183 protein-coding genes, 1 tRNA gene and 4 pseudogenes (1 of these 188 cut by a window edge) are annotated in these 230,686 nt (G+C 43.2%); 99 read left to right on the plus strand and 89 right to left on the minus strand.

Features of this window, described 5'->3' with window-relative positions:
- Positions 1-43: 43 nt before the first annotated feature.
- From DSL64_RS02865 to DSL64_RS02880, 3 genes are all read right to left on the minus strand, one after another.
- Positions 44-1,201 carry an ATP-binding protein gene (locus DSL64_RS02865; protein ID WP_115829153.1) on the minus strand — a complete coding sequence of 386 codons (1,158 nt, stop codon included), beginning with the start codon at positions 1,199-1,201 and terminating at the stop codon, positions 44-46.
- Positions 1,202-1,208: 7 nt separating this feature from the next.
- Entirely contained in the window at positions 1,209-2,120 is a 912-nt protein-coding gene (locus tag DSL64_RS02870; RefSeq protein WP_115829154.1) for a UPF0236 family transposase-like protein, read from the minus strand.
- A gap of 985 nt (positions 2,121-3,105) precedes the next feature.
- Positions 3,106-3,924, minus strand: a complete 819-nt coding sequence (locus tag DSL64_RS02880; RefSeq protein WP_115829156.1) for an XRE family transcriptional regulator — start codon at positions 3,922-3,924, stop codon at positions 3,106-3,108.
- A gap of 72 nt (positions 3,925-3,996) precedes the next feature.
- Here DSL64_RS02880 and DSL64_RS02885 point away from each other — a divergent pair, with 72 nt between their 5' ends.
- The 6 genes from DSL64_RS02885 (at position 3,997) to DSL64_RS28890 (ending at position 12,147) form a co-directional block, all read left to right on the plus strand.
- Complete coding sequence (locus DSL64_RS02885; protein ID WP_115829157.1) at positions 3,997-4,731, plus strand: ImuA family protein; 735 nt, start codon at positions 3,997-3,999, stop codon at positions 4,729-4,731.
- Position 4,732: 1 nt separating this feature from the next.
- Positions 4,733-6,232: a Y-family DNA polymerase gene (locus tag DSL64_RS02890; protein ID WP_115829158.1), complete on the plus strand. Its 1,500-nt coding sequence runs from the start codon at positions 4,733-4,735 to the stop codon at positions 6,230-6,232.
- 6 nt (positions 6,233-6,238) lie between these two features.
- Positions 6,239-9,469 carry an error-prone DNA polymerase gene (locus tag DSL64_RS02895; protein WP_115829159.1) on the plus strand — a complete coding sequence of 1,077 codons (3,231 nt, stop codon included), beginning with the start codon at positions 6,239-6,241 and terminating at the stop codon, positions 9,467-9,469.
- 560 nt (positions 9,470-10,029) lie between these two features.
- Positions 10,030-11,079: a ParA family protein gene (locus DSL64_RS02905; RefSeq protein WP_115829161.1), complete on the plus strand. Its 1,050-nt coding sequence runs from the start codon at positions 10,030-10,032 to the stop codon at positions 11,077-11,079.
- 141 nt (positions 11,080-11,220) lie between these two features.
- Positions 11,221-11,709, plus strand: a complete 489-nt coding sequence (locus DSL64_RS02910) for a hypothetical protein (protein ID WP_115829162.1) — start codon at positions 11,221-11,223, stop codon at positions 11,707-11,709.
- A gap of 264 nt (positions 11,710-11,973) precedes the next feature.
- Complete coding sequence (locus DSL64_RS28890; protein ID WP_158547857.1) at positions 11,974-12,147, plus strand: hypothetical protein; 174 nt, start codon at positions 11,974-11,976, stop codon at positions 12,145-12,147.
- 305 nt (positions 12,148-12,452) lie between these two features.
- Here DSL64_RS28890 and DSL64_RS02920 read toward each other — a convergent pair whose 3' ends face one another.
- Genes DSL64_RS02920 through DSL64_RS02935 form a run of 4 tightly spaced genes read right to left on the minus strand, consistent with a single transcriptional unit; the run spans position 12,453 to position 17,040 of the window.
- Positions 12,453-14,369, minus strand: a complete 1,917-nt coding sequence (locus DSL64_RS02920; RefSeq protein ID WP_115829164.1) for a hypothetical protein — start codon at positions 14,367-14,369, stop codon at positions 12,453-12,455.
- On the minus strand, positions 14,357-14,854 hold the full coding sequence (locus tag DSL64_RS02925) for a hypothetical protein (protein WP_115829165.1): 498 nt from the start codon (positions 14,852-14,854) through the stop codon (positions 14,357-14,359). The genes DSL64_RS02920 and DSL64_RS02925 overlap by 13 nt, the downstream gene beginning before the upstream one ends.
- A complete protein-coding gene (locus DSL64_RS02930; protein ID WP_115829166.1) occupies positions 14,847-15,950 on the minus strand; it encodes a trypsin-like serine protease in 1,104 nt (367 codons plus the stop codon). Before DSL64_RS02930 ends, DSL64_RS02925 begins: the two co-directional genes overlap by 8 nt.
- On the minus strand, positions 15,943-17,040 hold the full coding sequence (locus DSL64_RS02935; protein ID WP_115829167.1) for a ComEC/Rec2 family competence protein: 1,098 nt from the start codon (positions 17,038-17,040) through the stop codon (positions 15,943-15,945). The genes DSL64_RS02930 and DSL64_RS02935 overlap by 8 nt, the downstream gene beginning before the upstream one ends.
- A gap of 644 nt (positions 17,041-17,684) precedes the next feature.
- Between DSL64_RS02935 and DSL64_RS02940 the strand changes: the two genes are divergently transcribed.
- The 11 genes from DSL64_RS02940 (at position 17,685) to DSL64_RS02990 (ending at position 24,464) form a co-directional block, all read left to right on the plus strand.
- A complete protein-coding gene (locus tag DSL64_RS02940; protein ID WP_158547858.1) occupies positions 17,685-18,074 on the plus strand; it encodes a single-stranded DNA-binding protein in 390 nt (129 codons plus the stop codon).
- A 56-nt stretch (positions 18,075-18,130) separates the two neighbouring features.
- Positions 18,131-19,174, plus strand: coding sequence for a DUF932 domain-containing protein (locus tag DSL64_RS02945; protein ID WP_115829169.1), 1,044 nt, complete (start codon positions 18,131-18,133; stop codon positions 19,172-19,174).
- Positions 19,175-19,231: 57 nt separating this feature from the next.
- Positions 19,232-19,582, plus strand: coding sequence for a hypothetical protein (locus DSL64_RS02950; RefSeq protein ID WP_147300318.1), 351 nt, complete (start codon positions 19,232-19,234; stop codon positions 19,580-19,582).
- A gap of 38 nt (positions 19,583-19,620) precedes the next feature.
- Positions 19,621-19,860 carry a hypothetical protein gene (locus tag DSL64_RS02955; RefSeq protein WP_115829171.1) on the plus strand — a complete coding sequence of 80 codons (240 nt, stop codon included), beginning with the start codon at positions 19,621-19,623 and terminating at the stop codon, positions 19,858-19,860.
- A 30-nt stretch (positions 19,861-19,890) separates the two neighbouring features.
- The gene (locus tag DSL64_RS02960; RefSeq protein ID WP_199539317.1) at positions 19,891-20,409 is read left to right on the plus strand and encodes a prtrc system protein e; all 519 of its coding nucleotides are present in this window, start codon (positions 19,891-19,893) and stop codon (positions 20,407-20,409) included.
- 25 nt (positions 20,410-20,434) lie between these two features.
- The gene (locus DSL64_RS02965) at positions 20,435-20,653 is read left to right on the plus strand and encodes a PRTRC system protein C (RefSeq protein WP_115829173.1); all 219 of its coding nucleotides are present in this window, start codon (positions 20,435-20,437) and stop codon (positions 20,651-20,653) included.
- 12 nt (positions 20,654-20,665) lie between these two features.
- Positions 20,666-20,845: a hypothetical protein gene (locus DSL64_RS28800; protein ID WP_147300319.1), complete on the plus strand. Its 180-nt coding sequence runs from the start codon at positions 20,666-20,668 to the stop codon at positions 20,843-20,845.
- A gap of 17 nt (positions 20,846-20,862) precedes the next feature.
- On the plus strand, positions 20,863-21,807 hold the full coding sequence (locus DSL64_RS02970; protein WP_147300320.1) for a hypothetical protein: 945 nt from the start codon (positions 20,863-20,865) through the stop codon (positions 21,805-21,807).
- Positions 21,807-22,523, plus strand: coding sequence for a PRTRC system protein B (locus tag DSL64_RS02975; RefSeq protein WP_115829175.1), 717 nt, complete (start codon positions 21,807-21,809; stop codon positions 22,521-22,523). The genes DSL64_RS02970 and DSL64_RS02975 overlap by 1 nt, the downstream gene beginning before the upstream one ends.
- Positions 22,520-23,335 (plus strand): PRTRC system ThiF family protein, encoded by an 816-nt coding sequence (locus DSL64_RS02980; protein WP_115829176.1) that lies wholly within the window; start codon positions 22,520-22,522, stop codon positions 23,333-23,335. The genes DSL64_RS02975 and DSL64_RS02980 overlap by 4 nt, the downstream gene beginning before the upstream one ends.
- 352 nt (positions 23,336-23,687) lie before the next feature.
- Positions 23,688-24,464, plus strand: a complete 777-nt coding sequence (locus DSL64_RS02990) for a hypothetical protein (protein ID WP_115829178.1) — start codon at positions 23,688-23,690, stop codon at positions 24,462-24,464.
- Positions 24,465-24,502: 38 nt separating this feature from the next.
- On the opposite strand, the gene DSL64_RS02995 is transcribed toward DSL64_RS02990, so the two are convergent.
- Both DSL64_RS02995 and DSL64_RS03000 read right to left on the minus strand, forming a co-directional pair.
- On the minus strand, positions 24,503-24,784 hold the full coding sequence (locus tag DSL64_RS02995; RefSeq protein WP_115829179.1) for a hypothetical protein: 282 nt from the start codon (positions 24,782-24,784) through the stop codon (positions 24,503-24,505).
- A 169-nt stretch (positions 24,785-24,953) separates the two neighbouring features.
- Positions 24,954-25,904, minus strand: coding sequence for a DUF2268 domain-containing putative Zn-dependent protease (locus DSL64_RS03000; protein WP_115829180.1), 951 nt, complete (start codon positions 25,902-25,904; stop codon positions 24,954-24,956).
- A 219-nt stretch (positions 25,905-26,123) separates the two neighbouring features.
- Between DSL64_RS03000 and DSL64_RS03005 the strand changes: the two genes are divergently transcribed.
- From DSL64_RS03005 to istB, 8 genes are all read left to right on the plus strand, one after another.
- Positions 26,124-27,038 (plus strand): DUF8464 domain-containing protein, encoded by a 915-nt coding sequence (locus DSL64_RS03005; protein WP_115829181.1) that lies wholly within the window; start codon positions 26,124-26,126, stop codon positions 27,036-27,038.
- A 200-nt stretch (positions 27,039-27,238) separates the two neighbouring features.
- Positions 27,239-27,631, plus strand: a complete 393-nt coding sequence (locus tag DSL64_RS03010; RefSeq protein WP_115829182.1) for a plasmid mobilization protein — start codon at positions 27,239-27,241, stop codon at positions 27,629-27,631.
- Positions 27,616-28,914 carry a relaxase/mobilization nuclease domain-containing protein gene (locus DSL64_RS03015; protein WP_115829183.1) on the plus strand — a complete coding sequence of 433 codons (1,299 nt, stop codon included), beginning with the start codon at positions 27,616-27,618 and terminating at the stop codon, positions 28,912-28,914. The genes DSL64_RS03010 and DSL64_RS03015 overlap by 16 nt, the downstream gene beginning before the upstream one ends.
- Before the next feature lie 12 nt (positions 28,915-28,926).
- Positions 28,927-30,915, plus strand: coding sequence for a conjugal transfer protein MobC (mobC, locus tag DSL64_RS03020; RefSeq protein WP_115829184.1), 1,989 nt, complete (start codon positions 28,927-28,929; stop codon positions 30,913-30,915).
- 147 nt (positions 30,916-31,062) lie between these two features.
- On the plus strand, positions 31,063-31,419 hold the full coding sequence (locus DSL64_RS03025; protein WP_115829185.1) for a hypothetical protein: 357 nt from the start codon (positions 31,063-31,065) through the stop codon (positions 31,417-31,419).
- On the plus strand, positions 31,406-31,858 hold the full coding sequence (locus DSL64_RS03030) for a hypothetical protein (RefSeq protein WP_115829186.1): 453 nt from the start codon (positions 31,406-31,408) through the stop codon (positions 31,856-31,858). The genes DSL64_RS03025 and DSL64_RS03030 overlap by 14 nt, the downstream gene beginning before the upstream one ends.
- 705 nt (positions 31,859-32,563) lie before the next feature.
- Positions 32,564-34,084: an IS21 family transposase gene (istA, locus tag DSL64_RS03035; protein WP_158547859.1), complete on the plus strand. Its 1,521-nt coding sequence runs from the start codon at positions 32,564-32,566 to the stop codon at positions 34,082-34,084.
- A gap of 48 nt (positions 34,085-34,132) precedes the next feature.
- Complete coding sequence (gene istB, locus DSL64_RS03040) at positions 34,133-34,870, plus strand: IS21-like element helper ATPase IstB (RefSeq protein ID WP_115829188.1); 738 nt, start codon at positions 34,133-34,135, stop codon at positions 34,868-34,870.
- A gap of 535 nt (positions 34,871-35,405) precedes the next feature.
- On the opposite strand, the gene DSL64_RS03045 is transcribed toward istB, so the two are convergent.
- The 10 genes from DSL64_RS03045 to DSL64_RS03090 all read right to left on the minus strand — a co-directional run bounded on the left by DSL64_RS03045 (position 35,406) and on the right by DSL64_RS03090 (position 46,395).
- A complete protein-coding gene (locus DSL64_RS03045) occupies positions 35,406-36,035 on the minus strand; it encodes a retron system putative HNH endonuclease (protein WP_115829189.1) in 630 nt (209 codons plus the stop codon).
- Positions 36,022-37,500: an AAA family ATPase gene (locus DSL64_RS03050; protein WP_115829190.1), complete on the minus strand. Its 1,479-nt coding sequence runs from the start codon at positions 37,498-37,500 to the stop codon at positions 36,022-36,024. Before DSL64_RS03050 ends, DSL64_RS03045 begins: the two co-directional genes overlap by 14 nt.
- 429 nt (positions 37,501-37,929) lie before the next feature.
- A complete protein-coding gene (locus DSL64_RS03055) occupies positions 37,930-39,309 on the minus strand; it encodes a restriction endonuclease subunit S (RefSeq protein WP_158547860.1) in 1,380 nt (459 codons plus the stop codon).
- Entirely contained in the window at positions 39,299-41,638 is a 2,340-nt protein-coding gene (locus DSL64_RS03060) for a type I restriction-modification system subunit M (protein ID WP_115829192.1), read from the minus strand. The genes DSL64_RS03055 and DSL64_RS03060 overlap by 11 nt, the downstream gene beginning before the upstream one ends.
- A 2-nt stretch (positions 41,639-41,640) precedes the next feature.
- A complete protein-coding gene (locus tag DSL64_RS03065) occupies positions 41,641-41,934 on the minus strand; it encodes a helix-turn-helix domain-containing protein (protein ID WP_115829193.1) in 294 nt (97 codons plus the stop codon).
- 416 nt (positions 41,935-42,350) lie between these two features.
- The gene (locus tag DSL64_RS03070; protein WP_115829194.1) at positions 42,351-43,571 is read right to left on the minus strand and encodes a site-specific integrase; all 1,221 of its coding nucleotides are present in this window, start codon (positions 43,569-43,571) and stop codon (positions 42,351-42,353) included.
- A gap of 249 nt (positions 43,572-43,820) precedes the next feature.
- Positions 43,821-43,905 (minus strand) — tRNA-Ser (locus tag DSL64_RS03075).
- A gap of 250 nt (positions 43,906-44,155) precedes the next feature.
- Entirely contained in the window at positions 44,156-45,403 is a 1,248-nt protein-coding gene (locus tag DSL64_RS03080; RefSeq protein WP_115829195.1) for a hypothetical protein, read from the minus strand.
- Positions 45,404-45,469: 66 nt separating this feature from the next.
- Positions 45,470-45,769: a winged helix-turn-helix domain-containing protein gene (locus DSL64_RS03085; protein WP_115829196.1), complete on the minus strand. Its 300-nt coding sequence runs from the start codon at positions 45,767-45,769 to the stop codon at positions 45,470-45,472.
- The gene (locus DSL64_RS03090; protein WP_115829197.1) at positions 45,766-46,395 is read right to left on the minus strand and encodes a hypothetical protein; all 630 of its coding nucleotides are present in this window, start codon (positions 46,393-46,395) and stop codon (positions 45,766-45,768) included. The genes DSL64_RS03085 and DSL64_RS03090 overlap by 4 nt, the downstream gene beginning before the upstream one ends.
- Positions 46,396-46,879: 484 nt before the next feature.
- Here DSL64_RS03090 and DSL64_RS03095 point away from each other — a divergent pair, with 484 nt between their 5' ends.
- The 3 genes from DSL64_RS03095 to DSL64_RS03105 are packed head-to-tail and all read left to right on the plus strand — an operon-like array spanning position 46,880 to position 53,835.
- Positions 46,880-50,173: a SusC/RagA family TonB-linked outer membrane protein gene (locus DSL64_RS03095; RefSeq protein ID WP_115829198.1), complete on the plus strand. Its 3,294-nt coding sequence runs from the start codon at positions 46,880-46,882 to the stop codon at positions 50,171-50,173.
- A gap of 19 nt (positions 50,174-50,192) precedes the next feature.
- Positions 50,193-52,445: a RagB/SusD family nutrient uptake outer membrane protein gene (locus tag DSL64_RS03100; protein ID WP_115829199.1), complete on the plus strand. Its 2,253-nt coding sequence runs from the start codon at positions 50,193-50,195 to the stop codon at positions 52,443-52,445.
- A gap of 10 nt (positions 52,446-52,455) precedes the next feature.
- On the plus strand, positions 52,456-53,835 hold the full coding sequence (locus DSL64_RS03105) for an arylsulfatase (RefSeq protein ID WP_229216930.1): 1,380 nt from the start codon (positions 52,456-52,458) through the stop codon (positions 53,833-53,835).
- A gap of 83 nt (positions 53,836-53,918) precedes the next feature.
- Here DSL64_RS03105 and purL read toward each other — a convergent pair whose 3' ends face one another.
- Positions 53,919-57,584, minus strand: coding sequence for a phosphoribosylformylglycinamidine synthase (gene purL, locus DSL64_RS03110; RefSeq protein WP_115829201.1), 3,666 nt, complete (start codon positions 57,582-57,584; stop codon positions 53,919-53,921).
- A gap of 218 nt (positions 57,585-57,802) precedes the next feature.
- Between purL and DSL64_RS03115 the strand changes: the two genes are divergently transcribed.
- Positions 57,803-59,167: a DUF4932 domain-containing protein gene (locus DSL64_RS03115; RefSeq protein ID WP_229216931.1), complete on the plus strand. Its 1,365-nt coding sequence runs from the start codon at positions 57,803-57,805 to the stop codon at positions 59,165-59,167.
- Between the two features lie 223 nt (positions 59,168-59,390).
- Entirely contained in the window at positions 59,391-59,813 is a 423-nt protein-coding gene (locus tag DSL64_RS03120; RefSeq protein WP_115829203.1) for an SRPBCC family protein, read from the plus strand.
- A 59-nt stretch (positions 59,814-59,872) separates the two neighbouring features.
- Here DSL64_RS03120 and DSL64_RS03125 read toward each other — a convergent pair whose 3' ends face one another.
- Positions 59,873-62,080 (minus strand): hypothetical protein, encoded by a 2,208-nt coding sequence (locus DSL64_RS03125; RefSeq protein WP_115829204.1) that lies wholly within the window; start codon positions 62,078-62,080, stop codon positions 59,873-59,875.
- A gap of 443 nt (positions 62,081-62,523) precedes the next feature.
- Between DSL64_RS03125 and DSL64_RS03130 the strand changes: the two genes are divergently transcribed.
- Entirely contained in the window at positions 62,524-64,647 is a 2,124-nt protein-coding gene (locus tag DSL64_RS03130; protein WP_158547861.1) for an ATP-binding protein, read from the plus strand.
- 11 nt (positions 64,648-64,658) lie between these two features.
- Here DSL64_RS03130 and DSL64_RS03135 read toward each other — a convergent pair whose 3' ends face one another.
- Positions 64,659-65,816: a DUF3800 domain-containing protein gene (locus DSL64_RS03135; RefSeq protein ID WP_158547862.1), complete on the minus strand. Its 1,158-nt coding sequence runs from the start codon at positions 65,814-65,816 to the stop codon at positions 64,659-64,661.
- A 249-nt stretch (positions 65,817-66,065) separates the two neighbouring features.
- On the opposite strand from DSL64_RS03135, the gene DSL64_RS03145 reads away from it, so the two are divergent.
- From DSL64_RS03145 to DSL64_RS03160, 4 genes are all read left to right on the plus strand, one after another.
- Positions 66,066-67,004: a ring-cleaving dioxygenase gene (locus tag DSL64_RS03145; protein ID WP_115829208.1), complete on the plus strand. Its 939-nt coding sequence runs from the start codon at positions 66,066-66,068 to the stop codon at positions 67,002-67,004.
- Positions 67,005-67,079: 75 nt separating this feature from the next.
- Positions 67,080-67,703: an alpha/beta hydrolase gene (locus DSL64_RS03150; RefSeq protein ID WP_115829209.1), complete on the plus strand. Its 624-nt coding sequence runs from the start codon at positions 67,080-67,082 to the stop codon at positions 67,701-67,703.
- A 116-nt stretch (positions 67,704-67,819) separates the two neighbouring features.
- Positions 67,820-68,398 carry a Crp/Fnr family transcriptional regulator gene (locus DSL64_RS03155; protein WP_115829564.1) on the plus strand — a complete coding sequence of 193 codons (579 nt, stop codon included), beginning with the start codon at positions 67,820-67,822 and terminating at the stop codon, positions 68,396-68,398.
- A 53-nt stretch (positions 68,399-68,451) separates the two neighbouring features.
- Positions 68,452-68,835: a DUF2958 domain-containing protein gene (locus DSL64_RS03160; protein WP_229216932.1), complete on the plus strand. Its 384-nt coding sequence runs from the start codon at positions 68,452-68,454 to the stop codon at positions 68,833-68,835.
- 38 nt (positions 68,836-68,873) lie between these two features.
- Here the strand turns inward: DSL64_RS03160 and DSL64_RS03165 are convergent, their stop codons facing one another.
- Both DSL64_RS03165 and DSL64_RS03170 read right to left on the minus strand, forming a co-directional pair.
- A complete protein-coding gene (locus DSL64_RS03165) occupies positions 68,874-69,644 on the minus strand; it encodes a TspO-related membrane protein (protein WP_115829211.1) in 771 nt (256 codons plus the stop codon).
- 105 nt (positions 69,645-69,749) lie between these two features.
- Entirely contained in the window at positions 69,750-71,972 is a 2,223-nt protein-coding gene (locus DSL64_RS03170; protein ID WP_115829212.1) for a S41 family peptidase, read from the minus strand.
- A gap of 359 nt (positions 71,973-72,331) precedes the next feature.
- On the opposite strand from DSL64_RS03170, the gene DSL64_RS03175 reads away from it, so the two are divergent.
- The 7 genes from DSL64_RS03175 (at position 72,332) to DSL64_RS03205 (ending at position 85,622) form a co-directional block, all read left to right on the plus strand.
- Complete coding sequence (locus DSL64_RS03175) at positions 72,332-72,928, plus strand: RNA polymerase sigma factor (protein ID WP_115829213.1); 597 nt, start codon at positions 72,332-72,334, stop codon at positions 72,926-72,928.
- 160 nt (positions 72,929-73,088) lie between these two features.
- Positions 73,089-74,042, plus strand: a complete 954-nt coding sequence (locus DSL64_RS03180; protein WP_115829214.1) for a FecR family protein — start codon at positions 73,089-73,091, stop codon at positions 74,040-74,042.
- Between the two features lie 35 nt (positions 74,043-74,077).
- Positions 74,078-77,608 (plus strand): SusC/RagA family TonB-linked outer membrane protein, encoded by a 3,531-nt coding sequence (locus DSL64_RS03185; RefSeq protein WP_229216933.1) that lies wholly within the window; start codon positions 74,078-74,080, stop codon positions 77,606-77,608.
- A 20-nt stretch (positions 77,609-77,628) separates the two neighbouring features.
- Positions 77,629-79,233, plus strand: coding sequence for a SusD/RagB family nutrient-binding outer membrane lipoprotein (locus DSL64_RS03190; RefSeq protein WP_229216934.1), 1,605 nt, complete (start codon positions 77,629-77,631; stop codon positions 79,231-79,233).
- A gap of 46 nt (positions 79,234-79,279) precedes the next feature.
- Entirely contained in the window at positions 79,280-79,903 is a 624-nt protein-coding gene (locus DSL64_RS03195; protein WP_115829215.1) for a hypothetical protein, read from the plus strand.
- Between the two features lie 236 nt (positions 79,904-80,139).
- Complete coding sequence (locus DSL64_RS03200; protein WP_229216935.1) at positions 80,140-82,872, plus strand: M14 family metallopeptidase; 2,733 nt, start codon at positions 80,140-80,142, stop codon at positions 82,870-82,872.
- On the plus strand, positions 82,869-85,622 hold the full coding sequence (locus tag DSL64_RS03205) for a M14 family metallopeptidase (protein WP_115829217.1): 2,754 nt from the start codon (positions 82,869-82,871) through the stop codon (positions 85,620-85,622). Before DSL64_RS03200 ends, DSL64_RS03205 begins: the two co-directional genes overlap by 4 nt.
- Positions 85,623-85,674: 52 nt before the next feature.
- On the opposite strand, the gene DSL64_RS03210 is transcribed toward DSL64_RS03205, so the two are convergent.
- Positions 85,675-87,687 carry a thioredoxin domain-containing protein gene (locus DSL64_RS03210; RefSeq protein ID WP_115829218.1) on the minus strand — a complete coding sequence of 671 codons (2,013 nt, stop codon included), beginning with the start codon at positions 87,685-87,687 and terminating at the stop codon, positions 85,675-85,677.
- A gap of 36 nt (positions 87,688-87,723) precedes the next feature.
- Positions 87,724-89,340 (minus strand): T9SS type A sorting domain-containing protein, encoded by a 1,617-nt coding sequence (locus tag DSL64_RS03215; protein ID WP_115829219.1) that lies wholly within the window; start codon positions 89,338-89,340, stop codon positions 87,724-87,726.
- Positions 89,341-89,504: 164 nt separating this feature from the next.
- On the opposite strand from DSL64_RS03215, the gene DSL64_RS03220 reads away from it, so the two are divergent.
- From DSL64_RS03220 to DSL64_RS03230, 3 genes are all read left to right on the plus strand, one after another.
- The gene (locus tag DSL64_RS03220; protein WP_115829220.1) at positions 89,505-89,960 is read left to right on the plus strand and encodes a hypothetical protein; all 456 of its coding nucleotides are present in this window, start codon (positions 89,505-89,507) and stop codon (positions 89,958-89,960) included.
- A gap of 99 nt (positions 89,961-90,059) precedes the next feature.
- Positions 90,060-91,373 carry an MFS transporter gene (locus DSL64_RS03225; RefSeq protein WP_115829221.1) on the plus strand — a complete coding sequence of 438 codons (1,314 nt, stop codon included), beginning with the start codon at positions 90,060-90,062 and terminating at the stop codon, positions 91,371-91,373.
- Between the two features lie 238 nt (positions 91,374-91,611).
- Complete coding sequence (locus DSL64_RS03230) at positions 91,612-92,007, plus strand: response regulator (RefSeq protein ID WP_115829222.1); 396 nt, start codon at positions 91,612-91,614, stop codon at positions 92,005-92,007.
- Between the two features lie 109 nt (positions 92,008-92,116).
- Here DSL64_RS03230 and infB read toward each other — a convergent pair whose 3' ends face one another.
- The 3 genes from infB to rimP all read right to left on the minus strand — a co-directional run bounded on the left by infB (position 92,117) and on the right by rimP (position 97,110).
- Positions 92,117-95,227, minus strand: coding sequence for a translation initiation factor IF-2 (gene infB / locus DSL64_RS03235; protein WP_115829223.1), 3,111 nt, complete (start codon positions 95,225-95,227; stop codon positions 92,117-92,119).
- 72 nt (positions 95,228-95,299) lie between these two features.
- Positions 95,300-96,541: a transcription termination factor NusA gene (gene nusA, locus DSL64_RS03240; RefSeq protein ID WP_115829224.1), complete on the minus strand. Its 1,242-nt coding sequence runs from the start codon at positions 96,539-96,541 to the stop codon at positions 95,300-95,302.
- Between the two features lie 86 nt (positions 96,542-96,627).
- Positions 96,628-97,110, minus strand: a complete 483-nt coding sequence (gene rimP / locus DSL64_RS03245) for a ribosome maturation factor RimP (RefSeq protein ID WP_115829225.1) — start codon at positions 97,108-97,110, stop codon at positions 96,628-96,630.
- Positions 97,111-97,275: 165 nt separating this feature from the next.
- On the opposite strand from rimP, the gene DSL64_RS03250 reads away from it, so the two are divergent.
- Positions 97,276-98,373, plus strand: a complete 1,098-nt coding sequence (locus tag DSL64_RS03250) for an endonuclease/exonuclease/phosphatase family protein (protein ID WP_115829226.1) — start codon at positions 97,276-97,278, stop codon at positions 98,371-98,373.
- Between the two features lie 50 nt (positions 98,374-98,423).
- Here DSL64_RS03250 and DSL64_RS03255 read toward each other — a convergent pair whose 3' ends face one another.
- Entirely contained in the window at positions 98,424-98,783 is a 360-nt protein-coding gene (locus DSL64_RS03255) for a DUF4907 domain-containing protein (protein WP_115829227.1), read from the minus strand.
- 9 nt (positions 98,784-98,792) lie between these two features.
- Entirely contained in the window at positions 98,793-99,803 is a 1,011-nt protein-coding gene (locus tag DSL64_RS03260; protein ID WP_115829228.1) for a Kelch repeat-containing protein, read from the minus strand.
- A gap of 559 nt (positions 99,804-100,362) precedes the next feature.
- On the opposite strand from DSL64_RS03260, the gene DSL64_RS03265 reads away from it, so the two are divergent.
- On the plus strand, positions 100,363-101,790 hold the full coding sequence (locus DSL64_RS03265; protein WP_158547863.1) for a DUF4270 family protein: 1,428 nt from the start codon (positions 100,363-100,365) through the stop codon (positions 101,788-101,790).
- 57 nt (positions 101,791-101,847) lie between these two features.
- Here the strand turns inward: DSL64_RS03265 and DSL64_RS03270 are convergent, their stop codons facing one another.
- The 6 genes from DSL64_RS03270 to DSL64_RS03295 all read right to left on the minus strand — a co-directional run bounded on the left by DSL64_RS03270 (position 101,848) and on the right by DSL64_RS03295 (position 111,215).
- Entirely contained in the window at positions 101,848-102,750 is a 903-nt protein-coding gene (locus tag DSL64_RS03270; RefSeq protein ID WP_115829230.1) for a bestrophin family protein, read from the minus strand.
- Between the two features lie 137 nt (positions 102,751-102,887).
- The gene (locus DSL64_RS03275; protein ID WP_115829231.1) at positions 102,888-106,046 is read right to left on the minus strand and encodes an efflux RND transporter permease subunit; all 3,159 of its coding nucleotides are present in this window, start codon (positions 106,044-106,046) and stop codon (positions 102,888-102,890) included.
- A gap of 63 nt (positions 106,047-106,109) precedes the next feature.
- Positions 106,110-107,249: an efflux RND transporter periplasmic adaptor subunit gene (locus DSL64_RS03280; protein ID WP_115829232.1), complete on the minus strand. Its 1,140-nt coding sequence runs from the start codon at positions 107,247-107,249 to the stop codon at positions 106,110-106,112.
- Between the two features lie 22 nt (positions 107,250-107,271).
- Complete coding sequence (locus tag DSL64_RS03285) at positions 107,272-108,576, minus strand: TolC family protein (protein WP_229216936.1); 1,305 nt, start codon at positions 108,574-108,576, stop codon at positions 107,272-107,274.
- 120 nt (positions 108,577-108,696) lie between these two features.
- Entirely contained in the window at positions 108,697-109,350 is a 654-nt protein-coding gene (locus tag DSL64_RS03290; RefSeq protein ID WP_115829234.1) for a TetR/AcrR family transcriptional regulator, read from the minus strand.
- A 161-nt stretch (positions 109,351-109,511) separates the two neighbouring features.
- On the minus strand, positions 109,512-111,215 hold the full coding sequence (locus DSL64_RS03295) for a sodium:solute symporter family protein (protein WP_115829235.1): 1,704 nt from the start codon (positions 111,213-111,215) through the stop codon (positions 109,512-109,514).
- Positions 111,216-111,345: 130 nt separating this feature from the next.
- On the opposite strand from DSL64_RS03295, the gene DSL64_RS03300 reads away from it, so the two are divergent.
- Positions 111,346-112,605 carry a tyrosine-type recombinase/integrase gene (locus tag DSL64_RS03300; protein ID WP_115829236.1) on the plus strand — a complete coding sequence of 420 codons (1,260 nt, stop codon included), beginning with the start codon at positions 111,346-111,348 and terminating at the stop codon, positions 112,603-112,605.
- Positions 112,606-112,643: 38 nt separating this feature from the next.
- Here the strand turns inward: DSL64_RS03300 and DSL64_RS03305 are convergent, their stop codons facing one another.
- Complete coding sequence (locus DSL64_RS03305) at positions 112,644-116,954, minus strand: discoidin domain-containing protein (RefSeq protein ID WP_158547864.1); 4,311 nt, start codon at positions 116,952-116,954, stop codon at positions 112,644-112,646.
- 315 nt (positions 116,955-117,269) lie between these two features.
- Between DSL64_RS03305 and DSL64_RS03310 the strand changes: the two genes are divergently transcribed.
- Positions 117,270-117,581 (plus strand): helix-turn-helix domain-containing protein, encoded by a 312-nt coding sequence (locus DSL64_RS03310; RefSeq protein ID WP_115829238.1) that lies wholly within the window; start codon positions 117,270-117,272, stop codon positions 117,579-117,581.
- 116 nt (positions 117,582-117,697) lie between these two features.
- Here the strand turns inward: DSL64_RS03310 and DSL64_RS03315 are convergent, their stop codons facing one another.
- Together DSL64_RS03315 and DSL64_RS03320 are read right to left on the minus strand one after the other, a co-directional pair.
- Positions 117,698-118,588, minus strand: coding sequence for an IS3 family transposase (locus DSL64_RS03315; protein WP_115829239.1), 891 nt, complete (start codon positions 118,586-118,588; stop codon positions 117,698-117,700).
- Between the two features lie 32 nt (positions 118,589-118,620).
- On the minus strand, positions 118,621-118,872 hold the full coding sequence (locus DSL64_RS03320; RefSeq protein ID WP_115829240.1) for a transposase: 252 nt from the start codon (positions 118,870-118,872) through the stop codon (positions 118,621-118,623).
- 132 nt (positions 118,873-119,004) lie between these two features.
- Between DSL64_RS03320 and DSL64_RS03325 the strand changes: the two genes are divergently transcribed.
- Positions 119,005-119,322 (plus strand): helix-turn-helix domain-containing protein, encoded by a 318-nt coding sequence (locus DSL64_RS03325; protein WP_115829241.1) that lies wholly within the window; start codon positions 119,005-119,007, stop codon positions 119,320-119,322.
- A gap of 62 nt (positions 119,323-119,384) precedes the next feature.
- Positions 119,385-119,753 carry a hypothetical protein gene (locus DSL64_RS03330; protein ID WP_115829242.1) on the plus strand — a complete coding sequence of 123 codons (369 nt, stop codon included), beginning with the start codon at positions 119,385-119,387 and terminating at the stop codon, positions 119,751-119,753.
- 49 nt (positions 119,754-119,802) lie between these two features.
- On the opposite strand, the gene DSL64_RS03335 is transcribed toward DSL64_RS03330, so the two are convergent.
- A complete protein-coding gene (locus DSL64_RS03335) occupies positions 119,803-121,995 on the minus strand; it encodes a right-handed parallel beta-helix repeat-containing protein (protein WP_115829243.1) in 2,193 nt (730 codons plus the stop codon).
- A gap of 259 nt (positions 121,996-122,254) precedes the next feature.
- Positions 122,255-123,418, minus strand: a complete 1,164-nt coding sequence (locus DSL64_RS03340) for a T9SS type A sorting domain-containing protein (RefSeq protein ID WP_115829244.1) — start codon at positions 123,416-123,418, stop codon at positions 122,255-122,257.
- Between the two features lie 1,209 nt (positions 123,419-124,627).
- Between DSL64_RS03340 and DSL64_RS03345 the strand changes: the two genes are divergently transcribed.
- Complete coding sequence (locus DSL64_RS03345; RefSeq protein WP_115829245.1) at positions 124,628-126,286, plus strand: serine hydrolase domain-containing protein; 1,659 nt, start codon at positions 124,628-124,630, stop codon at positions 126,284-126,286.
- A 35-nt stretch (positions 126,287-126,321) separates the two neighbouring features.
- Here the strand turns inward: DSL64_RS03345 and DSL64_RS29125 are convergent, their stop codons facing one another.
- The gene (locus tag DSL64_RS29125) at positions 126,322-126,465 is read right to left on the minus strand and encodes a hypothetical protein (RefSeq protein ID WP_199539319.1); all 144 of its coding nucleotides are present in this window, start codon (positions 126,463-126,465) and stop codon (positions 126,322-126,324) included.
- 212 nt (positions 126,466-126,677) lie between these two features.
- Between DSL64_RS29125 and DSL64_RS03350 the strand changes: the two genes are divergently transcribed.
- Positions 126,678-127,559: a glycerophosphodiester phosphodiesterase family protein gene (locus DSL64_RS03350; RefSeq protein WP_115829246.1), complete on the plus strand. Its 882-nt coding sequence runs from the start codon at positions 126,678-126,680 to the stop codon at positions 127,557-127,559.
- A gap of 82 nt (positions 127,560-127,641) precedes the next feature.
- On the opposite strand, the gene DSL64_RS03355 is transcribed toward DSL64_RS03350, so the two are convergent.
- The 5 genes from DSL64_RS03355 to DSL64_RS03375 form a co-directional block, all read right to left on the minus strand.
- Positions 127,642-130,737, minus strand: coding sequence for an efflux RND transporter permease subunit (locus DSL64_RS03355; protein ID WP_115829247.1), 3,096 nt, complete (start codon positions 130,735-130,737; stop codon positions 127,642-127,644).
- Positions 130,738-130,747: 10 nt separating this feature from the next.
- A complete protein-coding gene (locus tag DSL64_RS03360; RefSeq protein ID WP_115829248.1) occupies positions 130,748-131,845 on the minus strand; it encodes an efflux RND transporter periplasmic adaptor subunit in 1,098 nt (365 codons plus the stop codon).
- A gap of 29 nt (positions 131,846-131,874) precedes the next feature.
- A complete protein-coding gene (locus DSL64_RS03365; protein ID WP_115829249.1) occupies positions 131,875-133,176 on the minus strand; it encodes a TolC family protein in 1,302 nt (433 codons plus the stop codon).
- 94 nt (positions 133,177-133,270) lie between these two features.
- On the minus strand, positions 133,271-134,638 hold the full coding sequence (locus DSL64_RS03370) for a HAMP domain-containing sensor histidine kinase (RefSeq protein WP_115829250.1): 1,368 nt from the start codon (positions 134,636-134,638) through the stop codon (positions 133,271-133,273).
- Positions 134,635-135,315 (minus strand): response regulator transcription factor, encoded by a 681-nt coding sequence (locus DSL64_RS03375; protein ID WP_115829251.1) that lies wholly within the window; start codon positions 135,313-135,315, stop codon positions 134,635-134,637. The genes DSL64_RS03370 and DSL64_RS03375 overlap by 4 nt, the downstream gene beginning before the upstream one ends.
- Before the next feature lie 260 nt (positions 135,316-135,575).
- Here DSL64_RS03375 and DSL64_RS03380 point away from each other — a divergent pair, with 260 nt between their 5' ends.
- Both DSL64_RS03380 and DSL64_RS03385 read left to right on the plus strand, forming a co-directional pair.
- Entirely contained in the window at positions 135,576-137,177 is a 1,602-nt protein-coding gene (locus DSL64_RS03380; protein ID WP_115829252.1) for a Na+/H+ antiporter, read from the plus strand.
- Positions 137,178-137,305: 128 nt separating this feature from the next.
- On the plus strand, positions 137,306-139,015 hold the full coding sequence (locus tag DSL64_RS03385; protein ID WP_229216937.1) for a T9SS type B sorting domain-containing protein: 1,710 nt from the start codon (positions 137,306-137,308) through the stop codon (positions 139,013-139,015).
- 2 nt (positions 139,016-139,017) lie between these two features.
- Here the strand turns inward: DSL64_RS03385 and DSL64_RS03390 are convergent, their stop codons facing one another.
- Complete coding sequence (locus DSL64_RS03390) at positions 139,018-140,787, minus strand: ABC transporter ATP-binding protein (RefSeq protein WP_115829254.1); 1,770 nt, start codon at positions 140,785-140,787, stop codon at positions 139,018-139,020.
- A 165-nt stretch (positions 140,788-140,952) separates the two neighbouring features.
- Here DSL64_RS03390 and DSL64_RS03395 point away from each other — a divergent pair, with 165 nt between their 5' ends.
- Both DSL64_RS03395 and DSL64_RS03400 read left to right on the plus strand, forming a co-directional pair.
- Positions 140,953-141,594, plus strand: coding sequence for a 3-keto-disaccharide hydrolase (locus DSL64_RS03395; RefSeq protein ID WP_115829255.1), 642 nt, complete (start codon positions 140,953-140,955; stop codon positions 141,592-141,594).
- Positions 141,595-141,617: 23 nt separating this feature from the next.
- Complete coding sequence (locus tag DSL64_RS03400) at positions 141,618-142,091, plus strand: DUF1905 domain-containing protein (RefSeq protein ID WP_115829256.1); 474 nt, start codon at positions 141,618-141,620, stop codon at positions 142,089-142,091.
- 7 nt (positions 142,092-142,098) lie between these two features.
- Here the strand turns inward: DSL64_RS03400 and DSL64_RS03405 are convergent, their stop codons facing one another.
- Positions 142,099-143,028 (minus strand): AraC family transcriptional regulator, encoded by a 930-nt coding sequence (locus tag DSL64_RS03405; protein ID WP_115829257.1) that lies wholly within the window; start codon positions 143,026-143,028, stop codon positions 142,099-142,101.
- A gap of 224 nt (positions 143,029-143,252) precedes the next feature.
- On the opposite strand from DSL64_RS03405, the gene DSL64_RS03410 reads away from it, so the two are divergent.
- The 5 genes from DSL64_RS03410 to DSL64_RS03430 all read left to right on the plus strand — a co-directional run bounded on the left by DSL64_RS03410 (position 143,253) and on the right by DSL64_RS03430 (position 148,480).
- The gene (locus DSL64_RS03410; RefSeq protein WP_115829258.1) at positions 143,253-144,800 is read left to right on the plus strand and encodes an aldehyde dehydrogenase family protein; all 1,548 of its coding nucleotides are present in this window, start codon (positions 143,253-143,255) and stop codon (positions 144,798-144,800) included.
- A gap of 161 nt (positions 144,801-144,961) precedes the next feature.
- Complete coding sequence (locus DSL64_RS03415; protein WP_115829259.1) at positions 144,962-145,324, plus strand: DUF779 domain-containing protein; 363 nt, start codon at positions 144,962-144,964, stop codon at positions 145,322-145,324.
- Positions 145,325-145,537: 213 nt separating this feature from the next.
- Positions 145,538-146,821: a DEAD/DEAH box helicase gene (locus DSL64_RS03420; protein WP_229216938.1), complete on the plus strand. Its 1,284-nt coding sequence runs from the start codon at positions 145,538-145,540 to the stop codon at positions 146,819-146,821.
- A 166-nt stretch (positions 146,822-146,987) separates the two neighbouring features.
- Positions 146,988-147,713: a DUF1361 domain-containing protein gene (locus DSL64_RS03425; protein WP_229216939.1), complete on the plus strand. Its 726-nt coding sequence runs from the start codon at positions 146,988-146,990 to the stop codon at positions 147,711-147,713.
- A gap of 38 nt (positions 147,714-147,751) precedes the next feature.
- A complete protein-coding gene (locus tag DSL64_RS03430; RefSeq protein WP_115829260.1) occupies positions 147,752-148,480 on the plus strand; it encodes a pseudouridine synthase in 729 nt (242 codons plus the stop codon).
- Here the strand turns inward: DSL64_RS03430 and DSL64_RS03435 are convergent.
- From DSL64_RS03435 to DSL64_RS03465, 7 genes are all read right to left on the minus strand, one after another.
- Complete coding sequence (locus DSL64_RS03435) at positions 148,464-149,441, minus strand: c-type cytochrome (protein ID WP_115829261.1); 978 nt, start codon at positions 149,439-149,441, stop codon at positions 148,464-148,466. The two genes, DSL64_RS03430 and DSL64_RS03435, sit on opposite strands and share 17 nt — an antisense overlap.
- Positions 149,442-149,629: 188 nt before the next feature.
- A complete protein-coding gene (gene msrB / locus DSL64_RS03440) occupies positions 149,630-150,178 on the minus strand; it encodes a peptide-methionine (R)-S-oxide reductase MsrB (RefSeq protein WP_115829262.1) in 549 nt (182 codons plus the stop codon).
- Between the two features lie 98 nt (positions 150,179-150,276).
- Entirely contained in the window at positions 150,277-151,008 is a 732-nt protein-coding gene (gene bshB1, locus DSL64_RS03445; RefSeq protein ID WP_115829263.1) for a bacillithiol biosynthesis deacetylase BshB1, read from the minus strand.
- 12 nt (positions 151,009-151,020) lie between these two features.
- Positions 151,021-152,100, minus strand: a complete 1,080-nt coding sequence (locus DSL64_RS03450) for a M23 family metallopeptidase (protein ID WP_199539320.1) — start codon at positions 152,098-152,100, stop codon at positions 151,021-151,023.
- Between the two features lie 96 nt (positions 152,101-152,196).
- A complete protein-coding gene (gene trxB, locus DSL64_RS03455; protein ID WP_115829265.1) occupies positions 152,197-153,159 on the minus strand; it encodes a thioredoxin-disulfide reductase in 963 nt (320 codons plus the stop codon).
- A 162-nt stretch (positions 153,160-153,321) separates the two neighbouring features.
- Positions 153,322-155,265 carry an OmpA family protein gene (locus DSL64_RS03460; RefSeq protein ID WP_229216940.1) on the minus strand — a complete coding sequence of 648 codons (1,944 nt, stop codon included), beginning with the start codon at positions 155,263-155,265 and terminating at the stop codon, positions 153,322-153,324.
- Positions 155,220-155,801 (minus strand): 7-carboxy-7-deazaguanine synthase QueE, encoded by a 582-nt coding sequence (locus DSL64_RS03465; RefSeq protein ID WP_115829569.1) that lies wholly within the window; start codon positions 155,799-155,801, stop codon positions 155,220-155,222. The genes DSL64_RS03460 and DSL64_RS03465 overlap by 46 nt, the downstream gene beginning before the upstream one ends.
- A 158-nt stretch (positions 155,802-155,959) precedes the next feature.
- On the opposite strand from DSL64_RS03465, the gene mnmE reads away from it, so the two are divergent.
- From mnmE to DSL64_RS29255, 5 genes are all read left to right on the plus strand, one after another.
- Positions 155,960-157,324, plus strand: coding sequence for a tRNA uridine-5-carboxymethylaminomethyl(34) synthesis GTPase MnmE (mnmE, locus tag DSL64_RS03470; protein ID WP_115829266.1), 1,365 nt, complete (start codon positions 155,960-155,962; stop codon positions 157,322-157,324).
- 57 nt (positions 157,325-157,381) lie between these two features.
- On the plus strand, positions 157,382-157,864 hold the full coding sequence (locus DSL64_RS03475) for a nucleotidyltransferase substrate binding protein (protein WP_115829267.1): 483 nt from the start codon (positions 157,382-157,384) through the stop codon (positions 157,862-157,864).
- Positions 157,861-158,172, plus strand: coding sequence for a nucleotidyltransferase domain-containing protein (locus DSL64_RS03480; RefSeq protein WP_115829268.1), 312 nt, complete (start codon positions 157,861-157,863; stop codon positions 158,170-158,172). The genes DSL64_RS03475 and DSL64_RS03480 overlap by 4 nt, the downstream gene beginning before the upstream one ends.
- Positions 158,173-158,298: 126 nt before the next feature.
- On the plus strand, positions 158,299-158,685 hold the full coding sequence (locus tag DSL64_RS29250) for a PDDEXK family nuclease (protein WP_229216941.1): 387 nt from the start codon (positions 158,299-158,301) through the stop codon (positions 158,683-158,685).
- 90 nt (positions 158,686-158,775) lie between these two features.
- Complete coding sequence (locus tag DSL64_RS29255) at positions 158,776-159,213, plus strand: DUF5655 domain-containing protein (protein ID WP_229216942.1); 438 nt, start codon at positions 158,776-158,778, stop codon at positions 159,211-159,213.
- A gap of 180 nt (positions 159,214-159,393) precedes the next feature.
- Here DSL64_RS29255 and DSL64_RS03490 read toward each other — a convergent pair whose 3' ends face one another.
- Positions 159,394-159,798, minus strand: a complete 405-nt coding sequence (locus DSL64_RS03490; RefSeq protein ID WP_115829269.1) for a hypothetical protein — start codon at positions 159,796-159,798, stop codon at positions 159,394-159,396.
- Positions 159,799-159,885: 87 nt separating this feature from the next.
- Complete coding sequence (locus tag DSL64_RS29130; RefSeq protein WP_199539321.1) at positions 159,886-160,059, minus strand: virulence RhuM family protein; 174 nt, start codon at positions 160,057-160,059, stop codon at positions 159,886-159,888.
- A gap of 225 nt (positions 160,060-160,284) precedes the next feature.
- Between DSL64_RS29130 and DSL64_RS03500 the strand changes: the two genes are divergently transcribed.
- From DSL64_RS03500 to DSL64_RS03535, 8 genes and pseudogenes are all read left to right on the plus strand, one after another.
- Positions 160,285-160,794, plus strand: a complete 510-nt coding sequence (locus DSL64_RS03500; protein ID WP_262512404.1) for an RHS repeat protein — start codon at positions 160,285-160,287, stop codon at positions 160,792-160,794.
- A gap of 42 nt (positions 160,795-160,836) precedes the next feature.
- On the plus strand, positions 160,837-161,241 hold the full coding sequence (locus DSL64_RS03505; RefSeq protein WP_147300322.1) for a hypothetical protein: 405 nt from the start codon (positions 160,837-160,839) through the stop codon (positions 161,239-161,241).
- A 202-nt stretch (positions 161,242-161,443) separates the two neighbouring features.
- A complete protein-coding gene (locus tag DSL64_RS03510; protein WP_115829273.1) occupies positions 161,444-161,965 on the plus strand; it encodes a hypothetical protein in 522 nt (173 codons plus the stop codon).
- Positions 161,966-162,347: 382 nt separating this feature from the next.
- Entirely contained in the window at positions 162,348-162,533 is a 186-nt protein-coding gene (locus tag DSL64_RS29490; protein WP_374755820.1) for a helix-turn-helix domain-containing protein, read from the plus strand.
- 206 nt (positions 162,534-162,739) lie between these two features.
- Positions 162,740-162,940: pseudogene (tnpA, locus tag DSL64_RS29640) on the plus strand (IS66 family insertion sequence element accessory protein TnpA); the annotation flags it as partial.
- A gap of 71 nt (positions 162,941-163,011) precedes the next feature.
- Positions 163,012-163,173, plus strand: a pseudogene (gene tnpB, locus DSL64_RS29495) (IS66 family insertion sequence element accessory protein TnpB); the annotation flags it as partial.
- A gap of 38 nt (positions 163,174-163,211) precedes the next feature.
- Positions 163,212-163,346 (plus strand): annotated as a pseudogene (tnpB, locus tag DSL64_RS29500) (IS66 family insertion sequence element accessory protein TnpB); the annotation flags it as partial.
- Positions 163,347-163,528: 182 nt separating this feature from the next.
- On the plus strand, positions 163,529-164,230 hold the full coding sequence (locus tag DSL64_RS03535; RefSeq protein WP_115829277.1) for a hypothetical protein: 702 nt from the start codon (positions 163,529-163,531) through the stop codon (positions 164,228-164,230).
- 23 nt (positions 164,231-164,253) lie between these two features.
- On the opposite strand, the gene DSL64_RS03540 is transcribed toward DSL64_RS03535, so the two are convergent.
- Complete coding sequence (locus tag DSL64_RS03540) at positions 164,254-167,382, minus strand: lantibiotic dehydratase (protein WP_115829278.1); 3,129 nt, start codon at positions 167,380-167,382, stop codon at positions 164,254-164,256.
- Between the two features lie 133 nt (positions 167,383-167,515).
- Positions 167,516-167,713, minus strand: a complete 198-nt coding sequence (locus tag DSL64_RS03545) for a hypothetical protein (protein ID WP_115829279.1) — start codon at positions 167,711-167,713, stop codon at positions 167,516-167,518.
- A 366-nt stretch (positions 167,714-168,079) separates the two neighbouring features.
- Between DSL64_RS03545 and DSL64_RS03550 the strand changes: the two genes are divergently transcribed.
- From DSL64_RS03550 to DSL64_RS03580, 7 genes are read left to right on the plus strand one after another with little or no spacing between them, the layout of a single operon-like run.
- Positions 168,080-170,485, plus strand: a complete 2,406-nt coding sequence (locus DSL64_RS03550) for an outer membrane beta-barrel protein (protein ID WP_115829280.1) — start codon at positions 168,080-168,082, stop codon at positions 170,483-170,485.
- Positions 170,457-171,650 (plus strand): glycoside hydrolase family protein, encoded by a 1,194-nt coding sequence (locus tag DSL64_RS03555; protein ID WP_147300324.1) that lies wholly within the window; start codon positions 170,457-170,459, stop codon positions 171,648-171,650. Before DSL64_RS03550 ends, DSL64_RS03555 begins: the two co-directional genes overlap by 29 nt.
- Before the next feature lie 22 nt (positions 171,651-171,672).
- Positions 171,673-172,890, plus strand: a complete 1,218-nt coding sequence (locus tag DSL64_RS03560; RefSeq protein WP_115829282.1) for a lanthionine synthetase LanC family protein — start codon at positions 171,673-171,675, stop codon at positions 172,888-172,890.
- Between the two features lie 3 nt (positions 172,891-172,893).
- Positions 172,894-173,799, plus strand: coding sequence for an LLM class flavin-dependent oxidoreductase (locus DSL64_RS03565; protein ID WP_115829283.1), 906 nt, complete (start codon positions 172,894-172,896; stop codon positions 173,797-173,799).
- Between the two features lie 3 nt (positions 173,800-173,802).
- A complete protein-coding gene (locus DSL64_RS03570; RefSeq protein WP_115829284.1) occupies positions 173,803-174,858 on the plus strand; it encodes a hypothetical protein in 1,056 nt (351 codons plus the stop codon).
- Positions 174,859-174,880: 22 nt separating this feature from the next.
- The gene (locus DSL64_RS03575; protein ID WP_115829570.1) at positions 174,881-177,133 is read left to right on the plus strand and encodes a peptidase domain-containing ABC transporter; all 2,253 of its coding nucleotides are present in this window, start codon (positions 174,881-174,883) and stop codon (positions 177,131-177,133) included.
- Positions 177,134-177,137: 4 nt separating this feature from the next.
- On the plus strand, positions 177,138-177,866 hold the full coding sequence (locus DSL64_RS03580; protein ID WP_115829285.1) for an HlyD family secretion protein: 729 nt from the start codon (positions 177,138-177,140) through the stop codon (positions 177,864-177,866).
- A 131-nt stretch (positions 177,867-177,997) separates the two neighbouring features.
- Here DSL64_RS03580 and DSL64_RS03585 read toward each other — a convergent pair.
- From DSL64_RS03585 to DSL64_RS03630, 11 genes and pseudogenes are all read right to left on the minus strand, one after another.
- Positions 177,998-178,168, minus strand: a pseudogene (locus DSL64_RS03585) (type IV toxin-antitoxin system AbiEi family antitoxin); the annotation flags it as partial.
- Positions 178,169-178,824: 656 nt separating this feature from the next.
- On the minus strand, positions 178,825-179,979 hold the full coding sequence (locus DSL64_RS03590) for a radical SAM protein (RefSeq protein WP_115829287.1): 1,155 nt from the start codon (positions 179,977-179,979) through the stop codon (positions 178,825-178,827).
- Positions 179,972-180,142 carry a hypothetical protein gene (locus DSL64_RS28895; RefSeq protein WP_158547866.1) on the minus strand — a complete coding sequence of 57 codons (171 nt, stop codon included), beginning with the start codon at positions 180,140-180,142 and terminating at the stop codon, positions 179,972-179,974. The genes DSL64_RS03590 and DSL64_RS28895 overlap by 8 nt, the downstream gene beginning before the upstream one ends.
- 7 nt (positions 180,143-180,149) lie before the next feature.
- On the minus strand, positions 180,150-180,347 hold the full coding sequence (locus DSL64_RS03595; protein WP_115829288.1) for a hypothetical protein: 198 nt from the start codon (positions 180,345-180,347) through the stop codon (positions 180,150-180,152).
- 119 nt (positions 180,348-180,466) lie between these two features.
- The gene (locus tag DSL64_RS03600) at positions 180,467-181,249 is read right to left on the minus strand and encodes a LytR/AlgR family response regulator transcription factor (protein WP_115829289.1); all 783 of its coding nucleotides are present in this window, start codon (positions 181,247-181,249) and stop codon (positions 180,467-180,469) included.
- Positions 181,250-181,387: 138 nt separating this feature from the next.
- Positions 181,388-184,468 carry a lantibiotic dehydratase gene (locus tag DSL64_RS03605; protein ID WP_115829290.1) on the minus strand — a complete coding sequence of 1,027 codons (3,081 nt, stop codon included), beginning with the start codon at positions 184,466-184,468 and terminating at the stop codon, positions 181,388-181,390.
- A gap of 288 nt (positions 184,469-184,756) precedes the next feature.
- The gene (locus DSL64_RS03610) at positions 184,757-185,518 is read right to left on the minus strand and encodes a LytR/AlgR family response regulator transcription factor (protein ID WP_115829291.1); all 762 of its coding nucleotides are present in this window, start codon (positions 185,516-185,518) and stop codon (positions 184,757-184,759) included.
- Positions 185,515-186,603, minus strand: a complete 1,089-nt coding sequence (locus tag DSL64_RS03615; RefSeq protein ID WP_115829292.1) for a sensor histidine kinase — start codon at positions 186,601-186,603, stop codon at positions 185,515-185,517. Before DSL64_RS03615 ends, DSL64_RS03610 begins: the two co-directional genes overlap by 4 nt.
- 546 nt (positions 186,604-187,149) lie before the next feature.
- Positions 187,150-187,512 carry a hypothetical protein gene (locus DSL64_RS28900; RefSeq protein WP_115829293.1) on the minus strand — a complete coding sequence of 121 codons (363 nt, stop codon included), beginning with the start codon at positions 187,510-187,512 and terminating at the stop codon, positions 187,150-187,152.
- Entirely contained in the window at positions 187,481-187,840 is a 360-nt protein-coding gene (locus DSL64_RS03625) for a hypothetical protein (protein ID WP_115829294.1), read from the minus strand. Before DSL64_RS03625 ends, DSL64_RS28900 begins: the two co-directional genes overlap by 32 nt.
- Positions 187,841-188,146: 306 nt before the next feature.
- Positions 188,147-188,698 (minus strand): antirestriction protein ArdA, encoded by a 552-nt coding sequence (locus tag DSL64_RS03630; RefSeq protein WP_115829295.1) that lies wholly within the window; start codon positions 188,696-188,698, stop codon positions 188,147-188,149.
- Between DSL64_RS03630 and DSL64_RS28905 the strand changes: the two genes are divergently transcribed.
- Entirely contained in the window at positions 188,697-188,846 is a 150-nt protein-coding gene (locus DSL64_RS28905; RefSeq protein ID WP_158547867.1) for a hypothetical protein, read from the plus strand. The genes DSL64_RS03630 and DSL64_RS28905 overlap by 2 nt on opposite strands.
- Positions 188,847-189,445: 599 nt before the next feature.
- On the opposite strand, the gene DSL64_RS03635 is transcribed toward DSL64_RS28905, so the two are convergent.
- Positions 189,446-189,706: a DUF3072 domain-containing protein gene (locus tag DSL64_RS03635; protein ID WP_199539322.1), complete on the minus strand. Its 261-nt coding sequence runs from the start codon at positions 189,704-189,706 to the stop codon at positions 189,446-189,448.
- 253 nt (positions 189,707-189,959) lie between these two features.
- On the opposite strand from DSL64_RS03635, the gene DSL64_RS03640 reads away from it, so the two are divergent.
- Positions 189,960-190,391, plus strand: a complete 432-nt coding sequence (locus DSL64_RS03640) for a 4-fold beta flower protein (RefSeq protein ID WP_115829296.1) — start codon at positions 189,960-189,962, stop codon at positions 190,389-190,391.
- Between the two features lie 373 nt (positions 190,392-190,764).
- On the opposite strand, the gene DSL64_RS03650 is transcribed toward DSL64_RS03640, so the two are convergent.
- The 3 genes from DSL64_RS03650 to DSL64_RS28810 all read right to left on the minus strand — a co-directional run bounded on the left by DSL64_RS03650 (position 190,765) and on the right by DSL64_RS28810 (position 193,614).
- Positions 190,765-191,829 (minus strand): alpha/beta hydrolase-fold protein, encoded by a 1,065-nt coding sequence (locus tag DSL64_RS03650; RefSeq protein WP_374755821.1) that lies wholly within the window; start codon positions 191,827-191,829, stop codon positions 190,765-190,767.
- A gap of 82 nt (positions 191,830-191,911) precedes the next feature.
- Positions 191,912-193,108, minus strand: a complete 1,197-nt coding sequence (locus tag DSL64_RS03655; RefSeq protein WP_229216944.1) for an endo-1,4-beta-xylanase — start codon at positions 193,106-193,108, stop codon at positions 191,912-191,914.
- A 263-nt stretch (positions 193,109-193,371) separates the two neighbouring features.
- Positions 193,372-193,614 (minus strand): hypothetical protein, encoded by a 243-nt coding sequence (locus tag DSL64_RS28810; protein WP_147300325.1) that lies wholly within the window; start codon positions 193,612-193,614, stop codon positions 193,372-193,374.
- Positions 193,615-194,547: 933 nt separating this feature from the next.
- Here DSL64_RS28810 and DSL64_RS29505 point away from each other — a divergent pair.
- A complete protein-coding gene (locus DSL64_RS29505; RefSeq protein WP_199539323.1) occupies positions 194,548-194,655 on the plus strand; it encodes a PDDEXK family nuclease in 108 nt (35 codons plus the stop codon).
- Positions 194,656-194,870: 215 nt separating this feature from the next.
- On the opposite strand, the gene DSL64_RS03675 is transcribed toward DSL64_RS29505, so the two are convergent.
- The 3 genes from DSL64_RS03675 to nhaA form a co-directional block, all read right to left on the minus strand.
- Complete coding sequence (locus tag DSL64_RS03675) at positions 194,871-196,028, minus strand: acyltransferase family protein (RefSeq protein ID WP_115829302.1); 1,158 nt, start codon at positions 196,026-196,028, stop codon at positions 194,871-194,873.
- Between the two features lie 484 nt (positions 196,029-196,512).
- Positions 196,513-197,058 carry a hypothetical protein gene (locus tag DSL64_RS03680; protein ID WP_115829303.1) on the minus strand — a complete coding sequence of 182 codons (546 nt, stop codon included), beginning with the start codon at positions 197,056-197,058 and terminating at the stop codon, positions 196,513-196,515.
- 489 nt (positions 197,059-197,547) lie between these two features.
- Positions 197,548-198,756, minus strand: a complete 1,209-nt coding sequence (gene nhaA / locus DSL64_RS03685) for a Na+/H+ antiporter NhaA (protein WP_115829304.1) — start codon at positions 198,754-198,756, stop codon at positions 197,548-197,550.
- A gap of 1,233 nt (positions 198,757-199,989) precedes the next feature.
- Between nhaA and DSL64_RS03695 the strand changes: the two genes are divergently transcribed.
- Positions 199,990-202,413 (plus strand): ABC transporter permease, encoded by a 2,424-nt coding sequence (locus tag DSL64_RS03695; protein ID WP_115829306.1) that lies wholly within the window; start codon positions 199,990-199,992, stop codon positions 202,411-202,413.
- A 327-nt stretch (positions 202,414-202,740) separates the two neighbouring features.
- Positions 202,741-203,844, plus strand: a complete 1,104-nt coding sequence (locus tag DSL64_RS03700) for an alpha/beta hydrolase (protein WP_115829307.1) — start codon at positions 202,741-202,743, stop codon at positions 203,842-203,844.
- Between the two features lie 171 nt (positions 203,845-204,015).
- Here DSL64_RS03700 and mobC (DSL64_RS03705) read toward each other — a convergent pair whose 3' ends face one another.
- The 4 genes from mobC (DSL64_RS03705) to DSL64_RS03720 all read right to left on the minus strand — a co-directional run bounded on the left by mobC (DSL64_RS03705) (position 204,016) and on the right by DSL64_RS03720 (position 208,944).
- The gene (gene mobC, locus DSL64_RS03705; protein WP_115829308.1) at positions 204,016-206,004 is read right to left on the minus strand and encodes a conjugal transfer protein MobC; all 1,989 of its coding nucleotides are present in this window, start codon (positions 206,002-206,004) and stop codon (positions 204,016-204,018) included.
- 12 nt (positions 206,005-206,016) lie between these two features.
- Complete coding sequence (locus DSL64_RS03710; protein WP_115829309.1) at positions 206,017-207,309, minus strand: relaxase/mobilization nuclease domain-containing protein; 1,293 nt, start codon at positions 207,307-207,309, stop codon at positions 206,017-206,019.
- Positions 207,297-207,686 (minus strand): plasmid mobilization protein, encoded by a 390-nt coding sequence (locus tag DSL64_RS03715; RefSeq protein ID WP_115829310.1) that lies wholly within the window; start codon positions 207,684-207,686, stop codon positions 207,297-207,299. Before DSL64_RS03715 ends, DSL64_RS03710 begins: the two co-directional genes overlap by 13 nt.
- Positions 207,687-208,314: 628 nt before the next feature.
- Positions 208,315-208,944 (minus strand): TetR/AcrR family transcriptional regulator, encoded by a 630-nt coding sequence (locus DSL64_RS03720; RefSeq protein WP_115829311.1) that lies wholly within the window; start codon positions 208,942-208,944, stop codon positions 208,315-208,317.
- Positions 208,945-209,193: 249 nt separating this feature from the next.
- On the opposite strand from DSL64_RS03720, the gene DSL64_RS03725 reads away from it, so the two are divergent.
- From DSL64_RS03725 to DSL64_RS03740, 4 genes are all read left to right on the plus strand, one after another.
- Complete coding sequence (locus DSL64_RS03725) at positions 209,194-210,396, plus strand: hypothetical protein (RefSeq protein WP_115829312.1); 1,203 nt, start codon at positions 209,194-209,196, stop codon at positions 210,394-210,396.
- Positions 210,397-210,408: 12 nt separating this feature from the next.
- Positions 210,409-210,969, plus strand: coding sequence for a Crp/Fnr family transcriptional regulator (locus DSL64_RS03730; RefSeq protein ID WP_115829313.1), 561 nt, complete (start codon positions 210,409-210,411; stop codon positions 210,967-210,969).
- 163 nt (positions 210,970-211,132) lie between these two features.
- Positions 211,133-211,579 carry a MauE/DoxX family redox-associated membrane protein gene (locus tag DSL64_RS03735; protein ID WP_115829573.1) on the plus strand — a complete coding sequence of 149 codons (447 nt, stop codon included), beginning with the start codon at positions 211,133-211,135 and terminating at the stop codon, positions 211,577-211,579.
- A gap of 127 nt (positions 211,580-211,706) precedes the next feature.
- Positions 211,707-211,976 carry a DUF6520 family protein gene (locus DSL64_RS03740; protein ID WP_115829314.1) on the plus strand — a complete coding sequence of 90 codons (270 nt, stop codon included), beginning with the start codon at positions 211,707-211,709 and terminating at the stop codon, positions 211,974-211,976.
- 60 nt (positions 211,977-212,036) lie between these two features.
- Here DSL64_RS03740 and DSL64_RS03745 read toward each other — a convergent pair whose 3' ends face one another.
- From DSL64_RS03745 to DSL64_RS03755, 3 genes are read right to left on the minus strand one after another with little or no spacing between them, the layout of a single operon-like run.
- Positions 212,037-213,392: a RagB/SusD family nutrient uptake outer membrane protein gene (locus DSL64_RS03745; protein ID WP_115829315.1), complete on the minus strand. Its 1,356-nt coding sequence runs from the start codon at positions 213,390-213,392 to the stop codon at positions 212,037-212,039.
- An 18-nt stretch (positions 213,393-213,410) separates the two neighbouring features.
- Positions 213,411-216,596, minus strand: a complete 3,186-nt coding sequence (locus DSL64_RS03750; RefSeq protein WP_115829316.1) for a SusC/RagA family TonB-linked outer membrane protein — start codon at positions 216,594-216,596, stop codon at positions 213,411-213,413.
- Between the two features lie 11 nt (positions 216,597-216,607).
- Positions 216,608-217,948, minus strand: coding sequence for a TlpA family protein disulfide reductase (locus DSL64_RS03755; RefSeq protein WP_115829317.1), 1,341 nt, complete (start codon positions 217,946-217,948; stop codon positions 216,608-216,610).
- Positions 217,949-218,503: 555 nt separating this feature from the next.
- On the opposite strand from DSL64_RS03755, the gene DSL64_RS03760 reads away from it, so the two are divergent.
- The 4 genes from DSL64_RS03760 (at position 218,504) to DSL64_RS03775 (ending at position 223,326) form a co-directional block, all read left to right on the plus strand.
- The gene (locus DSL64_RS03760) at positions 218,504-219,085 is read left to right on the plus strand and encodes a helix-turn-helix domain-containing protein (protein WP_115829318.1); all 582 of its coding nucleotides are present in this window, start codon (positions 218,504-218,506) and stop codon (positions 219,083-219,085) included.
- A gap of 559 nt (positions 219,086-219,644) precedes the next feature.
- Positions 219,645-221,003 carry an ATP-binding protein gene (locus tag DSL64_RS03765; protein ID WP_115829319.1) on the plus strand — a complete coding sequence of 453 codons (1,359 nt, stop codon included), beginning with the start codon at positions 219,645-219,647 and terminating at the stop codon, positions 221,001-221,003.
- 1 nt (position 221,004) lies between these two features.
- Positions 221,005-222,042 (plus strand): O-methyltransferase, encoded by a 1,038-nt coding sequence (locus DSL64_RS03770; RefSeq protein ID WP_115829320.1) that lies wholly within the window; start codon positions 221,005-221,007, stop codon positions 222,040-222,042.
- 27 nt (positions 222,043-222,069) lie between these two features.
- Positions 222,070-223,326 carry a DNA cytosine methyltransferase gene (locus DSL64_RS03775; protein ID WP_115829321.1) on the plus strand — a complete coding sequence of 419 codons (1,257 nt, stop codon included), beginning with the start codon at positions 222,070-222,072 and terminating at the stop codon, positions 223,324-223,326.
- Positions 223,327-223,696: 370 nt separating this feature from the next.
- On the opposite strand, the gene DSL64_RS03780 is transcribed toward DSL64_RS03775, so the two are convergent.
- Together DSL64_RS03780 and DSL64_RS03785 are read right to left on the minus strand one after the other, a co-directional pair.
- Entirely contained in the window at positions 223,697-224,770 is a 1,074-nt protein-coding gene (locus tag DSL64_RS03780) for a hypothetical protein (protein ID WP_115829322.1), read from the minus strand.
- Between the two features lie 3 nt (positions 224,771-224,773).
- Positions 224,774-225,895, minus strand: a complete 1,122-nt coding sequence (locus tag DSL64_RS03785) for a hypothetical protein (RefSeq protein ID WP_115829323.1) — start codon at positions 225,893-225,895, stop codon at positions 224,774-224,776.
- Between the two features lie 438 nt (positions 225,896-226,333).
- Between DSL64_RS03785 and DSL64_RS03790 the strand changes: the two genes are divergently transcribed.
- The gene (locus DSL64_RS03790; protein ID WP_115829324.1) at positions 226,334-226,507 is read left to right on the plus strand and encodes a type I restriction-modification system subunit M N-terminal domain-containing protein; all 174 of its coding nucleotides are present in this window, start codon (positions 226,334-226,336) and stop codon (positions 226,505-226,507) included.
- A gap of 331 nt (positions 226,508-226,838) precedes the next feature.
- Here DSL64_RS03790 and DSL64_RS03800 read toward each other — a convergent pair whose 3' ends face one another.
- Positions 226,839-227,075, minus strand: a complete 237-nt coding sequence (locus tag DSL64_RS03800; protein ID WP_115829326.1) for a hypothetical protein — start codon at positions 227,073-227,075, stop codon at positions 226,839-226,841.
- Between the two features lie 753 nt (positions 227,076-227,828).
- On the opposite strand from DSL64_RS03800, the gene DSL64_RS03805 reads away from it, so the two are divergent.
- The 3 genes from DSL64_RS03805 to DSL64_RS03815 form a co-directional block, all read left to right on the plus strand.
- Complete coding sequence (locus tag DSL64_RS03805; protein ID WP_115829327.1) at positions 227,829-228,713, plus strand: helix-turn-helix transcriptional regulator; 885 nt, start codon at positions 227,829-227,831, stop codon at positions 228,711-228,713.
- An 83-nt stretch (positions 228,714-228,796) separates the two neighbouring features.
- Positions 228,797-229,594, plus strand: a complete 798-nt coding sequence (locus DSL64_RS03810; RefSeq protein WP_115829328.1) for an SDR family oxidoreductase — start codon at positions 228,797-228,799, stop codon at positions 229,592-229,594.
- A gap of 253 nt (positions 229,595-229,847) precedes the next feature.
- Positions 229,848-230,686, plus strand: partial view of an SDR family oxidoreductase gene (locus DSL64_RS03815; RefSeq protein WP_115829574.1) — the 5' portion only. The gene runs 205 nt beyond the window's last position; the window shows 839 of its 1,044 coding nt (coding positions 1-839); the start codon lies at positions 229,848-229,850; its stop codon lies beyond the right edge, outside the window.

Genomic DNA, 230,686 nt, shown 5'->3' on the forward strand with positions numbered 1-230,686 from the left:
ATCTTATATTAATACTTTAGATATTTGAATTATTTAGTACTCTTCAAACCTCAAAACGAAGTTTTGAAATGCACCCGTTGCTCTCTATAAAATCCAGCTCTGTTCGAATACCATCCAATGCAATTTCTATATCAGCAATGCGATTTGTATCAGCACCTTCCTTTTTCAGATCACCCGATTGTTGCTCTTTTAATTCTTCTATGTGCTTTTTAATGTCACTGGTTTTGGTTACCAATTGGCTATCAAGCAGATTCGTTAGCCCTGTGATTCGCTCTTCTTCTGCATTGATTTTTCTCTTTTGTTCCTTTTCTTTGACGCCAAGCTGAGTTTGAAGATTAGCATCAATCGTATTATAATTTTGCTGATTGGTTGCCAATTCTTCCCGAGCCTTCATCAAATCCGCCTCAATTAGTGCTAACATCAGAACCTTTTCTTCGGCAGCCTTTACAGCAATTTCTTCCAGCCCGCATTCCTTTTCCTGCAATTGCTCCTTCGCTTTTGTAAGTGCATATTCTGCCTGATAACCAGTGTCTCTGGCATCTTTTATCTTCGGTTGGTACTTTCTTCTCAGTTTATCTGCGTCTTCTTTTTCCTGCTCGCTTAGTGTATTCAGAGCCGTATTGTTGGACTCGATAAGTTGTTTCAAATCCAGTTTATCCCGCTCATAATCAGCAACCGTTTTTACTGTTCTGTTTATTTCATCCAAATCAATTTTGACTCCAAAGAGCGTATTACCAGTGTTCTCAATAAATTGCGGTGCGAGCGCAGGATGAAAAAGAACGTCTTCTTCGTCAATCACTTTACCAATCGTATTTTCCCAACCGGGTACATTTTCGTTAAGCCAGCCGTAGAGGGACTCTTTGTTTTTCAAGAGTTTCGCATCAATCCCCTCGATTTTGATTGAAACTTGTGTGCTATGTTCCTGTATTTTTTCTTTTTTTCTGCCAAAAACTGTCAGACTTTTTTCAAGATCCAGTTCCCATTGCTTCTGCAAGCTTTCTGCTTGTTTTTTACTGTCCGATACAGCGGTATTATTGCTGTTTATTTTCTCCTTTAAATCGGCGATTTCTTTTTTCAGTTCTTCGGTTTCCTTTTCAAATAGGCTCCCAAGCTGCGCCTTTTGCTTTTTTAGTTTAAGACCGAAAATTGCCTCGGTTTTTTGCTCAATCTCTTGTCTGGAAAATTGTAAAGACCGGCGCATTTCAGATCTACGCAGCGTGGCTTAATGCTTGTGTAACACAACTCCATCGATTACTTTCTCTGAGAACCCTCAGGTTTAGCATAGCCTGAGCTCCTTTGGGAGTCCACCGCTGCCCACTACGCTTCATTCTTGTTTGTATGACGGTCCTATGCGCGGCTTCCATCGGGCCATTTCCTATCATAAGTCCTTGACTGCGAAATGACTTATAATCCATTCTATCAACGTTATTTTTATAGTATTCCAGAAGCTTTGTTCGTTGTTTCTTCACGTTTTTTGACAGCTTTCTAAGCTTCGCTATATTATCCAGAACATTCTGAGCAGAACCTTCCAGCAACTCGCCTTTTTGAGTTTTAACCCATTTTTCGCGTCTGGCTATGTCTGTAAAATGTGAGTTTGCAAAATCTGTTAAATGTTCCACTGCATGATAGTAATCTAGGATGTGGGTTGCATTGGGAAATCTATTAGTCAGGTAGTTATGTATCCATTGTGCTCCATCTGTAATAAATACCAATCGGTCTTCACAATCTTTATAAGTCCCTAAGCTGGCTTCAAACTTGGGAATAAAATGGCTATACGAACCTAAATGGCCACTGTAAGAAGACTCATTAAGTTTATAACGTATCTCACCCTGCTCTTTCGTACCATTTTTTGACCTACAATCCTCTCTGAAAATACGGCCGAGCTTGACCTCCTGCCACCCTTGATCCATTTGAATCATGCTTCCATCCATTGAAGCATATACACGTTCATTGAAATTCAAATTCGGATGTTTGATCTCAGACATCACATCTTCATCAACTGCATTACCCAGGTAATCAGTTACTCTATATACCTGACTTTCAGAAATATTAATACATAAAAAAGCATTTAGTAAGTCATTTGATTTTGAGTACACGTCGCTCACGCCGGCAAGTGCCATCAAATTTTGAAGATAGGGACTTATGAAGAAGCCATTAGTTTTGGCCCTGTAGCGATGTGTTTTGGATAACTCTAATCTACCGAATCGGGTTTGACAGAAGTTTTTTTTCGCTTATCCGTTGATGTGCCCTTTTTTAAGCTTGCCTGCATTACCTGTCCACCCAACTCAGTCCATACTTTTACGGGGACGCCTAGTCGAAACCCTCCTCATAGGCGTAAAAGGTCTTTTCTGATTGTAAACCAGTTAATTTATCATATTGAGCATCTACCAATGCATGTAATTCTTCGCGGGTCATATCTGTAAAATTACTCGTTTTATTGAAAAGACCGCCTACTTGAGATCATACTTTAGGAGTTTCAAATATTTCAGCGTTAAGAAACTTTCGAAGCGAACTTTTGAAATGCGCCCCTATGATGGAAGCAATACTCGCCAGAGTTGTGAAACTATTACTCAGATGTTTCATAGATAAGGATGAATAAATATGTTTTTTAATTTTTTACAGTAATTTAATTTTACGGAACTTCACTTGGACTCGTTTCGTAATTTATCTGCTACTTCTTCATAGTGAAAGTCCTGATCACTGTTTGAGTTTTCATATTGGGATATTGTTTAAGTAACTCTTCAGTTAATTTTATACAAACTAGATCGAATTCATCGTCTGCTGTATATACCTTAGCGATTTCCTCGTGCGTGAACCGGCAATGTAACGATTCATTTAGGCCAGCGATCTTAAATTCGAAGTTTGCACCAGTGCTATCAATAACATCGTCACTTGATACAGTTGATTGCAAACTGCTCACAAGATAGTATGTGAGCGCTGTTCTTAATACTTGGGCGTCTTCGAATTGAGTAACTGTAGTCATAAGTGTGCCAAGTTAAATTTCTTTCTTTGACATGATAGTTTATTTTATGTCACAAAGAAATGTTTGTAAAATATGGTTATCTATGCCGGCGAAATCTTTAAACTGATTTTAAGGTATCAAAATCACCCCTGAACTTTCCCCTCAATCAGCGTCAACCTCTTCAGCACTTCATTGAGTGTTGCCGAAATATGCTGAACGTCAGCTGGCGGGTCAGGCACTGCAGTGGACTGATAGCTATGGTACTTCCAGATTTCAAGCACCTGGTCAAGGCCCACCTGATAGGGCTGATAGGCAGGGTTCAAAGATTCAAGGATCAGCATTCCTGCGCTGGCATCCACTGTCACTTTTTTGAAAACGATGTCCTGCTCGCCCCGAAGGATCACAATGCACAAGGTGCCTGGTTTTAAAGCCGTCCAGTCCTGCACAAACCGGCAGATCACATCCGCTCCATCAGGCAGCGGAAGCATCGAATCACCCGTTATAGGAAACATGCGGAAAGTCTGTCCTTTGGGAAGATTGGGAAGCGAGAATTTGGGCAGTGTGGCCAGATACTCCGGATCCGAATATCCAGCCCGGTAGCCCGCCTTGGCTTTTACAGGTATATACTCAATATTCTCCTTGTTCTCTGTGTTGACGGTAATAGCCAGCACCCTTACTTGTCCACCTGTCAGATACACATCATTTCCGGCCTGCAGTTCCCGAAGTTTCAGCTCAGAGAGTTTAGAGAGATCGACTCTGAGCAAGCTGTCCACACTGATCTTAAAGAAATTCGAGTAGTTCAGATAATCCACTGGCTGGGGCGCTTTGGTATGCCCGTTTTCGAGTGCATTGAGCTTGGTGCGCGTCAAATTTACTTTTTCTGCAAGTGTTTCCTGGCTCATTTTCAGGCGTTCGCGAAGGAATTTAATGTTGCTATGGAAAAATATATTTTGACTATCCATGATATGTTTGTTATAATTACAATCAATAATTTGATACAATTTGTATCAAATGTAATTTAAAAATGGAAGAATATGAAACAGCTGGCAAACAAAAGTGAGCTTGTAACCAAGCTCCGCCGCGACATATTAGAGCGCCAGGGCTACCACAGCAGCACCCGTCACAGAAAAGTCGAGATGGGTCTGGGGCAGATTGAGAAATCCTTTCCCAATGGTGTATTCCCGGTAGGCTGCGTGCATGAGCTAATCAGTCACAGCAGTGAACAGGTGGCGGCTGCCAGCGGGTTTATGGCCGCAGTGCTGGGCAAGATCACAAGGCCGGGCGGCATGAGTGTGTGGATCAGCACGGCAAGGACCGTGTTTGCCCCAGGGCTTAAATGCTTTGGCGTGGATCCTGACCGGGTTATATTCATCGATGTAAGAAACCACAAAGACCTTTTGTGGATCACAGAGCAGTGTCTGAAATGCCAGGCGCTCTCAGCGGTGGTCACAGAGCTTAAGGACATAGGCCTGACTGAATCCAGACGTCTTCAACTCGCAGTTGAGCAAAGCCGGGTGACAGGACTGATGCACCGGATTAATCCTTCGGTGGTCAGCAGTACCGCCGCCGCTGCCCGCTGGAGGATCACACCTGTGGCAAGCACGCTCTGTGATGGCATGCCGGGTGTGGGTTTTTTTCGCTGGCATGTAGAGCTTTTGAAAGTACGAAACGGGGAGCCGGGAAGCTGGGATATACAGTGGATGCCTGGTCATTTCACTCAAAATACAGCGGCTCAGCCAGGGAAAGAAACACTTTTAAAAGCGGGCTGATATGCAAAGCCGATATGCAGCTATCTGGTTTAAAAACCTTCTTTGCGATCAGCGCGCAGTGCGCATGCCTGAGCTCAAAGAGACAGCCTTTGTGCTTGCCGCTCCCAGAAAGGGACGTATGCTCATTACCGCCAGCAGCATTCATGCAGAAAAGAAAGGGATCCTGCCAGGCATGGTGCTCGCTGATGCAAGGGCGGTGTACCCTGAGCTGACCGTACTGGAAGATAAACCCGGACTGGCTGAAAAGCTGTTAAACGGTATAGGTCAGTGGGCGCTTCGTTTTACTCCTATTGTGGCAGTTGATGAGCACGATGGCCTGCTACTGGACATCACAGGCTGCGCGCATTTATGGGGATCAGAAAAGCTTTACCTGCAAGATATCAATCAGCGTTTGAAAGAAAAGGGCTATCATGTGCGCTGCGCTATAGCTGATACACCGGCAGCGGCCTGGGCCAATAGCCGCTACGGCAGGCAGAAAGCGATCATTGAGCCAGCAGGGCAGGCGCAGGCGATTTCTGTGATGCCTCCGGCAGCACTTAGAGTAGAGCCGCCGATAGTTGAGAAACTGGAAAAGCTCGGCTTTTACCAGCTGGCAAGTTTGATTGATATGCCGCGCAGCGTGCTGCGGCGGCGGTTCGGTGCGCAGCTGCTGCTGAGATTAGACCAGGTGCTGGGACTGGCCCCCGAGCCGATTACGGCCATCGAGCCAGATGAGCCTTACAAAGAAATCCTGCCTTGTATGGAAGCGATCCGAAGCGGGGCAGGTATTGAAATAGCGGTGCAAAAGCTTCTGGAAGCCATCTGTCAAAGACTCTCGAAAGAATCAAAAGGGCTAAGAAAAGCACTGCTCACTGCCCACAGAATGGATGGCAGCAGTCAGCAGATCCAGATCGGTACGCACGCTGCCAACTGCAGCACCCAGCATCTTTTAAAACTCTTTGTTTTGCAGGTGCCCAAGCTGCGGCCCGATCTGGGCTTTGAGCTTTTTGAATTAGAGGCGCTGATGCTGGAAGATACAGAGCAGCATACCCAAATGCTGTTCGCTCAGTCAGCCAGTGGCGACAGTGCTCAGATTGCAGAGCTGCTCGATACGATCACTGCCAAAACAGGGCAGGGCAGCGTCAGCCGTTATCTGCCAGATGAGCACTACTGGCCGGAGCGCTCGGTAAAAGTGGCGGGGTCTTTGCAGCAGATGCCTGTTTTTAAATGGCCGACAGAGCGCCCTAGGCCGATAAGTCTTCTAACAACGCCTGAGAAAATACATGTAACAGCGCCCGTGCCGGACTACCCGCCGATGCTGTTTCGTTACCTGGGCATGATCCATAATGTGATCAGGGCAGATGGCCCTGAGCGCATAGAGCAGGAGTGGTGGATACAAGCTGGGCTTCACCGCGACTATTACATCATCGAAGACCATCAGGGAGCCCGCTACTGGATATTCCGTCTGGGGCATTACGGAAAGGATTTTCCCGAGTGGTTTTTACATGGCTTTTTTTCCTGAGCAGCTATGAAATACACAGAACTACAGGTCACGACCAATTTTACATTTCTGAGGGGCGCTTCGCATCCTGAAGAGATGATCACGCAGGCGGCTGATCTGGGTTATACAGAGATCGCCATCACAGACCACAACACGCTGGCGGGTATCGTCAGGGCGCACACAGCAGCGAAAGCCAGAAACATCCGAATCATAGTAGGATGCCGATTGAACCTGGCAGATGGGCCCAGCCTTCTGGCATATCCCACCGATATCTCTGCTTATAGCAGGTTATCAGCTCTGCTCTCGCTAGGCAACTCGCGCACTGAAAAAGGCAAGTGTCTGCCAAACAAAGCGGATGTGTATGCTTATAAAGAAGGAATGCAGTTTGTAGTTCTGCCACCAGAATCACTTAATGAATTCTTTGAGCTCGACAGCTCATTTGCTGCCCACCTGAAAGAATACAAACAAAAACTGGCAGACGCGCTTTACCTGGCAGTAAGAAGGGCCTACCGTGGAGATGATGCCAAAATCCTTTTCCGGCTTAGAGAACTTTCCGACAATCTGGGTGTGCCGCTAGTGGCCACCAATGATGTGCATTATCATCATCCGGACCGAAGACAGCTTCAGGATATTGTCACCTGCATCAGAGAGAAGTGCACCATCTATGATGCAGGCTACAGACTGCACCAGAACGCGGAGCGCCATCTGAAGCCACAGGCGGAAATGCTCCGGCTATTCAGGGCTTATGAGGATGCCATCAGCAATACACAGGTGCTGGCCGGCGCCTGCCTGTTTTCGCTGGATAGTTTAAAATATGAATATCCTAAAGAGATTACTACCGAGGGCAGAACACCCATGCAACAGCTGACGTATCTGACCTGGAAGATGGCTCCGGACTGCTTTCAAGGCACGATCCCAGAGAAAGTAAAACAGACCCTGGAGTATGAGCTTAAATTCATAGAAGAGAAGAATTATGCCTCCTACTTTCTGACAGTTTACGACATTGTGCGCTTTGCCCGGCAGCAGGGTATTCTGTGTCAGGGCAGGGGTTCAGCAGCTAATTCAGCGGTCTGTTTTTGTCTTGGGATTACCTCTGTGAACCCGACAAAATTTGATCTTCTCTTCGAACGCTTTATCTCTTCTGCCAGAAACGAGCCGCCTGACATTGACGTTGATTTTGAGCACGAGCGGCGCGAGGAAGTCATACAGTATATCTACAACAAGTATGGCCGTGACCGTTCGGCGATTGTGGCCACGGTCACCCAGCTGCACCAGCGGGGCGCGATCCGCGATGTGGCCAAGGCGATGGGCATGTCACAGGATGCGATCGGAAGGCTGGCTAACTCGATCTGGGAGTTTACAGATGAGTGGTTTGATGGTAAAAGAATCAGTGAGCACGGCTTTAACCCGGATGATGCGCACCTGAGAAAAGTCCTGGAGCTTACCTCGCAGTTTATGGGTTTCCCACGGCAACTGGGGCAGCATACCGGAGGTTTTGTGATCACCGAAGGCAAGATCACAGACCTGTGCCCGGTGATCAATGCCCGCATGGCAGACCGCACCAATATTGAATGGAACAAGGACGATATTGATGCGCTGGGTTTTCTGAAAATTGATGTGCTTGCGCTGGGCATGCTGACCTGTATCAGAAAAGCATTTGATCTGGCCAAAAAGCATTACAGCAAAAATTACACACTGGCCAATGTAAAACAGGATCTCAAAGAGGTTTACGATATGATCAGTGATGCGGACACATTGGGCGTTTTTCAGATCGAAAGCCGCGCGCAGATGTCGATGCTGCCAAGGCTCAGGCCCAAGACTTTTTATGATCTGGTCATTGAGGTGGCCATCGTGCGGCCTGGGCCAATACAGGGAGATATGGTGCATCCTTACCTGAGAAGGCGTAACGGTGAAGAAAAGATTGAGTACCCTTCTAAAGAACTCGAAGAGATCCTCAAACGCACACTAGGTGTTCCGCTTTTTCAGGAGCAGGCGATGAAAATAGCGATTGTGGCGGCGGGCTTTACGCCTGCTGAAGCAGACGGGCTCCGGCGGAGCATGGCTACCTTTAAAGCAAAGGGACTGGTGGCCCAGTACGAGAAAAAATTGATCGAGGGTATGCTGGCCAACGGATACAGTCTTGAATTCGCCCAGCGGATCTTCAAGCAGCTGGAAGGTTTTGGAAGCTACGGTTTTCCCGAAAGCCACGCTGCCAGCTTTGCGCTGCTGGTGTATGTGTCATGTTACATGAAATGCTTTTACCCTGATGTATTTGCTACCGCGCTTCTAAATAGTATGCCGATGGGCTTTTACCAGCCGGCACAAATCGTGATTGATGCCCGAAAGCATGGTGTGAAGGTATTGCCCATTGATGTAAACCTGTCTGACTGGGACAACACGCTGCTGGATGAAGGGGGCAAGTACAAAAGTATGCGGCTGGGTTTCCGTCAGGTGAAAGGGCTGGCCCAAACTGATATACTGATTCTAATCTCCTGCAGAAGCAGCGGCTACAATAGCATTCATCAGATCCGGGATGCAGGTGTGTCCCAGCAGGCGATTGAAAAGCTGGCTGATGCCGACGCATTCCGCTCGATGGGACTTGACAGAAGGCGGGCGCTATGGGAAGCTGCAGCACTCACTGACCGACCAGATGGGCTTTTTAAAGGACACAGGTCACAAAGTGATTTTGAGCCGGATGTTACCCTTCCAAGGATGAGCGCATCGGAGCACGTCGTGCAGGATTATGCTTCCACCTCACTTTCTTTGAAAGCGCACCCTGTCAGTTTTGTAAGAAAGGGGCTTGCCGGGCAAAGAGCTATTCCGACAAGTGCATTGGACCTTTACAAAGATGGGATGATTCTTCGGGTGGCAGGGCTGGTGCTTGTCAGACAAAGGCCAGGCACGGCAGGAGGGGTTTGTTTTATCACGATCGAGGATGAGACCGGGTTTTGTAATCTGGTGCTCTTTGAAAGTCTTTTTGAAAAGTACCGAAAAGAGATTCTTAGGGCAAGACTTCTGATGGTAGAAGGCAAGCTGCAAAGGGAAGGCCAGGTCACCCATGTGATCGTGAGGCACTGCTATGATATGTCTTACCTTCTGAAAGAAATGCACCAGAACCAGACTGACCCGGCGGTTCAAACCCTGTCTCGCGCAGACGAGAAAGACGAATATGCTTCGCAGGCAGTCAACAAAAGGACACAGGTCAGAAAGCCTGGCGTGCAGACTGAGATTTTTCCTTCGGGGAGGAATTTTAGGTAAGTGGAATTTACATTTAAGGGCCACGCTGTTTGTTTGTGTGCATTCATTAATGTTCAAATGAAGCGGAAGTATGTCAGGTGGAATTAAGAGGTTTTATCGATTTTTAAAGGAGTTGAGAAGATACACCGAAGTACTGAGAACTAGAATTATGCTTTGGTTTTCAGTTCTTTACTCAATACTTTCAATTCACAGAGATGCTTAATGAATGGATCTCTGACCTCGATCGAATCTTTGTAAGCCAATATTTTAGCAATGGTATTTGGAATTATTAATTTTCTGAGAAGATACATTTGTTTAGTTAAAAACATCCTATTGGACACTTTGCATTTTTGAAATATTCGGTCAGGTCTGCTAGTTCTTGCTCTTTGATCGTTCTGATGCAAAAGTATAGAAAGTTTCTTTTTTGAAAATTTAAAGTGTAAATTACTGCTCCGGATTGGGCCTGAACCTATACAGAGAACATTGAGTGTATTCTTGCCAAAATTTGGAGCACTTAAATAAACTAGCATTATTAGAAGTAGTGATTCTTAAATTTAAAGTTAATATAAAATTCAACTATAATGAGCAATAAAAGTTACGTAATGTGGAATAATAAGGGTGGAGTTGGGAAGAGTACAATTACTTTTCATATTGCATCCGTATATGCAGAGACTAATCCTGATAGAGATGTTATTGTAATAGATATGTGCCCTCAGGCGAATTCTTCATCTATGTTAATGGGAGGGGGGAAACAGAGCGAAGCTAAATTGCAGGAATTGATTTCGAAAGACGAGCCTCAAAGTGTTGTAGGTTATATCACAGAAGCAACATTAAATGGAGATGCGGAGATTAGTAAGTATATTACAAAACTTTCCGACATAAATAGCAATTTGGCCGAAAATTTATATTTAATTTCAGGTGACGGAAACCTAGAGCTTATAGCACCATTATTGTCGGAAAGAGCCGAGGCTACGCCTCTTTCAGCTGCAGATAAACCATGGGTCAAAATCCACAGCATTATCAAGAATTTAACAAGTAAAAGAATAGACCCTTCACGAAGTTGCACGTATTTTATTGATACTAATCCAAGTTTTGCTATATACACACAGCTGGCTATCGTTGGCGGTGATAAACTGCTTGTACCGATCAACGCTGATGATTCCTCAATATTTGCAATTACAGGGCTATTTAATCTAATTTGGGGTACATCTGTCACTCACCCAGTGTACGGGAAATACACATTTGCCTCAAAGGCAAAACTAAACAATCTGGAGCTACCAAAAATTAGTTACTTGTTAGGAAATCGTTTTACTCAGAAGAAAGGTGCTGCTCATGCTTTCAAAGCACTTTCCAATGAAGCATTAAATAAAATGTATTCGGAGTTTAAAAGTAACCCAGATAAATTTGAAGCAGTGCAAGACAGTATTAATTCTATTTCTGAATTTGAGGTAGCATACAGTGTTGAACTAAGAGACTTCAATAGTGCTGGAGTAGTTGCTGCTAATCAGGGATTGCCATTAAGCAAAATGACCAGGCACACATATACAGTCTATGGAGAGGAAATTCAGGTGGCTAAGGAGCAGAGAGAACTTTGTAAATCAACAATAGAAAATTTAGTTAGTAGGTTATAACCTCGCTTTGGAGGAAGCTCAATAGAAGTCTAAGTTAAAAAGCAAATCAGAAATTATCACGTTCTGTTCTTGATATCATGTAGCTACTATAAGCTCATTCCTTTACATAATACTCAATTCTTTGGATATACTTCTTATTTAATGAAATACTGGGAAATTTTACTTACCAAACAACGCGAAAGAGGGAAAGACGGCTTGACCATTCCGTTCATCATTGGAAGTCAGCAATATTTATCGACTAGTTCAAATCAAGATATTTCTGAGCTGATTCTTGACATGGCAGGGAATTACTCTTTTGAAACCTGCATACGATACTGTATAGGAACTCAAACTTTAATTGCTGAAATTAGGAATCCAGGAAACAACGTATATTATCTTGAAACCAATAATGGAGAGAAGACTAATCTTTCTATTGGAGTTCTGATTCTGGATGACATAGGTATAAATCTTCAAGACGCAATCGAGAAATTTGTTGAAAAATTTAAAGCCCCAATCGATAGATTGACTTTTTCAGCAGAACCAAATGTAGACAGTCGAGAAGTAAATTGGCAAGCATTTACAGAAGAAGATATTAAATTTGTTGAAGATTCATTTAGTTCATTGTCAAATTCTTTATGTTGTAAAGATTAAATATTCAATAATGGTTAGACTGAATCGAAAGTATTTACGTAGGAAAAATAAGTGCATTGTGCTTACCTTTCTTACTTTTCCTCGAAAGCACAACGCTCTCACTGAGAGGCTTGGGAATTGAAAGAATGGAGATCGTGTCATCTTAACAGTGACGTTTTTCGATCTTGATCATGAGTTTTGTACAAAAGAAACCGAATTGGCAAAGAAGTATACCTTACGTATTCTGAAGTTGAGAAGCAATATCAGGTTGAGAGATTTCAACTCATGAAATCTCAAAAAGGAAAATACAACTTCGAATGGAAGCAGGGAAGACTAAGCTGGAGAGCATCAGAGTACAGTGTTTACTTTGATACTGGAAAAGATTTTTTGTTCGAAAGGCGTGGTACGGGTAAATTCGCTAAAGTTAGCAAGGATGAACTTTTCGGAAGACACCAGTAATCAATCATGCCGAGGATTGGTTATATACGCCCAGACTAAAGAGAAGTTCTTAGATTTTTTGGTTTTCCGTGTCGATTATACCTGCAATAGCGGAATCATATCCAGCACACAGTAGATGCCCCTTTGTATTTGAAAGGTTAGAGTATCATCTTGGCTATCTCTGTCATCAATAGGCACTACATTCCGTGGCTGGATGGAGCTACTTGGTTTAAAATAAATAAACCAAGTACCAATGGTGACTCATTTGGTACTTGCCCTGGTAAATTCATTTAGCAAGCTAAGAGTAACTAATCTACTTTGAAAAACTAGGATTGAACAGCTTTGGGTTTGAGGATAAAATTATTATCCTTCTCTGAGAATTTTTCTATCACATAATTTTCGAACTCTACGGGTAATTTGCCGTATCCGGTAGTCAAAATAACCTGATAGTCCTTTACTTTCTTTGTCTCGTCCATTCCTAGAGCAATGGCTTTCTCAAGAAGTAATAGATTCTGATTTAGATGGTCTGTATCAATTCCGGATGCTTCGGGTGTGTCAATTAGCAAAAATCTTGGATGCTTTACCGATTCAAGCTTCAGCGACAGGCTTAAAATTGTAAAGTAATACATAAGCCTTTTGGGTACCTCGCTGCTGTTGGCCTTGTATTCGCCATTGTCTATATAAGGCATATAAGCGTCGTCTATGTAGGCAGTGATACTTTTGTAGGAAGATTCTGCTAGCAATGTGCTGTAAGTTTCATTGAAAAGCTCAATTGTAGCGGCATTATTTTCGTCATACGCTATCTTAGCCTTACTGAGGATTTGTTGAGCCTTAGAAAATGCATCTTTCTTTTCATCGAAGTTAGCTCTTAACCGCCGCTCCTGGTCACTGTTTCGAAGTGCAGAATTTACTTGTAAGAGCTCATCCTTTAGTTTTATAATTCTGTCATTTAAATCATCAATACGTGTGGTATTGCCCGCAAATTGTGCGGTAAGAATTATATTTTTTAGCTTTTCGGTATACTCTTCGATTAATACATCGGTGCGCTTCAAGACGGATGTTAGTTCTTTTACTTCCTCCTGATATGTTTGAACAGCTAGATCAATTGCCTTTATGCTCTTTTGTTTATGGGATAAGATATCTTTATACTCGCTGGTGTTGTAGACAAATTTCTCATAGTCATCGTCATTAAATTTAGACCCACATATACAGTGCCCTTTTTCAATATTCTGTTCGCTCATGCAAAAAGGACAGACCTCCATTGCAAAAAGGTCAAGCTTTTCATGGGTAAATATGATTTTCTCAATCTGATTGATTTCCTGTTTGAGTCCCTCATGCAGTATAGCAATTTTTGATTCTTCGTTAGTAAGGTTTATGATTTTGATCCTGTCCCGAGAAGCTTTAAGCTGTAGCTCAACCAGGTTCGATTGTATTTCTGCCAGTTCCCCTAATTTGTCATCCGAATTAGTGCTTTTCTTGAGAAACTCGTCCCTTTGGGTTTGTAATCCCGATATTTCGTTTTCAATAACAACTTTTCTATCGCTCTGTACATATGAGTGTTCAGATATGTCATGATTCTCTAAGAAGCCTTCCAAAAGGCCTTTGGCTAGGTCTTTCGCTTTCAATGCAGCTCTTGCAGTATCCATCTTTTTGAAATAATCGGCAGACGACATCCCAAGTAGGATCTCAAATATCGATTTACGAATTACTATTGAATCCGCAATGAAATTCTCAGCTACGGGTTCTTTGTAAATTTTTCTGGGTTCTGTATTCTGGTCGTAATTTAGTAAACGGAATAAATCATTGAAGTTGAAAAACCAATGCGAAGCTCCTATATGTAGCTCAAAGACTGGTATATCAAGCTTTCCCAATATCCAATCCGAAAAAATAAATGGGGCTGTTTTTCTATCGAGTGGAAAGGTCTCTACAAAATCATTATGTCCGACAAAAATATCCTGCGAACCGATAAATCTTTTCAGTGAGTATGAGGCATCGTTTATTAGTATGTCTAATTGAACATAGTTGTTGGTGTCTTCGATGATCAAAGAATACTTTTGTTTGTCTTCGGCCTTGGTAAAAGGCTTTATTTTTCCACCCAAACCATATTCGATAAAATAACTAAACGTGCTTTTTCCTGAACCATTATCACCGACGACTATATTTATCCCTTTGTTTAACTCGGGAGAGGCATAATAATAAGCATCGCCAGAGTAAATGACCTTTTTTATAATTAGACTTCCCATGTGATTACATTATTATCTGCGAATACTTTGTCTGCTAATGTTTTTATCGTAATGGTCCTTAACGAACGTACGGCAGATTTAAGAGATTTAATGTTGGATAGTTCAGCATTAAACATACGTTTGTCTAAAAAGCCTTCCGACACTTCTGTCTTCTTTAACCAAAGATCTATCGTGTGTGAGGTGCTGTTCATAGATACGCCTATGAAGTTTTTATTTTTAAGAATAATCACTAAGTGATGAAGGAGCTTTTTTTTGATTTGCGCCCTGGAATAAATCTTACTTAATTGACTTTGATCGAATTTTGAAGGGTCACCACCTTCATTTATAAAATCAATTAGATAAGCTATCTTTCTGAAATCCTTGAATTTTTTTTCCTCGGACGTGCAGCCAAGGGCATCCAGTAATATTATTGTATTATACGCAAGGAAGTTGTAGTCTTCCTTTTGAATAAACATCAGCCTTTTCTTTGCAGCACTTCTATTCATAAATTCCAGCCTTGTCAAATGAGAGATAACAATCGTTGATAAGATCGAGTACGAGCTTTTCCATCAGGTCGTCATCGATTATAGGGTATCTGTAGGTCTTTGATTTGACTCTAATGATTTCAATAGCTCTATTAGTAAATAAAGCTATTAGCTTTTTTATATCATCATTTGATAATTCAGCTATTTCTTTATCATCAAAAAATTCTACCATCTCCTTCTGACAGGCCTCGAAAATCCTATATTTGAGTGCGCTAAGGTCTCTTTCGAAAATGTTCGAAAGCTCTAATTTGCCGAGGGCAAGATCCCGGCAATATCGTTTGACACGGATTTCAGAAATCGAACTATTAACTGCTTTTAATTTTTCAATTAGATCCCTATGGTCTGTAGTATTTAATGCATCAAACTGTGCGCTGGCCCAATCATCACCAACGGTTTCTGTCGAAATTTCATGAGACTTAATGCCGATAATTGAGATCATGTCAGTCATCGGGCAGCACTTGATGTCATCATTCAATGCATCATCTCCTTTAACACTTTTCAATATACCTATGAGATACAGCTTCTCATTAGTTACGAAAAACGCACCGCTTCCAGAAAGACCACGTGCGTCATCAGTTCCTGCTTTAAATTTTTCGTCACCAGAAAGTGTTATACGAAACTCGCTGTTTGAGATACCGTTGAGGACCCGACAATTAAATGGCCTTGCTTCATCTTGATTGCTTGCCTGAAATCCGGTAAAACTCACTAGCGTATCTTTTCTAAAAGAGAATGAGGCTAATATAGAAGGAAAGCCTTCTTGGCCTTCATCGTAGTTTACTTTCAATATGACCCAGTCCTGGGTTCTATTCTTACCACTCACTTCTATTACACTAATTGGATAGAACTTCGAGTTGAAAGTTTTTTGCTGTTCAACAACGATTGATTCAATCCCTAGATATGCATATTGATCCTCATCCCCAAAAACACAGTGATAAGCAGTAGCAACAAAAAAACCACATGCTCCCTTGACAAGTGTACCGGAACCGTGACTCACCTTTGCACCGCTTACATAAATTGACACCCTGACGCATGGGCGATATAGTAATTCCTCACTCATGCTCCAATACGTTTGTACGGTCTATCAGCTCCCAGTTTCCAGTTAAGAAGTCGTCCTTGTCTATAAATTTGCCAGCTTTTTCTTCAACGGTAGATAAGGGGTAGTTCAGATATATTTTACGGGTGGAAGGGTAACTAAGCCTTATTCTTTCGGGATGATGTATGATCCTTGCGATGGTTTCTCTGTCAGGATGGGTGTGCCGGGAGTTTCCGCCGTTGGTTGATATGATAAACCTATTACATTCAATCATGTCCAGAATAGCATTCGTTGTATTGTTTTTACTTCCATGATGGGATACTTTGACAATATCAACCTTCAGTTTATTCTCCGTCGAATAACCGGCACTTTTCATTGACTGATGAATTAAACATGGGTGTGAGTCGCCTAGTAGCAGAATACTCAAATCAGATGTCCTTAATACAAATGCAATTGAGGAGCTGTTGGCAAGGTCTGCTAAAATCGCTTTCTGGGGTGTATCATCAGACAGTGCCAGGTCTACCAATTTACCTCGGCTGATTTGTGAAGGCTTTATACCGGATATAGTGATATCCTTAAGTTTCTGTTTGTATTCTTTACTGACTTCCGGCCAATGTACCTTTAGCTTGGTCAGCACTTCAATTGTCGGAGACAAAATTTCTATCTTAAATCCTTCAGGTAACAACGGTGTTTTTCCTAGGTAAATATCTTCCGACCATTTATCTTTTATCGCTCCTTTTTCAATAAGTAATTCTTCGAAGCTCTTAGCTTGCTCATAGCTAATACTGTCCCCACCCGAAATGAACTTAATATTTTTAGAGTTGAACCAGTACTTTCCAATTTTGTCCGCATTAAAGGACGCGCTTTTTACGAATTTGATCAGTCCTCCGATATGATCGGAATCAATGTGAGTGAGCAGAAGTACATCAATAACGGCAAGCTTTTTTAGGCTTTGTTTCAATGCAGAATCAAATGTTTTCGAAGTTCCTCCATCGATAACAATATTAAAATCATTACCGGCCTGATCTTTGGTCTGTATTATTATACAATCTCCATGATAGGCTTTTAGTATAGATACTTTAGTTTTTTTTGTAACAGGTAAATCTTCTTTCACTTAGAGGGTTTATTATCATTATGATGTGGTTTACGTAGGTAAAGTAAATAAAAAATGGGAAGCTGCAAAAAAGAGTCAAATTAGTTTGTATTAACAGTTAATGTAAATTTGATACTTCCGAAGCTTTAAGTTTTTCATTTACAGTAATTTGTAATAGAAGGAGGTGTTTTAAATTTTCCTTATTTGCCGGATGATAAATCTAATCATCTCCAACTAGAAAGTTCTTTCTTCCGGAGCGGATTTAAACTCAATATTGTAGCTATTCAATTAATGAAGCGCTAGACATTGGGTTGTGGTGACTTGCGAGTCAAAATAATACATACAGAATTCTAAAAGAAAACTATATGCAGAAATTTTAACTTGTAAATGACGCAGCCAAGTCCCAGATTCCATTATCTGCTCGCCGTTTTCCTTCTGTTTGTTTTCTCCGAAAAATAATGCAGCTGCCCTTTTGACGGCAAGGGACTTTCGCGGCATATGCTCGCTGCGCGTGCGCTATTCCACGGTTCCCTTGCCGTCAAGGCTGCCGCATTAGTCATTTTCCTGCAAAAAAATCAGAAGCAATGAAAACAGCCAAAAACATCTTAACAGCATCTGAAAAACAGCTTAAATCAATTTTACAATTAAAAAAAACAAAAACAATTATGGAAATCACAGGACGCATCACGCAGGACGCAAGCACCTTCACCACTAAATCAGACAAGCAGGTGGTCAATTTTAACATCGCGGTTAACGAGCGCTATCAGACCAAAGCAGGAGAGAAGAAAGAAATTACTGAATACATACGCTGCTCTTACTGGATCGCTCCGGCAGTCGCTGCCGTGCTCACAAAAGGTACAATCGTTCAGCTTTTCGGGCGCATCAGCACGCAGGCATGGCAGGACTCTGACGGCAACCCAAAGGCATCACTTCAGTTTCACACCTCCAATATCAAAATATTGGGTGGGGGCAGCAGGGGTTCTTTCCCGAAGCCCGAATTAGCGGGTAACGAAAAGCAGCAAACCCGGCAGCAGGGCGACGATCTGCCATTCTAGACTCTGATCCTTTTTTTTTATTAGTCTGATTTTCTCACTTTCAAATCATTTCAATCATGTCTCACAATCTTAATTACAACGAAATCACAGGTAAACACTCATTTTTCTCGGTCAAGCAGAAAGCATGGCACGGGCTTGGTCAGGTTATCTGTGAGCACCCCACATCTGAGCAGGCGATCATTCATGCAGGCCTCGACTACCAGATCATCAAACGTCCGCTTTACGTTAGAGACGGCTCTGTCGATGCGCAGACAATCCTCACGCCAGTGCCCGAGCACTTCGCCACCGTGCGGACAGATAACGGAGCGCCTTTGGGCGTGGTCGGAAAAGACTATCATGTGCTCCAAAACCGCGAAGCCTTCTCTTTCTTTGACAGTATCGTCGGTGGTGGCGACGGCATCATCTACGAGACCGCCGGAGCGCTGGGGCAGGGGGAGAGGATTTTTATCACCGCCAAACTCCCTGATTATATTTGCGTCGGAAACGATGATCTTATCGAGAGGTATATTTTCCTTACCACCTCCCACGATGGAAGCGGCAGTATTACAGCAGCATTTACTCCCGTCAGGATTGTCTGCGCGAACACGCTCGGTGCAGCGCTTCAGAACATGACAAACGTTGTCCGTATACGCCATACCGTCAATGCCAGACACCGCCTCGAGCAGGCGCACAAAGTCATGGGGCTTTCTAACCGTCTGAGCATTGAAATGGAAGGGATTTTTAACCAGTGGGCAAAAGTCAGGATCACAGACAAAGAGGTACATAAGCTCATCCGTATGGCGCTGGCTTCAAACGCGGAGATTCTGGGAAATCTCAGAGAGGGCAGAGAGGAGCAGCTTTCCACCGTCTTTAAAAATCAGTGTGAGGATGCCTTCGTCTACTGCATGGAAAACGAAACACAGCAGCTTGAAACAACCAAAGGCACAGTCTTCGGAGCTTTCAACGCGGTCACTGGTTTTTATCAAAATGTACGCAGCTATAAAAACGATGAGGCCAAGCTCAAATCAATTCTGATGGGAGGCACAGGCGCGCTGCGCACCCAGAAAGCTTTTGATCTCTGTAATGCTTTTGCGCGCTATGGTGCCCAGAGTTTGCAGTAAGTTATTTTTCCTACCTGACCGCAGCCACAATGCTGCGGTCGCAATCCCTTCATGTTTATGAAACCATTTCACCAAATGAGCAGCAAAGACAAAGCCAGACTGCTGCATCAGCTTTTCCCTGAGCATATGCCTGAGCTTATCAGGTTTATAGAAGCCGTTTGTCTGACGATCATCGAAGATGAGCAGCTTCTTAGAAGCCGGTGGCAGTATCAGGCCATGGATTTTGACAAATGGCTCACGCTTGCCCAGATCATTTTTGCCCGTATCGCACAGAACGGCGAGGGTATCACAGCCGAGCCGGAGCTGTTTGCCCAGAGCCTTTTCAGCGGGGACTTTGCCGATTTCAGCATCGACTGTATCCAGAGCTACACCAAAGTCAGGAAACACCCTGATGATAAATTCACCTAGGCTACTGATTTTTTCTTTAACCCGTAAAGCCAACACTTATGGCAAATCCTTTCAATACACTCACTTTGCTCGGCACTTTATCAGTTTTAGCCGGACTCTTGTTGCGGCTGCTCATAGGAAAAAGAAAGTTTGAAAGAAGGGGAGCGGCAGGCTTGCAGCGCTTTGATAGCTTTTGGTCTTTTTTGATCATTATTTTTCTTGAATCTGTCGGCGCAGCTGTATCCCTGCTTCTGACGCTAATCGGTATACTGCTACTGATCGCTGGATACTTTATTTGATCACTTCTTTTTAACTTCTAAACTCATCAAATGATGAACACTAATTTCTTTCAGCAAATAGCCGCCCTTGACATTCAGGGGCAACTTAGAATCACCATCGCTAAATCTGATCTGGATACGCTGACCGTTTCTTTGCTTTTGGTAAATGAGCAGTGCGGCGATGATGCAAGAATGATCGTGCCGCCCTTGATTCTCAGGGGCAGTGGCTGTGAGCTTGACGAAGGTTTCTTTGCAAACATCAAAGCCCCGCTGCAAACCACCTCTCAGCTTTTTGTAAACATGGATTCTTATCTGACTCAGCAGCAAAAAGCACTAGCAGAATCTCAGATGAAGAAAGAGCAAGAGAAGAAAGAGCAGCAGCAGAAATCAGAGCGGGACAAAAAGTTTACCGTAGCCTGCGAAAAATCCAGTCAGCTCGAAGCCGAAGGAAAGTTCCGCGAAGCGTGGAGCAAAGTGCCTGATCCGGCATTGTTTCCCGAGCACGCTGAGCAGATCAGAAAACGAAGAAGCGAGCTGTCTTTAAAATTTGAACAGACCAGTCTTTTCTGAAAACCCATTTTTAAACTCCGCCATTATGCTAATCGCCACAGCACTCGAAAGAATTTTCCTGTTTGAAAACAAAGGACAGAAGATCACACTCGCCGATCCTGACAGGACACTAAGCCCGCAGGCAGTACTGAATTTTTATGCTGCCACCTACCCGTTGCTTGTCACTGCCAAGGTATCAGCGCCGGAGATCAAAGACGACAAAGTCCAGTACCGTTTTGAATCTGTGATGGGAACAAAAGGATAAAAAGCCCAGACTATGAAACGAAAACAAAAATCCGCAAGGCTTATCAGAAACGAAAAATACACAAGCGCATGGTACACAGCCCGAAATCTTGCAGACCTCTCCGAAAGACTCAATCAGCTTCCCGATGCGGCGCAGGCAGTGCGGCAGAAGAAAACCAGCGCACCGCGCAGTATGCTGCCAATGATTTTCTAAAAAGCAGCTTTCTGCCTGTGATCGGCTCTCAGTACAGTCAGCTTGCAAAACGCAAGCATGTTGAGAAAAGCTTTTTTATTTCCCTTGAAAACCTGTCGGCACTGTATCATTTTACACCATTACCTGAAAGCTGCTCTGTGTACCCGCATAATATTTGGTTGGCATTTTCTCATGCAGAGCGAGAAATCAAAAAGCAAAGCGTGGACACAGAGCTCGCTATCATCAGCACTGATCATGCCATACTTGCCACCTACAGACAGTTCGCCGTCGGGCAGATTCTTTACTATATCCCCATCAGACCACTCTATGAGCTGACTGAGGATCCTGAAAGAAAACAGCAGGCGGATTTACTTCTTTCTGTGTACGCTTATCTATTTAAAGTAGCGCAGCTGCCTCTCTACACACAGGAGCACAGTTACCTGTACTACCAGTATGAAATGATTTTCGACTGGCAGAGTACAGACGAGGATTTGCAGCCCGAAGACTGGCAGCACTTCAATCAACAGTTTCAGCATCTGGGAATGGCAGGCATGTTGATGCAGCAGCAGCTTGCTGATCCACCTCATCTTGTTGAATTTGAAAATAGGCTCACTGGTTTTGAATGCCGCTGTGAGACCGATCATAAAATCAAAAAGCTTGCACAGGGCTTTTTTGATTTGTACACAGATTATCCGAGCGTTTCCATTTTCGATTTTATTTATTCAGGGTTTGACTGCCCGAAAGAGAAAGAGCGTATTGACGGCAGGCACTACCTTTCTTTTATCTGGGATTTGGATGGTGATATTGCCAGTGATCTTCTCAGCTTAGTGAACACAGATTTACAGGAATACACAATCATGGATAACCCTGTCGCCCTGCAGCTTTTTGACAAAGAGCAAAAGTGGGTCTCTATGAGCCTTGATTACCCTGAACGCTTCTTTTCGCTTCTTGATGATTTATCAGATATTTTAAAGCTACTATAATGGAAAATATCACTGATCTTTTCTCCGACATCTATCTGCCGCAGTCGGGCTTTCTGATCTACAGAAACAGCTCAGACGCATCGGACTGTTACTTAGAGTCCTTTGATGTAGGGCAGAGCGGGCTGCCTATGAACCTTCACCCGTTGTCTGACTCTGAAACCATTCAGCTCGCAAGCGCGCTCGACTCTTCAAAATCACTTCGGAAGTCTTTTCTTAAACCCAAAGGGTTAATGCCGGATTCAGTGCTGCATATAGACCCCTCGCAAAACGGGCATGCACTCTGGTATACGCCAGCGCGGCAAACTGAATTGTTTTTTGCTTCTGCTCTTGGTATTCCAAACGGAAAGGCGTCTGTGCCCGCACTTGTCTGGAAAGCGTCAAAAAATGAGCTTTTTATCTATGCCCTTAAATCAGATCTCAAGCCTCAATTGACGACGCCTGTATACCACGCGCCGTTTTTTAACCTTTACAAAACCGGAAAGGTGTGCATGGGAACAGTTGATGTGCAGATTTCAGACTCTGTTTCGCTTGAAGAATTTATTAGCTCATGGCAGCGCTACTTTTTTCAAAGCTATTTCAGCCACCTGATAGATTCTCATAGTCCCGTAAAAGGTAATATGATTCAGCTCTGGCAAAAACAGATGGCTAACCCGAAACCATTTCCTCTCGGCGCGCTTCTTAAAACAGGTCTCACTTTAAATGATCTTATCCAATGAATATCGCACTCAATAAACCAACCGTGCATTTCGCGCCCTCGTATCTTCTAAACCCGGCCAATCCTGTTACAGTAAACCTGATCGGGGCAGGCGGCACGGGTAGCCGCGTTCTGACCGCACTTGCTGAGATCAGCCATGCACTCACAGAGCTTGGGCATGCAGGGCTTTTTGTAAGAATGTTTGATGATGATCTTGTCTGTGAGCCGAACCTTGGAAGACAGCGGTTTTCTTCCTGTGAGCTTGGGCTAAACAAAGCGGTAGTCAGGATCAATAACGTTAACCGCTTTTTCGGGACTAACTGGAAAGCGTTCCCTTACAGGTTCGATCACGACAATCTTTACAGGTTTCAAAATCAGGCGAGCGCGAATATTTTTATAAGTTGCGTTGACACTGTAGCAGCCAGACTTGAAATTGCCAGGATGCTGAAAACCCGTTTTGCTGATCAGCATCAGCGAAGGGAGAAACCTTATTACTGGATCGACTATGGAAACAGCAGCAGCACAGGGCAGGTTATACTCTCGACGATTAGTAGTATCCCGCAGCCCGATTCTGAAAAATTTCATACAGTAAGTGAGCTTGCTTTTGTAACGGATGAATTCGCAGGTCTACTTGAATCCTCTGAGTCTGATGACAACACCCCGAGCTGCTCTCTGGCTGAGGCGCTGGAAAAACAGGATTTGTTTATCAATGCCGCGCTGACGCAGCTTGGAAGCGCGCTGCTCTGGTCACTTTTCCGGCAGGGGATGACTAAGAACAGGGGCGTGTTTCTGAACCTTGATACAATGATTTCTCAGCCGTTAAAGGTGGCCTGAGAGATTTGGAAAGCCGGCGCGGGCAAACCAGCCAGACTCGCCCGTCTGGCTGGTTTGCCCGCATTTCTTTTCTTTGCTCGCCCAAAGAAAAGAAACAAAAGAAAGGGCGGGCTTATGTCTGAAGCCTTTAAGATTACAAGCGTTTTGTTAAAGCTGATATTGTAATTTGCTTTGATTGGCAGTGTAACGGGTTTTAGGTTATTAATAGGATGTGTAGTCCTTGCAGATAGCATTTTGTATGGTTCATGGAATATTAACAGACATTTTTGTAACAAAAAATGTCAATCTTATAATTTGTAATTTCTTTGATTCCAGCCGGATTTTCTCAAGATCAATGAAATATTTATAGAAGATGAATGCTACGAAATTCTTTGAAAATTCAAGGTTTGACATTAGAGCTGAGGGGTGGGGAGAGGTCGAACTGCAAGATGTGATAAAGCTTTTGGATAACGTTATCAGCACGTTTTACGGGTATCTGGATGAATCAAGCTTGCCCGTCCGCAATGTCAATATTATAAATGCCAAAGAAAGTGGGGATGTAGAAGGCCCTGAAATAAGAAGACGGGGCGATTTCGACCAGGTCTATCTGGATGTGAGCGGTAGGTATTGGTCTCAGTATGTATATCAGTTTTCACATGAACTTTGTCACCACGTCATAGACATTGATTATTCGCCAGAGGATGATCACTACGGATGGTTAGAAGAGAGTATCTGTGAGATGGCTTCTCTTTTTATTATGTTAAAAATGGAAAGCAGCTGGAGCGGTGGTGAAGCACCATATCAAAATTGGGAGGGGTATGCCGCGGTTCTTGGTAATTATGCAAGGACAATAGCAGAGCAAAGCATCGTTCTTTACGAGCCTTTTCATCTCTGGCTGACACGAAATACTTCTTATCTGTCTGCCGGTAGATATGACAGGCGAAAAAACAGGATTATTGCTTTGCAAATGATGCCACTGTTCATCCAGACTCCGGAGCTATGGAAGGCTGTTCAATTTTTTAAATTTGCCGATGCTGGTTCGCACAGAACTATCAGTGAATTTCTGGAAGATTGGAAGAGTTTTCTTCCTTACTCTCTTCAAGTGCCGTTTGGCGGGTTTATTTCACTTTTTACAACCGGACAGAAATAAAACAAACCGGCAGTTGGTGTGCCGGTTTGTTTTTTTGATTACATAGGAAAAGCGTTAAGCTTTTCACTAAGCTCTGTCAACCCCGCTTTCTGAAGGCAGTTGTTGCTGATGCTGGACAGATCTGAAATTGCCTCCTTTGTGGCGACTGAAAAAATGCCTGTCGGATTATCAGTTTCCTGCCTTAAGCCGCGCTCAATGATCTGGGCAAGTAAAAGCACTTGCTTTCGGCTAACCTTCAAATCCAGTTTGATCTGGTCATTCATTCCCGGAATGCAAAGCAATGTTTCATACACGCTTGCTACTTGCTCACTCGTCATCATATCCCTCAGTTTTAAATGTTCAACATCTCGCTGCAAATATACTTAGCCCATTAGTCAGAGCACCAGACCTTAATTTGTACAGGTGATGACTTTCCCGGTAGCAAACAGAACACCTTTTTGTAACTAACAAATGATCTTGCAGATCTTTCTGCGCCTTGGAAGTAGCTGGTCAAGGGTTATATCTTGATTTCTCCAGAAATACATCCAGTGCCTGCACACTATCCAGATCAAGGGAAATGATTTCTGAGATCGCCTGATCTTTATCGCTCGCATTTTCATAATATGATTTACAAATAGCATAGCCTATATAGTAACCCAGGTCTGAATCCCCGTTTTTTCTCTGGAAACCATTGTAAAGCCAGTCCGATGATTTCCTGCCGTGCATCTCAATTTTAAATTTCTCCCATAGCTCGCGTTCATGTTGCTTGCCATATTTCATGTACGGTCTTTTTACTTCGGTGCCGGTAATCATTTCAGCAATAAAGTCGCAACTGCCCTCGGCCAGACAAAAGCCTAATAAGTTTGATTTTCGATCTGTTTCCATATCGCCTCCCCGTTGCTGGGTATGTGTCAATTCATGGGCGATTATACCGAGTATGCCAGTGTTTGTGCTCATAAAATCTCGGATCATTGGATGCAAACCCCTTGTGTCTACTGTTGCGTCTGCTGCAGCGATCTCAGTACCGATCAGTAACTGATTTTGAGTGGTGGTTCCTCCGGTCTGAATGTATCCCATCAGAAAATAAATCTCGGGAGCTTTAAAGTTCTTATAAATCCTTTGATAGTTACTGTAAAGTTTTTCAATAGCTGTGTTTTGATCTTTGATGCCTTCAGTTTTAACTCGAATAGATTTCCAGAAATTCGCATTGGTAATCATGTTTTTCTGGAAATCAGCTGACGTCCATTCTTTGAGCTTGATCATTTCTCTTAGACCTATACTCGCTTTGTCCAGATACTGCGTTTGGATAATAGCGATTTGCTTAGCCGGGTCATTTTGAAGTCTAACACTATCATACGCCACCCAAAAATTGTCTATGTCACTGGTGAATATAGTAGTTGGCTGTGCATGTAAAAAATTTGTAAGTAGCGTCAGCGCTGCAATGGTTAAGATTTTTCTCATCCGCTAGATGTGTTTGATTTCCGTAAGAGAGATGTCAGCAGGGCATGTGAAGTTGCATGTAGTATTTTATTAGCAGGGAAAAAAGCTTGTCCATGCAATAGTTATGCTTAATCCTGCCGGTCTGAAACCAGGCCGTAATTTGTACAGGTAGCTATACTTCGGAATTGGGCTAATACTTTCGTATCACATTACTGAACTGTGAAACGAAAATTGTGCTGTATGAATTTCAGAAAGAACCGGCTCTCCACCGGGCAAGCCAAACAAATCGATTTGGTTGCCTACCTGGCTTTGCTTGGCTACAAATCTTCCAAAGTAAGGAATAATAGTCATTGGTATTACTCACCATTACATCAGGAAAAAACACCTTCATTTGTAGTTAACCGAAGCAAGAATGTGTGGTATGATTTTGGGATAGGGAAAGGGGGATCTATTATCGATTTTGGGATCCTTTATCATAAGACTACAATTCCCGAGTTATTACAATTGCTATCTGATGGAAATTTCCTTCCCCTGGTTCAGCGACCTGGGAGTACTAACGCGGAAAAAACAGAAGAGACCGGCAAGATTAAAATTGTCGGGAATTCTAAACTGTCTTCACCATCGCTTCTGAGCTATATTGAAAGCCGCGGTATTCCGTTAGCCACCGCTGAACAGTACTGCCGGGAAGTCCGGTTTGAGATCAGCGGAAAGAATTACTTCGGGATCGGTTTTCAAAATGATTCGGGTGGATATGAAATCCGTAACCCTTACTTCAAATCCGGCAGCTCGCCCAAAGACATCACCACTTTAAGCATCGGCTCTGATAGCATCGCAGTCTTCGAAGGCTTTTTTGATTTTCTGTCCTACCAGGCAATCCGTGAGGAGCTCCCACGCCCATCTACAGATTACCTGATCCTGAACTCTCTTTCCTTTTTCGAAAAAGCATTGGTGCCACTGAAAGAATACCAGAGCGTGCACCTATATCTGGATAACAATGATGCTGGCAGAAAATGTACAGAAAAGGCCTTGTCGATTTCCGCCAAGTTTAAGGATGAAAGTGGCCTTTACAGAGGACACGAAGATCTCAACGATTTTCTTTTAGCCCGTAGAAACAATCCTTTCAAAAAGCAGAGAAAGGGCCTAAGGATTGGCTGAGGTAATAGTTTAATTGAAAGTAACTGCTTCAGCTTTACTTATTTCTCAAAGGCCTTCAGAGAGGCGGGAGATTTTCCGGTGTCCCGAAAATGGCAAGATGTCCGGTTGTATCACAACCGATTTTTTTCTGCCCTCACTCCGAAGTCGTGGGCAGTGAATTGATTTAAGCAAGAATGTTCAAACTGTGAAAAAGATCCGAGATGAAAGAGAACAAAAAAGTAAAAGACAAATGGCTGCATATCCGTATTGACGAGGTGGAGCAAAAGCAAATTCAAAGCCTGTTTACCCGCTCGAAAGACCGCAAGCTAAGCGGCTATCTAAGAAAGGTAATTCTTCAAAAACCGGTAGTGGTCACTTATCACAACCAGTCGCTGGAAGATGTGATTACGGTTCTTACGAGACTTCAAAATGATTTGAACGGTCTTGCCAACAACTACAATCAGGCGGTACACAAACTGCATACGCTGCGCGATACACCTGAGTATATCAACTGGCTGATTACGTATGAGCTCGACCGTAAGAAGCTGCTGGAAGATGTAGCTGAAATCAAATCTTACATCAGAAAGACCGCGGAGTTATGGTTGCAGTCATAAACACAGGAAAGTCAATCCGGGCTGCATTTATGTACAATGAAAATAAGGTAGCAGAGGGCGTAGCTGACCTAATTATGGCTGGTAACTATCCGATGGAAACAGATGATATGAACCAGATGCACCGGCTGAATATGCTTTTAAAAACTGCTGCGAACAACGATAATATAAAGCGAAACAGCGTTCATATTTCCCTGAATTTTGCGCCGGGAGAGCAGCTTGGAAAGGATACTTTGGCAGCCATTGCCGCGGATTACATGGAAAGAATTGGTTTTGGCGGGCAGCCCTTTCTGGTATATGAGCATAAGGATGTTGCCCACCAGCACCTTCACATCGTGAGCGTGAAAGTGCGGCCCGACGGCAGCCGAATTGATATGAACAACATCGGAAAAGTGCAATCGCAGCAGGCTAGAAAGGTACTTGAAATTAAGTATGGTCTTGTAAAAGCGGAGCAACAAAATAATGCTGTATCCAACCTGAAACCTGTCAGTGCATCAAGGGTAGGATATGGTAAATCAGAGACGCGACGCGCGATTTATAAGGTGCTGTGTGCAGTTCTCAAACCTTATAAATATACTTCGCTTGCTGAGCTGAATGCTGTACTTAGACTATACAACGTAACGGCCGAAAGGGGCAGCGAGACTTCAAGAACCCACCGGCATCGGGGGCTATTATACCGCATGCTGGACAGTGAAGGCAAGCCTGTCGGCGTCCCAATTAAAGCAAGTCTATTTCCTGACAGCTTCCCTGGAAGACCTACGCTGAAGTATATAGAAAGCAGGTTTCTGATCAACGAAACGCTCAGGCAAGATGATAAAAAAAGGGTCAAAGCGGCCATCGATTTTGCGCTGATCAATGCGCAGCGCACTACATTGCAGGACATGATTAAGGAGCTAAATGGTAAGGGAATCACTACCGTTCTTAGACAAAATCAGCAAAGTGTGCTGTATGGAATCACCTTCATAGATCATCAGAAGAAGGCAGTTTTCAATGGAAGTGACTTGGGAAAACAATACAGCGCGAGCGGAATTCTTTCCCGCTGCAAGCAGGCAGAAAAGATCCCTCACTACATGAATCCGAACCTTTCTAGTGGCAGAATTTCAGCCTCACAATCAAATAGTGTGCAAGCAGGACGAAGGGATTTTTTGGTAGCACCGGCAGGATCTGAAAAGGAGTCGGGTGTTATCGATGCGCTTTTGAAAGTTGAATATGGAGCGGATTATCTGCCAGGACAATGGAAAGCAAGACGAAAAAAGAAGAGAAGAAATCAATCAAATAACCTTTAAATCAAAACGAAGATGGCACACCAGACAGGCGAGAATGAACAGGCACTGCGGAAGATTCTGGATATGACGCGCATGATAAGTTTCATATTATTAGGGCTACACTTTTATTATTATTGTTACGGAGCTTTCAAGCATTGGGGACTGGTTTCAGCCTTTTCAGACCGGATGTTGGTTAACGTTGCAGCTACCGGATTGTTCAGCAGCTTTTCCAAATCCAAGCTGTTTGCATTGGGTTTTTTATGCATATCACTTCTGGGATCAAAGGGCAGAAAGAATGAAAAGCTGAGCTACAAAAATGCTCTGGTTTATATGGCAATCGGGCTAACTGTTTACTTTCTGAGCTACTATTTACTTCTGGCAAGGTTATCTGTGGAGGGGCGATCAGTCTTATACGTGGTGGGGTTACTGACTGGTTATCTCACGATACTCAAAGGCGGGACGATCCTTTCACGCATCATTACTGACAAGCTAAAAAAGGATATTTTCAACTCAGAAAATGAGACCTTTCCCCAGGAAGAACGCCTGCTCGATAACGAGTATTCGATTAATCTGCCTGCAAAATATCAACTGAAAAACAAACAACGAAAAAGCTGGATCAACATCATTAATCCGTTTCGGGGCCTGCTTGTGCTAGGTACGCCTGGGGCAGGGAAGAGCTATTTTGTGATCCGGCATGTGATTACCCAGCACATCAAAAAAGGCTTCTCTATGTTCGCTTATGATTTCAAATACCCAGATCTGTCAGTCATCGTATACAACACCTGGTTAAAGAATAAACACCTGTTCAAAGTGGAGCCAAAGTTCTATGTGATCAACTTTGATGATCTTACCAGAAGCCACCGATGTAATCCTTTGGATCCTTCTGGTATGCAGGATATCACCGACGCATCAGAATCTGCGCGCACAATCCTAATGGGGTTGAACCGTGAATGGATTAAAAAACAGGGAGACTTCTTTGTTGAATCACCTATCAATTTTCTTTCTGCGATCATCTGGTATCTGCGCCGTTACCAGGATGGTGCCTTCTGTACATTGCCGCATGTGATCGAGTTAATGCAGGTGGATTACGATAGTTTGTTCACGATCCTTAGAACTGAAAAGGAGATTGAGGTACTGATCAATCCATTTGTCAATGCATATATGAATGATGTCATGGAGCAGCTCGAAGGCCAGATTGCATCAGCTAAAATATCTATGGCTAGGCTTTCGTCGCCACAGCTTTACTACGCTCTTTCAGGATCGGATTTTACTTTGGACATTAATAATCCAGATGAGCCAAAGCTTGTTTGCGCCGGAAATAACCCGCAGAAAATACAGATTTACGGAGCCGTCCTGTCTCTATACGTGAACCGTTTGGTCAAACTTGTCAACCAGAAAGGTAAGCTGAAAAGCAGTCTGGTGTTCGACGAATTTCCAACTATCTACCTAAATAATATGGACAGTTTGATTGCTACAGCCCGTAGCAACAAAGTCTCTACGACACTGGGAATTCAGGATTTTAGTCAACTCAAAAAGGACTACGGCAGGGAACAGGCGGATGTCATCATGAACATCGTCGGCAATGTAGTCTCCGGACAAGTAACGGGAGATACTGCCAAACAATTGTCAGAACGTTTCGGGAAAATCATGCAGGACCGGGAAAGTCTTTCGATTAACAGCTCAGATACATCTATCAGCAGGTCGCAGCAACTCGAATCGGCAGTGCCTCCGTCTAAGATTTCGGCGCTTTCATCCGGTGAGTTTGTGGGGATGGTCGCTGATGATCCTAAGAATAAAATTACTTTGAAAGCCTTTCATTGTGAGATACAGAATGATCATGATGCGCTTGAAAAGGAAGAAGATGCTTACTTCTCAATTCCTGAGATACGGAAGGTCGACCAGGTTATGATTCAACGGAATTACAATCAGATTAAGCAGGATGTGCAGGATATTATTGCTTCAGAGATGGAGAGGTTGAGCGGTGATCCGGCCTTGGTAAGGCTTATTATTAGAAAACAGTAATGGTGTCAAGTTTATTTTTCGCACCCGCCCAATGTGTTACCAACGCAGAATCCCTGTGAGTAATTGAGGGTACCCGAAGATAAGTTCAACTTTGTTAAGTGGGAAAATTCTGGTAGAATTACCACTTTAATACCTTATCTGGAATGAATGAAGAATTTTATTGCCTTATTGATGATTTCTGGGTTGCTAATCTCATGCTCTGGAAATAATCAGCTAAAAGTGGAATCGGATGCTACTTTATTAGATCAACCAGCAGACCCGGAATTATTTGCAGTCAGTCGATACGAAGTACACCTTTTAACAGATCCAGAACCGAAAGTGGCTAGAATAGTAAATCAAAAGGCCGCGGAAACACTTCGCGAAACATACTACATCTTGGTAGGTAGATCTTTAAAAATCACCATTTTATCCGAATATAACGAGTGGGTAAATGTCAAAGTGATTGAGCCTAACTGGTTACAGAACACGCATATTGGTTGGATGGCAATAGTTGGGCAATTTTGATTCTTCTAAACCGAAAGGAAGCACACCCGTTAAACTAAGCGTTTTTACAGCGATCGATCCGTTACGTAGCAAACTATCAGGTAATGGCATAGGTCAATTATACTCTTGGCAATACGTTGATGGTGTAGACTGGCAAGCAATCACGAACTATTTTGACATAGGAAGAGGTTTGAATGAATGGGGTTTGCAAAATAATCTAGCTTATTATTTTTCCAGCTCGGAAGAACCCTTTGTAGAATCGTTTCAACTTGTTTTGAACATCAATGTCTCATCAGAGCAAAAATATGCCAAGAACAAGATGATAAGTTTAACAAAAAAATCTTTGCTTCATTGGGAGAATCAATATCTTCAGGTCTTCTCGGTGCGGTTAATCACCAAGCTAAATTTTGAAGCCGGAAAAGTCAAGGATAATGACTTTGATATTAGAAGTAAGAACTAAGAAACTATTCCTATTACCAGCAGTCTGATCAATGTATATGCCCGCTAATTGTTGTGATAAGGACTTATTTAATGTGTTGTTTCAAACCTTGTTATTAACTTGACGACCACTTGTCATATATGAATTCCATGAATGTATGTTAAATTATAAATTTATCCCCTACAGCATAGCTTATTGTGACTTCAAGGACGTTACTAACGGTTAACACAATTGGCAATCAAGGTAGACTAGCGAGATCCGGATATTTATCTCCCATTGAGTTCGTGTTTAACTACAAAATTACACTTCAAACTTGAATATGCGTAACTTTGTCTAAAACGGACTTCACCGGGCCAGTCATTTCGGAGTATCAGGGGCCAGTCATAACGGAAATCAACGGGCCAAAATTCAGGATCAATTTCGGAGGTCATTGGGCCAAGTTTTCGTCGGGTCAAGCTTGCTGACTTAGGTTGAAAACGGAGGTAACTGGGCCAATAACGATTTTGATTTCGGAAGTCATTGGGCCAATCCTTCGAGTGAGAATTGGTCAGAGCTTCTAAAAACGGAGGTCGTTGGGCCAAAACACCCTCAATCCGATCCTGACCTATTAGTACAGGCAATCTAACTTCTTAAAAAACGGAAGTCATTGGGCCACTTTCCATGATTTATCATAGCCTTGTTACTGAATTAAATCTCAGCGACATGGCCGGACAAAGGATCAATATCATGGAAATACGTAGCTTGATTGCATTGAAATTAAAGGGGTTAAGCAACAGGAAAGTGGCGGACCTGTTAAAGATTAACCGCAAGACCGTTGATAATTATACCAGCCGTTTTTCAGCTCTGAACCTTGGTTTTGACGAGCTTATTAATCTTACAGAGCCCGATCTGCGGGATCTGTTTACCGAAGAGCCACAGACTGAAAAACAGCGTTATGAACTGCTAGCCGCACGTTTTTCTTACCTAGAAAAGCAGCTTCGCAAGCCAGGGTGCACCCTTCAGGCACTCTGGAAAGAATACTTGCAACAAAATCCACAGGGTTATAAATACACTCAGTTTACTTTTCATTATCGCCGGTGGCGCTCCTTAAATAACCATAGTGGAAAGCTTGATCATAAAGCAGGAGAAAAGCTCTTCATTGACTTCTGTGGCAAAAAATTATCCTACATCGATAAAGCGACCGGAGAACAAGTTGAAGTAGAGGTTTTTGTAGGTGTTCTGCCCTGCAGCCAGTATACTTTTGTAAAAGTCGTTGCTTCACAAAAAAGGGAGGATCTTATTCTTTGTCTGGAATCCTGTCTGCAATGGATTGGTGGTGTGCCGCAGGCTATTGTATCGGATAATCTGAAAGCAGCTGTTAGCAAAGGCAGTAAATATGCCCCGGTAATTAACAGGACGCTTACTGATTTTGCATTGCACTATGGATGTGTCGTCGACCCGGCCCGTCCGCATCACCCTCAGGATAAAGCGCTTGTAGAGCGCAGCGTCGAACTGGTATACCAACGGATCTTCTATCCTTTAAGCAAGTTCACCTTCTTTAGTCTGGATGAACTTAATAAGGCCATTAAAGGCCTTCTGGATGAATATAATGACTATTTATTCTCTCATGGGGGCGGCAGCAGGCGGAGCCACTTCGTGGACCTTGAAAAAGAATATCTCCAGGCGTTACCTGCCGGTACTTATAGCATCCGCCATTACAGACGGGCCAAAGTCCAACGCACTGCCCATATTTTCCTGAGCGAAGACCACAACTATTACAGTGTCCCGTACCGCTTTACCGGCCTGTCTGTCGAAGTCCAGTATAACCACAATCATGTGGAGATATTTTATAACCACGACCGTATTGCCTTGCATAAAAGAAGTTACAGGCCAGGTCATTACACCACTGTAGCCGATCACATGCCTTCTACACATCGTGCTTATCAGCAGTGGTCACCCCAGCATTTTGAAGACCGGGCCATACAAGTTGGTAGTTGTACTTTGGAGTATATCAAAAAGTTATTAGGTCAGTACAGCTATCCCGAAGTTGCCTATAAACAAGCGCAAGGTATACTGGCCTTCCTGAAGCAATATGACAGGTCGCGTTTAGAAAATGCATGCAAACGTGCGCTACTGTATCATAAGGCCTCTTATCATACGATTGAAAACATTCTTAAAAACAACCTGGACATGGAGGAGATCAATCAACAGCCAGAGTTGACTATTCCACAGCATGATAATATCCGCGGCGCAAGCCATTACAAGTAGTATTCCGGACCATGTTGACCCCGGTAAATTTTATAAACCAAAACAATTATGAACGAACACAACACCCTTGAAAAAATGCGCCGGATGCGCATGAACGCGATGGCTACACTTTATTATCGCTGCGTCAACGAACACCTGTATCAGGATTACTCTCTGGATGACTTCCTGTCTCTTCTGGTCGACACAGAATGGGAAAGCAGGCAAAGCCGTAACATAGAAAGCCTGATCCTCAGAGCTGGTTTTAAGCAAGACGCTGCCGCGTCTGACATCGATTACCAAACCACCAGAAATTTGGACAAAACAACCTTTGAAAGGCTGCTCAGCCTAAATTTTATTAGTAAAAAGGAGAACCTGATCATCACCGGACCCACTGGGTCTGGCAAGAGTTTTCTTGCTCAATCTCTTGGAATCAAAGCTTGCCAACTCCTCAATAAAACCATTTATTACAATACCGCCAGATTTTTTGACATTGCAAAGCTGGCCAAGCTCGAAGGCACCTACCATAAACTAATCAAACGTATACAGAAAGCAGAGCTTTTAATCCTGGACGACTTCGGGCTCGTATCTATTGATCAGGCAGCTAGAAATGTCCTGCTCGACGTGATTGAAGAACGGTATGATAAATCGTCAACAATCATTGCAACCCAGATACCAGTCTCAAAATGGCATGGTCTGATTGGAGAAAATACCATTGCCGACGCGATTTTAGATCGAATTGTTTTTTCTTCCCACCGCATTGAGCTCGAAGGAGATTCCCTAAGAAAGAAAAAACAGTTGAGTACTTAAATTTAAACTACTATTATTGCACTTGGAAAGTGGCCCAATGATTCCCGAAAAGCTTGGCCCTATATGCTCCGAAATGCCTGCCCCCATATCTCCGAAATAGACATAACTTTAGAATCGGTGTTTTACTTTTGTGGAACAGTGTGTCTTCAGTTGGTGATTCGATCTAACGACAGCTAGTGCATCGGAGATCAAAAAAACCGTTGCCAGCACAGTAACTGTCATGTCCAAACTTAGAACATTTAAACCCACTTCCCCACTTTTAATTGGCTATAATTTCTTCGCATTAATTGTCGTCCGGAAAGTAAGTTTGAAACTCAAATAACGATAGACTCTTAAATGTTTTTCTTCACACCACTTGCACATTTGTAGGTAAAAGAGGAAATTATAAGATCTAGGTCAACTGCCTAATTCCAACTACCGTTGTATATGCTATTGCTACCAAAATTGTGATTGGCTTGCTGAACGATCACTTGTTCAAACTCCTGCTATTCATAATTGCTGTATGTTTTATATCCTTGGACTAATCTTTCAATATCTAAACATTTGTGTATTGCTGAACTAAGCTTATGAAACCACCAAATTTTAAAGCTTCAACAGTTTCCTCTTTTGTAAGATCAGCATATGCTCTTATTTGGTCTATTACAGTTTTTCGTCTATTTACCAGACTTTTGTCTTGTAGATTGAATACTTCTATAGTTTTTTGGACTTTTGCTTGTAAAACAGGATCAGATAATGTTGGATGTGGCTCTATTTCTCCTATTTCGTTGTAATAGAAATAATCCTGAACAGCATCCATAACAGGATTAAAGAATTCGGCATAATCAGATTTCTTTATACCAGATTTATTGTCTTTGAATTTTGCACCAAAATCTTCATCGTTACATGCAGCTACAAGGTTATCCCAGTAAAAGGTTTGCTCAGGAAACATATGACCGGCTTTTTGACGATAATGATCCAAATGGCAATTCCTTTCGTCATCAATAACCAATTCTGTATAACCACACAAACACTCCTGCTCCTCTGTAAGAATAAAGAGTTTCGTTTCCTGATAGGCAGAATATCCAGAACTATTTTTAGCACTAAAATCACTCCAGTTGGCTGATGGATTCTTCTCTTTGAAACCATCAAAGCACTTCAAAGAGGCTTGCTTATCAATTTTTCTCATTCAATTTAGCCCTTTTAATTATTTCTAGTCGTATGTCCGTTAGAGCCTTGTCGGATTTTCCAAGATCCCTTTCTAATACAGAAAATGATTTTTTAAATTTGTCAGATTCATAATTATCAGACCTAATGAGATCCCAAATATCATTTAGCTGCTGTTGCACTTTTTTATAACGCAATCCTTCTAAATCAAAGAAATCTGTTAATATGTCATCAACCGGTTTGCCGTAAGGATTAAAAGAAATATTCTTAATCCTAGATTTTCCATTTTCATTTACAAGAACATTTAGTTGTCCTTTTTTTAATGCAGAAAGAACATTTGGTGAGTGGGTAGTTATGATGGAAAAATTTTTGAATAAATCTTCTTCTTCTTCTTCAAATAGATTGTAGACAAATTCACGTTTCCATTCAGGATGGAGATACGTGTCGGGCTCATCTAGTAAAAACAAACTGTTATGACCAGCTAGTAGTTCTTTCAAACCCGTGATAATCAATAATTGCTTTTCACCCTCACTCAGGTTGTTGAAGCTTACATCGCGTCCATTTTTGATTAGGTTCAGGTCGATGCTTTCAAGAAAATCATTCGATTGTAAAGAAACTAAGTATTCAAAAATCCTTTTTTCAGTCCCGTAGAAGCTCCAAATGTTTTCCAGTTGTGATTTGTCGGAAATACTAAATGTGATTGAGTCAGGTTGAAATTTTGCTTTAGTTGCCCCTTTCAAAATATTCATGAACTGATTAAGTTCCCCCATTGCTCCCCAAAAGTCTTCCGGCGTGGATTTGGGCTTTGCCCATCTTGGCTTTTTAAAATTGAGTCGAATAGTTGAAAAACCACTAATACCAAATTGCTTCTCTAGTGTCTCGGGAACGTCTCCATACTCATAACTTAACAAACCTATCAAAATAGCAGGCAAGTCCTGAGGCCGGAAATAATAGAAAGGTTGATCAAACCTGATTTCTCCTGTAAGTGTGCCAGTAATTAAGTCTCTCTGAAATATATTGTAAATGTCATAAATACTATTGGAAATTCCAGAGTAGTAAACCACGAAATTGTCGGGCAGAATATAAGCTAATTCTTCCCCTTTGCTTCGCAGATGCTTTTCTATTTTCGGTAAACCCTCTATAACATCGCTACCTTCAAACAATTTGATGTGTGGTTTATCTTCAAATGATACCTCTACACCTATGTAGTTTACAAATGATTGACCAAACATGGCTGTTTCAGTGACTTTTTCCCTTCTTAGTAGATAAACGATAGAAAATTGGAAAGGGAAGGTTTCTTTCTCCAATGACTTGAAATCCTTTGTACCTAAAAGCGTGGCGAAAATTTGTGTCAATGATTCGATTAAAGTTGTTTTCCCCGAACCATTTTTGCCGATGAATACTGCTACATGACCACTGGCCAGGAAATCAACTGAGAGGTTTTCGAAAAGCTTAAAATTATTTATATCTAATTTGAGTAATTTCATAACTGTCCAATCATGATGGGTTTGATTAATTTCAGAATTTCATTGGTAGCTATTTGTTTCAACTGCGTTTGGTTTTTGTGCCATGAGCGGTGTTGAGTCGACTGAATTATTCCGTATTAATGATGGCGGTGCAAGTCTTCAACTGCTCATCTGTAGCTTCCTTAGAGCGGCGCGAATAGAATAATAATATTGCTTCCCTGATCTACGAATTTTTGAGAGTCTGAAACATTCCGCTATTCGGATCTCTCTGGCTTTCTATGCCTACTTTTATGTCATTGATGTCGAATATATACGTAATATCTGTAGCAGTGTTTACAGCTGAAGGGTATGATTTGGAAATGCAGTTAAAAATAAAATATCAACTTCACGAACCGTTTCCGATTACCATGACTGGATGAGCCATATATGGCAATGACTGATTTTTTCATTTTAGTCGATATTAAAGATTGCTGATTCAAATTCACTTTGAGCTTCAGAATATAGGCTTTGCTCAAGCGATTCAAGATCATTTTTCTGTGTTATCAATTCAGATATCCTTTTCACGATTTGATTTTGTTTTTTTTGGGGAGGTAGTACGATTTTGAAATCTAAAAATTCATGACTATTTATGCTTTCAACGGTAACACCAGTTTTAGAACATTCTTCAAGGATCAGCTTTTGAAATATTCTTAGAAAATAAACGAAGTACATTTTGTCTACATGGGCTTGTAGATTTATGGCTTTCAGGTCTTGATTAATTGTTACTGGTATTGTGGTTATTGAGACAGGGAAAGAATGCTGAAGAATCCCACTTCTAAAAACAGCTAAAATTGTTCCTGGTGCATGTATAGTTAGTTTGTTTTTATTTACAGCATTAGAAGTAATTAAGTCAATTGAAGTTGAAATGTTTAGGGTTTTCATATCCTTGGGAGAAACCCAATTTATTGTTCCACTTAGCCAATACTCATTTCTATTTTTTGAAGGCGTACTTCCTCCTTCAAAAGATTTGATAAGCTCTCTAATTGAAACTAGTGGGAACTTTGCATTAGAAAGTGAATAGGAGGGCTTTCTTTTTAGGTAATTAACCGACCACTTATTTAAATTTTTATAATGAAGGATTCTAAAGCGATTTGAGGATTCTGAGGTATCTACTTTTTTTATCCCAGTGAACTCACACATTTCTTTTTCAATAATTCCCACTAGGCTATCTGATTCTGTTTTAACTATTTCAGCCTTGCGTATTTTTTCATTAAAAGATCTTATGATTTTATCTTGAATATCTTTCGTAGGTACAGGAATTCTAAATCCTAAAAAGGCTTTTTCATCTACTCGTTGACGGCCTGTAGTACCAGAGCTGGCTTTTTGGCAAAGTTCAGCAAAGTATTTTGTACCTGTAATTAGGTTGAAAAATTCGGGTAGTATTTTTTTTGCATGGATGTTGTAGCTCAAGAAGTCCTGCGTGGTGATTGCTCCCTCCAGTTCAGCAGGTACAATACCAAACGCTCCATTACGGGCGTCTATCTTGCTCATAATGAATTGTCCTTCTGAAATACGGAACTGGTTCTTTGTCCCAATGTCTTTACCGAAAATCAGGTCTTCACCACGTTGTACCACACCTTTGCCATATAGCTTAATTGTTACCTGCTTGTAGGCTTTGTCATTTTCCAGTATTTCTTTTTCTCTATTTCGAATAATGAGATTTCCAATAGGTTCTAATTTGAACCCATCTTTATATAATACTTTGCCGCTCAGAATAGCCCCCACACTCCAATTAGAGAGGGTCATAAAGCGAACTTCATTGAGATATTTAAATGCTATTTCAGTGGGCATATGCATCATAGAATATTTCAGGTTTGCCTACAATTTTTCCATCAATGGACTGAAGCCGTGATATATTACCTTCATTATCAACTAGGTATTGGACCTCCTTTTTAGGCTCATCCCAAAGGATAGCTTTCTTCCTGTAAGTTCTAAATTCTACGGCAACATCTTCCAACTCATTTTCGCAAGGAGCCCCTGTACTTGAAATACCCGCTTTCTCCACTTCAATGACCGGGATAGGATAATCGAAGCGCTCTTTCACTAGTGATTTGATATCGACTGCAATAACGTCTTCTATTTGTTTGGCATTGTCCGTAAATTTCTTTTTCAACTCTTTAAGCTCTTTGAATGATTTGCTTTCTTTTAACGTCTTCTCCTCTTTTTTAAAGTCTGCTTTTAATTCATCCAATTTTGACTGATACTTGTAATTAACCTCTTTGATTGTATCCTCTGTGATTTTTTGATAGGTTACCAATTCATCATTGCTAAATTTTTTAAGGAACAGTAAACTGGGCTTTACGGTAGCACCTGAAGCAATGAAAACATCCTGAGGAATTGATGTGATGTTAATTAACTTTGCCCTTCCTTCAATGTATTCCCTAATTTTTTGCAGTGCACTGTTGTTCAGTACACCTTCCGGCAATACAATACCCATTCTGCCACCTGGTTTTAAAAGGTTCAGGCATCTTTCCATAAATAATACTTCTGTCAATCCACTCCATGCACCTACGTCAAAGATGTCCAGCAGCGCCTTTCCTCGGCTTTTGCCAAGGCCATTGTCATGATCTGCCCAATCTTTTATTTGTTTTACTACATTATTTCTGTATTGACTTCCATACCTCTCTTCATAATATCTTGTTTTCTCTTCACTAGGTACGTCAGAGTGGGTGACCTTTAATGTTTTGTTTACTCTTGAACCAAATGGTGGATTGGTTAAGATAACATCAAATCGCCCATCAAATATGCCATTGATATTTAGCAGTCCATCATGATGATGCACACCGCCATGACCATCACCGTGCATAATCATGTTCATCTTAGCAGTACGAGCCATCCTCGGGTTAGCATCTGTACCAAAAATGCAGTTGTATGATAGATTGTGCAGTCTTCCTTTCTTGTTATTTAGATCAAACTCTTCAAACAACTTGATTTTTAAGTCGTTGACATTTTTTTTAATTTTAGACTTTTGTAATTTGGGAAGCTTTTCGAAATTAGAATCATAATGGGTGCTTTGAATATTCTTTATTTTAGACTGAATGTCGGATTCTATTTTGTCCCTTACATATTCGAAAGTTTTAATTAGGAACCCTCCACTTCCACAACACGGATCGCAAATCAGTTCATCCTCGTTCGGATCAAGTACGTCCACCATATAATCAACAACGGTCCTAGGTGTAAAGAACTGACCAAGTTCTCCTCTAAATGTGCGTCCCAAGAATTCCTCAAATGCTATACCTTTAATGTCGTCTGATGTATTTGATAGATTAAAAGACTCTAATTCTTCAACTATCATTTCGAAGCTTCTTTGGCGGATTCGAATTCTGTCTAACTCTTCAAATAATTCGTCATTTTTGAATTCTTCTTTGGTCTTGTCAAAAAGATACTGCATGTATTCTTTGTCGAAAAGGGGAGATCCTGATGCCCTTAATGATGGACGAATATTTTCTTCATAAGCTTTTTCATCAGCTTTGAACTTATCTTTCGAAAAAATCAAGTCTTTATCTGATTTTCGTTCATACATGATTTTCATGAATAGTATCTTGCTGATCTCATCAAATGCGGCTTCAGGAGATAATTTATCATTATTCCTGATGATGTTGTGACATTTGGATAACAGAGCAGTAAACTGATCCCTAGTGAAGGTTTTTGATTCTGAAATAAACTTTTTGATCAGGGCATCTTCCGTAATTAATTGAGCTTTTGGTATGTCTTGTAGACGTTCAAGTTTTCTATCTAGAGGTTCCTCTTTAATATAAAAAATCTTTGTTTCTTTGAGATTAGTAGCAATAAAAAAGTCAGCCTTTATACTTGATGCGAAATTATATCCTATGAGATAATCCTCTTCGTTAATGGTTATATGCTCAGCTTTACATTGAGCGGCAATGATAATTGAAGGGATATTATTTTTCTTTTTCTCGTTTTTGTTTTTCCAAATTCCAATATCAGCCTTATATCTATTTTTAATTACCACATCCTGACCTAATTGCCCTATATCATATCCATAGTGATTTACAAGTCTGAGAATAAACTGCTGTTTTAAAGTTTCTTCAGGAGTTGCGGTTATCCATTTTCCTAATAGCGGAGCATAAATTTTATCGTCTTTTATTGCTAATTCCATGCTCATGATTTGATACTTCTTTTTAATTCTTGTTCTGCCCTTTTCAATGCTGCAAGAGCAGTTGTCTCGTCTCCAACATCTTCAATGATCTTATCTGATAGCCAAATAGTTAAGAGTTCATCTTCACTAACATCGAGAAGGCGAGCTAAAGAGATTACGTGAACCCTTTTTGCTTTCCTCTCACCTCTTTCTATTTTACTATACATCGGAGCGTCAATGTCAAGGCTTGCCGCTATCTGTCGTTGTAAAAGATACTTTTCTTCTCTCAATCGCTTGATTTTTTCACCAAATTGCATGACCTGTAAGTTTGTGACTTGTCAAATTTTGGCTAATGTATGAAAAGAAATCCATAGTGAAAGAGAAATTGCTGCTAATCTGACTAAGTATCTTCATTCAGACCTTCAAGAGTGATCTTCATACTTTTCTTGATTCATTCCATGAGATAGGGGATGGCAAGGACAACTTGTCCCCTGCCTCTTTCTGTTTTCGCTCAAGTGCATACAGCACTTCTGGTTCTGAGATCTACGGTTATGGGCTTAAATTCTTGAAAATCAATTGGCCATACTCAGTATGGCACTTGGTTTTTGGTCGTCTACGTATTGTAAGAAACATTGTTATTTAGTCTTTTCCAATCATTGCATCCCACCTCAGATACTAACTTGTTTCAGCATATCGAGAGGAACAACGACGACAAGCTGAAACAAGCTAATTGTTATCTGTTTAAGATATCCCGCAGTCGGGCCATATCATCACTTACTTTCTTGTCCACGATTTTAGCATACTGCTGCGTCGTCTTTATATTTCTGTGCCCTAGCATTTTGGATACACTTTCAATCGGCACACCATTGGTGAGTGTAACGGTGGTAGCAAACGTATGCCTTGCCAAGTGAAAGGTGATATTCTTTTGGATTCCTGTCAAATCCGCTATTTCTTTCAAGTAAGAATTCATTTTTTGGTTCGTGAGAACAGGCAGGACTCTGCCTTCAGATTCACATTGAGGATGGTCCTGATATTTATCCATTATTTCCTGGGCCACTGGTAATATTGGAATTCTTGATGACGAATCCGTTTTTTTTCGTGTTGTGGTTATCCACTTGCCTCCATCCATACCTTCAATTATTTCCATACGACGTAGCTTATGAACGTCGGCATATGCCAATCCTGTGTAACAACAGAATAGGAATATGTCTCTTACCTGTGAGAGCCTCCCATTACCAAAATCCTTATTTCTTATTTTTTTTAACTCGGTATCTGTAAGTGCTTCTCTGTCGACCTCGCGTTTCGTCATTTTAAACGCATGAAACGGATCACGTGTTAGCCATCCTTGCTTTATACAAATAAGCACGATCTTCTTGAAATTAGCTAGGTACTTCATAGTTGTATTGTGGCTGCATTTGCGGACAGACTTAAACCAGAATTCATACTGTGATATAAAATCGTAATCCAGCAAGTCTATCTCAATATCGTCTTGCTTGTATTTCCATTTAATAAAAGAGCGTGTGTGGTCCAAGGAAGTAGCATAGCGCTCTAATGTGCCTGGAGCAAATTCAGAGCCTATCAAGGCAGACATTTGATCATTGTGATGCTTAAATACTGCAAGGATAGTTTTTTTATCTCCTCGCTTGCCATGGATAATATTAAAAATTGATATAGCGCTGACGGATTTACGGTCATCAATCAATGATTTTTTAGCCTCATAAATCTTTGCGGTTATTGAGTCTATGTAAGCATTCAATGCTCGTGCATCTTCTTTATTGCCATTAGGTCTTCCGAGTCTGATATTCCACCTGGATGGATGCCATAAATGTTTCAATGAGAATTCCTTGGCGTGCCCATCGACGGTAATTCGGCAATACAGATAATGAGTGCCTTCGGCATTTTCTGGGCGTGGCTTTCTCAAAAAGAAAATTAACCCGAAGCTTGTTTCTAACATAGTCGTTAATGTTTGAGATGAACAAATCTCGGATTGATACCTTAAAAAGTAAAGATGTAAATCTTGTAAACATCTTTACAGTCAGTGGATTACGTGTCTGATCGTGGGAGATTTTCGTTGAATAAAAAACTCCCACGATCTTGCTAATAAATTATGGGCAATTTTGAAGATTTTGGTAGTTGTAGAAAAACAAAAAACCCCGTTTAAATGATTTAAACGGGGTTTTGAATGTTTTGGTAAGCATACCAGCAGAGAGAGAGGGATTCGAACCCCCGGACCTGTTACAGTCAACGGTTTTCAAGACCGTCGCAATCGACCACTCTGCCATCTCTCTAAGTGTTTCGGCGTATCCGAAACGTGGTGCAAAGGTAATAACAAATTCTTTACATGCAAGTGTTCTGCAAATTTATCTGCATGTTTTTTAATAAATTTAATGTGCCCCAAACAGCTTTCTTCTGATGTTCCGGCGTATTAAATTTGCATTTTTGTGAGTTAATGATAAGTGAAACAGTGTGTTATCCTGATGTTATTTGCTTTGCTGCTTTCGCTCAATTTTTTTCGAAATAAGCAGTTATTTTTATTATTTATTTGAAACCAAACAGATAAGGGAGAACGAATATCACGATTATAGTCCAAACCAGATAAATGGGAAGAAAGGTAGTAATACTCTTTTTTACATTCTCAATTCTTCCTGGTATGCCTATGGTTTTGAAGAGCTGGTAGGTGACCACTAACAAATGGGCAAGAATCAGTATGTTACTCCCCAATACTGCGAGTCGGTTAGGGGTGACGCCCCAATTGGCAATCCTGAACATGATGGCTGACAGGGCAACACTGTTTACAGCAATGGTTATTACTGCAAGTGCAAACAGGATAATTGTCCCAATTTTATCGGCAGATTTACGGGCTATCTCAACAACAGAAAAAAGAATAAGTGCCATCACACCCACTAAAAGCAGATTGAAAATCAACAGAAACTCTCGATCATTGTATGGATCTTTACCTGTGTAAAATACAGTTCCCAGGTACACGGTCAGGATTAGAAGAACAATGGGGGCGAATATTCTTGCAATAACAGGCGGCACTTTTCCGACAATGTTAGGATTACTCCGAACAAGGTACGTAGCGATAACCGGCGCTGCGCTAAGTCCCCAAGTACCCACGTATTTGAAATAATAGGTTTCAATCTTTATTCCGATGACAGAGAACAGCCCGATTGTCATTCCAGTCATGATAAATCCTGCGATCAGAATCAGCCCGGTCATTACTACAAAGTCTCCGTTAAACCTCAGAAAGTCAATCTTTTTGGTGTAGTCCTTATTATCGCCACCAATAAAAATGTAGCCGAGAATGCCCCAAAGCAACATGGGAAGGTGAATGCATGCCAATACAAAGGTGTCGGTTTTCTCATTTCCGGGGAGTAAATTGATGTAAATTGCCGGTATTAAAAAAGCTGTTGCAAAGCCGAGGATTTGGCGGATAGAAAACATATGTTGCTTCCAGATAAAGAAGGCGGTAAGAGCGGGAAAAACAACAAAAGGAACATTGCGGGAATAAAAGTACTCCGGATCTACAGATGTGAGATGGGGGATTTTTGCGATTAACCCTGCGATCAGGCAAAGGAAGAAAACAAACGGAAGGTCTTTATTTAGGTTCCATGATGCTTCCTGATTGTCAAAATTTAGCCTTTCGTGCCATATCTGAACAGTTTTATTGTCGTGAAGGTCGGGGGAGAGCTGCGCAAATGATCTCCGAAAACTTGCCTTGTCTTCTCTGTACAAAGCTTCGAGCCGTTTAGGATTTTCCAGGTTGGCGATAATCTGTTCTTTCATGGATGTAATTAAGTTTGATTAAAAGTACTTTGAATTGCAAAGTAAAATGATAAAAAAATAGCTGTTTTATTTTTGACTCCTGATCAGACTTTCCAGTGCTGCCAAATGCTCTTCAAAAGCTTTCCGACCTGCTTTGGTAATGAAATAGCTCGTGTTAGGCTTACGACCAATAAAAGTTTTGTTAATTCCAATTAGCTCTTCCTTTTCCAGGGCCTTCAGGTGACTTGCCAGATTGCCATCTGTTAATTCCAGATATTCTTTCAAACTATTAAAATCAAGCGCATCATTCACAGCCAGAACAGACATGATGCCCAACCTGACTCTGCTCTCAAAAGCTTTATTAAGTGCATGAATGATTGCTTTCACTTTTCGTATTTCAGGTGCATGATAATACCATACACGATGTGCATAATTCCAAAACCAATAGCCCATAGCAGAAGTGCATGTTCTACGAAATAGGCGGCTATCAAACCAAGTACAATTTGTATAAATCCAAGGTATCTCAGATCGTCATAAGTAAATCTGCTGGCATTAATAAGTGCTAAACCGTAAAATAGTAACGTGGCAGGTGCGATTAAAACCAGCATTCCTTTTGCAAAAAGGATCAGGATAAAAATTCCACCTGTTACGAGCGGTATGGCCATATTGATCACAAGCCTTTTCGCCGCTGCATTCCATAATTTTTCACCATTCCTGCCGGATTTCCGATGAGCAAGAAAAATAGCAGTTCCGATTGCAAGAACGAGCATCGACAAGGTGATTACGAAAAGATCGGTATTGCCTGTTATATCCTCGCGTGAAACAGCCGAATAATCCAGAATTGTACCCGTGTAACGCGCGTAAAAAGACTGTCGGACCAGAAATGCCCCTACCAACGCATAAACCCCTGCCATCACTCCCGACATTCCTGAAAGAGACAGAAATTTGGTTGATCGCTCCATCATAGAACGGATCTCGGTGAGGTCTTTGATGTATTCTTGCTCTGTTTTCATAAAAGTACTTTGTGTTTCAAAGTTAAAAATATGTTTCGGTATTTTGCAAGAGGATGACGAAAAAAGTTTCATGATCTTCATCTGCCACACAGTGCACTTCGGTCTCGTCCTTTACCTCCTTACCTGAATATATCATGTTCTTCTCCTGTACAAATAGGTAATTTTTTTTACTATATTAATCTTGTAGATTAAATAGAATAATTACATTTGTGTCATACTAACAATTAAATCTTCATTAATAGGATTTTTTAAATACAATATTAGCTTCAATAATAAAAAGTGCGTGTTGGATTGGATTCGAGAAGTTGGATGGCACATAAAGCCTGGCCCCTGAAATAGAAAAAAACGAAGATGGATAATCAGATATGTACTGAATTAAGTGACGATTTGGTTTATCCTATTTAATATATAGAATTTATATTTTAACACTATCAGATAATCTGAACTACATCAATTCAATTAAGAAAAACAGGGGCTATTTTTTATGAAAAAAGTTTTCAGTGGATTAGTAATTGCTTTCGCCCTCACCGGACAGGGAAGGGTGGTCCAGGCAGAACGGATAGGTACACTGCGGCATTTTGCTGTGGACCGTACAATCCGTGGAGTGGTCAAAGATGACAAGGGGGAAGTACTTCCCGGCGTCAGTATTGTCCTGAAGGGTACCACACGAGGAACGTCTACGGATGTAAACGGGAAATTTGAGTTTACTGCTCCTGAGCAAGGCGGGACGCTGATATTCTCATTTGTAGGATATGTGCAGCAGCAGGTCGTTTTGGATAGTCGCTCGGCATTAGATGTAGTGCTGATGCCAGATACCAAATCATTGGAAGAACTGGTTGTGGTAGGTTACGGAACTCAGAAAAAAAGTGACTTAACAGGGGCTATTTCCAGTTTGACTGAGCAGCAAATTCGTGAAAGACCAGTACAAAACGTCGTACAGGCGTTGCAGGGAAAAGTGTCCGGGGTAGATATTACATCCAATCAGCGTCCGGGGGAAGTAGGCAGAATCCGTATTCGTGGAAACAGGTCTATTAATGCTTCCAACGAACCGCTTTATGTAATCGACGGTATTCCTCTCTCTGCCAGTGAAGTAGCAGCGATTAATCCCAATGATATTGCTTCCGTAGAAGTACTGAAGGATGCTTCTGCAACAGCTATTTATGGTTCCAGAGGAGCCAATGGTGTTATTCTGATCAACTATAAAGAAGGTAAAAAAGGCAAAACTTCTATTAACTATGATGTAAGCTATACCTCTGCTAAAATCCACTCGACTACCGATTGGATGAATGCCGGACAATTGCTCAACTGGCAACGACAAGCGCATATCAACGGTGGTACTTACACAGGGAAATACGGCACCGCTCCTGATCCTGATTTTGATGTACAAACTTTCGGAGGAGGTGAGGAGTCAGGTATCAATAATATTCGTACCGCGTACCAGTGGAATGCTGATGGCACAGTACAAATGAGAGCAGCGACTGCTGACGAGGTTGCAGCAGGCTACGCCGCCAGTGTACCGGTTTACAATTCGGAAAATCTGTTTGACCAGAACTGGATGGATCTTGTAACAAGAACCGGAAGAACACAAAACCACCAGCTTTCACTTTCATCCGGTAGTGATAATTCCCGTGTGTATCTTTCTCTTGGTTATCTGAACCAGCTCGGGACATTGAAAGACCAGGATTTTAACAGATATTCTCTGAACCTGAAAGGGGACATTACACCGCGGAAATGGCTTACTGTAGGTCTTGCACTGAACGGTGTCTATTCAAAACAGAATTACGGAACTTCTGAAAACTCATCCAACAGTGGTGCCAAAGATTCTTACGGACAAGCCTTGGCTCTGATGCCGTACGCAAGTGCATTCGATGCGAATGGTCAGTATCTTAATACCAACAGAGAAGGACTTTCCGCGCATAACGTACTTTTAAATATTGAGAATTCTACGAACGAACATAAGCTTGCTTCAGTTTTATCCAATCTGTTTGCGGAAATCCGATTTACCGATTGGTTGAAATTTTCTTCAAAATTCGGTGCGCAGTATAGTGACAAAGAATATGGTTCTTTCTTTGGACCCAATTACACCAATCCTTTCAGCGCCGTAGGTACTGCACCCCTGATCGGATACAATTCGCATAATAAGAGTCTGGGCTGGACGCTGGAAAACTTACTTTTCCTGAATAAACAATTTGGTGTTCACAGTATCGGAATCACCGCACTTCAATCTTCACAACAGAACACCAATAACGGAATCAATATTCGTGCGCAGGGGATTACATTTCCTTCTTCTCAATGGTATAACCTGGCAGCCAATGCAACCGGGATTCCGATGGGATACGGTACATCCTACAGCCGTTCGGCACTGGCGTCCTACATGGGACGTATCAACTATGGCTTGATGGACCGGTTCCTGCTGACACTTTCAGGTCGTTGGGATGGAGCTTCCGTTCTTGCGAGAGGCAATAAGTGGGCATTTTTCCCGTCTGCAGCTGTAGCGTGGAAACTTGAAGAAGAGGCATTTATTAAACAAATTGACTGGGTTAGTCAGTTGAAATTGCGTTACAGCTGGGGGAGGACCGGTAACTCATCGGTGGCAGCCTATTCTACAGGTGGTTCTATAATAGGTGCTGGCTATGTATTCAATGAAACCCAGGCTGCCGGTTACAAGTCGGCTTCCATGCCCAATCAGGATCTGCGTTGGGAGAAAACGGCTCAGCAAAATATCGGTCTGGACTTCGCTCTGTTTAAAAACCGCATATCGGGATCTCTTGAAGCCTACCGTGCCGAAACCAGTGATTTGTTGATGTCAAGATCCATTCCTCCGGTTTTAGGCTACACCAGCATTCTGAGCAATATTGGACGTACGCAAAACAGTGGGATAGAGATATCCATTTCATCCGTGAATGTACACAGCAAGAACTTTACCTGGAAAACAGATTTCAACTGGTCGACTAACAAAGAAAAGATTCTTGAATTGACAAGTGGTGCAGTAGATGATCTTGCGAATGGTTGGTACATCGGTCAGCCGATATCTGTATTCAGAGATTATCAGTATGACAGACTTTGGCAGAATACAGCCGAAGATGCACGTTTGATTGAGCTTTACAAAAAGATTGGAAACATTACTGCATTGCCTGGTCAGGTAAAAATTAAAGATCAGCCATTGATCACAGCAACAAGTGGAGAAGCCAATTCAAAATCTGTGACGCTCGCCAGCGGTGAAGTTGTCACTTATGTCGACAATGGATTTGGGGTGATTAACGATAGTGATAAAGCGATCTTGGGAAGCAATCGTCCTGCATGGACAGCCGGACTTACCAATACATTCGGTTATAGAAATTTCGAACTTACTTTCTTTTTGCAAGCGCGTATCAATAATCTGTACTATGGTGCTTTGCAAACCTATGGACGTCGCGTGGAAACGGATACATGGAGCCCTGAAAACACCGGAGCTGCTTACCCACAGCCGACTACAGCTACATTTACCAACTATAATAATGTACGCAACTATGCGAACGGCTCGCTTGTAGCACTACGTAATATCTCTCTCACCTATACGCTTCCTCAGTCGCTGGCGGACCGCTATAAACTGGGCAATTTCCAGGTTTACACGCAGGTATTGAATCCATTCCTTTGGGGTGGAGAGGCCGTGAAAACTGGTTTGAACACAGAAGATATCACAGGCTGGGATACCACTGCCGGAGCGCAGTCCGGAGGACAAACCAACAACACAATTTTGAATCGCAGTTTCGTATTGGGATTGAGAGTAACGCTTTAACTTTTAGAGTAAGATCAAAATGAAAAAATATATCATACCCATTTTATCATTGATACCACTGGCTTCCTGCGAGAATTTCCTTGAAGAGAAAATGGTATCTACCATTACACAGGATTATTTCGAATCGGAAAAGGGAGCAGAAGAACTCGTAGTTGCTTCCTATAATACGCTTCGCTGGAAATACGGATTTATGGAAGGTCCCTATATGTTTGAAACCGGTACAGATATTACTGAGCCAACAGACAACAACTGGGCAACGATCAGTCCGGCAGTATGGGCCCCGACGGGAGAAGCAGGGAGTTACTCCAATAACCTGATGGGCTATTACGCTACGCAATTGCTTGGTGGATATCCGATCATTAACGATTGTAATAAAGCGATTGAAATCATTACCAAACTTGCACCCGGCAAATTCGGAACGGACAAGGATTTTGCGAACAGAAGGCTTTCGGAGGTATATTTCCTTCGCGCCTGGACGTACTATATGCTGGTTACGCAGTTGGGCGATGTTCCTATGCCTTTGGCGAGCAACAATTCGCTTCCTGCGGCGTTCAATTTTCCTAAATCTACATCAGCTGAGATTTATGCAAGAATCATCGGTGATCTGAGATTTGCACATGCCAATCTGCCCACCACACAGGCTGAGAGAGGGCGTATTACCAAGTATGCTGTAGCGCATTTATTGGCAAAACTGTATTTGCAAAGAGACCAGGCTAAGGATTTCGGACAATATCGTAATGCTGACGGGACTGTCAATAACAATGATGCCAACGCACATTTAGGATTGCTTTACAAAGGCAAAGGTGCAAATGACCTTGACTCGGCTAAAATTTTCTCAACAGAAGTGATCAATGGTCTTTCAGCTTCAAACGGTGGTCAATACGGCGGTTTGGCTGCTGATTACTGGAGCTTGTTCAAAACGGCACGCGGAGATTGGAGCAACGAAAGTAATGCTGAGATCATTCTTCAGGCTTCGTATGGAAATAATCTGGACAATGGTCGCTATGGGATGCGTACCACTGCGGCGTTCACTTGTGATTACACCAATGCAGCCTGGAATTTACCGTCTAAAACATGGGCTTATGGGTTGAGAAAAGGAACAGGATTTTTACCAACCGACTGGGGGTACGACGTTTTTACGGACAAGGTAAATGATTCTAGATTTGAGAAGAGCTTTCAGATCGAATATGAAAGTGCATCGTTCAATAACGGAACATTGCAGGATGGTCCGGGACTTGCCTACACGGATGAGAATAACAAATCGTTAGCATGGACTGCTGAGGAGGTGGCTTACTTCAATGCGAATATCCAACCGGATTATAACCGTACGTCCTGGGGCGGAAGAAAAGCAGTGTTAGGGCAGAGGAAAATCGGACGGGGAGATCTTGGATTAGTATTTCTTGAAAATACAAAGGAAACTGCCATTGACTATCTGGAGGCAGTGTCCCAGCCTTATGTCCTGTATCCACGTTGGGTGAAAAAAGATGGAGCCTACTATTACCGCAAAACAGGTGTAGACAGATTGTCTTCAAACACAGGATTGCTTTTAGGCAGAACGTTACGTCCTTCTTCACGGAAGTTCATAGATCCTAACCGCAGTACAGTGGACAATCACTTCGGTACAAGAGATGTAGCGATTTTCAGATTGGCAGAAACCTATCTGATCCGGGCTGAAGTATTGGGAAGACAAGGGAATTATGGTGCTGCTCTGAATGATATTAACGTTGTGAGAGCAAGAGCAGCGTACAAAGCAGGGGAGTCGAGAGCAGAGGTACTGGCGCGCATTTATCCTGGCTCAGAAAGTTTAGCGAAGTCGGAGAAAACATACCCATACTCAGCTTCTGCAGATACTTACAGTAAAATTAAAGCAGATGCATCTTACTGGGACGGAGCTTCTCCTAAGTCTAAACTGGAAAATTACCCTGCAGAAGCAGTAACGGCAGCGCAGCGCTTTATTCATTTTATATACAATGAATATTCAAGAGAATTCAATTCGGAGCAAATTGTATATGAGGGAATTCACCACGCAGGAATTCAGCTTGAAAGGGTTTTACATCACAATCAGCTGGCTTCTTCAAAAGTGGGCAACTGGCCGGTATCCGATAATCCTGTAAATAGCAACGGACAGAATGGAAATGGAAAAGGGGTGTTTCAGGCGAAGGATACCTTCAAGCCGTTTCCGCAATCTTATATTAATATGCTAACAGACGAAAAAGGTGCTCCTTTGGATCAAGCGCAAGCTGCCAAATACCAGAATCCGGGTTACAACTAATAGATAAATAATGAATAGAATGCTCAAAAATGTGAGCGCAGTATTGTGCGGCCTGCTGATGGCCGCACAATCTTTTGCGCAGCAGTCACCCAATATCGTTTTCATCCTGGCCGATGATCTTGGCTATGGAGATATTGGCATACATGGACAAACGAAGATTAAAACACCCAATATTGATGCACTCGCGAAAGAAGGAGCGAGGTTTACCGATTTTCACGCCGGAGCTCCTGTGTGTTCGCCTTCACGTAGTGTGCTCATTACCGGTTTGCATACGGGGCATACTACCGTTCGGGGCAATGCAACTAAGCAGGGCGGTATAGCCGGTACAAAAGGAAAGTCAACCGTTTACCGTACCAATCTTGCCAAAGATGATTTCACTGTAGGGAATCTGATGCAGCAGTCAGGTTACACAACGGCTTTGATGGGTAAATGGCATTTGGATGGTTATGATACATTGGCAACCCCCATTCACAGGGGTTTTGATACTTTCTCTGGCTGGCTGATCAGTTATACGGGAACCTATGCGAATGGTTACTGGCCCGCTCAACGTTACACGGATGGGAAATTGCTGGAAGTTCCCCGCAATGCGTCCGGTAAGAAAGGATATTACACCGATGATATCTGTACAGATGAAAGCCTGGCATTTTTGTCAAAACAAAAGAATGCGACAAAGCCGTTTCTGCTGATGATCAATTACAACAGTCCTCACTCGCCTTTGGATGCGGTAGACAGTACGATTTACAAGAATGAGAACTGGCCTGAGGACATGAAGATATATGGTGCAATGGTGCATCATCTGGATGAAAATGTAGGGAAAATCAAACGCTACCTGATCGAAAGCGGATTATCAAAGAATACGATCGTTTTCTTCTGTTCCGATAATGGCCCAAGGTCAGAACCTTCACCGCAGCAAACCGCTGTAGCCGATTTCTTTGATTCGAACGGAGCACTTCGTGGTTATAAGCGCGATCTGTATGAAGGTGGTATCAGAGTACCAATGCTGGTTTGGGCGCCGGGTTTGATCAAGGCAGGAACAGTGAGTAAAGAGCCGGGTTATTTTGCCGATCTGATGCCTACATTTGCTGATATCGCCAAATCGAAGGTGAAATATCAAACGGATGGAGTCAGTGTTTTACCATTTGCCAAAGGGCAGAAGTCGGCTAAACCACGTTTCCTGTATTGGGAATTTTTTGAGAAAGGTTTTGAGCAATCTGTCAGATATGGAAAATGGAAGGCGATTAAAACCAAAGGAAAAACCGAACTGTATGATATAGAAAAGGATCTGAGCGAGACCAGGGATGTTGCCGCTCAACATCCGGATGTACTGAAAACGATTGAGAATTATCTTTCTAAAGCAAGAACAGAATCACCTTTCTGGCCGGTGGATTAGGAAGGAAGTTTTTATATCAGTTTAAAAGCAAATCGGGCTGCCCTGGAAACAAGGCAGCCCGATTATATTATAAGGATATCTGATTATTGATTAACCGATTCTACCCATTTTCTCGCGTTTACGAAAGCCTCCATCCATGGAGATACTTCGTCTTTGCGTCCTTCCGGATAATTCGCCCAATGCCACTGGAACAACGATCTCTCGATGTGTGGCATCATCACCAAATGGCGACCTGTTTCGTCGCATAGCATAGCCGTGTTATAGGCTGATCCATTCGGACTGGCAGGATAGCTTTCATAACCGTATTTGGCAACGATTTTATATTGATCTTCTGAATAAGGCAATTGGAAACGGCCTTCTCCGTGAGACACCCATACACCCAAAGTACTTCCCGCAAGTGTTGAAAGCATCACAGAATTGTTTTCCTGTACCTTCAGAGAGGTGAATATACTCTCGTGTTTGTGGCTCTCGTTATGCAGCATCTTTGGCTTCTCGGTATGATCAGGATTGATCAGCCCAAGCTCTACAAACAGCTGGCAACCATTACAGATACCAACAGACAAAGTATCTTCTCTCTTAAAGAAGTTCTCCAATGCTGTTCTGGCTTTTTCATTGTAAAGGAAAGCACCTGCCCATCCTTTTGCAGAACCCAATACATCAGAGTTGGAGAAACCTCCCACTGCACCGATAAACTGAATATCTTCCAGAGTTTCACGTCCCGAGATAAGGTCTGTCATGTGAACATCTTTCACATCGAATCCTGCCAGATACATCGCATTCGCTACTTCTCTTTCAGAATTGCTTCCTTTTTCGCGAAGAATAGCTGCTTTCGGACGCGGTTTTGATGCATCGATTACAGGTTTTTTACCATCAAACTGAGCAGGGAAATTGTATTTCAGCGGCTGGTTTTTATAGTTTTCAAAACGCTCCAGTGCCTTCACCGGTCCACTTTGTTTGCGGTCCAGAAGGTAAGAAGTTTTGAACCACACATCACGCAGACGATCTATGTCAAAATTCCATGTCTGTCCACCATCCAGAATCTGCAATCCTGCCTGGTTGGTAACAGTTCCGATTTTATGGAAGTCAACACCGGCTCCAGTCAATACAGCTTCTGCAGAAGCATCGGCCTGGAATACGATGGCAATGTTTTCAGCAAATAGTTTGGTGATTATATCCTGAGGACCTAAAGCCGAAAGATCAATGTTTGCACCCAGTTCACGGTCTGCAAAACACATTTCAAGCAAGGTGGTAATCAATCCACCGCTGCCAATATCGTGACCTGCCTGAATTTTTCCTGCTTTGATCAAATCCTGAATCGTATTGAATGCAGTTGCGAAACTTTCAGCATTTACTACATCCGGGGTTTCAGTTCCGATTTTATTTAAGATCTGAGCGAATGAAGAACCGCCCAGTTTATATTGATCTCCTGAAAGGTTAACATAATAAATTGCGCCTCCTGTTTTACGCAGTACAGGCTCCACTACCGAAGTGATGTCATCGCAATGTCCTGCAGCAGATATAATGACAGTTCCAGGTGCAATCACCTCAGAATCTTTGTATTTCTGCTTCATGGAAAGAGAATCCTTTCCGGTTGGAATATTGATTCCCAGGCTGATCGCGAAGTCAGAACATGCTTTCACTGCCTTGTACAAGCGTGCATCTTCACCTTCATTTTTGCAAGCCCACATCCAGTTGGCAGAAAGAGAAACTCCTTTCAAGCCCAGCTGTAGCGGTGCCCACACCAGATTAGAAAGTGATTCCGCAATAGCATTACGGCTTCCGGCAGCAGGATCAATCAATGCTGACAACGGAGCGTGCCCGATTGAAGTAGCGATACCATCTTTACCCTGGAAATCCAGTGCCATTACGCCCACGTTGTTCAACGGCAATTGCAGAGGGCCGGCATTTTGTTGTTTTGCAACACGGCCACCTACACAACGGTCTACCTTATTGGTAAGCCAGTCTTTACTCGCCACCGCTTCCAGTTGAAGCACCTGCTCCAGATACTCATTCAGTTTTTCTGTTGAATAAGCAATCGGTGCGTATTGTCTTTCTACTGTTTTGTCGTGCATATACACCTTCGGCGAGCTGCCAAACATATCGCCCATTTCAAGATCCATAGGCTTGGCTCCTGTCTCAGCCGATTCGAAAGTGAAACGGTGATCGCCCGTTACATCACCTACAGTATACATCGGTGCGCGCTCACGTTCCGCGATTTTACGCAACGTTTCAATATTTTCTTTGTCGATCACAAGCCCCATGCGTTCCTGAGACTCATTTCCGATGATTTCTTTAGCGGAAAGGGTAGGGTCGCCAACCGGCAATTTGTCCAGATCAATCTTTCCTCCGGTTTCTTCTACGAGTTCAGAAAGACAGTTTAAATGTCCACCTGCGCCGTGATCGTGAATAGAAATGATGGTATTGTTGTCGCTCTCCACCATACCGCGTACTGCATTGGCAACACGCTTCTGCATTTCAGGATTTGAACGCTGGATTGCATTCAACTCAATGCCCGATCCGAAAGCTCCTGTGTCAGCAGATGACACCGCTGCACCACCCATACCGATACGGTAGTTTTCACCACCCAAAACCACGATTTTATCACCAGGTTCAGGAGTGGCTTTTTTAGCCTGATCCGCCTTTCCGTAACCGATACCACCCGCTTGCATAATCACTTTATCGTAACCCAGCTTGCGGTTTCCTTCTTCGTGTTCGAAAGTTAATACAGATCCGGTGATCAAAGGCTGACCAAATTTGTTGCCGAAGTCTGTAGCACCATTGGAAGCCTTGATCAGGATATCCATTGGCGTTTGATATAACCATGCTCTCTCTTCCACACCTTTTTCCCATGGACGGTTATCCTCCAGACGGGAAAGTGCGGTCATGTACACAGCCGTTCCTGCCAATGGCAATGAACCCTGTCCACCTGCAAGTCTGTCTCTTATTTCACCTCCCGAACCTGTAGCAGCACCGTTGAAAGGCTCCACTGTGGTAGGAAAATTGTGCGTTTCCGCTTTAAGAGAGATAACAGATTTAAAATCTTTGATTTCGTAGTAATCCGGAACATCCGGACGTTTCGGTGCAAACTGCTGTACAACCGGTCCTTCAAGAAATGCAACGTTATCTTTATAGGCAGAAACAATTCCATTCGGATTTGCCTCTGACGTTTTGCGGATCAGCTTAAACAACGAAACGGGCTGCTCATCACCATCAATCACAAATACACCGTTGAATATCTTATGGCGGCAGTGCTCTGAGTTGACCTGAGAAAAACCAAAAACTTCAGAATCCGTCAGTTTTCTTTCCAGCTTTTCAGCAAGGTCGTTCAGGTATTCAACTTCCTCGTCGCTTAGCGAAAGACCTTCCTGCTTGTTGTATTCAGCAATGTTGTCAATAGCTAAAACCGGCTCAGGAGCAATACTGATCGTATACAAATCCTGACCCAGAGCCGTATACTTTTGAGAAAGCATAGGGTCGAAATCAGAAAATACCGGCTCTACGCGTTTGAATTCTTCAATCCTGATAATGCCTTCAATACCCATGTTCTGGGTAATCTCAACAGCATTGGTGCTCCATGGGGTAATCATGGCAGCACGCGGACCAACAAAAGAATCAGTGAGAACAGTTTCCTGGCTAAGTTCAGCTCCTGCAAACAGCCATGTGAGTTTTGAAGTATCTGACGATGTGAGCGTTCGCTCCAGTTGCACTGCATACACAGTATTCTGATCGTCGGCGAAGAAATAAATCATAGTATCGTTTTATGGTGCAAAGGTAATTCTTTTAATTTTTTATCCCTATCAAAATCGAGTAAGGATGATGCGGTTTATGAACAGGTTGCCCGGTATTGAAAATGAGCAACGAAATGCAAGAGACCTGGCAAGTTGTAACCGTTTTGTATTCTATAACCTTTTTTGTTAAAATTAGGCTTTTAACATGTTTGGCTATGATGAGATCAATTTGTATCTGTTTGATATTAATACTTTCGGGAGCAGATTCCATCGCTCAGAAAAAGGATGTTCCTGTAGTGCGTACGGCTCGTGACCGCATTACTTTATATCTGGATGGAGAAAAGGACGACATGAATGGCATCAACAAAATAAACAAACAGTTTGATTTCAGTTTTGTTGTTGAAAAAGACTCCCTTCCTCTTGTACTTGTTTCTGAAAAGGATTCCATAGCGCTTTTGCTTCGTTCCGGTCATACAACCCGGTTTATGATTACCAGGGAAAGTTCGGGAGATACGGTGCTTTGTGGTTTCAGTCCGGAAAGAAAGGTAAAAGCTGCGACTTTTTCGGAGGCTTACAAGGCGGAAAATAAGGGTAAAATACTGGTAGAACTTCCGGAAGTCTACGAGTTAATGAACGTGATTTTTGCACTTACGGATTATGGTAAAACACAAGCCATTTACAAGGATACAGATTATTATAAGAAGATGATGAAGCAGTTTGCCGGTTATAAAAACCATCAGGCTGTACGCACGGTTGATTCCTTGTTGACGCTTTCTCCGGCGTATTATTACAATCGGATGAAAATGGATAGTTATGCATTCGTTTTTCAGGGGGATAAAATCGTAAATGGCGGGGTGTACGATCATGTCAGCTGGGGTGAGAGAAACGAGCTCACATTATTTATTCCTTTGCTGGCCGATTTTGCCGGTAAGACGGAATTTCGAAAGTTTTTTAAAAACAACAGTACTTATTACAACGGTTTAATTACTGAATACAAAAAAGAAACAGACATTGCCGGAATGATTCAGTGGCTTGAAAAACAGTTTCCTTCGACAAAGTATGATGCCACAAAAGTGATTTTTTCCCCCTTGGTAGGGTGGAATCAGTCTGCCAATATATTCAGTGATAATGGTTTTACAGAATCGCAAGCACATGTAAATTTCCCTTTTCTTACAAGCAGTGATAAATCGAAACCTGCTGATGTAGTCAAAGGAGGTCGTATGACGATCGCTTTTACTGAAATCAACCATGCTTACCTGAATCCGGAAGCAGAAAAATATAGAGCAGATATTGATAATGTATTTGGTAAACTTGAACAATGGACTACGGCCGGTAAGCCATCTTCCACCTACAACAGCCCTTTGATGTGTTTTGAAGAGTATATGAACTATGGACTGGTAACACTTTATTACTCAGATGTGTTTGATAAAAAATCTTTCGGCACTCTGAATGAAAATATCGAAAGTAATATGGAAGACAGGCGGGGATTTCAGAGATTCAAAGCTTTCAACCAGGCACTTCTCAATCTGTACAAAAACAGAAAAAGCGGACAAACTGTAGCAGATTTATATCCTGATATTATTGATTGGGCAAAAAAACAGTGATTTAAAAACAAAACAACTTGCCAGCAGAAACCGGCAAGCTGTTGCACCAATACAACCTTAATTCCAATTCTTCCGGTAGCACCGTTGAATTACAAATCAAAGTTATGGATATATTCCATAAAAATGGATATGATCCAATTTTATATTTTATTAATGTTTGTAACTTGTTCAAATCGTATATATTAGGCAAAAAATTTCAGCAAAGATTAAAATCATCCTAACCATGGCAGATGCAGAAAAAACCGTAATTACAGTTGAAACGATAGTGAATGCACCGGTAGAAAAGGTGTGGGAATACTGGACTTCGCCGGAGCATATTGTGCAATGGAACAGTGCTTCGGACGATTGGCACACACCACGAGCTGAAAATGATCCCCGCACTGGCGGTAAGTTTTCGTCCAGAATGGAAGCCCGTGACGGCAGTTTTGGCTTCGATTTTGAAGGCGTTTATGACGAAGTACAACCTCTGTCGCTTATTAGCTACTCTCTTGGAGATGGCCGGCAGGTGCGGATCATTTTTGAAACACAGGGGGAACAGACGAAAGTGATTGAGAGCTTTGATGCAGAAAATCAAAATCCGATTGATATGCAACGCGCTGGCTGGCAGGCGATTCTTGATAATTTTAAGAAGCATACCGAGGCTTAAAAAGAACGAGATTCAGTCACAGTTGGCTGAATCTCGTTTCTTTTCTATTCGTTTCCTTTTCAGTTGATACGTGCATGGATACCATTGCCGGATACCTGTGCTTTCATAATTGCCCCTGAAGGTAGTTCTACTTCAATATCATGCGATTTGTTATCCGAAAATGAGTTGAGGTAAAACCAGGCTGTCTGCCCGTTTTTAGTCTCAGAATAAACAAATCCGCGCTTGTCGTGATAGGCATCTACTATTTCTTCTGCACTGAACTGAGAAGGTGTAATCCATTGGCCGTTGTCCAGCCTGTGTTTCAGAAACTTTCTGCTTCCTCCGTTAATTTTTCCGAAAGTATCGTTGTATAACTTCTGGCTGAAGTATGACAAATCGCTGCTGCCGTTGTATCCCGGATAGGAGGGAGACTGAGGTTTTGCATAGTGAGGAAACCCTTCCTGAGGCTGATCAGCACCCTTGGGAAACCATATTCCTTTATACCATTCCGGATCAAAGTTTTTGTTGGAAGTTTTGCCCGATCCTCCCCATTCAATATATAGCTTACCAAAAATCTGAGCGATGAATCCGTTTGCAATGATTACATTCGGATCCAGGGGAAGTTTACTGTAGTTGTAGAATAACCCTTCCGGATATTTGTATTGATGCAAATTGTTCGGGCGCCATTCATGAACACCAAACAGGAAAATGCCTGTTTCATAGCCCATTTGCCGGATCAGGTGCATTCTGTAAATGGATTCATATACTTGTCCGGTCTGAGCATCAGGAGCGCCAATATACACCGCTTCCGGAATAAGCGTAGTGGATGAAAGCGAGCCTCCGGGAGAAAAGTTGGTTTCAGGCAATTTGTTCGGAGCCTGATGCAGCAGGCTCTTAAAATGTGCTCTGCTTTTTTTAAGAGAAAGGGACATTTCTGACGGCCAGAACATGAAGTAGTTGTGCGCAATGTAGTAGGGGATTTTTCTCGCTCCCCACTTTTCCTGATAACGCTCATGAAGTCTTTTGTAAAAGTGCCCCCACATTTCTGCCTCAGCAGGCATAAAGGAGGTACCTTCCATCGTTTCTCCGATCCAGACAGCATCCGAGATATCGGCTTCATTGGCCTTTTGAATTGCCTGCTCTTTGGTAAGCGGTCCATTCGGCCAATAGCGCAAATTATATCCGTTTCTGAAATTGTCGGCGCCCTGCGGATTGAGATGAAGAAAATGCTCTATACGGGGAACGTTGTTGTAAGTTACCCCGCCTTCCTTCAACTGTTGTACTTTGGTTTTGTTATCCCAGGGCAAAGCATGGTGAGCTATATGCGTAACGCCTTTGCTCATTACTTTGTCCACAGACCAGTCTCCCGCGGCGGCAACCCATACATGTCCCTTTGGCAGCTTCATGTCCGGCGCAATATCGGCCCATTGCGTTACCTGAGTAGATGGGTCAAATACGTCAGGAATGACGGTATTAAACACCTTGTCTTTTCTTTCCGGAAATATCAAAGTTTGAAATGCTGCGGTAGTGTTATAAGAAAAACCTTCGCCAGCTGTGGTGCTGTAGTACCAGTTATTTTCTTTGTCCGACCACCGCGCTGTGTTTTCAAGTCCTTTTTTTGTTTTCATTTTCCAGATACGGACCATCCTTCCGCCGGCATAAAAATGATTGCTTAAAGGTTTATCTGACGTAATTACTTCAGCACCAATCATGTATCTGAATTCATAGCCATCCCCGGGAATTGCGATAGCATAGTCTGAAATGAGGTAGCCATTGCCGTTGGGAACAAAGCCTAGTTCCATGTGTTCATTCAGTCCTTTTGCTATTACCTTGGGAGTAAAAGTCCCTTTCTTTGCATTAGAACCAATCTCAAATGGCATGGTGCTTGGAGAAGAAAGGCAGCTTTTGCCGGTGTAGGTGAGTGTATATTTTCCGAAGGGAAGCGCTTCAAAACTAATTCTTGGATTGCTGTGCTGAGGAGCAAATTCTCCCTGACGAACTATTTTCTCCTTTGTGTCGCGGATTACCCAGGCAATTTCAAAGACATCTGTTCCGTAAAACTGACCATTTAACTGTGTGGTGGAAATATTGCTGATCGATAAGATCTTAGGTCCGAGTTTACAAGAATCTGAATCAGTGGGTAGACCTTTTGACTCCTGTGGATTTTTAGAAAATCGGCTGAAAGGTTTAGTTTGAATGATTACTACAGCGGCAACCAACGCAATGACCGTAAAGTAAAAGACGGATGAAAACTGATAGTATACTCCTGGTTTCTTCTGTTCTTGCATTCGGAGAGACAATAAATGTTGTATGTACTGCAACGCACATGTATGTTTTGCGATCATGAGTAAGCAACGACTCAGGGTAAAGTAAATTATAATCTCTGAATATAAATCAAAATAAGTATCCTAATGGGCACTCAGGTGTATTGTTAGGAGTAATTTCTACGTTTAGAAATGAATTCGTTCGAGTTTTGGTAGTTAGATTTCAGATTAGTTCAATTTTATTACTTCTTATTACTGACTGACTTTGCTCATAAAATCCGATACTTTTAATAGCTTTACATGCCCGATTAGATTGTAGACATAGAAATCACATGTATGATGTTTTTATCAGAATGTAGTACTAGTTTCGTTGTCCTCGTCGGGGTGATTCCCGTGCAAATGAAGATGTCTTCTTGTGTCTTTAAAGACAAGTGCTTCGTGGAATGATCATCAGCAACACCTATACCATGAAAAACCCGCTTAAAAAAGCATCTCTGTCTTCATTTATCTGGATTATACTGCTCATTGTTATTTTGGTATGTTTTGTATTCGTAACCCTCACGAAAGATTCCAAATCACGTGTTCTGCGAAGCAGCATTTCTGCTTTGAACAATGAAAGTGACAATTATCAAAAACTCGATAGCTGTATAGCCATTCTTTACGATGCAGAAAACAACAGCAGGTTGTTTGTAACCACTCTGGATTCCACTTACCTGAATTTATATAAAAATCAGTTGGGGGCAGTATCAAGGATGTTGGCAGATTACGAATCGTCAAGGAGTCGAATCGGTCTACCATTGTCCAACCTGATTATTGACAAAAAATTAAAAGATGAGCAGTTTGTTGAGATGAAAATGATGGTGGATAGCCTTTTGCTCTTTTCATTTCAATTGCAAAGTGCCAAACCGATTCCTATTCCAAGGCAGGCTCCGGCAGTTACCACCACGCGTAAGATTGCCAAAACAGATTCAGTATTTATTGAGCCACAAAAAAATAAAAAACGTCTTTTCCGCCGTATTGCTGATGCTATATCCAATAAATCGACCGAAGACAAGGCATTGACAAAATCTGAAAGTACCATTATAATTAAGGATTCTGTAATTGCATCGTCTAAAGCGGAGGCTATCAACCCGCTTGATGTTTTTGAACAATACGAAAATGCACGCAGGCAGCTCAACGATACGGAACGTCAGATGCTGTTTATCAATAGTCGCCTGTTCGCGAATTTGAAAAGTATTCTTGCAGAGATGAAGACAGAGGAAGACAGCAATCTGAAAGCGATCAGGAATTCCCTTGTAGAAACGACACAAGTACAGCTTGACGAAGTGAACAGGCTTTCGACAGGGAATATTTTTATAGTGCTGGCGCTCACAGCAATGATTATCTGGAACCTGATCCGGTTGTACAGACAGGAAAATGATCTGTTGAAGTATGCCCGGCTTACTACAGATACAAACAAGAAAAAGGGCGAATTTATGGCTCAGGTTGCCCATGAAATCCGTACGCCTCTCAATGCAATTATCGGTTTCTCTCAATTGATTGATTCTGAAAAGCTGGATGATGATCTTAAAATGAATGTCAACGCGATTAAAAGTTCATCGAGAACATTATTGGTTCTGGTGAATGAGATTCTCGATTTTTCGAAATTTGAAAGCGGGAAGATATCGTTGGTAAATGTCGCGTTTTCTCCGAAGGAAATGCTGGAGGAGGCTGAAGGCATGTTATCGGTGCTGGCAGATGAGAAGGATATCAACATTCACACCAACTTCAATTTATCTGATGACCTGTATCTGATAGGAGATGGTTTCAGACTGAAACAGATAGTGATCAATTTGTTGTCGAATGCGATCAAGTTTACGCCTGATAAAGGGCATATTACCCTGGCAGGTACATTTGATAACAAAGATGGCGCAGCGGGCGTCTTGAAACTTGGGGTCAGAGATTCCGGTGTAGGTATTGCACAGGAGTATCTGGATACAATTTTTGATGATTTTGTACAGGTAGAAAATAGCGAAAATACGTCACGCCAGGCAGGAACAGGACTTGGACTTGCTATATGCAAGCGTATTGTGGATCTCTATGGAGGGGAGATAAATGTAAGCAGTGAACTTGGGAAAGGATCTGAGTTTACTGTAGAAATTCCTCTGGAGATGGCTTTGAAAACAGATGAAATAATAAAAACGAAGGTATTGTCAGCCAGCGGGAAGGGACTGCTTTCGGGCAAAAGAATCCTGGTGGCTGATGATACTAAGATGAATCTTGTACTGGTTGGTAAGATTCTCGAAAAATACGGTGCCGTTTATGACCTGACCAGCGACGGACAGGAGGCTTACGACCTTTTTCAGACCGATACCTATGATCTGGTGATTACAGATATCCATATGCCAATTATGAATGGTATTGAACTGGCAACCCGGATTCGTCAGCAGGAAGGGAAGTTAAAAGCAATTACACCAATCCTGGGCTTTACAGGTAGCTCCACGTCAGCCACTCAGCATCAGTATATTCAGGCGGGTATGAATGGCGTCATCAGAAAGCCATTTGAAGAGCGCAAATTCATAGATACCATTGAAGAGCTTGTCAGAATTTAGTGGTTCGCAGGCTAATCCAATATTTTTCGTATTACTGCATACTCATCTCTGTCAAGCACATCCAGTTTCCCTTTTGTTGCATGACTGATCTGGTCCCTGAATTTTTTAATACGGGAAAGCATCGGCTCCACAATCGTATTACTGTGGTTGATAAAGTCATATAAATCACCCTCACTGGCAGGGAGTTTGTACCCACGAGAGCTGCTGGCAATCAATACTCCCGCATCTCTGAGAGGAGCGATAACCTTGGTCTGGAAATAGTGCAGTGAAACCGATTTGCCTCTCCGAACCCTTATATGCTCAATAATCTCAAAACTGGAAATGTAACGTGTAGGACTGATGTGCCTGAAATGGAAAAGCAAAAATCCCAGGCATGCAAGTTGGTCTGCTATGTGAGGCGCCTGAATACCAGACTTCCGGTTGATAAAATCATTGGCCAGTTTTACACTCAGGTTGGCCAGCTCTTCATTGTAACGCAGCTCTTTGGTATTGACCTTCACCAGATACGGCGCGAATACATCAGGCCAGAACTTCATGGTCAGTAAAGAGGGTTGTATCAGCTCCACGAAATCCTGACGTTGATCGGTAAGCAGGTTTTCGTCGTAGCAGCGTGCCATAGTCCCCGCAATAAAATCGGATGCCTGAAGTATAAAATCACCATGTGGCTTGACGAAACCAAAAGTAGATTCGTTGAACAGATTGGGAATATGGTTTTGATGCGTGTATTTGATAAAGCCTTCCATGAAACTGTCAGCGCTTTTGGGCTTACCGACCAGCTCCAGATTATTGAAAAGGCCATACAATTCGCGGTCGGCCAGACCGTGCAGAAATTTATGTAATGAGCCTTTGTAACGCAATCCTTCACCTATAAGCTGTCGTTTGTCTACAACGAGGGCAAATATTCTGAAAGGTGCAGAAAGTACTTCGTTCAGTATCTGTTTTCTTCTCTCATGATCATTGTCAACCGTTGCCGAACTGATTACGCCATCGTCAAAATGCTTTTTTGCAATGGCTTCCAAAGTATTGTTCGCATACTCCACATCTCTTTTGGCAAGAAGCAGTGCGGTAACGATAAAATGGGTGGAGGTGTCTTCTCCATTATTTTCCTTTTTTAAGAATTCCAGTCCATATGTTCCCCATTCTTCAAGAAAGGCAATCTGTTCGGGCATTGTGATCATGATTGGTAAATGACAAAAATATCATTTTCGGCTTGTTAAAACTATGAACTTGATATAATTAGAGTGTATTAGTAGTAGTAATTGTTGTTTTAGCGGCTCATTGGAGAAGGAAATATGGATTTTTAGTACTTCAGAAAAAAAGAGCATGGTCCGTTTTTCTTGTCCTAGTTCAATGTTTTGCCCTGTGCGACCGCTGTACATTTGTATCATCAAAACGACAACAATTAAACAGATACGAAAATGGAAAATACAATAAACGGCATCCACCACATCACTGCTATCGCCGGAGACGCTAAAAGAAACTACGATTTTTATACTCGTATTCTGGGATTAAGAATGGTTAAAAAAACCGTGAATTTCGATGATCCTAATACATACCATTTCTATTACGGAGATGAAAACGGAACTCCAGGTACCATCCTGACTTTCTTTCCATGGGGAGATCAGATTCCTGCAGGTAGGAGAGGAACACGCCAGGTAACTGAGATCGGTTATTCTGTTCCTGAGGGAAGTTTAGGCTTCTGGGAAAAAAGATTGCACGATAACAAAGTAACCTATAACAAGGTGGCTGAGAAGTTTGGCGAGCAATATCTGACTTTCCTTGATCCTGATGGTTTGAAATTCGAACTAACTGTTCCTAAAAAAGCAGATGATCGGAAACCATGGGAAACCGACGAAGTAAAAGCTGAACATGCTACCAGAGGTTTTCACCATATTACGATTACCAGTAACAAAATCGAAGAAACAGCGAAAATTCTGACTGACATCTTCGGATACAAATTGGTGGAGCAGCATGTCAACCGGTTCAGATTTATCACTGATGCAGTAGAGCAGGCTTCTATCGTGGATCTTGTGGAAGTACCAGGCGAACGTGCAGGTCATGTAGCGGGAGGTTCTGTCCACCACGTAGCTTTCAGAGTTGCCAACGATGATATTTTGATGGAATTCCGCAAAAAAATCGTTGAGGCTGGTCATCAGATCACTGATAAAATTGATAGAAATTACTTCTATTCACTTTATTTCCGTGAACCAGGTGGCGTACTTTTTGAAATCGCAAGTGACAATCCTGGTTTTGCCACTGACGAAACTGTAGCTGAATTGGGTAGTGGATTGATGTTGCCACCTCAGTACGAGCCACGCAGAGCTCAGATTGAAAAAGTGCTGCCTGTTTTGAAATAAACAGCATATCAGCAAAGGGCTGGAAGTAACCAGCTCTTTGCTTTAAATGATTATTCATTTTATCAGTAATTGAAAATGTACCAGCATACAAAACAGATCGTGAAAGCCGGAGTCGCTTTGCAGGATGCCAAAAAGGCGATTGTTATGATTCATGGCAGAGGCGCAGCTCCGGAAGATATCATTTCATTGAAACGTTATCTGAACCTTAATGATGTGGCAATACTTGCACCCGCAGCCACCAACAATAGTTGGTATCCGTTCAGTTTTATGGCTCCGGTTGAAAAGAACCAGCCCGCACTGGATTCGGCTCTGGCACTTATTGATGATACGGTGAAGGAAATAGAAGCTGCAGGAATAGCTGCCGATCAGATTTACTTTGCAGGATTTTCGCAGGGAGCATGTCTCATGCTGGAATATACGGCCCGTCACGCGCGGAAGTATGCGGGAATCATTGCGCTTACCGGTGGATTGGTAGGAGAGAAGTTGGAAATGACCAATTATGGTGGTGATTTTGAAAATACCCCTGTCTTTATATCAACAGGAGATCCTGATCCGCATGTGCCCGTTAGCCGTGTGGAAGAGAGTATTTCAGTACTGAAAAATCTGAATGCGCAGGTAAGCTCGGCGATATACCCTGGCCGTCCGCATACGATATCGGGAGAAGAAATCGCTATTGTTAATCGGGAGATATTAAAGTAAAACGATGTATTGATACGTGTGTTTTTGATAATATCAGATACTGACACTAATTTTAAAAACTCATTCTGCGACTATGCAGGGTGAGTTTTTTGTTTGGAACAAATACTCCTGCTGATATGTTCGAAGAAATCAATGCTTATGCAAAGCGCTGTCTGCCATTTACAGATGACGATCTGGAATTTTTTAATTCTGTACTTCAATTTAAAAAGCAGCGTAAAAAGACTTTCCTGTTGCAGGAAGGAGAGGTATGTAATTTCGAGGCATTTATACTGAAAGGTTGTATCAGAACTTACCATATTGATCACGCGGGAGCTGAGGTTACTTTGCAATTTGCTGTGGAAGACTGGTGGGTGAGCGACATTACCAGTTTCACCGAACAAAAACCGAGCATGGTTTATATAGAAACACTGGAGGATTGTGAGCTACTGATACTTACACCGGAGACTAAAGAAAAATTGCTGGCCAGGGTGCCGGGATTTGAGCGTATGTTCAGGTTGATGGTACAACGAAATCTTGCGCAAACGCAGGAACGGCTTTTCAGAACTATCTCAACAACGGCAGTGGAGAAATATCTGGATTTTTTGAACCGCTATCCTGCTATTCCTCAGCGTGTAGCACAGCATTACATTGCTTCATACCTGGGTTTTTCTCCGGAATTTCTCAGTAAGGTCAGAAAGAAGCTCAGTGCGAATTAAGCGTCTGTGTTTGCAGAGCATAGTTCATGCAGTATCTTTGTGTCATGTCAAAAATGATCCCCGAGAATTTAGAGGAAATCATGATTCACAATGCCACTGAGGTTCAAAACCAGTTGAGCAGAGATCATGAACCTGTGGTTAAACTGCATTCGAAGTATGGTAAAGGTATATGGCTTTTATCTGAAATGGACGCCGCAAATCATATTGCATATGGCATTTGTGATTTGGGGCAGGGTACTCCTGAGTTGAGCTATGTGTCTGTTACACATCTTGAAAGTATCAAGCATGCGCGTTTGAAGGTTCCGATGGTAGAAATAGATCGTGCCTTCGAAGGAAAATATCCGATGAGCGTCTATTTCGAAGCTGCTAAAGCAAATAAAAGAGTAACTGAAGACGAAGAACTGTTAAAGCAAGCAGCAGAAAGGCTAAGCAAGTAGTCCGGCTGTGCAGTCGGACTACTCTGCTTAAGATGACATTATGCAGACTGCGTGTCGTGGATGATAACTCCTGCGAGCGCAGCTGCCAATCCTGCAGCCAATAGACTGATTTCCTTATTACTATCTTTTTGTTTCGCTGCAATTCCTGCCAGTGCTGTTGCGATAGGAAGCAGATAAGCCGGGTCGTTTAGCTGTCTGGATGCCCATATACCCAGGCCAGTTGTGACCGGCAAAGCGGCAGAGGTCCATTGCTTAATGTCTGTTGTTTTTTTTAGATAGCCGCTTTCCTGAATCAGTGTAGTTGCGCTTATAGCCGAGGCTGCAGTGAGCCAGCCCGTATAAATGCCGATAAACTTACGCAGCGTGTTTTCTGGTTCTGCCACAGGCTCACCGCCCACTTCCAGAGCCCTGTGCAAACCAATTGCAGCCGGCAACATGGCTATGGTCGTAATTGCGGCACCTATCCGATGTTTCTTTTCAGATTTGGCAAAGAACAATCCGAAAACCATCGTCAACAGATAATTGATTCTGAGCCATGGCTGCGCTTTCTGATAACGTGGATTATTGAGCTGATCGGGTAGTGCCTGGTGAATGGCCAGAGCGATAGTGCCGGCATAGATAGTGGACCAAACAATTCCGAATGTAGCATTTGCTGGTGTCAGCAGGTTACGATCTACTTTCTTTTGCCTTTTGATATCCAGATATGTTTTGGCAACATTCTTCCGTGGACGGCTGAAAAAATAGGTTCCCACAATTCCTCCGATGACTATTCCGGCAGTAACATATCTTCCAAGTTCCCTGTTTTTCATGATTTGAATTTTTATAGGTTATCTCAAACCATTTAACACAAAAATACTGTACCGATGCAGTTTCACACTACGCCGGTACAGCAGGGAATTCTAATCAGTATGCTGCTATTCCTGAATCAGCTGTACCGCTTTCTCCAGCAATTCGTCACGCCCTTCCCTGATTCCTTTGATGGTAGGTTTTACTTCAACATCCGGAACAATTCCAATCCGCTGGGTTTCTTTCCCATTAGGATAATAAACCCCGATACCACTGATTGCCGTGTTGATGCGGCCGGGTAGTACAATACCCGAAACGTTGCCATCGGCAGCGGCAGTAGTGCTACCCACAATGGTCACGTTAGGAGCGGTAGAAAATGCCATGGTCGTGTATTCAGCCTGGCTCAGAGTTTGTTCATTCACCAGAATTACAATCTCACCTTTATAATAATCACTACTGATACTTCCCGTTTTAACGGGTGGTCCGAAAGTGAAGGTTCCAGGTTTGGTAATACTTCCTGTTGTGAATTTGACAAAATCGGCTGGCTGGGGAAGCAGATAATTAGCAAGTGAAAATACAATGAAATCGGAAGGATAGCAGCGCATGTCAATAATCAACCCTTTGGTTTTGAGCAGATCCGGTGCGATTGCAGGCAGGTGGCTATTTTTGATCTTACCAGGGAACAGATAAGAAACCCCGGGGCGGATTAACTTGAAACTCGTGTCTTTGCTATTAAAGTTAGCATACACGTTGATCATTTTCTTGTCATACGTCTTCAGTTTCAATTGCTCAGGTTTGTTATCCCGCGTATAGGTTACGGTAATAAGTGAGTCGTTGGTTCTGAGGAGATTTCTTGCTATGCTTCGTAGCTGAGTGGGAAAGTTGGAAGCCGGCGTAAGCGGTAACTGTTCCTGAATGATCTGCTGAATTTTCTTCCCGTTGATGCTTTCAATGACGTCTCCGGCTTTTAGCCCCGATTTCTCCCCTAGAACTTGGTGAAAGTAGTTGATTACTACAGGTTTTTCTTCAACAAAAGAAAGCTCAATAGGAGCATATTGATTGCCAAAAAACTTTTCAATGGCAGGGTCATTGTAGACATTGGCATGTGTGTCATGAACGCGGGCAATGAGTGCAAGTACAGCGAGCTTATATTCGGTTTCATTTGCTGCGTTCACGAATTTGGGGATAAATTCAGGCAGCACTTTTTGCCAGTCCTGCCCGATCAGGTATTTATACGGAAAAAAATATTCGATCATGTTCCAATACCTGAATAGCGACAATAACCTGAAACCGGCATCCGGATAATTCATTTGAGGATATGGATTTTCGTTATTGAATTCAGGATTTCCAACATGTGTATTCAGTGCTATGTAGTAATGATCGTTGGTGCGTGATGCTCTTTTCACTGAATCCAGCCTGGCTAATAGCTTTGGATTGTAGTTTTTATCGTTAATCCAGGACAGCGTAGGTTCCATTTTATCAATCCCGTCTTTAAAATTTTCCTTTGGATCGGCCTGGAAAGTTCCGAGTTTTGTGGCCCAGCTATAGATAGCATTCTGTTTTTCAGTTTCCGATTTAGCATTGATAACATGTGGAATGATACGGAATAACTCGTAATCCCAATTGTGTTTTCCGGCCGCTACTGCCGGGTGATAGTATTTCAGGAATCCCCACAATTTCCCAATTTCTGCAAGCCTGACAGTCTGCTGAGGAGTAAGTGTTTTGATGGAAATTTTCGAACCCTGATCAAATTCTTTGTCCAGCTCTGCGCCCGGAGTTTGTTTCAGCGGTGCTTCGTTATACGGTTTGCCGTCAATTAATAATTGAAGATTATCGACCCACATATCACCTTCACCAGTGAGCAGGGCACCTATATGAATCGACTTTGCACTGCGCGAATAGGGAAGTTTGATACTGTACTTTTTCCAGTCAGCAGTGCCTTGAATATCCTGTTGCTGCATGTTGTTGAACTGAAGCACTCCTGACGCCCCATCGATACGCATCATCAGTCCGGCAAAACCATTCCGCACATTGTTGATTTTGAAATAACCAGTGAGCTCTATTTCTTTTCCCTCATAAATGGCAGGAGCAGATGCAGCCACACAGCCAAAGGTATTTTCCTTCTTTTCTTCCGGAGACTGAATCAATACGGACGACTTTCCTTCCTGCACCTCTGTGCTGTCAATAAACAAATGATAACCCGCGCCCCACTGCATCCAGTTTTCCGGCAAATGGAAGCCGGACTTATGTTTTTCAAAGCTAAGGTTGAGGTCAATTTCTTTGGCGGTGTTTTGGGCAGACACAACCATACACGGCAGATAAAAGGCTGTGAGTAAAAGTAATTTTTTCATGTTGAAAGGGGTAGATGAGGTGATATTGTAGCAATTCGTATATACGGTAAGTACTGTACGTTTGGAATATATCTTTTCGTATATAACGGTTACAAATAAAAGTTGCCAATACAGGATAAAAGTCGCTTTTAGTCTTAATTTAATATTAAACTATAACTTTTATATAATATTTGTCTTATTTACAAAAATGGGATATAATTGTTTAGTTAAGTTATTTAAATGAAGTATAAAAAATTGCTGTTTTAATAAATTGTGATTTAATATATAATTTAAATAGTTGCTCTTCCCGCCGCAGGAAAGTAGAGTATAATTATCTCAATGCACATCATAAATGGCGATACTTTACAATTTCTATAATCATGAGTTCCAGTTACGACGAAAAATCGTTCGTTAGGAAAATTGTCCTGGGAGATCAGAAAGCTTTCTCTGTTGTGTATGATCGTTATAAGCCGGTGCTGTATCGTTTCGTATTCAACATCCTTAAATCTGATGACTTAACCAATGACACCTGTCAGGAAGTTTTTATCAAGATTTGGGAGGAGAGAGCAAAGTTGGCAGAAGTAAATTCTTTCAGATACTATCTGTTGACGGTGGGAAAAAACCATAGCCTGAATATCCTTAAAAAAATCCTATCGGAGGAAAGAAATGCTTCTCTTTTTATCTATTCCTGTAATGAGATCAGTAATGATCTGGAAGAACAGGTCGAATCCGACGAATACCAGTGTTTTATCTCTTCAGTATTAAGCACTTTGACTCCGCAAAGTCGGCGGGTTTTTATGCTATGCCGGCAGCAGGGATTGTCCTACGACGAAGCTGCAGAAACCATGGGCGTTTCCAGAAATATCATAAAAAAACACATGGTGAGGTCAATGAAAATTTTCCGGACAGCCATGCAGAAGGATCTGGGGATTGCTTTTAATTTTTTGATATTGAGTTGGTTGCCTTCACAGATGTAAGCCATCTGTTCCCGGCGCTCATTGCGGGATCAGACTGATACGGGTTATGTATTGGTGATAAGGGTAGTTAAAATATAAATAATATAAGAAGATAGGTTTTTTTATAAAACCGGGGGACCCTCGGGAGCCATGAATTTTGTCTTACAGCTAACAATCCGAAATGATGACCGATCCAAAATTGCTTCGCAGGCTTGTGGAAAAATACTATTCCAACAAAGCAACTCCTGAAGAGATATTGGTCTTTATCGAGCTGCAAAGAACAGGGGTTTTAGATGAAGTTTTGGACGATTTTTTGAATGAGCAAATAAGCAGAGAAGCAGATGGATTGACTATATCAAAGCCCGGATTACTGTCTTTCAGCACAAATATAAAATGGGCAGCTTCTGTCAGTGTAATAATTGTTTGTGCTTATCTGATATTCCATTTTATGGGGTCTTGGGGGATAACAAACTATGTGCATGTACATACCGATCAGTATCAGGAAAAGAACATAAAGTTGATCGACGGCTCGCTGGTCACACTTAATCGGAACAGTGAATTTGCTTATCCGGCTGAATGGAAAGGAGCATCCAGAGAAGTGAAACTTATTTCAGGAGAGGCCTATTTTCAGGTAGCCCAAAATAAAAAGTTGCAGGCATTTGTAGTACACCTTCCTGAAGGTTTTGATGTAAAAGTATCAGGTACCGAATTCAATGTGAAAAGCAGGGGAGGTGAATCCCGTATTTATCTGGAAAGCGGTGCTGTAAGTATCGAAGGAAATGGACATGAGACGGATATAAAACCTGGTCAGATGGCTCTATGCAGTGTAGATCGCCAATATGTCCATATTTCTGAAGTTGACGGAGAGGCCTGGCTTGCCTGGAAAAATAATATATTTTTCTTCGACGACAGCCCGCTTACCGAGGTAGCGGAAGTGCTTCGGGATTACTATCATCAAAAGGTAATAATTGAAAGCAGTGAGGTCGGACAATTAAGATTTACAGGTAAAATTCCCAGAAACGATATGGCCATGGTGCTCAGAATCCTATCGAGCACATTGCATATAGATATCGTGCATCGCAACAATCAGATTATCATGGAAGACAGAGAGGATGTCTTCCCGCAAACCGATTAGAGTCTAACTATTTACCTACATAAACTTTCAGACTTATGAGATCAATGTTTTACGGGAAGAAATTTCTGTGGCTGATGTTCCTGTTGCCGGGTGCCGTGTATCCGGTCAGGGGGCAGGGGTCGATGCTGGCGCGAGGTAATGATGAGCAGAAGACAACAGTCAGTAAGGCTCAACCGGCGGCACTGACAGATGTGCTGATGGAACTGGAAAAAAAGTATCACGTCACTTTCGCTTACCAGAAAGGACAGGTTCAGGGTAAACGTATATCAAAACCGTTAGGTAAAAGCGAGAATCTTGAAATGTATTTAAAAGATATTCTTGTCCCTCTGAATTTGTCATTTGAGAAATTTAACAAAACCTACGTCATTGCTGAAACTGCTAAACCTGCCACTTTGAAACGGCCTGAGCAATCCAACAAAGTGCTGATGGATATCCGTGTAAAAGGAAAAGTGATCGCAAAGGATGATGCAAGTGCTCTGGCAGGTGTGAATGTGGTGGTGAAAGGAACTCAAATCGGAACTACAACAGATACTGACGGGGCTTATTCTATTCAGGTACCTGGTCCGGAATCCGTGCTGGTTTTCTCATTTCTTGGATTTGCCTCGCAGGAGCAGGTGGTCAGGGACAGGACTATCCTGGATGTAGAGCTGCTGGCCGACACCCGGCAGCTGAGTGAAGTGGTGGTGACGGCTGCTGGTATTGAGCGGCAAGCCAGCACGTTGGGCTATTCGGTTTCCACCCTGAAAGCGGATGATATGGCTCAGAAAAACGAACCCGATCCTATGCGCGCACTGACCGGCAAGATGGCTGGTGTGAACATACAAGGCGGTGGCGGCGTAGCGGGTGGCTCCACCAATGTGACAATTCGCGGAAATTCTTCACTGGGAAATAACAATCAGCCGTTGTATGTTGTTGACGGTGTCCCTTTTGATAACTCAACCTTTGCTCCTTCGGGTGACAGGCAAACGCAAAGCAACCAGTCCACAGCCAGCCGTGCTTTCGATATTGATCCCAATAATATTCAAAGTCTTACAGTACTGAAAGGAGCCGCTGCAGCTGCCCTGTATGGATCACGTGCTGCCAATGGTGCAATTATTATCACCACAAAGGCATCAGCAAAAAAAGGAAAGAAGGGAACTGAAATTACTTATAGCAGTTCTTATTCACTGGAAGAAATAGCTGGTTTGCCTGACTACCAGCATACCTACGGGCAGGGCACCAATGGGGATTTCCGTACAGCAGTTTACGGTTCATCCGGTTCTGCCTATAGCAGCCGGCCTACCATTCCGCATCCGTTGGCACGTCCGGGCTACTCGGCGGCAGACTTTCCCGAGTTTTACATGGCAGATGGCGTAACAGCCGCTCAGGTTCCTTATCAGTCTTATGCAGGTAAAAGTCAGCGTGATTTTTTCAGAACCGGCTCGGTATTTGAAAACGGACTTACGGTGAACAGCGGAAGTGAAAAAGGAAATTTTACATTGGGAATAGGACGTACTTCAAACAAAGGCATTGTACCCGGAAATGAGATTTCAAGAACCTCCTTTAACGTAGGTGGTAACATCCGGCTCGACAATAAGTTTTATGCCAGAGGTACGATCAACTATGTAATGACTGATCAGAAAAGTCCTCCTATAGGTGGTAGCGGAGATATTATGAGTAATTTGTACTACCTGCCTACCAGTTACGATCTGAGCGGATTGCCGTATGAAAACCCGAACACGGGTGCGAATGTGTATGACCGCGATGGGCTTGACAATCCTTACTGGTCGGTAAAGCATAGCCCTTCGACCTCGAATGTTGATCGCTACTACGGGAATTTTGTACTTGGTTTTGATCCGCTTCCATGGCTTAATATTCAAAACACTGCCGGGTTCAATGCCTATACCGATCGACGTGTGGGCGTATTAGGAAAGGGTTCTTCGGTGTACGCCAATGGAACGATTAACACCGATAACATCTACCGTCAGGAGCTGGACAATACGCTACTTTTTACGATCACAAAAAGTTTCGGGCAGGATTTGTCGTTGCGGGCGATACTGGGAAATAACATTAATCAGCGAAAAACGATACGTTCAGCATTCAGTGGTGATAACATCATTACTGCCGGGATCAACGATATCAGCAATACATCTACGATCACACTGGGGAGCCTGCCCAACAACCGCGCGAAGATTATGCAGCGATATTATGCATTCTTTACCGATGTTACCCTGGATTACAAGAACTATGCATCGCTGAATCTGGTAGCCCGTAATGACGTATCATCTACCTTGCCACCACAAAACAGAAGTTACTTCTACGGTGGGGCAAACGGTTCATTTGTTTTTACAGAAGCGTTTAAGATCCGTAATACAATCCTTTCGTCAGGAAAAGTGAGATTGGGCTATACCAGGGTAGGAAATGAAGCCAATCCATATCAGACTGCCAACGTTTACCAGGCCAATTCGGATGCCGGAGGGCTGGGAGCACCATTTTCCAACGGATCACTTTCTAATGTAAGTACGCTTACTTTGTCCGATATTTTAACAAATGCAAATCTAAAACCTGAGTTTATTACCGAGTTTGAAACAGGTACGAATCTTGAATTTTTTGATGGCCGTTTGTCTTTAGATCTGACCTACTACAATAAGAAAAGTACCTCGCAGATTTTTACCGTGAAGTCGGCACCCTCAACGGGCTATACCGACAGAATCATCAACCTCGGGCAGACGTCGAATAAAGGGATTGAAGTAACGCTTGGCGCTACGCCAATTGAAACTTCAAATGGTTTCAGATGGGAAATAGATGCGAATTTTACCCGTAACAGAAACATGGTGGATGATCTGGGGGGGTATGCTCAGCTGGTGTATGGCAACAATGTTCATATTCCGGGGCAGCCCTATGGTCAGATTTACCGTTCGAGATATGCCAGAGACGATGAGGGAAATATTCTGGTGAATCCGCAAACGGCGAAACCCATTTCGTCTTCCACGAGCGGACCGATCGGGAATCCGAATCCCAATTTTATGGCGGGGATAAGTAATACGCTCTCCTTTAAGAAATTCACATTTGGTGTTCTTTTTGACTGGAAACAGGGTGGATCGATTTATTCAAGCAACATCGGCGAAGCCATGTCACGTGGTGTGAGCAAGGATACCGAAGACAGGCAAAGAATGCTTATTGCTCCGGGAGTGCTGGGAGATGTAAACACGTTCCTTCCATTATTAGATGAAAATGGTAATAAAATCCCGAATAACACCGCCATCACTGTCATCGATTATTTCTTCGCCAGTGGATACGGGCCGGGTGGAGTAGCAGAAGGAAGTGTATTTGATGCGACAGTCTTTCGTCTTCGGGAAGTGTCACTGGGTTATCAGCTTCCTGCACATTTACTCAGTAAAACACCGTTTGGCTCTGCATCGCTTTCAATCAGTGGAAGAAACCTTTGGTACAAAGCCCCCAATTTTCCCAAGTACATGAACTATGACCCTGAGGTAAGTACGGGAGCTTCCAACAATGCAGGGGCAGATGCTTATGGCGTTCCCACAACACGCCGGTATGGAGTCAATTTGAAGATCAGTTTCTAATAAAGCTCAAAACAGTAAAGATGATGAAAGGAAAATATAGAGTATCCGATATCCTGTTGCTTGTTCTGATTTTTTTAGCCAGTTCATGCAGTGATTTTGTAGACATTAATGATGATCCTAACAACCCGACAACACCTACACTTAGTCTTTTGTTGCCTTCCACTCAATTGTCTATGGCGGGGCATTTTAATAATATCAATGCAGGAGGATCGAGTGTTGTGCAGCACTTCGCATCCGGATCGTTGAACAGATGGAGTCAAAGTGGAACGTCTTTTTCGTCGGCCTGGTCAGGGTTTTATACAGGAACCATTCCTGATCTGGAAACCATCATTCGGGTAGGAACTGCACAGGAGCAATGGGGCTACGTGGCTATTGCGAAACTACAGAAGGCATATTTGTACAGCATTATGGTGGATCTTTGGGGAGATGTTCCTTATAGTGAAGCAGTGGGAGATTTCGCCAACCCCAAGCTAGATAAAGGCGAAGACATTTACAATAGTCTGTTTGCGCTGATTGACGAAGCTTTGGCAGATATGGATAAAAGCTTTACCGTAGTAGCGGCGTCGGATGTTTTTTACCAGGGTTCGAAGGCCAACTGGCAGAGAATGGGTAATTCGTTGAAACTAAAAATGTTCAATCAGATTCGGGTAAGTGATCCTGCCAGAGCAGCAGCCGGAATTAAAGCGTTACTTGCTTCCAATGCGCCGCTGATCTCGGATAATGCTCAGGATTTTACCTTTCAATACGGAACCAATGTTACTCCTAATGCAAGGCATCCCTGGTTTACAAGCTGGTACAGTACCGGCAGAGGCGGCTACACAAGCATGCAACTGATCAATAAACTCAAAGACAGCGATGATCCGAGGTTGCGCTATTACATTTTCAGACAAAATGCTAATGTGGGACTGGCCAATTCTATGAACGGCGAAGGTTATTACGGACGTGAGCCAGGCGACGGGGCTGCGGCTCCGGCAGATCTTAATACAAGAGCGCTTGTCGGCATATATCCCGCAGCTGGTTTGTATGACAACGGCACTATCAAAACACTCACTGCCAGTCACCAGTTTTTGAATAATACCGGTGCAGTATCGACGACCTCATCCAATTCTTTCAAAATATCATTGTTTACTTCCGGGGATGGTACCGGCGCTGGTATTCTGCCACTGATAACCCATTCCATGGTAAAGTTCATTCGGGCGGAAGCGGCGCTTACCCTGGATACAGGCGAAGATGCAGGGCTGTTGCTCGCAGAAGCAGTAGCGGCACAGCTGAATAGTGTAAGTACGCTTGCTTCCAGAAATAAGGGGAATGTGATGCCTGCCACTACTATTTCAGGATTCTCGAATAAGGTGAAAGCTGAGTTTATAGCGGCAGGCACGACCGGGAAAATGAATGTGTTGATGACGCAAAAATGGATCGCACTTTTTGGTAACGGGGTTGAATCGTACAATGATTACCGCAGGACGGGACTACCGGTGTTGGGTGATCTGGTGGCACCGCTGGACGTTTTTCCGATGCGGTATTACTATTCCGAAACAGAAATGACTTCCAATGAGACGCTGATCAACGACAGAGAGAGTATTCAGCGTGCCCAGCAGACACTGCCCGTATTTTGGGATAAATAAAATAGGGGAACATCAAAATTAGGTATCCATTTATAATCTGAATGATATGAAAAAGTTTTTTGTGTACAGTTTGTTGATCCTTGCTGTGATGATTGACTCCTGTAAAAATGTAACTTATGACTGGGAGAATTTCACAACTGCGGCAACTCCGAAGGTGACTGTGAATATCGAAAAGTCGGCATTGCCTACCGTTCAAACAGGAAAAGTTTCTTTTTTTAATATGAAAGATCCCGAATTTGCCACCAAACAGCAATTTGAATGGACGCTGGATTACAATGATTTTGACAGGACTACTGTACAGTCTATTGAGGTTTATCTGAGTTACAACCGGCGGGAATCCAGTCCGCCGGCGTATCCGATCGTGTTTTCTCTGGCAGGTGTTTATCCAAGTATACGCCAGTTTCCCCTGCCAAGTACGGTGTTAGCGACTGATAAATTGTTTGAAACCGTAACCACATTTCCAAAGACATTCACACATACTCCTGCCGAACTGGCTGCTTTCACCGGAACGAACCTGAGTCAGGTGAGCGTCAATGATTACTTCCTTTTTAAATTTATATTGACCATGGGTGATGGAAGAAGAATTGTACAATATCAGGAGAACGGCTGTGACGAGTCGAGAGGAGAGCCTTGCGATTGCCGCGTAGGGGTACGTTTCAAAAATCAGTAAAAATTAGGTTTACAATGCTGCCAAGAAGTTAACGTGATAATCGTACCTTAATTCCTTAATGCTAAACCAATTTTATCCAACCATCTCAATTGTTGGTTTATTATCTGTTTTTTGTAAATATTTCTATTTTGGTTCTCATCTCAGACTTCTTTTAAAAATTACTCATTTAAACCGCTAACCAGTTCAACATGATGCGAATACGTTTATGTATAATGCTGTTTGTCTTTTCAGCATCCATGTCCTTGGCCCAAACGATTCCTACCCCGAAGGAACATTTTGGATTTGACATTGGTGATGATTACAGTCTTGCTACGTTTACCCAGGCTGAGGCTTATTTCAAAAAAGTAGCTGCCGTTTCGGATCGGGTCAAATTCGTAGATATAGGCCCCACCGAAGAGGGGCGGCGACAACCTATGATGATCATTACCTCTCCTGAGAATCTCAAAAAAATAGACCGTTATAAAGAAATCTCTCAAAAACTGGGAAGAGCTGAGGTGTCGGAAGAAGAGGCAAGAGCACTTGTTACAGAGGGTAAACCAGTTATCTGGATTGACGGAGGGCTTCATGCTACCGAAACCGTAGGTTCACATCAGCTCATTGAAACGTATTACCAGCTGGTGAGCAGAAAGGATCCGGAGACAATGAAGATTCTGGATAACGTAATTATACTCCTTTCTCAGGTGAATCCTGACGGGCAGGAGCTCGTGGCTGGCTGGTATATGAACGAAAAGGATCCGAAAAAACGGAATATGAATGTTCCGCGCCTGTATCAAAAATATGTTGGTCATGATAACAACAGAGATTTTTTCATGATGAACATGAAAGAAACCACCAACACATCATTGCAGCAATATGTTGAGTGGCTTCCGCAGGTGATTTATAATCACCATCAGACTTCACCGGCCGGAGCAGTGGTGGCAGGACCTCCGTATCGGGATCCGTTCAACCACGTGCTGGATCCTCTTCTCATTACAGGAATTGAAGGTGTAGCCGCCTCGATGATCAATCGTCTGCACGTGGAAGACAAGCCGGGATATACCCGCTTGTCCGGTTCTGTATTTTCTACATGGTGGAATGGCGGCCTTCGTACAACGCCTTACTTCCACAATATGATCGGTATTCTTACTGAAATTACGGGAAATCCTACACCAGCCACTATTCCTCTGGTACCCGATCGTCTGATTCCTAATAATGCGACACCATTTCCTGTGATGCCACAAAAGTGGCCCTATCGCCGTTCGATTGACTATTCAGTATCGTTGAACTATGGTATTCTGAACTATGCGATGCGTAACGGTGATGTACTTCTGTACAATATTTACAAAATGGGCAGAAGCTCTATAGAAAGAGGTAACAAGGACAACTGGACACTTTACCCAAAGTATTCAGAAGCTGTGACCTCAGGTTTCGAAGCATCGAAAAAAGCGGCAGCGGCATTACCTCCCTCGGCACGTCCCCGTCCCGACAGTACAGCGAATGCGTTTTCAGGCTTTGGCGGTAGTACTATTCCACAGAAATTTTTTGATACCGTTTACACCAATCCGGTACTGCGGGATCCCCGTGGATTTATCATTCCTTCTGATCAGGCTGATTTTCCGACTGCAGTGAAATTTATGAATGCACTGATCAAATCCGGTATTCTGATTCATAAGGCCACTGAAGCATTTACCGTAGAAGGTAAAATTTATCCCAAGGGATCCTATGTGGTTAAGGCCAATCAGGCATTCCGTCCGCACGTCCTGGATATGTTTGAGCCTCAGAACCATCCCAACGATTTTGCCTACCCAGGTGGTCCTCCGATCAGGCCTTACGATGCTGCCGGCTGGACACTGGCATTTCAGATGGGCGTTAAATTTGACAGAATTCTGAATGGTTTTGACGGTCCTTTCGAACGGATACCTTACGGTCAGATACAATCGCCACCGGCAGTGTCCAGTCCTGCTTCAAAAGGTGGATACCTTGTTGATGCAAGAGTTAATAATGCCTTCACGGCTGTCAATGATCTTTTGAAAGAAGGTATTGAGGTATACCGGACAAAAGAGAGTGAAGGCAAAGTTCCGGCTGGTTCCTTCTTTGTGCCTGCAAAAGGAAAGGCTATTCTTGAAAAAGCAGGTGCAACTTACGGTGTGAGGGGAATTGCTGTTGCTGCAAAACCAGCCGGTGCCGTAAAAATAAGTCCTGCCCGAATCGCCCTTTTTGATAACTATGGTGGCTCAATGCCTTCGGGCTGGGTACGCTGGATGATGGAACAATACAATTTCCCATTTAAGGTGGTGTATCCTCAGGATATTGATAAAGGGGAACTTGCTTCCAAATATGATGTGATTCTCTTTATAAGCGGAGGCATTCCACCGGTAACCGCGGGTGGTGGTGAAGGCTTCAGAGGAGGTCGTCAACCGAAGCCAGAGGAAATTGCGGAAGAGTTCCGTCCCTGGCTGGGAAATATTACTGCAGCCAAATCAGTTCCGGAACTTAAAAAGTTTATGGAAGCGGGTGGCCAGATTGTCACGGTGGGGAGCAGCACTTCTCTTGCCTATCATTTGGGATTACCCGTCAGCAACGCTTTGGTGGAAGTAAACAGCAAGGGTGAAGAGAAAAATCTGAGTGGTGAGCGTTATTACATTCCGGGAAGCATTCTGAAAGTCGCATTCGATTCATCTCTCCCGGCAAACTGGGGAATGGAGAAGGAGGCAGATGTAGTGTTCAGTAATAGTCCTGTTTTCAGAATGGGGCCGGATGCAGGTATAAAAGGAATAAAACCATTAGCGTGGTTCGCTTCGGATAAGCCACTTGTGAGCGGATGGGCATGGGGAGAAACCTACCTTAAAAACGGAGTAGTGGCATTTGAGGCCAAAGTAGGTAAAGGTAAACTATACGCTTTCGGTCCGGAGATTACGTTCCGCGGACAGGCGCATGGCACTTTCAAACTGTTATTTAATGAGCTTTACAAAACAAACCTAACCCTATGAAAAACAAATCTAAAAGCCTGTTTTTAGCACTGCTTTTCCTTGTAACCCATGTTTCCTGGTCGCAGGTACCAACTCCGAAAGAGCACTTCGGTTTTGATATCGGAGATGATTACATGCTAGCGAATTTTACCCAAACAGAGGACTATTTCAAAAAGCTGGAAAAAGCTTCGGACAGGTTAAAACTGACAGTAATTGGTAAAACGGAGGAAGGCCGTGACCAGTACATGCTGATAGTATCGTCTCCCGAAAACCTGAAAAAGCTTGACAGATACAAGGAGATTTCTTCAAAAATGGCGCGTGCGGAAGGTATCAGCGAGGAGCAGGCAAGAGGCATGGCTGCCGAAGGGAAAGCTGTGGTTTGGATAGATGGCGGCTTACATGCTACTGAGGTAGTAGGTATCCATCAGCTGATCGAAACGATTTATCAGGTGTTGAGCAGAAATGACGCCGAAACAAAAAGAATATTGGATAATGTCATTATTCTTTTCACACATGCTAATCCTGATGGCCAGGAGCTGACTTCCAACTGGTACATGCGTGAAAAAGACCCTTTGAAAAGGAAAAATGAAGCTCTGCCCCGTTTGTATCAAAAGTACATCGGCCATGACAATAACCGCGATTTCTATATTCAGAATATGAAGGAAAGCCGGAACATGGGCTATCAGCTTTTCGTAGAGTGGATTCCGCAAATCATGTATAACCACCATCAACGTGGTCCCGCGGGTTCGGTTCTGGCAGGGCCTCCTTATCGTGATCCTTTCAACTATGTATTTGATCCGATGATGGTGACAGGAATAGATGCAGTAGGAGCTGCGATGTATAACCGGTTGAATGCTGAAAACAAGCCTGGTTTTACAAGATTGAACGGTTCAAGTTTTTCGACCTGGTATAATGGCGGACTCAGAACGACCACACATTTTCATAATATGATCGGTATTCTGACGGAGATTATTGGAGGGCCGACACCTGAGGAGGTGCCCCTGGTACCAGAGCGTTTGATCCCGAATAACAATACGCCGAATCCGGTTACACCGCAGAAGAAATGGCACTTCAAACAGTCCATTGATTATTCAGTATCTCTGAATTATGCCATTCTTGATCATGCATCGCGTAACAGCGATCACCTGTTGTACAATATTTATACGATGGGAAAAAACTCTATCAAACGTGGAAGTGCCGATTATTGGACTCCATCTCCCAAACGTGTAGAGGAAATTAATGCAGCATACAAGGCTGATCAGGCCAAAGCTAAAAAACCTGAGGATGCCAATGCCTTCAATTCGTTATACGGAGGAAACTTCCGCGGAGGTAGTGTACCGGTACAATATTACGAAACGGTTTTTGAAGCACCTGTCCGCCGTGATCCGCGCGGGTATATCATTCCAGCTGATCAGGCTGATTTTCCTACAGCTGTGAAATATATCAATGCACTTGTACGGACTGGTATTCAGATTGAAAAAGCGACTGCTGCATTTCAGGTGAATGGGAAAAGTTATCCCGCAGGATCCTATATTGTGAAAACGGCCCAGGCTTTCCGTCCGCATATATTGGATATGTTCGAGCCACAGGATTACCCGAATGATTTCCAATATCCGGGTGGTCCTCCTGTACGTCCTTATGATGCAGCAGGTTGGACACTTGCCTATCAGATGGGTGTGAAGTTTGACAGGGTGCTGGATGCTTTTGACGGTCCGTTTGAAAAGTTACCTTATGGGCAACTTCAATTGGCAGAAGTAAAAGCAATAGCTGGCTCAGCCGGATATGAAATCGGAGCCGGTGTCAATGATGCTTTTGTGGTTGTGAATGATGTATTGAAAGCCGGAGGAGAAGCATACCGTCTGGCCGATGGGAGATTTTATATACCTCAGAGTGCCAAAGCGAAGTTGTCTGTTGAAAAATCGGCAAAAGATTTTGGAGTAAAAGTTACTTCTCTGTCTAAAAAACCTTCGGGAACAATGACTAAAGTAGTGCCTTTAAAGGTAGCACTCTGGGATACATATGGCGGCTCGATGCCATCGGGATGGGTTCGCTGGATGCTGGAACAATATCATTTTCCATTCAACGTCGTATTTTCAAAGGAAATTGATGGGGGAGACCTTCGTAAAAAGTATGATGTGATTTTGTTTGTAACGCGGGCTATTCCGGCCGCTACTGCAGGTGGTGATATGTTTGGTGCATTTAGAGGTAGAGGGCCGAAAGAAGAAGAGATTCCTTCTGAGTTTCATGCCACCATGGGCTCGATTACAGCGGATAAATCCATTCCGGAATTGAAGAAGTTTCTTGAAGCAGGCGGGAAGATTGTTACGATCGGAAGCAGTACAAACCTTGCTTACCATTTGGGCTTGCCGGTACGCAACGCCTTAACAGAACTTACAGCTGAGGGTGTGAGTAAACCATTGCCTAACGAAAAATACTTTATTCCAGGAAGTATCCTGAACGTGGCGGTTGACACTACTGCAAAAGCAAGCTGGGGAATTGCAGCAAATACAGACGTATACTTCGATAATAGTCCTGTGTTTACACTTGCTCCGGATGCCGTGGCAAAAGGTACTTTGAGGCCTCTTGCCTGGTTTCCGAACAATACACCGCTAAGAAGTGGCTGGGCTTGGGGACAAGCTTATTTACAGGGAGGCGTTGCTGCTTTTGAGGCAAATGTCGGAAAAGGGAAATTATATGCTTTTGGTCCTGAAATTACTTTCAGAGCCCAGTCGCATGGTACTTTTAAATGGCTGATGAATCAGTTGTATTAATAGGTTTATAAAAAAATGACACCGGAGAGAAACTGCTTCGGTGTCATTTTTTTTACCCTCCAATCTGTATCAGTGCCTCTTCCACAGAGCCTACCGGTAGCTGACAGGTTTTATCAAAACAAACATAGATAAGTGCCTTACCATCTTTATCAGTCTTTTCCTGTAACAGTGGGAGGGATGATGCGCCTGTTGTTCCCAGTACAACCTTATTCGGAATAAAGAAACGGTCCAGGTCTTTCCTGATTTCATCCGCATTTTCTCCGACAATGACAATTTCAGGAGTAGGAGCAGTACGCAGACAGTACAACGCAGCCCAATTCGTAACCCATTGTACATCTGCCGTCAGAATTTTATGCATTTGAGAAAGCATGCGGTCCGAGATGGCAGCGTAATCTTCTCTATACAAAATTTTGCCTAAGATATAGAGGTTTGTAGCCATGATCGAATTTGAAGCCGGAATGACGTTATCAAACAGCTCTTTTTTTCGGGCAATCAGTGATTCTCCTTCTGAGTCGGTGAAATAAAAGTAGCCTTCTTTTTCATCATAAAAATTGGAGATAGTATAGTCAGTCAAAAGACGAGCCTGCTCAATCCATATTTCTTCAAAAGTGATCTGATACAATCCTATGTAGCCGTCTGTCACAGCTGCGTAGTCTTCCAGAAATGCTGTGATAGTGGCTTTGCCATTTTTGTAGCTATGTTTTAATTTGCCGTCAATTGTCATTTCCCTGAGCAGGAATCTGCCGCAATCTACAGCAAGTAGCCTGATCTGCTCATCACCAAGTGCCCGGTAAGCATCCGTAAGCCCTTTTAGCACCAAGCCGTTCCAGGAAGCAAGTATCTTATCATCCAATCCTGGCCTTATTTTTTCTTCCCTTTTTGAAGCTAGTTTAGCAATGGCGTTATCATATTTGGTAATAAAATGATCATCATAAATTCCAAGTGCCTTTGCTGTTTGAGCTACCTCGTTGGTGAGGTGGAGATGGTTGTAACCATGCTCCCAATTGCCTTCCCGGCTAATATTGTACAGATCTGCAAACCATGGAAAATCCTCCTGCAATATTGCTTCGAGCTCAGCATAAGTCCAGATATAGAATTTCCCTTCAATGCCTTCACTGTCGGCATCCAGCGCAGAATAAAAGCCGCCTTGTGTATGCAGCATCTCTTTTTTCAGCCATTCGATTGTCTGACGTATTCTGTCCGCGTACAATTCATTGCGGGTCAGCGAATAGGTTTCGGCATATATGCTCAGTAACTGCCCGTTATCATAGAGCATTTTTTCAAAGTGAGGTATAAACCAGTCTTCATCCACTGAATATCTGGTCCAGCCACCACCAACGTGATCGTAAATTCCACCAACCGCTATCCGTGTAAGGCTTAGTTCTATTTGTGCCAGTGCTTCTGCATTCTGGCTAAGATCGAAGTAGCGTAAAAGGAACTTATAAATAGAAGGCATCGGGAACTTGGGAGCTCTGTCCATGCCGCCTTTTTGCATATCAAAATGTTTCTTGATCTGTTCGAACAGCGTGTCAAGCTCATACATATTGTACTGGCGCTCTTCGAAAGTCAGGCCATATTTAACTGACTCAGACAAGGTCATATTTTGTACAAAACCCTCCGCCGATCCCGCCAGTTCGTCGCGGTGATTTTCAAAAGCATTGTCTATACTCTTCAGCAGCTGTACCCAGTTCTGGGGAGGCAGGTAAGTAACGCCGTAGAATGGCTTGGCATCGGGCAACAGAAAAACATTCAAAGGCCAGCCGCCTCGAACACCCATTGCCTGAACTGCATCCATATAAACTGCATCCACGTCGGGACGTTCTTCCCTGTCTACCTTAATGCATATGAAATGCTCATTCATGACTGACGCAATCTCAGCCTTTTCAAAACACTCTTTTTCCATCACATGGCACCAGTGACAGGCGGAATAACCAATACTTACCAAAATAGGCTTATTTTCTGAAACCGCCTTTTGCAACGCCTCGGGCCCCCACGGATACCAGTCTACGGGATTGTGTGCATGTTGAAGTAAATATGGGCTTGTTTCCTGGCTGAGACGGTTCATGTATTGTTGCTTATGTGAAGTCAGTAACGAATGCTATTACTGATTGATGATAACCTTTTTGGTGATGACTTGATTTTTAGACACAAACCTGGCAAAATATATGCCCGGGGAAAGATGCGGTAATGGAATAAACTCATTGGTCATACCTGAAAACGATTTGATGTTTTTCCCTGTAACCGTTTGCCCTTTGGTATTGATCAAAGTGAAAGCAACATCACTCATGCCATTTACTCCGATCAGTTTAATATTTAGTTCCGTTTTTGCAGGGTTAGGAAATAGTGTGACTTCTGCCAGCAAGGATTCTTCGCCTGTGATCACGTCGTTCAGGTCATATTTGCAAAGGAATATTTCCTTTCCTTTCAAAGTGACACTTTTATGCCAGTTTCCATGATAGAAATTAACAACTGTCTCTTCATTATCTGCTGCATGAGCATTATGTGCAGCCACCAGGATATGATTATCTTTTACCACTCCGCGCCACACAGTTCCCTGTCCTTGCGCCATAAGGTCTCTGGCGGTGGCAGGTATTACGAGCTCATGTTGTCCCTCAAACATATCTTTGAATTCGGATAGGCGATAAAGGCCATAAATAAAGTGTTCGTATGTACCGTAGTTTTCTTGTCTGTCGCCGGGGAAAAACGGATTTTCCCAAATCCATAGCCCCGCAGCTCCTGAGAAAAAGGGAAAAATGGCGGTTGCTTCTGCCATAAACGGCGTGATAAAAGGGGTATTTTTGTCGTAACTATCATGTATTCTTAGCCAGACAAACGGAATGACGGGCTTGTCACTCCAGGCACGATTCACTTCAACGTGAAAAAGGAGGTAAGTAAGGTAGTCTTTCCCGAATGGATTGTCGTAACCGTAGTAATAATAGGGGGAAGGTGCCAGAATATCCATTCCCTCGTAATAAGGACCACCAACATTTCCTGCTTCATTCTGAGTCAGATAGTGAGTTCTGACAGGGTTGGTAGTCCAGTCCTGCCATGTGTTGGAAGTAATGTTCAGCCAGGTATTTCTTACGGGAACATCACTGTATGCAGACACCAGCGGTTCACTACCTATTTTTCCCCGAAGTCTGTTAATCGCTTCGCGGTGCCACCAACGCATGTCCCGTTTGTAGGTTTTCAAAAAGTCGGCATCAGATAAATTACGGTATTCCTGAGGAATCTGAGTATTGGATTTGAGCAGGAGTATGTCCCTGTCCTCACGTTGGAAACGCTCCACGTCCAGACAAACCATATCTGCATGTACAGAACCTGCATAAGCATCCCAGTAATTTCTGTATGCCGTCGTGTCATTTCCCCATGGACTTCGTAATGTATTATCGGCCCAGGGATGATTGCCTGCATTGGTAGCAACGCCGTACCAAAGTACAGCGCGATTTTTGACGGGAAGAGAACCGGGCTCATTACCACTGTAAGAAGCCAGGTGGCTGAACCCATGTTTAAGCGGCTGGGATTGTGTATCGCCAAACCGTGGCCCGTTGTATACAATCTTGAATGGAAGGGTGAATTCCGGAAACTTATTCCACTCAATGGTATTATTGCTGGTGACCAGCGAAAGCTTGTATGCAGGCTCACAATTTTGAGCCTTTAAAGGTATTGCATTGATTATTAGAAGAATAAATGTGGTAGTGTATATCCGTAAAGTCATTTTTGTTGTGTCGTTTATAAGATTGACGAAACAAATTCGTTAATTTTGTGTCAGTTGGCGGCGTAAGATTTCGAAAAGTTTCGATAAATGAGTGTAAACCGTAGCGGTTAACCACGAAAAACAAGAACCTTGTCAGTAAAGAATTTTCAAATAAAACAAATAAAATGAAACGCATTTTTAATCTTATTCCCTTATTGGCTGTTCTACTTTTTGTCTCTTCCTGCAAGGACAAAGATAAGGAAGCAACTCCACAGCCTGCAGAAATGAGTAAAATACTTGTTACTTATCCATGGAATCTTAAAAGTGTAACTGATTTGTCTGGTAGAGCTATTCCCCAAAATCAATTGGATATAGTAGCGAGATCATTGCCGGATATGAACATTGAATTCCAGGCGGGTAATAAAGTTTTGGCCAGAGGCACCGGAGATTCGCAGGTAACAAACGGAGGTACATGGTATCTGACAGAAGATAGTAAGGGATTGGACATCAATGTAAGTATGATCGCCGGGGTTTTTGGCATTGTTGAACTTACTAACAGTACGATGCGATTGAAAAAGTCAATGCCTATTGCTGGTGTAGAGCAGGAGGCCATCATGGTGTTTGCGCCGGTGGTAAGGTAGTCCGTATAAGAGCCTGTTGTTGGCACTGTTTAAGAATTTGTAAGAAAAGCGGCGGAATTGATTCGTCGCTTTCTTTATTTTGCACCAAATTCCTTTTACATGCAAAAGAATAACCCTCGCATCGTCAATGCATGGTGTATGTACGACTGGGCCAACTCGGTACACGCTCTGGTCATTGTTTCCAGTATTTTCCCTGTTTATTTCAGTGCTACGGCGCTCAGTGCATCGGGCAGTCCGGAGATTAACTTTTTTGGATTCAGCGTAAAAAGCTCCGTGCTGTTTTCTTATACAGTTTCCAGTGCCTTTTTAATCACAGCAGCTTTGATTCCGCTATGTACCGCTATAGCTGATTATACAGGAAGAAAGAAGAGTTTTATGAAGTTCTTCTGCTATCTTGGAGCGATTAGTTGCATGCTTCTTTTTTTCTTTACGAAGGATACACTCATTCCATCATTGTTGCTATTCGGACTAAGTCTTATCGGGTGGAGCGGAAGTATTGTTTTTTACGACTCCTATCTGCCTGAAATTGCAACGGAGGAAAATTATGACCGGTACAGTGCAAGAGGCTTCTCTATGGGGTATTTTGGCAGTGTTCTGTTACTGCTGTTTAACCTGAGTATGATCTTATTCCCGCATTTTTACGGTATTGAAAATAAAGCGATTCCTGCTCGAATCTCATTTTTTACAGTAGGAGTGTGGTGGATTTTGTTCGCCCAGATTCCCTTTCGCTATCTGCCTGCTGGAAAACCTTCTGCGCGGTCAGTTCAAAGCAATTGGTTCTTTAATGGTTTTCAGGAGCTGAAAAAAGTATATGGACAACTACAGGATCAGCCTTATCTGGCTAAGTTCTTGTCTGCTTTTTTCATTTACACGATGGGTTTACGCACTGTGATGTATGTTGCCACCATTTTCGGTGCCACTGAGCTCAAACTTCCTTCACAGAGTCTGATTATAACAGTTCTTCTTATTCAACTGGTAGGGATTGTCGGTTCTTTTGCATTTGCATGGCTGTCCGGTCAGATCGGTAACATTTATGCCCTGATGATCGGAGTGGTGATATGGATTGGAATCTGCACCGGAGCTTATTATACAACTGAAGCCATGGAGTTCTACATTCTGGCTTGTACGGTGGGCATGGTGATGGGCGGGCTACAGTCGCTTTCAAGAGCAACGTATTCCAAATTACTTCCCGAACAAACAACTGACACAGCATCTTATTTCAGTTTCTATGATGTAACGGAGAAACTGGCGATCGTTTTGGGAACGTTCATCTACGGATTTGTGGATCAGTTTACCGGAAGTATGCGCTATAGTATACTCGCTCTTCTTGTCATCTTCATATTTGGTCTCATCCTTCTCGCACGCATTCCATCACGCAAGGTTTACAGGTTTGAACTGGAATCTCAGGATTAATGGCTTTCCTATAAATAGGAGTGGGGAATTCTTAGTGGGGATTCTGTTGCACGGTCGCCTTGTTATATAAAAACAAAGTATCGAAAAATGATTGGGCCTGGCTCAGAATTGAGCAACTGCTATGTCTTCTTTTACAAAGATCATTGGTAAATCCGGAATGTCTTCATTGCTGCCCCTGCTGGTACAGTATTTTAATCTCATGTAATATTATTAGAATGAGGTTAATATTCAGAGTAACATGAACAATCCTATCAGTGTTTTGGTAATTGATGACGACCAGGACGATCATGAAATTTTTTCGGGTGCAATGCGCATAGCATATCCAAGAGCGCTATGCAAGTTTGCTTTTAACAGGATGGAAGCGCTTGCTCAGTTAAGTGTTCTCGCTAACAAACCTGATTTTATATTTATGGATCTGAACATGCCGGAAATGGAGCCTGAAGAGTTTATTCGAAAACTACGACTCATTCCTGACATGCAGGACATCGCTGTTTATACCTTGTCAGGATTTGCTCCCTATGATCAGATGAAGCATTTGATGCAGATAGGAGTGACTAAGGTACTTCAGAAACAAAATACAATAGGCCAGCTCTCGAATCTGCTCAGATCAACAATTGGATGCGCTACGAGTTAAATCAGATATAAATCAACACACACGAAGTTAAACACACACACTCATTCATAAAATTAAAAGCCCGACAGAATTTCTGCCGGGCTTTTGATTTTATATCGAAACACTGTTTTTACAATGTTCTTTTCACTTCACGTAGCTCAAAGCTTTCAATGATATCACCAACTTCGATATCGTTGAAGTTTTTGATACTCAAACCACATTCGTAGCCATTTCTTACTTCCTGAACATCATCTTTGTAACGTTTCAGAGAATCGATTTCACCTGTCAGTAATACGATACCGTCACGAACAATTCTGATTTTGTTACTACGTTTCACGAAACCATCCGTAACATAGCAACCTGCAATGGTACCGATACGGCTGATTTTGAATACTTCACGTACTTCAATATTACCAGTGATAACTTCTTCGATTGTCGGAGCAAGCATACCAGTCATCGCATCTTTCACCTCATCAATAGCGCTGTAGATTACAGAGTAGTGACGAATTTCGATTTGATCCTGTTCTGCCATTTTCTTCGCGTTGGCCGAAGGACGAACCTGGAAGCCGATTACGATTGCATCCGAAGCAATTGCAAGGTTTACGTCTGATTCAGAAATCTGACCTACACCTTTATGAATGATGTTAACCTGAACCTCAGATGTTGAAAGTTGCAATAACGAATCTGAAAGGGCTTCCACCGATCCATCCACGTCACCTTTAACGATCAGGTTCAATTCACGGAAGCTACCAATTGCCTTACGACGACCAATCTCTTCAAGAGTGATATGTTTACGTGTTCTGATTGTCTGTTCACGCTGTATCTGCTCACGTTTAACTGCTATCTCACGCGCATCACGCTCGTTTTCGAATACGTTAAAACGATCACCAGCCTGAGGAGCACCATTTAATCCAAGCAACTGTACCGGCATAGATGGTCCCGCGGTTTTCAATTTTCTACCGAGGTAATCCGTCATTGCTTTCACTTTACCAAAGTGAGCTCCGGCAAGTACCACATCACCCAGTTTCAGAGTCCCGGTTTCAACAAGAAGTGTAGTCACATAACCACGTCCTTTGTCAAGGGAAGCTTCCACTACCGTACCGTTTGCACGGCGGTTAGGGTTTGCTTTCAATTCAAGAAGTTCTGCTTCAAGAAGTACTTTTTCAAGCAATTCGTCTATACCAAGCCCTGTCTTAGAAGAAATTTCCTGAGTTTGGTATTTACCACCCCATTCTTCAACAAGCAGGTTCATGTTAGCAAGTTCTTCACGGATTTTCTCTGTGTTGGCACCTGGCTTATCTACTTTACTGAAAGCAAATACGATAGGAACACCTGCAACCTGTGCGTGATTGATTGCTTCACGCGTCTGAGGCATGATGCTATCGTCAGCTGCGATTACAATGATAACAACGTCGGTAACTTTTGCTCCACGGGCACGCATCGCTGTAAATGCTTCGTGACCTGGTGTATCAAGGAATGTAACCTGTTTGCCTACCTTCGTTTTCACACTATATGCACCGATGTGCTGGGTGATACCACCCGCTTCACCGCTTGCAACGTTTTCCTTACGGATATAATCGAGAAGCGAGGTTTTACCATGATCGACGTGACCCATGATGGTTACGATAGGAGCTCTTTCAACCAGACTTTCCTCTGAGTCTACTTCTTCCACCACGTCATTCTGAACTTCTTCTTCTGCTGATATAAATGCTACTTCAAAACCAAATTCATCTGTGATGAAAGTGATGGCTTCTGCATCCAGGCGCTGGTTGATCGAAACAAACATACCCATGCTCATACATACGGAAATTACTTCCTGCACTGTAACGTCCATCAGAGAGGCCAGATCATTCGCAGAAACGAATTCCGTTACGCGCAATACCTTAGTTTCGCTGTCGTCCATTGCGTTTGGATCATTCTGATCTGCGCGGTCACGACGTCTTAAACCTCTTCCTCTTCCACCAGCTTTGTTGTTGCTTCCTCCACCCATACGTGCCATTGTTGCACGGATGTTGTCCGAAACTTCTTTGTCAGATACCTCTTCACGTTTTCCTCCGCGACGGTTATTTGCACCACGGTTGTTTCCGCCTTTTGCTGCTGCACTGCCGGTATTATTTGTACCAGTGTTACCTGTTCCTGTATTACCAGTGGTGCCGGTAGCCGGCCGGTTGTTGGTTCTGTTACCTGTTGCCGGAGCATTAGCGTCTTTCGGACGTGCTGCTGTATTATCACCGGTAGCAGTAGTTGTGGTAGCCGGTTTCGCATCACCAGGAGCTGCTACGCCATCACGAATGCGCTTACGCTTACGACGACGTTTTTTATCTGCTGCTGTATCGCTACTCGAAGCAACCGGATCTTTTTTCTTGAATTTATCAGAAGGTAATTCAATTTTACCTACTACACGAAGCCCTCTCAACTGCTCTCCGCGTGCTTCGATCAGCTCTGATCCCGCAGCTTCTGCAGGGGGTGTTTCTGTAGAAGGTTTTTCTTCCTGTACAGTTGAAGCTGGCTTTTCAGCCGGGATTTCTACAGGCTTCTCAGCTACAACAGCAGGTTGCGGAGTTACAACCGGGGCTGGGGCTTCAATTTTTTGCTGAACAGGTTCTGTTTTCACAGGAACTTCTTCTTTAACAACTTCAGTTTGCTTTTCCTGCTTAGGTTCTGCAACTGGTTGTTCAGGGGCTTTTACTTCCACTGGTGCTGTTTGCACAGGTTTTATATCTTCTTTAGGAGCAGGTACAACCTCTGCCACTTCAGGTTTTTTCTCTTCTACAACCGGTTTTGGAGCTTCGGCGACAGGAGCTTTCTCAGGAGTAACAGCAGGAGCTGGTACTGGCTTCTTAGCATCCAGGTCGATCTTCCCAACCACTTTTATTCCCGGTAATCTGTTTTCCTGAACAGGAGCTACAGGTTCCGGTTTCTCCTCTGTCTGAGGCTTTTCTTCTGCCGGTTTTGCAGTCGTATTTCTGAAGTAAAGAATTTCGTCATTGGTACTCTTTACTTTCTCTTCTTTTTGTTCCGAAGGAGCTTCCACAGGAGCTGGCTTAGGAACAAGGGATGTTCTGAGGTCGTCCGATTTAAAGTCCTTTGCAAGAAACTCGATTTGATCAGAATTAATCTTGGTATTAGGGTTACTTTCCACCTTATACCCTTTGGCAGACAGATGATCCACGATCGTAGTAATTCCCACGTTCAGGATCCGTGCCACTTGGCTAAGGCGCATCATTTTATCTTCTGCCATATTAGCAATTAAATAGAAAAAAGTTTTGCATTTGCGGACAACCTAACACCATTGTCAGATCATCCAAATAGATTATTCAAATTCTTTACGCAGGATATCCAGAATGTCTTCAACCGCTTCTTCTTCCAGATCCGTACGTCTTACTAATTCTTCCTTATTCAGGGCCAATACACTTTTAGCTGTATCAAGACCTATTTTGTGCAGTTCAGCAATCATCCAGCTTTCGATTTCATCCGAGAACTCTGACAAGTCCACATCTTCGTCGTTCTGCTCTTCAATATCTCTGAACACATCAATTTCCATACCTACAAGCTTGCCGGCCAGTTTGATATTCTGTCCGCCTTTACCAATGGCCAATGAAACCTGATCCGGTTTCAGAAACACCGATACGCGTTTTGAGTCGCGGTCAATCTGCATCGAGCTTACTTTTGCAGGACTCAACGCACGGCTGATCAGCAGTTCAAGGTTATCAGTGTAATTGATCACATCGATATTCTCATTACCCAATTCACGTACGATCGAATGGATCCTTGATCCTTTCATACCTACGCACGCACCAACCGGGTCAATCCTGTCATCGTATGATTCTACTGCAACCTTAGCACGTTCCCCTGGTTCACGAACGACTTTTCTTACTGAAATAATTCCATCATAGATCTCAGGAATTTCAACTTCGAATAGTCTTTCCAGGAATACAGGAGATGTTCTTGACAACGTAATCTTTGGCGAGCCGTTGTTCATATCAACTTTATGAATAACCGCTTTCACTGATTCACCTTTACGGAAACGATCTTTTGAGATCTGCTCAGTACGAGGCATTGAAAGTTCATTTCCTTCGCTGTCTACGATAATGACCTCATGACGAAGTGTCTGATACACTTCTCCTGTAATCATTTCGCCTACCTGATCCTTGTACTTCTCGTACATGATCTCCTTCTCCATATCCTTAATTTTCTGGATAAGAGTCTGGCGGGCAGTTTGTACCAGACGGCGACCAAAATCTACAAGTTTAACTTCTTCGGCTACCTCTTCTCCAACTTCAAAGTCACTCTGAATTCTGCGTGCCTCTTCCAACGGAATTTTGTTGTATTCCCAGATATCCTCTGAGTTATCATCAACAATTTCACGTGTCCGCCACATTTCAAGGTCACCGCTTTCCGGGTTAATGATCACGTCAAAGTTGTCGTCTGTGCCATACTTTTTACGGATCATCGTACGAAACACCTCCTCTAATACACTGATCATCGTAGGACGGTCAATGTTCTTTGAACTGGCAAACTCCGCGAATGATTCTATTAATACTCCGCTATCCATTTTATGCTAAAGAATATTTGCTGATACTAAGTTAAACATATTATACATTTCATTACAAATCAGGTATGTACCTGCTATGTACAAGTTTATTTAAATGAAATCTCAATCATTGCCTTGGAGATATCTTCCAGGCTGATCGTTTTAATCAGTTCTGAAGGTTCGATAGCTACCTTTGGCTTCTTTTTGGGCTCGGGCAACTGAAGCGTTATCTGCTCTTCCTGTACATCTGTCAACTGACCTGTAACAATATCTCCGCTCTTAAGCGTTACTTTGATATTCCTTCCAAGGTTTTTCCTGTATTGACGAACCAATGTGAGAGGCTGATCCAAACCAGGAGAAGAAACCTCCAGTGTATAAGCATCTGCAAACAAATCAAGCTCTTCGAGTTGCTTTGCCAGCCGTCTGCTGATAGAAGTACATTCCTGAATGGTGATTCCCTCGTCGCTGTCGACAAGGATAGATACTTTTTGACTGGTCCTTGAAGGTTTGATCAGAATATTTACTATGAATAATCTTCCCTCCTCCAGCATTGGATTCAGTAATGTTTCTAAATGCTCTTTTATTGACATGTAAGGCTTGATACAAATAAAAAAGGGGATTGTAGACCCCCTCACTCAACCGATCATCTTTAAATAATGATGCAAAGGTAAAACTATTTTATGATTTGTACAAGTTATGGTTTTTTAGAAATGAGGGTTAAGCTATTTTTGTTGTCAACATCCTAAAAGACCTCCATGAAAAAAATTGCCAGTACTTTTTCGTTTTTTTATTACCTCTTTGTCCTGTACACACTTGTCTGCTACGCCCTTATTTACTGGAGTCCGTTAAAGGGGTGGTTCTGGGGGTTCATCATGATGTCGTTTCCACTGGTCATCGCCGGACATTTGCTTATTCTGGTGATGTCGCTACTTTCCCGTAGAAAAAAGAACATCGTTTTGCCTTTCCTGGTTCTGCTTCTGGGAGGATTTTTTTTGCCACGAACTTTTCAGTGGGGAAATGATCCGGAAGAAGTGGATACAGCAAAAAAGAAACTGACAGTTATCCATTATAACGTTCATGGCTTTCAGCATAGTCATGGGGGGGATAAGGATATGATAAATGCGGATAAGAAGAAAATGAAGGACTGGCTTGTTGATCTTGGTGGGGATATAATTTGTATGCATGAGTATGTGAATTATAAAGGCTCAGGAGTAATGGATGTAACCGGAGCATTTGAGAAGGCTGGCTTTAAAAATGCAGTTTACTTTAATTCAAGAGAATATAATCGCCCGCATAGCTACTATGGAATGGTACTTTTTTCTAAATACCCTGTTGTTGCGTCAAGAGATACGTTATTTGAAATGCAGAATGGAATGATTCAGGCTGATATTAAAGTGGGTAAGGACACCGTAAGGGTTATCTCAGTACATCTTTTTTCGATGACGTTAAGGCTGAAAGCCTTGGTAAGCCAGCGAACTTCCGAAGGGCTTATCCGGGAAGGGAGGTCAACCGCACGTTCAATTAAGCTGGGTTTTCTCAATCATGCAAGGGAAGCCGAAGTGCTTAAGGAATGGATTCGTGCTTCTCCGTATCCTGTGATTGTAGGAGGTGATTTTAATGAGACACCTTACAGCTATGTTTACGGAAAAATCAGAGGTGTACTTGCCAGTACTTTTGAAGATAAGGGGAGTGGGTTTGGTTTTACTTTTAATGAAATGCCTTATTTCATTAGAATAGACCATCAGTTTTATGATGGCAAACGCTTAAAGCTCATCGATTTTAAGACAATCAATAATGTAAAATACTCTGATCACTATCCTGTGATGGGCACTTATCAGGTGATACGAGACTAAGGTGATGAGGAGGTTTATAAATGAGAAAAGCCTGATGATTCAGGCTTTTCTCATTTATAGGTAATCTTAAGGCTGTCCAGCTCTCTGATCTCTACAGTGGGCGGGAAAACTTTTCTCTCCAGTTTACTCATTACCAGATCAGCTACGGCCTGGGCTTCCTGCTGATTGCGGAAAGGACTATTGCCCTCAACTCCGGGAATGTTAAATTGCTCAATGAGTGCAGACGTGTCCTGCATCACACGGTAGCCCCAGCCATTGGGCAGCGCTACCGTCTCTGTCCTTAAATTGCGAAAGCCTTCGCTGGTGGCGTCTATTCCGTTTTTCGAACGTGTTGAAAAATAGAAATAGGCTGCTCCTGCGAAGGCTATCAGGCAAATCAGAACGACTTTAATGGTGTTACTGATTTTCACTATATGATCTTAGTTATCGTCGGCATTTACAGTCGCTGTTGGATCAAATGCCCAGAAGTCGTCTGTATTGGTTGTACCTCCTGCAAGGCCGGTTCCTAAATATCCTATTCCTTTCAAGGTGAATCCTGCAGCATAACTTCTTGCTCCGTTTTCGAAGTTGGTTCTTGCTATCCAGCTGTTGTCAGCCGCGTTGTATTCCCAAACGTCTGAAGATCCTGACCCTCCGATGATGTAAGCTTTTTCGTTAAGTATAAGCGTAAATCCGAATGCTCTTGCAGTCAAGTCGTCGTTAGTTGCTTCAAGACGAGTCCATGCGTTAGCAGCAGGATCGAAAGAATACAAATCTTTCGTAGCTGTTAAAGAGTTATTCTGACCAAAACCAACATAAGCTTTTCCGCCTAATACGAATGCGTTAGCTCCTTTGCGTTTTCCTCCTGTGAAGTTAGCAACCTCAGTCCAGGTGTTAGCAGTAGCATCGTAGCGATAGAAATCCTGATACATAGTGGAGATATTGATGCTACCCAAACCTACATATCCTTTGTCTCCAACTACAAAAGAAGAAGCATTGCTGCGAAGCATCGGGAAATCAGCGATTTTTTTCCATGTATTTGCAGTTGCGTCATACTCGTAAAAATCTTTCTTGTAGCCGTTGTCTACAAGCGTGTTTCCATCATAACCTGTTCCAACGTATGCTTTATTACCTGCAACGAATGCGATAGCATCCTGGCGGCCTGTTCCCGGGAACTCGGCAACCTGTGCCCAGGTGGCTCCATTGAACGACCACATATCTTTTACTCTTGAAACAGTTTCGTTGGTGCGACCTGTTCCGATATATCCTTTTTCTCCTACAACAAAGCTTACAGCTCCGCTTCTTGGTGTTCCTCCGAAATCAGGAATTCCTTGTCTGTACCAGTTACCCAGTTTGTCGGCATCAGCGTCATCATTGTTACAACTGAACTGAACTAAAGCGGTAGATGCAATTAGAATGGCTAATGAGGTCTTCTTTAAAGTATTAAACATGAAAAATTATGGTTTGACTAATTGTTACAAATGAAATAATAATTTTTGGTTTAATTAAGAAAATATCACGTGCGGGGTGCATCGGTAACAGACAACACGAAACTATTTCAATCAAATTTTTTGCAAACATAACATCTTGAACCTGCTAACAGAAATTATCCATTTACTTTTTACCGAAAAGTTAAAAATCATGTCCTGTGAATAAACGCCAAAGGACTAATGATGTTGCAATAAGGTTAAGCCAGTTACATACACATTTCTTTCCGTCAGCTACAAGCGGCACAGGTCTATTCCGTCTGACTGAAATACATCCGGTATTTTTACGTTAGATTTCCGGATGCCCTGCCACTATTTCATATAATGACGCGTAAAGTTGAAATAAGGTTGGCTCACTGATGTTATTTGTTCTCTCAGAGATGCTAAATCCCAAAATCATTAATCTTTACGTTGCCTCAGGGTGTTTTGTTGCATATTCATAAATTATTGCTTTTAATAAATGAATCATGTTGTAAATACCGTTACATCTGATAATTTTGCACTTTTACTGTTCTTGCCTTCAATGAAATTTATTTCTTATTATTTCAATACGTATTCTCCGGCTGTTTCTAAATTTCTGGTAGCGACGGTATTTGCGGTTTCTATTGTCTCCTGCCAATGGGGCGATCAGGTGGATGCACTTGTTCAGCCGAATCCGGATGAGTTTGCCGCGCTTTTTTCAGATACAAGCTCAGTAGTACTCTCTACAGTTGCCACCGATTCCATGATGACAGGTTCTCAGAGCAGACACCTTGTTGGAAGATATACGGATCCTTTTTTCGGGAAAATGCACGCAACCTCGAATATTCAGGTGGGGCTTACTAACACGGGTGCTATCTCTGTTCCTGAAACTGCAGTGTATGATTCGTTGGCTTTGTCATTGCGTTATGATGGATATTATTATGGCGACACCACAAAATTGATGAACATAACCGTACACAGGCATTTGTCCGACATGATGGACAAGTCTGTGTATTACAATAGCGATCAGACTCCATACGAGGCAACGCCTATCGGAAGAAAAAGATTTTATCCGAGTCCGCGCCCATCAGCGGGAACAGTTGGTTCTGCCACAGGGAGAGTGGATCTGCATATCAAATTATCGGACGAATTAGGGAAAGAAATATTCGATCTGGCTAAAGCTGGTAAACTCAGTAACAATGCTGAGTTTGTTAATCTGCTTAAGGGACTTGCCATTTTGCCGGCCACCACAGATAACAGTGCGGTGGTAGGTTTTTTACCAAACAACACAGCGCTAAGATTGTATCATCATACGCCTGATGCGGTCGAAGGTTTGGATAAAGATTCTGTATCCGTTGAGCTTGTCGGCATCTATAATACTACGGGAGCGGACAGGAAGGGAACAATACTGGAAAAACTTCCTAATACGTATCGGGTAGCTTTACCATCTGCTCAGTCGGGTAATATGGCATTTGTACAGGCAGGTACAGGTATCATGACCCGTGTGGATCTTCCATCAATACGTCAGCTGAATAACCTTAACTATACATTTGCAAACACCGCGCAGCTGATCCTTCAGCCCGTGAGAAGCAGCATTACAAATGCCTACTTTTTGCCATCGTCGTTGTATGTTTATTTATGTGATAAAAACAATGATTATATTCTGAGTGGGGGCAGCCCTCTTCCGCTGACCACGCTTACTTCTGCGGGTACATCAGCAGTTGTGGGTACATTGGTGAATGATTTTGTTAACGACAGACAGTACTATACTGTTGACGTCAGTCAGTTTGTTAGAGATATAATGGCATCTGAATCCGAGATCTCGTATGGTCTTTTATTAAGGACTTCGGCAACCTCTGTCAGCGGTGGCCTGTACGATGTTAACTCTGAATTCTCTAAAAGTTTTACAAGGATTGTGTTTGCCGACCAGGCTAATCCGAACGGAAGAACTAAATTGGAAATTAAGTATACCACCATCAAAACGCAATAGTTTCCTGATGGTATAAGAAGAGCGATCTGTAACTCCTTGTTGCAGATCGCTTTTTTGTTACATGATAAATCCGTTTTTCGGTAAAATCTTATCCGGGATAATCGGATCTTCTATCAACTGCAAAATATTGATTTCTATCGTACGGCAGAGCGAGGTCATCGGAATGTCGTTGGGCACATTTTCGAAAGGGTTCTGCATGGTGTAGGATATACTCTCAACATAAAAGAAGAGAAAGGAAATTACGAAAGTAATAGGAATGGCGATCCGGCCGATACTGTCGATCAGGCCCATCGGAAGAATGATCGTAAATACAAATATGATCATATGTACAAAGAAGCTGTACTGAGTAGGGAATATTGTGTTTTTAATTCTTTCACATTTTCCCATGGAATCACATAATCTCATAAAAGTATCGTCAAGGCTCTGAAACAATATGTGATCTATGTACCCGAGATGGTATACATCGGTCATTTTTGTCTGCATCAGATGAATAAGCGCGTTGGGGATGTTGTCGTGTCCTTTAATGAAGTTTATTTCATCCTCCGTCAGATGCAGGCTGGCATTGGGCAGTACAGGTTCTTTACGGAGGGAGTGATTGAGCGCGTAGCACCATGCAATCTGCAAATGTGCGAGATTATCAATAATTGTCTTTCTCTCAGGTGCAGCAGGATCAATAAACGAAATTCCCTGCCTGACCAACGTTCTGCTATCATTCACAATAGCTCCCCACACTTGGCGCGCTTCCCACCACCGGTCATAGGCCGAATTGGTACGAAAGCCTAATAGTAGTGAAAGTGCCGTTCCCACTACAGAAATAATAGAAATTGGGAATACAAGAAAGTGCCAGTTCTGATATTGATACAGATAAAAAACCAGACCGGCATAGCAGGTCACTGCCACTACTCCGAGCCAGAAGCTTTTGAGTAGTCGCCATAGCGAAAAGACTTGCGTAACGTACATGTAAGTGGTGCTTATTGTTTTTGAAAAGTGTTAAAATGAGATAAAAATAATTATACCAATGTACATGAAAGCAAAGAAGCGCGGAACAGGTGCTCCGCGCTTCGAAAAGATAATGATGTATTTTATTGCAATCCTGGCTAAATGAGGCGGGATTGTTTTTCTTCTTTTCTCATTTTGCCTTTGTAAACAAACTTCTCAATTGCTACAAATAATACCGGCACAACGAAAATGGCAAGAGAAGTTGCCGCTAACATACCTCCGAATACGGTCCAGCCAATGGTTTTACGTGATTCGGCTGCCGCGCCACTTGCAAAGGCCAGTGGAAGTACCCCAAGTATGAATGCCAGGGATGTCATGATGATCGGACGAAGACGCAGCTTCACAGCATCTAATGTCGCATCCACAATCGGCATACCGCCATCCACACGTTCCTTGGCAAATTCCACAATCAAAATCGCATTCTTCGCCGCCAAACCAATCAATGTAATTAAACCGATCTGCGCATAAATGTTATTTGACAAATTAGGAAGGAAGGTCAGCGTAAGAATAGATCCGAACGCTCCGATGGGAACAGCAAACAGTACTGAGAACGGAATAGACCAGCTTTCATAAAGTGCTGCGAGGAACAGGAATACGAAGACGATTGAGATGGCGAAAATAACAACTGTACTGTCACCTGCTTTAATCTCTTCACTACTCATACCAGAGAATTCATAACCGTATCCTGCAGGCAGTGTTGTGGCTGCTACTTCTTTAAGCGCCTCAATAGCCTGACCTGAACTGAATCCTGGCTTAGGTGTTCCGTTAATCTCAACCGAACGATAAATGTTATAATGAGAAATCAGGGCGGGGTTTTCAACTACTTTGGAAGTAATGAGCGCGCTGAGAGGAATCATATTTCCTTCACGGTTACGAACATAGAACTTGTTCACCTGCTCCAGATTGGAACGGAAACTGCTGTCAGCCTGAACCATTACACGGAAGTTTCTTCCATAAAGGTTAAAGTCATTTACATAGCTACTACCCAAAAGTGTAGATAATGATGTAAACACGTCGTTAACCTGAACACCCAATTTTTTGGTTTTGTCGCGGTCCACATCAATTTGATATCCGGGAGTACGGGCATTAAAGAAGGTATAAGCCATCCCGATCTCAGGACGCGCATTTACCGCACCAAGGAACTTACGGGTTACCGCTTCAAATTGCTGGATATTATCCGTGCTTGTTGTCTGTTGAAGCTGGAAAGTAAATCCGGAAGTATTACCAAGACCAGGAATCGCCGGAGGTGCAATAGCCATAACACGGGCTTCTTTCAGGTCAGAAGTAGCTTTTTGTATTTTCTGGATTACCGCTTGTACGTGGTGTTCTGCTCCTTTTCTTTCTGCCCATGGATGTAAGCTCACGAAGAGTGTACCTACGTTAGATTTGTTGGAGAAGCTGATCGCGTTCAATCCTGCAATACCACCCGCTACACGTACTTCTGGAATAGCTGCCACACGTTTCATAACCTCCTTCATCATCGCGATGTTACGAGTAGTAGAAGTAGCTTCCTGCATTTCGTAAGTCACAAACATACGTCCTTCGTCCTCTACAGGAATAAATCCGGATGGTTTGTTTTTGAAAAGGAATACAAGACCGACAATAAGACAAACCATCATGATCATTACATAAGGCGTGCCTTTGATCCATTTCGATACACCTCTTGTATAAGAATTGGCCAATCCGTCGAACCATTTGTTGAAACGGTCAAAGAATTTTTCAAGCATGTTTTTCTTTTCACCTGCTCCTTTGCTGGGTTTCAGCATGATGGTACATAGAGCCGGCGTTAATGAAAGTGCAACAAATGCTGAAAGCAATACAGAAACAGCAATGGTGATCGCAAACTGCTGATAGAGACGACCTACGATACCTGGTACAAAACTTACCGGAACGAATACCGCAGCCAAAATAAGTGCAATCGCAATTACAGGTCCGGAAATTTCTTTCATCGCTTTGGCAGTTGCCTCACGCGCCGACATTTTGTGGTGGTCAATATTATGCTGCACCGCTTCCACCACCACAATCGCATCATCGACTACAATACCAATGGCGAGTACGAAGGCAAAGAGCGTCAGTGTATTAATCGTGAAGCCGAACGGTATAAAGAAAATAAATGTACCGATCAGAGATACCGGAATCGCAAGGATAGGAATCAGTGTTGCTCTCCAGTTCTGAAGGAACAGGAATACCACGATTACCACCAGAATCATCGCTTCCGCGAAAGTATGAAGCACTTCTTCGATAGAAACTTTTACAACCGTGGCCGTCTCGTTAGGAATCACATAATCGATATCCTTAGGGAAGGTCTTCTTCATTTCTGTAAGCGCCTTCATTACGCCGTCGTAAGTTTCAAGCGCATTGGCACCAGGAGCCTGATAGATCAATACAAATGCAGCAGGTTTTCCTTCTACGAATGCATTTACACCGTAATCAAATTTACCCAGTTCTACACGCGCTATGTCTTTCAGATACACAACACTTCCTTCAGCAGGAGAGGAGCGTACTATAATGTTTTCAAACTGTTCTTTGGTGTTCAAACGGCTATTCGTCAGAACTGTGTATTCGAAACTCTGTGTATTTGGCTGAGGATTTCCACCGACAGTACCTGCTGCGATCTGAAGGTTTTGTTCTGCAAGCGCAGCCGAAATGTCGCTTGGCGTCATGTTCATGCTGGCCAGTTTCTCCGGATTTAACCAGATACGCATACCGAAGTCATCCGCACGCGACACGATATCACCCACACCTTTTACACGTTGCAATGCATCCTTAACATAGATGTTGGCAAAGTTACCAATGAATTGGGCGTCGTGTGTGCCGTTCGGAGAATACAGTGCCAGTACGATCATGATACTTGGCTGGCGTTTTCTTACCGTAAGACCGAGACGTTTCACCGCATCCGGGAGAGATGGTTCAGCTACGCTTACACGGTTCTGTACATCAAGTGCGGCAATGTTTACATCTGTTCCAACATCAAATACAACGTTAATGCTGCTTTGTCCGCTACTTGTACTGTTACTGGACATGTAGCTCATGCCGGGTACACCATTCACCTGGGTTTCTATTGCTGTGGTGGTGGTTTGTTCCACCGTCTGGGCATCGGCACCGGTAAATGTACCGGAAATAGTTACCGTAGGAGGGGTAACATCAGGATACTGCGCTACGGGTAGCGTTGTTAAGGCTATCAGCCCGACCAGCACAATCACAATCGAGGAAACGATTGCGGTAATGGGCCGTTTTATAAAAATATCTGCAATCATTTGTTCAGTTATTTAGAGAATCATCAGGAAAATTTGGCGACTTGTGTCTCAAATTTCCTGTAACTATTTTGTTGTAGGTGCTCCGGCAGGGGCTGCTGCAGGTTGTGTGTTGATTACAGCACCTTCACGCAGGTTCTGAACACCTTCAACCACGATCTTTTCGCCTGGCTTTAAGCCTTCCTTTACAATAATATTCTGACCGATAGGCTGTCCAAGAGCAAGTTTACGCTGACTTACTTTGCTGCTGTCTCCTTCAACATATACAAAAAATTCACCCAACTGTTCTGTCACAGCTTTGTAAGGAATAATGACCGATTCGGCAGAGGCACTGTTCAATACACGAACGGTGCCCGTCATACCCGCGCGAAGCAGATTTTCATTGTTCGGGAAAACAAGTCTGGCTTTGATTGTTCCTGTCTGAGGATCAACTGCACGGTCCAGTAGTTGTAGTTTTCCGGGCTGAGGGTAAATATCCCTTCCGAAGGCAAGTGTAAATGTGGAATCAGTTCCTTTGTTGTTTTTCAGAAAGTTTGAAAAGCGGAAAATTTCTTTTTGATCTACATTGAAATCTACCGCCAGCTGACCGTCAGATGAAACGGTATTAAGAACAGTTTGTCCTGCACTCACCGCTGCGCCTACTTTCACAAGTGAGATACCGATGGTTCCATTGAATGGCGCAAATACCTTCGTGTAGCGAACATTGGTAGATACAGCAGCTATGTTTGCTTTAGCAGCCTGGGCTTGTCTTTTAGCCACTTCAAGCGCCGCATCAGCATTGTCTACAAGCTGTTTTGCTACAGCATCGTTTTTGTCAAGCTCATGATAGCGGTCTGCATCCTTTTGAGCTTTCACAACATTCGCTTCCTGTACTGCCAGATTAGCCACAGCTTGTTCGTAGTTGGCAGAGTACAGCTGGGCATCAATAGTATAGAGTAGTTGACCTTTCTTTACACGTGCTCCATCCTGAAAATGAACGCCTGTGATAAATCCTGTTACCTGAGGACGAAGTTCCACCTGATTCAGTGCAGTTATACTTGCGGGATATTCGTCGTGGTAAACAGCGTCAGTAGATTTTACTTCTTCAACAGTAACGTTTACAGGCGGAGGAGCCTGTTGTGCAGCCTGCTCATTTTTTTTACCGCATGAAGCCAATAAAAGTGCTGAAAGTGCGGCTATATAATAGGTTGTTTTATTTGAAAACATGGTACTAATAAGGTTTCGATAATTAATAGTTTAGCTGACCAAGTGCTCTTTGTACATCAATTTTGTTGGCAAGAACCTGATACAAAGCGTTGTAATAGTTAATGCGTGCCAATCTGAGATCAGTTTCAGAAGTGATTACTTCCAGATACGTTTTGATTCCGGATTTATACTGAAGTTGGATCACGTCATATACTTCGCGGGCAAGGTCCACATTTTCTTTCTGAGCCAACAGGTTCGTAAGGCTTCCTTTGTAGTAACCCAGAGCCGTTGCGTATTCCGAATTTACACTCATCTGCAAATTCTTGATATCAAGATCCGTTCTCTTTACCTGCCATTCTGCCGTATTGATGTTGTACTTACGCTTTCCCCCCTGAAATAATGGAAGGGACAATGTTAGGTTGGCGAAAGAGTTGGGGAAGTTGTTAGAGTACAAATCTGTCAGATTGTTGTTCAGATAGTTCAGGTTGTATGCTCCATTAAGAGAAACAGTTGGCAAAAAGCTCCATTTGTTATATTGAAGATTTGCTTCCATCAGTCTCTTCTGGGTATTGAGCAATTGATACTCAATACGTGCAGTGGCCTGAGGATTCTGAACTGTATCCAGCAGTATATCACGTTCCATCTGCAAACTATCATAGCTGATTTTCAGACTCTGCTCCGTCGGGTAACCCATCAGTGCTTTCAGGTATTCTACCTTCCCTTTAAGAATCTCCTCGTTGCTGGTTTTCGCAGCTCTGGTGTTGTTGAGCGAAATGGTTGCACGTTTGTAGTCAATCTTATCGGCGATGCCCGACTTATATTGATTCTCTGCATCTTTCAAACTTCTTTCCAACCGCTGGATATCTTCGGTTGATACCTGAATCTGCTGAGTAGTGGCCAGTACATCGTAAAATGCTTTGGACACATTCACTGCCAGGTCAATTTTGTTAGCAGTAGTAGTCTGGCTGGCCTGCGTACGTACGTCGGTTTTTGTTCTTTTGGCCAAAAGCACATCTCTGTTAAATATGGCCTGATTGAGCGTAAACTGTGCTGCAGAAGTATTCGCCACGCCCAATTTTACCGGGTTACCCGCAATAATGCTGGTTTGCACAATGAATGCGTGCTGCAGATTATACGCGAAATTGATTTGCGGATACCAGTCGGCGAGCTTGCTTTTAATGTTGTTTTCAGTAATTTTTTCGTCAATTAAAGACTGCTGAATAAGAGGCTGGTTCTTTAGAGCATACTGAATTACTTCTTCAAGCGTAGCGTTGTTGATAGTATTTTGTCCGCCGGATGCATTGCTTTGCGACTGGGCAAAAACAAGTGCCTGTCCAGGGAAAAGCATTGATACAAAAATTGCTAAAAGTCGAATTCTTTTAGCCTTCAATTTAAAATCCATGAAAGGGAGACTTTTAATTTAGATAATGATTTATGGTGTTAATTGGAGGGAGACAGCGTTGCAGCATTAACTCGTGATTGAATCGTTTAATTCCGGTTTAATCATTTCCTGAAATATTTTTTTGAAATGACTCTTAAGTTTTGCAATCATGTGTGCTTCCTGTTCTTCCTCTGACAAATCCTGAATACCATAGACAGTACAGTAATAAGATTTGGTACTAAGTAGTTGGTTTACAGTTCCGTAAAGTGTTGTCGAAAGCATGGGTACATCCACTTCACTTCTAAATATGCCAAGCTTCTGACCTTCATGAATAATGCTCTCCATAGCACGAAGGTTTTTTAGCTTCAATTCAGTCAATAGCTCCGATATGATTGGCGTTCGCCTATCAGGGGAAAGTTGCTCACGAAGTACTACGTTGTGAAAGCACTGTTTCTCAAATATTCTGTTGATCATACCGTCCACCATCAGGTTCACACGCTGCATTGGAGACAGGCCCAGATCACGGAGCAGTTCATCCAGCCGTGCACCAAATTCACGGGCACGAACTTCAAAAAGTGCTTCTATAAGCTTGTCTTTTGACCCAAAATAGTACGAGACCATCGAGACATTGATATCTGCTTCCTGAGAAATGTCGCGTATTGAGGTGGCAGAGAATCCCTTTGCGGCGAAGAGCCGCTCAGCAACGCTGATAATCTGTAATTGCTTTTGATTGTATTCCATATTTACACTGATAGCATAACCGCAGGGCTATGCTGAAGTTGGAATGGCAAAGGTAGTTCTTACTTTAAGATAATCAAACGTTTGTTTGATTATCTTAAACAATTATTTGATTTCTATAATAAAATGTTGCTTTTGTGTAAGTCTGTTAGAAAAATATGATCTTAAACATGCACAGGATTGACTTTAGGCTGTGGCCAAATCGTTTCAATAATCCATGCAAAAAAGATCACGAGTACGCAACCGATCAGATTGAGCCATAGAAAGGCAGTGAGTTCAAGATTGTAGCTGATGATTACAAAAATTTCGCCGATGATGCTCCCCCAGAAAACAGCTCGTCCACCGATTTTTTTAAAGTAAAAGGCAACAAGGAAAATGCCTAGTATCACACCGTAAAAGAGTGAGCCAAGAATATTTACGGCCTCAATCATACTTCCCAGTCGGGATGCATACTGCGCCACGGCAATACAAAAGATACCCCAGAAAAAGGTAGCCCAACGTGAAGCGGCTACGTAGTTTCCTGTGTCATCGTCTTTACGGTACATACGCTTGTATATATCAACCACAGAGCACGATGCCAGGGAATTGTAAGCAGAAGCCACCGATCCCATGGATGCCAGTAGGATAACCGCGATCAATAGTCCTACCATACCAACAGGCAGATAGTCGATAACGAAGCGAAGAAAGATGTAGTTGACATCGTTAACATCGCTTCCATTGGCTTTGGTCAGCAAGGTACCTGCTTCTTTTCGGATTTCAGTAACCTTCTCTTCAGAGGCAGTCAGTGTCGATCGGAGCTGATTAATCAATGGCTGGTCATCATTTTTGACAGCCTCTGTCAGTGACATGACCTGCTGGTGTTTCGACTCCTGAATCTGGTTGTGGCGTGTCTCGAGTTCCTGATATTGAGAGGCGTATTCCGTAGTCCTGACTTTGTCTACCGCTGTCTGGTTAAAAAACAAAGGCGGCGTGGTGAACTGGTAGAATGCAAAAACAAGTATTCCTACGAGCAAAATCAAAAACTGCATCGGAATTTTCAGCAAACCATTCATGGCAAGTCCCAGTTTACTTTGTCCTTCAGAACTCCCGGTTAGAAAACGTCCCACCTGTGATTGATCCGTACCGAAGTAGGAGAGCTGAAGGAAAAAGCCACCTATCAGTCCTGACCATACATTGTAACGATTATTCAGGTCGAAGGTAAAGTCAATCACGTTGGTTCTGCCCATTTTTCCGGCAACATGCAGAGCGTCTGTAAATGATACACTTTCGGGTAGCTGATGTACAACCATATACCCTGCAACGACCATCCCGATAGTAATGATAGTCATTTGCTGCATGTGCGTATGCGATACTGCACCGGAGCCGCCGGTGATGGTGTAGATCATCACGATTCCTCCCGAAATGATGTTGGTCAGTGTAATGTCCCAGCCTAATATTGTTGAAAGAATAAGAGACGGGGCATATATAGACAACCCTGTAGAAAGCCCCCTTTGTAAAAGAAATAGAAAAGAAGTGAGCGTACGTGTCCGAAGATCGAAACGGGTTTCCAGAAATTCGTAGGCGGTAAATATCTTAAGCTTATGGAATTTGGGAACGAAGGTTATGCACAGCACCACCATAGCAAGCGGAAGTCCGAAATAGAATTGCACAAACCGCATGCCGTCAGTATAGGCCTGTCCGGGAACAGAAAGGAAGGTAATCGCACTGGCCTGCGTTGCCATCAATGATAAGGTCACATGGTACCAGGGTAAAGACTGCCCGGCAAGCAGGAAAGAGTCCATTGTATGTTTTTCCCTGCTACGATAGATTCCGTACGCGACAACAAAGATTAAAGTAAGGGCAAGTACAATCCAATCCAGATAATTCATAAAGGTTTAGCGCGATGCAAAAGGGCGTTTTTTAGGGTTTAAAGGCACTTTTTTGTGCGATATGCGTTGTTAGAAATACTTATAATTATTAAATTTGTTTCTGCAATGTGTATGCAAAATCTTACAAATTATGGCCAGCTTTAATGTTGAACTGAATTCACGGAAGAACAAAGATGGACTCTACTCTGTCTTTATCCGTTACACTGAGAATCGTAAAAGTAGAAAAGTAAAACTTAACTTTCGCGTCCCAGAAGATCATTTTAACAAGCAAGCCAGGTTCGGTAAATGGATCCGCATTGCAAACAGTAAATCCAAAGCTTACAACAAAGAGATCGAAGATACACTTGAAGAGCTAAGGATAAAATTTACTGAGATTAAAAAGCAGTCGCTGGCTCCACTTACGTATATTAATAAGCCAGTCTCAAATGGAACGTTCATAACGGTCGGAGCGTATATAAAATCTTACCTTTCTGACAAAGAAGGCGAGGCGACTATCGGATACTTTAATGTTCTGAGCTGGATGCTGAATGCCTTTGCAACATATGTAGGAGAGGATACTTTGATGGTTGATATCAAACCTCGCCATGTAGCTGAGTACCGGGCTCTGTTACTGGCAAGAGGTGCAAAGGGCTCAACAATAAACAACACGCTACAGAAGATCCACAAGGTTTTCACAATAGCCCTCAAAGATGACACCATTTCAAAAGATCCTTTTCGGTTGAATGAGCCAGTAAAAGAGGTTAGACCAAGTAGAGTCCGCCTAAATGACGAGCTGATTAAGAAATTATCCGAATTGGATCTCACTGATCCTGCTTTGGATAATGCTCGGAATTACTACCTGTTTTCCTTTTACAATGCCGGAATCCGGATTGCTGACTTTATGCAGATCCGCAAGGGCAGTATAGCTAATGGCCGGCTCGAATACGAGATGGATAAGACCGGCCATAAGAAAAGCATCCTACTCAATAAGTCCGCATTGGCCATTCTGGAGAAATATCCAAAGAAGAAAGGGGAGAGTTATGAGTACATGTTTCCTATCCTGGATAGTAAATCAGAATATGCGAAAAATGTAAGCTACGAAGACAAGCGGAGGATGCCAAGGCCGCTGCGTGTGAAACTGGACCGCGACATCAAGAACAATGCCCGGTACATTAATACCGCGCTGGCTGACATATCCACCTTATTGAAGATACCCAAAGCAATCACCTTTCATACGGCGCGTCACTCATTTGCAGACAAGGCACGCAGGGCGATGAAAAATTCCAACAAGATTACCCTGGTGGATATCAAGAACAGTCTTGCTCATAAAAAGATATCGACCACAGAGAACTATTGGGCTTCTTTTGATGAAGATTCACTGGATGAAGCGATGGAGGCTATATTTGAGTAAGATTAGAATTTTATAGCCCCCATTGCTTTACAATTTAGTTATTTTACAACCACAGTTTTCACAGCTTCTACTCCACGTTCTTTTCTTAGAATAATCATGTATGTTCCAGGGCCATAGTTTGCAATATTTATTTTTTCTTTTTGTGCCCCTTTTCCAAGTACAGTTTTATCCGATATTGTCTTTCCTTGAATATCTACAACAGAAAGAGTTGCGCTTTTCCCTTTTTCCAAAGAAAAAACTACTTCAAAAATCCCTGTATTAGGATTTGGAGTAATTTGTATTGCAGACTCTTTTGGAGGACTTTCTATATTTTGCAGACCAGTAGAAACTAATAGATCTTCCTTAACTCCAATTCTGGCGCTTCCGCCAGTGTGAAAGTATTTAGCTCCATCGATTTCACTTGCCTGTGTATAGCCCGCCGGTATTGTTATGCCAGAAGGTAAATCAAGTCCATAAAATCCAGTATCACCATCACCTAAGCAAGATTTAGATATTGCGCCGTTATCCCATAATATATCATTGCGCTCCGCGAAATTGGCTCCTTTGGGGAAGTGTTTATCAACTGAGGAACCTGTCGGTGCCACCACAAGCAACCATTGGAATGTCCCGTTTACAATGAACTGTCTTGTTTGGACATTTAATCCACTCCATGTTCCCACGATTCCTTTATCTGTGAAATTACAGGGGTTTGCAATTGGGCTGATGACAATATTAACTGTGGATGTCTTGTCAGGACAGCTAGTTTTTTTTGATGTCAGGGTATAGGTATAGGTGCCAGCTGTTGATGGGGCAGTAATATTTAATGGTTGAGAACTTCCATCAATACTATTTCCACTCCAAGAATAAGTTACACCATTACACCCTGATCCTGAACAAGCATAGCTTAAGCTTATAGCTGATCCAGGTGCAGGATTGCTATTTGAAACCAAAGCTGATGGCGTAAAATTACAATCAACAGAGTAATCTGAATATATACCTAGCTCCGCAATGGACATCTGCGTCCCTGTTTGTCCGGCTCCATTAGGTAGCACGGCTTTGATACCTATATACCTTGCTTCAAATGGCTGACTAAAGGTGTGATAATTTTGTAAATTTGAGTTTCCAGTTACGTGCTTTACTTCAACCCAATTGATTTTATTTGAGGACGCAAATACTTTGTATTCAGTTGCGAACCCGTTGGCAAGGAAGTCGATGTTTATTTTGTTAATTCCTTGATATACTTTGTCCAAGTCAGTGAAGAAGGTCCAGTCCCAACTAAGACTTGCAACTGCTGCGGTAGTAAGGTCTGTATCAATTGCTAGTTCAGGCAAAGCAGTATAGGTACTTGATATTTGAGGGGAGCCAGGGACAGGGTTGCCATCATTTTTCTGAAGATATAGTTTTGCTTCTGGTGTAGCTGCGAGGTTGGTCGATTCGAAAACTCCAAGTTCAGCTATTGCCATTTGAAAACCCAATTGGCCGGGAGCATTGGGTTTTAAAGAACGAACTCTCACGTACCTTGCTTCCCGGGGAGCAAACCAGTGATCCGGATTGTAATTTACTGGATTCGGAGCAACGCCATTGTTGCTTACCACTGCTACAGTATCTGGCCAATTGACATTATCTTTTGATGTCTGAATAATGTAGTCTGTAGAAAATAGTGGCTCTGCGAAATTGATACGCACCCGAGTTAATTTATTGTACGTGCGACCAAGGTCAGTAAGCAGTGTCCATGGGAATTGACCGCCAGCCTGCGCACGTGTATTCAAGTCTCCATCAATGGCATGCTTTGCAACGTGCAAGTTTTCACTAGCTCCCAGTGACGAACCTGAATTACTCTGTAAGAAAACGTCTGTTCCTACAGCCAAATTAGGATCGGAATAAACGCCTAATTTTACAATTCGCATCTGCTCTCCTACTTGATTGGCTGTATCGGGCTTAAGAGACCTAACCCGGATATATCTAAGATCTTTAGCAGGAAATGATATCTGATGATGTTTTTCTTCATTATTAGTTTTTGAATAGAGTAATTCCCACGAATTACTCTTTGCTCCCCAAACCTGAAATTCGGTAGAGTAGCCGCTTTCATCAAAGTCAATTTTAACTTTATTAATATTCCTATGAACACGCCCTAAATCCGTATGAAGAGTCCATGCATACGATACTGTTGCTGCAGCGGATGTTTCAGGATCATCATCTACTGCATTTTCAGCATAAAACGGTTTAACAACAACACTTGGCTCCCTGTGTTGACTATTGTTATCTTGAAGATATGTTGCGGCGCCAAAAGCTAAATTGGTCGGTTCTACCACGACTGTATCTGTCTGATACACCATATTTAGTAGTTGCCCATTCCCATCTTCGACAACAAGCTTTTTGCCACCATTAGGATTTAGGTTAAACTTCACTAGTTTGTTGAAGTTTTTATCTAATACCGATTTTGAAATAGGGGTATTTAAATACTTGTCTATTGAATTTTCTTTTGAAGCGATGATGTAGGTTTTTCCAGCTTGAAGAACTACTGGCATGATATCCACGTATTTGTATCCTAAACCGTCAGCATTGCCAATATTCATATCAATACTGGTGCTGCGAAGTATTTCATCGTCTTCATATTTTTTAATCAATATATTGTGCTTCCCAGCATTAGCAGGCGCAAAGTATCGTCCTATCTTCTTTAAAAGAACTGATTGATGTCCAACGGTAAACTTTATCCCACGGTAGTATTCTTTGACGTCTGTAATGCTTTCGCCACCAGTAATTCCGGATAATAGTTTGACTAAATTTTCCAACGTTTCCGGGCCGATTGAATAGTATACGTCCAGTGATAAGCTTTCACCCTTCCCTTGCTCAACCGATATTGCTCTTAGTCTGGTATTTTTATTAATATGCAATGGACTTGAAGCTATATATTGGGTGCTAGTCTTAGTAGGATAAGATCCGTCAAGCGTATAATAAATTGTTGCGTTAGGAGCATTGAGACTTACTGTTTGCGCTGTATTGTAATGTCCTGGAGCCAATGAAGAAGTAGGTGTGATACTCCAACCCTGATTAGCCTTAACAAACTCACCAATATCTTTAAGAGTTTGGCGATACTGTGTGGGTATTAGTGTACCATTAGGAAGAGCTGGATAATTAAGCATATATGTAGCTCCCACACGCCAATTCCTTTTAATACTTTCGATAATGTCCGCTGATGTCTTTGCAGAACCCCCGTAATTATCTACTGGCCAAGTCCAAGCCCAAGAATTATCTAACAGGTTATCTACTTCCAGAGCCATCTTTTTGTTAGTAGAGTTTTGTACCGCAACTGCTGGAGCCCATGAAACGGAGTTTTCATATACAATTATATCGGTGTCTGGCCAATGAAGTACCGTATCGCCGTTACCAACACCTGAGTTAGCTACAAAGGTTGCGAAAGGATTTATCGACCTAATGACTGGAAGAATGGTTCCCCAAGGAAACCACGCGGGATTCACCGAAGCGGGATAGAGCTCTGCCGTTGCGCCCATGTCAATCCAAACCCCATCAACCCCCATCGCTATTAGCTCTCGGATTAATGCGGTGTTCAATACACCTGTTCCTATGTGAACATCAGTAGTTAATGAATCTGAATCCCAAAGGGCGTTGTTTTTAGGCCACCCATGATCTGGCGCAAAATAAGCTACAAACTTCACCCCCTTTGCATGGCAAGCAGTCAATAACTCTCCCACTATATCCCGTGAGGTTTTATATCCCAATTTACTTGGCGAAGTTGACGGCCAGTAACGAATACCGTTTCCATCCTTCCCGTAAAAGTTTAATACCTTGGCACCCATGTTTTTTATTGAATCAACCCAAGCTTCAGCATTAAATAATGGCGTTATGCCCGCTTCAAAAGTTGCTATATCTGCCTTGGCGGTCAATTTTGGTACACCCCATTGCAACATGATGCCAAATTTTGAATCAGTCATCCATTTCGATCGATACGGTGCCGCTTTCATTATGAGCTGCTTAGATACTGTAACATTGCTCGCATCCTTAACCTGGGCGGTGAATGTAAAATCTCCTTCTGTTGTAGGGGTACCCTGAATTTTGCCATCGGTTGTGAGTGACAAACCACCAGGAAGAGATCCTGATGTAACTGACCATGTGTACGGCGAGGCACCTCCGGTAGCCTTGAGTTGAAAGTAGGAATTTTTGCCAGATTCAGTCCAGGAGTTATACTCCATATTGTCAACAAAAGCAGGGTAAATGGCGTTAGGCGGATAAGGAACCGCCGCACTGCTGGATTCGGATACAATTGTCAGACTTTGGGCGTACAGGTTGCACAACAATAACTGCATAACCAATAATAAGCAAATCCTAATGAGTAATAATTTTCTGATCATATCGTGAAGGTTTAAATTCTCCCAAAAATATGATAAATAGTTAAACATATGTTATGAATAATTTACAATCTTGAAATGAATTAATGTCACATTGAAAATAAAAATAGTACGTATTTACTTTGCTATATTTTATGGAAATAGTTTATCAAATAAATTCTATAATAAAGAAATACAACTGCTTTTAAACAGAAGCTGCGAAATGGTAAGTTTTATGTCTGCCAAGTTTTTAAATAAAAATAATTCTGTTGATCTAAGCGGGATTATGGCAGTGATATTAAAACAAGTCTCCAAGTTTTCATTACTATTCATTTATTTATGGAAAATCCAGTTGAAGTTCTGATAGAATACATTGACAAACGTATGTTGGAAATGGAATCGCGCTTAATGAATGAGATAGCAATGGAAAGAGAGCACATTCCAGGTATTGACCTTGACCGTTACATACCGCTTCAAAAGGTTGCGGAAATGTACGGTGTATCCCCACAGACCCTGAGCAGTCACAAATCCAGGATTGATCACGTCAAACATTTCAACCAAATCTTCTTTGTGAAAGAAAGCTTGCTTCATTTCATGGAAAGTGGGCGCCCTACAATTGAAGGGAAAAAAGTAATGTATGAGGTGTGCTAATTTTGCCGCACGGTTAATTGTCTAAGAGTTTGAAAATTTCTTCGAAACGAAGGACAAATATTTGAATATCTGCCCCTGCGTTAGGAAGCCGTGTAGATTTTTTGTCTGACTCAAATTTAAGTTGATTTATTTGATTGTCTTCGAAATTTCTCTTCGAATTCGGTCGGTATTTCGTAATTGATACCTGAATGTCTCCGTTTCCGGTTGTAGTATATTTCGATGTATTCAAAAATCTCAGTGTATGCGTCATCAAAATTGAGAAATGTTCCTTTTTGCATCAATTCCGCTTTAAATCTACTAAACAGACTTTCACCCATCGCGTTGTCATAGTGGTTATTTTTTCGCGTCATACTTTGGTTGAACTTATGCTTTTTTATCAGCTTTCTAAAGTCCTCAGATGCATACTGTCCACCTCCGTCGGTATGAATAATAAGTCCATTTTTCAGGTTTCGTCTTTCAATAGTTTTAGTTAAAGCATTTATTAACAGATCACTACGCATATTGTCATCCAGGTTCCAACCAACTATCACTCTACTAAACATACCCAGCCAAGTGGCCAGGTAAAGAAAAGAGCCATCGGCTAATGGGACATACGTAATGTCGCCTACAAAGACTTCATTGGGCTGTGTCGGCGGCGCTCTATTAAGTAATAAATTAGCATTGCGTCCGAAATTATGGTTTGAGTCGGTCGTTTTTGGAACAAAACTCTTGGGCTGAATCGCCTTTAAATTTTGTATTCTCATCAAGGACTGAGTTTGATGACGCCCAATCTTTACACCTCTAGACTGCAATTCTTTACTTATTCTTATTGCTCCATAACGAGATCGATGATCATCAAAGACAACTTTTACCTGTTCTGCCAAATCCTTTTTTGCCTTTCTGAGCACGTATGTTTCTGATCGCTTCCAAGCATAAAATACCCCAAAACCAATGTTCAGAACAGAACAAAGCACTCGAACTGGGTACTCAGACGACAATGCTTCGATTACTTCGTAGGATTTTGTTATGTCCCCCGGCCAAAAATAACGAGTGCTTTTTTTTAAATATCCCGCTCTGTCTCAAGTTGCCGAATTTGTTTGCGAAGTTGATCTAATTCAGAATTTACAGACTTTTCCTCTGGATTTTCATGGATTCTTGACTCAGCTTTCCACTTGTACACCAGGTTCTCTCCTAAGCCCATCGTCCGAGCAACTTCTGGCACACTTCGGCCAGAATTGATCATCTTCAAAATCTCCTGCTTGAAGTTTTCGTCGTATTTCCGTCGTTTTCGGCTGGCTGTTTTCTTTTCCATTTCACACAAAATTAAGAGAATTTAGTGTGCGGTTTTATTAGACAATCTCAGTATACCAGATGCAGACGGTAGATGATCAAAACTCCATAACCCTATGGAGCGTTACATTGATTCACCTAAAATCACTGTAATATGGAAAATCCATTTGAAATACTGGAGAACAAGCTGTCGGAGCTCAAAGAACTTATTTGCCAAATAAAAGATCCCCAAACAGAGCACATTCCAGGAGTTGATTTGGATGCTTACATCTCTCTTCAAAAAGTTGCTGAGTTGTATTCGATATCCCCTAAAACACTTGTTGTTCACAAAAATGAGATACAGCATGTCAAGCGGTTCGGCCAGATTTTCTTTCTGAAGAAGAGCCTGAGTGATTACATGGAAGGTGGGCGTCCGGTTATTGAAATGAAGAAAGTAATGCGCACCAAGAGAGGTAGAGCAGCTACCGTTTGATAAATTTAGTTTGCTATGAGGGTTGATATTCGTAGAATTGACGGAAGTCAACCCTCTGTTACATGAAGAAAGTTTTATTTACTATCATTTCTGTTTCCATTCTGCAAAGCTGCGTTACCATCGGTACGGTTCGCATAAAAGGCAAGTATCAAGAAGGCCCTGTTCGTATGGAGGTGGCTAAGCCTTACGGCGAAACATGGAACAAGGTCATAGACTTCATTTCGGATATTGGTATGAACGTTAAAATGGTCGACAAGGCAAGCGGATTGGTGATTTCAGATCCAACCTCATTCTTCGGACACACGTCTATTGAAGATAAAGACGGGAAGATACTTAACCCGAAAGCTCAGATTGTCACATCTCGGACAAATGACCCCAACGTAAAAAATCTGATAAGGTCCGCCACTGCATCTTACAAGAGTGAGACCTAAATAAAAGAGCGACTCAAACGGGTCGCCCTTTTATTTAGGTCAGGAAACATTATGGCTCCACAACCCATGGGCCAATCATCTCCTTGATAAACCAACTATCCGCACTTTTCTTACTCAGTGTTATTCTGCTACCAACGGTGGAACTTGAAACCTTTTTTCCGACTGTTGGAGAAAGAGGAAGTATGCTATCAGTGGCATCCGGAATGATAGTAATCTTGTTTGCGCTGGTAACCTCCACAGTGACATCTGGAAATCCTGTCCAGGCCTTAAATAAAGTCAAGTCCCGAGGCCCCAATGAAGTTTTGTTATGCCAGAACCTGGCGTAGTTATAAAAAGCCACAGTTCTGTTACCGGTGCCCATGTCAAAAATATTATGTTCGAAATTATCAATGATACTAATTTCACCAGTAGTGGTAAAATGTAAATCAGTTGGGATACCTTCCTGTTTTGCGTCTATGATTTGGACTGCTTTAATGAGCCCGCCGGCTTGGGTATCTTGGCAGGCTATACCTTTTTGTACTTGGCGAGTAGCTCTATTGTCAATTATATGTGGGTATACGAATTTTATATTACCAATGTATTGATCACCCGCTTCGTTATCTTCACGATAAACGCGCATGGCGCTACCGAGTATAGGAGAAGTATTATTGATCGTATTAGAGTTGTAGGCTGTACACTGATTTAGTACAACCCGAGGAAATCCTATGCCGTAATTGTTAGCTACGAAACCGCTGTAAGTGTTGTTAGACCATGTGGAGTTTTCAATAATAATTGATCCCTTTAAAACACCCTGGCCTTTGCTTACCAGTGCTCCATAAAAGCTACCCTGATCGTTATGTCCCGTAACCAAAATATCAACAAAAGTGCCTGAGTTGGCTAAAGCGCCAAGAGCTAAGACCAATCCAGCGCCTTCATTATTGACTGTTTTTGCATTGATTATTCTTATCCCGGTTAAGACTTCGTCTGAGTAGTTTGGCTCAATGTCAATTCCGGCTCCTGGAGCAGTCCCTTTCGTATTGCTAAAAATACAATTGTCAATTGTGATATTTTTTCCCGAGATGATAGAAAGGCCCTGTCTTCTGTTATTATCGGCACTACAATTAATCAACGTTATGTTCTCGCTGTATTTTTGGCTGCCGGATCCTATGTAAAATCCGTCTCCTCCCCCATCATTGGCCGCTATTCCTTCTATATGAATATTTGAGGCTCCTTGCATTAAAAACATATGCCTTTGCTCTCCTGAGGTATAATTCGCCTTTATGTCGCTGAAAATGACGTTTTTACCAATAATGGTAATATTTCTCTTATCATACATCATCACCATAAACTCGCCGTTAACTCTGTTGCCCATACCATGTACTTTAACATTATCAGCAAAGATCAATTTCTTATTCGATGGAATTACAATCTTTTTGATCCTGTATGGAACATTACCGACTGTTGGTGGGAAATAGAAGCTAGATGCTGAACTAAGAAGCATTCTATCCCATTTAACATGTTCGTCGGTTACCCCGTCTCCGACGATACCAAACCACCTAACATCTGCAGGACCTACGTAGTCACGTACATATCTTTTGGTGCCATTTCGTAGCACGAGTGAAGAGTCATCAGCACTACTCAAATTGGATGGGTCGTACTTAAAAAGTCCGCTTCTGGCGCCCTCGGATATGTAAACAGCTTTAGCGGTATCCGCCAATCCACTTCTTAGTTCCGCCATTGTCATATAAGGAACATACCCTGGCGTACCGGCTAGCATGATACGTGCAGTACGGTTGTCAGGTAATTCTTCACCTGAATTGACATTAAAATTTAACCGCCCGACCTCGATGAATGTGCTTTGGTTATCTGAGTTCTTATGGCTTCGTAATAGCTGAAATGTGCCATCCTGACCAGTCGACACGAACTTCCCCTTGATAGTATACGATGCAGAAGTTTTGCCCTTGGTTAGTTCAGTACCAATAAAATCCTGAAAGTCGCCCCCTGTCTGTACGAATCCTGACGGCATAACTACTTTTAATTTGAAGGAATTTGACCCTTCAAATACGAATGCTGAACCAGGGGGAATGTTTAGATACTTTGCTGAGATCGTTATCTCAAACTCTTCATTCAATGACACCTGTGCGGCCTTGGTGCCAATTGAAAATCTGATTGGGTCAATCTTGGGATTACCGAAAGACTGAAGGGTTGTCAACAGCAGCAACGCCAGATATAAAAGTGTGGGGGTAAAGTGTTTTTTGTACATGATTGTTGAGAGTTTGATTAACGTTAGTAATATACTAATTACTTATCGGTTACTTAAATTTTCAACAGTTAATATTCCAAATAGTTGTACAAAAAGTTCTCGTATCTGCTTGTTATACATGTAATACCAGAACAGGGTCAATGGTATGGACCCTGAGAGGATTCTTCGCTGCATCAGGCATGCCTGAGAGTTGATAAAAAACAAGGAGACTCCAATGGTCTCCCTGTTGATCCATACATTTAAAAATGCTATTAATTACTTATTCTAAGGCTATCTGAGATTTATTTACCCCGTCTTCTGTAGTTACATGTATGAAATACTTTCCTCTCGGTAAGGTTTTCACATCCACTGACTGCTTATTAGACTTATCTAGATTTTTTGAACTTTCTCTAATCGATTTTACCAACTTACCAGCGCTATTGTAGATCTCTGTACGTTTTATTTGTCTGGTAGACTCAACAATGAGATAGTCATTTACAGGATTTGGAAATACCCGCATGGTAATAACTCCGCCACCGCAGTCAGACAATGTTCTAAATACAGTCGCAGATCCTGGCGAAGTGCCGCATGAATTGGAGACGCTGAGGGTAATGCTAGCTGTTTGTCCCTGAACTCCCGAAAATGAAAACGATGCGTTTTTTCCTAAATCTGAAACTAGGTAACTATTTACTCCACTCCAAGAATAGTTTACCATATCGTACAGTGAAGCATAGTCCGGATGGCTATTTGCCTGCAACCAGACAGTTTGTCCATTACATATTTCTTCAGGCCATTCCCCTCCATTGTAGAGAATTCCCCCTATTATCGGAGTTCCTGCAATTATTTTTTTTGTTTTCTCAAAATAACCGCACCCATTACTGGTACTTATGGTTGCTTTGACGAAGGTGTTTCTGCTTACACCACCATGAGTTAGATTAACCGAACTACCTGTGGAAGATCCGCTAATTGACAAACCATCCCCCACACTCCAACTTACCGATCCTATGGCATTTTGTAGGGAGAAGCTTTTGCTTGAACCAGAACAGACATCCGATTCTCCCAAAATCTGACCAGGAACAGGTCTGACAATATTTACATAAGGTGAGGCAATATTACCGGACATGCTACTATACATATGAATTTTAAGTACTCCTCCAGAAACTAAATCCGTACCTATAGAATAATATGGGGAGTAATTGGGGATATCGTCACTTATTGTCCAATTACTTGGTAGAGAATTCCAATCCCCATTACGCCAAAGATCGTAGTACAATCCACCGCGGACTCCTTTAACAACTAAAGTTCCAACATCGCATGGAAGGGTTACTGTACTGCCTGAATTATACAAGACGCCATTGATTTCTACCTTGTCCTGAGCGCTAATTTTGTCTGTTAGCAGAAAGATAGAAACTAAAAAAAATACAATTGAAGATGTACGAACCATAGTTAGATAAATTTTAAATGGTTAAATTACAATGTGACTTAATTCACTACAAATTATAGAAATAAATCTACATTGCAACCCAAAAGAGTAAAATTAAGCATATGATGTTAAATCATAGGGGTGCGTAACCGCGGCAAATTGTCGACTACTTACCTCATTTAGCAACGAGCAATGATATTACTGGATTAAGGAGTAACTCCTGGTAGGATACGATTGATATTTTGCAAGAAAATGTTTCAGTATAGTTTCAGTAAAATAAAAAACCACTTGCAAGTGGTTGATAATCAACTCAAACAAGTGGTTTTATCGTGACCGCGACGGGAGTCGAACATATGTTTTGGGGTATGGAATGTAAAGTTAATGGCGTAGAAGATATTACATTCTATGACTCCTTTGTCTTGTGATCGGTATTGTGAGCCTGTTCTTTCTTGTAGAGTATACGAACTCTGCCACCAACAAAGTGATGCTTATTAACGAAAGCAAAGAGAGATAAATGTGTACTAATATGTTTATGCAATGTGTATGCAGGTAGTTATTCTTTTGTAGGTAATTGTTTGATATGCAGATAATTACTTATCTTTTGGCACAATCCAATCCAGATAATTCATAAAGGTTTAGCGCGATGCAAAAGGGCGTTTTGGTGGTTTTAGGGCTATTTTTATGCAGTGTGTACTTCCTGATCTGTTTAACTGAAATCCGGTTACATCTACCAGATTTTAGGGCTTAACAGGATTTGGGTAATGTTAAAATGATCATTCCCGGATTCCGATGTATTACACTGAGCATCGTAAAAGTAGGAAAGTAAAGACGAACTTCTGTGTCTCAAATGATGATTTAACAAACAAACCCGTTCCATATATGGCTCACTATATTCTATAATAAAACTGCCGGTTACCACATCTCAATTCAAAATTGGCTGGATAAACTGCTTGTATTTGCGTATAGGAGTGAATCGGTTTTAATTGGAACGCTGGTATTCGTTAGAGCGTATATAAAAACTTGCCTTTCTGATCTTACGCAGCATAGTCATTGGCAGAAACAACAGAGGAGCCACATTTTGGCCTGGAAAGAAATCGATCCTTATTATCGCAACTAAAGAAATCCAAAATAATTCAGGTTTAGAACCAACCACCATGCAACTTTTTCTTCCGTTTATGAATCCATAGGTCAGTAAACCAGCATATATTCAAATCGCAACAAAACTTTATAATGAAGCTGCCTAAACTTTTTCTCTGCCTCATCCTCTTAATCATTACGGTGCCTGTAAAAGCACAGGTTCTGCCGGATTCTCTCAACCAAAAGATTGAGAATATTTTTAAAACTTATAACAGGACTAACGGTCCCGGGTGCGCTGTGTCTGTCATCAGAAATGATTCAGTCGTATTCAGCAAAGGCTTTGGAATGGCCAGTCTTGAATACGATGTGCCTGTCAGGCCGTCTACTGTGTTCGATATTGCTTCTGTCTCAAAGCAGTTTACAGGGTATGCTATTTCGAGATTGATTCAGGATGGTAAAATTGCAGGAAAGGATGATATACGTAAATATCTCCCTGATGTGCCTTTTTTTGGAAAAACAATTACTATTGATCACCTGCTGCAACACACCAGCGGTTTGAGAGACTGGCCGGAAGCACTGGTATTGGCTGGATGGCGCTGGGACGAGGTTTTTTCATTCAATGACATTATGCGTATGGTAAAGGCGCAAAAAGAACTAGACTTCGAGCCTGGTACTAAATACTCTTATTCCAATACAGGTTATAATATGCTGGCCGCGGTGGTTGAAAAAGTGAGTGGCGTTTCGTTTAGTGCATGGACTGCCGAAAACATATTCAAACCGCTTGGGATGAATTCATCCGGATTTCAGGATGATTACACTGTTGTAATTAAAAATCTTGCTCATTCCTATGAACCGACAAGTACAGGTTTCGGAAATATTCCCGGCGCATTAACTGCATATGGTTCCAGTTCCTTATTTTCAACTGTTGAGGATCTGAGTAAGTGGGTCATTAATTTTGACAAGCAGATTGAACTAAAAAATCCGGTTTACCTGAATATGTTGACAGAGGGCAAACTGAGCGATAATAAAAGTGTTCCTTATAATTATGGGTTAGAGACAAGCACCGACAGGGGTATCCAAAACGTTTCGCATACAGGTGGTTGGGCTGGCTACAGAACTATCATCTCCAATTACCCTTGGGAGTCTTTGTCAGTTATCATTCTGAGTAATTCAGCTGATTTCAACCCCAGTCAATCTGCATCTGAAGTTGCAGATCTTTTTCTCAGTAGTAAATGGAAAAAGGTATCATCGGTAACAAATCCAGTTAAGGATTTACAGACAGTGGTTCTGGATTCGGTTCTTGCCAAACAATATGTTGGCTCCTACCTACTCAGGGCTGGGAAATTAATTACCATCACTTACGAGGATGGAAAGCTGATGACACAGGCAACCCGTGAACCCAAATTTCCGGGTGAAGCGAAATCAGATTCTACGATATGGATTGAAGCTTATGGAGCTCCCATGACTTTTGTAAAAGATAAAAGCGGAAAAGTAACCATGATCAGGTACCGGAATATAGATGTTAAAAGAGTGACGCCATGGAATCCCGACCCAAAGACTTTCTCCCAGTATACAGGAACTTATTACAGTGAAGAATTAGCAGCTGAATATAAAATTGGTCTGAAAGAAGGGAGGCTGGAGATGAGCCATCGGCGTGGTGGGGAAGCGCTGCTATCACCAGATCCATCAGCGGCTGACTTGTTTACCAGCGATTCCGGTTATATCCAGTTTACAAGGGACACTCAAAAAAGAGTGAATGGTTATAAGGTTTCCGGTGGTCGTATCAAAAATATTTCTTTTAGAAAAAAATAAAGTGTAACAGCCGGCGGTAGTTATGAGCGGTCAGCTTATTGGTATCCGATCATAAACCAATAGAAGAAAACGATCAGGAAAATCAGGGTACCAATGAGCACCATATATAGCTGAGGCCAATTGCGAACAAATGGCGGTAATCCGTCGCGGTTCTCTTGACCGTCTAAGTTTTCATTCATCGTTGGTCGGGTTCAGAATATGGAGCAGAGTCTTTGATAGGTGATGCCACAAAAGTAGAACGGTTTTTGAATTGTTTTAGCATGCAGCCATTAAAAGGATTGCGAATTTAACTGTTTCATCATAATGGTTTTGGTATAATTTCATTTCAGTTTGTCTAAATTCGACGCTATTTAATTTACTATTTCCCAACGTGTGAGCATTTAAAAGTCTTATGAGAATAATCTGTATTGCCGTTTTCATTCTGTCGGTTTCATGGGCAGGGACTTTCGCCCAGTCACATAAAATCAATCTCAAAACAACCTCAGATCTGCATAGGTTTTTTAAATATGATCCTGAAAAGCCAGTGATTATTACTGGTCATAGGGGAGGGATGGTAACGGGTTTTCCTGAGAACTCCATCGCTACTTTTGAAAATACGCTGAATCATACACCCGCATTCTTTGAAATAGATCCGCGTCTGACCAAAGACAGCGTCATTGTACTCATGCATGATGCGACACTGGATCGTACGACAACTGGTAAGGGAAAACTGTCAGATTACACTTACAAGGAGCTAAAAGATATCAGGTTGAAGGATGCTGAGGGAAATATTACAGCCTATTCCATTCCTACACTTTCTGAGGTAATTGAATGGGCAAGAGGAAAAACGATTCTGAACCTGGATCATAAAGATGTGCCGCTTGCGATGACTGCGAAATTGATCCGCAAGCACAAAGCGGAGGCATTTGTAATGCTTACCGTACATAGTCCTAAGGAGGCCAGGTATTATCTGGATCAGAATAAAGCCAGCATGTTTTCAGCATTTGTCAAAAATAAAAATGATTTTGATGAATACCAGAAGGAAGGTATTCCATTCACACAGATGATCGCGTATATCGGTCCGACTGTCAAACCGGAAAATAAAGAATTATATCACTTGCTGAATGCAAGAGGTACAATGTGTATGATTTCTTCGGCCTCTTCTTATGATAAATTGAAATATGTGCAGGAGCGGAAAAAACACTATCATGCTATTGCGGCGGACGGAGCCAGTATACTCGAATCTGATTATCCCATTGAAGCTGCAGAAGCGTTGAAAGAATTAAAGAAGTAATGTTACCTGATAGAAAGTAAAAGCCCGGCTACCATTTTACAGGTGGCCGGGCTTTCGGTTTTTAGAAGCTGATGGAATATTTTTATTTTGTTTTACCGGTTTTGCGATAAGCCCAGTAGAAGATCTGAGGCAATACTGTAAATGACAGGAACATACAGATCAACAGACCTCCCACAATCATGATGGCCAGCGGTTTTTGAATCTCAGAACCCATTCCGTTGGAGAGTGCTGCGGGCAACAACCCCAACGAACCCATCAACGCGATCATGATTACCGGACGAATACGACCATGTATGCCATCGGATATGGCCTGTTGTAATGGCATTTTTTTCAAGAGATTTTCTTTCATCACGTGTACGAGTATGATACCGTCAATCGTACAGACACCAAACAAAATGATAAAGCCGATTCCTGCTGATATTCCAAAGGTAGTGCCGGTGATCCAAAGTGACAGGAATCCTCCGATGAATGCAAAAGGGATGGTGATCAGTGAAATAGCGGTGTCTTTGGCGTTTCCGAAATTGACATACAAAAGGAATATGATCATGATCAGCGCGGCAGGTATAATCACAGCGAGCTGAGCAGTTGCCCGTTCTTTACTTTCAAATTCTCCCGCCCACACCACTTTGCTGGTTTCAGGGAATTTGACATTTTCTTTCACCACTTTTTGTGCTTCGGCAATCGTACTTCCCAAATCTCTTCCATCAATACTGAAACCAATTCCGATGTAACGGCTGCTTCCTTCGCGGTAAATAAACGCCGGACCCGTTTTTGTACCGATTCTGGCGATTTCTTTCAGCGGTACTTCATGGTTATCAAGCGAAGGGATCAGAATGTTGCCGATTTCTTCTTCGGTATCACGGTATTCTTTCTGGTAACGAATGGTGATATCGAACATACGGTCGTTTTCGTAAAAGACAGAGGCTGCCTTTCCGCCAATGGTCATTTCAATCACCGCCTGTGCATCAGCCATAGAAACCCCGTGCCGCGCCATTCTGGCTTCATCAAGCTGAATCGCAAGCTCCGGAATTCCAATGTTGCGATACACCAGAACATCGGTAATACCCTGTACCTTGTGAAGGTTATCCGCCACCTGATCCGCCATATTTTCCAGATCCTGCAGGTCTTCCCCAAAGATTTTGACAACCAGCGAGCTTTTTACGCCGGCTACATATTCCTCCACATTATCCTGAATCGGCTGACTGAATCCGAGCGAAATACCCGGGTAGGAGGACAATACGTCCTTCATTTCTTTGAGCAATTCTTCCTTAGTGATATGTCTTTTCCACTCACTTTCAGGTTTAAGCTGAATATGGAATTCGTTGTTGAAAAAACCTGTGGGATCGGTTCCGTCGTTAGGTCGGCCGGTCTGGTTCATGACAAATTTTACCTCGTCAAATGACCTCAGCGTATCCCTCAATGTATTTCCTGTACGAACCGATTGTTCCAGATTGATACTGTTCGGTAAGGTGGCTCGTACATAAATAGCCCCTTCGTTGAGTTTCGGAATAAACTCCGTTCCGTAGTTCATAAATTTGATCACACAGACCGCAAACAATACGCCGAATGAAACCATAACCAGTTTCTTGTAACGGTCGCTCCACTGGTATAGCTTGAAGATGTTATTCCTGAAGAAGTTAACAATCGGATTATTGACTTCCTTAATTTTACCTTTCAGCAATACCTTACACATGGCCGGTACAAAAGTCAGACTCAAAATCAACGAACCTACCAATGCATATCCCAGCGTAAATGCCAGCGGTGCGAACATTTTTCCTTCTACTTTCTGGAATGAGAATATCGGGAGCAATGCAATAATCAGGATGATCTGCGCAAAGAAAATATGGGAAGCTACATTCTTCACACTACGTTTCATCAGCCCGAGTTTAGACATTTTACTAAACCTGTCGGTACCCAGCCGGAGCGAATTCTTTTCCAGATCGACGTATATCTTTTCGACAATCACCATGGTCCCTTCCAACAGCAAACCAAAATCGATAGCGCCCAGCGAAATCAAATTGGCGGGTAGTCCCTGAATACGCAGCATCGTAATGGCAAAAAGGAAAGATAACGGAATGACAAGCGCTACTGTAATGGTAGTTCTCCAGTTGAAAAGGAACACAAATACGATCACTGAAACCAGCACAATTCCTTCTGCCAGGTTGTGTGTTACTGTGTTCACAGTGGCATCCACCAGCTCGGTCCTGTCAATAACCGGCACGATTTTTACATCTGCGGGCAGAATACGGGTGTTCAGATCATCAATCGTTTTACGAAGTCTGACAATCACATCGCTCGGATTTTCTCCCCTTAGCATCACCACAATACCTTCTACCAGATCATTTTTCTCATCCAGCCCGACCTGGCCCAGACGTGGTTTAGCAGTAATATTGACTTCCGCTACCTGCTTTACATGCACAGGCGTAGAGCCTTTTACATTGATCAATATATTCTCGATGTCCTGCGTACTTTCCAGCAAACCTACGCCGCGAACCACGTACGCCTGATCGCCTTTCTGGATCACATCACCGCCTACGTTAATATTACTCTTTTCAACAGCCTCATAAACATCAAGAGGAGTGAGGTTGTACTGAGCTAGCAATGCAGGATTTACCCGCACCTCATATATCTTTTCCTCTCCTCCAAAGCTCGCAACAGTAGCCACTCCCGGAACAGCGACAAGCTCCCGCTCGATCACCCATTCCTGTAAAGCGGTGAGTTCTTTAACCGGTTTATTGCTTTTAAGTACATACCTGAAAATCTCACCGGTAGCCCCGTACGGAGGTTCTATTTCAGCCTCGGCACCTTTGGGAAGATCAATATTTCGAAGTCGGGTAGAAGCATATTGCTGCGCATAAAAGTCTTCTACCTTGTCTTCAAAAAGCACAGTGACAACAGACAAGCCGAACAAGGAAATCGACCTTACTTCACTTTTTTTAGGAATCGTGTTCATTTCCTTCATTACGGGAAGGGTAATGAACTTTTCGATTTCTTCAGCGCTGCGCCCGGGCCATTGGGTAATGATCCTTGCGCGGGTGTTGGTTACGTCCGGAAATGCTTCAATGGGGGTATGGATATAACTCACCACCCCGACCACCGCCAGAACGGCAGTCATAAAGAATATCAGCATCGTGTTTTTCAGTGAAAAAGCGACGATGCTTTGTGTTAATTTTTGCATGGGATTTGAATTATTTACCCGACTCAATTACTTCTGAAAAGAGCAGCAACTGATTGTCTGTGACTACTTTTTCGCCGGCTACAATGCCTTCTTTGAAAAACACGCGGTCATTGTCTTTCACATGAATGATGACCTTACGTGGCTCCAGGGATAAATCCGGTTTTTGGATGAGCAAGTAGTTCTCATTGTTATAAAAAATGAGTGCTTTGACTGGAACGCCCACTGCTTCACCGGATGCATCTTTTCTGACAACTGCCTCAATCGCAAGTCCGGGTTTTAGTTTAAGATCTTTATTCGGCATACGGATACGCGCTTTGAGTACGCGTTCCTGCGGATCAAAAACCTGGGAAATTTCAGAGATCACTCCCTCAAAAGTTTCGTCGGGATACGCCTTGGATTTGATTACAGCCTTCATTCCTTTTTTCACAAAAGGCAGATCTACTGCATATACATTGGTCGTGATCCAGACATCGGAAAGATCAGAGATCGTAAATAAATCCGAGTCGCTTCCGCTGATCTGCGTGCCTGTGGAGATATTGCTTTCCACCACATAACCGCTTACAGGAGCCTTGATCTGAAATACACCCTTCTCACTGCTAGCATTGTACAGCATCAGATTTTCCTGAATTTTATCAATTTCAGCACCGATCACATCCACTTCACTTTGTGCTTCAATCAGTTCTTTTTCTGAGCCGATCCGGTCTTTGAACATGGATTCCGCCAGTGCCTGTGTTCTTTTGGCAACGGTGAGCCGGGATTCCAGAGTGCGTTTCTGGGAAGTGAGTTCGGTAAGTTCGCTACTTCTGATCTCAGCGAGTACTTGCCCTTTGGAAACCTTATCACCCAATGAAAAATTGGTTTTTGTGATCAAGCCGTTGACCAAACTCGCATACCGAACGACCTGATTGGGATTGTACTCAATCTGTCCGTTAAGCCGGATAGATTGCGTAACAGGCTCCATGACCGTAGTGTAAGTAGTTACCTTCGTCAGGTTGATCGCCTTCTTTTCCGTCGGAGCAGTTTGCTCTTTTTCCTGGTCTTTGTAGCAGGAGCTTATGGTCACAGCAGCCACTAGTGCCACTGGTATAAAATAAGTTAGTTTTAACATTTTCGTAAGCTTTCGAATGATAGTGGCAGTTATTGAATGTCTGTTCCTACTGCGTAGTTGAGGTTTTCCCGGCTTTCAGCGAGTTGTCGGCGGGTAGTCAGTATGGTACGTTTGTTGGCCAGGTAAGCATCAAAAAAGTCCAGATACTCTACCATATTGATACGCCGTTCCAGAAAGTAGCGCGTGTAATTGTTGAAGACGTCATCCAGGTCCTCACCATACCCGGCTTCAATACTTTGATAAGCCCCCAGATCTGTTCTCAGATTTCTGAACGCTTCCGCCACTTCACTTTCAATACCTTTGGTTTTCTGATTGGCAAGAACCTGTGCTTTTTCAATACCGATTTTACTTTCCTGGATCGCTCCCTGATTTCTGTTAAAAACAGGCAAAGGCATACTGATCCCGAAACCGATAAAATTGCGAAGGAAATTACCACCACGGTCGTAGTTGACTCCTAATGTCAGATCGGGCTTTCTGTTGGCCAGCTCCAGATCATGCTGTTTGGAAGCAAAGGTCTTTTCCAACTCGCTGATTTTCGCATCCGGTCGTTGACTCAAAGCCGTTTCTACCAACTGCGAAAACGACAGAGATTGCAACTTTTCAAGATCCTGAACCGGCAAAGTTGCGTCGGCTTGTATATAAGTAGCGGCTGGAATATTGAGCAGTACCACCAGCTCCTTTTGAATACCGGTAATCTCTTTTTTTGTTTCGATAATCTGTTGCCCCAATTCCAGCTTAAGTGCTTTCAGCCTGAATAGGTCAGGTTTTTTCAAATCTCCGGTCGCATATTGTCTTTCATAGGAAGCCACCAGTTTTTCCAGCGCAGCATTCTGAATACCCAGAATCTGCGCGTACGACTGGTGATAGGAGAGTGCGGTCAGGTTATTTCTTAAATCTGTTTTCAGGTTCCTGATCAGTTCGGTGAAATATTCCAATGCCATATCACGGGACAGGCTTTCCAGTGCAATGCGTTTTTTTCGCTTGCCACCGGTTTCGATCAACTGTTCAAGAGCGGCCGCAATCTGTCTGTTTTTACCAAAGTTTCCTGCGATCGGAGGTAGTGATTCTCCTGAGGAGAGCTGTCCTTTAGTTGCCCAAAGGTTGAGTTCTTCTACGGAAAATTCAGGATTTGGCCATAATTTGGCCTGAATGATCATTGCCTCAGACTGCCGGATGCTGAGTTTTTGAGCAACCAGGTCGAGGTTGTTGTTTAAAAATAATGCTTCGGCTTCCTTCGTGGTAAGTCGCAAGGTATCTTCCTGCGCTTGCTGGGCAATAGAGGAACAAATACTGACGAGGAGAAAGAAGCCTAATGAAATGTATCGCTTCACCAGGTTCTGTTTTTGTTGTGATACAAAATTAGACCCCGTACATTAGAGGACTCTTCGAGCTAAATTATAATAAGCTCAGCAATACATTAAAAAATTATAAGAAAGAGTCTCCGAACAGCAGCGCTATTTCTGTCCCTACACCTTTTTGTGAACGAATGTTTAGCTGTATACCATGATTCATCAGGATCTTATGTGAAATAGCCATTCCAAGGCCGTTTCCATGCACACCGGCTACGTTATTCCCGCGGTAAAACGGTTCGAATATATGTGCAAGGTCTTCTTCCGAAATTCCGATTCCCTCATCTTTGATAGTCAGACAAATGTTATTTTCTTTCTTTTCCAGCGTAAGATTCACAGGTTTTGAACAGGAAAATTTGGCAGCATTTTCGGTGAGATTGTATATGGCCATATAAAGCTGGGTTTTCACACAATCATAGGTCAGCAGATCTTCATCCTGATCCGACAATTCCCAGTGCAGGTTCACCTTTGTCTGAGGATAATCGATAGCCAGGCGATCGAGCACTTCCCAGAGAATCTCGTCAATACGCTCGGGCTGTAGCAGTTGTTTTTTGTCCTGTTCCAGGCCGGAAAGGACAAGTAAATTCTGAAGAATATTTTCGAGTCTGCCGGCATCGGACAATACGCTGCTGCTTACTTGCTGATACTCCGAAACAGGGCGGTCTTTCTGCAATAGAACTTCCAGATTTCCGACAATGGAAGCCAGCGGACTTTTCAGTTCATGGGAAGCGTGACTGATAAAATTTTTCTGAATCTGCACATTCTGATATACCTTTTCGAGCATTGCGTTAAATTCCTTGAACAGGTCTTCCAGCTCGTCTTTGGTCTCAGGGTAGGAGAGTTTATGACTGTGCCCGGTCATATCGATCTTCTTGACCTGAGTAATAATTTCCCTCACAGGCGAGTAGGCAATACGGGATAAAGTGTAGCTCAGTATCACAATCACGATCATACCAATGAGCAGCGCAATAATCAGAATCCTGATGAATTCAGCTTTTTGTGCTTTCAGTGTCGGGTTATTCGCTTTGATAATGACACTGAATGAACCCTGGTTGTCGCGGTAATAAATGGCATAGTAAAACGAATCCCCGACCTTGAAGTTGTATTGGCTCTTGGCACGGATAGTTTTGAGTATTTTTAATGTGATATTGGTATCCGGATCGGCTTCTCCATAATGAATTTTACCCTGTTTGTCATAAAGCCGAATCTCCTGATTGGCAGTGGCAGTCAGAAATTTCTTTTCAATTTTACGGTATTCATTGGTGCTCAGTTCATCTTCTTCCAGGTAAAAAAGAGCTGTCAATGAGGCTGTTCTGGAGAGTTCAGCAAAAAACACATTCTCCGCCGACTTTACAAAATTCAGGTAAATCAGAATAGAAGATATCGTAAATACCAACCCGAAAACCAGTGAGGAATTCAGCGTGAGTTTGTGCTGTATTTTCATGGATTATCAGAAATCATATAACCCCTTCCTTTCAAAGTCCTGATCAGTTTTTGATCAAAATCATTGTCAATTTTATTTCTCAGATAAGAAATGTAGACGTCCACAACATTGGTATAGGTATCCATGTTCGTGTTCCAGACAGAGCTCAGTATCTGCGTGCGTGTAATGATCCGGTTTTTGTTTTCAAGAAAGAAGACCAGCAATTTGAATTCTTTGGCAGATAACTGAATAGGCCGGCCGGCACGCTCCACCAGACTTGAATCCATGTTGACTTCCAGATCGCCACATTTGAGCACCTGGTCTCTTGAATAATGCAGCTCGTATCTGCGTCTGAGCGCTTTGATACGGGAAAGCAGTTCAGGGAAATGGAAAGGCTTTACCAGATAATCGTCTGCTCCAAGGTCCAGCGCTTTGATCTTGTCTTCGGCCTCGCCCAATGCACTGAGCATCAGCATGGGTGTGTCCAGTTTTTTATACCGAATCAGTTGTGCGAGTTGTAATCCGTCCATGTCAGGAAGCATCACATCCAGGATAAATAAATCCCAGGATTCGGCTAGTATCTTGTCGCGCGCCTCATACCCATTACCGGCAAGCTCAGCCTGATAGCCGGCTTCTGATAATCCTTTCAGTAAAAAACTGCTGATGCGGACGTCATCTTCTACAACTAATATTTTCATACGTTTTTGCCTTGCTGCTTTCAGCTTTGGTATTCCGCAAATATTGTAAAATGTTTTGAGTCGCCGGATATCAGGGAATTTTTAGCGCTTGTAATCCATTAAAATGGTATAAATATTTAATTAAAAATAAGCGTGGTAGCTGGAGCAGAGATTTACTTGAAATGTACTAAGTACCCTTTTGAGTGGGTATTTAAGTAAAAAATGCCTGCTAAACATAGCTTATAATTTTCTAATTTTAGTGCAGACGATATATCGCTCCTATGGTTCATCAAAATTTGTTACTGATTCTGGCGCTGTTTTTTGCAATGGCGCTTCTTTATTTATTGAGTCAGAGATTGAAGATTTCTTATCCTATCCTGCTTGTAATCGGAGGGTTAGGCATTTCTTTTATACCCGCAGTACCCGACATCAATATCAATCCGGAAATTGTATTCCTGATCTTTCTGCCCCCTTTACTTTTTGAGGCTGCATGGTACACTTCCTGGAACAGTTTCTGGAAATGGAAAAGATCCATTCTTTCTCTGGGTTTCGGACTCACTTTTTTTACATCGTTGGCGATTGCTTACTTTTCAGTTAGTCTGATACCAGATTTTACCTTAGCGCTTGGTTTTCTTTTAGGCGGAATCATTTCTCCTCCTGATGCCGTGGCGGCCACTTCGGTTTTAAAAGGAATGAATATGCCCAGAAGGGGAACGACGATTCTGGAAGGGGAGAGCCTTGTGAATGATGCTGCTTCACTTACTGTTTTCCGTTTCGCTCTTGCTGCTATTCTTACCGGTCAGTTTGTATTGCAGAAGGCCGCGTCCGATTTTCTTGTTCTATCCTTTATGGGAGTGGTTGTGGGTGTGGCAATCGGGCATGTTTTATATTTTATTCTGCGTTTTCTGGCTAAATCGTCCAGTATTACAACCCCTATTACGCTCATTGCTCCGTACCTGATGTACCTGGTGGCGGAAGAGTTTCACTGGTCGGGTGTACTGGCTGTGGTCAGTGGCGGGCTTTTTCTGTCTTTCCGATCAAAGGATTACCTCAACTACCACACACGTATACAGACTAAGGAGGTATGGGAAACAGTGGGTTTTCTGTTGAATGGATTTGTATTTATACTGATAGGGTTGGAACTACCCGTGATTGTAAAAGGGCTTGGAGACTACTCACGCGAAGAGGCCATTGAATATGCACTGATGATCAGTGTGATTGTGATCGTGATCCGGGTGATCATGGTGTACCTGTCTACGTATGTACCAAGATTACTATTCCCGATGATTCGCCGAAGAGAAAAAAGTCCGGGCCTGAAATTACCCTTTATTATAGGTTGGGCCGGTATGAGAGGAGTAGTGTCGCTGGCATCTGCACTGGCCATACCGCTCACACTAAATAATGGAGAGGCCTTTCCGCACCGGAACCTGATCCTGTTTATCACTTTTGTCGTGATTTTGATTACCCTTGTTTTTCAGGGGCTTACCCTGCCAATTTTCCTCAGATGGTTAAAGGTGGAAGAAGTGGACGATATTCAACCAGCCGATGAGCAGATTGAAGCGATCAGATTGCAGCTTGCCAAGGAGTCGGTGGTATACATGGATCGCCACTACTCAAAGGAAATGGCTGATTACGAAACCATATCCAGGATTAAAGAGCAGCTTTTGAGAAGTATCAATGCTACCGAAAAAGCTGCCGTTGAGGATAAAAAAGCAGCGCTGGGATCGGTGCGGCAATTGTATCGGGAAATTATGCTGGAACTTGTTGAGCACCGCAGAGAAGGGCTTTTCAGAATGGCACTCGACAAAAAATATGAGGACAGTATTATCCGCAACATGGAGCATAATCTGGATCTGGAAGAGGCCAGATTAAGAAAAAATTAGAGAATATTTCCCTGTAACGTAAAAGACTGCAACAGAGACTGAAAGCGAGGCGTATTGAGATTAAGTCCAACTTTCACTTTCAGGCATTTTTTAGCAGGGTTATGGGGAAATCTCTATTGTTTTTTTGCTTGTCTATTTTTCTGTCAGCTTCTGTATCGGCACAGGTTGACTGTAGTAATATTGGTTTCGAGCTGGGCAATACCAATGGCTGGACGCTGAGCTACGGAACGGTGACAGATGCCAACAGTAAAGTGGTGTTTCAGGCAGAGACGAATGGTACCAGGGAAAATGAGCACATGATCACCAGCTCAGGTAATGATCCCAAAATACCTTCCATAAGCATGGTCGCACCCGGTAGCTCGCATTCCATAAGATTAGGCAATACTACAACAGGAACCCATTTTTCAAGATTAAAGACGCAGTATACCGTAACGGCGGACAATACGCTCTTTCAATACCAGTTTGCAGTTCTTCTACAGAACACTTCGGGAACCGGCAACCAGAATCATGAATCGTATCAGAAACCCGGTTTTAATCTGGCGATTCTGGATAGTAATGGCGATGAGCTGGCCTGTAACCATTACGACATACAATTACAGGGAACCAACACGGTCAACGGATTTCTCTCATCCGGCGATATTCAGTATCGTCCCTGGACCACCGGTGCTATTGATCTTCGCAATTATGTGGGTAAAACCATTACCATAGTCGTTACTGCTCATGGCTGCACGCAGCGGGGGCATTTTGGTTATGCTTACTTTGATGCCCAATGTCTGAAATCTGAAATTACTCCGGTTTCTGCCTGTCCTGATTCAGATGGTTATATGACACTCAAAGCACCGGATGGTTTTGGCAGTTACCGCTGGAACAATGGTGCCACGACTTCTCAGATCAGCGTAAAGGCAAACCTGGGAGATCAATACAATGTAAGTATGGTACCACTGGCAAGTCTGGATGAATCGTGTGCTTTACAACTAGATTATACGATTCAGTATAAAAAGCAGGAAAGTAAGTTGGAAAGGACCATTTGTGAAGGAGATGAGGTAGCGGTTGGGGACACCGTATACCGTACGTCGGGTATTTTTGTAAGAAATATTCTACATTCTACCGTGTGTGACAGCACTGTTACACTGAATCTTACCGTGAATCCGGTGCCTGTTTTTACTCAGGACCTGACAATCTGTGAAGGAGAACAGGTGACCGTAGGAGATACTGCATACGCTACTACAGGCACTTTCGTCCGTGCCATACCTTTGCCTACGGGCTGCGACAGTACGGTCACTACAAATCTTGTTGTCAAAGATTTTCTTCTTTCCTACACGCCGTCTTACCAGATCACAGAGGGTGATAGTGTACTGATTTTTACAAAGGCGGATCCTGAAGGAGATTACGAATATTTATGGCAATCTGCATCAACAGTCTCCTGTAAGGATTGCAGTGAAATGTGGGTCAAGCCTGCTTCTTCAGCCGTCTATAACATTTCAGTCTCAGACCAGGATCATGTCTGCAGCCGTGCGGGAAAAGTGAGTATTTCTGTAAAACCCTGTGGTATCAGTATTCCGGATGCTTTCACACCCGGAACAGATGCGCACAACAATGTCTTCTATGTCTTTGGTGCTTCCTGTGTGAAGCAGGTGCGTGAAATGTGGATATATAACCGCTGGGGCCAGGTGGTATTTCATAACCAGCATTTTGCGGCCTCCGATCCGCAGCAAGGCTGGACAGGCAAATTTCAGAACGCCGACAGCGTTGCGGGTATTTATCCTTACAAAATTCAGGTTGAACTGAAAACAGGAGAACTGCGGAACTATACCGGACAGGTAAATTTATTACGCTAACCCTATTGGTGCAGGTTTTCCTGATGTTTCCATAACTCTCTGAACACCGGACTTTGTTCTTTAAGATAAATGAAAGTGCCTTCGTCAACGATCTTGCCGTCTTTAAGCACATATACATAATCGAACTTGGTCAACAGGTGTAAACGGTGTAGCGTGGATACAACGGCTTTGCTGCGGAACTGGGAAAACATCCGGTCATAGATCAGCGATTCCGTCTTCGGGTCCACACTGCTGGTCGGCTCATCAAGTAATACAATGTCGCTCGAACGTGCCGCCAGAATCCCACGCGCCAGCGCCAGGCGTTGTTTCTGCCCTCCCGAAAGATTAACGCCCTTTTCCTGAATATTGGAATCCAGGTGGTTGGGGAGTTTGTCGAGCACATCGGCAAAATGAGCGGTTTGGCATACTTCCATAATTTCATCTTTTGAAAAAGGAAGTCCGAGGGTAATGTTGTATTCAATGGTGTTTTCGAAAATTTCAGGATCCTGAGGAAATAAAGTGACTGTATCGGCCAGTGTGCCCATCGATGCTTTGAGCTGGCTGTCAACTTCTACTTTTACCTGATCTTCCGGCTGGTATAAACCCCTTAGCACAGCGAGAAGAGTACTTTTGCCGCTTCCGCTTTCACCGATCAGGGCCAGCTTTTCCCCGCGCCGGATCCGTATCTGAAGATCGTGCAGACTATGAGACAATTTTTGCTCTGAATAGTTTTCTTCGTGCGCAAAACTCAGATGGCTGATCTGAATTTCCTTCCAGTCAGAAGGAAGCGGAACGGTTGCCTCGGGAATATGCTGATGGGTGTACGCTTCACCAATGCTGCGGGCTGTCTGTACTTCGGTATTGTAGCGGATGATCTCGGTATACTGCCAGGCCACATCCTGAAACACGCTCGTGAACTGGTTGACATAACCCAGCAGCGTAACCAATCCGCCTACCAGAAAAACCTGTCCGGGTGTGTAATTCTGATAGACATATCCGAGGGTGACGACGATGTAAATGATTGAAATAAAAATACTGGCTACAAACCATTTCCATTCATTGATTACGACTGTCTTTCTGAAGGGAGGAAATACATCGGCTACTTTTTGCATCAGTCCGGCTTTCATCCTTTTTTCCAGACGCAGGGTAATCACGGTAATGATGTTTGAAAGACTATCGAATAAAGTCGAAGATACAACGTGCTCTCTTTCATTGGTTTCGTCGAGTGTTTTGATAAAAGGCTTATCGAACAGAAAAATCACGCGCATGGTAATGATACCGATCAAAATACCGATACCGCCGTATAAGGGCGAGAACCATACAATGGCAACGAATGAGAATATAAATTTGGCAAAGGCATGCAGGAACATAAAGCCGTTCTGAAAGAAGTCACGCAGGGCTTCATAAGCTTTTCTGATCCTGTTGATCGTAGAGCCGCTGTGGTGATCCTGATGCCATTTTGTAGGCAGATGTAGCGCCTGATGGTACATTTCATCCAGGAAATTTCTGCTCAGGTCAAAAGCCAGTTTTCTTTCAAGGACTCTTGCAGGGCCGTGAAATACCCATTCCCCGAGTGTCAGACTGATGTATCCGGCGGCGAAGAGCAGGACATTATCTGGAATATCATTAGGCTCGCTTTGGATAGACTGAATAAACCAGCCCAGCAACAAAGGATGCATCGCCAGCACAATATTGGCCAGAATGAACATGCCATAAACAAGTAAGTACTGTTTGCGCTGGCTGCGTGCGTAGCGCCAGGCGGTGGCAAGTAACGAGATATAGGGATTTTGCATGGATATGATTTCTGCCCGCAAAGATATAAAAACGTGCAGGCTGATGCATAAACACCGCTTCACGCTTAACAGTTTGATCTTATAGGTGAATAAGTAGTTTTTATAACTTCACTTGCTTTAAATTAAATCATATCTGCTTTGACTTTTACCTAAATCTGTTTTACTATGAGACGTTTAGTACATGCTTTGAGTCTGCTTGGATTAGTAATTTTGATGAATGCCGGAAACGCAGCAGCTCAGGACGGCTGGGTTTCTATTTTTAATGGCCAGAATCTGGATGGCTGGAAAGTAGGGGCCAATGCATCTTCATTTTCGATTGTAGATGGAGCGATTCAGGTCGCTGGGCCACGTGCACATCTTTTCTATGAAGGTCCTGTGAAAAATCACATGTTCAAGAACTTTGAGTTCAAAGCAAAGGTAATGACGCGTCCCGGCTCGAATTCCGGTATTTTTATACACACCATTTTTCAGGAAGATGGCTGGCCTTCGCAAGGCTATGAGGTGCAGGTGAATAACTCACACACCGACTGGAAAAGAACCGGAAGTTTGTATGATGTAGTGGATGTGAAAGAAACTTACGTGAAAGACAATGAGTGGTATACTGAGTATATCAAAGTAGAAGGCAAGCACATCACCATCATGATCAACGACAAGGTGGTAGTGGATTACGAAGAAAGTGACGCAGACAAACGCTCTGTGAATGGCAAAGGAAAAATACTCGGTAGCGGCACGTTTGCATTGCAGGCGCATGATCCTAAAAGCGTAGTTTTGTATAAGGACATTATGGTACGACCTCTGACTGAGTAATACCAGTTATAGCAAAACAGGCATTGGAAGAATTTGTAAACTTTGAAACCAGAATAGACCGCTTCGATGGAAAAGCCGGGAGTTATTATATCCCGGTTCCGGATGAAGTGGCGGCCATTTTTGTGACGGGCCGTAAACCTGAACGTGTTCGCTGCGTGCTGAACGGGACAGTTGAGTTTCAATGTGCGATTCGTCCGATATCGGGTGCCGGTTTTTATATCAATGTTGCCACGCAGATCAGAAATCAGGCGCGGGTGGTATTGGGGCAAACGGTGAAGGCCGCTGTAAAAAAAGATGACAGCGTATACGGAAGGGATATGCCCGAGGAGCTTGGAGAACTGTTGAGCCAGGATGAGCAGGGGAATACACTTTTTCATGAAATCCTACCCAGCAAACAGCGCGGTATCATACACTATATCGCTTCTGCCAAATCTGTACAGGTGCGCGTAGATAGGGCCATCATGATGATCAACAGGCTGAAACGGGGCGAGATTTAAGAAGTTATTACAATAAGTGTGCAGAGGCGCTCATTGCGCGGTACTGGGATGGAGATATGCCTTCCAGTTTTTTAAATTGCCTTCCGAAATAATTCAGATCTGAAAAACCGAGCTGATAGCAGACGTCAGAAATACTGGATTTAGACTCGCTGAGCAGTTGTTTCGCTTTTTTGATTTTCTCTTTCAGAATAAAATCCAGCGGGCTCAGGTTGAACTCTCTTTTAAATGCACGGTAAAAAGAAGTGCGGCTCATGCACGCTTTTTCACTCAGATCGTCCACCTGTATTTTCTCGCTGATGTTGGTTCTGATATAGCTGATCACGTAAGACAGCGGATTGTCCTGACCGGCATTCGGATCACTGGCCAGTGACAGGTTTTGGGTTTGTATAATATGTACCACCAGTTCCTGAAGCGTCAGGTCGGCCAGAATATCTTTACCCAAAGAATTGCCCGAGCAGATCCTGATCAGTTTGTTCAGGCTTTGAGCCATATCTAAATTGTTCAAAAAATGGTATTCGTTGTGGCTTAGTGCCCAGTGCTGGTCTTTTCCAGACAATGGGTACTGCTCATTGAGCCGGTCTACGATGGATTGAATCTTGACATGGTCCAGCGCAAGTGCAATACATTGTGTAGGATTGTTTTCTGATGCTTCCGGGAAATCGATCTTCATCGTCACGTTCGCCGGCACCAGCACTGTCTCACCAGGCAGGTAGTCGAAGCCGGGCTGGTCAAACAAATGCATCACCTTTTTGCCTCTGAGCATACTTGTCACCACAAAATCTGAAAAGGTAAGTGGTACCAGGGCGGAAGCCTGCAGGGTTTCGAAGACATTGAGCTCGCAGTTTTCCAAAGTGAATGCCCTTCGGTTCTCCACCAGCGTTTTCATCGATTTCTCCTCCGAGATAGCAATCTGGTTCAGCTTATATCCTGTTGACATGAAAGTACCGGGTTAAAGTTTTTCGTTTTATGATCTCTGTAAAAAATTGGCTTTCAGAGCATGATTTGTTCAGTTCAGGGAAGTTAGGGGATAAATGCATAAATGTAAATATTTTTCTAAATAATGAGATAATTATGCTACAATCTGGAACGATTGTGCCATTCAATAACGCTTGATACGGATAGATTTGTATCAATAATTCATTTAAAAATACTTTTTTAATTATGGATACGATCACCGAAGACCCAAAATCAGCAATACATGTGAATGAGAACCTGGCCAAACGTCCTGATTTCAAAGAACGTTATGGTAACTATATCAACGGGCAGTTTGTAGCACCTGTAAAAGGTGAATATTTTGATAATATTTCCCCGATCGACGGGCAGGTATTCACGCAGGCAGCCCGTTCTACAAAAGAAGATATAGAGGCAGCACTTGATGCCGCGCATGCAGCCTTTCCCGTCTGGAGCAAATCATCAGCCACTTCAAGAAGTAACCTGCTGCTGAAAATTGCGCAGGTGATAGAGGATAATCTGGAGTATCTGGCGATAGTCGAGACAATAGATAACGGAAAGGCAATCCGCGAGACGCGGGCGGCTGATTTACCACTGTGTGTAGACCACTTCCGGTATTTTGCAGGTGTGATCCGTGCAGAAGAAGGCAGTGTTTCGGAGCACGATGAAAATACAGTTTGCATCAACTTACATGAACCCCTGGGTGTTGTGGCTCAGATCATTCCATGGAACTTTCCGCTTTTGATGGCGACATGGAAAATTGCCCCGGCTCTGGCAGCCGGGTGTTGTGTGGTCGTTAAGCCGGCAGAACAGACGCCGACTTCGATCATGGTTTTAATGGAGTTAATCGGAGATATATTGCCGGCGGGAGTCCTGAACGTAGTTTCTGGTTTTGGTGTGGAAGCAGGAAAACCGCTGGCATCCTCTCCGAGAGTGGCCAAGGTGGCATTTACAGGAGAAACTACTACCGGACGACTGATCATGCAATATGCTTCAGAAAATCTGATTCCGGTGACGATGGAGCTGGGAGGTAAATCTCCGAATATATTCTTCCCTTCGGTGGCGGACGAAGACGACGCTTATTTTGACAAGGCTATTGAGGGTGCGGTACTATTTGCTTTGAACCAGGGAGAGGTTTGTACCTGTCCGTCCAGGATCCTTGTGCATGAAAGTATTTATGACAAATTTATCAGCCGGGTCGTGGAGCGTACCAAAGCGATCAAAATGGGACACCCTCTTGACGGGACTACGATGATGGGTGCACAGGCTTCGAATGATCAGTATGAAAAAATTCTTTCTTACCTGAAAATAGGAAAAGAAGAAGGAGCGGAAGTGTTGGCAGGAGGGGATGCACAGAAATTTGAAAATGGTATTTCGGGAGGATATTACATTCAGCCTACCATTTTTAAAGGACACAACAAGATGAGGATTTTCCAGGAAGAAATCTTCGGGCCGGTAGTATGTGTGACTACTTTCAAAACGACGGAAGAAGCCATCAGTATCGCGAATGATACGCTCTACGGGCTGGGAGCAGGGGTGTGGACGAGGGATGCACATGAGATTTACCAGGTGCCCAGAGCGATCCAGGCTGGCCGTGTGTGGGTCAATAACTACCATGCCTATCCTGCACATGCACCTTTTGGCGGATATAAAAAATCCGGGTTTGGCCGTGAGAATCACAAGATGATGCTGGGCTATTACCGCCAGACAAAGAACATGCTTATTTCTTACGATAAGAATAAACTCGGATTCTTTTGATAATTTAGGAGAATGATTTGCGGCCAATGATAGCCCCTTACCTGTAAAAAAAGGCATACGCAACCCAAGCGGTCGCCTGATACAGAACCTGGTTTCTGTCTAAAGGTAAGGGGATTGGTCGTCTTCCCTCAGATTTCTTTCGGTTTTAAATTCAAGGTGTTATGACTCCAAGGGTATTGATTACCCCCGAAGCTGAAATGATTGTTAACCAGCTCAGGGAAAGATATGGCGAGCTGATGTTTCACCAGAGCGGGGGATGCTGCGACGGATCACAGCCTATGTGCTTTGAAAAGGGTGAATTCAGGACAGGTGATAGTGATGTATTGCTCGGACAGATTGCAGGATGTGATTTTTTTATGAGCCGCGATCAGTTTGAGTACTGGCAACATACCCAGCTTACAATTGATGTTACGCCTGGGCGTGGTTCGAGTTTTTCTCTTGAAATCCCTTTGGGTATAAGGTTTGTCACCAAATCCAGACTGTATACGCCTTCGGAGGCTTCCGATCTGGTTGAAGTAAGTTAGTAATCAGCTATTTATTCCATATCTGTCGCTTTACTGGTCAGCACTGCGTTTAGTCTGCGCGTGTATACGCGCCTTTCGGTTTCTAAGATATATTACTTACATTTGTGTAAAATCTAGCGGTTTGCTGACTGGGATAATTTAAAGTCAGCTCTGATTTATTATCAACGATTCATTGCAGAAGTATTTCTGTATGAATTATTTAAAAGCTGAACTTTGAATTTTAACGAATTTGATCTCCACGAGGATGTTCTCAGCGCCGTGGACTCTATGAACTACCAGCAGGCTACTCCTATTCAGGAGCAGGCAATTCCCCATATTCTTTCCGGAGCTGACCTTTTAGCCTGCGCACAAACAGGTACAGGAAAGACAGCTGCTTATCTGATTCCTATTCTTGACAAAGTAGCGCATGAATCTAATTCGGATACCGCTGCGCTGATATTGGTTCCTACGCGTGAGCTGGCTGTACAGATTGACCAGCAGATACAAGGACTGGGATATTTTGTCGGAGCTACCAGTATCGCTGTTTACGGCGGTAACAAAGGGCCGGAGTGGGACCAGCAAAAGAAAGCGCTTACGCAGGGAGCAGACATCATCATTGCAACTCCGGGAAGACTGATAGCCCATTTACAGCTCGGATACGTTAACTTTAAGGGTATCAGGCATCTGGTGCTCGATGAAGCCGATCGTATGCTTGACATGGGTTTTCTGCAGGATATTCTCAAAATCATGAGTTTTTTGCCGGCCAAGAGGCAAACGCTGATGTTTTCAGCTACGATGCCTTCTAAGATCGGTGAGCTTGCCAAACGTATCCTGCACAATCCGCAGGAGGTGCGTCTGGCGGTATCACGTCCTGCGGATCGTATAGACCAGCAGTTCTATATGGCCAAGGATGAGCAAAAACTTCCTTTACTGACACATTTACTGACGGGTGTTGAAAACATCAGTATGGTGTTATTTACCTCTCGCAAGTCTACAGTTGATCCGATTGTCCGGGCTTTGAGAAAACTCAAAGTTGGCGCTTTCGGTATATCCTCAGATTCTGATCAGGCTGAAAGAGAAGTGGTATTAAGAGATTTCAAAAACAGAAAATTTCCGATTCTGGTTGCGACAGACGTATTGTCAAGAGGAATCGATATTGATAACCTGAGTCACGTTGTGAATTACGATGTGCCCAGGGACCCTGAAGACTATGTACACCGTATCGGGCGAACGGCGCGTGCAGAATCAAAAGGTATAGCGATCACGTTCATCAATGAACAGGATCAAAAGTATGTATTGAAAATTGAAAGGCTGTTTGAGAAGGAACTGGAAAAACGTTCCGTTACAGCAGAACTGGGGTTGGGTGAAGCGCCTGTTTTTGAGGCCAGAAGAAGCCGTTCATCTCATGGAAGAAAGCGGTCTGACGGTGTTAAAAAAACAGAAAGTGGCGATCCGGCAGCCGGGAAAAAAAGACGTAAACCTAAAAATAAGGGACCAAAAAATCCGGTTCAGGCATAACTATTGCCGTCAGTTGTTTGTTAGCTTATAGAGCAAATAGGGGAGATCAGAAGAAAATATAACGATTATCATGTTTATTTTGACGATAATGATGATATTCAGGTTATGTGCTCTTTTTACTATTCATTTGCCGACTGGTGGTATAACGTGATGAAAATTTGACTGAATGGTTATTGATCGACTTATTGAATGGATAAGAAATTATAGGTTTACTGTATCTAATCCGCCTATTGTTTCTATGGAAGGATTGTTTTCACTTCTGCTTCTGGTACTGCTAAGTCTTGTAGCGGTCTTTTTTCACCTGATTCGTATTTACTTTAACTCTCCGGTCGACTTTTCGATGGATTGGAATCTGTTCCTCAGTTGGATTCCCCTGATTGCGGCATTTATTGCCAATAATCTGACCAAACGATTCGGCGATATTCCCTACACGCTTATTGCAATAAGTTTATTCTGGCTGGCTTTTTTTCCCAATGCCCCGTACATGGTTACGGACCTTGCCCACCTTACTGTAGACTATGAGAGAGATCTTACCTGGCATGACACAATCATGCTTTTCTTTTATGCTGAGGTGAGTCTGTTCAATGGTCTGGTATCTCTTTACTGGATTCATCAGGCATGGAGGCAGGTATTTACCCGCAGGATGAGCACCGTTTTCTTTTTCCTGAGTCTGCCATTGGCAGGTTTTGGTGTGTACCTGGGGCGCGTGAGAAGGATGAACAGCTGGGATATTATTCACGAGCCGAGGCTGATTTTTCAAAGTATGCTTGAAAGTTTACTCGACCGGACAGCCTGGGTTTTTGCATTGGAAATAGGTATGCTGATTGGTATACTGTATCTGGTGCTATGGGCAATTATAAGGTTCAGGATCAGATATACAAAAAAGATATAAGCAGGCCATATACAAACTTTTTACTCTGATTTTCCACTTTGTCTTCCTTTACTCCTCTTGATATTGTTTTTCAGGATGATTTCCTGATAGCGGTCAATAAACCGCACGGCTTACTGGTGCATAAGAGTTTCATAGCAGCAGATGCGGATGTGTTTGCTGTGCAACTGCTCAGGGACCAGATCGGAAAGCGGGTGTATCCCTCACATAGACTTGACCGGAAAACAAGTGGAATTCTGCTATTTGCGCTGCAGGAAGAGCTCAACGGAGTGATGCAAAAGCAGTTTATGGAGGCGGAGGTCACCAAGCATTATCACGCGATTGTAAGAGGCTATACGCCGGATGAATCGGAAATTGATTATGCCTTAAAGCGGGATGATGGCGTAGTGCAGCAGGCAGTTACGCGCCTTAGAACACTGGATAGGGTAGAGGCTGGATTCTCGGTTGGTAAACATCCTACATCTCGCTATTCACTGGTAGAGTTGTATCCTCAAACCGGACGCATGCATCAGCTTCGCAAACATATGGCGCATGTTTTTCATCCTATCATCGGTGACAGGCCACATGGCTGTAACAAGCAGAATAAGTATTTCCTGGATACATTTTCGATGAATACGATGCTGCTGCATGCGTGTTATCTTTCATTCAAACATCCTCTAACAGGTGACACAATTGAAATTCGTGCTGATTATCAGCCGGAATTCAGCAGGATGAAACAATTATTGGGTTTTGCTGAATCCCGGCCACAGGTGCCTATTGGGCAGGAGTGAAACGTTCTACCTTATGGCTGATCGGCGCCAGACTCTGCAGGTAAGCAAAAATTGCCTTTAAGTCCTGCTCTTCCATGCGTGCGTACATGGTCCATGGCATGGGTGTGTTCATGTCCTTCGGTCCTACAGGATGTGGGATGTAGCTCGAATCAGCATACATTTTGAATCTCTTGATAAACTCTTGCTCAGACCAGCTTCCGATCCCAGTCGCTTTATCGCCGGTAATATTAGGCGATCTTACCACGCCTGCAGGCATGGTAAACTCCATTCCGCCACCATACTCGGTACCAGGTACTTTGCTGCCTTTATCCATTTTGCTATGACAATCCACGCAGGCAGCCGCAGAAGTAATGTATTTACCTCGTGCCAGTAAATCATTGTCTGATGGGCGTTTTCCGGGAGTGGCTTTGGCGGGCATTGTGTTGAGAATGATACTGACCGGGAACTCAGGTTCTCTTTGAGGAAGCGTATTTTCTACTGGTTTAAGTGTTCTCACATAAGCAATAATGCTGTAAATATCCTCAGGATCCATTTGCCCGTAAGTGTGATAGGGCATGACAGGAAACAGCGCTTCGCCGCTTTTGGTTACACCTGTGGTTATGGCGCGGTACAGTTCGCCATCTGTCCAGTCGCCGATTCCGAAGGGTGTGATGTTTCGGGAGTAGAAAACGCCCGGGAAACCCATTTCAGGGCCGAACCGCTCACCGCCACCACCAAAGTTACCGGGTAAAAGAGGACCGGAGAAAAGGTCAGCGGCGCGTGTGCTGTGACAGTCCATACAGACTGTGACGTGATTGGCCAGGTATTCTCCTCTGGCAATACGGGCTGGTGTGGGGTCAACGGTAAGCTGCGGTGCCTCACCGACGTCGGGAAGCATAGTCTTGACATAAATACCGGAAGCGGTTGCAGCTGCAACCAGGCCCAGGCACAGATAGCCCAGGATCTTGAAGAATTTTTTCATAAAGGGTTGAGGTTGTTTACGTAACGGTCACAAATATAGATATTTGATGACCTGAGAAGTAGAAGTTGTACTAATATAGAATGAATATAAATTGTAACCGATTGGTCATATTCAGTTATTCATTGAATGCCTGTTGCATAAAAAATCCCGCAACCTGAGGGAAGCGGGATCGTAAAACAGCTATGCTTTTACTTTTTAGAATTGTACTTCTTATTGGCAGCCTGCGCTTTTTCAAAATCCAGTACTACTCCGTTTATGCAGTAGCGTAAGCCGGTAGGCGGAGGACCATCTTCAAATACGTGCCCCAGGTGGGACTTGCATCTTCCGCACATCACCTCCACTCGCCGCATACCCAGACTATTGTCGGCAGCTTCTAAAATTGACTTTTTACTGATAGGTTCAAAGAAGCTTGGCCAGCCGCAACCACTTTCGTATTTGGCATTACTGCGAAACAGAGGGTTTCCGCATACGGCGCAGTAGAAGGTGCCTACCTCTTTGGAATGCTCGTACTCACTGGTGAAGGGACGCTCGGTACCTTTTAATCTGGCTACCTTATATACCTCTGGCGAAAGAATCTTTTCCCACTCTTTGTCAGACACCTTTACCGGCGAACTATCTGTTCTGGAATAAACTGTATTTTTCTGGTCTGGCTGCGTTTTGGAATTGTTCTGTCCGTAACAATTCACCAGAAGCATAGCCGACACCCCACAAAGCAATACCGCAATCTTATGTCTCATGTTGTTGTTATTTTAGTCTGTTTTTATATACGACAAGCTATATCCGAAAGTTGAAACCTGCCGCACTATTTTAACAACAAATCAGGCGCCACAAGTTTCTAGGAGAAAACAGAAAGGTCTTTTACGCCAAGTTTTCTGTAAGAAGTAAAGCCTTCCCCGAATTGAGCACCGATGGCATGTCCCATTTCCTGAGCTCTGGCAATAATGAAATTCAGGAATTCCGGTGAAGAGATGTAGCTCTGAGGCTCGGTAGAAGTCTTGTTATAGGATGCATCAAAAAACTGACTTTTAAATGCTCTTACTGCTTCAATCTTCTTGTCATGAACCGCGGAGATATCAACAATGAAATCAGGGTTGACGTATCTGTCCTGAATCGCATGGAAAACATTTTTAGGTCTCCAGGCTTGCTGCGGATTGCTATTTTCGTCAAGGGTTTCGATCATTCTCAGACCTGAATAAAAGCAGGCGTCGGCTACGAGCCGGGCCCCTTTTCCGTGATCGGGATGGCGGTCGTCGATCGCATTAGTGATCACGATATCAGGCTGGTATTTTCTGATATAGGGAATTATTCTTTTCTGGTGAGCCTCGTCGTTTTGAAAAAAGCCGTCCGCGAGCCCAACATTTTCACGCACATCTACGCCCAGAATTCTTGCTGCTTCAGCACCTTCAAGTATTCTTCCCTCAGGGGTACCTCTGGTTCCCAGCTCACCGCGGGTCAGGTCCACAATACCTACTTTTTTACCAAGTGCCATCTGAACAAGCAGCGTACCGGCACAACAAAGCTCTACATCATCGGGATGTGCGGTGATGGCAAGTATGTCTAGTTTCATATAATACCAGGGTTATTTGATTCGAAGTTTCTGGCCCAGGCGCAAAGTAGACCGGGTAGAAATTCTGTTTTTCTTAGCGATAGAACTGATAGAAACGCCGTAACGGCTTGCTATGGAAGAAAGTGTATCTCCGGAGCGTACTTTATGAAGAATGGAGCGTGATTGCGCCACAGGCACTGCATCGCCGGATTCAAACTCACTCTTGTAAGAAGATTTGCCTCTGAGGTGGTTCCACACACTGCTGGTCAGCATAAATTTATCCGAACGGATCTGTTTGTTCTCCCAGTCAAATATATTGCGTGAATCAAAGGGGTTTCCTTCGTAGCGGTTTTCATAGTGCAAATGTGAACCTGTACTTCGTCCAGTATTACCACCGAGCCCGAGTACCTCACCTGCTTTCACCAACTGGCCTGATTCAACCAATTGTTTGGACATGTGACCGTACAAAGTTTCAAGACCATTGTAATGACGGACCAGAACAAATTTACCATAACCGCTTCCGTCATAAGCTACGATACGCACCATTCCGTCGTAGGTAGTGCGCACGCTGTCGCCCGTTTCCAGATCGAGGTCTGTACCGTTATGCCAGCGGCCCCATCTGAACGAAAAGTTGGAAGTAGTTCTTATTTTGTCAAGAGGATTGCTCCATTTGCGGTTTACAGCATCGTCATAGAGGGTAAGTTCTACGGGTTCATCAAATTCCAAAGCACTGAGCCCGTACGGGTTGATCGCCCTCGCATCCCAGATCACATAATATTCAGCTGCTTTCACCCATTCGTCGGCTACCTGAAGGGAATCTACCACTTCAACTACTTCTGTCTCACCTTCATCAACTGTGGTCGTGTCTTCACTGACAACGGGATTGAGGGGTTTTACAGGTTCGAATTGATTCTGAAATTTGAGTCCGGATGTCTGAACCTGGTATTCGTCTTCGGCTTGTGGAGTTGCCTTTGTCGTGGGAGATTCGTTTGTATTGTTTCCCGACTGGTTGATTTTCGGATTCTTCTTAAATTTTCCTCGCTCTTGTGCTTGCGTGTTCCAGGATATCAAACACACCATCATTAGCAAACTTACAATAAGCTTTCCTTTCATAGGTCTATGCACTAGTCAGGCTACATCGTTGTGTTAACCAGATGTAGCCTGATCAAAATTTAATTTATCGGGGTTATTTTCGATTGAGTGTTTCGGTTAGGAAGCACTTTCTTCAAGCATTACTTCTACTTCATGTTCCATCAGGAAACGTTCGGCATCCAAAGCAGCCATACAGCCTGTACCGGCAGCTGTTACAGCCTGACGGTATACATTGTCCTGGGCATCTCCGCAGGCAAAAACACCTTTGATGTTGGTGCATGAGCTACCAGGGATAGTCTGAATGTAACCTGTCTCATCCATATTCAGATAACCTTTGAATATGTCAGTATTAGGTTTGTGGCCGATCGCAACAAAAAATCCGGTTGCATTCAATACGGTTTCTTCGCCTGTTTTATTGTTTCTTACTTCCACACTTTCCAGACCGTGCTCTCCATTGAGTTTTACTGTCTCAGTATTCCACAGAATCTCAACGTTAGGAAGAGTCTCCAGGCGTTTTTGCATGATCTTGGAAGCGCGCATTTCGTCTCTGCGGACCAGCAGATATACTTTGCGGGCAAGTTTGGCCAGATAACTTGCTTCTTCAGCAGCTGTATCACCGGCACCTACTACAACTACATCCTGTCCACGGAAGAAAAATCCGTCACAAACCGCGCAGGCAGATACGCCATGGCCGTTAAGTCTTTCTTCTCCTTCAATGCCGAGCCACTTGGCAGAGGCACCGGTAGAAACAATTACGGATTCGGCGATGATTTCTTTTTTACCATCTACGATCACCTTGTGCGGGTAGCTCGTGAAGTCTACTTCGGTAATCATTCCGTAACGGATATCAGTACCGAAACGGCGCGCCTGATTTTCGAACTGGATCATCATTTCAGGGCCTGTAACCCCATCCGGATAACCCGGAAAATTATCAACTTCGGTAGTAATGGTCAATTGACCGCCAGGCTGCGCGCCCTGATACAAAACAGGATTCAGTCCCGCTCTGGAAGCATATATAGCAGCAGTATAACCGGCAGGGCCGGAACCAATTATAAGGCAGGAAACTTTTTCAGATGTCATTTTTTATTCAAACTTAGAATACGATAATCGATTTTAGCTGGTGAGGACGAAAACGTCGTCAATATAGTGTGATCATTGAAGCGGCCGCCGGCGAATCCTCATAAAGTACAACACAGGCCGAAGGACAAAAGTGCGAAAAAACACCGCGGAATGCAAATTTCATTATTCTATCTTCCATTCTATACGTCTGTTTTTCTGCCTTCCTTTTTCTGTCTCATTCGCTTCCACGGGTCTGCTCTCACCATAGCCTACTGAAGAGATACGGGCCTGCTGAATCCCGGATCTGATCAGATACTGCTCAACGGCCAAAGCCCGCTTGCGGGACAGTTCCAGATTCTCCTTGTCTGAGCCCACATCGTCGGTATGACCTGAAATCTGTATGCGGATAGCCTTGTTGTTTTGCAGAAAATCGGTCATTTTATCCAGCTCTACTGCTGATTTCTGGTCCAGCTCAAAAGAGCCTGTTGCAAAGAAAATGTTGTTGAGCACTTCAGCCTTGTTTTTTTCAATAGGTTCCAAAGCGATATCAACCTGCACGGATGGGGTAGAATCACTTACGGAGAAAGACAGACTTTTGAAAAGATAGTTGCTTTTCGAGACGTAAAAAGCGTACTCACTTCCGCTGTTCAGTACTGCAAGAAAGCTTCCCGTGCTGGGATCTGAGGTGAAAGAAAATACTTTTTCTTTGGATTTTAAATCGTAAAGGTCAATATCCGAGCCGAGGGCATTGCCTGTTTTTTTATCAAAAACCCGGCCTTTGGCATATCGCGTAGGAACAATAGCCTGACGCAGACTTTCAGGAAGCTTAAACATATAGAGTAGTGCACGGTTTTTACCGTTCTCAGAGAAGTCATCAGAATAGTAGGCCATGCCGCCATCTGAGGAAATCGAAAGACCAACCTGCTCAGAAACGGTATTGATGGGGTAACCAAGATTTTTAGGCTCTGACCAAACCGTATCAATGCGTTGGGAAATAAAAATATCCATGCCGCCCATACCCGGCAGGCCATTGGATGCGTAGAAAAGCGTTTGTCCGTTGGCATGAATAAAAGGAGCATTCTCATCGTCTGCAGTATTTACAGTACCTCCGAGATTTTTGGGCTCAGACCATTTTCCTTTTTTATCCAGAGATGATACCCATATATCCTTTTTGCCGTGTCCGCCCTTTCGGTCAGAAGCAAAGTACAAGGTATGGCCGTCGGCAGATAAAGAGGGCTGCGAATCCCAGTCTCTGGTGTTGATCGGCTCTCCCATGTTGACCGGCGTGCCCCAGTCACTGCCTTGTTTGTGGGTGATGTACAGATCGCAGCTGCCGTAACCATCGGGCCGGTTGCAGGCTGTAAAAACAAGCGTTCTCCCGTCGGCTGAGATCGCACAGGTGCCTTCATTATTGGTTGTATTGATTGACTTAGATATTTCTTCAGGAACATCCCAGCCCTTTTTCTGACGTGTGGTAAAATAGATATTTTCATCACGCTCATGGGTCAGTCCTGAAAAAATCAGTGTTTCTCCGTCGGCGGTCAGTACCGGAAAGTACTGGGAAGGCAGAAAGTTCACTGTATCTCCCAGTGATTGCTTTTTAACGGAAAGCGGCTTTTTGATGGCTTCCAATGCAAAGTGGCAGGAAATAATAGACTTCTCTGTAAGGCGGTAGAGGCTGGATTTAGGCTGAAACAGGGGTAGTCCCTTTTCGTAGTAAACCAGTGCTGAGTCATACTTTTCCTGCTGGAAAAAATGTTTGCCAAGCCACTGATAAGCCGTAGCAGATTGCGTGGCCGTGGGCTGCAGGGCTACCAAGGCCGCATAATGCTTTTTGACAAGAATGGGTTGCCGTAGCAGCTCGTAGGTCTGAGCAAGCCTGAGATGACTTTCGGCATGAGTCGGCTCCAGTTCCACAACCTTTTCATATTGAATCGCCGCTTCACTGAGCTGTCTGGCCTGCCATGCTTTCTGAGCCTTTTCGTAATGATCGCGTGCACGTTTGTTGGTGGGTGCATTTTGAGCGTTTGTCTGTAAAGTCAGACAAACGGCACACAGAAGGCTCAGAAGAAAATAACGCATTACGGAATATTCATATACTTGTGAGTTTGTAACGACATTTTCCATTTGGGATTGTCTTTGATATAGTCAATTATCAAAGGCAGCATTTGCTCGTGCTTACTCCATTCCGGCTGCAGAAGCAGTGTGCATTCGTCAGAGACGAGCGCTGCATGCTGTTCGGCAAATTCGAAATCGCTCTTATTATAAATGATTGCTTTGAGCTCGTTGGCGTTCTTGTAAATGTCCGGATGGGGTGTCTTGAACTTTTTGGGCGAAAAGCAGACCCAGTTCCAATGGCCGGTGAAAGGGTATACCCCAGAGGTTTCAATATTGGTCTGAAAGCCCGCAGCCTGCAAAGCACCCGTAAGTGCGTCCAGATTGTACATCAAAGGCTCTCCGCCTGTGATCACGGCCAGCCTGCCCGGAAACTGCTCAGCGCCGGCTACGATGTTTTGAATTGTAGTTTTCGGGTGTATGTCCGCCTCCCAGGATTCTTTCACATCACACCAGTGACAACCTACATCACAGCCCCCAAGGCGGATAAAATAGGCCGCCTTTCCACTATGCTGGCCTTCGCCCTGCAAGGTGTAGAATGCTTCCATAACCGGAAGCTGGCTGGTGATGATGGGTAATGTTTCGGTAAGCACAGCAGTAAATAATAGATGTTGAAAAAAATGTAACAACCTAAAAGGCAGAAAAATCCCCAAAGATACGAAAAGCTGCCGATGTATTTTTGCTGATAGAATCGCATCTTTGCATCATGAATACGATTCAAATACATCAGCAGGAAGTGATTTGTGCATTGGCGACACCTTCCGGGGTAGGGGCTATTGCGATTATCCGCGTATCGGGACTTGGTGCGATAGCGCTTGTCAACAGTGTTTTTAAAGGAAAAAATCTGGAAAATGCCGAGTCGCATACCGTGCATTTCGGAACGATACATGCAGGTGATCATATCATAGATGAAGTGCTGGTGAGTGTCTTTAAAACGCCAAGATCTTTCACCAAAGAAGATTCTGTGGAAATTTCCTGTCATGGATCCGATTATATTATCAGGCAAATACTCAAACTGCTGGTGCAGAAAAGTGCCCGTATAGCCAGGCCGGGAGAGTTTACCCAGCGTGCTTTTCTGAACGGACAGTTTGACCTGGTGCAGGCCGAGGCTGTTGCCGATCTGATCGCTGCGGATTCGGAAGCGAGCCACAAAACTGCACTGAACCAGCTCAGAGGAGGATTTTCGAGAAAACTGACATCACTGAGAACCGAGCTGATCCATTTTGCATCGATGATTGAGCTGGAACTGGATTTTGGCGAGGAGGACGTAGAGTTTGCCGGAAGGGACGATCTGAAAAGGCTGATTGAGTCGCTTCAGGATACGATCGCGCCACTGATCGAATCCTTTGACTACGGTAATGCACTTAAGGAAGGTGTTCCGGTAGCCATTATAGGCTCTCCGAACGTAGGAAAATCGACACTGCTGAACGCGCTTTTAAATGAAGAAAAAGCGATCGTGACCAGCGTAGCCGGCACTACACGGGATGTGATTGAAGATACGATCGTTTTGCAGGGGCTCAAATTCAGGTTTATCGACACGGCGGGAATCCGCGAGACCACCGATCTTGTAGAATCCATCGGTATAGAGCGCTCGAAAGCTGCCATGGAAAAGGCGGATATTGTGCTGTTTTTGTTTGATAGTGAGCTGACGCTCGAAGAAAATCAAAAGCTGGCGAATGACCTGGACGGTAAAGAAATCCTTTGGGTGATGAACAAAATTGATCTGAATGATCAGCTGGTTGTAAAGCTTCAGACTGAAAATCCGGATATGCTCTTTATCTCTGCCCAGAAACAGCAACAGCTACCTGCACTGACAGGCAGGCTTGTGTCGCTCGTCCAAAAACAGGCCGCCAGCGATACAGTAGTAACCAACCTCCGTCACTTCGAACACCTGATCAAAACACAAGGTGCGCTCACCGACGTTCTCAATGGCCTTGCCCTTGGGGTAACCGGAGATTTTCTGGCCCAGGACATCCGGCTTTCGCTGCATCATCTGGGAGAGATTACCGGGACAATTGTGACGGATGATTTGCTGGATAATATATTTTCGAAGTTCTGTATCGGGAAATAAGCATAAACAAAGATCTCTATCAGCATAGAAACACGTAAGCATTAAATATTTGATGACATGGAAGGACAGGATATTCGTTGGGAACAGCGTTTTAATAATTATAACAAGGCGTTGAACAAATTGGATCAGGCAGTATCCAAAATTAAAAAAGATTATCCGGCTGACGAACATGGGAGTATTGATCAAGACGATTTTCTTGATGATATCATTAAGGAAGGGTTAATTCAGAGATTTGAATATACCCATGAGCTTGCCTGGAATGTGATGAAGGACTTTTTGCTATATGAGGCTGATATAAAGGTATTGGGTTCAAGGGATGCTACAAGAGCGGCTTTTGCGGCAGAGCTGATTGTTGATGGCGACATTTGGATGGAGATGATTAAAAGCCGTAACCAGACTTCTCATACCTACAATGAAGAAACTGCAGATGTGATTTTTACGCAGATTATGGATGTTTATTTGCCTGCTTTCCTGGCTTTTGCTAATACCATGGAGGAGAAACGAACCGGAAAGCAGGGTAACTTATTTACAAAAGAATGAATCACGGATTATCAGAAAAAACAATAGCAGCCATCCAGGGTGTATTTACCAAATATCCACAGGCGGAAAAAGCCATCCTGTATGGTTCGCGTGCGAAAGGAAATTACCGCAATGGATCGGATATTGATCTTGTACTGGTGGGAGCTGAACTCAATTTATCCCAATTATTTAAAATAGAACTGGAACTTGATGACCTGCTGCTTCCCTATAAAATTGACCTGGCACTTCTACATCAAATAAGTAATCCGGATCTGGTTGAGCATATTGAACGAAAAGGAGTTGTGTTTTATCAGAGAAGTGATGTTTGAGTGAGGGAATGAGTCTTCAGTTCACCATCACTCTGCTAGTAGCGTACTCCGGAAAATCAGTGTGTTTATAGAAAAAACTAAGGGAATGGACAGACAACTATGAATAACATAGTTAATTAAAATAGAATGCAAATTTTCAAGAACAACAAACAAACCCTCACAACGCTACAAGAGAATCCTTTTAAGCTCGAAAGGGAAATTCAGACGCTATTTGAGCAAAATTTGGAAATACTGACATCTCTGAAAATGGTGAAGTCAGAGTTTACGATTAAACAGTCTCGGATCGATACACTTGCCTTCGATCCTGAGAGCAATGCGTTTGTAATCATTGAGTATAAGCGGGGGCAGAATTACAGCGTGGTAGATCAGGGCGTGTCGTATCTGAACCTGATGCTGGAATACAAGGCTGACTTTATTGTGGAGTACAACGAGGCGAATGGGCTAAGTCTTAAACGCGACGAAGTGGACTGGTCCCAAAGCCGTATCATTTTCGTCTCCCCGTCGTTCACATAGTTTCAAAAGCAGTCTACCAATTTTAAGGACCTCGGTATTGAGCTGTGGGAAATCAAGCGATTCGAAAATGACCTTATTACGGTCAGTCAGGTGAAAAAATCAAAATCAGCGCCCAGTATTAAGCCAATGCAGAAAGGTTACGATTCTCAAATCAGCAAGCTTGCAAAGGAAATCAAGGTATATGCAGAGGAAGATCACTTGAAAGGAAAGTCGGATGAAGTAACGGAATTGTACGAGAGCTTCAGGAATGCCATCCAGAACCTTGACCCGGATATTGAGATCAAGCCTCAGAAAATGGTGATTGGCTTTACTCACCGAGGGAAAATATTTGCAGATGTGCTGGTTTTGAAATCGGAGCTTAAATGCTGGATCAATCTCAAATGGGGAGTACTGGATGATCCCAAGCATATTTCCCGGGATGTTTCCAATGTAGGAACCTGGGGAAATGGAGACTATGAAATCAGAGTAAGTGACACAAAGAATCTTGAATACACTATGAGTCTGGTGAAGCAAGCATTGACTAACTGATATCGATTCAATAAACTCACAATCAAATTTTTAACCGCCTGTGTTTCTTCCGGCTTTCTGGCGGCCGTAAAGAAGTGTCAAAAGAGTAAGTACTTCATTGCTGGTGAGCAAATTTCCGTCTTTTGATTTTAACAAAACGTTCATTTCCAGAAAAGGTAAAAACAGGCGACAGCGATTTGTTTATTGTCGTGTACAAACGAATGGTTCTTGATGATTAAATAGAGTAGCCGCCTTTTCTTCGATAGGTGGATAAAAGTCAATATCTCCGAAATCACTTCTCATGGCTTCGGTGAGATTTTGATAGCTTGGAAATTCAGGGTATGTTGCCGGATGCGTGTTTCGATCTTTCTGGCCAAGATTTTCATGATCGGAGTCATCTAGGAGTTCCAGACCCTTCGCAAATTGGTCAAGCCACCCAATGTCGGGATCTCCGATTTTCGTTTCAATAGCTATGTTTAGTATACGAATCCCGTCTTTCAGGGTTTGGATCTGCTGTTGCTGCTGGGCTAATCGCTTCTCGTTGATGACTTGACCCTGTATTAAATAGTCTTTTAAGTGCTGGGTAACCCACTGAGATAATTGCATCAAGATTATGAACCTTCTGGTTCCGTTTCACCTCTATTTTTCCCTCCTTTCGAACTATTAAGAAATCCTTAATAATTGCTTCCTCTGTCAGTTCTCCATCGCCGAACACACATTGCCAAGGCGCATATTGATGTTCTGCACGGTCGTCTGAAAAAGCTCAGCCATCGTTCTCTGTGTAAGGCAAACTGTCTCCTGATCAAATTTTACCTCGATCAGAGTTTTACCGTCACTGGTTTCGTAAATTTCTATTTGATTCCCCATGCCAAGATTTGCTTTGAAGTAACCAAAAGCTGATAAAAGGAAGGTTAAAATAAAAATCAAGTATTTTCGGTTTGGAGAAGGAGGTAACGGATTTCCTTCCGAGGATGGGCTTTTTCCTCCATTACGAATACTACCCAAGGTAGAACGGCCACCTCCTTTGACGCCTGGGGCAGAAGACGTAATCCGGCCAGTTGGGCACTGCTCACGCCAACAACGACTACAGGTCTGCCACCAGTCTGGCTTTACAGAGGTTACACAGGCCACGAGATGCTGGATCAGTTCGGACTCATCAATATGAACGGGCGGATGTATGACCCTGTGCTCGGAAGAATGCTATCACCTGCTAATTATGTTCAAGAGCCAGGTATGACCCAAAGTTATAACCGGTATAGCTACGTATGGAACAATCCGCTGCGTTACACGGACCCATCAGGACAAGTAGTCGTTGTTGATAACCTTATTATTGTTGTATTTACGGGAGTATATAACCTTGCAACTAATCTTAGTAATCTTGACGGAAATGGTTGGAAGGCATTCAGATATTTTGGCGTAGGTTTTGTAGCGGGTTTCACTGGAGGTTATGCGGGGTCAGCAGCCACAGGGGCTATTCTTAGTGGAGGAAATGCACTTCTCGATGGGCTAAGCTGGGAGAACGCCGCGCTATCGGCCGCTACTGTAGCGGCAACTGGATATGTGGGATCTGAAATAGGTAAGCAGATTGCGCCGGTTAAGTAAATGATATTCTTGTAGATATAGCCAGTCCGGTCATAAAAAGAGTTGCAGGAAACGTCATTACTGGTGCTGTTACTGGCGGGAATACTTGGAGGTGCTGTGAGTCCATTATCTGGAGACGGATTTTTAGCAGGTGTCGGAAATGTTTTAATCAATGGTGCAGGTGGCGGATTATCCAATGGACTTAGTCAAGGTTTTGTTGAAGCAAGGCGTTGGGGGGGAGTTAGCTCTTTCACAGGAAACACACTGAGTAAGTATCAATATGCCACAACTGAATTTTTTGAAACAACAGGAAATCGCTATACTGTTCCGTTGCCAAATCAAGGAGCAAAGACAGGAACCAATGCTTTTAAGTCCTTTACAGGAAATAATTATAGATATAACTTACAGGTATTGACAGGAAAGAGCGGTACGGGAATGGATGCTCATCATGTCTATCCCCAGGCATAACGCTTTCAAAAGCATTTTAGCAGGGTTGGCTTAAATGTACATGATCCCAAAAATCTTACATGGTGGCAGAGCGCAGCACATAGGAGTGCCGCAGGCCCTTATAATAAGGCCTGGGACGGATTTTTTAGGCAATATCCCAATGCAGATCTTCATCAGATTCAAAATTTTGGAAATTCATTAATGAAAAGTCACGGATTTTAACATGGACGCATTTTTTAACATCGGAATAAAAAGAGAAACAGATGAAGCTTTGATTCAGAGTTTAATCGAATATGATCAAATAAAACTAAATCAAGCTGAGTTCATACCAGTCGAACCGTTTGAAATGGAAATAACGGAAGGAAATAAGCTATACGACGTTGTTGGCTTTCAAGATACCTCAAATTTTGCTATCTCTGAAAGGTTTTATAGTTTGTTGAAAGAACATCTTATATCCGGTTGGAAGGGATATCAAATAAGTATTAGTGGCATAAGTGAGAAATACTATGGGCTACAGGTAACAGGCAGATGTGGTAAACTAGAACAACCAAAAGAAGCAGGATTTTATAAAGGATATAAGTTTGATTATGCGACTTGGGATAAAAGTAATCTATTTAGTCCTGATGAAACAGTATTACTTTTTTGCACAAAAAAAGTGAGAGACCTTTTGAAGAAAAATAAAATAACAAATTTAGATGTAACTGATATTAGTAAAATTCACGCATATTCAGTAGGTGTAAGATAGGGGAATTTTTCAGTGATTGAATACAGCTAGAACGGTTTGTAATACTAAATTAGAAATAAAAAGTCGTGTATTTACATATGAAATATGCCGACATTATAAAAGAGTCTGAATCGGATTTACTCCAATTAGAAAAGCGAGAGAAGAATGCTATGCGACGTGATCGCATTCGATTTATAAGATCGCTGAAAACAGGTCAGTTTCGTAGCCAGTCAGCTGCAAGTGCAGCAATCGGTTTAGGTGAGCGGCAATCGCAGCGCTTGTGGAGTAGTTATATGAAAGAAGGGATAAATAGGTTTGTTATCAACCTACTCTGAACGCTGGTGGGGCAAACTGATCGGGCCGATGCGGTAGTGTTCAGATAAGTTAGCTACGTGCATTTCTGCTGTCAGATCAGGCTCAGACTCTGGCTGATATCCAGGCTTATTTAGCTGGGAATCTAGGCGTAAAGTACACTATTGGCGGAGTGAGTGATTTGTGTAAAAGACTAAAAATCAAGCTAAAAACAGGTAGACCTGTTAACGTTCGCCAGAAACCAGGAAGCGTTGAGGAATTTAATCGGAGCGCCTAACGGAAATAATTTGTAATCTACGGTCAGATTTTCCAGATAGTGCAATATTTTTTCATCGCAGCGGCGCTCAGGGCGGGTACGCGCACAGAATTAAGCAGAAAATGGGCTTCCACAGTACATCGGCCAATAGCACCGGTAAAAAATAGGCCGCTGGGCGGCGTACCGCTATGAAAATACATACCTATATCTAACAATTTGTCCTTTCAATGGTAAAGGTTTTGCTACATTTCAAAAAGGCTTTTTGCAATCAAAATGGTATAGGATACCACAAATTCAATTACTGGGTTAAAAAAATCTATCGCAAGAATGTCGCTCCGGTTGTACCATCTCATGGGTTCAACCAGATACAGGTTCAACTACCGGATGTAGTAGTTGAGAAAAGCCAGCAGGCGCTGGCCGCTATTACTTTCCCATCTGGCGCGTATAGTGATGTTCGGATCACTCGACGCTTCATTAATCAAAAAGCTGATTCTTTAAAATGCTTGCATTATCTAATAGTTGTCGGTACTTCTTGTATAGTAGCCCGACTAACATGCGCTATGGGATATACAGTTTGGCTGGGCTGTTTCACAATGAGTTAGGCTTTAATCCAACGAGTGGTGATGTTTTTGTTTTCTTGGATAAACGCCTCAATCAGAGCCGGCTCTTGCAGCGGCCGCCGCGCGGTGGGATCGGGACGGTTTTGCGATGTATGTCAAAAAGTTGGAACAAGGCACTTTCGAATGGCCCAAAGGAGATAATATATCCCTTACCAGCCATCAGCTTATACTTCTTCTGCAAGGTGTAATGTTAAATCGCCGGTATTTAGGGTAAAGGGTCAGACCGGTCCAGTCGGCTTTCCTGGTTGAACTGTTTGTTTTTCTGCCTTAATTACTTCTTATTTGAACATCAGGATTCACGAAAGCTGGAAAGTTGTTGTAACTAACCGCAAGCAGATAAATGAGCCAAAGCTAAGATTAGAGCACTTTTAAACTAAATCAGATAGCCAGCTAGCCATGGAATTGAGAATAACTCCGAAGTTTACTGTAACATTTTTAGCATTGGTATTCATGTTGCATGAAGCGCATGAAATAGCGCACACTGCTGTAGGTCGACTGATTTGCGGGTGCTGGGGAGAAAGAGATTTTAACGTTTGGGGCGTTTGTGAAGGCTGCCCGGAGCAAAATCCGCTGGCTGTACTCGCTACCTTTGCAGGGCCCGTTTTTACTTTTTCTCTCATTTGGATGGGAACACGTATGCTAGCGTCCGCTCGATCTGAAAGACAACGTACTCTGGGATTTTCGCTCATTTTTGCTAATCTGCCATTTGCGCGCCTGCTTGGGGCTGGTTTGAAAGGGGGAGATGAGGTTTGGGGTCTTAATACGCTATTGAATAATAGCTCTGCGGCATGGATACTGGCATTCGTTTTGATCTTTCTGATTCTGTTTTTTCCTTTATCGACTGCTTACAAGGCGATAAGTAACAAAAGGAAGACGCTCTGGTTTTTGCTATTTCTGATTGCTCCGATTTTGATTGATGTACTAGTGGTATTGGGTGTGATGAATACGCTTGTTGAAAATGGCGTACTCAGCGATTACTGGATTCTGGGCTCTCCAAGGTTAGTGACTGTATGGACCCTATTTGTGACGCTGGTCTTTGTTTTGACCCGCGCCAATATAGCTGAGCTGACGGCATCTTCCGACACGCCAGCTCAGTGAAAAATCATGTGGGTAAGGAAATCTTAGGCCAATAAAAGCTCTTTTTTACCGCGTCTGGTGCGCGCTAAGTGGGATTCGTAGTATTTAGCCAAATAGTGATAGATCACAAGTTCCTGCATCCGGGGCTCTGCAATAAATAACCTGATTGCGAACATGTGAATGTAGCTCAGCAGCAGATCTTTTTTTTGGTTGATGGATAGTGAGGTATTTTCCAGAACCATCCTGTTCATTTCAGATCTGATGCTGAAACAGGCAACTCCTTTGGTAATGTAGATGGCATCCTTGTCCGGATTGAGTATATTTTCAATAGCTTCTCTGTTTTGGCGGTACTTTTGGTTCAGATTGTGTTTGAGAAGGTCGTCTCCATTGAACTCTTCAAAGTAGCTACGGGCCATCGTGTTGATCACATCATACTTTTCTGTTATATCCAAGCAGAAGTCTTCCATCAGCATGTCAATGCCTCTGAGGGCAAAAAGCCAGCGGAATTTTTCTCCTTCGCTACCAGCAATAAGCGAAAGAAATTTCGATACAGCGACACTATCGTGGTAGAAGAGCGATTCACTGACTTGCATCGTTTTTGACCCGTAACGCTCGATCTCCTGCTCATAGGTATCAAGCTGAATTTTATAGATCTCTCCGCTGCTCAGCAGAGGCTCAGCGAGCTGGTTGAATTGCTGAAGTACCTGTGACCAGAATCCGGAGTCTTTGCTATGAAACCTAATTCTCAGATGCTCCTGCGGATCTGAGAATCTGAGGAAAAACCATTTGTCAATTGTTTTACTAGCAATAAGCTCCTTACAAAATGGCCGGATCACAGCAGTCAGAATTTTATCAGCAGTTTTGGTTCCAGTGTATAATTTGATGTATAGCCATTCACTGCCAACGTTATAGGTTCTTTTGGCCACTGTTTCTTTGGGTGCATTTTGTATGCTAGTAACCGGACTTTCTTTTTTGCTCAGAAGTGAGAAAATGATTTCGTTGCAATATTTGTTTCCCTGCTTATCGCTGAGCACACAATGCTGTGGGGTTTGTAAAAACTCGACCAGGGTGATATCTGATTTTTTTATGTAGGAGATAAGTATTTCCAGAGAGTTGCGCGACTCAAAATCAATCAATAGCTCATTGTCACCTTGTGCTAAAAGAACAAATCTGGGGACGTTAAAATCAGTTCGGAAAGCTGCTAGCGCGTCGATGGTGTTGAGAGATCCTTCAAAATGTTTTTTTTGTAGGTTCCACTGCTGCTTTCTAAGAATGATATTTTTGTATTGAACACGGGGAATATGAATTTCCTGCTGGTCGAAGGCGGATATCCATGCATAGGGTTGGTACATATTCTGCATCTGCAAATCACAGAGGAACTTGTATACAGGTAAGCCCCGAGAGAAGCTATGGGCTGTGGTAAGAGAAGGAAGTATCTCCCTATTGAGTCTTTTGCTTCTTAATATAGCCCGGCCCGATCTGACCGATATCATCAGATCGCTGAGCGGAATCTGAAATTCTTCTGCCACAGAAGACTGTCCCAGATAAGGAATTTCATAGCTAAATGTGTTAGGTCTGATCAGGATATTGCCCATCCTCGACTGAGGCAGATGGACGATTTCAGCAATCAGCTTATCAGTCTGGCTTTCCTCGTGTCGGCATGTACTGGCAAGTTCGCTGGCAATTTCGGATGATCCCAGTCCAAATCGCGCCAGGGTGTTACTCGAGGAGTTACCTCCCAATGAGGTTAGGCTGAAAAGGAAATTATTCCCGCTGATCTGACCCTCATTTTCAGCCATGAGTGATCCGAACACCTGCATGCTGGAAGGAAACTCTACCTGATGAAGGTCTTTGTCGATAAGCTGTTGAATGTCTTCATCCGTGATGTGAATTACGCTGTAGCCCTGCTTTTTCGCTTGCTGTATCTTCCGAAAAAGAAATTTGTTGCGCTCAGTCCATTCCAGGGGAGCACTGCCTTTGGTTGCCGGTAAAGTCAAATCATTTAATAAAGGCATGTGATTGGAAACGCGCTTTGCGCTCAGTCCATAGCCAATCCCGGTTTCGCTATCCAGGGCCACCGACAATGGAACTTCCCGCGTCTCATAGCGGCTGTAAAAGCTCGCCTTAAAGCGCTCGAGATCCTCGTTTTTTACCTTGTTATTAACTCTTAGCAGCTGGGTCACCTGTTGGGTTAGGCTGTCTTTGAGCTGCTGATCAATATGAACCCGGGCCTGATCATAGAACACGTCAGTTTGTATGAGATCTTTACCGGTCGTGTTCGGAAAATGTTTCAGGATTTTTGCATGAAGATTTTGATAGTCAGTGACTGAGCGGCTTTCGTAATCGAGCGTGTCTTTGACCTCACGCAAAAATGTTAAGTAACGCTTCGCAGCGGGTATTTTCGCTAGCTTTCCGATCAGTGCATCAAAAAAGAATTCTCCGGTGATCAAAGGCTCCAGATCGCTCACCAGAATTTGATTGTCAATCAGTTTTTCAACGAACTCGGCCGCCTCAGAAGGACTCACATCCGCCTCCAGTGCTGCGCCAAGCTCACAGATGGATCCGCCGTGTTTGGCTCTTTCCAAAATCATATCTACAAAGATGTTTTCTTTGATCATCGATGTGGAATAGGTCCTTTTCTTGTTTTTGAGCTGGTATTCTACGAACCGGATATTGCCGCCGATCCGGTAGATGCTTGTATTAGGTTTATAAGTAAGGTGTGGCCTGATGGTCTTGTCATGACTTATGTAGGAAGCAATTTCTGCGATGTAGTTCATATCCAATCGCGAGCATTTTCTGTGGCTTTCGGCATCAACGAAAAAGTGATTTTCAGATGTGGAAAACGCACCTGTAGTACATCCTGAAAACAATCCATAGGGTGTGCTTCTGCTACACATCCGTATGAAATATTTATACAAACTATTAGCCATTTTTAGGTCATAATCTGTATGTTTTTCTTCTGTATTTAACCATTTGATTAGTTCTTGATGAAGATCAATTGATGCGGTGTAAATGGCCTGCTGAAACAATGAATTGGAAAATTTGTCACGCATCGCAGTAACAAGATATTGCTCTCCATTTTCCAGAAGTTTATTTTGTAAGGTAATTAATTCGTCAATTGAAAGAAGAGGTTTTCTTATAATAAATCGGTCCTTTAATGATAGATTTTTCATGTCATTTTTGTTTTAAGTTCGACTTACAATTGACTTTGTTTTTCAGATTATTGTTGAATACTTTTTGTAGCATGTAGCAACAAAATATGTCGCCAAATACTTTTGGCGACATATTTTTGAAGATGCGATAGGGTTAGCAAGAACCGATATAGCAGCTGCATCCAACTTTACCGCTTCCATCTTCGATCGCTTCTTGTTGATTAACACCTCCGGCAAGTTTTTCCAGCTGATCGCTGTCCAACTCGTTCAATTTTTCTTTTGCGATGTCCAAAAGTCTTTTAGTGATGTCACCGCGGCTTTTTTCTGGTTGGTTTGTGTTTTCCTCTTGCATGATTGAAAAATGTTAAAATGGAATAGTTGAGAATCACACCTATGCTTCGTGCATAAATGTTTGTAATCTGTAAGGGATTCGAACCCTGTTTTTTTATAAAAAATAAAACGTCCTACCACTAGACTAACAGATCCTTTCGAATTTGACATGAATTATTTTTTCGTGCCGTTTCGAATTATTGTATTGCAAACAAAACACATCGGAGACGGCCCCGAAAATTTAATAGACGAACCGCCAGGTTTGTGCGATTATCCGTTGGGCGCAAAAAATGTGCGGTTCGTCGCAAAAAATTCCGCCTTCTCATTATCTGTGGTATCATTGCCTAATGCAATTCTGACATAAGGAATTCAATCAAAACCTAAGACTATGAAACGGTTTCTATTTTCACTGACTCCATTGTTGATCAGCGCTTCGCTGGTAAATGGACAAACCTTACAGATTCAAGGAGTCGCTGTGGATGGCGGCAATCAAAAGCCAGTAGAATTTGCTACCGTTACCATCTACAAGGCCGCGGACAGCTTAATTGTACAAGGCGCCTTGACTGATTCGTCGGGTCATTTCAGAGTCGGTAGTCTCCAACCAGGTTCTTATCTGGTTAGTATTTCGTCGCTTGAATATGCCAAGTTATATAAGGGACCCATTGAGATTAAAGGTGATTCTAATGTTGTGGATCTAGGCCATGTAGGGATGTTTGCTGATCAGAAGGTACTCAGGGAGGTTACAGTAAGAGGAGAGCGGTCTTTGGTCGAGCAGCGGCCTGATGGACTGGTGGTGAACCTTGAGAATAGTATTCTATCAAAAGGTCGAAATGGTACAGAGTTATTAGGCGTTTTGCCATTGATTCAGGTTGGAAACAGTGGCGATATTTCAGTGCGTGGAAAATCAAACGTGCTCGTACTTATTGACAACCGTCCTTACTATGGCCAGACGCTGAATATGATGTTGTCAAATATGAAGTCGGAAGATGTAATCAAGGTAGAGGTAATTACTAATCCACCTGCTAAATATGACGCAGCTGCATCAGGAGGCGTTGTAAATATTGTCACCAGAAGGTCGTTGCAAAATGGATGGACGGGGCAGTTTGACGGTGCTGTTTCTCAGGGTAGGCGTCTGAGGTACAGGCCTCGCTTAAATATGGGATACAGATATGAAAAATTTTCCATGTCTGCCAATGTCGGCTATGGTTACTACTACGGAGAAAACAATCAGCACCTGACCAATCTGTTTCAGTCCGACAACCAATTGTTTGATAACAGAGGAGTTCATGAGTATAAAAAGATAACTATTCCCGTAAGTCTGGGTGTCTCTTATAATTTGAGCAAATCAAGCTCTGTTGGTTTAACCTTTGACTATAATAACAATGATAACAGGGATTATATCAATGAAACAGCCAAGTTCAGACTATTCAATGAAAATAGCCCACTTTTAAGTGGAACTCAAAGTAATACACAAGGGTCAGCAAGCAACAGTCTTTTCAATTACAGTGCCTATTATGAGGGGAAATTCAAGAAAAGTAGTCTGAATTTTATAGGTACATTCAGCAATTATGATAATTCGGGCAATTCGAATATCTCCTATAATGACTTTGACCGGAATCTGGATAAAGTAGAGAATAGCGACACCGATATCAAGACATCCAACCGTGCAGATATCAGGTTGTTGGTATCTCAAATTGACTATTCCTATGAGGTCGGCACTCACACATCTCTTGAAGTGGGGGTGAAGGGCCTTTACACCGAATCGGACAATGCTATAAGACAATTTCAGACAAGAAACGGGGTTACACAGCCCATCGACAATCAATTTGAGAATTCTGGATACAAAGAGCGTATTCTGGCCGCGTACCTGGGTATGTCTCATCAGGTAGGTAAGGTCAAGCTCAACGCATCAATCCGGGCAGAACAAACTGACTCTGATGTCAGATTTGTTGGCAAGAGAGATTTTCTGGATTGGTTTCCTTCCTTGCTGCTCCATAGCAAGCCGTCCGAGAATTACCAATGGGGAGTTTCTTTCAGCCGCAAAATTAATCGTCCGCCATTCTCAATATTGATTCCTTTTGTGTCATACTCTGGTAAATATGCGATCAGGCAGGGCAACCCTGCGCTCACACCGCAGTACAACAACAACTTTGAGTTCAGCCAGACATTCAAAGGTTTAAATGTTATTCTAGGCTATACACACATCAAAGACGCCATGTTCGATATTCCCAAGATAGACGATCAGACAAAGGTGACCACCTTTCTTTATCAGAACATGGACAAGCAGTCTCAATACTCGTTATCTGTCACCATGCCCTTTACAACTGTTAAAGGCGTTAACAGCAGTCTGACGCTGTTTGGTAGCTACTCAGTTTTGAGCGATCCTGGCTTAAATCAAAATATTGCTTTTAGCAACTCTCTTTGGAGCGGCTATGTACAGGTGGTAAACACGATTGCCCTGCCGCATAAGTGGAAAGGCGAAGTGCTGTTTTACTATCAGGCTCCCCGCATCGAAGGAATCGATAGACTACGCAGTAATTCCAGTCTGGATTTGGGGATAGGCAGGCCCATATTTAACGCACGTGGAAATATCAAACTCAGCGTTTCAGACTTGTTTCTGCAAAGAAGGTGGAGAGGTAGCGCGTTTTACGGCAATGTCAATATGACGGTAGATAACTTCTATGATACTCGCCGTGTACAGCTTGCATTCAGCTACGGGCTGGGAAAGAAAACAGTAAAAAGAGTCAGAGAAAAATCATTAGGCAATGAGGAGCAAAGAGGTCGTATGCAGTAGCATTCCAGCCCGGTCGGCTAGTCGGGCTTCGCAGGTAGTCGAACAGATTGCTATTTCGCTACAGGAAAATGCTTGTCGTCTGAAGTATCCCGGTTATGGTAATGGGTTGCTAAGCATATCACTGTTTAGTGCTTACTATGCCTTATTTAGTGGTCAACGGCAGTTCACCACAGCAGCAGCAGCCTATTTTGAGAGGGCGATCTCAGCGATCTCTGTCGATATCTATGCGCATAAAATTTCTTATTTCAGAGAACTGATCGAAATGGCGTTCTTTGTACAGTTTGTAAAAAGCAACAACCTGATCAGCTTCATTGATACAGATATACTGGCTGCTCTTGACACCCGGATTGATGCTTTTTTTAAAATTAAGCTTCGTGAAGGAGAGCTAAACCATTTTGGGGCACTTTATGCTTCGGAGTATTACCTGACTAGAATCGACCAGGATCCGCTAGCGGCAGACAGGCTGGTAAAATTGGTGGAGGCTTTGGAGCATTTTGCCATCAGAGATTCAGCGGGATATTGCTGGAAATGGCCTTTTTCCAAAAATGATGGCATTTATCTGGGCATGATTTGCGGTTCTGCAAGGGTGATCAGGGTCTTGTCAGAGCTGTACTGGATCGGTATAAAGCAGCAGGAAGTAATTCATTTGATTAACCGGGCGGCTGATTTTATCCTCAGTCAAAGTCAGAAACCTAATCCGGGGTATTTTCCGGTCAAGGTACATACAGAAGGCCGGTCTGATTTTATGCTGGATGCGGACTTGGCTGTCAGCTGTGCGCTCTGGGAAACCTACCGCATCACCGGCAGAAAGGATGTGCTAAGAGTCATGGAATGCACCCTTGCGCTCTGCTGTCAAAGGCGAGATCTGGCCGGATGCAGGGTGGGTGATGCCAGTATACAGTACGGTAGCACTGGACTTGCACTCAGGTTTGAAGGTCTTTATAGAAAAAGCGGGCTGCAAGATCTGAAAAATGCAAGCGAATACTGGCATCAGCAAACGATGCTACAACAGCGGTTTGATAATGATACAGCAGGATTTAAAGCCAGCTACAACCAGATGCATGTACATACCAATATCGCCTTTCATGAGGGGATTGCAGGAATTGGCATAGGTCTGATGTGCTATGCAGATGCAAGCCTGCCTCTTCCCACTCAACTGATTTAAGATAAACCAGAAATCGAAAGTTATGTTAGCAAAACTGGAAATAAACACCGCGACAGACTGGACTGAACAGATCAACCGGAAAATAAAGGATCATCCTGTAAAAACAGATGGTTTGTATTCTGGGGAATCAGGCCTGCTTTTATTTTACCTGTATACCTACCTGACAGATACGAAACAGCACTGGAAAGATATCCTGTTTGAGAAGCTGGACGGCGTGCTTGAAAGGCTCGGTGAGCCGTCAGGACTCAGTACCCTGATTTCGGTTTGCGCCGGGCTTACAGGTCTCGGATGGGTACTGAATTCTCTGAGAAAGTACGAGTTGATTGGCAGTGAGTATGATGATTTTATCCTTAATCTCAACAGCACCATTGCTAAAAGGGCTGTGTCAGAGGCGCGCGGGCAAAATCTGGATTACATGCATGGCTCTATCGGTGCGCTGACCTACCTGTGTGAGGGCGATATGACCAGTGAAATTGCCAGAGAACATGTATCTGCTTTGACCAGAGAGATTCTTGCCAGACAATCTGATGAGCATGGATTTATTAAAAACGAATATATTTTCCGCAAATTGGGATACACCACCGAGGATGATATGAATCTGGGTCTTGCCCATGGTCTTTCCGGGATTCTGCTCGGTATTCTCAGGGTTTATGAAATAGGCATTCTTCAGGATGAAATAAGGCCTGTTGCCGTGGCAGGCATTAACTACATACTTTCGCTAGCCAATTTTGATCATGACAATGACTTGACAAAGAGCATTTTTCCTACCAACAGGATGTTGTCACTGGCTGCGGATGATCCTAAAAATCAGCTCTATTACACACTCAGGTCAGGTTGGTGCTACGGGGATCTCAACCAGGTATTGTTATTGTACCGGGCCGGCTCTTTACTTGGTAACAATTCCTGGTCTGCGACAGCCAGGCAAGTAGGCCTTAGATGCGTGAAAAGAACCACAAATGCCCAAACCTGGGTGGATAACCCATTCCTTTGCCATGGTTCGGCTGTCGTCTCTTTGATGTTTGACAACCTGATGCAATATGATGAAGATGCCGCCCGGGCGTTTGCCGAAGGCAGCACTTTTTGGAAAGCACAGACTCTGGATTACATGAGCCGGTTCTTGCAGGATGGTGATCGTAAGGATGTATCATTTCTGAGTGGCTTTTGCGGGGTGGCACTTGCCGAAACAGCACTTGGAAATCCGGAGTTCAATGAGTTGCAAAAAATAATGCTACTGTACTGATCTATGAAAAATGTCAAATTCGGTCTTATCGATTTCGGTCTGCGGGGCGGAACTACCAATAGTTTGAGAATATTGAGCGATCTGGTCGAGTACGCCCAGTACGCCGACGAGCTTGGGTTTTCCAGAATATGGCTTGCAGAGCATTACTACAGTCATAAAACCCATGCGTGGACCAGTCCCGAACCTTTGGTGGGGGTGCTGGCAGCTGCTACAGAGCGGATCAGAATCGGTACCGCAGGTATTTTGCTGTCCATTCATCAGCCGTTTCACATTGCAGCGAAGTTCAAACTGCTCAACAATCTCTTCTCTGACCGCATAGACCTGGGGCTGGCTAACGGCTTGGTTGGTGAAAAAATTAGAGAGTACGCCCTTGATGATCCTTCCTGCGATATCAAGGGTGCGTTTGACAAAGCATTGGACAAACTGCTGTTTTTCCTTAGGGAAGAAGACGAAATATTCAATTCGGGAGAAGGAATTGTGCTACCGCCCTACAAGGCAAGTATACCCGAGCTGTGGAGCATGGGTACGTCATTAAACGGGCTGGGAAGGACACTTACCAGGGAAATGAATTTTTCCCGATCCCTATTTCACAAAGGAGCAGACAAGAGTCCGAACAAAGAGCAGCTTCAGGAGTACAACGCCGCATACCGGTCTGCCTTCGGCTATGCCCCAAAGGTGAATCTGGCTATTTCGGGCATTTGCAATGATGGTCAAAACCGGGAAAATCAATACGAATTAGCGCAGGAAGGATCCGAAAATTGCATCATAGGTTGTCCTAGCTTGTTCTACGACAAGATAGCTGCGTATCAGGAAGATTTCGGGGTTGACGAGTTTATATTTATGGACTTGTCTACTTCACACAATGACCGACTGAAAAGTTTAGAAAGAATTCAGACATTATTTGGATAGGTTATGGAAACAAATCGGATATTAATTTTTGCCACTCGGCTGGATCAGTTTTACATCTCATCTGAAAAAAGTGAGCTGATCGAGTTTATAGGTGCAACCCAGATCAACCGGTTGCAGAAGACGGACGTTTACGCCTTTCTGGGAGAAGAAGCAGGTAAGCAGTGCCTTGCTGTGGTTGATTTGTTTTCCCGGGCCGTCTACAAGGCCAGGACCGATTCGCGCAGCGCGTCACTACCTTACTTCAGGATGGCCAATAAGGAGCTTGAAATCCTGCAGGCGGATGCCTATCTGTTTACGCGCTTGTTTTACGCATCAGGTTGGTCTTTCTTCTATTATCTGAAGGGCGTATATGCAAAAGCGTCAGCATTTACCATCGAAGGTCTTGCGTTGTCAGAACACTTGGAAGCCAAAGGCGCAGCTTTTCTTGGCTCCCGACGTCTTTTGGATCAACTGCCCAATCTGAGCAAAATATTGATTCACCAGGGTAATGCCCAGGATGGATATAGTCTCTACAATGGCATCCTAAGGGCATTGATTTACAAAGATTTTACCCATTTGCCAGGGAAATGGAACAAGCACATGTTCGACAGGGACGAGTATACCCGCCAGCAGGGGATTGACAATGTGGTCATTAGTGCCACCAGGCTTATTTTGGCAAATACATCAGACGATCAGGAGAAGTTGTTTTATCAGATTCTGTTCAGGGGGATTGGCTATATCGATGTTTCCAACGATCATCTCGAGGTCATCGAGCGGTTTATTACACTAAAACGCTCCTATTTTGAACACCGAAACGAGGCCTTTCTTTCTCAATTGGAGGAGTTTCTGACGCTTTCAATGGATACGTATTTCGATATTCTGAAACTGTCTGTGATCCGAAATTATCTGGCTCTGTCAAAAATCGGGACAATTTGTGAAGCTGATCAGATGGAGATCAAAACCAATGTCACCCGATATCTGAATCGTCACTTACATCTTCTGCCCTCTGAGCAGCATTTGTTACCACTACTCTGCAAGGAATTTAAATTGACCAATTTGTCTCAGTCTAAGGCCTGGTGATGCTGAACGTTAAATGTTTGATATGAAAAATAAATATAAATTCTTCCGCCAGTTGGACTACATGGATTGTGGGCCAACCTGTTTGAGAATGGTCACAGCCCACTATGGAAAGGACTATTCACTTGATTTCTTTCGTGCCAACGCGTTCATTGGACGCAACGGAGTAAGCTTGAATGGACTTTGTCAGGCAGCTGAAAAGATAGGGATCAAGACCTTGCCGGTAAAACTGACCTTCGAACAGCTATCCTCAGAGGTGCCCTTACCTTGTATATTGCATTGGAACCAGGAGCATTATGTGGTTTTGTATGATGTAAAGGGAAAAAATATATTTAGAAAAGACGATGTATTGGTGGTTGCCGATCCAGCTCATGGACTCGTGCAGGTCAACAAGAAGACTTTCATGAAGAGTTGGGCTAGCTCTTATGATGACAGGGGTGTAGCACTGCTGCTTGAGCCCACTCCGGAATTTTACGATCATGACGAGGAGCATAAGCAAACTCCGGTAGGCTTCAAGTTTTTGTTTCAATACCTGCGTCCCTACAAGAGCTACGTTTACCAGATTCTGCTTGGCATGCTGCTTGGTAGTTTAATAAGTGTATTGTTTCCGTTTCTGACCCAAAGCCTTGTTGACTACGGGATACAGCTGCAGAACTACAATTTCATTCATTTGATTTTGTTCTCTCAATTACTGCTGTTTTTGGGCAATATCGGTGTGGATATGATCCGGAACTGGATACTGCTGCATATCAATACAAGGTTGAGCGTCTCAATTATCTCCAACTTCCTGACCAAGTTGATGAAGTTGCCGATTAACTTTTTTGAATCAAAGAATGTTGGTGATATCTCCCAAAGGATCAATGATCACCACAGGATTGAAGATTTCCTGACCGGTTCGACGCTCAGCACATTATTTTCATTGGTCAATTTGCTGATTTTTTCGATCGTACTTTCGACTTACGACATTTCGTTGCTAGGCATCTTTTTCATAGGTAGCGCCATGTCAGTCAGCTGGATTTTCATCTTTTTGCGCCAGCGCAAGAATCTGGATTATATGAGGTTTCAGCGCTTGAGAGAAAATCAGAATAGCATTTACGAGCTGATCACCGGCATGCAGGAAATCAAGCTTAACAATTGTGAGCAGGCCCGCCGCTGGGAATGGGAACGTATACAAGCCAAGTTATTTAAGATAAATGTCGAGAGCTTGTCGCTGGAACAATACCAGGAGATAGGTGCGAATTGTTTGACGCAGGTCAAGAATATCCTGATCTCTTATATGGCCGCCAAGCTGGTGATGCAACATGAAATTACCCTGGGTGCCATGTTGAGTATTTCCTACATCATCGGGCAGATGAACGGCCCGCTGAACCAGATAATGAACTTTGTTAAAAAGGTGCAGGACGCCAAAATCAGTCTGGATCGTTTGGGAGAGATTCATAACAAACCTAATGAAGAGCTGGACGAAGACTACCACTTCCAAATCAGTGATCTGGGTCAGGACGATAATCTGCTCAAGCTAAACAGCCTGGACAGTGAGAAAGGCATTGTGCTCAATGAAGTTTCATTCAGGTACGGCAGTGATACCTCACCGCTAATCCTGAAAAACATCTCCATGCATATCCCGAAAGGAAAAGTGACAGCGATCGTCGGCTCGAGTGGAAGTGGTAAGACAACACTCTTGAAGCTACTGCTTCGCTTTTATCCGCTTTCATCTGGTAATATTCTCGTTGACGGCGAGGATTTGGATCAAATCTCGCCAAAGGAGTGGAGAAAGGACTGCGGAACAGTCATGCAGGATGGATTTATTTTCTCTGATACGATCGCCCGAAATATAGCGGTAGATGGCCAACGGATCCTGGAGCCCAGAATGAAAAAAGCCATACATGTGGCCAACTTACAGGATTATATTAAAAAATTGCCGCTTGGTTTTACGACCAGGATCGGAAATACCGGCGCAGGTATAAGCGGCGGACAGCGGCAGCGCTTATTTATCGCTAGAGCTGTTTACAAGGATCCTAAATACATCTTTTTTGATGAGGCTACCAGCGCGCTTGATGCCAACAATGAGAAAATCATTATGCAAAATCTTGATGAGTTTTTTGAAGGGAAGACCGTCGTTGTCATTGCCCACAGATTAAGTACTGTCAAGAATGCGGATCAGATTGTAGTGTTACATAATGGAGAAATTTGTGAATCCGGAACCCATGCGGAGCTAACCTCGAAAAGAGGCGTGTACTTTGAATTAGTGAAAAACCAACTAGAGCTAGGAGCTGCCTGAAACCATGCCAACGATCGAAAAAAACACCGAGTTTGAAAGAGTAAGCGACGAGATTCAAGATATCATCGGTCAAATTCCCCCCTGGATTGTTCGCTGGGGTATCAGCGTGATGTTCGCAGGCGTCGTCGTTATTCTGATTATAGCCCATCATATCTCATTTCCGGACGTGATCATCGGAGAAAGCCAGTTGCAGGCCAGCGAAAAGCCCAGTAAAATCAGTTGGTTTGTGGCAAGTCCCAGCGAAGAGTACTATGCGCTGGTCAAGGAAGGTCAGCAAGTCAAAGCAGGTGATAGCTTGATCCTGGAACAAAAGGCAACGCAAAAAACTTACTTTAAGTCACCCATCGCAGGCACTGTGATGTTTTCCCAGGGCTACAAGGACAATGCCAGTAAGCAGTCGGTGTGGATCGTACCCGAGATCAAAAGTTATGAAGTTCTGGTAAAAATCCCGGTTAAAAACTTTGGGAAAGTAAGGGTTGGGCAAAGGGTGAAAATAAGCCTGGATGAATTCTCTCAGAGCGAGTTTGGCTTCATTGTAGGCACTATCGTTTCTGTTTTACCAATTAAGATCGAGGGGGCCTACCGCGTTAACGTCAAGCTGACAAACGGTCTTTTGACCAATACCGGACGGAGACTACAGACTCAACCTTCATTTGCGGGTAAAGCCGAGATTATCCTCGACGAGAAGAGCATTCTAAGCCGCGTTTTTGGAGGTATTTTGGGAAGGAGCTGATTTTATGAATTTCATTTCAGCTCTTTCGTGCCAAATCTGCTTGGTTAAGAGGTCGATTAGGTGGTAGTCAATCGAAAGTTCATTGAGAGTTTTCTCCACGGTACCGAAGACATTCTTTAATTCTGCATGCTTTAGGGCTGGGCGAATATATGGGTTAGCTTTTTGTCGTAAATAATATTTGCAGTCTCAATACATCGTGCATCACCTGTAATCATCAGGTCAGCGTAAGTTATCAGTTCAGGCGTCGCGCGATTGTTCATGTAAATCGTGGTGTCCATCCAAAACTTGTTATAAATTTTTAGGTTTCCATCAGACCGTCAAGCCAGCTTTTAAATTCTAACCCGCTCACTTTTTTCATTAGGGGTATAAACTGTCCATTGTTCGGGATCCAGGTGGCCGGTTTCAACATCGCCTGCTGGCTCGCCGCCTTAAACAACAGCTGCTGGTAATTCCAACTGGCCCCAAAGTTTGCTTCCAGCGAAGTGGTAAGTGCCTAACAGCAAGGAAGGTTTTAATACATTCCTATACCCTATGATCCACTTATCAATTAATCAGACTCGCAGTTACTACTAGTAATGCTACAGAAAGATATATTTTCCTCTTTTCGAGGCTTTGTTTGTAATAACCATGTAACTTATTTTGTGCTAAAATAAACATCAATTTGTAACCAGAGAAGACATTTGAATAAATTACTGAAAGAAAGTCATTCAATGGAATCTTCGGTTGCCAGGCTGAAGGGTATTTTTCTATTTGTGGGTATACCAAGATAGGATGTTGACTTAGTGCAGAACTTGGGGGAATTAGCTACTGACCACCGGGGTAGTTTTAATGGGAAATGACGTTAGAGTTTTCTCGGTTTGATTTTTGGCTTGGTGAGGAGGTGAATTTTGTGATTAAAAAAGCCGCCTGCCGTCCGGTTATAGCCCGGCAGTTGTCCTACCTGGCGCGACCAGTCAGTTCAATCTGCAAACACTTCAAACTTCTGCAGCCCCGCTTGCAAAACAGCCTCGTCGGATAGATAGTCAATCAGGGCATGCTGGATGTAATGGATGATCCTTTTTAAATCAGAACAGTATACCGAAGGATTATCAAACTGTAACTCGCGGCTGAAACGGTGCGGTAAAAAGCCACCGCCACAAACGCTGACCACAGGGCAGTTCTGACACAGGGCTGAGAGGTTGTGGTGCCCATTGTGGTAGATATGCATGAGTGGAGATTGCATGGCCTGCTCAAAATTGTGGGTTTGCAGATGATAGTTTTCTTTTGTGAAGCCATCTCCACAGATCTTCATTGCATCTACAGTTTCAATACTGCCATCAGTTTCAACGACCAGATAGTCGTTGGTCTGCTGACCAAGCATATCAAAACCCAATCCTAATCCCAGACAGTTTACAATGACCTGAGTCAGGAAGCGGATATTGGGTTTACTATCATCATTATCATAAAACCAGATATCAAACAAGCTGATCCACCAGTCGGCATAACCGGTCTGCTGGGGCTTCTTATCGTGGTGGTGATGTGGAAAAAGAAAATCAATATTGGTAGCACCAGCCTTTTTAGAAAAAGCATAGAGCTCGTCAGGAGCGGTTTGGGGGTTTTGCACGCCAAGCAAACCGAACGGATAGTGGTGCCGGTTGCAAACTGCAAGTCCTTTCATGACGGCATCAAAGCTGCCATTACCCTTATGGTCTTTTCTGTGTAGGTCATTGACGTGTTTGGGCCCGTCAATACTGATACCGAGGGCTACCTGATGCTTTCGGAAGACCTCGATCCAATCGTCGTTGAGTAAAATCCCATTGCTTTGGACTGCATAGTTAAGCTTGACCAGACTGTTTGTCTCACTGGAAATACGTGTGAGGAGTTGATCAAAGGCCCCGGTACCTAACAGTGTAGGTTCTCCGCCATGGAGTATGAGCTCAAAGCTTTCGGGGCGGTTTCGGGTAAAATAGTCAGTCAGGCGCCTACATAGTTGATCGATGACATCGCTGCTGATAAACTTGGGCTGCTTCAAAAAACTCATATCTCCCTGGCTGTACATGTAGCAGTAGGTGCAATCCAGATTGCACCTACTGCACACCTTCAGGATTAGTCCTTTGAGCGGCTGTTTACTCATCGTCCAATTTCAATTTATCCGGGGTAATTCCGCCCTTGATCACTTCGACCCATCCGCCGTGGATGTTGTCTCCGATGATTTTGTTTGCTCCCAGATTGAGCTCATCCAGGGCTTTTTTCGCACTTTTCTTTGAAGTTTGTGCTGGTTTTTTTGGCTGATCCATAACTGTCTTATCTGATGTTATCTAATAGCATACTTGCCTTTTCCCAAATACTCTGATGTTCAAATTGATAAACGGGTTTGGTCGGCTCTCTGTCGCCGCCGCGAAGTAGCGAGGTATCTTCAGAGGCGAGCACCTCAATGGCGATTGAATGATCGGTTCCACTCAGATGGCATTTGGCCTTTAGGTCATCAATAGAAAGTCTCATATCTGAAAAGTGTTTAAGTGATAAGACAAAGAAACTGGATGTGATTTTGATGGGGAAATAATAGCGACAGTCGGTTGAATTATGAGACAGACTGCTGATTATTTGCGGTGAATGCACGCTTACATGGTGATACCTTCAATCCGTTTTCTGACTTCGTCTTTGAATGTTCTTCCGATTTGAAGTCTGTGGCCCTCTTTAAGCTTGATTTCGTTTCCTTCCAAAGCGACAATTTCCTGAAATTTGACGATGTAGGATCTGCTTATACGCAGGAAAGCATCTTCGGGAAGCTTGGACTCTATGTCCTTCATTGTCATTCTGATCACAATGTATCCTGTGGCGTTAACAGGTTCTATCAGAAAGATTTTCAGGTAGTCCTCCATAGCCTGTATCATCCAGATGTTGTTGAAGTTCAGGCGTATGTTTTTCTTGTCAAACTTTACAAAAGCGGAGTCATTTTCCTGACGAATATCCGGCGTTACGTTCATAAAGGAGCCTCCCCCGCGAATGCCTTCCTTTATGGTTTTCATCTCCTTGACCTTTTCTATACTGCGGATAAACTTGTCGAACGAAACAGGTTTGAGCAGATAATCGAGTGCATCGAAATCATAGCTTTTGAAAGCGTACTCGACATGGGCAGTTGAAAAAATAACCAATGGTTTGTGCAGGCGCAGCACATTCAGCATCTCAAAACCTGTCATTTCAGGCAGGTTGATGTCGAGCAAAATGAAATCCGGTCTGGTATTCTGAATCACCGAAATAGCCTCCAGGGCATTGCTGCAGGTGGCCAATAGCTGAACATCAGGCAATTTTGCGAGGTAGCGGTGGTAGATGTTTTGGGCCAGCGGCTCATCCTCTATAATCACACAGGTGATAGGATTGTTCTGATTAGACATCTCATTCATACAAGAATTCCATATTTGGTTAAAACGACTGCTAACGGCAATCTGGTCGCTCGCACAGTGTTACAATTTGAACAATAAAATGGGAAGCCTGTAATTTATTCGATGAGCTGCTGCAGACTTTCGACAAACTGCCGGGTTTCAACGATTTTCGAGCACGGATTGTTTTCGGGCAATTTTGCTTTTATAGTGTTTAGCAAGAAAATGGTAAACCAGTAATTCCTGCTCGCGGGACTCTGAAATGAATAGCCGGTTGCAGCACATGTGCACAAACGCACCGATCTGCTCCCAGGTGAAGTGGTGCTGTGAAGCGTTGAGTTGCCGGCTGATCTGTTCGGTATAGTTTCGGCACAGTACCGCCGTCTGTTGTGAGAGAGGGTCTTCCGATACACCCATAACCGTTTCGAGCTCTTTGCGAAGCAATCGGTATTTATCGTTCAAGCGGATTTCTATTTTTTCTTTCTCTGTAAAATCTGATAGAAAACCAGAAGCGAAATCTCTGGTGATAGCTGCTCTCTGATCTAATGTCAACATAAATCCTTCCAGGGCCGCGTCCACGATTCTGCAGCCATAGAGCCAACGGTGCTCATCGGCCTGATGTTGCTGTAGTTGCGCAAGCAGCTGTGTGGTCAGCTGGGTATCGATAGCGAATATTGTTTCAGCCAGTTCGATGTGCTGTGGGCCATACCGCTCCAGTTCGCGTTCATAGGTGTCCAGCGCAAATTTGTCTATAAGCCCCTGCTGAATTAAGGGATCCAGTTCCGCTTTAAGCAGTAGGACGGTTTGGTCGATGCCATCAGGGTAGGAGTGGCTCAAAAGCCTTAAGCGAAGATGAGGCTGAGGATCCTGATATCTTATAAAAAACCACTTTTCAATCTTGCCCTCTTGTAGTAGCTTGTTGCAGATTGGGGTTACCGTCTCCAAAAGCGTCCTGTCGACAATCGTGTAGCCCGCATAAATTTTGATGTACAGCCACTGGTCCCCAAAGCTGAATTTTCTTTGAATACCATTTGCTGATTCGATGCAAATTTTCGGTGGGACGCTTTGGTAGTTTGTTGCCTTGAAGGGAATGATGATTTCGTTAGAGTAGGAGCCATGTTCGTCTGCAATAAGGCATTGAGATTTTGCAGATAAAAACTCCTTGAGCTGCGCTTTACCCTTTCTTTCAATTTGTTCAGCAAGCATATGAAGGCTCACAGGTAATTGTAAATCGAGCAGCAATTCGTTGTCGCCCTCAATCAGCTGAACATACCTGGGAACATCGTATTTCGCGATAAACGTGGCGGGATTCTTTGACCAGCTTTGATCCAGATTCCATGTTTTACGGCTCAGGATAAGGTTCTCGAAACATACTCTGGGCAGCATAGGGCGGTCTTCAAGAACTGACCAGGTCCATTTAAAGTTGATGCTTCCCGAATCGCTCTGCAAGTCACAAAGGAACTGATATACTGGTAGTTCAGAAACATAGAAGTGCGCATTGGAAAGTCGGGGGATCACCTGCTTTCCCAGTTTCTTTGAGCGTAGCGTTATTTTTCCTGATGCTGTTGAAGCTACCAATAGATCATCTATGGGTAGCTGATGCTGCTGATCTACAGTCGATAGGGTGATGTAGGGAATCTCATAGGGATACAAAGCAGGATGTGATAGCACATTTCCTGTTCTGGATTCGGGCAAAAATACGATTTCAGCCAGAATCGAATCCTTTACACATGATTGTTCGTAATCTGCAATCTCGACAAGTTTTGAGTGTAATACGGGGTCAGTTCCTGAGAAGCGTGCCATAAGTGCGGCTGCTGAATTTCCGCCTACAAAGCTCAGGTTAAACATAAGCTCGCCGTCTGCCGAGTCAGGTTGCCCGATTAGATTACCAAAGCCGTAAAATGTTGGGTTCAGGCTTGGCGCCGTTGTGAAAGATGAAAGATCTTCTGTTGAGATCCTGATTTCAGTCGGAGTAGAGTCGATATAATTCAGGTAGTGTTTAAGAATAAACTGATCCCAGTCAGTAAGTTCTCTGGCTTGTTTCGCCGTTGAGTTCAGATCCAGCCCGTCCAGTACAGAGACGCTGCTCAGACGGGAGGCATGACCGTAGTCGATACCGATCTCGCCATCGAGTGCTATGGCAAGTGGAATTTCCGCACTTCCGAATTTATCATAAAATTCTTTCTGAAACCTGCGCAGATTAGGGCTTGCTGCACTAACAAATAGGGGTTTGAGCCGCGACAAGCTCCGAGTGAGCTCATCTACGAATGTTTTTTGAATGGTGCACTGGCTGTAACCTTGTTGAAGTGTTGTCTGTATCAGGTTTTTGACAGGTTCACCGGGAAAAGCACTCGCAATCAGATTTTTGATCACATCGAAATTTGCGGGTTGTCCCTCTGAGGATTTAAGCAGGATGACGATCTCTGTCAGTGTTTGCAGCAGCTGGCTGTTTGCATCTGCATTTTGGAGCCGGTCGATTAAATGCTGCAGACTGCTGGCTGTCGTGATTCTTGGCTGAAGCTCGCTGGTCAGAAGCTGGAATTCCACAAGATCATCCACGAATTCATGGGCCTGAGTTTCCGAAAATCCCTTGCTCAGAAGGGATTTTCGGAGATCAGACAAGTAGCAGCCTTTTTTTGCTAAAAGCATCAGGCTTGCAAGCACGTCGCTATTTTCAGTTGAAGTAAGAAAGTATTTAGCTTTCCCCTCATGCATCTCATATTCTACGTACCGGATATCATTTCCTGCCGTATAAATACTGTTGTTGGCATAGAAAAGGCATCGTTCTGCCAGATGCTGGTCTTGCAATAATAAGTCAATAATTTGATTGACCTGGGTAATATCGAGTTCGTTATAAATACGGTCTTTCGATTTGTCGGGTACAATCCGTGTGCTGTAGGCCCATGATCCCAGCGATACACCGGCAAACAATCCGTAGGGGGTTGCACGGCTGCAAATTCTTGACCAGTATTTTAAAAGTGTTCTAACCAACTGGGTTTCTTCTGAGATCGTCTTCCCTGTCAGCCAATGAAGTGTGCGCTCATGAAACGCAGGAGATGCCAGGTACAAGGCCTTAAGAAATTCGTCGTTAGCTGCAATCAATTTCCCAAATGAACTGGCAAATACAGCCTGGTCAGCATTGGCTAGCTTATCTAAATTGAGAAAGAAATCAACAGGAAACTGAGACCTTCTTACCAGGAAAAAATCAAAAGAAGTAAACTCAGCAGAACCCTTGAATTTCATACTTTAACGAATCCGTTGGTAGATAAGAGCGAACAGGTAGCTGGCGGACTACCTCGAAGTAAAGAAGATGGTTTCGGTCAGGGTAGTACTTTCCGTGACAGCTTTGTTACCAGGTTTAACAGCAGTTTTGGCTTTAAGCGAAAGGATTCTTTTCCTCTCCAGCTTAGTTGTTTGGTGGTTGTTAAGCATTGTGGTATCAATTATTTAGTTAAGTACGGCTACAAACAAACGGGGTACAGTCTTAATTTAAAAATATTTTAGATGAACCAGATTAATTTTTAGACGAAACTAGATAATTCTGCCCTGCAGACTTCTAAGTACCAGATCGCGGAAGGTAGCTCCAATCGTTACTTTCTGATTATTAGAAAGCTCCATTTCATTTCCATCGATCGTTTTGATTTCCTTTACACTTACAATATATGATTTGTTGACTCTGATGAATTGGCGGCTTTTCAGAATCTGTTCCATTTTTGACAACGTCATATGGATGACAATCATTGAGTTGGCCAGATTAATTTTGAGGTAGTCTTTCATACCTTCCACCATCACGATGTCGTCGATGTTCACTTTGATGAGCTTTTTATTACTTTTAACCATAAAGAAATTATCCATAGGCGTTACGGATTCTGTCGCAGCAGGGGCACTGCTGTCAAGTTGACCTCCCCAGACTTTGCTTTGCAGCTCCATTTGCTCAGAGACTTTGTTGATCGCTCTGACAAACCGCTCAAAAGAAATAGGTTTGACCAGATAGTCCGTGGCTTCAAAATCGTAGCTCTCTGCTGCGTGATTCGGATACGCAGTCGTGAAGATGACGTAGGGTCTTGAAGCTCCCAGCATTTTGATCATCTCCATGCCTGACACTTCCGGCATCGAAATGTCCAGCAGCAGGATGTCAGGCTTCAGACTCCTGACCGCATTGAGCGCTTTTAGCGCATCAGGATATATACCAAGAAGCTTCAGATAATCCAGGCGCTCTACAAACCTGCACAGCAGGTTTTGCGCGAGTGGCTCGTCATCGACGATTACACAGGAGATTTCTTTCTTAATCATAGGTCGATACGTAGCAGGACACGATATTCTGTAGCAGAATTATCAATTTTTAGTTCGTAGAGGTTTGGGTAATAGAGATCCAATCTTTTTTTCAGGTTAGCCAAGCCAATTCCGCCCTTTTGTGTCGCCTCTGTTTTTGAAGTGGGCTTACTATTGCTCACCATGAAGGTGAGTTTAGAATCAGCAATTTGAATCAGGATGTCTACCCACTTTTTCTCCACCGCATTCAGCCCATGCTTAAATGCATTTTCCACAAATGGAATCAGCAGAAAGGGAGGTATCCGGTAAGATTCGAAGTTGCCATCTGCCTGGAAATTAATATGCGTACCGGCCGTGTGCCTGATTTTTTCCAGCTCGATGTAATCCTTTAGAAACAGAATTTCCCGTGAAAGCAGCACATTGGGTGAGCTGGACTCATAGAGCGAATAGCGCATCAAATCAGCGAGCTTCAGAATTGTATTTCCGGCCAACTCGTTGGTTTCTTCAACCATCGAATAGATGTTATTCAAACTGTTGAACAAAAAATGCGGATTGAGTTGAGCGCGTAGAAAATCTAGTTCTAAGCTCAGGTTGTTTCTTTGAAGTTGTAAAATCCGATTGAAATAAGAAAAAGTGTTGCTTATACCAATAATGGCGATCGGGATGACAATGTAGTTTCCCGTCAGGGCCCAGATATAAAGGTCCAGATAGCGATTAAAGGGGATGCTCCAAAAAGATTCAGCTTGCATTCTGTGCCAGCCCAACAGGACAAATCGGGATGGATTTGGCGTAGAAGATATAAATTTGAATGCGAAATAAATGATGTAGGAGTTGAAAAGATATACAGAGATTGCCACGATGGCAAATATGTAAAACTTGTCAGGCAAGCTACGTTTCAGAGCAAATCTGAGCGAGTAGATTGATAGTATGATGACTGAAAAAATGCTGATAAACAGAATATTGTTCCATTTGTCATTGCCAGATGTTCCCGCAGTTACCGAGAAATCAGAAATAATATACACGCCATATAACCAGCAGAGGAATAGGTGTTTTCCTATATTCAAATACCTGTTCTTCCGCCAAAAGCTCACCAGATCAAAGGACATAACGCAGGCTTAGTGATCGAATTTTCAGCACTCTTCATCAAGATTTCAATGAATACAGGAGGTATGTGCTCACAAATAAGCAAACATCGCTTTTATATCCAATAATCCTAAGGGAAAATGTGATAATAAACCATATGTACTTCACGTCAGCGTGCCGGTTCAAGAATAAAAGACATGACCCGCATGCCGCTTATTGATTTGGGCTGTGACAAAGCGGCTGTGGCGAGTGGGTATGTTGCAGCTCACAGCGTTGTTTGGTAATAGAAAGCGGTTAGAATTTACAATTCAGCTAAGTATGCCCTTGGATCTTTGTAGCCTTCAGCGTGTCGGTTGGCCACGTAAATATCACGTGGGCATTTTCTTTTGATTGTATGGAGTCCTGGTCTGTGATCCATTTAGAAATATAAGCAGCTCGCCGGGACGTCTCTCGGTTACATTTACCTGAAGCTGGGTTTTACAACCAATGTACCCGAAAGATTTTGTGCTTGCGCTGGTATCAACAACTATTTTAACAGATTCGGAACCCTTGACACCTACAAAGTTTTTCTAGCGAATATTAGTGGTCTGCTCTTTGGGGAAATGAGTTTGTGCGGTAAGGTTGACCGTATGGAGCTGATTGGCTGATGCGTTCACAAAAGTATATTCGACTGGAAATAGCTCTTCAGCCGCAGGGATTATCTCATCACTGTTGCACCTCCACAGAAAAGCAGAAGCTACGCCAATTAGGCTTGGTCTATGTATATTCATGTCTATGTATCCGTTAGTGTACTTGCGAATGCGCCTGTCTATGTCATTCCTCGGTTTACCTGCAAACCGGATCACCAATCTATCCGCAACTGCAATACCAGGATGCCGCCTGCACTGTATGGCTTTCCGGTTATTGTAGCGAATCCTGAATTGGTTCAGCATATATAGCAAGATTTTTCTTCCCTACAATACGAATACTATCCAGAGTATAACTGCCATTTAAATTGTCATGTTCGAAAACTCGTTTCGTTCTCTCTAAATCAGCAAATCTTCTCAACTCTTTATATTCGTCTATTGAAATACTATTTCGTGTGGAAAAACTTTTGATGTGAGATTTACCAACTTTTGTTTTCTTTTTTTGAAAAGTGAATCCGTAAGTGAGGCAAAACAACAAGGATAAAAGTGTTACAGCAACCGACAGTTTTGAGAACCGCCGTCTGCCACCGGTTTCGCTCATGTACGCAATCCAAAAACATAGCTTTGTCATCATTGTCAGGGTAATTGTTTTACGGATCGCGTTTGTACTTTTAATTAGCCGAATGCGGCTACCACTTTTTCGATGGTATCCGGGACGGGTTAAAATTCGTTATCTATTGGTTTCTAGTTGTTAGACACAATTTTCATTTTAACCCGTTGCATTGCGCTTAAAGAAATTTCTCTTCAATACGCCAGAGCCCCTAATAGCTATTTACCTCTGAGTTATCGGTACTTTTTCTTTCTAGCATATCTCAAATCAGGTAATAAACTGAATTGTCAGAGACGGGACAGACATAAAAAAGGGCCGTAGCCCTTTTGGTCAGTAATCGAAGAACACATGACCGTTAATCTGAGTGTAAGTGTCCATAAAAAGGTCTCTGGCAAATGCTTCGTAGTCGAAGTACCTCTGAACGGTCGGGGACACATCTGAAAGCATTCCCGTCTGATCTACATACTCATATGCATATTCCAGCTGGGGATCTGTTGCGGACTCTGCATAATACCCCTGATAGCATTCATCAAAATTCTGAAGCTGCTCATCCAGGTCGCCATCTGCAGACCACCTGGCGATCTGACTGCAATAAATCTCAAACGCTTCAGCGCGGTGCTGCTCCATATCCGATACTATATCCAGATACTGAAAGCACAAAGGGCTCAGATAACTTTCACTGATCAGAAAATCAGGCATTCCTTCCCAATCCTGAAACATGAACTCTGGGTCTGATTCGTCCTTGTGCAGTTTGCTGCAGGCCTGATAAAATGCTTCGGATCCGGGATACTGGGATAAATCCAACCATGATCCAAAGATTGAACCATTGTTGTACTTGGCGTAAGTACCAACGTAAATGCGAAATTCAACTGTAGCTTTCATGCGCTTAAATATTAAAAAGATCAATTGCGCCCGGCACCTGCCCTGGGCATTCGCTGGCCCTGCACAGAAGAAATCTGACGGGGCAAAGCCCCCTGGTTGCAAGTCCGGCGGCACCTTTACGGCGGGTGGGGTAAGAGCAGATGGCTAAATGAGCTGCCGGCAAGGCGAAGACTTGCTGCCGTCAGTATGAATTCTGTAACTTTCGATATGACCTGTGGCTGTGTGGGTCTTAAGACATTAGGGAAGTCTTTTAAAGTGAGTTGGTTTCAAATAGGAATGCTGATGTTTGCGGGGTAGGGGCAGAATAAAGAAGATGTATTTTTCTACTTGTAATTTGAAAGTAATGTCATTCTTTGTATGACTTAGGATATTTCAGTGATCCGTTCTGAGAGAATTTGTGTTTTGAAGAGGCAGAGTATATATAAAGTACACGCTTAAAAGATCAACAAGGGAAGCTGATTGAAGGCGTAGCTTCAGTGCTTTGGAGCAGTCGGGGCGGCAATTCACGAATGAAAGCGTTGCAGCAAAAATGGCAAGTTAAGGTTATTCGAAGTAAGATGTCTGGCAGAGATAAAACGGCTGGCTTCCTGCAAAAAACTGGTGAAATTTTAGTAGATCAACTCTGCGTTTGAAGATTAACTTTATCTTACTGGAAACGGATTGTTCGTACTTCTTATTTATACGGGCAATAAAAAGCCGGACAAGTGCAATCAGATAGATGCCTTGTCCGGATTATCGGTTGATGCGTTAGTTGGCAAGGCCTCTGCCTGTTTTATGCTGCAGTTCGTCAATACGTTTTGAAGCTTCAGCTTTTGTAAGGTTAGTGTCGAGCTCTTCACCCGCTTCTTCTGATAACGTTTTCAGATAGGATTGCTGAGCGCCCGTCATCGGTTCCTGACCCGTTGTCCATTCATCAGGATCCTTCACCGTATTAGATCCTTTCAATGTCTGGGCGTCTTCAGCGTCCTGCTGAATCTCGTCCCCTGATTTTTTCTCTGTGTTTGCCATGATTCTTTCTTGTTTATACAGGCAGATACAAAAACTACGCCAGGCAGAGCAGCATTTTTCCATATCTTGCAGACCTGTACCAGGCCATGGTTATTCAGGCATTTTACCTTTTTTTGTCATTGTGATTGAAAGAATATCAACAAGACAAACAAGGATTGAATAAATTGCGACGCGACAGAATCATTACTGGTGTAGCTATTGTCTGGGCTTTACGTAGCCGGGCACATACATAACCCTTAAATCCTTCCAGAGAATGAAAAAAATAATATTCCTGATCCCGGCGTTGTTTTCGGTATCAACATTATTTGCACAACAGATATCACTATTTAATAGTGGGGGAGATCCGCTGGCCTACATTGATTATGACCAGCAAGCGACCATTTATATGTGGGACGGCAAACCTGTAGCTTTCATAGAACAGGAAGGAAATGATGCGTGTGTAATCGGCTTCAACGGAAATTTTCTGGGCTGGTATGAAAACGGAGTCATTTACGATAAGAAAGGATGCGCGGTGGGTGCCAGGGATGGCGCAGCTAATATGATCACCAAAATTGAACCAATGAAGGGCATGCAGAAGATCACACCTATCCGGCCTGTCACACCGATATCGCCTTTACAGCCTATATGGAAGATCGGTTGGGGCAAAACCTCTTTAACTGCATTCTTGTCTGGTGGAATCAAGTAAACTGATCTGAAAAGGCAGTATAGAATGGCGCCTTGTTTAAAGCTAATTGGAGGCTATTGGGTCAGATGCATGTCTTTTACCAGGATTTTCCGGAATAGGGATTCTGCCGGCTCTCATAACAAGCGGGTATCTGACTCAGTACAAGGGTTTCGGGTTCGCAGAGACAGAATCAGCGAAAAACTGTGAAGCAGGAAGAAATACTTTTGGAGATTGGAAGCAGGCGCACGCTCAGCGCTTGGCCTTGAGACGTGCGGAAGTTATCTGCAATAGCGGTAACAGCTCCGAAGATATACCGCAATCCCCGAAGCTGGAGTGATTCGCAGACTTTTGAACAGGAAAGTATCCAACGTCTGCGAATGGTTTAAATCAATAATTATTTAAATAATAATGGAGCCAACTGGTACAGACTGCGGCGCCATGTCTGGAACTCATGTGCAGTACCTTCAGACACGTATGAAACTGCGTTGTAACCGGCAGATTTCAGTGAAGCTGCCGCATTACGCACTCCGTCTGGTCTCTCCTTGCTACCTGCACTCAGAAATACCAGCGATGGTTTAGGTTTATCTTTCAGGTCCTGTGGAGCATATACACCGCCGCTTAAAAGCGCGTAATAACTAAACAGTTCAGGCTTGTTTAAGGTAATTGTGCGCGTTTCCATTCCGCCCATCGACAGACCTGCCATCGCGCGGCTGCGGCGTTCGGTTAGCGTACGGAAGGTAGCATCTACGTAAGGTATCAGCTCCTGGGTCAGCACAGTTTGAAAGGGCTCAATCTTAAATTCTCTGATTTTGCCCATCTTCACTTCGTTGGTCATTCCGTAGGTCATCACAATAATGAAGGGCTCAATTTTCCTTTCTGCAATCAGGTTGTCCATAATCAGGTTTGCCCGGCCCTGATTGCTCCACGCGGTCTCATCCTCTCCCCAGCCGTGCTGAAGGTAGAGCACAGGATAGCGCTTATCTGATTTATCATACCCTGGCGGTGTATAGACAAAAGCCCGGCGGGATGTATTGGTGCTTTTGGATGGAAACAAAACCTGCTGCACATGGCCATGAGGTACATCTTTGAGCTGGTAAAACTCTCTATCATGTGCCGGGATTTCAATGCCGCTTTCCCACCGGATCGAGCCGTAGTAATTCATCGCGCCAGGATCGTTGACAGTCGCTCCGTCCATCGTCAGGTGATAATAATGAAATCCTTCATCCATAGGGCCTTCAGTGGTACCCGTGAAGAATCCATCTGTGTCCTTGGTTAATCTTGTACCCCCTCTTCCCCCAAGGCCAAGGCTCACCTTTACGCTATCGGCTTGTGGCGCCTTGATACGGAAGCGGGCATAACCCTGAGAATTCACTTGTGGATACTGTTGTCCTGGCTGATTAAGCTCTGAAGGCTTGAAATCCTCTGTGATGGTCTGAGCCCATGCCGTTGAGACGGTCATAGATGCTGCTAAGATAATGGATAGGGCGTGAGTGTTCATCTAATTTTAAGATGCTGGTTATAGGTGAGTATTAAAAAAACTGTTATTCGGAGTCTATAACTTTATAAAAAGCAGGTTTTGGCCTATACTGACGATCAAATAGCAGCGGATAATTAGTTCTTCCTGCCACAGGCCAGCCGTTAAGCCAGCTTTGCCCGTCGTGGACTCCCCAGAACGTTACACGGGCGATTTTGTCTTTATGTTTTACGAATAATTTAAATAGTGCATCGTAATCTTCGGCCAGGCGCTGCTGTATACTATCCGGAAGACTTTCTTTGTAGGGATCAAGCGAGGGATCGCTGTTCATTCGCTGACTGATTTCTGCACCCTGAAAATTGCGTTTAAGTACTTCAATATCAAGTTCTGTGATCGCAACTTTGAGGCCCAAGGCAGCATATTGAAGGATACTTTCTTCGATATCTTTGATCGGTAGCTGTCCCAGATGCCAGTGTCCTTGTATACCCACGCCATCAATTTTTACTCCCGCCGCCTGAATTTTTTTTATAATTTCTATACAGCCTGCTCTTTTGGCGGGCTTTTCATTATTGTAATCATTGTAGTACAGGTCTGTGCCGGGTGTGGCAGCCTGAGCAAGGCGGAATGCCTCTATGATATAGTTTTCTCCTAACTTGTCATAAAACACGGATTTGCGCAGTGTGCCGTCTTCATTTAATGCCTCGTTGACAACATCCCAGGACTGAACCTTTCCGTAGTATCTGCCAGCCACAGTATTTATGTGATTGGACATAAAGAGTTTCAACGAGTCTGCAGTCTGCAAAGAGCGCACAAAGCGAGGCAGTTGGCTATGCCATATCAGCGTATGTGCATTTACGTTCATGTGATACTTCTTGCTGAATTCGATGAGCTGGTCGGCCTGCTCAAAGTTAAAACTGTTCCAGCGGGGCTGAAGGCTCTGCGCCTTCATTACGTTCTCAGGCGTTATTGCATTAAACTGAGTAGCCAGCAGCTGTGTTTCCATCGGAATACGTTCCTGAACTTGCCTGGCATTTACAGCCGTTCCGATCATAAAATCATCCCGGAAACGGTCTCTAAGTGTGTGGGCGCTGGGAGCTCGCTGCTGCTGGCCATGGACGGCACTCACAAGCAGATAGCTAAATATGTAAACTGCGAACGATCTATTTAAATGATTCAGCATAGGCGTTGTGGGATTACCGGGTTTGTTATTGGAACAATTGATGAAAAGCAGATACAATGGCCGCTCTGCTTGCCAGATAACCATGACTGCGATGCGTATGTATTGATTACGATCGTCAATGCCGGACCGACAGTAACTTCTAACGTGCTTATGTTTGATTGCAATTGCTAACGCGTGTCAAAAAAAGTGCCAGTAAGATTAAACTGACCAATAATGAATGGCACCGTAAAGCAAAGATCGTATTTTTTTTAAAATTCCAAGAAAAACTTTTAAAAATATTATTTTTAAGGGCTGTCCATGCGGAATACTTTGTTTATCATCGGACAGGTTCACTGACTCAGGGAATGTTAATAACTGATATGGATATACGTCTGTCTCGTCAGATTGGAACACCTGCCATGGGGTACAAGATAGTCAGCCTGAATGTAGCCGAATACGTATGGAATGAACATTTGTTCCATTGTTTTGAACATTTGAGCTAGTGCAGTTACGATTGACCAGATAAAAAGTGCGCGGAAGTATTTTTGCGTATACTGCAAATCGTCTGTCCGTGAGTTGGAGATGGTCCAGTCGAATTCCCTTAACCACACAAGATTGATTCGCTTGAAGAAGTGAGCCAGAATACATGAGTGTTGTTGCTCAGGTAGGTTTCTGTTAAAATGTCGCTCCTGTCTCTGATCACTGGAACTGCGTGGCTTCGAGGATATAGTTTGAAAATGTTATTGCAGGTAAACAGACATGTGGGTTGATCCATTTTAATAGATGACAGGCCGCTTAGTTACTAATTTTACATGGTATAATCACATCATTATAAAATCCTGTTTGACTGTGCAATTTGTTTGGATATTTGATCAGCAGTGCTAAATAATTATCCAAGTAACCCTTTTACTTTGCGTACATGATATTATGGTATATGTTATTCAGTGATTCATATTTATATCTATGGAAAAATTTTGCTATTCCGTTCGCTGGATTAGAAATCAGCTGCGTCTGACCGCATGCATGATTTGTTTTTTATGTATCTGCCCTCTGCCGAAACTAAGTGCCCAAAGTGTTATAGTGAATGGAATTATTAAAGAAATGACTGGCGAGTTACAGCGAGTGTCCGTTACGGATCAAAAAACTCAGTAAGGGGAAACACCATCTTGTGCGCACCTGAACGAACAATTGTATTTTTTATCATTACTTCTCAATTACCCGTAAGTAAATGGCATGAAGTGACAGGAGAAAAAACAATTGCGGATTATCATCACTTTTTTATAATGAGATGTAATCTTATACTATGCCTTGTAAGACAAGCCATTAAAGCATTTTTAGTGATGATTACTTCGCATAATTTCACTCCTTTAGTAAGTTCTCTTAATATTTCCATTAGTTACTCATTGCCTTTCAAAATAGCCATATCATATGCTATAATATTCTTATAAGCTTTCTCCATCTTCATAAAACACCTATGGAAGAAATAAAAGTACCCACGTTCAATAAAGCCAATGGGTTCGCCACAACAGGGCCCAGGTGAAAAAATGGCGAAAATCCGGGGTGTGAATACAAAATCTGAAATACTTTTAAGGAAAGCAGTCTGGGGCTTGGGTATCCGTTCCCGAAAAAATGATCCACGGCTACCTGGCTAGCGCCGTGCGTTATCATTGAACAGTCTCTGTTCTGGAGAGTATTTTTATCAGCCTTTGAATGCACGTCCAGCTTGGCACTATTGGGAGATGATTTTAGCAGTTTATTAGCTTCATAGACCGAAATTTCGGTCTATGAACGCCACGGTCCTGATCTGTTCATCAGAATTGCATCAGTTTTTCTGAAAAATTGAAATTGCTCTTTATGCCACACATTCCTAGACGACTTGATTAACACGCGGGATTTTTACAACAAGATAACCTAACAGGAAACTTGTTATAATACCTAGCGGTGCCACGATCAGGAATTTAACAGCGGGGTCTATTGCCCAGTCTTTGAGTAAAAGCGATAGTACCACCAGCACAAATGGATGTATAATGTAAACGGCGAAGGCGCAGCGCGACATTTTATCCATGAAGCGGGAGTGCACATTCAACTTATTTTTTCCAATTGCCAGCAAGGCTGCCATTATGGAAATACCTATGATCTGTTCCCAGAATGCATAAAGTAGTGCGGCCATATGCCACCCGCCCACAAACCATTCAAGTGGTTGTCCAAAGACAATTTTAAGAGAAAAAATAAGCGGAAAGCCGATGAAAACCATACAAAAAATAAAGATGGTCAGCTTTCGGTAATGCTGCCGGTCAATTTGCCGGATCCATTGGTTTTCTGCTGCAATCAATCCAAAAACAAACATCGCTATGTACTGCGGGAAATGTCCTGGCTGAAACCCCAGCGGTTGTAAAACCCAGCCCACCGCAAAAACAGTCCTGGTCAGAAAAGTGATGAGCCCAAGCACTGCAGCGAAAACCAGAATTTGTTGAAGCGATGGTAGTGGCAGGTCTTTAAAATCAGGTTTAGCGATTCTGGTCCAAACCAGGTAAAATAGAGTGAAAAGCAGCAGGGCGAGCACAAACCAGAGCACGCCAACATCGATCCACCCGTCATAACCTGAAAGAAACTGTGTAAATGAAATATCATGGTTTTGTCCATAGCGGTAAACCAGAAAATTCATAATTGTGGCCTGTATCAAAGAATAGTAAATCACTGGAATTCCTAATCTGAAAAATCGATCTTTGATGAAAACTGCGCTCCCTTTACGTTTTAGGGAACCGGGAATAAAGAGTGCGGAGAGAAAAAAGAAAAAGCCCATAAAAAAGGACTGATTAACGCTTACGGCCATTGTCATAGGAATGGTTGCGCCGGCCGACTGGGTTTTCTCAAAATAGTACCAGCCGCCGGGAGCGCCATAAGTTACAAGGGCATGGTGTACTATGACCAGTGCGGTGAGCAGCACTTTGAGATGATCGATGTAAAGGACTTTGCTGTTGGGATACTGGCCAGCGGAAGCTGACTGTGAAAAGGAAGGATGCATCAATTACGGGTTATGGCTAAATGTGCAAATTACAAAATGCCGGGCAAAGTCAAATATGATCAATTACAGATAGGGTGCAAAATAACGACAACGAAGAAAATGCCATTGCATTCTAACGATTAATTAGCATGTGTATTCAAGGTTTTTTATTACTTATCAGAAGGTAATTAGCTGCTGAAGCGCCGGTCAGTTTTGTGAACACATACCCCGGCGCTTACAGGATGATGGTTTTGCAGACGAGAAAAAGTAGATTTTAGTTTGGTTGCTGTCTTGTTTCGTTAAAGATATTGCGCAGGCCAGTTAAAGGATAGGTAAAAGGATTTGCCCTGGTTGGCGCACGGATACTCTGAGACCAGATCAGGTTTCGGTAAACGTAGTGATTACAATTGACGCGATGCTGTTATGGAATGAATTAAGGATGGGTCAGTCCTTATAGAGACGCGTAGAAAAACAGGGGTAGCATTACTCGTACCCCTGACAAAAACTACACTCCTCTGATCAGGTAAATAAAATCGTCTGTCTGATTGTTGGCAATGTGAGTGGGAGCAATGTGCTCAATCCATAGCCAACCTTCAACACTTGACGTGCTTCTCATTTCAGCTGTAAAATTCAAAGTAGCCGAAACGCCGGGACCTAGAATAACTCTGCCACCCCCATATCCGAATGGATTTGTGTAACTCGGTGAATCATCCCACATACAAGTCCCGCCGCCTGAACAACTCAAACTAGGTGAGTTGATCCGAAGCTGCCCGGTAACGGCGACGATAATCGGAAAGCTATTGGTATTACTGATATAAGCAGAAACTGCTTTAGAATAGCTTGTCAAAGAGCCGGTCATTTGATAGCCATACGGTGTGAAGTACCAAGTTGCCCCGCCAGAGCTGCGGGCTGATGATACAAGGTTTTGTTTCGCGTTGTTGGAGTCAATTGCCTGCCTTACAAACGCATTACCGGCATTATCGGCCTCGGATTTACTGATTTCCTGTTGTGACTGGCTTTCGATTCGATTGTCAGTACATGAGGTTACCATTGTCGCCAATAGTATCGCAGCTGAGAAAATTAGTTTTTCATAAAATAGTTTGATGAGTTTGTAGTTTATTTACTACATCAATATTATAAATAAATAATGGTATAATTACAAATAATGAAATGTTTTAAAACTTTCTGGAATATCTGGAATCATGTTTCAGGTTGTCGTTTCTCACTCTCGCCGGAATGTTACTACTTCCCACCCAGGCCCGGCACATTTAAAAAGTGACTGCGCGGGCAGCCTCGTTTTGCGCTATAGTATCTTCTACTTTTTGTACAAACCATTCGAAAGATGCACTGTCGAGTTTGGGTAGAAATGCCGCAAAACCTTGATTATTGAACGGACAAATTGTTAGATACAGGTGTGTATTTTCATAGCGGTATGCCGCTGCGGCCTGTTTTTCCGGTGCTACTGGCCAATGTCCTGCAGGAGCACATTTTCTGCTTAATTCTGTGCGCGTGCCTGCCCTGAGTTCGTCGTGAAAAAATATTATATACCTTCTGTCAGGTCTGTATCTGGCAATCTTTTGCTTCTTTTATCAACTTTACCCAGCCATAAATAGCCTAAAATTCCGGATACAATAGAAGCGATTAATATAGAAAATTTGGCTTCTGCCAATACCAATTCCATTCCTGAAAATGAAAGCAGAGCTATAAATATAGACATGGTAAAGCCTATCCCTCCAAGCATTCCTACACCAATGATGTGTAGCCATGATGCATGCTTGGGCATTTTGGCAATTCCTAACTTTACGGCAATCCAGGAAAAAATGGTAATTCCAAGAGGCTTTCCAATGACAAGGCCGGCGATAATTCCCATACCCAACACGGTAGTCAACCCCAGCAGCATGATCGGTTCAAAATGAATATTGGTATTTGCAAGTGCAAATATGGGCATAATCAGAAAATTGACCGGGTTGACCAGGATATGCTCAAGTTTTTCCAGCGGGGATTCGGTCGCGTCCGGAGTAGTCGGTATAGCAAACGCAGTTAACACCCCCGCAATGGTTGCATGCACCCCCGAATGATGCACAAAATACCATATAAAAAGGCCGGGAATCAGGTATGCAGCCAGATTTTTTACTTTCAATTTATTAAGCAGAAGCAAAAAGCCAAAAATGCCGGACGCATAAAATAAATATGTAAAATGAATGTCAGTGGAGTAAAATAAGGCAATCACTAAAATCGCCATCAGATCGTCAACGATGGCCAGTGCAGAAAGAAATATTTTCAGCGACGACGGTACGCGTTTTCCCAGCATCGAAATCACGGCAATCGCAAAAGCGATATCCGTTGCCATAGGTATACCCCAGCCGCCGGCTGTCTGAGAGCCGTAATTAAATGAGAAGTATATCAGTGCGGGAGCCATCACACCTCCAATCGCTGCCAGTATGGGCAATGACGCTTTTTTGAAAGATGAGAGTTCTCCCTCTACCATTTCCCGCTTGATTTCCAGTCCCACTAAAAGGAAGAAAATGGCCATCAACCCATCATTAATCCAAAGTATGATAGGGTAACGCAGGTGAATGCCCGCAAAGTTTGCACCGAGCTCAGTTGCGAGAATTGCTTCTAAGCCGGGCCCTAAGCCTGTGTTTGCAATGATTAAGGATGTGATCACACAAAAAATGAGAATAATACCACCAATAGATGTGGATCTGAAGAATTGCTTGAAAGACCGGAGGTTGATTAGTTGTGCCATAGCCGTAAAACTAGTCACTAATGCCGGAATTAGCATCCCAAAGTGATAAGTAAACCGTGTCCGGATACAGAGCCTCTTGCTGTAGTAACATTTGCAGGGCAAATACTTGTCGTGCATAATGGGATTGGTGCTGGTTGTATGCGGCTGTCTGGTGCCGCTGCGCAGGGCATATAAGCTGATTGGAAATCAACAAAAGGTGCTTTGGCCTGTATCGTTTCTAATTTTGCCTGTACTGATAGACATACTGATTGTATAGGGAGTAATGAACACGGTGATGAAACTAGGAATAATGAGCAACTACTGGATTTTGGGCTCTCCTAAAATAGTCAGCATCTGGACCGCCTGCGTGAGGATACTGTTTCTTCTTGACATAAAACAACTGTATGCATTAAATGCCCCTGCCAGCTAAATAAACAGACTCGAATTGATTGGCAGTTGGCAGGAAACGTTTTGCTAGGCGTAGGCAATTTCAGAATTGTTTTGTGCGTACAAGTGAAGACTGGTAGTGCCTGGAAAGATAGTAATAAATCACGAGTTCTTGCAGGTGGGGTTCGGCTTCAAAAAAGCCACATGCAGGTCATATGGATATAGCTTAAATGCAGATCTTTTACAGTGTCCGGATCCGGTATTTGTTGTTTTAAAGCAAGCTTATTCACCTCTGAGCGCCAATCATAACAGTCTACAGCCTTTTTTATATATTGACTGTGTCCTGGCCTGCTCGGATTGGCTACATACATGGCAGAACAGCGCACAAAAGAAATCGGTATACGAAAAGTTCTTGGAGCGATACGTTAATTGCAACGTGCTGACCAGATAATTATGTGAGTGCTGTTCTTAGTATTTGAGCATCTTCGAATCGGTTAGGCGTGGTCATAATTGTGACAGGCTAATTTTTTTTTCTTTGAACTGACACTTTCATCACAAACGCATGTTGGGAAAGCACTGTTTACACGTAACATAACCTCATCTGATTAGTAACCATAACAAAATTAGCCCGGCACGCTGTCGTGGGTGAATTTCAGAATTGCTTTGCAATATTTTAACAGAGATATTTTGCCAGTCTGATTCATCCAAACATAGGTTTTGAGAGAATGTAAAGGCTCTATAGCAACAGATTGATTTCACCGATCAACTAATAGTGTAGTTTGTGAACCAGTAAATAAGTTATATATTTAACTTGTAATCATTAAGACACGACATAAACTCATTGTCCGATTTAAACTCACGTTGGCTATGATACAAAATTACATCACAGTTGCCTGGCGTAATCTGTTGAAGAATAAGGCAATTTCATTCATTATGATATTTGGGTTAGCTGCTAGTATAACTACCTTTCTCCTGATCACGCAATATGTATTCTCTGAGTTTAGCTATGATGAATTCCATACCGGCGCAGATAACATCTATCGTATCCGACTCGATGATTATAAGCAGGGCATTCTTACCAGCAGCAGCACGGTCAGCTATCACGCGGAAGCTCCGGCCATAAAAGAGACCTTTCCTGAGGTTGAGAATTTTGTTCGGCTGCACCGGGCAGATGGTATGATCAGTTACCGGAAACCATCGGGAGAATTGGTCAGCCATCATGAGAAAAAGGCATTTTATGCGGACTCTTCTTTATTTGATGTATTTTCATTCCCGTTGCTAAAAGGTGCTGCCAATCAGGTGCTGCGTCGGCCTGAGTCCGTTGTGATTTCAGAAACGATGGCCCGTAAGTATTTTGGTCGGCATAATCCGATTGGCAAAACGCTTTCTTTAAGTTCAGACTGGCAGGGAGGTGACTACATCGTGGAGGGGGTGTTTGCTGATATTCCAGTGAATAGTCATATCCATTTCGATTTTGTTTTTGCCATCCAGAATCTGCTTAAAAATCAGCAGTTTGCCACCGGAGGCTGGTACTGGGCTAATTTCTATACGTATCTGCTACTTAAACCAGGTACCTTGCCAAAAGCATTGGAGAGTCGGCTGTCTGGGGTAATAGAAAAGCATATTGGTAAACAACTGAGAAAATATAATGTCAGGCAAACTTTCGCTTTACAACCCCTGCGTTCCATTCACCTTTACTCTCAAACGGCATCAGAAATCGAACCAAACGGCAAAATTGGAATCGTTTATGTGCTTATTCTGGTTGCTTTTCTGATTTTAGCCATAGGCTGGCTTAATTTTATAAACCTATCCACGGCCAGAGGTATTGAACGAGCTAAGGAAGTAGGTCTCCGCAAGGCACTGGGCTGTGAAAAAAGACAACTGATGCAGCAATTCTTTCTTGAGTCTCTCGGTTTTAACTTGTTATCTGTGTGCATCGGAATTGGTCTGTTTTCACTCGTGCTGGTAATCTTTTCTGACTGGATTCAGACTACCGGTAGCTTTTCGATGCTTGTGAATCCCTTATTTTGGATCGTATCCTTAACTGTAATTTTTTCCGGTTTTTTGCTTTCTGCACTTTACCCTGCTTTTGTCCTTTCCTCGTTTAAACCGATTGCAATTTTAAAAGGGTATTTACCTAAGCAAACTGGAGGTGAATCTTTCCGTAAATCCTTAGTAGTATTTCAATTTACAGCTTCGATTTTCCTGATTATTGCTACACTGGTCATTAATCAACAGCTTACTTTTATGCAGCAGCAAGATCTGGGAATGAATATCAACCAGCAGCTTATAGTTAAAGCTCCCAAAATATTACGAACAGACAGCTTTACCAATGACATTCGCTCTTTTAAAGACCGGATGTTATCGCATACCGATATCCGCCACGTAACTGCTTCCTCCGAAGTTCCGGGGCAGGAAATTTTCTGGACAGCAGAATGGCAACGATTCCATCAGGCTACCACCGATTTTAAACTGTGCAATATGTTAGCTGTTGATGAAGATTTTATACCGACATATAACATAAAGCTGCTGGCGGGACGAAATTTTAGCAAGGATTTATCACTTGATAACGAATCTGTTATTATTAACACAAGTGCCTTGAAGGCTTTTGGCTTTGCATCCGCTGAACAGGCAATCAATCAGGAAATTGGCGACGTGATACCTAAGAAGATTGTCGGCGTCGTCAATGACTTCCATCAGCAATCCCTAAAAACAGCAAATCGTCCAATTATTTTTCAGCATATCCCCTGGAATGGTAGCTTTTTGACGATTGGATTACGGAGCAATCATCCGGGGCAATCAATCGCAATGCTTCAAAAAGACTATCAGGAAGCATTTCCCGGTAATGCATTTGAATTTTTTTTCCTGGATGATCATTTTCAAAGGCAGTACGAATCGGATGAACGGGTAGCCGATCTGTTTAGTTGGTTTGCGGTAGTAGCAATTAGTATTGCCTGCTCAGGTCTATTGGGTTTGGCGATGTTCACGGCAAAAAATCGTACAAAGGAAATTGGTATCCGAAAAGTGGTGGGAGCCAGCATTGGCAGCGTCGTCATGCTCTTGTCAAGGGATTTTCTCAGGCCGGTAGGTCTGGCTATTCTGTTAGCTTCGCCTCTTGCCTGGTACGCTATGACCTGGTGGCTACAGGACTTCGCGTATAAAACTGACATCAAGTTATGGATATTTTTGGTAGCAGGTGTGCTGGCAGCAGGAATTGCGCTGGTAACTGTAAGTTTTCACAGTGTCAAAGCAGCTTTGACGAACCCCGTGAAGAGCCTACGAGGGGAATAAGTTCAGAGTTTTACTTACGTTTCCTGCTTTAAATGGCTAGGTCCGTTTAAAAAAGGCAGGATTTCGGATTGGCACATCATCTCAGTAATCCTTAATTAATGAGCAAAAACATCTAAACTTCGAATTGATAAATATGAATGATTTGCGGCCTGTTACGGAGAGCCCTGGGTTGGTAAATCCCTGGCTGCAGCTCATACCAAATGGCTGATGGAATTAATCTCTGAGGATCCTGTCAGTGGTAAATCGTTTGAGAAATCAGCAACGTAACAGCGTAGGTCTGCGTACCTGATTAACGGGAATCCCTGGTTACAATAGATTTAAACGCTCATGGTGAAAATTGATTACCTTCCTTCATGCCTGATTTTGTTAATAATGGCGGCATGTAATTCTGACAAAGATACCAGTCAAAGATCCGTGGACAGTACAATGGTTTACCAGGTAGGATACCGAGCTATGTCATTTATTGACAGTTCGAGAACTTACAGACCAGGTGTAGAGCAAAGCGACCCATTGTACTTTCGACCGATCGATATTGATCTCTGGTACCCGGCGCAACCGGGTGAATCGGATTCAACGCTGAAATTCAGGTATTTTCTACAATTGTTGCAAGACAGGGCTAATTTTTACGCTGCTCCTCAGAAGTTTGATAGCTTACCCATAACTTTTGCTAAGTCATTTTGCGATGGCTTTGGCTGTTCTCAACCGGCTCTTCTTTTGAAAAGCCCTACCCATACATACAATCAGGCTAAGCCAGTATCCCGTCAATTCCCTCTCCTCTTATACTTCGCAAGTTTCGGTTCGATGGGTTACGAGAACTACCTGCTTTTTGAATCTCTCGTTAGCCAGGGCTATATCATTGCCTGCGTTAACTCAATTGGACGTTATCCTGGTGATATGACGATGAAAAATGCAGACCTGATGGAGCAGGTCAGGGATGCTGATCAAATTGTAAACCGCTTGAAACTCATGGCTGGGATAGATACAACAAAAATTGGTGTATTAGGTTACAGTTGGGGGGGATTTGCCGGCGTCATCTGGGCCATGCAATCGCAAGGCGTTGATGCTATCGTATCATTAGATGGTTCTGAGGTCCACCATTATGGTTATTCAATATCAGAGGATCAGGATTTTGAATATACTGTCAATACCCCATTCTTCAAAAAGACCGGTTTGTCTGTGCCTTACCTGCGATTAGAGAGTAACCCTGAAGCCAAGATATCTAAGAAAGATTCTACGTATAACTTTTTAAGGAAAGTCAAAACAACAAAGCAGGTCGTAAAAATTGATTCTGCAGGGCATCAGGATTTTTCTTCATTTCCAACTATTGTCAGATTATCGGGAAAATGCCCCGCTCCGAAAGTGTACCACACCATTACTGCCCATACCATATCACACTTTAACAGATATCTTAAAACCGATGCTATGAAATAGACAGTAGCTTTTAGCCATTGGGGATTGCAGGGCGGCCCATGCCGTCAGTCTGTTAAATTTTTTAGTTAATACTTTAATCCGTCTTGCTGTTTGGTCATTGCAAAGATGGAACGATCTCCATTCTTGTCAATTAGCTCCTGATGTAAATGGCTTTTGCCGGCAAAACGGCACCTATTTTACCAGAACCAGATATTCCAGCTCAGGGTTATTGAGCATGTCTGCAATCTCTGAATCGATAATGTCCTGCACATCCTGACGGATCTGATCGAAGTTTCGCTGTACGATTGCGTTGTCAAGGTTTCTGATCAAAGGTATTTCCTGGTATGAGGCCTCCTGCTTTTTGATCTGGTTGTGTTCATTGAGGATTTCACAGTGGAAAGCCTTCAGATCAACCTTCTTATCCGGATTATCAGATACAAGCCCGATAAATTCCCCCGAGCTGAGTGTATTTATTTTTGAAGCCGGCAAGGCAGCATCCAGTTGTTTGGAGCGGCTTACAGAGGTGTCTGTCCTGTTAATCGAAAAGCTTGTCCGGTCCTGCATGATCCTGCCTACACGCTCAGAGAGCTGTTTGGCCGTATCGCCGGATACCTGACCGCTGATGATGTTTCCGGTAATGTTCATAATCACATCAGCCTGCTCACGGCCATATTCCTTTCGGAGCTGGCTCAGGTCCTGAAGGCCCAGTGTTGTCGCTACCTTATTGCTGCGGGCGGTTGCCATCAGACTATCTACATGATTGAGATAGATGGTCGGGAATTCATCAAAAACCAGGCTGCTTTTCAGTCTGCCTTTTTTGTTTACAAGTTTGATCAGCCTTGTGACATAGAGCGAAAGCACCGCTCCGTAGGTCAGTAATTTCTGAGGATTGTTGCCCATACATACAATCTTGGGCTCATCAGGGTCATTGATTTCAAGGCTGAAGTCATTTCCGGACAATACATAATACAAAGATGGGGAGGAGAGCCTCGCCATTGATATCTGAGCAGTAGCAATCTGGCCCTCAAGCTGCTGCGTGGCATCGTTTATAAATGCAGAAACAAACGGGCTGATCAGCGTCTGAATCTCAGGCTCAGCACGAAGGACAGTAAATAATTTATCCTGTTGTACCTGCATCAGCTCAATGACATGCGGCAGTGTACAGAACTCGCCATTCTGATATTTTCGCAGATACCAGATGATAGCAGTCAGAAAATTAATAGGTGATTCAACAAAAAAATCGCCCTGCCGCCTGATCCATTCCTTATTCAGGCCCATCAGGATCGTTCTTGCGGACTCGGCAGCATCTGTGATGTCGGAAAGACCGGAAGGTTCTATTGGATTGCATCTGTGAGAGCGGGCAAGGTCGTCGAAGTTGATCACATAGAACTTTGGTGCAACTTTGTATTGATGCTTGTTTTTAAGAAAGTTGTTATAAGTTATTTTAGTCAGATCGTCGAATTTAAAGTCATAGACAAACATACTGAATCCTTTCTGCAGGTGCTGGGCGATAATGTGCCGGATCACAAAGTAGGTTTTTCCCGAGCCGGGAGATCCCAATACCAAAATACCACGGAAAGGGTTGATGAAATTAATCCAGCTAAAGCGCAGTTTGCCTTTCAGGCGGTAACGTGCCGGAAGGTTAACGGAATATTCGTTTTCGATCAGCTCTTCATTCTGAGGGAAGCTTTCATTGTCACGGTTAAAAATATCATGGCCAGTGATTTTCAGCCGGATGACCCGTGAAAGCATTGTGCCTCCTGTCAGCACCAGCATATAGCCTATACTGCATAAGGCAAAATACACGCAGCTTATGGTCTGGTTATTGGCGTTTACAGTCAGGATCCACTGAGAAGGAAAGTAAAAAAGTAGTCCAATAGCGGCATATTTGAGGGCTGTTGCTGTGCTGAGTTTTTCTTCTTTTTTGCCTTTTGCACCAAGCAGAGATATGCCAAGAAAACCAAGTGCAAGGACTTTGGTTTTAAAAAATGAGCTGAACAGGCCTGTCTTTATTACATTTTCAATGATCCGGTCACTGAACCGTGAGACAAGGCCCCAGCCTGCAAACACTGTATAGCAGTAATAATAAAAGTGCAAGCCTAAAAGCACCAGACTGATCATTCGAGTCATGTCCAGGATCCGCCTTAGTGCCTGATCATTTTCTCCGGTATTTGATGCCATGATGTTACAGGTTCAGAGTTGCTGGGAAAGTTTTTTCTGTTTTCTTTTTCTGGTCTTTCTGAGCTGCCAGGGCAGATAGCCGTTTTCACGCACCGGTGCAAAGAGAAGATCAAGATTTTCATCAGCGTTGACCGCTTCTGCCGGGTTGTTCAGACTGACGGGGTCCGGCGGTCCGGCGGAGGCATTTCTGGTCCGGTTGTAATGGTGACCATAGCCTTTGTGATGCGATGGTATGTGCTGTCTGGAGTGGTCCTGAACTGTGTTTCCTGTGCACCGCTCCAGGATAGCACTGACCGTGTACTGATGTCCCAGGTCATTTGAGTCAAATACGGATTTTGTCTTGAAATCAACGAAGATGATCTCAGTGATCTGCGCCTGTTTATTCTGCCGGACGACGGTTTTGATTGCTTCTTTTTCCAGTGAGGATGTAAAGCTGCGAAGTGATCCGTCACTGACTCTGAGAAGCCTGAGATCAACTAAGCTGCGGAGCCTTGGCACGTGGGCCAGTCTTGCCTGACGGTTGATCTCAAAACGTTTTTCAAGATATTTCAGCGTGGGCTTGCCAGGCAGGATGCTGGCTTTTACAGGAGCGCCGGTCCTGTTTCCGTAAGTGTCCAGAATCCTGTAGACCAACCCCCTCCTTTTATAGGTCTGAGAGTTTTCAGTACCTTGGTCGGCGGTAATATTGTACTGCCTGAGCAAGGCATTCAGTTCAGAAAGAGATGTGTATCTGTACACCGGTAAGATCGCATTCAGAACGGTGGCAATGGCTGCGACAGTCTGGTCTTTTCCGTATTCTACCCTTTGTGCATGCTGCTGATTTATCTTATGTGTGCTCCCCTGGGCAGTCAGAAGCCCGAAGGACTGTTCAATTTGTTTTCTTGCTTTTTCAGATTGGTTGCGGCCAATGTTGAGAATATCAATTCTTTCACCATTGTGTCTGACAATACTTGACACAATGTGCAGATGCGGATGGGCCGCATCATGGTGCTGATATACCAGATAAGGCTGTTGATCAAAGCCGATCTGTCTCATATAGCTTTCGGCGATCGCAGTCAGTGAAGTTTTCGGCAGCTTCTCGGACGGGTGAAAATTCAGTGTGATATGAATGCTGTTTGTTTTCACATTCTGGTTCATTGCTGCTATTTTCAAAAGCATGTTCAGTCTGTGGCCCGCTGTCATCTGATGTGCATCGCAGGGGTAGTTGGCAGCCATCAGGCATTCAGCAGTTCCGAGTTCAATTTTCTTCTCGTTGTAATAAACAGCTGCCTTGATCGAGCGCGAGGTTTTGATTACTGCAACCATTTTCTGCCGGTTTGTGAGATATACTCGTGGATGGTCCTGATCTGATCAAGCATGATTTTTCGGTCTGACTCATAGTCTGATATCCATGCCGGTAGCTGATCGGGCCCATTGATGTGGTGCAGCTTTTCAAAAGCCTTCTCAAAGCGGTCAGCTACCGTGTTCAGCCGGTTTCTGAGCTGTATCAGTTCGACCATCATCTCGTCAAGGGATGCGTTTCTGTGGTTGAAAGTTACCGGCTGGTCAAGCAGGATTTTTCTGCCGTATTCACTGAATTTGCGGCAGGTCGAGTTTTTAAAACGTTTTTCAATAATTTCAAACTCATGTCTGGTGAAACGCATGAATACGGCCTTGTTTCGCGGATCTTTTTTCTCGTTCATCACAGTATCAGTTTATAGCCAGATATGATTACCTTCCTTTGTTGCGCTTCGGCCTGCCCGCGGAGTCCGGTATGATCATATGCGGCTTAAGCCAGCAGGATGCGAAAGCCGCTGACGCATTGTGAAAATACAGAACATGTACCGTTTTGACCCTTCCTAAGGTAATTTCGGGTAGGTTAACCGGGATGAATGCCTGCGCCTGATTTAGCTTCTATTTCGACTTCACCAGCATACAGCACCGGATACGAAATACCGCTGTTCATGATGATGTGGGCATAAACACATTCTTACTGTCAGGGTGAGAGAATCAATATCGGGCAGCCGAAGAAAGTAGTCTGATTGTGACAATCCTTGTATTAACCCGCCGTGTTACGAAGGTTAAATTATTGTCAGCCTCACGGGAAGACGGGCGGCTTGAAGGTTGTGTCTTAACATAGAACCGGCTAACAGGCTGTCCGGTCCGGACAGCTATGATGGCGCTGTGCCTAAAAAAAGGAGCCCGTTTGGTGGGCTCCGTTATTTTTCAAAGATAGGATACAGGTGAGCTGTTGCATAATGAAAGTAGGATTATGTCCTAAGTGTCCAGATTGCTTTTTAAATGCAAGTAGAATTGTTTGCTTCACGGTTATTACGGTTTGCTGTCAACTGCACTTTGGTATGCCCAGTCTATGATCTGATCCATCGTTTTGTGCAACTGCCGCATATCATCCGGATGGTTGATATCCAGGCCACAGAATTTACTGCCGTTGGTTTTGTCATGCAGTACACAATAATAGATTCCACCTATCAGCAGGGTCATGACTGCACGGAAACTTACCTGTGTGTTTCCAAAGTGGGCATCTGTCAGACCGAGCATCTGATCACCTGCATATTCCCGCATGTTTGATACGCCCCTGGAAATATCATTTTTCTCAGTTATTTCCCAGCGAATCAGCTCCTGCATCTGCTTGTTCTTATAGAAGTATTCGAGTTGTTCGTGCAGGATTTTTTTTGCCAGCGACTTTCCTGAATCGGCCTTGTTTTCTTCAAGTATCTGATCAATGTTTTCCTTGTAAGGGCTCCAGAAATCCTGCTGTTCAATGTATCTTTTAAACAGGATTTCCAGCGTGCCGAAGTAGCGGTAAATTAATCCTTTGTTTACATCCGCATGCCTTGCGATCTTGTTTACGCCGAGTTCTTGGTAGCCTTCTGCAAGGAAAATTTCTCCGGCAGCTTGCATAAGCCTCATTTCTGTCCTCTTTCTGTTTCTTTTTCTCATAGTAGATAAAGTTTTTAAATGATATTAAATAAGTCCCTGACGATCAGTACGGTCGCCGAAATAAATTAAAAAAAATTAAGATGTAACCGAAATAAATTAAATGGAAAAATAAGTTTGGTGTTCAATTGACACATAATGTCATACGATTACTTTAAATAATTAAAAAACGTATAGCCCTCATCGAAGCGATTTCTGAAAGACATGAGTAAAATTTAAGCAGTTGATATTCATCTATTAACAAGCGTTGTCATGGAATATCGTTACACACTCGAGTGGTATGATTCGCTGATTTCGGTCACTTTGAACCCTGCAAGGACCGATTTACCGGAGATTACAAAGCAGCAAACGGATGCAATTCTGATCACTGCATCCGGGCAGAAAGACAAGTGGCTCTGGGAGGTCAAAAGGGAGATTTATGGTCTGAACAACAAGGCTCAGATAGAATTTCTGGTACGGCGCTACCATTCAGATCTGATCCTGCTGGCCGATCAGGCCTACGACAACCATAACCGGATGCTGCAGGTGCCGGATCATCTCAGAAAGTTGTCCACAGCGATCGTTAGTGATCTTCACGAACTGCTGTCCTTTCTGGAAGACCGGTATTTGAAATATTTGGGGATGGAGCAGCCGGTCCCGGCTGTCTGCATGCAAAAAACCAGGGACGAGATGAAGGCAAGACTCGGCCGTCTGAAAGTCAGGTTAGCACGGCGGATCAGCGATAAGGCACTGATCGAAATTGTACTGGGGACATTGCAACAGTTTTTCAGCAAACAGGATAACAGAAGGGTCAGTTTTGCGCAGGCCGGTTATATGAAAGAACTGATCCTGGGACTGGAGCAGGCAGCAGATCTGAGAACTGAGGCAAAGGTTTATCAGGCAGTTAACGAGTTTCTGATCTACATGAATTTCAATAAAAGGGCTTACCTGAACTACTATACAGAAAGGGTTGCGGCCAGGATTAACTGTTTCGGATCCTTTTCAGATAAGATGGATCAGCTCTTTCTGGCGTACAAGGAATTTAACCAGATGCATATCAGGCCAGGTGTCAAACTGAAACCGAAATACAAAGGGGTAAAACATGTAATCGGAAACTGGTTTGCACATGAGATCGCTTATCTGGAAAAGAAGTACCAGTGGGAGGTAAACCCGCTGGAAATGCGATCAGAGCACGGTAACCCGTCAGGGCCACAGGCAAAAGTGAAACTCGCCCTGAATGCAGATCAGATCGCGATCCTTATACGGGCTTTCTCGAGCCAAGGTGTACTGGAAAGGGGTACTGTGCACGCCGTGTTCAGACATCTGGTCCCTTATCTGTCTTCAAAAGAACGGGTAAATCTCTCCTGGGACAGTATGCGCAAAAGATCGTATACACCCGAAGACAAGGATAAAAAAGCAGTACTCGCCATTCTGGAAAACGCAATGGCAGCTATCAGAAAATTTGACGGACTCTAACTAAATCAGCTTATGAACAAATCCCGGTTAATCACCTACCTTTCACACCTTCATCCCATCCGGCCTGAATTCGAGGAGCTTCTGTCTAAAAAACTTCAGCAGCATATCTTTAAAAAGGGCAGGGCTCTGCGCGAACCTCTCAGAAGTTCATCAGTCTGGTTTGTGGCCCACGGTATATTGAAAGCTTCCTACTATGACCAGGTCGGTAACGAGCATGTCACCCGTTTCTGGCATGAGGATGAAATCCTGCTATTGGAAGTCAATGCATACAAGAGCATACCTTCTGCGGATTACCTTATTATGCTCGAAGATACCGTGCTGCTTTCGCTTCCTGATCATGTGATCGGATACTGTCTTAAAAATTTCCGGGAGGCCCATACGCTCCGCGCCATGCTTTTCCACAAGGACCGCGACAGGGCCGAAGTACTCGGACATTTGCTGAAGCTGCCGCTTGCTGACGGGTACGGTAAGTTTCGGGAAATCTATCCTGTACACCGTATCCCGGTCAAGGATGTGGCCTCTTATCTGGGCGTGCATCCGAAACGAATCAGTGAACTCAGAAGCAAAAGGTAGCCTCCCATGACTTTTTTTTCTTAATCAGAGCATACCGGAACGGAAAAAATTTGCTCCGCTGCGTGCCATGCCGGCCACAAAGCGGCGGAATAGCTTTGTTGTGTAATGATCACACGGCGTGTGTACGTGTGTGATCAGTTGTTTGGAACACAATCTGAAAGCTATGAAAAGATCTCACACCGTTTTGCAGCTGACCGTCTGTCTGCTTGTCATTCTGTTTTTTTACACAGCACTAAGCAAGCTGATGGATATTGGCCAGTTTGAAAAACAGCTCAGAAACCAGGTCCTGCCTGGGTGGGCAGTTGTTCCGCTGCTCTGGCTGATCCCCATATCAGAACTCATTGTCACAGAGCTTCTGATCTTTAAGAAAACCAGACTGGCAGGACTTTACGGGGCGTTGATCATGATGGTGGTTTTTACAGCATACATAGGGCTGGTTTATCTGAATGTTTTTAACAGGGTTCCCTGCGGCTGCGGGGGTGTAATTAAGAACATGGGGTTTGGTGCTCACCTGGTGTTTAATTTTTTCTTTCTGATCCTATCGGTGGTAGGTATATACATGTTTCACGCAGATAAGAAGGGAGGTGCGGTGACAGCAAGTGGCAGGTGAGCGGAAGCCGGAAAGACATGGCCCAGGGCCGTTTCTTTCTGCCAGGGATTGCCTACTCTACTGAAAAAGCGTAGGTAACAATTAATCAATTTCATATTTAAACGCTTCCAAGAAGCACAAATGCCTTATGAAAAATGTGTTTAAATTTAAGTATTTACCCGCTTTTGCATTGGTATTAGCTGGCGGTATGGCTGTCGCTACTACAAGTCGCAGCATGGCTCCACAGTATTTCAAGGATTCAGCGGGCGAATGGCAGCCGCTGGGTAGCAGGCAGATCGGCACTCAACCCGGTCAATACAGCTGTAATCAAAGTGATAGTCAATGTACAGCCGAAGGCTTGGATGCAAATGGTGAACCTACCGGCAATATTACCGAAGGGCAGCTGGTTCAAAACTAGCTTCATATTGCTACCCGTATTTTAAAACAAAAAGTCCCCGAATCCGGGGACTTTTTGTTTCTATCTCACATTCTGTTCAATACCACCTCCCAGAATCTCATTCTCAGGGATACTCAAAACATACCGGCTGTCATTGGCAGACAGCTCTAAAAGCTCGGCCGAAGGTTTTCGGTATAACGTTTTGGCAAACCTGGGATCCTTGTTGAGCCGTCTGAGATCCGTCCAGCGCACGCCCCTTGAAAAAAGCTGCTTCCTTCTTTCCAATAGGATCAGCTCCAAAAGCTGCAGCGGCCTGGTCTCCGTGACGGGCTTATACGTGCCTTTTTTGTAACGGGTGACCAGTAGTTTATTCAGATCACCCAAAGCTTTGCTTTCCTGCCCCAACCGGGCAGCACACTCACTTCGGATCAGAAGCATCTCATCGGTGGCAAGCCCTGCAAACAATGCTGCCGTCCCGGTGTAGGTGCCAATGAAGCGTCCGGTACCCTTCTGAAAAAACAGGGACCTTCTTAAATCGTTGGCCTCAAAGCTGCGGGCAAGAACCGTGTCCGGGTAAATTAAACTGGAACTAAAAAACCCGTATTTGACCAGCGTCGCCTGGAAGAGTACCTCTGGATTTGCGTTCAGAATCGATCTGGGCATCGGGCGCGCCAAAGTAGAATCGACCGTGCCGTAATCCAGCAGCTGATCTTTGAGCGCCAGAGCCGAATCTGCATACAACGCCGCTACCGGATACGCTTCCATCGAATGGTGCACCCGGGCCAGTAGCCCGTAAGCCGCCGGTTTAGCCGGCTGCGTGGGAACGGCCGTCTTGACAGGCAGCAGCCTTGTGGCCAGTGCCAGGTCCTGGTTTATCCGCTCATAGGTTTGTTGTAGCGTACCCCGGGGCGCTTTGGTGTTGATATCCGCCTGCAATTTCAAAGGAATGCCTAAAAGCTTTTCTGCCGTCGCTTGATCGTAAGCTGCTGCAAACCCCTGCGCCAGATGATAAAAAGCCCAGGCCCTAAAAAAAAGCGCGCTGCCTTTCAGCCGGTCCCATTCGGCCCGCTGCGTTTGCTGAGGCGTGATCTTTTCAAGACCTTCGAGCACCACATTCGCATAAAACACCTGGCGGTAAGGCGTGGTCCAGTCCGGGGCAAACGTGGTTCCCTCGTAAAGATCCTTTGCCCAGAAATATGTGTTTCTTTCGATCTGGTTGGTCAGCGCATCCAGGCCGCTTTGGGGCATGTAGTATTCATCTCCTCCTAGCACACCCAGTGCAGGCACATCGTTCATGTAGGCGCTGTTGTTTAAAAGATCATTCATATCAGCCAGTGAGGTGGGTACCACCAGCGCCTTATCGGGCTTTTGCTGCAGATAATCCTGGCAGCCCAGATTTACCAAAGCCATCAGCATAGCTAAATATCGTTTTTTCATTTTGATCCTGTCTTTTGATTAAAAATCTGCTCTTAGTCCTATTGAAAGTGTTCTCGGCGGCACATAGACCGCATAGGCGTAGTCGGGATCAAGGCTGGTTTTTGCCGCCTTCCAGATAACTCCCAGATTATCCCCGTACGCATACAGTTGCAAGCTTCGAAGGGGCAGTTTGCCCAGCTGCCTCCTGGTGAAATCATAGGAGAGCTGAACGTCTTTCAGCCGGATATGGTCCGCTTTCTGCACGAGCGCCTGAGAGAAAAGATAAAAATTATCCCGCGCTGTAAGGCCCGTTTGCGGTACTGAAGGGACATTTGTCCTGGTTTCATCACCCGGCTTCTGCCAGCGCATGCCATAGTCCCCATGTTGGGAAGCTAGTCCGGAGTTCAGACCATATCGGATCGAATTTCTTCTGAAATAGTATCCTGCCCTAAAATTCAACATGGCTGAAAGCGAAAAGCCCCTGTAGCTGAACTGATTTCGGACCGAACCGAACAGTGTAGGCCGCGCCGGCCCGTAGTAGACCAGATCCTCTGGCTTTGTGGTGCTCAAAATGCTGCTGTATGCCTGACTCGGCGCTCCGTTTAGAAAACCGACCGGATTACCTTTCTCCGGGTCTAGTCCTTCAAAACGGTAGGCATAGACCGCCATAAGGGGCCGGCCTTCCATCGGAAGCGCCCCCGAGGACATGTTATCGCCACCCTGGGTATACGCCAGCGAAGTGGCTTTGATGTCATAGTGGCTGACCTGGTCTTTGGCATGGCTTACCAGAAGGTGCGTATCCCACTGAAAGACGCCGGTAATATTCTGGCTGTTTAATACCAGGTCAAACCCGCTGCCTTTGGTTGCGGCATTGTTTCCCCTAAACGTGCTTACCCCGACCGAAGGCGGGACCTGCGCCGAACCGATCAGATCGATGCCTTTCTTGGAGAAGTATTCCACGCTGCCCGATAGTCTGCGGTTGATATTGGCAAAATCCACACCCACATTGATCATCCGGATCTTTTCCCAGCGAAGCTTCGGATTCGGCGGGTTTACGATCTGCGCATACGGAAGCCCGCTTTCAATATCAGTATACCCCGACCGGGCAGTCGTGTAAGCCGAGACGGTTTTATCGATGTTGCCATTATAGCCCGCGGTTGCCCGGACCCTCAGATACGGCATGGCTTTCCACTGGTAGAATTTCTCCTGGCTGATCTCCCAGCTACTCCCAACCGAGAAAAGTGGTACCCCTTTCTGGTTGGTGGCCACGCCAAACAGATTGCTTTTATCCAGCCTTCCGCTGGCAGAAAGTGTATAGCGGTTTTTAAAGCTGTATGCGGCATTGCCATAAAATGAGACAAACCGGTCAAAAGTCTCAGAGAAGCTGTCCATGTTTGGGATTACGCTGTTAAACCCGTTGATATAATTTGGAAACTGCCGCACGTAATCCACCGGAATGAATGAGGCATAATCATCATTGTAACCATAATGCCGGGTGCTGTTTGCTTTTCGGGCACGGCTCCGGATCTCTGAGCCCGCAATCGCATCAATACGGTGATGCTGTTTCCAGCTTTTGGCGTAGCTGCCCTGCAGACGGGCACTGTGGCTGAGCGCTGCGGATTCGCCCTGATCCAGAATATCACCATAGGGAAGGTTCCGGGTCAGACTGCCATCGGCGTTAACCTGGGTGAACCGGTTGACAAAATCCCGGGCAAAATAGCTTTGCCGGCTTTGCATGTTGCGGCTCGAATTGTTTTCTACCCCATACTGGTAGAGCCCCTGAAACGTCAGCGCCTGTCCTACCCGGTAGCTCACATCGGCATTCAGCCGGTAATCGGTCAGTGTGCTTCTGTTATCTGCCAGCTCCAGCTCATCGAGGGGAACATATTCCCATGGAAGAAGCCCCTGCGCCGAAGCCTGCGAAATCACCGAGCTTCTCACATCCCGGGGTAGAGCCAGTGGTTTTCCGGCTTCATCCGCCAGCCGGGCATACGGATAGATCAGATTATTGTTGAGCATGAAGCGGTCGGTGCCATTATTATCCTGGCTGCTGTTCGAGTAGTACAGCCCGGCAGTGATACGCAGTCTGTTTTCCAGAAGCTGAAGCGTGTTATTGACATGAAGAGACGTTCTCTGATAGGCGTTTCCGACCAGCGGGTTCAGGTTGCGGTCATGACCCAGCGATACCAGTAGCTTCTGGTGCTCGGTTCCTGAGCTCAGACTCAGCGCATACTGCTGGTTCACACTTCTGCGGTAGACATACCGGCTAAGATCTCTTCTGAAATCATGCGCCGATAGCGCCGCGATCTGGCTTGTAAGCTCACTGTCTGAAAGCTGCCCGTCCCTGTTTTTGATCAGCAGTTCGACTACTGGCGAGAGCGCCACCTTGTTTACCGAGGTTTCATCGGCTTTAAAATACCCTGTTTTAAAAAGGCTAGTTTCAATACCTGCGTATTCCGCACCCGACATCAGCGGCTGGTAGTACAGATCGGGCGACGCCCCCAGTGTTACATTGCTATTAAAGGATAGCTGCACGGGCTTTTTAAAGGAGCCCTTTTTTGTGGTGATCACAATCACCCCGTTACCGGCCCTGGCTCCCCAGATCGAAGCGGCCGCGGCATCTTTTAATACGGTAATGCTTTCGATATCATTAGGGTTGATCGAATTGATATCGCCTTCGTAAGGAAAATTATCAATCACGATCAGTGGGTCCGCCTGAGCAAATATCGTGCTTTGCCCCCGTATGCGCAGCGCACTGCTTCTGCCCTTGTTGAAAATCACACCCGGCACGACATCGGAGATCCTCGTCAGCACATCCGGGCTGACCCTTCTGCTCAAAAGCTTATTGTCAGCAAAAGCAAACGAGCCTGTCGCCCTTTCTGCCGGGATTTGTTGGTAACCCGTTGAGACCACCACCTCGCTAAGCTCGGAGGGGTTGGGCTCCAAAGCGATCGTCAGCGGGCCACTACGTGAGGCTTTTACCTGCCGGGTCAGATAGCCGATATAGGAGATAACCAGGGTAGCAGCGGTATCGGGCACCGTCAGTGAAAATTTACCATTTTCATCACAGACCGTTCCAGACTGTTTATCTTTCACACTGACCACAGCGCCGGCAAGCGGCTGCTCATCGGATGCCGAAAGCACGGTGCCTTCCATCCTTTTTTGTGCGAAAACATAACCAGTCAGGACCGAAAGCAGTATAGAGAGTAGTATCGTTTTTTTCATCACCGTCCAGGTTAAAGATTATCCGAAATCACCAGCATATCAATTTCACGTACCTTCTCATTCAGCGTCAGCCCGTAAGGTTTTAAGGCCCTGTTCAGATCTGCTATATCCGAAAGGTCTGCATCCAGTATCAGGTCCACAGGATCTGTATAGCCCGTTCCGTCCACGACCGGATAAGGAGAATCCTGCATTGAGATCACATTGAGCTGCGAGATCAGAAACAGCAATTTTTTATTTTGGAGTGTGAACTGACCGTACTCAGTGGCCATCAGCGGCCTGCCGCCTTTGGAGCGGATGTGGTCAACCGAATCCGTTCTTGTCAGTACCAGACAAGTACGGCTCCGCCTTTGCATGCTGGCTTTGTATCGGCTAAAAAGCCGGGCAAAATCCTGCTGCATAATCGTGTAAGCCTCTTTACCAACTGCTGCCGGCACTTTTACCTCGTAACAAAAGGCGTTACCCTGTTTTTTCCAGTCGGTGTATTTTTGCCCGGTCAGATCCGAGCGTAGACGGCCCGGATCGTTTACTTCCAGAATCATCCGGTTTTTGCCCAGGTATCCATTGCCCCCATAGGCCACACGGAACATCGAGGAAAGCGGCGTGTTGCGTAGCACGATCCGAAGCTCGGTGCTGTCTTTTATAATAGAGTATCCAGCGCTCAGAAGACCTTCGGTGTAATTTGCCAGTACCGAGTGGTAAATTAATTCTTTACCATCGCCACCATTGCCGCCCACCAGAAACGGCTTTTTTACATCGTAGGCAATGCCTTTTTCGTCTTTTTTCTGCCGGATATCACCCGCTTTCCCTTCCAGCACTTTCCTGATAGTAGAAGCATTCATTTCTTCCATGCCTGTGAAGGTCAGCACAACACCTTCACTGCTGATCCAGACATAATGCGGCACGTACCTATGTGGAAACAGCTCGTGAAGCACGCTGTCTGCAATTACTTGCGGTAAGACTATACGTCTTGTGGTTTTCGCCTGGTATTTGCTGAGAAAAGTTTGGACAGCCTTTGCATCCTGATAGGCCACCGGAAGAATCTGTATTTTATCATCAAACTGCTTTTGAAGCGAATCCAGACGCGGAAGCATCGACACGCATGCACCACACCAGGTAGCCCAGAAGTCGATAATCAGCAGCTTCCCCTTAAAATCAGAAAGTTTGACCGTCGGTGTTTTGTAGTTCAGAACGTTACTGACTGTTATATCCGGCAGGGTATCACCGATAGCGAGCTGCCGGACAGCGCCTGTCTGCGCTTTCACGGGCCGCCAGCACAGCATCAGGATAAATGAGAGTAAAAGATAGAAAAGATAAGGCAATAGCTTACCTGGTGAGCAAAAACGTGAGTTCATTGCAAAAAAGATTGGAGTGAAAATAATGTAATTACACCCTGCAAACCCATCAGGATTGCAGAGGAAATCGCATACGGATCCCGTGATCCAATATTCAGCTATTGGATCAATCAGATTCGAAAATGCAGGATGAGCCGAGCCTACTGAGGCTTACGGATGATCAATTTAAAGACAAGACGATTACTCATACGCGTAACAATGGTTTGGCTCCGGAGGAGAGCATGAAACATTATGTAATTGTTACTGGAGTCTTTTGGTGGAGAACGCAATAAATGTGGGACTGCCAACCGTGGTTACATTTGGTTTCTGACGCCTTAAGTTAGCACGGATTTACAGCAAGCCCCACATCTACTCTAGCAGCAAATATAGCACACTAGCTTAGAAATTGTGGGTATTGGCTTGCTGCCTTGCGCTAACGGCGTCAGAAATGTAACCGCAAGACCTCTCAATACCTTATAGTATATTTAAGAATATCAGGTGGTAAAGATAGTAAGTTGTCCTTCAATATAAAAATATTGAATAAATTTTATGACAACTTTTTGTGTGCATTTGTGCATGCAAAGAAGCGATAAACTGCTATACAGTGCTCAAATAGCAGACCGTATTAGGTTGATAATGGAAATTCTGGGATTAGAATTAAGCGGATTCTCCGAGTTTACTCAGATATCCGAAAGCCATTTGTACGCAATTTTAAATGGTAAGAGGAAATTAACAAGAAACATTGCGGAGAAAATTGGAGAGAAGTTGGATTTTGATGGATGGAAAATACAACAACTTGACCACAAGATACCTATGAGTATCCGAAGAGCAACAGAATTATCAAGGTTCTATATAGAGAATAAAGATGTACTGGAATTTTTTGTTAATACGAAAGATGAAAGGAAAGCTTCACATTTTATCGAATTCGGTTTGATAAAGGCCAAGGTGTTTGACGAACCTAAGTATATTTGGGAGATTCGTCAGATATGTAGTGAAGCTAAAAGGAACTATAAAAGTAAGGACTTAAGTCAGCTTTTGCTGTATCTGACCGAGAAGGGAAAGCTAAAAAAAGAAAAGAGGCCTTTAAAAAGAAGAGACGGAACCTTTACTGAGAATCGCTTGGTATACGTGTTTTTTAAACCTGATTTCAAAGCTTAAACTTGTTGTCGTACGTGGGAGTTTAACCCGGTGTTATATCTAACTAATCCTAGAAATATCTGATTTTATTGATACTTCTAGCCAAATATTTTAGTCTAAATTCGAAACGAGTTAAAACATGGAGCCTACACCCCTCCAAGATTTTGTAGTTCACACCTCAATAAAATATGGTTAGCGTTACTGAACGCACTCTGTATTGAAGTCAGTACTCATATCAAGAAAATTCTCTGCCTTAAGGAAACCTAAGCGTTACCCAGGAATAAGAGACCAATGCACGGCTCATTCTCTTTTGGGAATCAAATGTCAAAACAGATACTGCATATAGTGATACTGTTGTCATAATGAAGATTTTATCATTTGAATATGAATTGAAGTCCTGCGAATACTGTGGACAAATACCATTGTGCAATTTCTGAAATGTACAATAGCTCCTTTACTGCCGGAGTCGTATGTAGCTACGTACCATTAAATAAAAATATTTTGTTCATTTTATAAAATATTGTACAATTACATCTGTGCCTCACAGTGGGGTGTAAGTGAATATAGATACCGATAAAATATGAGTAACGGAAAGCAAGAGAATATCGACCCAGCAACGATTGAAGCCCACCCTACCAAGGAGTTTTTCATAACGATGTTAACCAGAGACCTTTCATTAAAAGATGCCATTGGAGATTTGGTTGACAACTGTGTGGATGGAGCGAGAGCGCTCTCTCCGGATAACTATTCGGGGTTCGAAATTTTCATCGACTACGACGACACCAAATTTAAAATCAGAGACAACTGCGGAGGTATCGATATAAACACAGCTCGTAATTATGCATTTAGATTTGGGAGACCAACAGGGTTTACAGGCGTAAAAGGATCGGTTGGACAATTTGGCATAGGCATGAAAAGATCTTTATTCAAAATAGGAAAGGAATTTTCTATAATATCTAATGCTGAAGAATCATCTTTCAAGTTGGATGTTGATGTGGAAGAATGGCAAAAAACTAGCGAGTGGGAGTTTAAGTTAAAGGATTATACCGAGAATAAAAAAAACCTTCAAGCACGAGGAACTGAGATAACAATCCAAAAGCTTAATAAAGATGTAAAGTCAGACTTCAACAATTCGCTTTTTCTTACAAGTTTAAAAGCAGATTTAGAATTGGAAAATACTTATCCGTTGAGCAAGGGATTGACTATTAAAATTAACAACATCCCTTTAAAAAAACGAACTCTTGAGTTTTCTTACTCTGAAGTCATCAAACCAGCCTTTGAGGAGTATAAGCATGGTTTGGTAAGTGTGAAAATTGTAGCCGGTGTTGGGGAAGAATTACTGGAAGACGGTGGTTGGTATCTATTTTGCAATGGCAGGTTAGTCTTGGGGCCAGAACAAACCCATATAACTGGATGGACTGGAGGGCGAGGCACATCGGATGGAGGGCCTAAATACCATGGGCAATATATGAGATTTAGAGGATACGTATTTTTTGAAGCTGATGACGCATCACTCCTGCCATGGAATACTACTAAAAATGGAGTCGACTATGACTCGGCTGTCTTCAAACAGGCGCGGCAAAAAATGATCAACATAATGAAGCCAGTTATTACCTTCTTGAATAAGATGAAAGAAGAGCGAGAGGGGGATACTTCCGAGAAAGATATGTTTTTGAAAAAGCAAATGGAAGGAACTCAGCGTGTCAATGTTGCAACCATATTAGATAGTCAGGCAAACTTAGCAAAATATACCACAAAAATTTTCCAATCTCCATCCCCCCCTTTAAGGCCCGTACCGAAACCTACTGACGTAACGATCAGTTATAAAATCCCGAAAGTTGATGCTGATAGAGGCAAAAGACATTTGAACACAACAAGTAATAAAGCCCTTGGAGAGTTCTCGTTCAAATATTTCATGGAAATGGAGGTTGACAATTAATATGAGCTTCAGGAAAATAAACTATAAACTAAGGCCTGCCAAAACGGTGGAGAGAAAAATGATTACTGAATCATTTAGAAAATTAAGTGCGTTTAATCACATCTCAGACTACCAATACATTGGATTTGGATCCATATACTTTGTTGATTTCGTTTTATTTCACAAGCATTTGGGAATAAAAAAAATGATTAGCATAGAAAAAGATGCCAACGCACAATCAAGGGTGGAGTTCAATAAGCCCTTTTCATGTATTGACATGCACTTCGACACATCAAGTAACGTATTACCAAAACTGGAGTTAGATAGACCGTCAATTATCTGGCTGGATTATGATGGCAAACTTTCCACAGATTGCTTGTCTGATCTTAGCACTACTTGTTCAAACCTGGCTCCTGGAAGTGTCCTAATGGCAACTCTGAATGTCCAAGCAGAAAGCATTATAAATATAGCCAAAGATGAGAAACAGGAAGAGGGTGATGATGACGAAATCTATGTGAGTGTTGGAAAGGAGGAGATATTCGAACATAGGCTAAAAATTTTAGAAGAACAAATAAGTAGGTATAAGATACCTGCGGATATTGAGGCTAAAGACTTGACTCCCAATGGTCTTCCAAAGTTGATAGCTAGGATATTAGAGAACGAAATATCATCCGCGCTTGATACGAGAAATTTGGGATTAGACGATACTGAATATCTTTATTTTAAGCAGCTATACAACATCAAGTATGAAGATGGGGCGGCTATGCTGACATTTGGTGGAATAATAGTATCAGCGGATCAACTTGATACTTTTGATAGTGCCAACTTTTTCGAACTTCCGTATTGTACTCCTGAAAAAGACGCATTCCACATAAAAATACCGAATCTTACGACAAAGGAGGTTGTGCTACTTGACTCTCAAATTCATGAAGCGTATGACTTCAAAGATCTATCGTTGAAGGCAATACCAAAACCTTTAAAGTTCATTAATTCATCCGAAATTAAAAGCTATGCTGAGATATATAGGTTTTACCCTACCTTTACTGAATCAATTTGGTAGAAGACACTAATACAGTATTTAGAAGTAATGGCAAACCCGGAATGGACAGTCTTTGACTTATTCGCTGGAGCTGGCGGATTTGGATTGGGATTTGAGATGGCAGGTATAGAGCTTAGGTTATCTTTGGAGAAGGATGCATGGGCGGTTGAAACTCTGAAAGCTAACCAATTAAACGATCGTCACAAGATTATTCAAAAAGATATTAGGTTTTTAAACTGCACCGATAGTATTTTAGAAGCTGCAGACGGTATCAAACCCAATATTATTATCGGAGGGCCGCCTTGTCAGGGATTCAGTCAAGCTGGCCCCCCTAAAGATCCTGCAGATCCCAGAAATACATTATTTGTAAACTACGCGAGATGGGTTGAGGTTTTACGACCACAAGTTTTTGTAATGGAAAACGTATCGGGAATGCTAACGCGTAAGAATGAATCAGGTGTCCCAGTCATAGATATAATAAGGGGGAAGTTTCAGGAACTTGGTTACTTAATTGAAATCTGGAAACTAAATGCATTAAACTATGGTGTACCACAATCAAGAGAGAGAGTATTTATAGTTGGAAATATTTACAACAAAGAAATTGGAAGTCCGCTTGCTACACATGGAACGCCTGCAATGCAAAAAAAACTACAAACAATTTTGTTAACACCTTTGACAGTTGGTGAAGCAATCAGCGATTTGCCAAGGATATTAGCGGGTGAAGGCAGTGAGCAGATGAATTATACTCAACCGCCCTTGTCAGACTTTCAAGCATGGGCAAGAGGCAATTCTCAGTTTGTAAATAATCACGTTTCAATGATTCACACAAAACGCATCGTCGAGCGTTATAAATATTTGCAATCGGGTGAAGTTTTCGAAGATCTGCCAGAAAACTTACAGGTAAGGAAACGGAGTGGAAATGGGGAGATATCCAGTTCAAAATATCATTCGAATTACCGTCATTTGAAGGCCGAGCAGATATCCTTTACAATTCCAGCGTCATTTTATTCCACCTTCATTCATCCTACGATTCCAAGAAACATAACGTCAAGGGAGGCAGCGAGACTGCAATCCTTCCCTGATCATTACATATTTAAGGGGAAGCGAACACAAATATCCGCGAAGCTCCTAAAGCGACTTGGAAAAGAATCACAAAACAATTTATCCCAATACAATCAGATAGGCAATGCCGTCCCCCCTCTGCTATCTTTTCACATTGCAAAAAGGATAGACGATTTTCTTAAATCAGAAAAGGCCGGTGATTTGAGTAAAGTTATTTATGATATTGAATATGTAACTAACTGATATAGTGTTTGTTTAATTCAATGGCGCATGAAACGTTGAGGTGAATATCTGAAATAGAAGTTACTTTGTAGATTTCCCATTCCACATCTTCATTTCAAAAGCAAGTTCTTCATTCGATGCTATATAACGAAGAAGACTGGTTTACTTTCCAGGGTTCTCCAAAGTAGAGTGGTGGTGAATTACACAAATTTTAATCCGCGTCTTTTGAAAAAACAGTAAGAGAGGCCATAAAAAAGAAATACAACAACTAATGATTGTATGAGAAATGGGGTAGATACAATGGTAACATTTTGAATAGTGTCGTGAATGTCTGAGAAAAGGTACTTACCAGAAGTGCTAAACACTAGATTCGCGGAAACCTATTTTAAGATTACTGCTTCTTATAAATCTGAATTAAAACCTCATCTATTAAGGGTTCAGCAAAATTTAGGATAAAATCTTCTTCGTTTTCTGTAAGTATATACTCGCCTATCCGTTGATGGGCAATTGAGCTTCTGATACGATAAATCCAATATGAAATCAAGTCAATAATAAAATGTTCGTATGTCGTTGTTGTTATCTTTTTTCGAAGAGTTCTAATATCTGTCTCAGAAAACGAAGGTAGCTTCATAAAGCTTTCAAATTCCGCTTCATTACTCTTCATGGGGTCGCCAGTTTTGGAAAAGACATGAAAAAGAGTTTCTGAAATTGCATAATATTCCGTAGACTTGTAAGCAATGGTTGCTATTGCTGAATAATCAGTTATTCTACCTTTGAGAACCAATTTAAGTCTGTTCAATTCATTACTACCCAAGTCAGACATTATTCCTGCAATTCCGATCAAGTCATTCTTCAATGCTTTAATTCGATCAACTACTTCCAGGTCATAAAGTAATTCGATCTGATGATATTTTTTTAAGAATCTCTCAAAACAATAAGGTTGTAACAAAGCTTTTAAAGAGTTACTCCTATGAAAATTAGAGGAATGCTTTAAATCCGGAATTAAGGTGATAGAGGGAATATTCAATTGCTTACTTGATAGACTGTGTCTTGTATCGTGAGAATAGTTTCCCCAAATTGATGCAGTTTTAAAGTACTTATTGTAATATAAATCTAGATAATCCTCATGAATAACTGCGTATGAGGATTTCATTACTAGTTCCTTAACTAGAAAGACATCGATATCGACGTCGCTCAAATATGCTATATATTTGTTTTCAGTAAGTTTGCTCCTATCCAACAGGTTGTTGCTAGGCTTAGTGCACAAAGAACCGATTTTAGTTCCGTCTTCTAGCAATAGGTCGATTTCATTATCGGCATGATAAATATTGCTTGCTACGGATACCTTTAGAGCCACATGATGATTCACTACGACTTTTTTTCTTATGAAACCGATTGATGTTACTGTATACTCAAACTTATCAAAGGTTTGGAACGACGATGATTTGAAGTCTAATTCTTTCATATACTAAGCTTCTGCTGTCCAACAATCTGATAGTTTTTTTTCACCTTCCTCGCGAAAAAATTCTTTAAATCCATTAAACAGTAATTTTCTTGTCGCGACTCCTACATTTATTTTTCTTATTTCAAAACCTTTTAATAGTTTGTAGTATATATCTAATCCCAACGGGTCTTCCTGTATTTTTGAAGCCAATTGGTCTAAAAGATTATTAAGTGCTTTACTTATTCTATTTTCTCTTTCTCTACTAACACCAAAGTCAGAGATGGCAGCAAAAAATGAAATCATAACATTTTCTAGGCTAAGCCAATTAATTTTAGAACCGTCCTCGCTTGCCAAATAATACTTGTATGCTAACGTATCTATTTGTGTATAGTATTCCAGAAAGAAAATGTACCTTTCGAAACTATCATTTAAATCGCTCTCACTTGAATCGGTTACTGAATCCTCCATTAGCTGTTGTGCTACAATGTTACTTTTATTGAGCTCCTGAGTTTTCCATAAAAAGCTTTGGTAGGAAGCAACCAACCGTTCAAAGACGAATTGTCCAGCTCTACTTTTTCTTCTCGACTCTGCTTCCCGAAAAATCTCCAGTCCCGGTATGCTCTCTTTAATTCGCTCCTCAAGTGTCATGAAGAGAAGCTCTATTTGATGGCGAAGCGACATTGGTTTTTGTCCTGCATTAAGAACAATAAGCCTGTAAATAATATGCTTTGGATTTTTCTCGACCCAAAATTCCAGGAGTAATTTTTGATCCTTATTGAACTCGTGACCTTCTTCTCTAATGTCATGTAGAATATATGTTCTCTGCAAACCATCCAGAATACTGAAGATACCAGGAGTCTCTAAAACTTTTTTCAATTCATCATCCCCTTGATTGTTAAGAATATCCAAGACACGATCAACCTCACCTTTGTTGACAGCAAGCGTAATAGTTGGCAGCAAAGCACCTGCTTTAATGTCATTTTTCATCCTGTTGTAAGCCTTGTGCTTTTCTCGTCGTCGTTGAATACCGTACTTATCATAATCCTCACCGATTAAGTTAAGGTAGTCATCAATGTTAATTTGCCCATAAATTATATCTGTACTCGTTCGTAGATCTCTAGTTTTTCCAACTACTTGTAAATCCATAATTATCTATTTTTACTCTTTTAATTTTATATTTTTTTTACTTCGTAAGTTTCAAATCGTTCAATAATATTTGTCAACATCGCATCATTAACTTTACTTAACTGATAGATCTTAGTACACCAACGGACGAGAAGCTTAACATTTCAAATGTCATTCATTGGAGTTTCAACTACAATAGTCTATCTGCACTTCGGAGGCCACCATTTTAAAAGTATAAGCCTGTCTGACGTTGAAGTCAAATACATTCGAAAAATATGTCGATGAGAGTATCTGGAGATTCGTGCTCAACAATGTATTAGTTTCGAAAAATAATTATAGTGGTTTTTGAACTCCATTTGCTGCGCCCCTTTTGTAAATATCATTTATTAATTGCCGACCTTTAAAAATACTTATTTTTACGAAATACATTAGGTAAACTTCCGAGATTTTATCAGACTCATGAAGCATACAGTACACGATATGCTTGTTTCGTTTATCTGGTCCATTGCAGAGGACTGTCTCCGTGATGTTCGTAAGCGCGGAGAATACAGGGATGTAATTCTCCCAATGGTGATATTCAGCAGGTTGGATGCATTGCTTGAGCCGACCAAGGGGATAGTATGGAAGAATTAACTTTCCCAAAAAAAGCGGGTCTTATTGAATGTGGCCAGAATTATTCAAGTATAGGGATATGTGTATTATTACATCAGTCAATGGACTTTGTAACTAGTTTACGATACTGCTCTAAAATTCTTCGCCAGAAGCCAAACCAGACAGAATATGTTGAAGATGCGGTGAGAGCAAAATTTAGTTCTGGTCAGGAAGGCCGGTCGGAAAGGAATTGATAATAGTTTCCGGAACTTACGAATTTGCCTGTGGACTGCATTTCCAATTACCGACCTGCAAGCTTTTGAACAGAGCGAGGCTTCTGTATCTTAACACCTCCACTTGTCCTGATATTAGATCATACGTTAACTATCTGTCGCTTTACGATTTCCATCGCTTCTTCTGATGAAAGTATATCTCCAAATTCATTAATGGAATCTCTGTCATTGTAGATGCCACCTGCATCATTCCATTGCAGCCAGTCAATAATTTCTTCTCTGGGTGTCAGCGCCAAAAACCTGTGGAGGTCTTCTGGCGAAAGCTCCATAATGTCAAAGTAGCTCAGGCCTAAAGAGAATTGTCTATCTGTTGCCATAACGATTGATAATTTTTGGTTAACTAAAGATAAGGGTTGCCGGACAGAATCCCAAGTCCTTAGAGGAATAAATAATATCAGGAAATGGATCGTATGCGGATTTACAATGTGGTTTTGTCTTGTAAATCATTAGACTGCCGGCTTAACGGGATAGTGGAAACGTGCCTGCGAGACAAGAAAGAGTGTATCTTATGTGCAGAAAGAAAAAAACTCACCTTCCTGAAGCTCACGGTGCCAAAAGCACCTTGGGATTCAGGAAGGGTTCCAAGGGGTCCGGGGATGGAATAGTCCCCGGAAACGAATGCTGACTGGGGCTGTGCCGTTACGTACACCAGGATGTTTAGGTTATAATGTCTGGCTAAGGTCCACAAAATGCAGTTCACTGACAAATAGCCGCCTTAAGATAAAATACGTTGTCACTTCGTAGGCCGCGGCAGGTGGCTTGTAGGCGGAACACCCTGTGGCAGAACTTGCAAGTTATTCAGATAACCGATGTGTGTCGCAATTATTCATCGGCTATCCGTAGAAAGTATTTTCGATATTTTAGCCACACAAAGGTGTGACCTGCATATGGCTGACCTTAGATGATGTCCAGATCCATTATACGGATTTTTTTAGAGGTTATCCTGAAGCATCCGGAGTCGGGCCCGTTAGCTTACTCGGACGGGCTTGATGCTGACGCTGCTATCTGTATCATTAAGGAGGGCGCAAAATGTGAATTGGGAAATAGTTTGTTTTTTATAAGTTTGGGTTATGCAGACTATCAGTATCAATGACTTTTTAGAAAAATCAAATGTGAGTCACATGTCCGGTCCAGGCAACTTTAATATGCTGCGGATCAACGAAAAAGACCCATGTGCATTACAGCCTATACCTTATCATCGAAGATCGTTTTATAAGATCAACCTGCTCAGGGGCTCCTATGACATTCACTTTGCGGAAGAAACCTATAAAGTCAGTAAATATGCTATTTTTTTCGCCAATCCTTTGAGCCCTTATAACTGGATACCCGGTGATGGGGCACACAGTGGCGTGTACTGTATTTTCAACACGGACTTCTTTCACCACTTTGGTTCTCTGCAAGCCTACTCTGTTTTCCAGCAGGACGGAGTAAAGGTGTTCGAATTACAAGAAGAGCAGTTTTTTCGGTTAGATGGTATTTTTAGTGAGATGCAAGCTGCTTACCAGAGCGATGATAAGCATAAGTATGATTTAATCAGGAGTAAAATATACGAGCTTCTTCATTTTGCTTCAAAGCTGGATACTCAAAAAGGCAATGTGTTTCAGCATGGTAGAGCTTCTGCGCGTCTTGTTAAAGCATTCCTTGATTTGCTTGAAGAGCAGTTTGATGTGGCAATAAATCCCAATGGAATCATTTTGAAGACCACTTTTGACTTTGCCGCGGCATTGTCTGTTCATCCCAACTATCTCAACCGCGTACTGAAAGAAAATATGGGCAGCTCAACAAAGCAGCTTATCCAGGAACGTTTTCTGCAACAAGCCAGGATATTGCTGAGGTACAGTGATCTGGATATATCCCAGATTGCCCACATGCTGGGCTTTCGGGAACTGACGCACTTTTCTGCCTTTTTCCGAAAGCATGAGAGGATATCCCCTTCCATGTGCAGAAAGGTTTGATTTTTGTCACTATTGGTTTATATCTCGTTACCTGCGGAGACCTCATAGTCCGAAATTTGCAGTCTAAGCAAACAAGTACCAGCATGAACAAAAAATGGTTTATTACCGGCGCATCAAGTGGTATCGGACGGAGTTTAACAGAGCAGCTTTTGAAGGCAGGACATACTGTCTTTGCCACACTGAGACGGCCTGAGCAATTAAAGGAATTATCAGAACAGTATCCTGAAAGATGCTATGCCGATTATTTAGAGCTGACTGATCCTGAAAGTATCCAAAGAGCTGTCGCCAATGCCTGTGACAAATTCGGGCAGATTGATGTCGCAGTCAGCAATGCGGGAATAGGTGTCTTTGGAGCAGCAGAAGAATTAGATATTCCGGTGATCAGAAAGCAACTGGAAGTAAATTTACTAGGATCGATCATCCTGATAAAAACCTTAATCCCTTTTTTAAGGAAACAACCCCATGGAGGGCATATCATTCAGGTATCTTCGGAGGGCGGACAGATCACTTATCCCGGGTTCAGCCTTTACCATGCCTCCAAGTGGGGGATAGAAGGTTTCGTAGAAGCTACCGCGCAAGACGTTGCATCATTCAACATCAGGTTTACCATTGCTGAGCCAGGCCCTACCGGGACGAATTTTGGAAAAAGCCTGACCATCGCAGAGCCCATGGAGGCCTATGAAAAAACACCGGTCAACGGCATTCGGAAATTTATTGAATCCGGGTTTGGGGAACTGGAAGATGTGGATCAGGTTGCCATGCAGATCATTCAGTGTACCGAATCCGTTAATCCGCCTTTACGTTTACCCATTGGATCAGTAGCTAAGAAAAATTTGACTTCCGGCTTGCAGAAAAGACTAAGGGATATTGAGATGATATAATGCAGCAAAAACAGGGCAGCGCACCATAGAGCAGTACGTAAGCCGGGCCCGTAGGTCCGAAGCTGGTGCCCGGGAATGCTGCCTGGGTCCCGGCATCGTTCAAACGAAGCTATTGAGATAATATAAAACCCGTCTTTCCCATAGGGTGTATACCCGGCTGTTTGGACTGCTCAATAAAGCAAATTGGACTTTTCAGAAAACCAGCCCTTCTTTTTTCCCCACGACCTTTGTATCCTATTTTAATCGTAAAAAAATGGAAGACAAAACAACCGTTTTGGTAACGGGCGGAACGGGTTTTGTAGCCCGGCAGATCATTCTGCAATTATTACAAAAGGGCTACCGGGTCAGGGCCACTGTCCGTAAACTGGAAAGTAAAACAGGATTGACAAGCATGCTGGTATCTCAGGGTGTGACGGCCATTGACCAGCTCTCGTTTGTAGAAGCAGAACTCACCAAAGACGATAACTGGCAACAGGCGATGAAAGGTTGCAGGTATGTACTGAGCGTAGCCTCTCCGGTATTTTTTGAGAAACCAAAAGATGAGCAGCAGGCCATCCGGCCTGCCGTGGAAGGTATTTTGCGTATCCTGAGGTTTGCCCGGAGCGAGGGTGTCCGGCGGGTAGTAATGACCTCCAACTTCGGTGCGGTCGGCTTTACACAAACCGATAAGAGCAGGGAAACTACGGAAGCGGACTGGACGGATACAGCAGCAAAGGGGCTATCAGTTTACGAAAAGTCAAAAACACTGGCCGAAAAAGCAGCCTGGGATTTTATACGAACGGAAGGGGGTAAGCTGGAATTAGTAACCATCAACGCCGTTGCGATTTTGGGCCCGGCGCTGGATGCGCACGTTTCCGGCAGCTTTCATCTGCTTCAGAACCTGCTGAACGGATCTATGAAAGCGGTGCCCAATATCCCATTGAACGTTGTGGACGTCAGAGACGTAGCTGACCTGCATATCCGGGCGATGCTCGTTGCTGAAGCCGCAGGTGAGCGCTTCATTGCCAGTGCAGACCGGCAAATTTCATTGCCTGAAATTGCCACATTATTAAGGGCCGAACGGCCAGGTGCATCCCAGCTGGTTGTTACAAG

Source organism: Dyadobacter luteus (assembly GCF_003383615.1).
GTDB lineage: Bacteria > Bacteroidota > Bacteroidia > Cytophagales > Spirosomataceae > Dyadobacter > Dyadobacter luteus.

Bases quoted from the DNA above. Each gene is read 5' to 3' on its own strand.
- DSL64_RS03015 (WP_115829183.1), top strand. From the start codon at position 27,616: ATGGTTGCAGTCATAAACACAGGAAAGTCAATCCGGGCTGCATTTATG.
- DSL64_RS03305 (WP_158547864.1), bottom strand. From the start codon at position 116,954: ATGATCAGAAAATTATTACTCATTAGGATTTGCTTATTATTGGTTATG.
- DSL64_RS03360 (WP_115829248.1), bottom strand. From the start codon at position 131,845: ATGTTAAAACTAACTTATTTTATACCAGTGGCACTAGTGGCTGCTGTG.
- DSL64_RS03550 (WP_115829280.1), top strand. From the start codon at position 168,080: ATGAAACGGTTTCTATTTTCACTGACTCCATTGTTGATCAGCGCTTCG.
- DSL64_RS03675 (WP_115829302.1), bottom strand. From the start codon at position 196,028: ATGCATCCTTCCTTTTCACAGTCAGCTTCCGCTGGCCAGTATCCCAAC.
- DSL64_RS03130 (WP_158547861.1), top strand. From the start codon at position 62,524: ATGAAAAACCCGCTTAAAAAAGCATCTCTGTCTTCATTTATCTGGATT.
- DSL64_RS03025 (WP_115829185.1), top strand. From the start codon at position 31,063: ATGAAGAATTTTATTGCCTTATTGATGATTTCTGGGTTGCTAATCTCA.
- istA (WP_158547859.1), top strand. From the start codon at position 32,564: ATGGAAATACGTAGCTTGATTGCATTGAAATTAAAGGGGTTAAGCAAC.
- DSL64_RS03545 (WP_115829279.1), bottom strand. From the start codon at position 167,713: ATGCAAGAGGAAAACACAAACCAACCAGAAAAAAGCCGCGGTGACATC.
- DSL64_RS03475 (WP_115829267.1), top strand. From the start codon at position 157,382: ATGGAAGGACAGGATATTCGTTGGGAACAGCGTTTTAATAATTATAAC.
- DSL64_RS03760 (WP_115829318.1), top strand. From the start codon at position 218,504: ATGCAAAGAAGCGATAAACTGCTATACAGTGCTCAAATAGCAGACCGT.
- DSL64_RS28895 (WP_158547866.1), bottom strand. From the start codon at position 180,142: ATGGATCAGCCAAAAAAACCAGCACAAACTTCAAAGAAAAGTGCGAAA.
- DSL64_RS02905 (WP_115829161.1), top strand. From the start codon at position 10,030: ATGAGCAATAAAAGTTACGTAATGTGGAATAATAAGGGTGGAGTTGGG.
- DSL64_RS02975 (WP_115829175.1), top strand. From the start codon at position 21,807: ATGGAAAATATCACTGATCTTTTCTCCGACATCTATCTGCCGCAGTCG.
- DSL64_RS03390 (WP_115829254.1), bottom strand. From the start codon at position 140,787: ATGCAAAATCCCTATATCTCGTTACTTGCCACCGCCTGGCGCTACGCA.
- DSL64_RS03805 (WP_115829327.1), top strand. From the start codon at position 227,829: ATGCAGACTATCAGTATCAATGACTTTTTAGAAAAATCAAATGTGAGT.
- DSL64_RS03165 (WP_115829211.1), bottom strand. From the start codon at position 69,644: ATGAAAAACAGGGAACTTGGAAGATATGTTACTGCCGGAATAGTCATC.
- DSL64_RS29130 (WP_199539321.1), bottom strand. From the start codon at position 160,059: ATGGGGAATCAAATAGAAATTTACGAAACCAGTGACGGTAAAACTCTG.
- DSL64_RS03650 (WP_374755821.1), bottom strand. From the start codon at position 191,829: ATGACCGTCTCAACGGCATGGGCTCAGACCATCACAGAGGATTTCAAG.
- DSL64_RS03405 (WP_115829257.1), bottom strand. From the start codon at position 143,028: ATGTCAACAGGATATAAGCTGAACCAGATTGCTATCTCGGAGGAGAAA.
- DSL64_RS03175 (WP_115829213.1), top strand. From the start codon at position 72,332: ATGAGTTCCAGTTACGACGAAAAATCGTTCGTTAGGAAAATTGTCCTG.
- DSL64_RS03740 (WP_115829314.1), top strand. From the start codon at position 211,707: ATGAAAAATGTGTTTAAATTTAAGTATTTACCCGCTTTTGCATTGGTA.
- DSL64_RS28900 (WP_115829293.1), bottom strand. From the start codon at position 187,512: ATGCTGAACCAATTCAGGATTCGCTACAATAACCGGAAAGCCATACAG.
- DSL64_RS02895 (WP_115829159.1), top strand. From the start codon at position 6,239: ATGAAATACACAGAACTACAGGTCACGACCAATTTTACATTTCTGAGG.
- DSL64_RS03295 (WP_115829235.1), bottom strand. From the start codon at position 111,215: ATGAATTATCTGGATTGGATTGTACTTGCCCTTACTTTAATCTTTGTT.
- DSL64_RS03750 (WP_115829316.1), bottom strand. From the start codon at position 216,596: ATGAAAAAAACGATACTACTCTCTATACTGCTTTCGGTCCTGACTGGT.
- DSL64_RS03250 (WP_115829226.1), top strand. From the start codon at position 97,276: ATGAAAAAAATTGCCAGTACTTTTTCGTTTTTTTATTACCTCTTTGTC.
- DSL64_RS03565 (WP_115829283.1), top strand. From the start codon at position 172,894: ATGAAAAATGTCAAATTCGGTCTTATCGATTTCGGTCTGCGGGGCGGA.
- istB (WP_115829188.1), top strand. From the start codon at position 34,133: ATGAACGAACACAACACCCTTGAAAAAATGCGCCGGATGCGCATGAAC.
- DSL64_RS03810 (WP_115829328.1), top strand. From the start codon at position 228,797: ATGAACAAAAAATGGTTTATTACCGGCGCATCAAGTGGTATCGGACGG.
- DSL64_RS03090 (WP_115829197.1), bottom strand. From the start codon at position 46,395: ATGAAAACAGAGCAAGAATACATCAAAGACCTCACCGAGATCCGTTCT.
- DSL64_RS03355 (WP_115829247.1), bottom strand. From the start codon at position 130,737: ATGCAAAAATTAACACAAAGCATCGTCGCTTTTTCACTGAAAAACACG.
- msrB (WP_115829262.1), bottom strand. From the start codon at position 150,178: ATGAGACATAAGATTGCGGTATTGCTTTGTGGGGTGTCGGCTATGCTT.
- DSL64_RS03570 (WP_115829284.1), top strand. From the start codon at position 173,803: ATGGAAACAAATCGGATATTAATTTTTGCCACTCGGCTGGATCAGTTT.
- DSL64_RS02890 (WP_115829158.1), top strand. From the start codon at position 4,733: ATGCAAAGCCGATATGCAGCTATCTGGTTTAAAAACCTTCTTTGCGAT.
- DSL64_RS03045 (WP_115829189.1), bottom strand. From the start codon at position 36,035: ATGAGAAAAATTGATAAGCAAGCCTCTTTGAAGTGCTTTGATGGTTTC.
- DSL64_RS03615 (WP_115829292.1), bottom strand. From the start codon at position 186,603: ATGTCCTTTGATCTGGTGAGCTTTTGGCGGAAGAACAGGTATTTGAAT.
- DSL64_RS28800 (WP_147300319.1), top strand. From the start codon at position 20,666: ATGAAACGAAAACAAAAATCCGCAAGGCTTATCAGAAACGAAAAATAC.
- DSL64_RS03145 (WP_115829208.1), top strand. From the start codon at position 66,066: ATGGAAAATACAATAAACGGCATCCACCACATCACTGCTATCGCCGGA.
- DSL64_RS02930 (WP_115829166.1), bottom strand. From the start codon at position 15,950: ATGAGTGAGGAATTACTATATCGCCCATGCGTCAGGGTGTCAATTTAT.
- DSL64_RS03280 (WP_115829232.1), bottom strand. From the start codon at position 107,249: ATGTTTTCAAATAAAACAACCTATTATATAGCCGCACTTTCAGCACTT.
- DSL64_RS03725 (WP_115829312.1), top strand. From the start codon at position 209,194: ATGGAATATCGTTACACACTCGAGTGGTATGATTCGCTGATTTCGGTC.
- DSL64_RS03210 (WP_115829218.1), bottom strand. From the start codon at position 87,687: ATGAACCGTCTCAGCCAGGAAACAAGCCCATATTTACTTCAACATGCA.
- DSL64_RS03710 (WP_115829309.1), bottom strand. From the start codon at position 207,309: ATGGTTGCAGTAATCAAAACCTCGCGCTCGATCAAGGCAGCTGTTTAT.
- DSL64_RS03655 (WP_229216944.1), bottom strand. From the start codon at position 193,108: ATGGTTATCTGGCAAGCAGAGCGGCCATTGTATCTGCTTTTCATCAAT.
- DSL64_RS03200 (WP_229216935.1), top strand. From the start codon at position 80,140: ATGTCCTTGGCCCAAACGATTCCTACCCCGAAGGAACATTTTGGATTT.
- DSL64_RS03055 (WP_158547860.1), bottom strand. From the start codon at position 39,309: ATGCCCACTGAAATAGCATTTAAATATCTCAATGAAGTTCGCTTTATG.
- DSL64_RS03100 (WP_115829199.1), top strand. From the start codon at position 50,193: ATGAAAAAATATATCATACCCATTTTATCATTGATACCACTGGCTTCC.
- DSL64_RS02880 (WP_115829156.1), bottom strand. From the start codon at position 3,924: ATGGATAGTCAAAATATATTTTTCCATAGCAACATTAAATTCCTTCGC.
- DSL64_RS02995 (WP_115829179.1), bottom strand. From the start codon at position 24,784: ATGATGACGAGTGAGCAAGTAGCAAGCGTGTATGAAACATTGCTTTGC.
- DSL64_RS03120 (WP_115829203.1), top strand. From the start codon at position 59,391: ATGGCAGATGCAGAAAAAACCGTAATTACAGTTGAAACGATAGTGAAT.
- DSL64_RS03135 (WP_158547862.1), bottom strand. From the start codon at position 65,816: ATGCCCGAACAGATTGCCTTTCTTGAAGAATGGGGAACATATGGACTG.
- DSL64_RS03580 (WP_115829285.1), top strand. From the start codon at position 177,138: ATGCCAACGATCGAAAAAAACACCGAGTTTGAAAGAGTAAGCGACGAG.
- trxB (WP_115829265.1), bottom strand. From the start codon at position 153,159: ATGACATCTGAAAAAGTTTCCTGCCTTATAATTGGTTCCGGCCCTGCC.
- DSL64_RS03345 (WP_115829245.1), top strand. From the start codon at position 124,628: ATGAAGCTGCCTAAACTTTTTCTCTGCCTCATCCTCTTAATCATTACG.
- DSL64_RS03595 (WP_115829288.1), bottom strand. From the start codon at position 180,347: ATGAGACTTTCTATTGATGACCTAAAGGCCAAATGCCATCTGAGTGGA.
- DSL64_RS29250 (WP_229216941.1), top strand. From the start codon at position 158,299: ATGCAAATTTTCAAGAACAACAAACAAACCCTCACAACGCTACAAGAG.
- DSL64_RS02950 (WP_147300318.1), top strand. From the start codon at position 19,232: ATGAAACCATTTCACCAAATGAGCAGCAAAGACAAAGCCAGACTGCTG.
- DSL64_RS03230 (WP_115829222.1), top strand. From the start codon at position 91,612: ATGAACAATCCTATCAGTGTTTTGGTAATTGATGACGACCAGGACGAT.
- DSL64_RS03375 (WP_115829251.1), bottom strand. From the start codon at position 135,315: ATGAAAATATTAGTTGTAGAAGATGACGTCCGCATCAGCAGTTTTTTA.
- nhaA (WP_115829304.1), bottom strand. From the start codon at position 198,756: ATGGCACAACTAATCAACCTCCGGTCTTTCAAGCAATTCTTCAGATCC.
- DSL64_RS02960 (WP_199539317.1), top strand. From the start codon at position 19,891: ATGATGAACACTAATTTCTTTCAGCAAATAGCCGCCCTTGACATTCAG.
- DSL64_RS03425 (WP_229216939.1), top strand. From the start codon at position 146,988: ATGGTTATTGATCGACTTATTGAATGGATAAGAAATTATAGGTTTACT.
- DSL64_RS03560 (WP_115829282.1), top strand. From the start codon at position 171,673: ATGTTAGCAAAACTGGAAATAAACACCGCGACAGACTGGACTGAACAG.
- DSL64_RS02965 (WP_115829173.1), top strand. From the start codon at position 20,435: ATGCTAATCGCCACAGCACTCGAAAGAATTTTCCTGTTTGAAAACAAA.
- DSL64_RS03395 (WP_115829255.1), top strand. From the start codon at position 140,953: ATGAGACGTTTAGTACATGCTTTGAGTCTGCTTGGATTAGTAATTTTG.
- DSL64_RS03170 (WP_115829212.1), bottom strand. From the start codon at position 71,972: ATGAAAAAATTACTTTTACTCACAGCCTTTTATCTGCCGTGTATGGTT.
- DSL64_RS03410 (WP_115829258.1), top strand. From the start codon at position 143,253: ATGGATACGATCACCGAAGACCCAAAATCAGCAATACATGTGAATGAG.
- DSL64_RS03775 (WP_115829321.1), top strand. From the start codon at position 222,070: ATGGCAAACCCGGAATGGACAGTCTTTGACTTATTCGCTGGAGCTGGC.
- DSL64_RS03265 (WP_158547863.1), top strand. From the start codon at position 100,363: ATGAAATTTATTTCTTATTATTTCAATACGTATTCTCCGGCTGTTTCT.
- purL (WP_115829201.1), bottom strand. From the start codon at position 57,584: ATGATTTATTTCTTCGCCGACGATCAGAATACTGTGTATGCAGTGCAA.
- DSL64_RS03340 (WP_115829244.1), bottom strand. From the start codon at position 123,418: ATGGTTCGTACATCTTCAATTGTATTTTTTTTAGTTTCTATCTTTCTG.
- DSL64_RS03590 (WP_115829287.1), bottom strand. From the start codon at position 179,979: ATGAGTAAACAGCCGCTCAAAGGACTAATCCTGAAGGTGTGCAGTAGG.
- DSL64_RS03800 (WP_115829326.1), bottom strand. From the start codon at position 227,075: ATGGCAACAGATAGACAATTCTCTTTAGGCCTGAGCTACTTTGACATT.
- DSL64_RS03465 (WP_115829569.1), bottom strand. From the start codon at position 155,801: ATGGAAGCATTCTACACCTTGCAGGGCGAAGGCCAGCATAGTGGAAAG.
- DSL64_RS29125 (WP_199539319.1), bottom strand. From the start codon at position 126,465: ATGAATGAAAACTTAGACGGTCAAGAGAACCGCGACGGATTACCGCCA.
- DSL64_RS03575 (WP_115829570.1), top strand. From the start codon at position 174,881: ATGAAAAATAAATATAAATTCTTCCGCCAGTTGGACTACATGGATTGT.
- DSL64_RS02885 (WP_115829157.1), top strand. From the start codon at position 3,997: ATGAAACAGCTGGCAAACAAAAGTGAGCTTGTAACCAAGCTCCGCCGC.
- DSL64_RS03350 (WP_115829246.1), top strand. From the start codon at position 126,678: ATGAGAATAATCTGTATTGCCGTTTTCATTCTGTCGGTTTCATGGGCA.
- DSL64_RS03180 (WP_115829214.1), top strand. From the start codon at position 73,089: ATGATGACCGATCCAAAATTGCTTCGCAGGCTTGTGGAAAAATACTAT.
- infB (WP_115829223.1), bottom strand. From the start codon at position 95,227: ATGGCAGAAGATAAAATGATGCGCCTTAGCCAAGTGGCACGGATCCTG.
- DSL64_RS03680 (WP_115829303.1), bottom strand. From the start codon at position 197,058: ATGGTAACCTCATGTACTGACAATCGAATCGAAAGCCAGTCACAACAG.
- DSL64_RS03635 (WP_199539322.1), bottom strand. From the start codon at position 189,706: ATGGCAAACACAGAGAAAAAATCAGGGGACGAGATTCAGCAGGACGCT.
- DSL64_RS03745 (WP_115829315.1), bottom strand. From the start codon at position 213,392: ATGAAAAAACGATATTTAGCTATGCTGATGGCTTTGGTAAATCTGGGC.
- DSL64_RS03195 (WP_115829215.1), top strand. From the start codon at position 79,280: ATGAAAAAGTTTTTTGTGTACAGTTTGTTGATCCTTGCTGTGATGATT.
- DSL64_RS03000 (WP_115829180.1), bottom strand. From the start codon at position 25,904: ATGAGAAAAATCTTAACCATTGCAGCGCTGACGCTACTTACAAATTTT.
- DSL64_RS03605 (WP_115829290.1), bottom strand. From the start codon at position 184,468: ATGAAATTCAAGGGTTCTGCTGAGTTTACTTCTTTTGATTTTTTCCTG.
- mobC (WP_115829308.1), bottom strand. From the start codon at position 206,004: ATGGCATCAAATACCGGAGAAAATGATCAGGCACTAAGGCGGATCCTG.
- DSL64_RS02990 (WP_115829178.1), top strand. From the start codon at position 23,688: ATGAATGCTACGAAATTCTTTGAAAATTCAAGGTTTGACATTAGAGCT.
- DSL64_RS03215 (WP_115829219.1), bottom strand. From the start codon at position 89,340: ATGACTTTACGGATATACACTACCACATTTATTCTTCTAATAATCAAT.
- DSL64_RS03005 (WP_115829181.1), top strand. From the start codon at position 26,124: ATGAATTTCAGAAAGAACCGGCTCTCCACCGGGCAAGCCAAACAAATC.
- DSL64_RS03790 (WP_115829324.1), top strand. From the start codon at position 226,334: ATGAAGCATACAGTACACGATATGCTTGTTTCGTTTATCTGGTCCATT.
- DSL64_RS28890 (WP_158547857.1), top strand. From the start codon at position 11,974: ATGAAATCTCAAAAAGGAAAATACAACTTCGAATGGAAGCAGGGAAGA.
- DSL64_RS03325 (WP_115829241.1), top strand. From the start codon at position 119,005: ATGGAAAATCCATTTGAAATACTGGAGAACAAGCTGTCGGAGCTCAAA.
- DSL64_RS03285 (WP_229216936.1), bottom strand. From the start codon at position 108,576: ATGCTTTTCCCTGGACAGGCACTTGTTTTTGCCCAGTCGCAAAGCAAT.
- DSL64_RS03190 (WP_229216934.1), top strand. From the start codon at position 77,629: ATGATGAAAGGAAAATATAGAGTATCCGATATCCTGTTGCTTGTTCTG.
- DSL64_RS03070 (WP_115829194.1), bottom strand. From the start codon at position 43,571: ATGTTAGAAACAAGCTTCGGGTTAATTTTCTTTTTGAGAAAGCCACGC.
- mobC (WP_115829184.1), top strand. From the start codon at position 28,927: ATGGCACACCAGACAGGCGAGAATGAACAGGCACTGCGGAAGATTCTG.
- DSL64_RS03260 (WP_115829228.1), bottom strand. From the start codon at position 99,803: ATGTTTAATACTTTAAAGAAGACCTCATTAGCCATTCTAATTGCATCT.
- DSL64_RS03640 (WP_115829296.1), top strand. From the start codon at position 189,960: ATGAAAAAAATAATATTCCTGATCCCGGCGTTGTTTTCGGTATCAACA.
- DSL64_RS03535 (WP_115829277.1), top strand. From the start codon at position 163,529: ATGGAATTGAGAATAACTCCGAAGTTTACTGTAACATTTTTAGCATTG.
- DSL64_RS02870 (WP_115829154.1), bottom strand. From the start codon at position 2,120: ATGGCACTTGCCGGCGTGAGCGACGTGTACTCAAAATCAAATGACTTA.
- DSL64_RS03185 (WP_229216933.1), top strand. From the start codon at position 74,078: ATGAGATCAATGTTTTACGGGAAGAAATTTCTGTGGCTGATGTTCCTG.
- mnmE (WP_115829266.1), top strand. From the start codon at position 155,960: ATGAATACGATTCAAATACATCAGCAGGAAGTGATTTGTGCATTGGCG.
- DSL64_RS03435 (WP_115829261.1), bottom strand. From the start codon at position 149,441: ATGAAAAAATTCTTCAAGATCCTGGGCTATCTGTGCCTGGGCCTGGTT.
- DSL64_RS03785 (WP_115829323.1), bottom strand. From the start codon at position 225,895: ATGGATTTACAAGTAGTTGGAAAAACTAGAGATCTACGAACGAGTACA.
- DSL64_RS03370 (WP_115829250.1), bottom strand. From the start codon at position 134,638: ATGAAAATACAGCACAAACTCACGCTGAATTCCTCACTGGTTTTCGGG.
- DSL64_RS03080 (WP_115829195.1), bottom strand. From the start codon at position 45,403: ATGAAAGAACAGATTATCGCCAACCTGGAAAATCCTAAACGGCTCGAA.
- DSL64_RS03095 (WP_115829198.1), top strand. From the start codon at position 46,880: ATGAAAAAAGTTTTCAGTGGATTAGTAATTGCTTTCGCCCTCACCGGA.
- DSL64_RS03755 (WP_115829317.1), bottom strand. From the start codon at position 217,948: ATGAACTCACGTTTTTGCTCACCAGGTAAGCTATTGCCTTATCTTTTC.
- DSL64_RS03225 (WP_115829221.1), top strand. From the start codon at position 90,060: ATGCAAAAGAATAACCCTCGCATCGTCAATGCATGGTGTATGTACGAC.
- DSL64_RS03700 (WP_115829307.1), top strand. From the start codon at position 202,741: ATGGTGAAAATTGATTACCTTCCTTCATGCCTGATTTTGTTAATAATG.
- DSL64_RS03720 (WP_115829311.1), bottom strand. From the start codon at position 208,944: ATGAGAAAAAGAAACAGAAAGAGGACAGAAATGAGGCTTATGCAAGCT.
- DSL64_RS03695 (WP_115829306.1), top strand. From the start codon at position 199,990: ATGATACAAAATTACATCACAGTTGCCTGGCGTAATCTGTTGAAGAAT.
- DSL64_RS03300 (WP_115829236.1), top strand. From the start codon at position 111,346: ATGGCCAGCTTTAATGTTGAACTGAATTCACGGAAGAACAAAGATGGA.
- DSL64_RS02940 (WP_158547858.1), top strand. From the start codon at position 17,685: ATGGAAATCACAGGACGCATCACGCAGGACGCAAGCACCTTCACCACT.
- DSL64_RS03765 (WP_115829319.1), top strand. From the start codon at position 219,645: ATGAGTAACGGAAAGCAAGAGAATATCGACCCAGCAACGATTGAAGCC.
- DSL64_RS03220 (WP_115829220.1), top strand. From the start codon at position 89,505: ATGAAACGCATTTTTAATCTTATTCCCTTATTGGCTGTTCTACTTTTT.
- DSL64_RS28905 (WP_158547867.1), top strand. From the start codon at position 188,697: ATGCGCTTAAATATTAAAAAGATCAATTGCGCCCGGCACCTGCCCTGG.
- DSL64_RS03310 (WP_115829238.1), top strand. From the start codon at position 117,270: ATGGAAAATCCAGTTGAAGTTCTGATAGAATACATTGACAAACGTATG.
- DSL64_RS02910 (WP_115829162.1), top strand. From the start codon at position 11,221: ATGAAATACTGGGAAATTTTACTTACCAAACAACGCGAAAGAGGGAAA.
- DSL64_RS03270 (WP_115829230.1), bottom strand. From the start codon at position 102,750: ATGTACGTTACGCAAGTCTTTTCGCTATGGCGACTACTCAAAAGCTTC.
- DSL64_RS03770 (WP_115829320.1), top strand. From the start codon at position 221,005: ATGAGCTTCAGGAAAATAAACTATAAACTAAGGCCTGCCAAAACGGTG.
- DSL64_RS03320 (WP_115829240.1), bottom strand. From the start codon at position 118,872: ATGGAAAAGAAAACAGCCAGCCGAAAACGACGGAAATACGACGAAAAC.
- DSL64_RS02955 (WP_115829171.1), top strand. From the start codon at position 19,621: ATGGCAAATCCTTTCAATACACTCACTTTGCTCGGCACTTTATCAGTT.
- DSL64_RS03050 (WP_115829190.1), bottom strand. From the start codon at position 37,500: ATGAAATTACTCAAATTAGATATAAATAATTTTAAGCTTTTCGAAAAC.
- DSL64_RS03105 (WP_229216930.1), top strand. From the start codon at position 52,456: ATGAATAGAATGCTCAAAAATGTGAGCGCAGTATTGTGCGGCCTGCTG.
- DSL64_RS03205 (WP_115829217.1), top strand. From the start codon at position 82,869: ATGAAAAACAAATCTAAAAGCCTGTTTTTAGCACTGCTTTTCCTTGTA.
- DSL64_RS03600 (WP_115829289.1), bottom strand. From the start codon at position 181,249: ATGAATGAGATGTCTAATCAGAACAATCCTATCACCTGTGTGATTATA.
- DSL64_RS03380 (WP_115829252.1), top strand. From the start codon at position 135,576: ATGGTTCATCAAAATTTGTTACTGATTCTGGCGCTGTTTTTTGCAATG.
- DSL64_RS03460 (WP_229216940.1), bottom strand. From the start codon at position 155,265: ATGGAAAATGTCGTTACAAACTCACAAGTATATGAATATTCCGTAATG.
- DSL64_RS03625 (WP_115829294.1), bottom strand. From the start codon at position 187,840: ATGATGACAAAGCTATGTTTTTGGATTGCGTACATGAGCGAAACCGGT.
- DSL64_RS03450 (WP_199539320.1), bottom strand. From the start codon at position 152,100: ATGAAAGGAAAGCTTATTGTAAGTTTGCTAATGATGGTGTGTTTGATA.
- DSL64_RS03480 (WP_115829268.1), top strand. From the start codon at position 157,861: ATGAATCACGGATTATCAGAAAAAACAATAGCAGCCATCCAGGGTGTA.
- DSL64_RS03735 (WP_115829573.1), top strand. From the start codon at position 211,133: ATGAAAAGATCTCACACCGTTTTGCAGCTGACCGTCTGTCTGCTTGTC.
- DSL64_RS03730 (WP_115829313.1), top strand. From the start codon at position 210,409: ATGAACAAATCCCGGTTAATCACCTACCTTTCACACCTTCATCCCATC.
- DSL64_RS03510 (WP_115829273.1), top strand. From the start codon at position 161,444: ATGGACGCATTTTTTAACATCGGAATAAAAAGAGAAACAGATGAAGCT.
- DSL64_RS03715 (WP_115829310.1), bottom strand. From the start codon at position 207,686: ATGAACGAGAAAAAAGATCCGCGAAACAAGGCCGTATTCATGCGTTTC.
- DSL64_RS03330 (WP_115829242.1), top strand. From the start codon at position 119,385: ATGAAGAAAGTTTTATTTACTATCATTTCTGTTTCCATTCTGCAAAGC.
- DSL64_RS03490 (WP_115829269.1), bottom strand. From the start codon at position 159,798: ATGCAATTATCTCAGTGGGTTACCCAGCACTTAAAAGACTATTTAATA.
- DSL64_RS03290 (WP_115829234.1), bottom strand. From the start codon at position 109,350: ATGGAATACAATCAAAAGCAATTACAGATTATCAGCGTTGCTGAGCGG.
- DSL64_RS03125 (WP_115829204.1), bottom strand. From the start codon at position 62,080: ATGCAAGAACAGAAGAAACCAGGAGTATACTATCAGTTTTCATCCGTC.
- DSL64_RS02980 (WP_115829176.1), top strand. From the start codon at position 22,520: ATGAATATCGCACTCAATAAACCAACCGTGCATTTCGCGCCCTCGTAT.
- DSL64_RS03155 (WP_115829564.1), top strand. From the start codon at position 67,820: ATGTTCGAAGAAATCAATGCTTATGCAAAGCGCTGTCTGCCATTTACA.
- DSL64_RS03780 (WP_115829322.1), bottom strand. From the start codon at position 224,770: ATGAAAGAATTAGACTTCAAATCATCGTCGTTCCAAACCTTTGATAAG.
- DSL64_RS03160 (WP_229216932.1), top strand. From the start codon at position 68,452: ATGATCCCCGAGAATTTAGAGGAAATCATGATTCACAATGCCACTGAG.
- DSL64_RS29505 (WP_199539323.1), top strand. From the start codon at position 194,548: ATGGCGAAAATCCGGGGTGTGAATACAAAATCTGAAATACTTTTAAGG.
- DSL64_RS03150 (WP_115829209.1), top strand. From the start codon at position 67,080: ATGTACCAGCATACAAAACAGATCGTGAAAGCCGGAGTCGCTTTGCAG.
- bshB1 (WP_115829263.1), bottom strand. From the start codon at position 151,008: ATGAAACTAGACATACTTGCCATCACCGCACATCCCGATGATGTAGAG.
- DSL64_RS03335 (WP_115829243.1), bottom strand. From the start codon at position 121,995: ATGTACAAAAAACACTTTACCCCCACACTTTTATATCTGGCGTTGCTG.
- DSL64_RS03555 (WP_147300324.1), top strand. From the start codon at position 170,457: ATGAGGAGCAAAGAGGTCGTATGCAGTAGCATTCCAGCCCGGTCGGCT.
- DSL64_RS03065 (WP_115829193.1), bottom strand. From the start codon at position 41,934: ATGCAATTTGGTGAAAAAATCAAGCGATTGAGAGAAGAAAAGTATCTT.
- DSL64_RS02945 (WP_115829169.1), top strand. From the start codon at position 18,131: ATGTCTCACAATCTTAATTACAACGAAATCACAGGTAAACACTCATTT.
- DSL64_RS03010 (WP_115829182.1), top strand. From the start codon at position 27,239: ATGAAAGAGAACAAAAAAGTAAAAGACAAATGGCTGCATATCCGTATT.
- DSL64_RS03630 (WP_115829295.1), bottom strand. From the start codon at position 188,698: ATGAAAGCTACAGTTGAATTTCGCATTTACGTTGGTACTTACGCCAAG.
- DSL64_RS03610 (WP_115829291.1), bottom strand. From the start codon at position 185,518: ATGATTAAGAAAGAAATCTCCTGTGTAATCGTCGATGACGAGCCACTC.
- nusA (WP_115829224.1), bottom strand. From the start codon at position 96,541: ATGGATAGCGGAGTATTAATAGAATCATTCGCGGAGTTTGCCAGTTCA.
- DSL64_RS02925 (WP_115829165.1), bottom strand. From the start codon at position 14,854: ATGAATAGAAGTGCTGCAAAGAAAAGGCTGATGTTTATTCAAAAGGAA.
- DSL64_RS02865 (WP_115829153.1), bottom strand. From the start codon at position 1,201: ATGCGCCGGTCTTTACAATTTTCCAGACAAGAGATTGAGCAAAAAACC.
- DSL64_RS03415 (WP_115829259.1), top strand. From the start codon at position 144,962: ATGACTCCAAGGGTATTGATTACCCCCGAAGCTGAAATGATTGTTAAC.
- DSL64_RS02920 (WP_115829164.1), bottom strand. From the start codon at position 14,369: ATGGGAAGTCTAATTATAAAAAAGGTCATTTACTCTGGCGATGCTTAT.
- rimP (WP_115829225.1), bottom strand. From the start codon at position 97,110: ATGTCAATAAAAGAGCATTTAGAAACATTACTGAATCCAATGCTGGAG.
- DSL64_RS03275 (WP_115829231.1), bottom strand. From the start codon at position 106,046: ATGATTGCAGATATTTTTATAAAACGGCCCATTACCGCAATCGTTTCC.
- DSL64_RS03060 (WP_115829192.1), bottom strand. From the start codon at position 41,638: ATGGAATTAGCAATAAAAGACGATAAAATTTATGCTCCGCTATTAGGA.
- DSL64_RS03540 (WP_115829278.1), bottom strand. From the start codon at position 167,382: ATGAAAAATCTATCATTAAAGGACCGATTTATTATAAGAAAACCTCTT.